This is a genomic window from Streptomyces sp. NPDC042346 (assembly GCF_055581845.1).
Map to the genome: position 1 here is coordinate 733,285 of NZ_JBVJEH010000002.1, position 229,280 is coordinate 962,564.

Here is a 229,280-nt window from a genome sequence, read left to right on the forward strand (position 1 = left end):
GGCGGCTCCCAGCCGGTCTGGGCCTGGTGGCCCTGGAGGCAGCGGTAGGTCGAGCCGCCGTACGTGACGGTGTCACCGGCCGCGTAGACCTTGCCCGCCGACCAGGTGCCGCCCGGCTGCGGTTCGCCGGGGCCGGGGCCCGGGTCGGTCCCGGTGGTCTTCAGGGTCAGGCCGTAGTTCTGCAGCAGCGGGTTCAGCGGCTGGAAGAAGGTCGTGCCGCCGCTGGAGCAGTTGCCCGAGCCGCCCGAGGTCACGCCCTGGGCCTGGCTGCCGGAGATGTACGAGCCTCCGGAGTCGCCGGGTTCGGCGCAGACGGTCGTGCGGGTCACGCCGGAGATGGTGCCCTCCGGGTAGGTGACGCTGGTGTTGTGCTGTTGGATCGTGCCGCAGTGCCAGCCGGTGGTCGAGCCGGAGCGGCAGACGGACGCGCCGACGGGCTGGAGGACCGAACCGGTCACCTGGACGTTCGCGCCGCCGGAGCCCTTGACGTACGGGGTGGAGGTCCAGTTGGTGTTGGCGGCGACCCAGGCCATGTCGTTGCCGGGGAAGATCGAGCCCTGGAAGCTGCCCTGGGCGACCTGGTTGAAGCCGGTGGTCGTGGTGCCCGCGCGGCCGCAGTGGCCCGCCGTGGCGAAGCCCTGCGTGGTGCCGCGGGTCACCGCGAAGCCGACGGAGCAGCGGCCGCCGCCCATGTAGTACGCGTCGCCGCCCCGGATGTCGTACAGCGGGCGCGGTGCCTCGGCCGTCCTGACCACCCGCACCAGGTCGCGCGGGACTCCGGTGGCCCGGACGAGCCGCGCCCCGGCGCCGGGCCGTGTCTCCTCGACGACGAGGACGTTGGCGCGGACGTCGACGTAGCGGACGGGCGCCTCGGCCGTGGCGGCCCCGTCGAGGGTCCGCTTGGCCCGCTCCAGGGCGGTCAGGCTGTGCGGGACGAGCCGGGCGTCGGCTCCAGTGGCGCGTATCGCGGCCGCGTCGGCGGCGCGGGTGGTGGCCACGGTCAGGGTGCCGGAGTCCGGCCCGTCGACCCAGGCTCCGGCGAAGGCGCCGCCGAGGCCCTGGCGAAGCCGGGCGGCGGTGGCACCGGCCTCGGCCTCGTTGGCGAGCCGCGTCAGTGCCTGGGGGCGGGTGAGTCCCAGGTCGCGCTGCATGGCGGAGAGGAGTTCGGGCTGGGCGGCGGAGGCGGCGAGGGTCCGGGCTGCGGTCTTCGCGGCCGGGTTCCCGTCCGGGGCCGCGGTGGCGGTTCCGGCCTGGAGGCCGGCCAGCGCCATCCCGGCGGCGACCAGCGCGGTACACGCCGCGCGGGCGTGTCGTCGGAGCATGGGGTGTCTCCTCGGTTCTCGGTGGGGGTTCTGCCGGAACCGTAGGGATCCGCCTGGGGGCGGCGGGAGTTGTCAGTCGGCCCCTGCCACGGCGTTATGCCCCGGGACGCTGATCCGGCCCGCGCTGTGGGCCAGTGCCTCCGCGTGGGCGGCGCGGGTGTGGTGGAGGACGGTGGCGGCCCGCCCGGCAGTCCGCCCCTCGGGGTGCCAGCCGATGAGATGGCGCCAGACCAGCGGGGCGCCGGCCAGGGGCCGGGTCACGATGCCCGGCGTCGCGGGGAAGGTGGCCCGGCAGAGGCCGACGGCCCGCCCCACCTGGACCAGGTGCACGCAGGAGGCGGTGTCCGTCTCGTACACGCAGGCCGGGGTGAAGCCCGCGCGCACGCACGCGGCGGCGAAGCAGTCGCCGAAGCAGCCGTCGCCCGGGACGTCGGTCCAGGCCTCCGCCGCCAGTTCGGCCAGGTCGAGTTCGGTACGGGAGGCCAGCGGGTGGTCGGCGGCCAGCATCACGTACACCGGGTCGCGGGCGACCTCCGTCCAGGCGAGCCGTCCCGCCTCGGGCGGCGCGCTCTCGCCGCAGACCCCGACCAGGGCGAAGTCCAGCCGGCCGGCGGCGACCCCGCGGGCGATCTCCCGCTCCGACCAGGAGGTGTACGTGGTCACCGGCGAGCCCGGCTCGGTGCGGGCGAGCCGGTCGACGAGGCCGCCGAGCAGCGGGCCGTGGGTGCCGCCGAGCCGGTAGCCGCCCGCGCCCTCCCGGGCGAACCGCACCGCCTCCTCCTGCAACTCGCACACGGCGGGGAGGACGACCCGGGCACGGTCGAGGACGAGGTCGCCGAGCGCCGTGGTCCGCACCCCCTCCCGCCCGCGCTCGAACAGCACCCCGCCGAGGGCCCGTTCGATGCGCTTGAGCTGGGCGCTGAGCGCGGGCTGCGCGAGGCCGAGCGCGGTGGCGGCGCGCGTGAGACTGCCCGCGTCCGCGATGGCCCGGATCGCCTTGAGGTGCCTCAACTCCAAGTCCATACCGAGAGCTTGACGCCCCGCCCCCAATAGGTCCAGACCAGGGACGGCCGGGAGCGCGCGTCCGTGCGCCTCGATGGTCCCCGTGCGCCTCAGTGCCGCTCGGTGAGGAGCGTCGCCAGGTCGTCGGCGAACGCGACGAGCCAGTCGAGCGCGGATCCGCCGCGGGCGTGCCGGAATCCGTGCCGGCGCCCCCAGAACGCGGCCTGCACGGCGTGGAGTTGTGCCCATCGCCGGACCCGCTCGCGGTCGAGTTCGGACGCGTCGACGAAGACGTCCAGCGCGTGCCGGGCGGCCGTGCGCAGATCGTCGGCCTCGAGGAAGGCGAGGGCCCGGGACTTGAGGAGCGTGCCGCCGTCGTAGGCGGGGTCGCCGACGTACCCCTTGGGGTCGACCGCGAGCCATGGCTCGCGGTCGGCGCTCAGGATGTTGCCGGGGTGGAGGTCGCCGTGGATGAGGGTGTCCGGCTGCGTGGCGCCGAGTTCGCGGACGGTCGCCACGGCGGCGTCGACGACGGTGGACGCCAGGGCGCCGGGGAACTCGGCTGCGTCCTCGCGGAGTTGCTCCTCCCAGGCGTCGGCCTGGTCCCGCAGCCGGGGCAGGCCGGGCGGCGCCGGGACGGCGAGCCGCCGGCCGAGCCGAGCCGCGACGGTCAGGACCTCGTCGCCGTCCCGCACCTCGGCCAGGGTCGACGTCCGGGCGCGTTCGAGGAGCATCGCGAAGCGCGCGTCGTCCCGCTCGTGGAGCAGGACGGCCCCGCGTCCGCCCCACGCCTCGAAGGCGTCCGGTTCGTGGATGTTGCCGGGGTGCGGAAAGGACACCTTCAGCGCGGTCGCCCCACCGCCCTTCCGCCGCACCGGGACGATGACGCCGACGCCGCCGTGCATGACGTCCCCGTCGGGGACGCACTCCCAGAGCTCCATCAACTGCTCGACGATTCCGGGCAGTTCCGCGAGCCATGCCGCCCCGGACTCCCCCTCGCGCTCGACGGTGGTCCGCGCGAACGCCTCTGGTGTCCTGATCATCCGTTCACCGTACGCGCCGGGGGAGGCCGCTCCACCAGGACCTTGAAGAATGTTCACATCCATGACCGTGAATCACATACACATCTATTGACGCGTTCACGGCGAGGCCTCTAGCGTCCCACGGCAAGCGCTTTCTACCCGCCCGTGAACCCCTCACCCTGGAGACCAACGATGCGAACGGGACCCGTCATCGCGTGCGTCAGCCTGCTGGCCGGCACGCTCGTCGCCCTGTCCGGTACGACGGCACAGGCCGCGTCCACCACCTACGAGGCCGAGGCCTCGCCCGCGGTCTGCACCGGCACCGTCGACTCCGACTGGGCCGGCTTCTCCGGCACCGGATTCTGCAACGGCACCAACGCGGTGGGCGCCTACGCGCAGTTCACCGTGAACGCCCCGGCAGCGGGCACCGCCACGCTCGCGGTCCGCTTCGCCAACGGGACCACGGCCGCGCGGCCCGCGGCCCTCACGGTGAACGGATCGGCGGTCTCGTCGTCCTCGTACGAGGCGACGGGCGCGTGGACGACATGGGCCACGAAGACGTTCACGGTGCCGGTCAACGCGGGCGCGAACACCGTCCGCCTCGACCCGACCGGCGTCACGGGCCTGCCCAACATCGACCGTCTCGACGTCGAGACGGCCGGCACCACCACCCCGCCGTCGGGCGCCGCGCTCTACGTCGCACCGAACGGCACGGACGGCGCCGCCGGAACCCTCGCGGCCCCCACCACACTGAGCTCGGCCATCGCGCGCGTCACGTCCGGCGGGACGATCTACCTCCGCGGCGGCACGTACCACCACTCCCGGACGATCACCATCCCCGCCGGCAGCAACGGCACCGCCGCCGCCCGCACGAAACTCTCCGCCTACCCCGGCGAGCAGCCGGTACTGAACTTCTCGGCCATGACCGAGGACCCGGCGAACCGCGGACTCGCCGTGAACGGCTCGTACTGGCACATCAGCGGCATCGTCGTCGAACGCGCCGGTGACAACGGCATCTTCGTCGGCGGCAGCGACAACGTCATCGAGCGCACCGTGACGCGCTTCAACCGCGACTCCGGACTCCAGCTCTCCCGGATCGCCTCCACCACGCCCCAGAGCCAGTGGCCGTCCCGCAACCTCGTCCTGAGCGCTGAGTCGCACGACAACGCCGACGCGGACGGCGAGGACGCCGACGGCTTCGCGGCCAAGCTCACGGTCGGCCCCGGGAACGTCTTCCGCTACGCCGTCTCCCACCACAACATCGACGACGGCTGGGACCTGTACACCAAGACCGACACCGGCCCCATCGGAACCGTCACCATCGAGGACTCCCTCGCCTACGAGAACGGCACCCTCTCCGACGGCACACAGAACGCCAGCGGCGACCGCAACGGCTACAAGCTGGGCGGCGAGGACATCGCGGTCGACCACGTCGTCCGGCGCAGCATCGCCTACCGCAACGGCAAGCACGGCTTCACGTACAACAGCAACCCGGGCACGATGGCCGTGTCGAACAACCTCAGCGTCGACAACGCGCAGCGCAACTACTCCTTCGACGCGGGCACTTCGGTCTTCCGGAACAACACGTCGTGCCGGAGCGGCAGCGGCACGAACGACCGGACCCTCGGTGACGCCGACGGCTCCAACCAGTTCTGGTCCGGCACGAACGGCTCCCGGTGCGCCGCGTACTCCGGCGCCCTCGGCTGGTCGTACGCCACGGACGGCCGTCTCGCCGTGACCCTCGGCGGCAGGCCGGTCACCCTGTGACCGACCCGCTCCCGTACGACACACCCCGTTCACGGAGCCGACACGGGACTGTCGTACGGGAGCGGGAATGCCCTTGTCTCACAGGCGAGTTGGCCCAGACATGACTCTCGGAGTAGTCCTCAGCACGACCAAGCGCCAGCTCCCGATCGACGACACCGTGCGCCTCGCGCGGGAGGCCCACGACGCCGGGCTGCACTCGGCGTGGTTCGGTCAGTCCTTCGCGTACGACTCGCCCTCGCTCGCCGCGATCGTCGGGCGCGAGGTGCCCGGACTCCACGTCGGAACCGCGGCGATCCCCGTCTTCGGCCGCCACCCGCTGATCGTCTCCAGCCAGGCCCAGACCGCGCAGGCCGCCACCGGCGGGCGCTACCACCTCGGGCTCGCCCTCGGCACCAAGCACCTGACCGAGGAAGGTTTCGGACTGCGGTACGAGCGGCCCGTCCGGCTGCTCCGGGAGTTCCTCACCGCTCTGCGCCAGCTGGTGGAGACGGGCGGCGCGGACTTCCACGGCGAGCTGCTCACGGCCACGACGCCGTGGCCCGCGGCCGTGCCCGGGGCCGAGCCGCCGGTGCCGCTGCTCGTCGCCGCCATGGGGCCGCAGGCCCTGCGGGTCAGCGGTGAACTGGCCGACGGGATCCTGCCGTTCCTGGCCGGGCCGCGCGCGCTCGCCGAGGACATCGTCCCCGCCGTCACCGCCGCGGCGGCCGCGGCGGGCCGGCCTGCGCCCCGGATCGTGGCCATCGTTCCCGGTGTGGTCACCGCCGACACCGAGTCCGTACGGCAGGAGGCGTTCGAATCCCTGTCGCTCTTCGACGGGATCCCCTCCTACCAGCGGGTCATCGCCCGCTCCGGCGGCACCCGGGCCGGCGACCTTGCGGTGGTCGGCGACGAGGAGACCGTCGCCGCCGAGGTGCGGCGCTACCGCGAGGCGGGGGCGACGGAGGTGGTGTTCACGTCGACGCACCTGGGCGGCGAGGCCGACCGCGTGCGTACGTGGAAGCTGCTCGGCGAGCTGTCGAGGGAGTCCGTCGCGAAGGAGTCCGGCGCGAAGGACGGCACGGAGGAGTCCGGCACGAGGGGGTGAAGCCCCCCGGCATCACCCCCTCGCCCGTCCCCCCTCGTCCCCCGTCCCCCGTCCCCCTGGCCCCGTCCCTCCGCCCCTCCGCCCCTCCGTCAGGAGGCGTTCGGACCCACGTCCGCCGTCGTCAGGGGGCGGCGGACCGGGGCCAGGGTCGAGTACTCGTCCGCGCCGATGTCCCGCACCGGGCCACGGGCGTGGCCGTCGAGGTCCTCGACCACGGCCACGCCGGTCAGCGAGGCCGCCCCGATCGCCGGGCTGTCCGCCGCGAGGCGGAACACGCCGTCGGACTCCTGCTGGAGGCGCGGGTCGACGCGGACGTAGCCCGCCGCGGGCAGGTTCCCGTCGGCCGCGGCGCCCCACAGGATGTTGCTGTGCCAGGTGAAGCCGCTGGTCGCACCCATCGCGACGAGGCTGCCGACGTCCCCGACCAGCAGGTTGTCGGCGACGACCACGTCCTGGGGTGCGTAGTCCCGGGTCTCGCCCGAGAGGGTGCTCCTGTTGCCGCGCAGGGTGTTGTGCGCGATCACCGCGCGGTCGCAGGCGTCGTTGCCGCGCCGCTCCTCGGTGGTCTCGCCCTCGTGGTGGTCGCGGGTGGAGCCGCTGCCGATGACGAGGGCTCGGCCCGAGAGGCCGGCGAGGTAGTTGTTGACGACGAGGTGGTCGTTTCCGTAGACGCGGACGCCGTCCTTGCCGTCGAGGACGTGGTTGCCGTCCACCGTGGAGCGGTTGCCGTGGCGCAGCACGATGCCGCCGACGCTGTCGCGGATCGTGTTGTACCGGATCGTGTTGTCGGAGGACTTCACGGAGACGGCCTCGGGGTCGCCGTCGCACCGCTCGAAGAGGTTGTACTCGACGGTCGCGTGGGCGCCGGACAGGGCGCGGCCGCTGACGCCGAGGCGGATCGGTTCGCCGCCGTTGGCTCCGGTGTAGCTGTGGTCGGAGAAGTGGTTCCTGAGGATCTGGAGGCGCTGGGCCATGGCCGTCGTGCCGGGGCCGTCGACCACGACGAAGATGCCCTCGGTGGACTTGTCGTGGAAGTGGTTCCGGTCGATCTTGGCGTCGTCGCCGCGCACGACGACCCAGTCGAGTCCGGCGATGTCGGCGAACCGGAAGTCGTTGCGGGTCAGCCGGATGCGCGGGCTGTTCGCCGGGATCTCCAGGGTGGTGCTCTGCCGCAGGGCGAAGCCGCTGACGACGATGTTGCTGGAGTTGTCGAAGACGAAGCTGCGCTCGCCCTGGAGCACGGCGCCGCCGCGCGACGCGGAGACGATGGTGATGGGTGCGCTGCTCGTGCCGTTCCGGCCCGAGACGGTGATCGCGCCACCGGACGGGACGGTGTACGTGCCGGCGGCGACGACGATGCGGTCCCCGGCGACCGCCCGGTCGATCGCGCTCTGGAGGTCGTACAGATTGGTGACCCGGGTCTCCGTGGCCGCCGAGGCGCCGGTCGCGAGGAGGGTTTCGAGCGGCAGGACGGCGACGGCCGCTCCCAGCGTGCTGCCCTTGAGAAACGTGCGACGCCGCATGTCGGCTCCTGATGTCGTCCCCGTTGGCGTCCGGACGGTACGGCAACTCCCCCAGCTTGAGGCCGGTCGCTGACGTTCCGCTTACGCGCCGCTAACGGCGGCCGATCGGGTGGACCCTCGACGGGCGGGGCGGGCAGTGGCATCTTCCCTTCCGGGGCCGGTTCACGATGGCCCGGCGGAGCGCCCCGGTCTCAGCGCCCGCTCGACCACGTGAAGGGGGAGAGATGGCCGGCCGACGCAGGGCGATCGCCCGACTGTTGACGATGTGCCTGGTCGCGGGCGCGGCAGGTGGCTGGGCTCCGGAGGTGCGCGGTGCGCTCCCCGCCGACCAGACGACGATCTCCCATGACGACCTGCGGACCGGCTGGGACCGGGACGAGCCCGGTCTCGCCCCCGACCAGGTGTCCAGCTCGGACTTCGGCCTCCAGTTCTCCACCACCGTCGACGGCCAGGTGTACGCGCAGCCGCTCGTCGTGGGGGGCACGCTCGTCGCGGCGACCGAGAACAACAAGGTGTACGGGATCGACGCCGCCACCGGGGCCATCGGCTGGACCAAGGACCTCGGCGCCCCCTGGCCGGCCTCGGCGATCAGCTGCGGGGACCTGGTGCCGAACATCGGGGTGACCTCCACCCCCGTCTACGACCCGGCGACCAACGCCGTCTACCTGACCTCCAAGGTCAACGACGGTATCGACGTCCAGCATCCCAACTGGTACGTGCACGCGCTCGACCCGGTGACGGGAGCCGAGCGCGCGGGCTGGCCGGTGAAGGTGGCGGGCGCGCCGGTGAACGATCCGGGGCGGGCGTTCAATCCGTACACGGCGGGGCAGCGGCCCGGGCTGTTGCTCATGGGCGGTTCCGTCTACGCGGCCTTCGCCTCGCACTGCGACCGCGGCCCGTACGTCGGGTACGTCATGGGTGTCAGCACCACGACGCGCCGGACGACGCTGTGGGCCACCGAGGACTCGTCCGCCAACGGCATGGCCGGTGTCTGGATGAGCGGTGGCGGTCTGGTCTCCGACGGCCCGGGCCGGATCCTCTTCTCGACGGGCAACGGGGTCTCGCCCGCGCCGGGCCCCGGCAGCCTGCCGCCGGGGCAGCTCGCGGAGTCGGTCGTCCGGCTCGGGGTGAACAGCGACGGGACGATGTCGGCACAGGACTTCTTCAGTCCGGCCAACGCCTCCCAGCTCGACCTGAACGACACCGATCTGGGCTCGGGCGGTCCGGTGGCCCTCCCGGGTCCGGTCTTCGGCACCAGCCGGTATCCGCGGCTGCTCGTCCAGATCGGCAAGGACGGGCGGCTGTTCCTGCTCGACCGGGACGACCTCGGCGGCCGGAGCCAGGGTCCGGGCGGTACGGACAAGGTGCTGGGCGCGTTCGGTCCCTACGAGGGCGTCTGGGGGCATCCCGCCGTGTACGGCGGGCAGGGCGGTTACGTCTACACGATCGGCAGCGGCGGCCCGCTGCGGGCGTTCGCGTACGGACTCACCGGCTCCGGGCTCCCGGGGCTGACCAACACGGGCAGCAGCGCGCAGCGGTTCGGCTACACCTCGGGCTCTCCGGTGGTGACCTCGACGGGGACGAATCCGGGGTCGGCGCTCGTGTGGGCGGTCGCGTCCGATGGGGCGAGCGGCGCCAACGGGCAGCTGCGGGCGTACGACGCGGTGCCCGTGAACGGGGCGCTGCGACTGCGGTGGTCGGCGCCGATCGGGGTGGCGTCGAAGTTCTCCGTGCCCGCCACCGACGGCGGGCGGATCTACGTGGGGACGCGGGACGGGCACGTGCTGGCCTTCGGGCGGCCGGCCAACAGCGCCCTGACGGGCGCGCCGGTGGACGCCGGCGAGGTGGCGGTCGGGGCGGCGGGGAGCGTCACGGCCACGGTCACGGCGACCCGGGACGTGACGATCACCGGGGTGAGCACGACGGCGGGCGGCCCGTTCTCGGCGACCTCCGCCGGGCTGCCGCGCACGCTGCGGGCGGGCGAGACCCACACCGCGCAGGTGACCTTCTCCCCCACGGCGCCCGGCCCCGACACCTCGGCGCTGACCTTCTCCACGAACCTCGGCGACAGCGCGCTCGGGCTCACGGGGTACGGCACCCGGCCCGGGCTCCTCGCGTCGCCGGGCGCGCTCGACTTCGGCACGGTGCCGACCACGACGAGCAAGTCGCTCGGCGTCACGTTCACGAACACGGGGACGGCCGACGAGACGATCTCCTCGGTCTCCGTCCCTGGCGCCCCCTTCGGCTCGGCGGACCCGCCGGCCGTCGGGACGGTCGTGAAGCCCCGGCAGTCCGTCACCGTGCAGGTGACGTACGCCCCGACGGCCGCCGGGGAGCACACGGGAACGCTCGCCGTCGGCGGCGCGAACGGCACGGCGTCGGTCGCGATCACCGGCACGGCGGTGACCGGGCGGGCGGAGCTCACGATCACGCCCACCTCGACGGCCTTCGGCGAGGTGAAGGTCGGTCAGTCGGTCACCAGGACCTTTGACATCAGCAACACCGGCAACATCCCGCTCACCGTCACCAAGGCGAAGGCGCCCGCGGCTCCCTTCCACGTGAGCAATCCGATCAGCGAGGGCCAGGTCCTGGGTCCCGAGGACGTGGTCCACCAGGCCGTGACCTTCTCGCCCACGTCGATCGGGGCGGTGAGCGCCGCGTACGAGCTGACCTCGGACGACGGGCGGGGCCCGCGCAACGAGGCGCTGACCGGTACCGGCGTGGCCGGCACCGGGGTCACCGTGCCCTCGCCGGGCGCGGGCGGCTGGCGGCTCAACGGCGCCGCCGCGATCTCCGGCAACGACCTCCAGCTCACGCAGGCGAGCGCGTCCCAGCGGGGTGCGGCGGTCTGGCCCGTCCCCGTGCTCACCGACGGTCTCAAGGCCTCGTTCACCACGGTGATCGGCGGCGGCACCGGCGCCGACGGGCTCACCTTCGCCCTGCTCGACCCGGCCGGGACGACGCCGAACGCGCTCGGCGGCGTCGGGGGCGGCCTCGGCTACTCCGGGCTCCCCGGTGTGGCCGTCACCTTCGACACGTACCGCAACCCCGGGGACCCGTCGGCCAACTTCGTCGGCATCGCGACCGGCGGCAGCGGCTCGGCCCTCACGTACGCGGCGACGACGTCCAGCGTCCCGAACCTGCGGGCGGGCACCCACACGGTCACCGTCGCGGTCACCGGCAAGACGGTCACGGTCTCCGTCGACGGCACCCAGCGGCTGCGCACGACGGTGGCCTCGCTGCCGCCGGCGGCCCTGCTCGCCTTCACGGGCGGGTCGGGGGGCCACACCGACATCCACGCCGTGCGCGGCGCGGCGATCACCTCCCCGTCGTACGCGCTGCCGCCGCCGGGCCCGAACGGCTGGTCGTACAACGGCAGCGCCGTGCAGTCCGGCACGAGCCTCGTCGTCAACCCCGCGCAGGCGTACGTCAAGGGCTCGGCGGTCCAGGCCACGGCCGTGCCGTCGGCCCGGCTGCGGGCCCGCTTCACCGCGACGCTCTCGGGCGGCACCGGCGGCGACGGGCTCGCCCTGCTGCTCCTCGACGCGACCCGGAACACGCCGAAGGCGCTGGGGTACGGGGGCGGCGGGCTCGGCTACAGCGGGCTGCCCGGGGTGGCCGTCGCCCTGGACACGTACCGCAACCCCGGCGAACCGTCGTCGAACTTCGTCGGCGTGGCCACGAGCGGCTCGGCGTCCACGCTGCGGTACGCGGCGACCTCGACCGCCGTCCCCGCGCTGCGTACGGGCAGTCACACGGTCGACGTGAACGTGACCGCCGCCGGGCGGCTCCTCGTCCTCGTCGACGGGGTGCAGGTCATCGACGTGGCGGTGACGCTGCCGAAGAACGTCCTGGTCGGATTCAGCGGCGCGACAGGCGGCCTGACGGATCGTCATGCGGTGTCGGGGGTCCGTGTCGGCTACTGAGCGGGGTGCCGGGGCGCCGCCCGTACCGGTGAGCGGCGCACCGCCCCGATACCTGTCCGCATGCCGGACGTGCGCGGTAGTCTTCTCGCCTTTCGGAGCACGTACCCGATCTCTTCCGTGAGGCGAGCGATACACATGACCGAACTGAGCCGGATATTCGTGGACGAGTGCCTGCACGGGGACGGCGACCTCGGCGGGGCCGTCGCCCGGGCCGCCTTCCCTCCGGGCTTCGAGAAGGCCTGGCGGTCGTACCTGTTGCACCGGCCCTGGTTCGTGGACGCCGCGGAGACGGAGGCCTTCGCGCGGGACCTGGGGGGCCTCTTCGACCTCCTGGTGTCGCTGCCGCGGCGGCTGTTCGACGGTGACATGGAGCGGTACGGGGCGGCCATCGGGATCGACCCCCGGCTCGTGTCGCTGCTCCGCCGGGGCGGATCCGGGGTTCCCGACCGGCTGGGCCGTGCCGACGCGTACCACGACGGCACCTCGTACAAGCTCCTGGAGTTCAACCTCGGCAGCGAGGTGGGCGGTCTCGAACTGGCCGTGTTCAACGAAGGGCTCCTCGGCGTACCGGAGTTCGGCGCCTTCGCGCGGAAGCACGAGCTCGGCCACGTCGACATCGGCGCCCGGATGGCGGCGGTGCTGCGGGAGCGGGCGAAGCCGGCCGTGTCGGGCGGGGCGGAGCCGGTCGTCGGGCTGATCGAGGGGCGCGGCGGGGTCGCCGCGTACGGCCGGATGATGGTCGCCACGCAGGAGGCGATGGCCGCGCACGGTCTCGACGTGCGGATCGGCGAGGTCGGGGACGTCCGCACGCGCCCCGACGGCAAGTTGACGCTGGACGGGACGCCGCTCGACCTGGTCGTGCGGAACTTCGCGGCCGGTCAGCTGTGGGAGGATCCGGCGGGGCCGGAGGTGGCGGAGCCGTTCTTCCGCGCCCACGAGGCGGGCAGGACCGTGCTGTTCACGACCCTGGAGAGCGGCTTCTACGGGAACAAGAGCGCGCTCTCGCTGCTCACCGACCCCCGGTGGAGCGGTGCGTTCGACGACGCCGAGCGGGCTCTGGTCGAGCGGCTGCTGCCGTGGAGCCGCACGGTGAGCGGGTCCGGACCTGCCGGGGTCGCGGAGATCGTGGACCTGTGCCGGGAGCGGCGGGAGCGGCTCATCCTCAAGCCCGGGGCCGGGTACGGCGGTCTGGACACGTTCGTCGGCTGGGAGAGCACCGAGTCCGAGTGGCGGGCGGCGCTGTCCGTCGCCGTCGAGCACGGCGGCTACGTGGCCCAGGAGCGGGTCGTCCCGCGCGCCGAGCCCGTGTACGACCCGGCGACGGGGACGGTCGACGACTGGATCGCGGTCCTGGGGGTCTTCCTCACCGACGACGGGTACGCCGGGACGCACGCGCGGGCGAACCGGGCGGACGGGGGCGCGATCGTGGGTCTGAGCAGCAATCCGGGCACGCGCATGGTCGGCGTGTTCTCGCATCCCTGACGGGCGCCCGGAGCTCTCAGCGCGTGCCGTCCTTCTTCCAGGGGCCGATGCCGAGCTTCCCCGTCGTGCCGAGGTCGAGCTCGGGCGTCACCATGGCGGGGGCGGCGCCGGGGAGCGCGGCGGCGCTACGCGTGCGGGGTGGCCTCCTGGGGGCGCAGTGCCGCCACCGCGCTGAGCATCAGCTCCAGGGCGAAGGGGTAGCCGCTGTCCTGCATGTCGGCGGCGAGCAGCGGGTAGGTCGCGGCGATGTTCGGGTGGGTGTCCGGCGACAGTCTGCCGTACACCGACTGCCAGACCTCCTGGTCCCCCTCCCTCGCGGCGGGCGGCAGGGCCGCCGCGGCGGCGTCCTGGGCGGCGAAGGCGAGGGCCTGGTCGACGAAGGCGTGGTAGATGCGCACCGCGAGGGGGTCCGGGAAGCCTCCGGAGCGCAGGATGCCGAGGATCCGCTCGACGGCCCGGGTCTCGTGGGGGCGACCGGTCGTGCGGTACGCGCCGAGGACCGCGGCCTGCGGATGATCGAGGTAGCAGGCGTGGATCCGCAGCCCCATCGAGCGGAGGTCCTCCCGCCAGTCGCCCGTCGCCGTCCAGCTCTCCTGCGCCCGGCCGATGAGTTCGTCCGCGATCGCGAGGAGGAGGGCGTCGGTGTTGCGGAAGTAGCGGTAGAGCGCGCTGGGGTCGGAGCCGAGCGCCGCGCCCAGCCTCCGTACCGACAGGGCTTCGGCGCCGTGCTGGGCGACGAGGCGGAGCGCCGTGTCGACGATCAGCTGCTCGGAGAGGACGGCGCCCTGCTTGGTGGGGCGGCGGCGCTGTCGGCTGCTTTCGGGGACCACGCGTTCGGACATGTCCGGGACCTTACGTCAACACCATTGACGTGTAAACGGCCTTGCCGCTTCCATAGCGCCCAACCACCTGCCGCCTCTTGTTCTGGAGCATTCGCATGGCCAAGGCCGATCTGGTCTTCACCCGCGGTCCCGTCTTCACGGTGGACCCGGCCCGCACCCGGGCGACCTCGCTCGCCGTCATCGGCGAGCGGATCGCCGCCGTCGGCCACGACGAGGTGCGCGAGCTCATCGGCCCGGACACCGAGGTCGTCGACCTGACGGGGAAGCTGCTGGTCCCGGGTTTCCAGGACGCCCACGTCCACGCGGTGTTCGCCGGGGCCGAGCTGGCCCAGTGCGACCTGTCGGAGACCGTCAGCGTCGACGAGTACCTGCGCCTGGTCCGCGCCTACGCGGACGCGAACCCGGACCGCGAGTGGATCTCCGGCGGCGGCTGGTCGATGGAGAGCTTCGAGGGCGGTCTGCCGACCCGGCAGCTGCTCGACTCGGTCGTCCCGGACCGGCCGGTCCTGCTGTCGAACCGCGACCACCACGGCGCCTGGGCCAACACGCGGGCGCTGGAGCTGGCGGGGATCACCGCCGACACCCCCGACCCGGCGGACGGCCGCATCGAGCGGGAGGCGGACGGCACCCCCAGCGGCATGCTCCAGGAGGGCGCCGCCGGCCTCGTCGGCCACCTGGTGCCGCCGATGTCGGACGCCGACCGCCTCGCCGGGCTCTACCGCGCCCAGTCGCTGCTGCACTCCCTCGGTGTCACCGGCTGGCAGGACGCCATGCTCGGCGAGTTCCACGGGCAGCCCGACCCCTCCGACGCCTACCTGACGGCCGCCCTCGACGGCACGCTCACCGCCCGGGTCACCGGCGCGCTCTGGTGGGACCGCGAGCGCGGTGCCGAGCAGATCCCCGAACTGGTCGCCCGGCGCGCGAAGCTGAACGCCGGCCGGTTCCGCGCGACCTCGATCAAGATCATGCAGGACGGCGTCGCGGAGAACTTCACCGCCGCCATGACGACCCCGTACCTGGACGGCTGCGGCTGCGCCACCGCCAACTCGGGTCTGAGCTTCGTCGACCCCGACGCGCTGCGCGGCTACGTGACCGAGCTCGACGCCCTCGGCTTCCAGGTCCACTTCCACGCCCTGGGCGACCGGGCCGTCCGGGAGGCCCTCGACGCGATCGAGGCCGCCATGGCGGTCAACGGGCGGCGCGGCAACCGCCACCACCTCGCGCACCTCCAGGTCGTCCACCCCGACGACCTCGCCCGCTTCGCCGCGCTCGGCGCCATCGCCAACATCCAGCCGCTGTGGGCGGCCCACGAGCCGCAGATGGACGAGCTGACGATTCCGTTCCTCGGCGCGGAGCGCGCCTCCTGGCAGTACCCCTTCGGCGACCTCGTCCGCGCCGGGGCCACGCTCGCCGCCGGCAGCGACTGGCCCGTCAGCAGCCCCGACCCGATCGCGGGCATCCACGTGGCCGTGAACCGCCGCGACCCGGAGTCCGCCGACGCGCCGGTCTTCTACCCCGAGCAGCGGCTCGACCTCCCGACCGCGCTGGCCGCCTACACCGCCGGCACCGCCCATGTGAACGGGCACGACGACGCGGGCAGCCTGCGCGCCGGGAACCTCGCCGACCTCGTGGTCCTGGACCGCGACATCCTCACGGCGCCGCCGGAGGAGATCGGTCAGGCCCGGGTGGAGCGGACCTACGTCGGCGGCAAGCTCGTCCACGCGAGCTGACGGGTCCGGATCTAGCCGTGCTTCCGCACCGAGGACGCCCGGACGTCGAGGCGGGTCGGGACCACCGTCCCGGCCGGTTCCCGGCCGCCGTGCTCCAGGACCCGCACCAGGTGCTCGATGCCCGCCTCTGCGATCGCCTCGGGCCGCAGGCTCAGGGTGGTCACGGGCGGCTCGGTGTGCTCGGCCGTGACGTCCTCGCTCACACAGGCGAGGAGCAGATCGCCGGGTACGTCGTAACCGTGGCGGCGCGCCGCCTCCAGGACGAGGGGCGGGCTCGCCTCGGCGACGACGAGGAGGGCGTCGGGCCGGTCCCCGCCGGCCTGCAGGCCGTCCTCCTCGCCCGCCGGTCCTCCCGTCAGGGCGGTCTCGACGGCGCGGACCACGGGTCCGTTGCCGTGTTCCGCGACCCGCACGACCCGCTCCGGCAGGCCGTGCTCCGCGCACCACTCCCGGTGGGCGGCGAAGACCTCGGCATGGAAGCGGGTGGTGCTGTCGGGTACGACGAGGACGGGTCTCCGGGCGCCCTGCTCGCGGAAGTGGTCCAGGGCGGTACGGACGGCGGCGCTCGTGTCGACGTCCACCCAGTACGCCCCGGGCCGTCCCTCCACGGAGCGGTCGCTGAAGACCGGGATGCCGGCGGCGAGCACGTCGTCGACGATCCGGTCGTCGGCACCGGGGTCGGTGACGACCACGGCGTCGAGCGGCAGCTCGGACCACTCGTTCTGCAGGGATCCGGCGGGCAGCAGGACCATGGCGTAGCCGCGTCGCAGCGCGGTCGCCGCCGTGGCCCCGGTCAGCCGGGCGAAGTACGGCGACTCCAGGAAGACCGCGGGGGCGTCGGCCATCTCCCCCACCACGTATCCGATCAACTTGGCTCGACCCGCGCGTAGTTGGCGCGCGGTGGCATTGGGCCGGTAGCCCATTCTGCGCGCGGTCTCACGGGCCTTCTCCCGCACTTCGGGAGAGAGCCTTCCGGTGTCGTTGAGAGCCGCCGAGACGGTCGTCTTGGACAGGCCCGCCTCGCGGGCGACGTCGACGAGACGGACGCGCGGGGTGGGTGAAGAGTGCTGCCCGCCGTGCCGTGATCCAGAGGTCATGAACCGATGGTGCCACCCTCCTGACCTTTGCAAAACCGTTCCCGCAGGACCTTGTGCGGGAACGTTCCCGCATTAATACTCGCTCCATCCCCCCAGCGCCCGTCACTACACCCGTAAAGGGGTGGGTCTGCATGCGCATGTCGAGAACCATCGCGCTCCTCACCTGTACCGCCGCCCTCGCCGCCACGACCGCCGCCTGTTCCGGCGCCACGAAGCCCACGGCCGCCCCCGGCGGCGGGCCCGGCTACGAGGTCACCCCGACCTCGCCGCCCGCGAAGGGCACCCTGGACTCCTTCACGTGGTCCCTCTACGCCGAGCCGTACACGCTCGACTACGCCCTCGCGTACGACTACCCGCCGAACACCGTGCTCGCCAACGTGTGCGAGCAGCTGTTCCGGGTCACGCCCGACATGAAGATCGAGCCCGGTCTCGCGGTCAAGTACGCGCAGCCCGATCCGCGCACGCTGGTCTACACCCTCCGCTCCGGGGTGAAGTTCCACGACGGCACGACGATGACCGCCGACGACGTCGTGGCCTCCCTCAAGCGCCAGATGGACCCCGCGACCGGCTCGCCGTGGGGCTCGGCCTTCAAGAACGTCGACTCGATCGAGAAGACCGGTCCCCTGGAGGTGACCCTCCGCCTCGGCAAGGCCGACGTCCTGCTGCACGAACTGATGGCCGCCTCCCCCGGCACCATCGAGAGCGCCGCGTACCTGAAGAAGGCCGGCAAGGACTACGGCACCCCCAAGGGCGGCGTGAACTGCACCGGCCCCTTCTCCCTCGAATCCTGGGACGCGGGCTCCGGCATCACCCTGAAGAAGAACGCCGCCTACTGGGACCCGAAGCTCGCGCCCAAGTCGGAGTCCGTCAAGTTCACCTTCATCGAGGACCCGGCGGCGCGCACCAGCGCCATGCTCTCCGGCACCGCCGACGGCGGGTACATGGTGCCCACGTCCTCGATCCAGCAGCTGCGGACCAGCGGCAAGGGCACGCTGCTCTTCGGCCCGAACACCGCCGCCGCTGACCTCGCCGTCCTCGACCTGCACGGCCCGCTCGGCAACCTCAAGGTCCGCCAGGCCCTCTCCATGGCCCTCGACCGGAAGAACATCGTCAAGGCCGCGGCCGGCGGTGTCGGCGTCCCCGCGAAGGCCCCCGCCGCGCGCGGCGCCTGGTCGCTCGCCCCGGAGAAGACCGCCGAGCTGTACGACACGCTGCCCGAGCCCGTCTACGACGTCGAGGCCGCGAAGAAGCTCGTCCAGGAGTCCGGCGCCTCCGGTCGCACCATCACCCTGGTCACCAGCACCCTCGCCCCCGAGATCAGCATCGTCGCCACCGCCGTGCAGGCCGCCGGCCGGCAGATCGGCCTCGACATCAAGCTGAAGTCCGTCGCCCCCGAGGCGTACAGCAGCATCTTCGTCGACCCCGACGCCCGCGCAGGCCTCGACCTCGTGATCACCAACGGGTACGACAACACGCCCGACCCGCTGGAGTTCTACCAGTACTTCCGCACCGGGGACTTCGGCAACTACGGAAACTGGTCGAACGCCGAGTACGACGTCGCCTTCGACCGCGCCAACTCGGAGCCCGACCCGGGCAAGCGCGCCGAGAAGACCGCCGAGCTCCAGAAGATCGCGCTGCGCGAGCTGCCGAGCATCCCCGTGTACGAGGCGCCCTACAACGTCTTCCTCGGCAAGCGCATCACCGGTGCCCCCACCGGCATCGCCCAGCTGTACTACCCGTGGGCCGCGACGATCGGGGCCGCGAAGTAATGACCCGATACCTCGTCGGCCGGCTCCTCGGGCTGGTGGCGGTGCTGTTCGTGACCTCCCTCGTGGTCTTCGGCGCCATCCACCTGGCCCCCGGCGACCCGGTGACCTTCCTGCTCCACGGCCGCCCCGCGACGCCCGAGGCCGTGGCGGCCCTGCGCACCGAGTACCACCTGGACGACCCGCTGGCCGTCCAGTACGCGAAGTGGCTCGGCGGTGTCCTCACCGGCGACTTCGGCACCTCCGCCCAGTTCCACCAGGACGTGGCCGACCTCATCGGCTCCCGGCTGCCCAGCACGGCGCTGCTCGTCGCGTACGCGGCGCTGCTCGTCACACTGATCGGCGTCGGGTCCGGGATCCTCGCCGCGCTGCGCCCCGGCCCGCTGGACCGGACGGTCCTCATCGGCACCGGTGTCGCCACGGCGACCCCGTCCTTCGTGAGCGCCATCGTGCTCGTGTCGGTCTTCTCGGTGCAGCTGGGCTGGTTCCCCGGCCCCGGCGGCACCCCGGTGGGCTTCTCCCAGCAGATCTACCACCTGACCCTGCCGGCCTTCGCCCTGGCGATGACCTTCGCGGGGCTGCTCGCCCGGGTCACCCGCTCCGCGATGCTCGACGAGCTCGGCCGTGAGCACGTCGAGGTGGCCCGCGCCCGCGGCGTCGCGGGCCGGACCGTGGTCCGCCGGCACGTCCTGCGCAACGCCCTCGGTCCGGTCGTCACGGTCGGCGGCACGATGCTCGCCGGCCTCCTCATCAGCACCTCGATCGTCGAGACCGCCTTCGACGTGCCCGGGCTCGGCTCGCTGCTCGTGTCGTCGGTGACCGCCCAGGACTTCTCGGTGGTGCAGGCGATCACCCTGCTCAGCGTCGCCGCCTTCGTCCTCGTGAACCTCGCCGTCGACCTGCTCGCGCCCCTCATCGACCCCCGGCTGTCGCTCCACGGGGAAGGCTCCTCATGACCACCACCACCTCCACGGTGCCGTACCGCAGGCCCGGCCTCCGCCGGCTGCGCGCCCTCGGCCAGGGTCCCCTCTTCACGGTCTCGGTCGCGGTGCTCGTCGCCCTCGTCCTGGTCGCCGTCCTCGCGCCCCTCCTCGCCCCGTACGACCCCGAGGCCGTCGACCTCACGTCGAGCCTCGTCGGGACCAGCGGCGACCACCTCCTCGGCACCGACCAGTCCGGGCGGGACATCCTGTCCCGGCTGCTCTACGGCGCCCGCACCGGACTCCTCGGGCCGCTGCTCGTCGTCGCCGTCTCCACCCTCCTCGGCACCCTGATCGGCGTCGTGGCGGCCTGGCGCGGCGGCTGGGCGGACACGCTCCTGTCCCGCTCGATGGACATGGTCTTCGCGATCCCCGGGCTGCTGCTCGCCATCCTGCTCGTGACCGTCGTCGGCTCCGGGATGACCGCGCCGGTGATCGCCATGGCCGTGGCGTACACCCCGTACGTGGGCCGGCTCGTGCGCGGCATCGCGCGCCAGGAGAAGGCCCGCCCGTACATCGAGGCGTACCGGGTGCAGGGCTGGTCCGGGTGGACGGTCTGCCTGCGCCACCTGCTGCCGAACATCGCCCCGACGGTCTTCGCCCAGTCCGCGATGAACTTCGGGTACGCGCTGATGGACCTCGCGGCGCTCTCCTACCTCGGCTTCGGCGTGCAGCCGCCGACCGCCGACTGGGGCGCCATGATCAACGAAGGCCAGTCGGCCGTCCAGCAGGGGGCGATGCTGCCCGCCCTCGCGCCCTCCGCGTGCATCGTGCTCGCCGTGGTGGCGTTCGGCATCGTCGGCGAGGGACTCGCCGACCGGATCGCGAAGCGTGAGCGGTGAACGGCATGAAGGAACACAGCGGCACGACGCCGGTCCTGGAGATCGACGGGCTCGACGTCCGGCTCCCCGAGGGCCGCGCCGGACGGCCGATCCTGGACGGCGTCAGCCTGCGGGTCGGCGCCGGGGAGAGCGTCGGCCTGGTCGGCGAGTCCGGCTCGGGCAAGTCGGTGGCCTGCCGCAGCGTCCTCGGACTGCTGCCCGGGGGCGCCCGCACCACCGGCGAGGTCCGGGTCGCCGGCCGTGACGTGCTCGCCATGAACCGCACGGAGCTGGCCGCGCTGCGGGCCCGGCAGGTCTCCATGGTCTTCCAGGACCCGCGGGCCTCCGTCAATCCGCTCCGCCGCGTCGGCGACTTCCTCACCGAGGGACTGCGCGCGGCCGGCACCCCGCCGGCCGCGGCGACCGCGCGGGCCCTGGAGCTGCTCGAAGCGGTCGGCATCCGCGACCCGAAGGGCGCGCTGCGCCGTCGGCCGCACGAGTTCTCCGGCGGCATGCTCCAGCGGGTGGTCATCGCCGCGGCGCTCGCCTCCGAACCCGCGCTGCTCGTCGCCGACGAGCCGACGACCGCCCTGGACGTCACGACCCAGGCGGAGATCATCCGGATCCTGACCCGCCTGCGGGCCGAGCGCGGCACGGGCATGCTCTTCGTCACCCACGACCTCGAACTCGCCTCCGCCGTCTGCGACCGCGTGTACGTGATGTACGCGGGCCGGATCGTGGAGACGCGGGGCACCGACGAGCTGTTCGACCGGCCCCGCCACCCGTACACGGCGGGCCTGCTCGCCTGCACGCCGGGCATCGAACCCGGCTCCCCCGCGCCCCGGCCCATCCCGGGACGGCCCGTCTCCCTGGCCGAGACGCCGCCGGGCTGCGCCTTCGCCGCGCGCTGCGCCCACGCCGTACCGCGCTGCTCCCAGGAGAAGCCGGTCCTCGCCCGGCACGGCGACGGACTCGCCGCCTGCCACCGCGCCGACGAAGGGATCATGCTGTGACCGTGTCGACAAAGGACGCCCCGGTCGTCGAGACCGGCCTGGTCGTCGACGGCCTGCGGAAGGTGTACGGCGACCACACGGCCGTCGACGGCGTGTCCTTCACCCTGGCGCCCGGATCCTCCCTCGCGATCGTCGGCGAGTCCGGCAGCGGCAAGACCACCACGGTCCGGATGCTCGTCGGTCTGGAGCGCCCGGACGGCGGCACCGTCCGCCTGGACGGCCGGGACCGCTCCACGCTGCCCCGGGGCCGGGCCGAACGGCTGGCCAGGGCCCGGGAGATCCAGATGGTCTTCCAGGACCCGTACCTCTCGCTCGACCCCCGGATCACCGTCTCCGGCTGCCTCGACGAGGTGCTCCGCCTCCACACCGCCCTCGACGCGACCGCCCGCGCCGCCCGGGTCTCCGAGCTCCTCGACCAGGTCGGGCTCGGCACGCGCGAGGCCTCGGCCCTCCCCCGCGGGCTGTCCGGCGGGCAGCGGCAGCGCGTGGCGATCGCCCGCGCCCTCGCCGTGGAGCCCCGCGTCCTCGTCCTCGACGAGGCCGTCGCCGCGCTCGACGTGTCGATCCAGGCGCAGATCCTCGAACTCCTCGCCACGATCCGCCGCGACTCGGGCATCGGCTACCTGTTCGTCACCCACGACCTGGCCGTGGTCCGGCACATCGCGGACGAGGTGATGGTCCTCAAGTCCGGTCAGGTCGTGGAGGCCGGCCCGACCTCGCGCGTACTGGAGTCCCCGGAGCACCCGTACACCCGGCTCCTGCTCGACTCCGTGCCCCGGCGCGGCGGGTTCGCGGCGGCGAGCTGACGGACCACCGGTGGGCCGACGGGCGTCGCGGTCACCGGTCACCTGTCGCCGGTCACCGGTCGGGGGGCCGGTGACCGGTCGCACGCCTCGCGCGCGGTCGCGCGGCCCGGTTACCGGGCGCGCGGCCCGGGGGTCAGGCCCGCAGCCGCCGGAGGACGGAGCGCATCGCGCGTTCCACGGCGGCGCGGGACGCGTCGGTGGGGTCGGTCAGTTCGAAGCCGTGGTGGCCCAGCGGCACGTCGACGAGTTCGACCTCCACCCCGCTCTTCGCGGCGGCGTCCAGGAACTCCTGGACCGTCGCCGCGAAGGCGGGGTGTTCGAGTCCGGCCCGGGTGAGAACGACCGGCGGCGCGCCCGGTCCCGGAGCGAGCGCGTCGACCGGCCGGAAGCGGGACTCCACTGCGCCCCAGCCGGGCAGCGGCCCGAGAGCGGGGTAGTTCGCCGCCACGCACCGCAGCCACGGCGGGGGCGCGGCGAGCCAGTCCGCCGCGAGGAGTCCGCCGGTGGAGAAGAACCAGAGGGCGATGCGGTCGCCGTCCACGCGCGGGTCGGCGCGGACCAGTTCGACCGCCTCGGCGAGGTCGTCGGCGGCCCGCGGATAGTCGGCGAGGCCGTGCAGCCGGTGGTCGAGGGTCACGCCGACGGCACCGAGGCTCGCCGCGTAGCGGCCGTATCCGAGGAAGAACGGCGTATCGCGCGGCGTGGGCCGCTGGTCGGGGGCGATCGGCCCGCCGTGGACGAAGACCACGGCCGGCCGGGGCGAGTCCCCGGGTCCGCCCGCTTCCGGCAGGTGGAGGTCGACCCGTCCCCGCCGCTCGCGCGGCGCCTCGGGGACGTCCAGGAGGAACGGCAGGAGGTGCGTGGGCCCTTCGGGGGCGTGGACGCGCTCGGGGGCGCTCACCCGGTGGCCCTCTCCGGCCGCCGCGCGCAGCAGCGTCTCGGCGAGCTCCTCGGGGACGGAGAGCATCGGCCAGTGCCCGGTGGCCAGTTCGAGGAAGCGCACCCGGTCGTCGGCGAGCGCCCGGATCTGCGGCGGGCCCACTTCCACCAGCATCTCGACCAGGTCGATGCTCGATCCGTTGGCGGTGCACAGGACGCCGGTGACCGGCAGGGCGGAGCCGGCACCGGTCAGGCGCAGCGGCCGCGTGAGCGTGCCGGGCGGCTGCGGGGCGGCGAGCCGCTCCAGGCGGTCCAGCGCCGCGGCCGGGACGCCCTCGGTGCTGCCCCAGCGCGGCCAGGTGTCGCGCGTCGGCGGCGGGACCGGTCCGTGGTTCTCGGCCGCCCGGGTCGGGTCCGCGAGCCGGGCCCGGACCTCCGGGTCGGGCACGGAGCGTACGGGCGCCTCGCCGTCCTGCGGGAGGGCGGTGTCGAGGGCGACGACCCGGGAGACGCGCTCCGGCAGCCGGTCGGCGGCGCCGAGGACCGGATGGAGCCCGTAACCGTGCCCCACGAGGACGACGTCGGTCGCCCCGATCCCGTCCACGAGCCGCACCAGCTCCTCGACGTGCGTCTCCAGATCGGTGCCGGGCCCGGCCTCGCCGCGCCGGTCGCCCGAGCCGCTGAGCGTCACCGGGTACGCCTCCGCGCCCGCCTCCCGCAGCCGTACGGCCGTCTCCTCCCACACCCAGCCCCCGGTGAAGGCCCCCGGCACCAGCACGAACGCCGTCATGATCGTCTCCTCGTGACTCCTGGTCGATGCGTCGCGGCCACGCTAGGAACTCCCCTTGGGGGAGATTCAAGAGCGAGGTCCAAGAGGGAGCTTCGGGGGACTTCGGGGGGAACTTCGGGAGCGCCGACGTAGGGTTCGACCCGTGGAGTCCGACGGGCTGTGGAGCATCGGGGACCTCGCCGAGCGGGCGGGGGTCACCGTGAAGACCGTGCGTTTCTACTCCGACCGGGGTCTGCTCCCGGAGGCGGGGCGCAGTTCCGGTGGGCATCGGCGGTACGGGCCCGAGGCGCTCGGGCGGCTGCGGCTCATCCGTTCGCTGCGCGCCCTCGATCTGCCGGTGCCGGAGGTGGAGCGGGTCCTCGACCGGGACGACGCCCTGGAGGAGGTCGTCGCGGGGCAGTTGCGCGACGTGACCTCCCAACTGACCGCGCTGCGCTGGCGCGAGGCGTCGCTGCGGCTGGTCCGGGACTGCGCGGCCGGGGAGCGCGCCGAGCGGTTGCGGCTGGTCGGCGCCGTGGCCATGCCGCCCGACACGACCGCCCTGGTCCGCTTCTGGCGGCGGGCGCTGCCGGTGCGGCTGCCGGCCAGGACCGTGTCGGCGGTCCTCGATTCCGTGGTGCCGCTGCCCCCTCGGGAGCCGAGCCCCGCGCAGGTGCTGGCCTTCGCCCGGCTGCACGAGCTGGTCACGGATCCGTGCGTCGACCGGCCGGAGTTCCGGCCGGCGCCGCCGCTGCCGGACGGGGAGTACCGGCCGGAGGTGCTGTACGAGGGGCTGGCCGAGGCGTACGCGCTGGCCGCGTCCTCGACGGCCGTACGCGGTGAGGCTCTCGACTGTTTCGTCGCCGCGTACGCGCTGGCGCTCGGCGCCCCCGACACCCCCGTCTTCCGCCGCCGTCTCCTCGGTCTGCTCGCCCGGAACGACGGTCCCGTGATCCAGCGCTACTGGAAGCTCGCCACCGGTCTCTTCGCTCCGGGCGAGCCGGTCCTCGGCGCCCTCCATCACCACCTCTCCGTCGCCCTGCACGCCCAGGTCGAGGCCCGGGCCGTCTGACGGGACCATCCGCATCGTGGGCACCCGGCGTCCACACGCTGGGCGGCCAGGTGGCGGATCTCGCCATGCCCCCGACGTCGCCGCAGGTCAGAGGCGTACGGAGAGGCCGTCAGGTGGCGCAATACTGCGGCAACACCACCCGGTCCCGTCCGCCGCTACGTTCCGTGGCATGCCAGCCGAACCCGCTTCCGCCGCCCTCCCGCTCGCCGCCGCCCGCCGTCGGCGCCTGCGGGCGGACCGGGCGCGGCAGCTCGCCGACCTGCTGCGTCACCAGATCCTGGCGGGCGGCTTCCCCGACGGGGTGCTGCCGCTGGAGGACGCGCTCGCCGCCGACTTCCGGGCCAGCCGGAACACCGTCCGGCAGGCCCTCGACCTGTTGCGCGGCGAGCAGATCGTCGCCCGGCAGCCGGGGGTCGGCACGGTGGTGGTGTGCGAGAAGTTCCCGCACGGCCTGGAGCGCCTCCGGGGGCTTGCCGAGACCCTGCACGAGCACGGCAGGGTCACGAACGAGGTCCGTACGGTCGGGCCGGTCGGAGCGCCGGGGCCGGTGGCCCACCGGCTCGGCCTGCCCGAGCACGCGGACGTGCTCTGCATCGAGCGGCTGCGCCGCCTGAACGGGCTGCCGCTCTCGCTGGACCTGTCGTACCTGCCGATGGACATCGGCGGTGAACTGCTGGGCTGCGACCTGGAGAACACGGATGTGTTCCGGCTCCTGGAGCAGCTCACGGGCGGCCCGTTGGGGCACGCCGAGATCACTCTGGAGGCCGTCAACGCCGACGCCCATTCGGCGGCGGTGCTCCAGGCCCCGCGCGGGGCGGCCGTCCTCATGCTGGAGCGGCTCACGCATCTGCCCGACGGACGGCCGGTGGACCTGGAGTTCATCCGGTTCCGCGGCGACCGCATCACCATGAGCGGCGTCCTGCGCCGCTCCCTCTGACCCCACCCCCCTCTTCTCGTACCCCCACGTCCCCGTCCTCGTACCCCCACGCCCCCTTCACGCACCCCCACTTCCCCCTTCTCGTACCCCCTTCCTGGAGACAGCCGTGCCTCTCGTCCCCCAGCGCGCCGACGTGCCCGTGACCATCGACGAGTCGAAGTGCATCGACGGCTGCACGCTCTGCGTCGACATGTGTCCGCTCGACTCGCTCGCGATCCGCGAGGACAACGGCAAGGCGTACATGCACGTGGACGAGTGCTGGTACTGCGGCCCGTGCGCCGCCCGCTGCCCCACCGGCGCGGTCACCGTCAACATGCCCTACCTGCTCCGGTGAAAGGCCGAACCCCCATGAACCTCAAGAGACTCCGTCCCCTGCTCCCCCTGGCCCTGCTGCTGCCGCTGGCCACCGCCTGCGGCGGCGCGACCGGCGCCGACGCCGAGGACGGCGCGAAGACGGTCACGGTGACCGTCGGCTACCAGTCGAAGACCATCAACACCGTCACCGCCGGCACGCTGCTGCGCTCCCTCGGCTACTTCGAGGAGGAGCTCACCGCTCGCGGGAAGCGGGACGGCGTCACCTACCGGGTGGTGTGGCAGGACTACGCGACCGGGGCCCCGATCACCGCCCAGATGACGGCCGGGAAGATCGACATCGGTTCGATGGGCGACTTCCCGCTGCTGATCAACGCGGCGCGCGGCGTCCAGCTCAAGGAGCGGACCCGGCTGGTCTCGGTCACCGGGTACAACCCGCGCGGCGGGCTCAACACCGTGGTGACGGCGCCCGGTTCGCCGCTCCGTTCGCTCGCCGACCTGCGCGGCAAGAAGGTGTCGACAAGTGTCGGATCGGCGGCCGACGGCACGCTCGTCCGCGCGCTCCAACGGGCCGGGATCGACCCGGAGAAGGACGTGGAGAAGCTCAACCAGCAGCCCAGCGTGGGGGCTTCGGCCCTGACGTCGGGCAACGTCGACGCGCTGTCGCAGTTCGTCGCCTGGCCCGGTCTCCTGGCCTTCCAGGGCCGGGCCACGGCCCTGTACGACGGAGCCGAGCTCGATCTGCCGACCTTCCACGGCGTCACCGTCCGGGAGGGCTTCGCCGCCCGGCGGCCGGGGGTCCTCGACGACTTCCTGCGGGCCCAGCGGCGGGCGACGGACGAGCTGCGGTCCCGGCCCGTCGCCGCGGCCGAGTCGGTGGCGAAGGAGACCGGCCTCCCCGCCGAGGTGGTCTACCTCTACAACGGCTCCCAGGGCATCGCCACGTTCGACCCGGCGCTCCGTCCCGAGCTGATCGCCGCGCTGAAGGACGACGTGTCGGTCCTGAAGGCCGCCGGTCTCGTGAAGGACGTCGACGTGGACGCCTTCGTCGATGCGGCGCCCCTGCGCCGGGCGGTCCGTGACGCCGCCTACCCGAAGGCCGGCGCGGCCAGGTCCGAGCTGTGGCTGAAGGGGCAGGGCACGACCCGTACGTTCGCGACTCCCGGGGAGCTCCTGAAGGCCGTCGCGGCGGCGGGCAAGGACAAGGTGCGGGCCGCGTACGTGCCGGACGCGGTGACCGGGACGCTCTGGTTCGCCGACCGGGCGGTGTGGGTCACGGACGGTTCCGGACCGCGGGCGTTCGTCACCCGGTCGGGGGCAGAGCGGTACGTCGCCGGGCACGCCGGCGCCCGGATCGTCGGGTACGCGGACGCGCTGAGGGCGGCGTCGTGAGCGGGGGCCGCCGGCTGCTGCGGGTCGCCTCGCTCGGCGCCGCGCTCGGGCTGTGGCAGCTGCTGACCGCCCTGGACGTCACGCTGTGGCTGCGGTTCGAGCAGTTCCCCACGGTCGGGGAGGTCGCCGCCGCGCTCGCCGACCGGCTCGGCACCGAGGCGTACTGGCAGGATCTCGGCCACAGCCTGCGCCGGATCGTGGTCGGCTTCCTCCTCGCCGCGGTGCTGGGAGTGGCGGCCGGGACGGCCGTCGCCCGGTCCCGGTGGGCCGCCGACCTCCTCGGCCCGCTGGTGGAGGTGGCCCGGCCGATCCCGGCCATCGCCCTCGTACCGGTGGCGATCCTGCTGCTGCCCACCACCGAGCAGGGCATCGTCTTCATCACCTTCACCGCGGCGTTCTTCCCCGTGCTCGTGTCGACCCGGCACGCGGTGGCCGCGCTCGGCCCGGTGTGGGAGGAGGCCGTGCTCACCATGGGCGGCGGCCGGCTCCGGGTGCTGTTCTCCGTGGTGCTGCCGGGCTCCCTGCCGGGCATCTTCGGCGGTCTGTCGGTCGGCATCGGCGTCTCGTGGATCTGTGTGATCTCGGCGGAGATGATCTCCGGCGAGTACGGGGTGGGCTACCGCACCTGGCAGGACTACACGGTCGTCGACTACCCGGGGGTGTTCGTCGGCATGGCCACCATCGGCGTCCTCGGCTGGCTCACCTCCACCGCGGTCGAGGTGCTCGGGCGCCGTGTCACCGCCTGGCTTCCGCGCCCGGCCGCGCGCGGGACCGCCGGTCCCGTCCGCGCGACGGGCGGCGTCGCCACCGCGGCCTTCCGACGTACCCCCGCCGCCGTCCCCGTGGCGGAGAAGGAGCCGGTGTCATGAGTGTCGTGAGCCCGTCCACCGAGGCGCACCCGCGCACCGGCGCGCATCCCGGCGCCGGCGCGGAACTGGCCCTGCACGGCGTACGGCTCGGCCATCCGGGCGGCGCGGCCGTGGCCGCCCCCGCCGGGCTGCGGATCCCGCCGGGCGAGCTGCTGACCGTGGTCGGTCCCTCCGGCTGCGGGAAGACGACGCTGCTGCGCACCCTCGCCGGGCTGCTGCCCCCGCTCGCCGGGGAGGTCGCCCAGGACGGGGAGCCGATCGTCCGGCCGGGCGCCGACCGGGCGCTGGTCTTCCAGCACGACGCCCTGCTGCCCTGGCGTTCGGTCCGCGCCAACGTCGAGCTGCCGCTGGCGATCCGCCGGGTCCCCCGGGCCGAGCGGCGGCGCGCGGCGGAGGAGTGGCTGGAGCGGGTCGGGCTCGCCGGGCACGCGCAGAAGCTGCCGCACCAGCTGTCCGGCGGACAGCGGCAGCGCGTGCAGCTGGCCCGGGCGCTGGCGGGCCGGCCCCGCGCGGTCCTGATGGACGAGCCGTTCGGCGCGCTCGACGCGCACACGCGCGCCGGGATGCAGGACCTTCTCGTGGAGATCCTGCGCGGCACGGGCGCGACCGTCGTCTTCGTGACCCATGACGTGGACGAGGCCCTCCATCTCGGCGACCGGGTCGTCCTGTTCGCGTCCGGGGAGGTCCTGGACGTACCGCACCCGCGGTCGCGGGACGCCCGCCACGCACCGGCCACGGCCGCGCTGCGCCGCCGCGTCCTCGACTCCCTCTGAAGCCCTTCGAAAGCCCTGTGAAAGGCATCCCGTGAGCACTCCCCTCGCCGACCCCGCCCTCTCGGCACCCGCCCTCTCCGTGCCCGCCCTCGCCGACGCGACCGAGCTCTCCTGCGACGTGCTCGTCGTCGGCGGCGGCACCGCCGGCACCATGGCCGCGCTGACCGCAGCCGAACGCGGCGCGAACGTCATCCTCCTGGAGAAGGCGCACGTCCGGCACTCGGGTGCCCTCGCCATGGGCATGGACGGGGTCAACAACGCGGTCGTCCCCGGCCGGGCCGAACCCGACGACTACGTCGCCGAGATCACCCGCGCCAACGACGGCCTCGTCGACCAGTCCACCGTCCGGCAGACGGCGACCCGCGGCTTCGCGATGGTCCAGCGGCTGGAGTCGTACGGGGTGAAGTTCGAGAAGGACGAGCACGGCGAGTACGCGGTCCGCCAGGTGCACCGGTCCGGCTCCTACGTGCTGCCGATGCCGGAGGGCAAGGACGTCAAGAAGGTCCTCTACCGGCAGCTGCGGCGCCGGGAGATGCGGGAGCGGATCCGGATCGAGAACCGGGTCATGCCGGTCCGCGTGCTCACCCACCCCGACGACGGCCGGGCCGTCGGCGTCGCCGGATTCCACACCCGTACCGGGGAGTTCGTCACGGTCCGGGCCGGTGCGGTGATCCTGGCCACCGGGCCCTGCGGCCGGCTCGGCCTGCCCGCCTCCGGTTACCTGTACGGGACGTACGAGAACCCGACGAACGCCGGCGACGGCTACGCCATGGCGTACCACGCGGGAGCCGCGCTCACCGGGATCGAGTGCTTCCAGATCAACCCGCTGATCAAGGACTACAACGGTCCCGCCTGCGCTTACGTCGCCAACCCCTTCGGCGGGTACCAGGTGAACCGGCACGGCGAGCGGTTCGTGGAGTCGGACTACTGGTCGGGGCAGATGATGTCCGAGTTCGCGACCGAACTCGCCTCCGACCGGGGCCCGGTGTACCTCAAGCTGAGCCATCTGCCCGAGGAGACCATCGGCGCCGTCGAGTCGATCCTCCACACCACGGAGCGGCCGACCCGGGGCACCTTCCACGAGGGGCGCGGGCACGACTACCGGACCCACGACATCGAGATGCACATCTCGGAGATCGGCCTGTGCGGTGGCCATTCCGCCTCGGGGGTACGGGTGGACGCCCACGCCCGCACGACGGTGTCCCGGCTGTACGCGGCCGGCGACCTGGCCTCCGTCCCGCACAACTACATGATCGGCGCCTTCGTCTTCGGCGACCTGGCGGGCGAGGACGCGGCGCGGTACCGGGCGTACGAAGGGGAGCTTCCGGCGGACCAGTTGGCCGCCGCGCACGAGCTCGTCTACCGGCCGCTGCTTCACCCCGACGGTCCGCCGCAGCCCCAAGTCGAGTACAAGCTGCGGAGGTTCGTCAACGACTACGTGGCGCCGCCGAAGACCGGGGCGAAACTGTCCCTGGCGGTGGAGGCGTTCACCCGGATGTCGGACGAGATCGCCGGCATGGGGGCGCGCACCGCGCACGAGCTGATGCGGTGCGCCGAGGTGAGCTTCATCCGGGACTGCGCCGAGATGGCGGCGCGGGCGTCGCTCGCGAGGACCGAGTCGCGGTGGGGGCTGTACCACGAGCGTCTCGACCATCCGGAGCGGGACGACCAGGGCTGGCTGCACCACCTCGACCTGCGCAAGTCCCCGTCCGGGGCGATGGAGTTCACGGCGCGGCCGGTCGAGCCGTACGTGGTGCCGGTGGCGGAGTTCGCGCCGCCGGCCGGCCCCGAGCGGCCGCTCGGCGAGGTCGCGCTCGTGCCGGTGGCGACGGCCGGCCCTCGGGACGGGGTGCCCGCCGCCCGGCCGGCCGCGACCGCGCCGCGGGACCGGGCGGGGGCCGCCACCGCCCCGGCGCCCCACCTCACCCTGCTGCGCCTCCTGGCGCTCGTCGAGGAGTCCCCCGACCTGGCGGCGCTCCGGCCCTACCTCGACGACGCCGATCCGGGGGTCCGGGCCGCCGCCGTCACCGCGCTCGGGGAGACCGCCCCGGCCGGGGCGGGACCGGCGCTCGCGGCGCACCTGCGGGACACGGCACCGCAGGTGCGGGCCGCCGCCGCGGCCGCCCTGCGCGAGCTGGTCGAGGTCCTGCCCGCCGAGCCACCGCTCGCGGCGGGCCTGCGGGAGGCGCTCGGCGTGCCCGACCCGGCCGTGCGCGTCGCGGCGCTCGACGTCCTGCGGGCCCTGCGGCTCGGTGCCGCCGCGCTGTACGCGGCCTCGCTCGCCGACGCCGACGTCGAGGTCCGCATCCAGGCCGTCCGGGCCCTGGTCTCGGTGGACGCGGTCGAGGAGCTCGCGGGGGCCGCCGCCGATCAGGCGCGCGAGGTGCGGGTCGCGGTGGCCCGGGGTCTCGCCGCCGTGCGCGCCCCCGCCCCGAAGCCGCTCGACCCGCTGCTCGACGATGCCGATCCGCTGGTCAGGGGGGCCGCGCTGGCCGCGCTCGCGGGTACGGGCTGCCCGCCGGAGTACGCGGCGTCCGCGGTGGCGGCGCTCTCCGATGCCGCCTGGCAGGTCCGGGCCGGCGCGGCGACCGCCCTGCGGGCCGCGCCGCCCGCCCTGGCCGTTCCCGCGCTCGCCCGGGCCCTCGCCGACCCGAACGCGGACGTCCGCAAGGCCGCCGTCCTCTCCCTGCTCCGGCACGGCGCCGAGCCCGCGGCCCGCGCCGCGCTCGCCGGGGCCGCCGACGACCCCGACGCCGACGTCCGCGCCTACGCCTCCCGCGTACCGCGCGAGACGCCCTGAGCCACCGCGGTGTGGAGGTGCTGGGCGCGGGACCGGGCGGGCGGGTCGGCGGGGAGGGTGCCGGTGAGGGGGAAGCCGCAGCCGAGGGCCGTCCGGCAGGAGCCCTCGTTGCCGACGGTGTGCACGAGTTCGAGGGCCCGTCCGGCGAACGGACTGTCCTCGGAGACCGCCCATCGGGAGACGAGGGTCAGGGCCCGGGACGCGATCCGGCGACCGCGCGCCTCGGCGGCGGTCCAGTAGCCGGCCCGTACGGGTGCCGCGCCGGCGTCCGTGGTGGTGAGGGCGATGTGGCCGAGGGGTGCGGACGGCCCGGCCGGTCCGGTCTCGACGACGGCGAACGCGGCCCGGGTCCCCGCCGCCCAGCCCCGGCGCTGGTCGGCCACCCAGCGGCGGGCCTCGCCCGCGGTGTCCAGGTGGGTGACGAGCCAGGAGCGGAGCAGCGCGTCGGCGTGGTGGCGTACGAGCACGTCGGCGTCCTCGTCCGTCCACGGACGCAGGAGCAGGGCCGCAGCGCCGTGGGCGGGGGCTCGGGCGGGGGCCTCCCGGAGGGTGATCTGCTCGGTGACGTGCCGCGTGCTCATGATCGGACGATATCCGGCCGGTCGGCGCACTCGGCGGCGTGGTGATCAGTGGCACATGGGTGAACGCGCGCATGCGGGGCGGCCGGGCGGGGAAGGGGCGCGGGGCGGCGTCGGGAGACCCGCTGTGGACGGTGGACCGAGGAGATGGTGAGGGTGACGGTGAGCGCGGAGGCTGTGGGCGCGCCGTGCTGGCTGAATCTGGCCGCGCGCGACCTCGACGCGGCGGAGCGCTTCTACGGGGCGGTGCTGGGCTGGACGTTCCGCCGGGGCGCGCTCGGTGACGCGTACGCGGTGGGCGAGCGGGACGGGGTGCCGGTGGCCGGGATCGCGGCGGTGGCCGCCGAGATGGCGGTGCCGGTGGCCTGGACGGCGTTCTTCGCCGTGGACGACGCCGACGCGGCGGTGGCGCGGATCCGGGAGCGCGGCGGCACGGTCGGCGTCGGGCCGGTGGCCTTCCCGCCCCGGGGGCGCGCGGCGCTCGCGACGGATCAGGAGGGCGCCGCGTTCGCCGTGTGGGAGGGGCGGCTGATCTCGCGCTGGCGCGTGGGCGAGCGGACGGCGCCGGCCTGGCTGGAGCTGCACACGCGGGACGCTTTCGACGCGGCCGTGTTCTACGGCGGGGTGCTCGGCTGGGCGGACGGGAACCCGGCGGGCGTCGAGGTCTCGTACGAGCGGGAGCAGGTGGTGCTGCGCTGGCACGGCGAGGCCGTCGCCCGGTTGAACAGCGGGCCCGTCGAGTCCGCCTCGCCACGTCCGCAGCTGCGTCCGCGCTGGCTCGTACGGTTCCGGGTGCCCGACCTGGAGGCGGCGACGGCCGCCGTCGTGAAGCACGGCGGGTCGGTCGTGCCGGGCGGCGAGTGGGGCGGGGTGCGCGCTCCGGAGGGCGCGGACCTGCATCGCGTGGTGGTCCGGGACCCCGACGGCGCACTGTTCACCCTGGACGCGCCGACGGAGGAGGACGTGTCCGAAGACCCCGACGATCGCGACTGAGCGAACGCCGGGGCCGATGAGACCGATGAGGCCGTTGGACCCTGTGAGCGGTACGGGCTACCGCAGGGCGGCGCGCGGGGCGCCCTCGGTACCGGTCCCGGTCCCGGTGCCGGGTGCGCCGTCCGCGCCGGTCGCGGGACGGCCCGCCGGGATGAGCGCGGCGACCACCGCGGCCGCGAGGCCGACCCCGGCGCCGATGAGCATCGCGGCGCGGAAGCCGTCCTCGGAGGGCAGGGCGTGCCCGCCGAACGAGGTGGTCATCTGGGCGAGGACGACTCCGATGACGGCGGCCGAGACGGAGGTGCCGATGGACCGCATCAGGGTGTTGAAGCTGTTGGCCGACGCGGTCTCCGCCTGCGGCACCGCGCCCATGATGAGCGCCGGCATGGCTCCGTAGGCGAGCCCCACTCCGGTGTTGCAGATGAGCGTCACGACGAGCAGACCCCAGGTGGAGCCCATCAGCGCGAGCGAGGAGGCGTATCCGACGGAGATGACCAGGGCGCCGACCGAGAGGGTGATCTTGGGGCCGCGGGCGGCCGACAGCTTGGCGCCGAGCGGGGCCAGGGCCATCATCATCAGGCCCGCCGGGGCCATCCAGAGGCCCATCGCCATCATCGACTGGCCGAGGCCGTAGCCGGTGGCCTCCGGCAGCTGGAGCAGCTGCGGGACGACCAGGGACTGCGCGTACATGGCGAAGCCGACGAGGACCGAGGCCGCGTTGGTGAGGAGGACGACCGGGCGGGCTGTGACCCGCAGGTCGACGAGCGGGTCACGCGTCCGCAGCTCCCAGACGCCCCAGGCGAGCAGGACGACGGCCGAGCCCGCGAAGAGACCGAGGGTGGTGGCGCTGCCCCAGCCCCAGGTCGCGCCCTTGGAGACGGCGAGCAGCAGGGCGATCAGGCCGGCGCCGAGGCCGAGGGCGCCCGGCACGTCGAAGCGGCCGGGGGCGGGGTTGCGCGGTCCGGCGGGCACGACGCGCCAGATCAGGAGGCCGACGAGGGCGCTGAAGGCGGCGGCGACCCAGAAGAGCACGCGCCAGCTGGCGTTCTCGGCGACGGCGGCGGAGAAGGGCAGGCCGAGGGCGCCGCCGACGCCCATGGAGGCGCTCATCAGGGCGATGGAGCCGCCGAGCTTCTCGGGCGGCAGGAGGTCCCGGAGGAGGCTGATGCCGACGGGGACGACGCCCATGCCGAGGCCCTGGAGGCCGCGTCCGACGATCATCGGGACGACGGAGGAGGCGAGCGCGCAGACGACGGAGCCGGCGATGAGCGGGACGATCGAGGCGAGGAGGACCCGGCGCTTGCCCAGGGTGTCGCCGAGACGGCCGGCGACGGGGGTGGCGACGGCGGCGGCGAGCAGGGTGGCGGTGATCACCCAGGAGGCGTTGGACGGGGCGGTGTCGAGGAGCTTCGGCAGGTCGCCGATGAGCGGCACCACCAGGGTCTGCATGAGCGCGGCCACGATGCCCGCAAGGGCGAGGACGCCGACGACGCCTCCGGTGCGGGCTTCGGGCTTGGAGCCGTCCACGGGTTCTCCCTCGGTTCTTCCACAATGAATGATGTGCATCATGCACATTCCCTGCGTGATACACAAGTCATGCATGATGCACAGCACCTCGCCGCGAGGGAGAATGCCCCCATGGACAAGCCCGTGGACAAGCCCACTCACCTGGTCGAGTTCGAGACCATGCTGCTCGGCCGGCACGCCCACCTGTACGCACCCCGCTCCCGGGCCGCCGGCGGTCAGCTCGACCGCAGCGCGTACGTCCTGCTGAGCCGCATCCGCATGCACGGGCCGATGTCCATCGGGCAGCTCAGCGACGCCTTCGGCCTCGACGCCTCCACCCTCAACCGCCAGACCGCAGCCATGCTCCGCGCCGGGGTCGTCGAGCGCATCCCCGACCCCGACGGCGGCATCGCCCGCAAGTTCCGCATCACGGAGGAGGGCGAGCACCGCCTCGACGCCGACCGGGCCTCGAACATCGAAGGTCTTGAGCGGGTCATGGAGCACTGGTCGCCCGAGGACGTGGCCCGGTTCGCCGGCTTCCTCGAACGCTTCAACCGGGACATCGAGCGCCTGGAGGGCCGCCCCTGGCCCCGCCCCTGACGGCGAATCCGCTCCTCACGCACACCCCTGCGGGGCCCGTGGCCGATCCGGCCACGGGCCCCGCTTCCGTCGAATCCCTTTACGCGCGGGTCGTGCGGCGGTAACTTCCCGCCGACGCAAGAAGTTTCTGAAAGTTTCCGACAGCGTTTCCAACGGACGTCGCTCCCAGAGCCCGGGAGTGAAGCCCCGACCGGTGACGCGGTCCCTCCCTGGAGATTCAGATGACACGCACCCGCAGAGGGCTGCCGGCCCGCGCGGTCGCCGCCCTGGCCGCCGCCGCCGGCATCCTCGGCCTGGTGGTCGCCGCGCCGCCCGGTGAGACCTTGCCCCGCACCGCGCCGGTCGCGGCCGCCGCCGACAACACGGCGACGGTCTTCTACTGGACGAAGACGAAGAACTGGTCGGCGTACAAGCTGCATTACGCCCCCGACGGCGGATCCTGGACGACCGTCCCCGGCGTCGCCATGGAGGCCGCCTGCACGGACTGGGTGAAGAAGACCGTCACCCTCGGTACGGCCACCGGACTCCAGGCCACGTTCAACAACGGCACGGGCACCTGGGACAACAACGGCGGCAAGAACTACGCCCTCGGTACCGGCACCATCACCGTCAAGGACGGGGTCATCGCCCACTCCGACCCCTGCGCCGGCACCGAACCGACCCCGACGCCGACCCCGACCCCGACCCCGACGGCTTCGGCCAAGGCCACGGTCTACTACGCGACACAGACGCTCGGCTGGACCACCGTCAACCTCCACTACCAGCCCTCCGGCGGCACCTGGACCACCGTCCCCGGCGTCGGCATGACGGCCGCGTGCACGGGCTGGTGGAAGCGCGAGGTCGACCTCGGGACGGCCGCCTCCCTCAAGGCCGCCTTCAACAACGGCAACGGCACCTGGGACAACAACGGGGGCTCCGACTACACGATCGGCACGGGCGTCAGCACCGTACGGAACAACGTGGTGACGGCGAACGCGGCGGATCCGTGCGCGGCCGCCGTGCCCGACACCCAGGCCCCGACGGTCCCCACCCGCGTCACCGCGGCCGCCGACGGCGTCTCCGTGCTGCTCACCTGGGATCCCGCCTCGGACGACCGCGGGGTGACGAAGTACCAGGTCACCCGGGTCGGCGGCAGCGGCGGCACGGTGGTCACCGACGTCGGTTCCACCGTCTTCTCCGACACGGGACTCGCCGAGCGGACCGCGTACGGCTACACAGTGAAGGCCGTGGACGCCGCCGGGAACGTCTCCGCCGCCTCCGCCACGGCGACCGCGACCACGGGCGACAAGCCGCAGACCCCCTCCCCCGGCAAGCCCCTCGGCACGGACCCGCGCAAGGACCCGATCTACTTCGTCCTCACCGCCCGCTTCAACGACGGCGACCCGTCGAACAACCGCGGCGGCAGCCAGCACACCAAGTCCGGCAACGCGGCCAATGACGACCCCATGTTCCGGGGCGACTTCAAGGGCCTCATCCAGAAGCTGGACTACGTCAAGGGCCTCGGCTTCTCGGCGATATGGGTCACGCCGGTGGTCCTCAACCGCTCGGACTACGACTACCACGGCTACCACGGCTACGACTTCTACAAGGTCGACCCCCGCCTGGAGTCCGCCGGAGCCTCCTACCAGGACCTGATCGACGCCGCCCACGCCAAGGGCATGAAGATCTACCAGGACGTCGTCTACAACCACTCCTCCCGCTGGGGCGCCAAGGGCCTGTTCACGCCCACCGTGTACGGCGTCCGGGACAGCCAGTGGAGCTGGTACTACGACGAGAAGCAGCCCGGCTTCGTGTACGACGGCCTGACGGTCGACGCCAAGTCCGGGAAGTCGTACTACAACGGCGACCTGTGGTCGACGGCCGAACCGACCGGCAACACCTGCCTCAACTGGGGCAAGCCCACCGGCGGCAAGAGCGCCGAGGGCTACACCGTCTACAACTGCCAGTGGCCGAGCCCCACGTCCGGCATGTTCCCGAAGGACCTCTTCCACCAGTGCTGGATCGGCAACTGGGAGGGTGAGGACTCCCGTTCCTGCTGGCTCCACGAGGACCTGGCCGACTTCAACACCGAATCACCCGCCGTGCAGAACTACTTGATCGGCGCCTACAACAAGTACATCGACATGGGCGTCGACGGATTCCGCGTCGACACGGCCGTGCACATCCCCCGCACCACGTGGAACCGCCGTTTCCTGCCCGCGATCCAGGAGCGGGTGACGCAGCGGCACGGCGCGGAGGCCGCGAAGAACTTCTTCGTCTTCGGCGAGGTCGCCGCCTTCGTCAACGACAAGTGGAACCGCGGCTCGGTGAACCACTCCGCGCAGTTCTACACCTGGAAGGAGCGCAAGGAGTACGACGCCGACGACGCCAAGGCCGCCCTGGAGATGTACGACTACGAGCAGCAGCAGGGCACGGGCAACCAGCCCACCTCCACCAACGCCTTCCTGAACGGCAACACCTACCACGCCCCCGACACCAGCCGCTTCTCCGGCATGAACGTCATCGACATGCGCATGCACATGAACTTCGGTGACGCGTCCAACGCCTTCTACAACGGCAAGGACTCGGACGACAGTTACCACGACGCCACCTACAACGTCGTCTACGTCGACAGCCACGACTACGGCCCCAACAAGTCGAGCGAGCGCTACACGGGCGGCACCGACGCCTGGGCCGAGAACATGTCGCTGATGTGGACCTTCCGCGGCATCCCGACGCTGTACTACGGCTCGGAGATCGAGTTCCAGAAGGGGAAGAAGATCGACTGCGGGCCGTCCTGCCCGCTCGCCACGACCGGCCGCGCGTACTTCGGCGACCACGTCGCCGGCTCCGTCACGGCCTCCGACTTCTCCCAGGTCTCCTCGGCCTCCGGAGCGGTCGCCACGACCCTCCAGCAGCCCCTGGTGCGGCACGTGCAGCGGCTCAACCAGATCCGCAGGGCGATCCCCGCGCTCCAGTCGGGCCAGTACTCCACCGAGGGCATCTCGGGCGGCATGGCCTTCAAGCGCCGCTACACCAGCGGCACGACGGACAGCTTCGCCCTCGTGACGGTCTCGGGCGGTGCCACGTACTCGGGCATCCCGAACGGGACGTACACCGACGCCGTCACGGGCGACGTGAAGACCGTCACCAACGGGACCCTGTCGGTCGCCGCGCCCGGCAAGGGCAACCTGCGGGTGTACGTGCTCAATGGCCCCGGCAGGATCGGCGCACCGGGCCCGTACCTGAAGTAGGCCCGCCCCGTACGGTCACCCCCGCCGCACGCCTCACGCCTCACCCAGGGGCGTGCGGTGCAGGGTGACGAGGAGGAGCCAGACCTGTCCGGCGACGCGGGCGGGGGTGCCCTCGACGAGGCCGTGGAGCCAGTCGGCGAGCACCCCCGCGAAGGCGGCGGCCACGGCGGAGGCGATCAGCTCGGGTTCGGGGGCGCCGACCAGGGTGCGTTCGGAGAGGCTGCGGGCGCGCAGGTCCTGATGGAGGACGTGACCGAGCGGGCCGCCGCCCCCCGGGCTCAGCAGGGCCCGGTAGAGAGGGGCGTGCGGGGCGAGGCCCTCGAAGAAGGCGACGAGCGCGGGCGGCGGCGACGCCGGGTCGGGGACACCGCGCCAGGCGTGCAGGGCGTCGACCGCGTCACGGACCACGTCGGCGCAGGCGTCGACGGCCAGCGCCTCCAGATCGGCGTAGTGGACGTAGAAGGTGGCACGGCCGACCCCGGCCCTGCGGACCAGCGCCGCGGTGGTGACGTCCGCCAGCGGGCGTTCGGCGCACTCGTCGAGGAGGGCCTGCCGCAGCTTGGCCCGTGTGCGGGCGGCCCGGGGGTCACCCGGCGTCACGTCTCCCGTCATCGCGGTCACCGGCTCAGGAGGACGGCGGCGAGGGCGAGGGCGCCGGGCAGCGCCTGGGCGACGAGGATGCGGCGGTTGGCGGTGGCTCCGCCGTACAGACCGGCGACGACCACGAAGCCCAGGAAGAACACCGTGACCCGGAAGCCCGTCGGGTCCTCGGCGACGAGGCCCCAGACGAGCCCGGCCGCCAGGAAGCCGTTGTAGAGGCCCTGGTTCGCGGCGAGCGGCGCGGTCGCGCGGGCCATGTCGGCGTCGAAGCCGGACAGGCCGCGGCCGGGCTTCCGCTCCCACAGGAACATCTCCAGAACCAGGATGTACGCGTGCAGGGCGGCCACCAGGCCCACCAGAACGTTCGCCGTCGTCTCCATCGTGCTCTCCCACCGTGGTTCCTATTTCCTGGACAGGTGTCCAGCATACATGGACACCTGTCCAGTAATTGAGGACGGCCCCGCGAAGGGGACAGGAGGGCTGATTCGTGCGCCTTCCCGGCGCCCACAGATCAACAGTGCGTAACACGAACAGGCTTCTCGGACAGAACACTTCCTTCCGTCCGACGAGTCTGGGATCTTGCGTCCACCCCACACATCACAGTGCCCGGCGGGCGCCACCCGCGCCACCGGGTCATCGGAGGACGCATTGTTTTCCCAGATATCCAGCCGGTTGAGAATCTCGGCCATCGCCGTCGCGGCCCTCGGCGCGACCGTGGCGCTCGCCGCTCCCGCCGGATTCGCCCAAGCAGCACCGTCGGACACCGCGCCCGTCGCGGCGAGTTCGGCGGGGGCGACGCAGGCCACCACGACCACCACCACGAAGGCCGCGGCGGCACCGGCGGCCTGGGCCGCGGGCACCCGCGCCTACCTGGTGATCACGGCCCCGGGCGGAACGTCGTCCGTCACCGGCGCCGTGACGAGCAACGGCGGTTCCGTCTTCGCCACCTACGACGCCATCGGCGTGATCGTGGCGCACTCGACGTCCGCGTCGTTCCCCACGTCGATGCGCACCGTCAGCGGCGTCCAGCAGGTCGGGGCGACCCGTACCTCCGACGTCCCGGCCGACGCCTACAACCCGGCCCTCCCGGCGAACCCGGCGCAGTCCGCGACGACGCTGACGGAGTCCAACCGCTGGGACATGACGCAGATCAAGGCCGACCAGGCCTGGGCCGTCAGCACCGGCTCGGCGTCGGTGAAGGTCGGCGTCCTCGACACCGGCGTGGACGACCAGCACCAGGACATCGCGCCCAACTTCAACGCCGCCGACTCGGCGTCCTGCGCCTACGGCAAGGCGGACACCCGCGCCGGCGCCTGGCGCGACGTCGGCACGCACGGCACGCACGTCGCGGGCACGATCGCGGCGGCGAAGAACGGCAAGGGCGTCATCGGCGTCGCGCCGGGCGTGAAGATCTCCTCGGTCCGCATCGCGGAGCCGACCAGCAGCCTGTTCTTCGCGGAGAACACGATCTGCGGCTTCGTGTGGGCCGGTGACCACGGCTTCAAGGTCACCAACAACAGCTACTACACGGACCCGTGGGCGTTCAACTGCCCGGACAACGTGGACCAGGCCGCCATCATCGAGGGCGTCCGCCGCGCCCAGGCGTACGCCGAGGGCAAGGGCTCGCTCCAGGTGGCCGCCGCCGGCAACTCCAACTACGACCTGGCGAACAAGACGACCGACTCCGAGTCCCCCAACGACTCGACGCCGGTCACCCGCACGATCACCAACGCCTGCATCGACATCCCGACGGAGCTCCCGGGCGTCGTCACCGTCGCCGCGCAGGGCAACGGCGGCGCCAAGGCCTCGTACTCGAACCTCGGCAACGGCGTCATCGACGTCGCGGCCCCCGGCGGCGACGGCGCCTCCGGTGTCTACTCGACGCTCCCGGGCGGCAAGTACGGCAACATGAACGGCACGTCGATGGCCTCCCCGCACGTGACCGGTGTCGCGGCGCTGATCGCGAGCGCCAACCCGACGTTCACCCCGGCGCAGATCCGGGACCAGCTCGGCGTCCAGGCGACGGACCGGGCGTGCCCCTCGGACGCCCGCTGCACGGGCACCACGGCCAAGAACGGCTTCTTCGGCGAAGGCGCGGTCGACGCCCTGAAGGCCGTCGGGGGCACCACCCCGCCGACCGGCCCGTACTTCGAGAACCTGACCGATGTCGCGATCGCCGACAACGCGACGGTCGAGAGCCCGATCACGGTCAGCGGGGTGACGGGCAACGCCCCGGCGACCCTGAAGGTGGGCGTGGACATCAAGCACACGTACATCGGTGACCTGAAGGTCGACCTGGTGGCTCCGGACGGCACCGTCTACACGGTCCACAACCGGACCGGCAGCGGGACGGACAACATCGTCCAGTCGTTCACGGTCAACGCTTCGGCTGAGGTCGCCAACGGCGTCTGGAAGCTCCGCGTGAACGACAACGCGAGCCAGGACACGGGCAAGATCGACGCCTGGACCCTGACCTTCTAGGGCCTGTCCGGTCGGATCCAGGGATCCCAGGACCCCAGGACCACGGGACCCCGCTGACGGGGCCGGAGCCGCCATGGCTCCGGCCCCGTTCGCATGCGCCGGGCAAGAAAGTGCGTACCGGGGGGTAGGCCCGCCCGACCCCCTTGCTATACGTTCCGTCTAACAAGCTTGCTAGACACGGTGTCTAACAAGCGTGCCCGAGCCGATCGCGACCCCAGGAGCCGCACCATGGCCAGCAGCACCGTTCGCCCGGAGAAGCAGGAGAAGGACGTCGCCGCATCGGACCTCGCCGACTCGGACGTCGCCGAGCGGCTGCTCCGGTCGGCCGCGAAGCTGTCGTACGACCCCGCCGTCGAGGTGGACTGGGACACGCCCCTCGACAAGGACTTCCACGGCCAGAGCCCCGAGTGGAACTCCCTCTACGGCACCGCGTACTGGAACGAGATGACCGAGGAGCAGCGCAAGGAGCTCACCCGGCAGGAGTCCGCCTCGGTCGCCAGCACCGGCATCTGGTTCGAGATGATCCTCCAGCAGATGGTGCTCCGCGACATCTACCTCATGGACCACACCGATCCCCGGTTCCAGTGGGCCCTCACCGAGATCGCCGACGAGTGCCGGCACTCCATCATGTTCGCCCGGGGCTCCCAGAAGCTCGGCGCGCCCGCGTACCGGCCGAAGCGGGCCGTGCTGGAACTCGGGCGCTTCATGAAGACCGTCGGCTTCGGCGAAGCCGCGTACGCCGGCATCCTCGTCGCCGAGGAGGTCCTCGACGTCATGCAGCGCGACTGGATGCGCGACGAGCGGGTCGTCCCCTTCGTCCGCACCATCAACAACATCCATGTCGTCGAGGAATCCCGGCACATGAAGTTCGCCCGGGACGAGACGCGCCGCCACCTCGCCCGCGCGAGCAGGGCCCGCCGTCACTTCCAGGCCTTCGTCGTCGCCGTCGCCGCGTACTACATCATCACCAGCCTGGTGAACCCGGAGGTGTACGTCCGGGCCGGGCTCGACCCCGAGCGGGCCCGCCGCGAGGCGGCCGCCAACGAGCACTACAAGGCGCGGCTGCGCGCCAGTTGCTCCGGACTCATGGAGTTCCTGGCCGATGTCGGGATGCTGACCCGGCCGGCGCTCCGCTTCTACCGGCGCGCCCACCTCATCTGACCCCGCCCCGTCTCCCGCACCAGAGTCGAGCCGACGCCATGACCTACGCCATCACCCAGACCTGCTGCTCCGACGCGACCTGTGTCGCCGTCTGTCCGGTCAACTGCATCCATCCGACGCCCGAGGAACCGGATTTCGGCACCACGGAGATGCTGTACATCGATCCCCGGGCCTGCATCGACTGCGGGGCCTGTGCCGACGCCTGCCCCGTCGACGCCGTCGTCCCTGCGGACCGCCTCACCGACCGCCTCAAGGAGTACGAGGGCATCAACGCCGCGTACTACGCGGACCGCGCGCCCGCGCCGGCCGTCGCCTCGCCCATGTTCCACTCCTGGGGCGCGCCGGCCTTCTCCCGCTCGCTGCCCGCCGACTTCGCCCCGCTGCGGATCGCCGTCGTCGGCACGGGACCGGCGGGCATGTACGCCGCCGAGGACCTGCTCCTGCACACCAACGCCGAGGTCACGCTGATCGACCGGCTCCCGGTCGCCGGCGGACTCGTGCGGTACGGCGTGGCGCCGGACCACCCGGCGACCAAGGGCGCCGGGGAGACCTTCGCCCGTTTCCACTCCCACCCCCGCGTCCGACTGCGGCTCGGCGTGGAGATCGGCCGGGACGTCACCGTCGAGGAGCTCGCCGCGCACCACGACGCGGTGATCTACGCGGTGGGCGCACCCGCCGACCGGCGGCTCGGCATCCCCGGCGAGGACCTGCCGGGCAGCGTCTCCGCGAGCTCCGTCGTCTCCTGGTACAACGCCCATCCGGAGACCGGCGCGGACGCGGTCGACCTGTCCGCCGAGCGGGTCGTGGTCGTGGGCAACGGCAATGTCGCCCTCGACGTCGCCCGCGTCCTCGTCATGGACCCCGACGCCCTCGCCGCCACCGACATCGCCGACCACGCCCTCGCCGCCCTGCGCGGCACCCGGGTGCGCGAGGTGGTGCTGCTCGGCCGCCGGGGCCCCGAGCACGCGGCGTACACGGCGTCGGAACTCCTCGCCCTGAAGCACCTCCCGGGGGTCGAGCTGCTCGTCGACGACCGGGACCCGCGCACCGGGGAGGCGATCGACACGGCCGCGCCCGGGGACAAGGCCGGGCTCCTGCGGGACGTGCCCCGCGAGGCGGTGGACTGGACGCGGGAGCCCGCGCGGGACCGGCGCCGGATCGTCCTGCGCTTCCACTCGGCGCCGGTCGAGGCGGTCGGTACGGAGCGGGTGCGGGCGGTCCGGGTGACGGAGGAGGGCGCGGCGTCCGGTACGGAGCTCGGGGCGGGGCTGCTGGTCCGGGCCGTCGGCTACCGGGGCGTACGGCTCCCGGGGCTGCCCTTCGACGAGACCACCGGCACCGTGCCCCACGAGGCGGGACGGGTGACCGGTCTGCCCGGCGGCTATGTCGTCGGCTGGATCAAGCGGGGCCCCTCCGGGGGCATCGGGGCCAACCGGGCGTGCGCGGAGGAGACGGTCGGGGCCCTGCTCGCGGACGCGGTCGCGGGCGCGCTGCCCTCGCCGACGGGCACGCCGCAGGCCTTCCGCAAGCTAGTGCGCAGCCGCAGCGCCGGTCTCGTCGACGCGCGCGGTCTGGCGGCCATCGACCGTGCCGAGCGGGCACGGGGCCGGGACGCGGGGCGTCCCAGGGTCAAGCTGGCGACGGTGCCGGAGCTGGTCGCGGCGGCACGCGGCGGACGGTGGCGCCGGCCGATGTGACAGCGGGGGTGTTCGGCCCGGAGTGACGCGTGGGGAGGTTCGGCCCGTGTGACGCGTGAGGGTGTCCGGCCCGGGACGGCGGGCCGGTACGGCTCAGACGGCGACGCTCAGGGCCGCCTGGCGGACCACGATCGCGTTGAGCCGGACGGCGAAGGGGACGACGTCCGTCAGTTCCAGGGTGGTGGCCTCGGCCTTCGGCAGCTCGACGGTCACGTCGACGCAGAAGGCGAGGGCGTAGATGTCCTCACCGGTGTCCTCGTCCTGGAGGGCGAAGAACAGGTCCCGGTAGAAGCGGGTGCGGTGCTCGGACTCCTCGTAGAAGGAGAGTCCGGGCTGCCCTTCCTGCCCGGCGAGGCCGGTGAAGGCCTCGACGAGCTCCCGCTCGACGGTCCCCCAGAAGCCGGCCTCCGCGTACTCGGGGGGCAGGGCCTGCCGGACGGCCTCCTTCAGCGAGAGCACCATGACCAGGACGGGGGCGTGCTCCTGGAGGCCCCAGCCCCGGACCATCCGCACGACGGTGGTGTCGGGGACGGCGGCGGCCGCCGCCCGTATCGCCTCGAAGTCGAAGTTGACGGTCGCGGGCGCGATCGCCTCCTGGAACACCCGGTCGATGGACCGGGCCCGTTCGAGATGGTCCGGTCCCACCTCGACGACGGTCCTGAAACTGGCGGCCAAAGCTCCTCCTACATGATCTCGATGATCAGGAGGGGTCAGTATGCCGAGGCGCTTCCCGCCCGGTGAGGGGCGTCCGCCGTGCGGACAGCACGGCAGGGGACAGCACGACAGGGGACAGCACGGCAGGAGTCAGGACGGCAGGGGTCAGGAACGCCCGCGGGGCTTCCCGCCCTTGCCGCGGCCCGCGCCGCCCGCGCCACCGCTCCTGGCACCGCCCTTGCCACCGGGCTTGGCGCCGCCCTCGCCGCCGCTCTTGGCACCGCCCTTGCCGGCCGCCGCGGGCCTGCCACCGGTACGCGCGCCGCCGCCCGGCTTCGCGGACCTGCCCGGCTTCTGCTCCTTCTTCGGCTGCTTCTGCCCCTTCTGCGCCTCGGCGCGACGGCCCCGGGTGCTGTTCACCGTCCGGCCGCGCACGATCCCGATGAACTCCTCCACCAGGTCGGGGGCCTCGTCGGCCGCCGGCCACGACAGGGCCACGCGCGACTGCGGGACGTCGTTGAGCGTCCGGTACGTGAGGTCCTTGCGGTGGTGGAGCCGGGCGAGGGACTGCGGGAGGGCCAGCAGACCGACGCCCGCCGCGACGAGCTCGATCGCGTCGGCCGTCGTCTCGGGGCGCTCGTTCGCGGCGCGGCCCGGCGGCTGCTCCCAGCCGAGGGTGTCGTCGAGCGGGTGCAGGACGAGCTCGTCGGCGAGGTCCGACGCCCAGATCTCCTCGACCTCGGCGAACAGGTGGTCCTTGGGGACGACGACGACCGTGGTCTCCGTGTAGAGCGGGATGGCGCTGAGGTCGTCCCCGTCGACGGGCAGCCGGACGAGACCCGCGTCCGCGGCCCCGTCCCGGAGCGCGCCGAAGGCCTCGGGGGGCGTCACGGCGAGGAGGGTCAGCGGCACGTCGGGCAGGCGCTCTTTCCAGACCCGCACCCACTTCGCGGGCGTCACTCCCGGGACGTACGCGAGCCGGAAGGCGGAGGTACCGGCGGCGAGGGAGGGGGAAGGGGCGGGGGAAACCGAAGGGGAATCCGCGGGGGAAACGTCCGAGCCTGTCACCCCGCAAGGCTACCGGTAGCGGACGTGGTCGGAGGTCGCCCGCATGCTCGATACCCTTGACTCCATGACGTCGCACCAGAACGCCCAGACGATGAAGCCCGCGACCGCGGCGAAGAAGCTGGGTGTGTACCTCGAAGCCACCCCCGCCGAGTTCCAGGAGGGGGTCGTCTCGCGCGCCGAGCTGACCGAGCTCCAGGCCAACCCGCCGGCCTGGCTCCAGGAGCTGCGCAACAACGGCCCGCACCCCCGCCCGGTCGTCGCCAACAAGCTCGGCGTCTCCATCGCCGGTCTCGCCCGCGGCGGCATCACCGAGCCGCTCACCACCGAGCAGATCGACGCGATCAAGGAGGAGCTCCCCGCGTGGCTGCGGAAGGAGCGCGCCACCCAGTCGGAGGTCCGCGCGGAGACCGTCCGCATCAAGGAGCGGGACGCGGCGCGCCGCGACCAGAGCGCCTGACACCCCCTTCTTCCTTCACCGGCCCGTACCGAATCGCTTCGGTACGGGCCGGTGTGGCGTCCGGGCGGGTGCGGGAGGCATGTCCCCATGAGTGACACGAGCACTGCCTCCGAGCCGCCGGTCGTCGTCGGCGTGGACGGGTCCGCACACAGCATCCGCGCCCTGGACTGGGCCCTGGGCGCCGGGGAGAGTCTCGGCGCGCCCGTCGTGGTGGCCCATGTCCGCTCCGACGCGCTCCAGCTCGGGGCCGCCCGGATCGCCTCCCTTGGCAAGGACCCGGAGCTGCCCGACACGGTGCTGACCGCGGTCCGGACCGTGGTGGAGGAGCGCGGGCACACCGTTCCCGTGCGGTACGTCTCCCTCGACGGAACCGTGGCCGACGCGCTGCCGGCGGCCGCGCGGGGCGGGCGGCTCCTGGTGACCGGCTCCCGGGGGCACGGCGGCTTCGTGACGCTGCTGCTCGGCTCGACCAGCCGCACCCTGGCCATGACCGCGCCCTGCCCACTCGTGGTCGTGCCGCACGAGGCGCGTACGGTCGAGCCGCCGGGCGGCCCGGACACGGGCCGGATCCTGCTGGGCCTGCACCCCGAGGAGACCCCGGACGAGGTGCTGGCCTTCGCCTTCGAGACGGCTCAACGGCGGGGCGTGCCGCTGGAGGCCGTGACCGCCTTCCGGCTGCCCCCACAGCCCGGTGCGGTGCTCGCGGCCCCGTCCCCGGCACTCCAGGTGCCGCCGCCGCTGCCGGCGGCCGACGACTCGGCGGAGCTCATCGCGGGGGCGGAGCAGGAGCAGGAGGAGCGGCTGCGGCCGTTCGCGAAGCGGTGGCCGGATGTCCGGCTGGTTCCGTCGGTCGTGCCCGGGGACGCGGCGGGGCGGCTCGTGGAGGGGTCGAAGGACGCCGGTCTGGTGGTCGTGGGACGGCACCACCGGCACCGGATCGGTTCGCTGCTCATCGGTTCGGTCGCCCACGCGGTGCTGCACCACGCGCACTGTCCGGTCGCGGTGGTCCCGCCGGGAACCGCCGGGGGCACCCTCGGGACCTGACAGTCCCCGACGGTCCGGCGTAAGGAAGATTTTCCTCCCTTTTTCGACCGATTCAAAGAGTTTCACCCCTTTTCTTCCCATGTCAGTGGCGCCTGGTACACAGGGGCCATGACGACCACAGATCGCGGCTCCTCCGCACGCCGCAACGTCCAGCCGCCTTCCGCCCAGGCCTCGCTCGGCGCGGGCGTCGTCGTGACCGACGCGTCCGGCCGCGTCCTCCTCGGGCTGCACCGTTCCGGGGTGTGGGAGCTGCCGGGCGGGAAGGTGGAGCCGGGCGAGTCCGTGGAGGACGCGGCGGTGCGCGAGCTCGCCGAGGAGACGTCCCTCGTCGCGGACGCCGCCGACGTGGAGGTGCTCGGGCTGATCCTGGACTCGGTGACCTCGTCGGAGCTGACCAGGATGACCGTGGCCACGGTGGTACGGGGCTACCGCGGTACACCGGCCGTCACGGAGCCGGACAAGATCGACCGCTGGGAGTGGACCGATCCGGAGCACCTGCCGACGGCGCTGTTCGTGCCGTCGGGCCAGGTGCTGAGGATGTGGCGCCCGGAGCTGACGGTGCCCGACGGCCCGTTCCACCGCTACGCCATGAGCCGCCTGCCCCGCTGACGGACCCGCGCTGCCACGGTGCGTCACCGAGCGAGGTGCGGCGGCCGTGGTTAGCGTGGCTCACAGGAACACGACATCGATCGCAAGAGAGAGAGTCACCGTCATGGCCGCACGACCCGCAGGCACGCCGGTCTGGACCGACGCGATGTTCACCGACGCCGAGGGCGCCAAGACGTTCTACGGCGACGTGCTCGGCTGGACCTTCGGCGAGGCCTCCTCCGAGTACGGCAACTACACGCAGGCGTACAAGAACGGGAAGGCGGTCGCGGCCGTCGTCCCGCCGATGCCCGGCCAGGACGCCCCGCCGCAGTCGGCCTGGTGTCTGTACTTCGCCTCGCCGGACGCCGCCGCCACGGCGGAGAAGATCAAGGCGGCGGGCGGCACCGTCGTCATGGAGCCGATGCAGGTCGGCGACTTCGGCTCGATGTGCATCGCGCAGGACCCGACGGGTGTCACGTTCGGCGTCTGGCAGGCGGGCGTCCACGAGGGCTTCGAACTCGAGGGCGAGACCGGCTCGTACGCATGGGCCGAGGTCTTCACCCGGGAGCCGGCGAAGTCCGACGCCTTCTTCACCTCCGTCTTCGGATACAACTCCAAGAAGATGCAGGACGACCACGTCGACTACCGGGTCTTCGACCTGGGAGGCGAGATGCCGGTCCTCGGCCGGATGAAGATGACGGCGGAGGACTTCCCGCCGGAGGTCCCGCCCTACGTCCAGATCTATTTCGCCGTCGACAACTGCGACAAGGCGGTGGAGGCGGCCGAGCGGCTCGACGGGCGGAAGGTCTTCGGCCCCATGGACAGCCCGTTCGGCCGTTTCGCGGCGATCCTGGACCCGCAGGGCGCGGCGTTCGCCGTCATCGACCTGAAGACCACCGTCGGCGAGATGCCCGAGATGGTCTGACCGGTCGGTCACCCGTCCACGGAACCGCCCCGGAGCCCATGGCCCCGGGGCGGTTCCGTGCGGTTCCGGTTCCGTGCGGTTCCGCGCGGTTCCGTGGACGGCGGTCAGGCGCTGTCGCGGACGGCGACGATGCCGTTGAAGACCCCCACGTACGCGGTGCCGTCCGGGCCGATGGTGATCGGCGCCCAGTTGTTGTCGTAGGCGAGGCCGGTGCCGGTGAAGCGGGAGAAGGCGCGCTGTCCGGTGCGGAAGTCGACGGCCGTGAGGTACCAGGCGTCGATGCCGAAGGCGTTGGGCCGCTTCTCGTAGAAGTAGAGCAGTCCGTTGGCGGTGGAGAGCTTCGGGACGGTGGAGGGCGAGCGGACGTCGCTCTCCCAGACGGTGTCGCAGCCGCTGCCGTCGGCGCGGACGTCGATCCGGGTCGCGCCGCCGACGACGCTGCGGCCGAGGGCGAGCGTACTCGGGTTCTCGTAGCCGTAGTTGTTCTCGACGACGAGGCTGTTCCCCCAGCTGATCAGGGAGTTGTCGGTGGTGGACGCGCCGGAGCGGAAGACCGGCACCTTGCAGACGAGTCGCTCGTCGGCGGGGACGGCGGCGCCGCGCCGGTAGACGAGGACGTTCATCCGGTCGTCGGCGTTGTCGGTGATGGCGACGTACTGGTCCCGGTCGCCGAACAGGTCGGGGGTGGTGCCCGAACCCTGGTTCACGGAGCCGGGCTTGGTCCCGGTCCCCCGGTCGTACGCCTCGCGCCACTCGATGCGCGGGGTGCCGTCTGCGCCGGCGCGGAAGCCGTACAGGGCGTGGTCGGTGACGATGGAGACGCCGTCCTCGGCGACGGAGAAGGAGTTCTGGATCTCCTCGCCGTCGAGCCTGATCGCCCGGAGCGCGCCCGTCGCGGGATCGACGGTGCCGACGCGGCCGAGCCGGGTGACCCACCAGACGCGGCCGTCCCAGTCCGGCATGACGGAGGTGACGGGGTCGCAGACGCCACTGGGGAAGAGATTGGTCCAGCTGACGCAGTCGTGCGGGACGAGGGAGGTGAGGTCCCAGTCGTTCTCGACGACGAACTCCCAGGCGCCGTCGGCCTTCTGGCGGTGGGCGATGCGCAGGACGTGCTGACGCGAGTCGGCGAGGACGACCCGGTCCTGGTTGTCGAGGTAGAAGTAGGCGCCGCCGGAGGTGTCCTTGAAGATCCTCTCGAAGTCGAGGCGGGTGATGGCCTCGACGGTGGAGGAGCGCTGCGGCAGCTTGTACTCGGCGAGGGTGTCGAGGGTGCGCGGGTCGAGCAGCTTCAGGAGGAAGCCGTTGAAGGTGCCGCAGACGGTGACGAGGCGGCCGCCGGAGTCGAAGGTGACGGTGGCGCACTCGCCGCCGACGGGGGCGATCTTCTCGCTGTCGACCTGCGGGTCGCGGCCGAGGGGCCCGGAGTACGGATGGGTCCCGCTGCCGGCCCCGTCGGCGTGCATGCCGCTGCGCCCGTTGGGGGCGAGGTACGGATGCTGCGCGGGGGCCTTGCCGGGCACGGGCCGGGCGGTGGCGGGGGCGCCGTCGTAGTGGTCGACGAGCCGGTGGCCGAGGGCGAGGGGTATCTCCTCGGCCTGCGCGACGGGGGCGGCGCCCGCGAGGAGGGTCGCGCTCAGCGCGACGATCAGCGCGAGCGCGCGCGCTCGTCTTCGGGGCGGGTGCGTGGTCACTGCGGCTCCTCGGGTTGCTGACAATCTGTCGCACTGGCCGCCGACGCTAGGCCCGAGTCGGGGAGATGTACATGCAACTGCCCTGCGTTTCACAGGCAGTTCACGATCAAGCAACAGTCACGGCCGGAGGCTGGAGACCACGTTGGCGGTGGCGGCGACCCCGTTGTGGATCGTGGGCGCGATGCTGGTCCCCGCGAGGAAGAAGCCGAGCAGAGCGCAGACGAGCGCGTGGGTGACCTTGAGCCCGCCGCTGCGCAGGAAGATCACGGCCAGTACCAGCAGCAGCACCACGACAGAAATGGAAACGGCCATCGCCTTCACGTCCCTCCGTCGCCGCACCGGAATTGCGGCGTTCGGCGGACAGTGTGGCGGAACGCCCGGTCCGTCCGGGCGTATGGCGGGGCGGCCATACGGGTGAGATCCGGGTGGGTTCAGTCGCCGAAGGTCTCGGCGATGCTCGGGTGGCGCACCGCGTCGAGCTCCGGATCGGCGAGCAGATCCGCGATCAGCGCCACGTCGCCGAAGACCTCGGTGGCGCTCAGGTCCCAGTCGGTGAGGACGAGCCAGCTCCCGTCCGCCGCCCACCAGGTGGCGGGGAAGCGGCGCTCCAGGGTGGCTCCGGGGCCGTTGCAGGCGTCGTAGTGGGCGAGGGCCGCGCCGAGGCCGCCGCGCCAGGCGAGGAACCGCTCGCCGGGGAAGGAATCCACGGGTGCCTGCGCGCCGCCGCAGGGCGTGTCGGGTCCCTGCGGGGCATGCCGGGCGAGGAGTTCGACGAGTCGGACCAGGCAGGCCCGGTCCATCTCGGCCGGGTCGGGTCCGTCCAGCTCGGCGGCTCCGTCGACGCCCTCGAAGACCAGGTACGACGGGGTTCCCGACCAGTCCGCGAACCGCCGGCCGACGCGGCCGAGGACCTCGTCCCAGCGGAGCCGTACGGGACCGTCGTGGATCGCGTGGAGGATCCAGCAGCGGTCCTCGTACCCGCCCTTGGGCTCGTACCCGCACTCCGCCTCGCCGAGCACCGCACGCAGGCCGTCGAGGGGGTCGTCCTCGGCGGTCGGCGTCCACGGTGCGGTCACGGCTTCCCCTCGGCGGGCAGGCAGTCCTTCCACTCCACCGTACGGTCGCACCAGCGGTTCAGCAGGACGCGGTCGTGGCCGACGGCGAGCAGGCCGGCGCCGGTCTCCGTGCGGTAGGTCTCGACGGCGGCGACCAGGGCGGCCGTGGTGGAGGCGTCGAGCATCGCGGTCATCTCGTCGCAGATCAGCCAGCGGGGGCGCAGCGTCAACGCGCGGGCCAGGCAGGCGCGTTGGAGTTGGCCGTCGCTGACCTCGTGGGCGCGACGGGTGAGGAGGTCGGCGGTGAGGCCGACGGTCGGGGCGAGTTCGGCGACCCGGGTCCCGGCCTCGGCGCGGCGGCCGGTGGCGCGGAGCGGTTCGGCGATCAGGTCGGCGAGGGTGAGGCGGGGGTCGGCGGCCGTCCGGGGCTGCTGGAAGACGACGCCGACGGCGGTGCGGAGTTCGCGCGGGGCCCGGTGGCGCCAGGCGCGGATCTCGGTGCCGTCGAGGACGAGGCGGCCCGCGTCGGGGCGGTGGAGGAGCGCGGCGACCCGGGCGAGGGTGGATTTGCCGCAGCCGCTGGGGCCCAGGAGGCCGACGGACTCGCCGGAGGCGATCACCAGGGAGGCGCCTCGGAAGACGGGGGTGCGGCGCTCGTAGCCGGCGGTGACGGAGTCGAGTTCAAGCACGGGACGGCTCCGGGTGGTGGCAGGCCACCCCGGCGCGCGGCTCGGGGCGGGTGGCGCAGAGGTCGGTGGCGAGGGGGCAGCGCGGGGCGAAGGCGCAGCCGTCGGGCAGCGCGGAGAGCTCCGGGGGCATCCCGGGGATGGGCGTGAACGCCCGGTCGGGGAGGGCGTCGAGGAGCCCGCGCGCGTACGGGTGACGGGGTCCGGTGGCGCCGAAGAAGCGGTGGGCGGGGGCGATCTCGACGATCCGGCCCGCGTACATGACGGCGACGCGGTCGGCGATCCGCGCGGCGGCGGCCAGGTCGTGGGTGATGAGGAGCAGGCCCCGGCCCTCGTCGACGTGGCGGCGCAGTTCGTCGACGGTGCGGTCGACGAGGTCCCGGTCGAGGCCGGTGGTCGGTTCGTCGGCGAGGAGGAGGCGGGCGTCGCCGATGAGGGCGAGGGCGGTGGCGGCGCGCTGGGCGAGGCCGCCGGAGAGTTCGTGCGGGTACCGGTCGAGGTGGCCGGCCGGGAAGGCGGCCCGTTCGGCGGCGTCCTCCGCGGCCCTGCGCCGCGCCCGGCGCGGGGTGCCGGTGAGGGCCCGTACGGTCTCCTCCAGCTGGGACCGCACCGTACGGACGGGGGTGAGGTGGGCGGCGGGGCTCTGCGGTACGAGCCCGACGCGCCGGCCCCGTACCGTCCGGGCGAGGGTCTTCTCGTCGGCGGCCAGGAGGTCCGTGGGCCCGGCTCCGGCGGCGCCGGCCAGCAGGGCCGTACCCGAGGTCTCGGCGTTGCCCGGGAGCAGACCGAGGAGGGCGGACGCGAGGACGGACTTGCCGCAGCCGCTCTCGCCGACGAGGGCGAGGCACTCCCCCGCGCCGAGGTCGAGGTCGGCGTCGCTGACGGCGGCGACGGTCCGGCCGCCGCGCAGCCGGAAGCGGACGGTCAGGTCGCGGACGCTGAGGAGGGCGTCCTCGGCGCGCTCTGCGGTGACGGCCTCCAGAGCACGCAGCACCCTGCCCTCCGGAGCGTGTGGGGCGTTCACAGCATGAGCTCCGATCGGCGGCGCGGGTTGAGCCGGTCCCGCCACACGCCCGCGAGCCCCGCGATGGCGAGGGTCGGCAGGATGAGGAGGAGGCCGGGAAAAAGGGTCGGCCACCAGTCCCCGGCGAGGAGCGAGGAGCGGGCGTTCTGCACGAGGTTGCCGAGGCTCGCCTGGTGGCTGGGGAGGCCGAGGCCGAGGAAGGAGAGCGCCGACTCGTGCCACATGGCGTGCGGGACCATGAGGACGGCGGCGAGTCCGGCCTGCGGCAGGACCGCGGGCAGCAGGTGCCGGACGGCGACGCGCCACCGCGAGGCCCCGCCGGACACGGCGGCGTCGACGAAGGGCCGGGTACGCAGCGAGAGGACCTCGGAGCGGACGATCCGGGCGGTGGAGAGCCAGTGGGTGACGGCGACGGAGGCGATGACCGGCCAGACGCCGGGCCGGAAGAGCGCCACGACGAAGATGCCGAGCAGCAGGTGCGGTACGGAGGAGAAGGCGTCGACGAGCCGCATGAGGGTGCGGTCGGTCCAGCCGCCGAGCGCCCCGGCGGCCGCGCCCACGGCGGTGCCGACGACGGTGGCGACGAGCGCGGCGACGAGCCCGACGAGGAGCGAGATCCGCAGCCCGTAGATGCAGCGCAGGAGCAGGTCGCGGCCGAGGTCGTCGGTGCCGAAGGGGTGGTCCCAGGACGGCGGGAGGAGCTTCGCCGAGAGGTCGACGGCCTGTACGTCGAGCTGGACGAGCGGGGGCACGAGGAGGACGGCGGCGAGGATGACGCCGACGGTCACGGCGGAGGTCCACAGCCGCAGGCGGTGGGTGCGCGGGTCAGCCATCGAAACCCACCCTCGGGTCGGCGAGTCCGTACAGCAGGTCGGAGAGGAGGTTGCCGAGGAGGACGGCGGCGGTGGCGAGGACCGTGAGGGCCGCGAGCAGCGGGAAGTCCACCGAGGTGGCGGCCGTGACGGTGGCCGCCGCGATCCCGGGCCAGCTGAACACGGTCTCCACGAGCAGGGCGCCGGTGATGAGCTCGGGGACGCGGGAGCCGACGAGGGTGAGCATCGGCAGCATCCCGGAGCGCAGCGCGTGGCCGGTGAGGACGGTGCGCCGGCTCAGGCCGCGGGCGCGGGCGCCGCGCACCGGGTCCTCTTCGAGGGCGTCGCCGACGCCCTGGCGGACGTACAGGAAGAACCAGGGCAGCTGGGAGATCCCGAGGACGAGCGCGGGCAGCACGAGGTGGCGGGCGACCTGGTCGGCGGTGACGGTGTCGCTGGCGGTGTCGGTGAGCCCGCCGGCCGGAAGGACGCCGAGCTTCAGGGCGAAGAACCAGATCGCGAGGAGGCCGAGCCAGAAGGCGGGCGCGGCTTCAAGGGTGTACGCGGCGGAGCTGACGGCCCGGTCGACGAGGCCGCCGCGGCGGCGTCCCGCGAGGAGGCCGAGGAGGGTGCCGAGGACGATGGCGATCAGGAAGGCGGAGACGGCGAGGAGGACGGACCAGCCGAGGCGCTCGGTGATGACCTCGGCGACGGGGCGGCGCATGACCGAGGAGTCGCCGAGGTCGCCGGTGACGGCGGCGGTGAGCCACTCCCACCAGCGGGTGAGGAGGGGCTGGTCGGCGCCGAGGTTGGCGCGGAGCTGGTCGAGGTTCTCCTGCGAGGCGGTCAGGCCGGCGGTGCCGGCGTAGGCCTTCACGGGGTCGAAGGGGGAGGCCGCGGCGACGGCGAACACCGCGAAGGTGACGGCGAGGAGGACGGGGACGGCGGCCAGGGCGCGCCGTCCCGTCATCCGCGCCATGGCCCCCCAGGGGAGGCGGCGCGTCACTTCTCCGCCGCTCCGGTCTTCTTCGGCTTCCAGCCTTCGACGTTCCACCAGGGGCCGGAGGCGAGGCCGTGGTCGTGCGGCTCGATCTGGGTGGTGAGCCCGTCCCAGCTGTCGTCGACGACGTACAGGTGGTCGATGTGGGTGAGGAAGGTGTAGCCGGGGTTCTCGGCGAGCTCGCGCTGGACGGTGTCGTAGGCGGCGCGTCGCTCGGCAGGGTCGTTCGTCCGGCGGCCGTCCTCCAGGGCGCGGTCGACGGTCTTGTTGTCGTACCGGGCCATGTTGTTGAAGCCGTCGCCGGCGAGGGAGGACTTCAGGAGCAGGTACTGGTCGAAGTCGGGGTCGCCGGGCGAGCCGCCGCCGGCGAGGACGGCGTCGGTCTTCATCCGGGGCTCGATGACCTCCCAGGTGCCGGCCTGGGTGGTGATGTCGATGCCGGCCTTCTTGGCGTCGGAGGCGTAGGCGAGGGCGTGGTCCTGGCGGAGCTTGTCGCCGGAGAGGTACCAGAGCGGGAACGCGGCGCGGACGCCGTCCTTGACGCGGATGCCGTCCGGGCCGGGCTTCCAGCCGGCCTCGTCGAGGATCTTCTGCGCGCCGGTGAGGTCGTGGCGGCGCTCGGTGCCCTTCGCGAACCAGGGGCTGTCGGTGGGTACGGGCCCGTAGGCGGGCTTTCCGGCCCCTTCGAGGATCTTGTCGACCATGGCCTGCCGGTCGACGGCGATGTCGAGGGCGCGGCGGACGGCGGTGTCGCCGGTGACCTCGTGGTGGGTGGGGAGGGTGACCGTGCGGTAGTCGTAGGTCTTGGCCGCGTACGTCTTCCTGGCCTTGTCGCCCTGGAAGCCGGCGGCGAGGTTGGGCGGCAGGATGGCGCCGTCGAGGTCGCCGGCGCGCAGCCGGGTCGCGCGGACGTCGTCGTCCTTGACGACGGCCATGGTGAACTTCTTCACCGCGGGCGCGCCGTCCCAGTAGGCGGGGTTGGCCTTGAAGCTGAGCTTCTCGCCCTTGGACCAGCCGGTGAGGACGTACGGTCCGGTGCCGATCGGCTTCGTGGTGAAGGCGCCGGTGTTGACGTCCTGCTTCGCGGCGACGTGCTCGGGCGCGATGGCCTGGACGGTGCGCTCGGCGAAGGGCGCGTAGGGGTACTTCAGGGTGAAGACGACGGTGTCGTCGCCGATCGCCTCGACCTTCTTCACCGCGTCGAGCTCGGTGCGGGAGGCGTTGTTCGTCTTCGGGTCGAGGATCGTGCGGTACGTGAAGACGACGTCCTTCGAGGTGAAGGGCGCGCCGTCGCTGAAGGTCACGCCGTCGCGGAGGGTGTACGTGTACGTGAGCCCGTCCGCGCTGATGTGCGGCAGCTTCGCGGCGAGGGCCGGCTCCAGCTTCATGTTCTCGTCGAAGGCGAGGAGCCCGTCGAAGATCTTGGAGTTGCCGTCCTTGCCGTAGCCGAGGAGCGGGCTGAGCGTCTCGGGCTCGTAGGCGATGCCGACGACCGCGGAATCCTTGGGGCCGCCGGAGGCCCCGGCCGTGGAGCCGGGGTTCGTGCAGGCCGCCGCCGTGAGGGCGAAGGCCCCCGCGAGTATCGCGGCGGCCGCGCCTCGGATGGATCGGGCGGTCATCGTGTCCACACCCCTTTTGGAGATCAACTGTTATTGCGAACGGCTTGCAATTAAACAGTATGTAAAGGGGTGCGGACACAGTGGCCCCTTACCTGGACCTCGGCGTTCCGCTACGCGGGGGCCGGGAGGTCCACCAGGGCGGCGATCGCGTCCTGGTGGCGGCCCGCCGAGCCGAGCGCGAGCTGGTCGGACTTGGCCCGCTTGAGCGCCAGGTGCGCGGGGTGCTCCCAGGTCATGCCGATCCCGCCGTGTAGCTGGACGCACTCCTCGGCGGCCCGGACGGCCACCTTGGAGCAGTAGGCCTGGGCGACCGCGACCGTGAGCGGGGCGTCCGGGCTGTCGGTGGCGAGGGCGTCGGCGGCGGCGCGGGCCACCGCCCGGGCGCCGACGACATCCAGCCACAGCTGGGCCATGCGGTGCTTGAGCGCCTGGAAGGAGCCGACGGGCCGGTTGAACTGGTGGCGCTCGCGGGTGTGCCGGACGGTCTCCTCCAGACACCACTCGGCGAGGCCCAGCTGCTCGGAGGCGAGCAGTCCGGCGCCCGCGAGCAGCCCGCGGCGGACGGCGGCGCGGGCCTCGTCCGGTCCGGCGAGCCGGCTGCCGGTCCCGGTCTCCGTGGTGACGCGGGCGAGCGGGCGGGTGAGGTCGAGCGGGGTCTGCGGCTCGACGGCCGCCTCCCCGGCCGGTACGGCGTACAGGCCGTCGGTCCGGGAGACGAGGAGGACGTCGGCGGCGACGGCGTCCGCGACGCCGGTGACGGTGGCCGCGGTGGACGGCTCCGCGGACGGGGAGGCCGTCAGGGGCACGGCGAGCACGGCGACGCTGCGGCCGGTCGCGAGCGCGGAGAGGAGTTCGGCGGCCGGGGCGCTGTCCCCCGCGAGGGCGAGGAGCGTCTCGGTGGCCACGACCGCGCTCGTGAGGTACGGCGCCGGGGTGACCGCGCGGCCCAGTTCCTCCAGGACGACGGCGGCCTCGCGGTGGCTCGCGCCCTGGCCGCCGAGCTTCTCGGGTACGAGGAGTCCGGCGGCGCCCATGTCCCCGGCGAGGGCCTTCCAGAGCCCGGGGACGTACGGGCTGTCCGTCTCGATCCGGCCGAGCAGCTCCTGGTGGCCGGCCCGGTCGGCGAGCAGGGAGCGGACGGCGGCCCGCAGGTCGTCCTCGGTCTCGGAGTAGAGGAGGTCACTCATCGGGTCAGGTCCTTCCAGGCGACGTCCTTGTCGTTGCGGGGCTCGGAGGGCAGACCGAGGACCCGTTCGGCGACGATGTTGAGCAGGACCTCGGTCGTGCCGCCCTCGATCGAGTTGCCCTTGGAGCGCAGGTAGCGGTAGCCGGCGTCGCGGCCGGTGAAGTCGACGAGCTCGGGGCGGCGCATCTCCCACTCGCCGTACAAGAGGCCCTCCTCGCCGAGGAGTTCCACTTCGAGACCGCTGATGGCCTGGTTGAGGCGGGCGAAGCCGAGCTTCATCGCGCTGCCCTCGGGGCCGGGCTGGCCCGCGACGAGCTGCTGGCGGAGGCGCTCGCCGGTGAGCCGGGCCACCTCGGCGTCGACCCAGAGCTCGAGGAGGCGCCGGTGCAGGTCGTGGGTGCGCAGCTCGGGGCGTTCGCGCCAGGTCGTGGCGGCCTTGCCGATCATGCCGCCCTCGCGCGGGATGCGGGCGCCGCCGATGGAGACCCGCTCGTTCATGAGGGTGGTCTGCGCGACCCGCCAGCCGTCGCCGGTCTCACCGAGGCGGTGGGCGTCGGGGATCCGGACGCCGGTGAGGAAGACCTCGTTGAACTCCGCCTCGCCGGTGATCTGGCGCAGCGGCCGGACCTCCACGCCGGGGTCGGTCATGTCGCAGACGAAGTAGGTGATGCCCCGGTGCTTGGGCACGTCCGGGTCGGTGCGGGCGATGAGGATGGCCCAGCGGGCGACGTGGGCGCTGGAGGTCCACACCTTCTGCCCGTCGACCACCCAGTCTCCCCCGTCGTCCCGGACGGCGCGGGTGCCGAGCGCGGCGAGGTCGGATCCGGCGCCGGGCTCGCTGAAGAGCTGGCACCAGACCTCCTCCCCCACCCACAGCGGGCGGAGGAAGCGGCGCTTGACCTCTTCGGAGCCGTACGCGAGGAGGGTGGGGGCGGCCATGCCGAGGCCGATGCCGATGCGGCGCGGATCGTTGTCGGGGGCGCCCGCCGCGGCGAGTTCGGCGTCGACGACGGCCTGGAGGGCGCGGGGCGCGCCGAGTCCGCCGAGGCCCACCGGGTAGTGCACCCAGGCGAGTCCGGCGTCGAAGCGGGCGCGCAGGAAGTCGGTGCGGTCGGTGGTGGCGGGCGGGTGGTCGGCGAGCAACTGCCGGGTGAGCGACCGCAGTTCCGTGGCGTCGGTCATGCCCGGGCTCCTTCCGGGAGGACGACCAGGCGGCCGGTGGTGGTGCCGTCGGCGACGCGCTGGACGGCGTCCGCCGCGCCGGCGAAGGGGACGCGCTCGCCGATGAGGGGCTTGATCAGGCCCTTGGCGGCGTAGGCGGTGAGGGTCTCGTGGCAGCGGGCGATGGCGCCCGGGTCCTTCGCGGCGTACAGGCCCCAGTGGAGGCCGAGGACGGAGTAGTTCTTCACGAGGGCGTGGTTGAGGGCGGGGGTCGGGACGGTGCCGCTCGCGAAGCCGACGATCACGATGCGGCCCTCGAAGGCGACGCACTTGGCGGACTGCTGGTAGGCCTCGCCGCCGACGGGGTCGTAGATCACGTCGGCGCCCCGGCCGCCGGTCGCGGCCTTGACGGCGGCGACGACGTCCTCGGAGCGACGGTCGATCACCAGGTCGCAGCCGAGCGCGCGGGCGACCTCCGCCTTCTCCGGGCCGCCGACGACGCCGATGACGGTGGCGCCGGCGGCCTTGCCGAGCTGGACGGCGGCGCTGCCGACGCCGCCCGCCGCGGCGTGGACGAGGAGGGTCTCGCCCTCCTGGAGGGCGGCCCTGCGGTGCAGGCCGAACCAGCCGGTCTGGTAGCCGATGTGCAGCGCGGCGGCCTCGGCGTCGTCCAGGCTCTCCGGGGCGGGGAGCAGTCCGGCGGCGTCGGCGAGCGCGTACGCGGCGAATCCGCCGTGCGGGAGTGCGGCCGTGGTGATCACGCGGCGGCCGTCCTCGGTCTCGCCGCAGAGCTCCACGCCGGGCGTGAAGGGCAGCGGGGGCCGGATCTGGTAGTGGCCGCGGCAGAGCAGCGCGTCCGGGAAGTTGACGTTCGCGGCGCGCACCCTGAGGAGGACCTGCCCGTCGGCGGGCGTGGGCGGCTCCACCTCCTCGCGGCGCATCACCGCGCCCGGTTCGCCGTTCTCGTACACACGCCATGCCTGCATCCGCGAGCCTCCTCCGTACCGAGTGGTCGGTGGCATACTAAGCGGTCGCTTGTCCGCTGCGGAACCGGTCGGCCGAACTTCGTCCGCCGGTCAGCCGGACTTCTTCGGCCGCGCCCTGACGTGCATGCGCTCCCCCTGAGGCCCGAAGAGGCTGAGGAACTCCACGGGGCCGTCGTCCGTCGGGCCGAACCAGTGCGGGACGCGGGTGTCGAACTCGGCGGCCTCACCGGCGGCGAGGACGACGTCGTGCTCGCCGAGGACGAGCCGCAGCTTCCCGGAGAGCACGTAGAGCCATTCGTACCCCTCGTGGACGCGGGGCTCCGGCGGCTCGTGCGGCTTCTCCTGGATCACCTTGTACGCCTGGAGCCCGCCGGGCTGCCGGGTCAGCGGGTACATCGTGCGGCCGTGGCGCACGATCGGCCGGGCCTTGACCCGGGGGTCGCCGGCGGCGGGGGCGCCGACCAGCTCGTCGAGGGGGACCTGGTGGGCGCGGGCGAGCGGGAGGAGCAGTTCGAGGCTGGGCTTGCGCTGCCCGGACTCCAGCCGGGAGAGGGTGCTGACGGAGATGCCGGTGGCGGCGGAGAGCTCGGCCAGGGTCACACCGCGGTCGCGGCGGACGCGGCGGAGCCGGGGGCCGACCTCGTTCAGTACGGCGTCGATGCGTTCGTCGTCTTCGGTCATGGGTCCAGTGTTGCAGAAACGGCAAGAACAGTTGCCGTTCGATGCGAGGGGAAGCGACTCTCGGGCCATGAGCACGAACGTAGGGAGCACGGACATGACGGTGACGAAGGACCGGTACGACGTCGTGGTGGTCGGCGGTGGGGCGGCCGGGCTCAGCGCCGCGCTGATCCTGGGCCGGTCGCGGCGGCGCACCCTGGTGGTCGACGCGGGCGAGCCCCGCAACGCGCCCGCGGCCCACATGCACGGGGTGCTGTCCCGGGACGGGATGAGCCCCGCCGCGTACCTGGAGGCCGGGCGGCGCGAGATCGCCGCGTACGGGGTCGAGTGGCGGGCCGGGACGGTGACGGGCGCGACGCCGGACGGACAGGGCGGGTTCACGGTGTCCCTCGCGGACGGTACGGCCGTGGGCGCGCGACGGCTCGTCGTCACGACCGGGCTCGTCGACGAGCTCCCGACGATCGACGGGGTCGCCGAGCGGTGGGGGCGGGACGTGCTGCACTGCCCGTACTGCCACGGCTGGGAGGTCCGCGACCGGGCCTTCGGTGTGATCGCGCACCCGAGGATGCCCGCGCACCAGGCGCTGATGCTCTCCCTCTGGTCCCCGGACGTGACGCTCTTCCTGCACACCGCCGACGCGCTCTCCGCGCAGGACGCGGCGCTGCTCGACGCGGCCGGGGTCGAGGTCGTGGCGGGCGAGGTGGCGGGGCTCGTCGTCGAGGACGACCGGCTGACCGGGGTCCGGCTCGCCGGCGGCCGGGTGGTCGACCGCTCGGTGGTCTTCGTCGGGGCCGATCGCCTCGCGCCCCGGGACGGCGTCCTGCGCCAATTGGGGGCGGCGCTGCGCGAGACGCCGTTCGGCACGTTCGTGACGGTGGACGAGACGGGCCGGACGAGCGTTCCCGGTGTCTGGGCCGCCGGGAACGTGACGGGCCCGCAGGAGCAGGTCGTGAACGCGGTCGCGCTGGGCTACCGGGCCGGCGTGGCGATCAACAACGAGCTGCTGCTCGGCGACCTGGAGGACGTGGTGGCCGGTCGGCCGCGCGGATGAACCGGAGGTGCTGCGGCTGCGCCGCCGCGACGCAGGGGTGAGGATCGGTCATGGTGGCCGGAAGCCGGCGGGGCCGACGGCACGGCCCGGACGGCAGCACGGCCCGGACAACGGCACGGCCCGGACGGCAGCACGGCTCCGGCAGTCACGGACGACGGAAGGACAGGACACCCCCATGCTCGGTACGCAGTTCACCACGGGTTCCCCCAGCTGGATCGATCTCGGCAGCCCCGACCCGGCGGCCGCCGCCGCGTTCTACGGCGCCGTCTTCGGCTGGGAGTTCAGCTCGGCGGGACCGGACGCCGGCGGCTACGGCTTCTTCCAGCAGGACGGCCACACGGTCGCCGCGCTCGGACCGCTCACCGAGGAGGGCGCGAGCAGCGCCTGGACGGTGTACTTCCGGACGCCGGACGCGGACGCCACGCAGAAGACGGCCGAGTCCGCGGGCGGCACCGTGCGCCTCCCGGCGTTCGACGTCATGGACGCGGGCCGCATGGCCGCCCTCACGGACCCGGGCGGCGCCCGGTTCGCCGTCTGGCAGCCGGGAAGGGTCCAGGGCCTGGAGCGGACCTCGTCCACCAACACCCTCGTCTGGGCGGAACTCCACGTCGCCGACCCGGAGTCCGTCCTCGCCTTCTACCGAACGCTGTTCGGCTGGCGCTGGGCGGAGATGGAGGCACCGGGCATGACGTACCGGGTGATCTCCACCGCCCAGGGCGACCAGGAGGACGCCTCCTTCGGCGGCGTCGCCGAGCTCCAGGGGGAGACGCCCCACTGGATCCCGTACTTTGCGGTCGAGGACCCCGACGCGATGGCCCGGACGGCCCAGGGCAACGGCGGCTCGGTCCTCATGCCGGCGGCCGACATCCCGGACGTCGGCCGCATCGCCTGGCTCGCCGACCCCTTCGGCGCCCCCTTCGCGGTGCTGAAGCCCGCGCCGATGGGGTGAGCGGAGCTCCCTCCGGATCCCGCGTCAGCGGGGGAAGAGTTCGAACGTCACCGCCGGGCGGCCGCCGAAGCGGTCGGCCGCGCGGGACGTCGCCGCGGTGAGGAAGGAGCGGACGTACTCCTCCGGGTCCTCGTCCGTCAGCGCCTCGATGTAGGCGCGGTGGCAGAGGAGCGAGCGGACGGCGCGGTCCAGGCCCGGGGCCGCGTCGATCGCGTGGGTCGGGGTGCTGGAGGCCGCGACCGCCACCCAGCGCACGCCGTTCCAGGGCTCCAGGCCCTCTGCGGTGAGCTCGGGGAAGATCCAGCGGTTTCCGGCGTCCGCCGCCGCGTCGAGCGTGGCGCGGCCGACGGCCAGGTGGTCCGGGGTGTTCCAGGGGGCGCCGGGGCCGCCGCCCCAGGTGTCGCGGTGGTTCAGGGTGACGACGAGCTCCGGGCGGTGGCGGCGGATCGCCGCCGCGATGTCGCGGCGGAGCCCGAGCCCGTACTCGATCACGCCGTCGCGGTGGTCGAGGAAGTCGACCGTCCGCACGCCGACGACGGCGGCGCTGTCCCGCTGTTCCCGCTCCCGCAGCGGGCCGCAGACGTCCGGGGCGAGGGTGTCGATGCCGGCCTCGCCGCGCGTGGCGAGGACGTAGACGACCTCCTTGCCCGCGTCCGTCCAGTCGGCGACGGCGGCGGCGCAGCCGTACTCCAGGTCGTCGGGGTGGGCGACGACGGCGAGGGCGCGCTGCCAGTCGCGGGGCATGTCCAGGAGGTCCGTGACGTCGTTCTCGATCATGAGCGCAGGATACGGGCCGCCTCGGCGACGGTCGGCCTGAACGCACCGGCGAGGATCACCGAGCGCGAGATGTGCCGTGGGCGGTCGGGGTTCAGGCCGCGCCGGTCCGCGAGGGCGACCGCGAGCCGCTGGGCGCGGACGAGCGCGGCCACCGGGTCGATCGCGTCGGCCGCGAACAGGGCGCCGGTGGACTCGACTTCGTCCCGGAGGCCCGAGGGGGCCGGGCCGAAGCAGGAGACCAGGCTGGTGCGGTCGCTGATGCTGATCGGGCCGTGCCGGTACTCCATCGCCGCGTACGACTCCGTCCAGGCGCGGGCCACTTCACGGAGCTTCAGGGCCGCCTCGTCGGCGAGGCCCACGGTCCAGCCGGTGCCGAGGAAGGTGAACTGACCGCGCCGCTCCCAGACGGCGGGGAGCCGCTCGTACAGCACGAGTTCCGCGTCGGCGATCGCGGGCGCGAGGTCCACCCCGAGCCCCGCGCGCAGGAGTTGGAGGGCCGTGGTGGCGAACCGGGTCTGGACGACCGAGCGTTCGTCGGCGAAGGCGAGGTCGACGATCTCGTCGGCGAGCTGTCCCGCCGGGCTGTCGGGGACGCCCGTGAGCACGAGGGTCGGGATGCGGCCTGCCGCGCCGGCAAGCAGGTTCACGACCTCCGTGGTCGTACCGGAGCGGGTGAGGGCGACGATCCGGTCGTAGCCGCGGCCGAGCGGGGTCCGGTCGGAGGCGGGGAAGGCGTCGGTCTCGCCCGCGCCGAGGGACTCGCGGAGCGCGGCGTAGGCGCGGGCGATGAAGTACGAGGTGCCGCAGCCGACGACGGCGACGCGCTCGCCCCGGCGCGGCAGCCGGGCGGCGTGGCGCTCGGCGGTCTCGGCGGCCCGGCGCCAGCAGTCGGGCTGGCTGGCGATCTCCGCGATGACATGGGTGCTCATGGTCCGGGTCCTCTCCTCGGGGACTCCCCCGTGGGGTCCGAACCGAGTTCTACCGGCAGCGGTCAAGAGCACACCATGAGCAATGGGAACTCACTGCTTGGACTTTTCCGCGGCCCCCGGACCGTCGGCCCCGCGCCGTCCGCCCCCGCAGGAGGCGCGGACGACGAGCCGGGGCCGCAGCTGCACCTGGTGGAGCGGGGCCGCGTCGCCCTCGGCGAGCCGCCGGAGCAGGATCTGCGCGGCCAGCCGTCCGAGCTGGTACTTGGGCGGCGACACGGCCGTCAGCGGGGTCTCCGCGACATCGGCGAACTCGTTGTCGTAGCTGATCAGGGCCAGGTCCTCGGGCACCCGGAGCCCCGCCCTGCGGACCGCCCCGAGCATCAGCGCGGCCTCCCGGTCGCCGAAGCAGAGCGCGGCGGTGACCCCGGCGGCGCGCAGGGCGCCGAGGGCCCGGTCGGCGCGGTCCTGGTCCCAGCGGGCCATGACGTCCCGCTCGTACGGCGGCGCCTCGGGCAGTCCGAGGTCGGCGAGCGCCCGGGCGAAGCCGGCCTCGATGGGCGCGGTGGTGGGTGCGTCGGTGCGGACGACGAGTCCGAGCCGTTGGTGGCCGAGGGCGCGCAGATGGCGCACGGCGTCGTAGGCGCCGCCCTCGTGGTCGGTGCAGACGTGTTCGGTGGCGTCGCCGGGGCCGTGGGCGGTGAGCCGGCGCTCGACGAGGACGGCGGGCACGGGCAGGGCGAGGAGTTCCTCGGCGCGCCGGCCGGGGTCGGTGGCGGTGTGCAGGCTGGGGACGAGGAGGAGCCCGTGGACGCCGTCGGCGAGGAGGCGGGCGACGGCGGCGTCCTCCTCGTCGGGGTCGTAGTGGGAGCAGGCGAGGACGAGCCGGGCGCCGTCCGCCGCGAGTTCCTTCTCGATGCCCTGGAGGACCCTCGGGTAGTAGAAGGAGGTGTCGGGGACGAGGACGCCGACGATCCGGCGGCCGGTCCTGTCCCGTTCGGGGCGGTGGGCGGCGAACGAGCCCGCGCCCTGCCGCCGCTCGACGAGGCCGAGGGCGACGAGGTCCTCGTAGGCGCGGCGGACGGTCGTCACCGACAGGCCGGTCTCGGTGGCGAGGGCGCGTTCGGTGGGGAGTTTGCTGCCGGGCGGCCAGGTGCCGTCGAGGATGCCGCGCCGCAGCTCGGCCATGAGCGTCCGGAACTTCAGCTCCCGGCCGGACGCCGGAGTCTCACGTCCCGCCATCCGGGCCCCCTCGCGCTCGCCGCGCCGGGCACGGCGCGCACATTGCTGATCGATTGCGCGCCGAATCCTATGCCCGGACGATCAGCACCGGCCCCGGACCGTCAGACCTCGTCCCTGGCGAGCGACAGCAGCCGGTCGAGGACGCGCGGCCCGCCGGCCCGTACCCCGTCGTGCTCGAACTCGTCGGTCACCCAGGTCCGCAGGCCGCGCACGGCGCTCGCCGTCTCCAGGGAGTGCGCGGTGTCCACGTACATGTCGTCGTGGTAGACGGCGGCGGCGACCGGGACCTCGTTGACGGCGAGGCGCTCGGGGTCGTAGAGCGGGGCCCAGTCCTCGCGTGCGGCGAGGAGCGCGGCGGTCTCGCGGAGCGGGCGCAGGGCGGGGTCGGTGGTGAAGTGCCAGGGATGGACGGTCTCGCCGGTGAAGAGGAAGGGCGCGCCGTCGGAGAGCGCGGCGGTGGCGTCGAACTCGGGGAACTCGCTCCTGACCCGCTCGGCGGCCCAGTCGGTGGGGCCCTGCCCCTGGGCGTAGATGGCCTCGTGGAGCACGGCGTACAGCGGGTGTCCCGCGTACGACAGGTGGGCCTGGACCTGTTCCAGGAAGGCGTCGGAGAGGGCGGGTCCGCCCGGGGTCGGGACGAAGGCGTGCTCCAGGAGGAGATGGAGCTGGTGGGTGCCGTCGCCGCCGCCGAGGAGGATGCCGAGGGACTGGAAGGCCTCCACGGTCAGGAGCCCGCCGCCCGGGAGGGTGACCTCGCGGTCGAGGAGGTGCGCGGCGATCGCCCGGGCGCGTTCGGCGTCCTGCGGGTAGCGGGCGAAGTGGGCCTCGTTCTTGCGCCGGACGCGGGGGTAGGCGGCGCGGTAGACCTCGTCGGCCGTCGCGTCCAGGGAGGGCAGGCCGCCGGTGACGAGGACCGTCTCCAGTCCTTCGGGGGCGGTGGAGAGGTAGTGGGTGGCGCAGAAGCCGCCGAAGCTCTGGCCGAGGACGGTCCAGGGGGCGCCGCCGGTGAGCCGTCGGCGGACCAGCTCGCAGTCCTTGACGATGGAGTCGGCGCGGAAGTGGGCGAGGTAGTCGGCCTGCTCGCGCGGGGTGCCGCGCAGGGGCAGGGTCTGGCGGTTGGCGGGGGTGGAGCGGCCGGTGCCGCGCTGGTCGAGGAGGAGGACGCGGTACTCGCGGACGGCCCGGCCGAGCCAGGCCTGCGGGCCGATGAAGCGGCGGGCGCCGAAGCCGGGCCCGCCTTCCAGGTAGACCAGCCAGGGGAGCCGTTCGCGGTCCTCGCCGGCCTTTCCGCTCGCGACGAGCTCCCGGCCGTAGACCTCGATCCGCTCGCCGTCGGGGCGGGTGTGGTCGAGGGGGACGGGGAAGCGGTGGTCGGTGAGGACGAGGCCCGGCTGGCGGTAGGTGGTCAACGCTGCTCCTGCTGCTCCTGATCGGTACGCCCCCGCCAGGACAGTGGATCACATGGCGGGGGCGTACCCGGGGACGGGGCGGGGCGGGTCAGGAGGTGGGGCGGGTCAGGAGGTGGCGCGGGTCAGGAGGTGGGGAAGGAGTCCGCCGTCCTGATGCGGTCGCGGATCCAGACGCCGGCGGGCTTGAGGGAGCCGGTGCCGGTCCAGCTTCCGCCGGCGTCGCAGGTGCCGGGCTTGAAGACGGCGCCGCTGCGGTCGTCGTCGGAGAAGTTCCAGTTGACCCAGCTGATCTTCTTCGAGGCCATCAGGTCGAGGTACTTCTGCGTCATCGTGAAGTCGTTGGCGCCCTCGCCCGCGTAGTTCTGCGTGCCGAACTCGGTGACGAAGACGGGCAGCTTGGCGGCGGCGCGGGAGAGGGTGTTCAGGTACTCGTCCCGGTGGGAGTACGCGTAGAAGTGGAACGTGTACATGATGTTGGCCGCGTTCACGGGGTTGGACACGACCTCGGACTCGTCGGAGCCCTCCGAGACGCCGAACGAGGACCAGGCGCGCGTACCGACGAGGACCGGGGTCTCGGGGTCCTTGGCGCGGATGACGGGGATGAGCTCCTCGGCGTAGCCCTTGATCCGGGACCAGGAGACGCCGCTGGGCTCGTTGGCGATCTCGTAGAGCAGGTTGGTCTTGGAGCCGTGGCGCTGGGCGATCTCGGTGAAGAAGGCCTTGGCGCGGGCGAGGTTGTACCGCGGGTCGCCCGGGTCGAGCATGTGCCAGTCGACGATCACGTACATGCCGCGGGCGGTGGCCTGCTCGATGAGGGAGTGGGCCAGGTCGGTGTACTTGCGGGGGTCTGTCTCGTAGCCGTCCTCCTGGACGTACGTGGAGACGCGCAGGACGTCGGCCTTCCAGTCCTTGGCGAGGGCGTCGAGGGAGCCGCCGGTCAGGCACTGGGCGTACCACTGGGTGCCGTGGCTGGACATGCCGCGCAGCTGGATCGGGTTGCCGTACTTGTTGCAGAGCTTGGTGCCGCAGACATGGAGCTGTCCGTTGATCGCGGCGGGAGTGGTGGCGGCGGCGGTGGCGTCCGGGGTGGTGGGGGCCGCCTGGGCGGTGTCGACGTTCGACTCGGCCAGGCCGAGGAGCAGGGCGCCGAGAGCGGCGCCGGCGACGGCGAGGCGCCGGAGTCCGGGGCGGGGGTGGGAGTGGGAGTGGGAGTGGGGGCGTACGGATCGTGCCGAAGTCATGGGGGTCTCCACGGAACGATGAACGGTGGGTGGGGAACGGAGAGTTCGACTGGAAGGAAACTTTCCTAACGGATGAATAGCAGGGGTCCGGAGCACCCCGCAAGGGTCATGACAAGAGACGCTGTTCAGCTGGCTGACACCGAAGGGGCAAGCGAAGGGGCAACCGCTCGGCCGTCCGTCGGCCGTCGTCCGTCGGCCGTCGCTCAGCCCGGAACCAGGCCCTTGCCGGTGAGGTAGTTCCGGGCCACGTCCTCGGGGAGGCGGCGCCAGCTGTCCACCTGTTCGTTGAGTTCCGCGAGGTCTGCCGTGGTCAGGACGGTGTTGAGGCGGTCCAGGGCGTCCGTGACCCCCGGGCTCCCGGCGCGGGCGCGGTTGACGACGGGCACGATGTGATCCGCGTTCTGGAGGTTCTTGTCGTCGGCGAGCAGGACGAGCCCGAAGTCGTCGAGCGTCGCGTCGGTGGTCGTCGTGAGCACCAGCTGGTCCTGGCCGCTCTGGACGGCCTGCTTCGCCTGGGTCGTCCCGACGCCCTTGGGGTCGACGGCGGTCACGTCGATTCCGTAGACCTCCCTCAGACCGGGGGCGCAGTACGGCCGCTGGACGCATTCGTCCCCGGCCGCGAGCCGGACCGGGAGGCGGGCGGCGCCGAGGTCGCCGAGCGTCTTCAGGCGGTGCTCGGCGGCGAAGGCGGCGGTCACGGCGAAGGCGTTCTGGTCGACGGCACGGCCGGGGTCGAGGACGGTGAGCCCGCGCGGGGCGGCGAGCTCCCGGAGGGCGGTCATGGTCGTCGTCAGGTCGGGCGAGCCGACGGTCGGCGCGTCCGCGCCGTTGACCTTGGCGTTCAGCCAGTCGGCGAAGGTCGCCGCGTACTCCGGCACGACGTCGATCTGCCCGTTCTCCAGCGCCGGTTCGTACAGCTCGCGGTTGGTGACGGAGAGGATCTCCGTGCGGTAGCCGGCCTCCTGGAGGAGCAGCGCGTACATCTGCGCGAGCAGGTCGCTCTCGGTGAATCCGGCCGAGCCGATCGTCAGGCTGCGGGCGTCCCCGGGCGGCGGCGCCGTGACCTCGCCCTGATCCTCCAGGCTCGGACCCGTGCCGCAGCCGGAGAGGGCGAGCGCCAGCAGGAGGGCGCCCGCCGGGGCGCGGGGCGGCCTCACGCGCCGCTCCCCCGCGCCCCGGCGGGCGCGAGGCGCTGGACCCCCTCGAAGATCCCCTCCATCAGGAGCGCGAGGGCGGCGACGAGGAGCGCCCCGGCGACGACCTGGGGCGTCGAGGCGAGGTTGAACCCGGCCGTGATGATCCGGCCGAGCCCGCCGCCGCCGGCGAGCGCGGCCACAGTGGCGGTGGCGACGAGCTGGACGGCGGCGATCCGCACGCCGGTGAGGACGAGCGGCAGCGCGAGCGGCAACTCGACCCGGGCGAGGGTCTGACCGCCCGTCATGCCCATGCCCCGGGCGGCCCGGACGACGTCGGCGTCGACGCCCCGCATCCCGACGTACGCGTTGGTGAGCAGCGGCGGGACGGCGAACAGGACGAGCGCGATGATCGTCGGCCACTCGCCGTACGGGCCGAGGGGGCTGAGGAGCAGCAGGACGAGGACGGCGAAGGTGGGCACGGCCCGGCCCGCGTTGGCGAGGTTCACGGCGAGCGTGCCGCCCTTGCCGAGGTGGCCGAGGACGAGGGCCATGGGCAGGGCAACGAGGCAGCTGAGCGCGAGGCAGACGCCGGTGAGGAAGAGATGCTCCCCGAGCCGCTGCCAGATGCCGTTCTCGCCGGACCAGTGCGCGCCGGTGGTGAGCCAGGACCAGGCGTCGGTCAGCGTGGTCACGCGGCCTGCCCCCGGGTCCAGGGGGTGAGCAGCCGCTGCACGCCGAGGAGGAGCAGGTCGGCGGTGACGGCGATGACCACGCAGAGGGCGGAGGCGGTGAGGACCTGGGCCTTGAAGTAGGTGTTCATCCCGGCGTAGATGAGGTTGCCGAGGCCGCCGTGGCCGACGATCGCGCCGATGGTGACGAGGGAGACGGCGGAGACGGTGGCGATGCGCAGTCCGGCCATGGCGGCGGGCAGCGCGAGGGGCAGTTCGACGGTGAGAAGGAGGCGGATCGGCCCGTATCCGAGGCCGCGCGCGGCCTGGCGCGTCTCCTCGGGGACGGCCCGGAGCCCGGCGAGCACGTTCCGTACGAGGAGGGTGAGCGAGTACAGGACGAGACCGGCCACGACCAGGGCGGCGGAGAGTCCGTACACGGGCAGGAGCAGCGAGAACATCGCCAGGGCCGGGATCGTGTACAGGACCGTGGTGATCCCGAGGACGGGCCCGGCCGCCCAGCGCCAGCGGCGCGCGACGACCGCGAGGGGCAGGGCGAGCAGCACGGCGAGGGCGACCGAGACCACGGTCAGCTGGAGGTGCTGGACGACGGCGTCGGCGAGGATCTCGCTCCGTGAGGACACGTAGGCGCCGCAGATCCAGTCGTTGCGGGCGAGGCAGTCGTCGGGCGGCGCGGTCACCTTCTCATTGCAGGTGGTACGCGGGGTCGTCCGCACCCCGGCCGGGGCCGTTAGGGGGTCGTCGTCAGACCGTCAGGGGTCCTGACGTCAGGTGCTCGTGTGGGAGGAGAGGACGGAGAGGACGTTGCCCGCGGGGTCCGTGAACCAGGCGATGGTCGGTCTGCCGTCCGCGCCCCGCATGATCCCCTTGTCGTCCGCGTCGAAGCCGGGGTAGCGCTCCGGGGTCACCCCTCGCGCCGCCAGGTCGTCGACGGCCCGGTCGACGTCGTCGACCTCGAAGTTGAGGATCGTGAACGAGGCGGGGGTGTGGTTCTCCTTCGGGTAGACGAAGATCCGGGTCCCGCCGGCGAGGGTGAGGAAGAGCATGCGCATGTCTCCCTCCCCCGCCTCCTCCACCGTCAGACCGAGGGTCTCGCCGTAGAAGCGCTTGGCGGCGTCGAGGTCGTCGACCGCGAAGCCGCTGAATGCCGTGGTCTCGCCGAACATGGCGTACTCCCTTCCGGGGGCTCTTCCGAGACCCCCCTCCAGGATCCGCCGACGGGCCGCGAAGCGCTCAGGGAGCGATCGGCAGCTGCCGCTTGTGCTCGGTGAGCCGGTAGCGGCGGACGATGGAGGCGAAGGCGGCCTCCCCGACCGGCTTGCCCTCCAGGAAGTCGTCGATGTCGTCATACGTGACGCCGAGCGCGTCCTCGTCGGGCTTGCCCGGGTCCAGGGTCTCCAGGTCGGCCGTCGGGACCTTCCACACCAGCTCGGCCGGGGCGCCGAGCTCGGCGGCGACCGCGCGGACGCGGCGCTTGGTGAGACCGGTGAGCGGGACGACGTCGGCGGCGCCGTCGCCGAACTTGGTGAAGAAGCCCGAGACGGCCTCTGCGGCGTGGTCGGTGCCGACGACGAGACCGTCCTGGGCGCCGGCGACGGCGTACTGGGCGATCATCCGCTGGCGGGCCTTGATGTTGCCCTGGACGAAGTCCTGGTGGTGGGCGTCGCGGAAGGTCACCCCGCCCGCGAGGCTCGCCTCCAGGGCCGCGTCGCTGGCGGCCTTGACGTCGACCGTGAGGACCCGGTCGGCACGGATGAAGCCGAGGGCGGTCTGCGCGTCGCTCTCGTCGGCCTGGACGCCGTACGGCAGGCGCATGGCGTAGAAGGTGGCGTCGTGGCCGGCGGCCCGGACGCGCTCGACGGCGAGCTGGCAGAGCCGGCCGGCGGTGGTCGAGTCGACGCCGCCGCTGATGCCGAGGACGAGGGAGCGCAGCCCGGTGGAGGTGAGGCGCTCGGCGAGGAAGGCCACTCGGCGCTCGATGTCCACGGCCGGGTCGAAGGTGTCGGACACCTCGAGGTCCCGGGCGATCTGCTGCTGGAGGGCGGTGGACGCCGGGTCGGTCACGGGGGTCTCCTCGTCGGGGTCGTGCTTGCTGCGTGTACCGGGGTCGACTCTATCCGCCGCCCGATCGGGTGACGGACGGGTCCGGGGCGCAGAGGACGTCGACCCGCTGGACGAGGTTGTTGGCGAAGCCGCCGCGGTTCCAGGGGGCGGCGAGCGGCTGGACGTGGCCCTCGGCGTCGGTGGCCCGCACGGTGAGGCGGTGCGGGCCCGGTGTCGCCGTCCAGGTGGCGTGCCAGGACGACCAGGCCCAGGGGTGCGCGGGGTCGTGGTCGACCACGGCGTCGGTCCAGACGGCGCTGCCGTACTCGCCGTACTCGCCGATCCAGCCGTACTCGCCGGTCCGGCCGTACTCGCCGTACTCGCCGTACGCGCCTGTCTCGCCTGCCTCGAATGCCTCGCTGCGTCCGCTCGACCCGCTCGACTCTCCGACCTCGACGCGGGTGACCGGGCCGTGGCCCGACCAGGCGCGCCCCGCGAGCCGCACGGGCCCGGGGCGGACGACGCGAGTGCGGGACATGAAGTCCGGGAAGCCTGGCGGGATCATCAGGGCGCGGGGCGCGATGAGGGTGACGGGCTCCCCGGGCTCGTCCCCGTCCGTCGTGCCCCGGATGCGGTAGGCCACGCTCTGCTGGAAGCCGGTGTACGGGGTGGCGGTGACCGTGATGTCGTGGAGCCACTTCACGTGGGCCATGCCGTACCAGCCGGGGACGACCAGCCGGAGCGGGCTGCCGTGCTGCGGGGGCAGGGGCGCCCCGTTCATCGCGTACGCGACGAGGACGTCCCGCGCCGGGTCCGCGGCCACCGAGAGGGGCAGGCCGCGCCGGTAGTCCTGCTCGACGCCCCGCTCCACCCCGTGGTCGGCACCGGTGAACACGGCCTCGGCCGCGTCCTCGGCGGTCCCCGCCTCCGCGAGCAGCGCGGCGAGCGGGACGCCGGTCCAGTCGGCGGTGCCGACGGCCTCGACGAGCCAGGGCTGGCTGACGGGGCGGGGAGTGAGGCGGGCGCGCCCGTTCCCGGCGCACTCCAGCGTCACCCGGCGCGTGACGGCGGGCCGGGCGCGCAGCCCGTCGAGGTCCAGTGCGAGGGGCCGGAGCACCCGGCCGCCGACGGTGAGCCGCCAGCCGTCCGGGTCCGTGGCGGGGATGTCGTAGTGCACGAGGACGTAGTGGAGGCCGGGCGGGGTCACGTCGTACCGCAGCGCTTCCAGGGGCAGCCCGTGGTTGCGGGCGGCGAGGGCGAGCTCCTGCGGCGTGATGCCCTCCGCCGGGCCCGCGAGCCGCCCGGGGGCGCTGATGGAGCCCAGATCGGTCGGAGAGCCGTCCATCTCCTCATGGTGCGCCGGGCACCCCGAGGTGTCCTGTCGGTGAGGCCCAGGCCGCTGCGGCCGGCGGAAAGCGCGGGCCCGGTCGCCTCCGCCGGACCGGCTGGAGGCGGGCCAGACGGCGTCCGCCGGAGGGGCGCGAAGCGGGCCCGATCGTCCTCCGGCGGCCCGGCCGGAAGCGGGCCCCCACCGGACCGGGCGGAAGCCGGGCCGTCCGGCCTGCCCCGCCGGACCGGCCGGAAGCAGGGTCTCGGCCGTGCGTCGCGTCAGGACTGGTGGGAGCTGCGGAGGGCTCGGTCGAGGCCGTCCTGGGGGAGGCCCGTGAGGGCGCGCAGGAAGATCTCCTCGTAGGCGGGCTCGCCGATCGTCGCGCGGGCCGTGTCGGTGTACTTCTCGCGGAGGGCGCGCAGGCCGGGCAGGCCGCGCCGGGGCTGGCCGGTGGAGCGCCAGTACGCCTCCCCCGTGCCGGAGACGTCCGCCGCGCGCTCGCCGTCGCCGGCGGCCGCGAGGGCGGTGGCGAGGACGTCGAGGCCGAGGGCGACGCCGAGGCTCGCGCCGAGCCGCCGGGTGCCTTCGAGCATGGCGCGGGCGTGTCCTGCGGCGGCCGCCGGATCGCCTTCCAGGAGGCCGGTGAGGGCGAGCTGGTACTCCAGGGCGGTCCGGGTCCAGTGCTCGTCGAGGTCCTCGCAGAGGGCCCGGAGCGCGAGCGCCCGCCGGCGGGCCTCGGCGAGCCGGCCGAGTCCGGTGAGGGCGAAGACCCGGACGAGGCCGCAGCGGAGCCGGGCGGCGGAGTCGGCCGGTCCGCCGGCCACGGCGTCGAGGACGTGGTCCACGACGACGAAGGCGGCCATGGGGCGGCCGGTGGTCAGGGCGAGGAGCCCCGCGAGGGCGGCGGCGTCCAGGGTGAGGTCGCCGGGGCCGGGCCGCCCCGTCTCCGCGTCGGGGTCGCCCGGCCGCCCGTCCTCCAGGGCCTCCTCGTACTCCGTGTACCGGGCCTCGCGGGCGCAGCGTTCGCTGACGTCCTGGGCCGGGCCGAACTCGCCCTGGAGGACGAGGGTCACGCCGAGCGCCCACAGGGCGCGGGCCCGGGCGCGGCCCCGGGAGCCGCTGAGGAGCAGGGCCTGTTCGAGGCCGTCGCGGGCCTCGCGGAGGCGGCCCCGGCAGGACCAGGCGAAGGCGACGGAGCCGACGAGGTCGAGGGCCGCGTCGGGGTCGGTGCGCAGCTGCCGGTCGAGGGCGGTGCGGAGGTCGGTGTGGTGGGCGTCGACGCTCCGGTACCAGCGGAGCTGTCGGGCGCCGAGCCATTCGGTGTCGGCTCGGCGGGCGAGGCCGCGGAAGTGCGTGGCGTGCCGGTCGGCGACGGTTCCGGTCTCGCCGGTCCGTTCCAGCCAGGTCGCCCCGTACGCGCGGATCGTGTCGAGCATGCGGTGGCGCCCGGCGGCGTCGGGCGGGCGGACGACGGAGGAGCGGACGAGTCCGTCGAGGGCCTCCGGCAGGGTCGTGGCGGTCAGTGGGCCGCCGGAGCACACGGCGAGCGCGGACGCGAGGTCGAAGGGGCCGCGGAAGACGGAGAGGCGGGCCCAGAGGAGGCGTTCGAGCGGGGCGCACAGCTCGTGGCTCCAACCGATGGCGGCGCGCAGGGTCTGGTGGCGGCTCGGCCACACCCGTTCGGTGTGGGCGAGCACGTCGAAGCGGGCTCCCGGCGGGCTGTCGAGGCGGGTCCCGAGCTGGTCGCGGACGGCCTCGGCGCCCTGGAGCCGGATCTGCGCGGCGGCCAGTTCCAGGGCGAGGGGGATGCCTTCGAGGCGTACGCAGATCTCCCCGGCGGGCCCGGCGGCGGGGAAGTCCTCCCCGGCGGCCCGGCGGAGCAGCTCCAGGGCGTCGCGCCCCGTGGGCGGCAGCGGGTCGAGGGCGACGACCCGTTCGCCTTCGACCCCGAGGGGCCGCCGGCTGGTGGCGAGGACCGTGAGTCCGGGGGCGGCGGCGAGCAGGTCGGCGACGAGCCGGGCGCAGGGGTCGGCGAGGTGCTCGCAGGAGTCGAGGACGAGGAGCAGGCGGTCCTCGGCGAGTCTGCGGCAGAGCGCGGTGCTCGCCATGCCGGGCGTGTGGTCGGCGAGGTCGACGGAGTCGGCGACGAGGGCGACGAGGAGCCGGTCGCCGTCGAGGGGGGTCAGGTCGGTCCACCAGGCGCCGTCCGGGAACCGCTCGGCGACGCGGTGCGCGGAACGCAGGGCGAGCCGCGTCTTGCCGACGCCGCCGACACCGGTCACGGTGACGAGACGGTGCTCCGCCAACGCGGCGGATATGCGGCCCAGTTCCGTGCGGCGCCCCACGAACCCAGGGTTCTCGTCCGGCAGATGTCCACGCACGGAAGCAGTGTCCCTCATGAACGGCTCGAACGGACCGACGGATCCGCTTCGTTACGCATTCCCTGCCCGCCCCCTCTTCGCGTCATTTCACCGTCACCTCGACCGAGTGCCACCCCTGGGCCCCGTCGGGCATGGTGTCGGTGCGCTGTTCGGGCTGGGTGGCACCGGTGCCGTCGGTGGCCCGCACGGTGAGGGTGTGCCGGCCCGGTTCGGCCGCCCAGGGGTACGTCCACTGGCGCCAGGTGTCGCGGTTGTCCTGCGCGGCGAGCCGGGCGTCCCGCCAGGGGCCGTCGTCGATCCGTACCTCGACGCGGGAGATGCCCCGGTGCTGGGCCCAGGCCACTCCGGCGATCATGACGGTGCCGGCGCCGGGCCGGGCGAGGGGGCGGGGGGTGTCGATGCGGGACTGGGTCTTGACGGGCGCCTGGGCGGCCCAGCCGCGTGGGACCCAGTAGGCGTCGTAGGCGTCGAAGGTGGTGAGCTCGATCGACGCGATCCATTTGCAGGCGGAGACGTATCCGTACAGGCCGGGGACGATCATGCGGACGGGGAAGCCGTGGGTGAAGGGCAGGGGTTCGCCGTTCATCCCGAAGGCGAGGAGGGCCTCACGGCCGTCCATGACGGCCTCGACGGGGGTGCCGATGGTCATGCCGTCGACGGAGCGGGCGACGAGCTGGTCGGCGGGGCCGCCCTCGGAGGGCGGCCGGACGCCCGCCTCGCGGAGCAGGTCGGCGAGGTGGACGCCGAGCCAGCGGGCGTTGCCGACGTAGGGGCCGCCGACCTCGTTGGAGACGCAGGCCAGGGTGATGTCCCGTTCCACCACTCTGCGGGCCGTCAACTCGGCGAGGGTGAAGGTGCGTTCCTCCCGTACGCCGCTGCCGTGGAGGCGCAGGTTCCAGCGGTCGGCGTTGACCTTGGGGACCACGAGCGCGGTGTCGACACGGTAGAAGTCGCGGTTGGGGGTGATGAAGGGGCCGATGCCGGGAACGCGGAGCTGGGCCCCGGCGGGCACGGGCGGAGCGGGGGAAGCCGGCCGGGGCAGGCGGAGCGCCGCCCGGGAGGCGGCGGCGTTCTCGGCGACGGGTGAGCCGACGGCCCTGCCGATGGCGGCGGCGCCGGTCGCGGCGAGCCCGGCGGAGGCGGCGACGATCAGGAAGCCACGCCGGTCGGCCGTGGCCGTCGCGGCGTCCGTTGCCGTGGCCGTGGCTGTGTCCGTCACTGTGTCCGTTGCCGTGGCTGTTTCCGTCACCGTGCCGGGCCTCGCGGCGAGGAGGCGGCCGATCAGGACGTACAGCAGGACCGCGCCGCAGGCGGCACCGACGAGGGAGGGCACGGCGTCCATGGCGGAGTCCGAGTCGGGGCGGGTGACGGCGGCGAGTGCGCCGAGGAGCCCGAAGGCGCCGACCGCCGCCGAGCCGACCGCCCGGTGGCGGAGCGCGAGGAGCCCGATTCCGGCGGCGAGCAGCCCGAGGAGCAGCAGGATGCCGAGCTGGAGGACGGCCTTGTCGCTCTCGCCGAAGGCGCGGATCGCCCATTCCTTCACGGGCGCCGGGGTCCGGTCGACGACGGCGCCGCCGACGGCGGGGACGGGGCTCGCCTCGGGCCGTACCCAGAAGGCGGCGAGGTCCGCGACGGCGAGCGAGACGTATCCGGCGAGCAGGCCGCCGACCGCTGCCAGGAGTCGGTCCGTGCGTGTGGGCTCACGCGGGGGCGCTGAGAGGGTCATGCTCCTCATTCGGCATCGACGGGGCTCCGGATGGGGTGATTCACCTGGAAGGATGGAGGACGGTACCGACCTGACCTCTCCACAGCCCCTTCCCCGGACCCGGTCGGCACGTGCGTCGCTCGCGCATCGCTTGTCGTCGTCCTCGGCCTCAGCTCGCCCGTGCGGTGGCACACCGCCGCCGCCCCGGTGTCCCGTCCAACGAGCGGCGCATCCGGTCGAGACCGCGCCGTGCGTGGCTCTTCACGGTGCCGAGGGGCCAGCCGGTGCGCTCGGCGATCTGGACGTGGGTGAGGTCCCCGTAGAACGCCATGGCGAGCACCTCACGCTGTGCGGCGGGCAGTTTCGCCAGCTCGGCGGCGACCACGAGCCGGTCGAGGACCGCGTCGGGGCCGTGGGCGGACGCCTCGCCCTCGGGGGACAGCCGCGCCCCGGCCGCGAGCACCAGGTGCCGGCGGCGGGTGCGGGCCGAGAGGGCGTCGGCGATCTTCCGGCGCGTGATGCCGACGAGCCAGCCGGGGAACGGGCCGCGCTCCGGCCGGTAGCCGCCACGGCCCCGCCAGGCGGCGAGGAAGACCTGCTGGCTGACGTCCTCCGCCTCCTTCGGGTCGCCCAGACAGCGGGCGGCGAGCGCGGTCACGAGGCCGGACCAGCGGACGTACGCGGCGTCCAGACAGCGGTCGTCGCCGCGCACGAAGCCTTCGACGACCTCGCGGTCGGGCAGGGGCCCGGCCTCGCTCCACCGCGAGGGCGAGGGCGACGACGGCGACGGCGACGGCGACGGCGACGGCCGGAGGGTGGCGCTCGGTGCGGTCATGACGACGGCTCCTCTCCTCTGGCCGGGACCGGAACCACCGGTCGGCGGTCGGGGCCCCTGGGGCTCCTTCAAGGTTCCGTCGCGGCGCCGCCGCACCTCCACTCGCATTGCTTGTGCGTCGTATTCGGGCGGGCCCGTGATCGAGCCCTCGCCGGGTCTCGGCCTCTCAGTCCTGGCCCCGGGCGTGCCGGAAGCGGGCCAGCCCGTCGGCGAGTTCGACGACGGGCTCGGGGTAGTCGTACCGGGCCCGTTCGAGGCCGGGAAGTTTCCACGGTTCGTGGATCGCGGGACCTTCGAAGGCGGCGAGTTCCGGCACCCATCGGCGTACGTACGTACCGTCCGGGTCGTACCGCTTGCCCTGGATCACCGGGTTGAGCACGCGGTTGGGGCGGCTGTCGGTTCCCGTGCCGGCCATCCACTGCCAGTTGAGCTGGTTGTTGGCGACGTCGCCGTCGACCAGCAGGTCCATGAAGTGCCGGGCCCCTTCGCGCCAGTCGACGTACAGCGTCTTGGTGAGGAACGATGCCGTGAGCAGCCGTCCTCGGTTGTGCATCCAGCCCTCGTGGGCGAGCTGACGCATCGCGGCGTCCACGACGGGGTAGCCGGTGCGGCCCTCCTTCCACGCGCGGAGGTCCGCCTCGGCCTCCTTGCCGCGCCGCCAGCGGTCGTGGCGGGTGCGGTAGTCGTCGACGGCGACGCCCGGGCGGGCGGCGAGGACCTGGTGGTGGAAGTCGCGCCAGCAGAGCTGCCGTACGAACGCCTCGGCGCCCGCCCCGCCGCGCGCCCGGGCCCGGTGGACGGCCTCGGCCGCCGAGACGGCACCGAAGTGGAGGTACGGCGAGAGGCGGGAGGTCGCGTCGCCCGCGAGGTCGTCGTGGTGGTCGTCGTAGGCGTCGGCGCCCCGGGCCAGCCAGGCGGTGAGGCGCTTGCGGCCCTCCTGCTCGCCGCCGGTGGCCAGGCCCGCGGAGACGGAAGGGACGCCCGAGGGGGCGGGCAGCTCCTCGGAGCGGATCCCGTCGGGTACCCGGACCCGGCGGGGTGCCGCGAGCGGCTCGCGGAGCCGCTGGTGCGACCAGCGCCTGAAGTAGGGGGTGAAGACCGCGTAGTGGTCAGAGCCGCCGGGTGTCACGGAACCGGTGGGCAGCGCGGTGACGACGGCGTCGTGGACGTACAGGCGCCGCCCGTCCGCCTCCAGGGCCCTGCGCAGCCGGTCCTCTCGGCGCTGGGCGAAGCCGCTGCACCCGGCCGCCATGTGGACCTCGTCGGCCTCGGCCTCCCGCGCGACGGCGCACACCTGGGCGACGGGGTCGCCGGAGCGGATCACGAGCCGGCCGCCGCGCTCGCGCAGTCCGGCGTCGAGCGCGGCGAGACAGTCCGCGAGGAAGGCGACCCGGTTGGGCGCCGCCTGGCCGGCACGGTCCACGGCCGGGTCCCGTACGAACAGGGGGACGACCTCGTTCCCCTCGCCGAGCGCGGCACGCAGCGGCGGATGGTCGTGGACGCGGAGGTCCGAGGTGAAGAGGACGACCGAGACGTTCATGGCACCACTCCTGGCAGGGGACCGCCGACGGCCGCGCGACGCGCGGGCCCGGCGCTCACTGGGCTGACCTTGCGGGGGCCATTCGCGCCGAGGGGGTGGGCCGGATGCGGTCCGCCGCGGGGAACCCGCGGAGAAGTGACGGGACGTCGGATCGCGCCGTCACCCTCGCTCCGGACCGTCCGGCGCGGTGGCGGGCGCGGTCCGCCCGCCGGACGGGGGCCGAGGGCCGGGGGCCGCGTCGCCCGGTCCCTCGCCCGCCTTCTGCGCCGCCGCGGCGGCGTTCGCCTCCGCCGCCCGCGCGATGCCGCGGGCCATCCCGCCGAAGACCACGGCGTGGAACGGCGAGACGCTCCACCAGTAGGCCTGCCCCGCCAGGCCGTGCGGGTGGAACAGGGCCCGTTGCCGGTAGCGGGCGGCCCCGTCCCCGTGGGGCTCGACGTACAGCTCCAGCCAGGCGAGTCCGGGGAGGCGCATCTCGGCGCGCAGTCGCAGCAGCCGGCCGTGCTCGATCTCCTCCACCCGCCAGAAGTCCAGTGAGTCGCCGGCCCTCAGGCGCGTGGCGTCCCGCCGGCCGCGGCGCAGTCCGACGCCGCCCATGAGCCGGTCGAGCAGGCCTCGGACGGCCCAGGCGAGCGGGAAGGAGTACCAGCCGTTCTCCCCGCCGATGCCCTCGACGACCCGCCACAGCTCCTGCGGCGAGGCGTCGACGGTCCGCTCGCGCTCGTCGGTGTAGAGGCTGCCGCCCGCCCAGTCGGGGTCGGTGGGCAGCGGGTCGCTCGGCGCGCCGGGCACGGACGCGGAGGACCAGCGCGTGACGATCCGGGCCTCCCGGACCCGCTCCAGGGCGAGCGACATCGCCGTGTCGAAGCCGAGGGGGGCGCCGGGCGGGTCCGGCACCCAGTCGGTGATGTCGTGTTCGTCGCAGACGACCTCGTAGCGGAGCGACTCGGCGAGCGGACGGGCGATCGACCGCGGAACCGGGGTGACCAGGTTGATCCAGTGACTGGACAGGCCCGGCGTCAGCACCGGTACCGGGAGGATGAGCCGCCGGGGCAGTCCGGCGATGTCGGCGTACCGGTGCATCATGCCGGCGTAGGTCAGGACGTCGGGGCCGCCGATGTCGAAGGCGCGGTTGACCTCCTCGGGCATCCGGGCGCTGCCGACCAGGTAGCGCAGTACGTCCCTGACGGCGATCGGCTGGATCCGGGTGCGCACCCAGCTCGGGGTGATCATCACGGGCAGGCGCTCGGTGAGGTAGCGGAGCATCTCGAAGGAGGCCGAGCCGGAGCCGATGATGACGGCGGCGCGGAGCACCGTGGTGGGGACCCCGGATTCCAGGAGGATCCGCCCCACCTCGGCGCGTGAGCGCAGGTGCGGCGAGAGTTCCCGGTCGGGGACGTCCCGGGGGGTGAGGCCGCCGAGGTAGACGATGCGGCCGACCCCGGCGGCGCGGGTCTCTTCGGCGAACGTGAGGGCCGCCAGGCGGTCGGTGCGCTCGAAGTCGTGCCCTTCGCCCATGGCGTGCACCAGGTAGTAGGCGACGTCGACGTCGCGGAGGGCGGGGGCGAGCGTCCGGGCGTCGGTGACGTCGCCTTGGACGATCTCCACCTCGCCGGCCCAGGGATGGTCGCGCAGCTTCACGGGGGTGCGGGCCAGGCAGCGCACCCGGTATCCGGCTGCCAGGAGTTCGGGCACGAGGCGCCCGCCGATGTAGCCGCCGGCGCCCGTGACCAGACAGAGCGGTCCTGGGGTCTCCTGCCCTGACGCGTCCCTCATGGAGCTGCTCCGTTCCGCTGTCGGGGGTTTCGACCTGGGGGCTTCGTGATCCCTTCCCCGGACACGGCCGCTGTGGATGCACCTGCCGGTATCTATAGGCTGATCGTGTGGCCAGTACAGAGGAGTCCGGGACCGGTGGGACCCACCCCGAGCACGCTCCGGGTGATCTCCAGAGCTTCGCGCGCGCGCTGCGGCGGGCGAACGGTGAGATCAACCGTCTGGTCCATGGTTTCGCGCTCACGCAGGGACTGCATCCCACGGACGTCCAGGCGCTCTCGGTCGTCCTGGACAGTCCGGAGCCGCTGACGCCGGGCCGTCTGAGAGAGCACCTGGGGCTGACCTCGGGGGCGGTCACGGCCTGTCTGGACCGGCTGGAGAAGGCCGGGCACATCCGGCGCGCCCGGGAGAGCGCCGACCGCAGGGTCGTGCACGTGCACTACGTGGAGGGGGCGAGGGCCGCCGCGCGCAGCTACTTCATGCCGTTGGCGCAGGCCGCGGACCGGGCCCGGCGCAGGTTCGACGAGGAGGAGCTGGCCGCGGCCCTGCGCTTCCTGGACGCGCTCAACGAGGAACTCGGCGACCTGCACGTGCCCCGCCGCTGACCGACCCGCGCCCTCCGCCCGGCCCGCACCCCCGGCCTGGACCTCCGGCCCCCACCCGGCCTGTACCTCCGGCCCGCACCCCCAAGCCCTTACCCCCTGCCCCCTGACCCGCCACTGTCCCGACGCATGCTTCAATCTCTCTCAATCATTGAGATTGTTTTTCATTGAGATACTTGTCGAGACCTCGTCCCTGGAGTCCGCATGTCCCGCTCCACACGAAGGGCAGTCCGTCTCCTGCCCCTCGTCCTGCTCGTCGTCTGGCTCGCCGTCGGCGGCGGCCTCGGCCCCTTCGCGGGCAAGCTCGGCGAGGTGGCCACCAACGACCAGGCCGCCTTCCTCCCCCGCAGCGCCGAGTCCACCCGGGTGATCGAGGCGCAGCGGGCCTTCCGCCAGGAGGAGACGCTCCCCGCGCTCGTCGTCTGGACCTCGCCCGACGGCGGCCCGGTCGGCCCGGAGGCACGATCCGCCGCCACCCGCGCGCTCGCCACGCTCACGGGCCGGCCCGGTGTCGTCGGCACCCCGTCCCCGGCCCTCCCGTCCGAGGACGGCGAGGCGCTGCGCGGAGTCGTCCAGCTCCGACCCGACCTCGGCGACGAGCTGGCGCCCACGCTCGAAGCGATCGACCGGGCCGCCTCCGCGGTGCCCGGGACCACCGTATGGCTGGCCGGCCCCGCCGCCACCCAGGCCGACCTGTCGGACGCCTTCGCCGGCATCGACGGGCTGCTGCTCGCGGTCGCCCTGGTGACGGTCCTGCTCATCCTGCTGCTCGTGTACCGCAGCGTCCTGCTGCCCCTGGTCATCATCCTCGGCGCGGTGTTCTCCCTCGCCCTCGCCTGCGCCGTCGTGTACGTGCTCGCCGACCACGACATCGTCCGCGTCGACGGCCAGGTCCAGGGCATCCTGTCGATCCTCGTCATCGGCGCCGCCACCGACTACGCCCTGCTCCTCGCCGCCCGGTACCGCGAGGAGCTGGCCCGCCACGTGGGCGACCGCTTCCCGGCCATGCGCGCGGCCCTGCGCGAATCCGCCGGGCCGATCACGGCCAGCGCGGCCACCGTGGCGCTCGGCCTGCTCGCGCTCCTGTTCAGCGATCTGACGAACAACCGGGCCCTCGGACCGGTGGGCGCCATCGGCATCGTCTGCGCCGTGCTGAGCGCCCTGACCTTCCTGCCCGCCGTCCTGGTCCTGCTCGGCCGCGCCGCCTACTGGCCCGCCCGGCCGCGCCCGGCCGACGCCGAGGGCGGCGGCACCGGCATCTGGCGGCGGGTGGCCGCGCTGGTGGACCGTGCTCCGCGCAAGGTCTGGGCGGCGACGCTCGCCGGGCTGCTCGCCTGCGCCGCCTTCGCCCCTGTCCTGGAGTCCAAGGGGGTGCCGCTCGACGAGATCTTCGTGAACGACGCCCCTTCCGTGGCCGCGCAGGAGACCCTCGGCCGGCACTTCCCCGGCGGGGCGGGCAACCCGGCGATCGTGATCGCCGCGGCGGACTCGCTCGCCGAGGTGACGGCGGCGGCCGAGGGCGTCGAGGGCGTGGACTCGACCGCCGCGGTCACCGCCTCCGGCCGGCCCGGCGTCGGTGCGCCCCTGATCGTGGACGGACGGGTACGGATCGACGTCACCCTGACCGACGCGGCGGACAGCGAGGCCGCCGCGGCGACCGTCGCCCGGCTCCGCTCGGCCGTGCACGCCGTGCCGGAGGCCGATGCCCTGGTCGGCGGCTACACGGCCCAGCGCTACGACACGCAACGGACCGCCGAACGCGACCGGATGCTGATCGTTCCGGTGGTGCTCGCCGTCATCCTGACCATCCTCGTCGGCCTCCTCCGCTCCTTGCTGATGCCTCTGTTGCTCGTCGCCACAGTGGCCCTGAACTTCCTCGCCACGCTCGGGGTCTCGGCCCTGGTCTTCCGGTACGTCTTCGGATTCACCGGTACGGACTCCTCGGTGCCGCTCTACGGGTTCGTGTTCCTGGTCGCACTCGGCGTGGACTACAACATCTTCCTGATGTCCCGGGTCCGCGAGGAGTCGCTGCGGCACGGGGTCCGGGAGGGCGTCCTGCGCGGGCTGACCGCCACCGGCGGCGTCATCACCTCCGCCGGTGTCGTCCTGGCCGCCACCTTCGCGGCCCTGGGTGTCATCCCGCTCGCCTTCCTGGTGCAGATCGCCTTCATCGTCGCCTTCGGCGTGCTCCTGGACACCCTGGTCGTCCGCTCGCTGCTCGTCCCCGCCCTCGTACGCGACCTCGGCCCCGTCGCGTGGTGGCCGGGTGAACTCAGCCGGCGTGCGACGGGGCCGGAGGGCGGGGGTGCTCCTCCGAAGGGTGCCTCGACTACTAGGGCATGAGCACCGTGTCGATGACGTAGACCGTGGCGTTGGCGGTGGGCACGTTGCCGCAGACCACCTTCGCAGAGTCGTTGACCGTGAAGGACTCGCCGGAGCCCTCGGTGGTCAGCGTGCCCGTCTGGAGGGTCTCGAAGGAGCCGTTCTCCAGCTGCTTCGGGGTCAGCTTCCGGCCCACGACGTGGTACGTGAGGATGTCGGTCAGCTTCGCCTTGTCGGCGAGGACCTTGTCCAGGTCGGCCTTCGGGATCTTGGCGAAGGCGGCGTTCGTCGGCGCGAACACCGTGATGTTCTCCGCGTTGTTCAGCGTGTCGACGAGACCGGCCTTCTTGACAGCCGCGACGAGCGTGGACAGCTCGGGGTTGTTCGACGCGGCCGTGGCCACCGGGTCCTTCACCATCCCGTCGAAGGAACCCGCGCCCTCCTTCGGCACGGAGGCGCACCCGGGGCCGAAGGGGCCGTCGGCCGTCGCGGACGTCGCCGAGGCCTCGGTCGACTGCGACGGGGCCGCCGCGGGGGCCGCCGCTCCGTCGCCGCTCGCCTCGGCCGAACAGGCGGTGAGGCCCAGCGGCAGCAGGACGGCGGCGGTCACGGCGACGGCGGCGCGGCGGAAGGTCTGGCTGTTCATGATCGCTCCTGGGGCTTCGGGGCTCACCGGTCGGTGTGTCCCACGCCCGGTATTCGGTGCGGGCCCGCGTCCGGACGGCTCTGTCGCCCGAATGAGTGATGAGGACCCGCCACGGTCGCTCGCCGGTACGGAGCTGTGCGAAGGATCGGCGATCCGACCCGTCCGGCGGGCCGTCGGCTCCGAATGCTCCACGTACCCCGACTGCCTTCTGGAGGATCTTCCCGGTGACAGAGAACCTACGGATCGGCGGAGCCCGGTCCACGGCTCCGGACCTGCCCGAGCTGATGGGCCGAGTAGCCCTCGGTGACCAGCAGGCCTTCACGGGCGTCTTCGAGGCCGTCTCCGGGCCGGTGCTGGGCCTCGTGCGGACCGTGCTGCGGGACCCCGCCCAGTCGGAGGAGGTCGCCCAGGAGGTGCTGGTCGAGGTGTGGCGCTCCGCGGCCCGCTACCAGCCCGCGCGCGGGTCGGTGATGACCTGGGTGCTGACCCTCGCGCACCGCAGGGCCATCGACCGGGTGCGCTCCGAGCAGGCGTCGTCGGACCGTGAGAAGCGGGTGGCGCTCCTGGAGCACACCCCGGCCTACGACGAGGTCGTGGAGCAGGTGGAGAGCCGTCTGGAGCGCGAGCAGGTACGCCGCTGTCTGCGGGGCCTGACCGAGTTGCAGCGCCAGTCGGTGACGCTGGCCTACTACCGCGGTCTCAGCTACCGCGAGGTCTCCGAACTGCTCGCGGCGCCGCTGGGCACCGTCAAGGCGCGGATGCGCGACGGTCTCATCCGGCTCAGGGACTGCCTGGGGGTGGGCGCGTGAACACCGTGGATCCGCACATGCTGACCGGCGCGTACGCGCTCGACGCCCTGGACCCCGAGGAGCGCGGGGCCGTACGGCTGCACCTGGCCGGGTGCCCGTCGTGCGCCCAGGAGGTCGAGGAGTTCTCCGAGACCGTGGCCCGGCTCGGTCTCGCCGTCGCGGCGTCGCCGACCGCCTCGCTCCGCGCCGGGGTGATGGAGCGGATCGCGACCGTACGCCAGGAGCCGCCGCCGACCAGGAGTCCGGTACGGGCCCCGCGCGGGCGGCGCGGCCTCCAGCGGTGGTCGCGCTGGGCCCTCGCGGCCTGCCTCGCCGGGGCCGTGGCTCTGGGCGGGGTCGCGGTCCGGCAGTACGAGCGGGCCGGCGAGGCCCGGCAGGAGGCGGAGCGGGCGCGGGCGGCGAACGACGCCGTCGCCGAGGTCCTGGCCGCGCCGGACGCCAGGGTCTCCACCAGCCGGCTCGGCGGGGGCGCCGTGTGCACGGTCGTCGTCTCGGCCTCGCTCGACCGGGCGGTGTTCGCGGCGTCCGGCATGGCGCCTCCGCCGGCCGGCAAGGTCTACCAGCTCTGGTACGACGACGGCGGGACCATGCGGCCCGCGGGGCTCATGGACCCGGGTGCCACCGCCGAGGCGACGCTCCTCGACGGTCCTGTGGACGGGGCGGCGGGGATGGGGGTCACCGTCGAACCGGCCGGCGGCTCTCCGCGGCCGACCTCCGACCCGGTGGCGGTACTCGCCTTCCCCGGGGCCTGACGCCGGATGACGGCGGCGCACCCCGCGCACGGTCGGGGCCGCGCCGCCGTCATCTGCTCTCGTCGGTCGGGCCGACGTGCTCGCCCGGGGTGGCCAGTTCCTCCACCGCCCCGGCTCCGACGACCGCGCCCGTGGACTTCTTGCCGCGCCGCAGCCGGCCTTCGAGCCAGGAGGCGAAGGTGGTGAGCGCGAAGTTGAGGACGACGAAGATCACGGCGACGACGGTGAAGCAGGCGATCGTGTTGGCCCCGTAGTTGGCGCTCATCGGGCGTACGGAGGCGAGGAGTTCGGAGAAGCCGAGCATCGCGCCGCCGAGCGCGGTGTCCTTGACGATGACGACGAGCTGGCTGACCAGGGCGGGCAGCATGGCGGTGACCGACTGCGGGAGCAGGACGTACGCCATGGTCTGGCCCTTGCGCATGCCGATGGCCTTCGCCGCGTCGGTCTGGCCGCGGGGCAGGGAGAGGATGCCGGCGCGGACGACCTCGGCGAGCACGGAGGCGTTGTAGAGGACGAGGCCGGTGACGACCGCGTACAGGGGACGGACGTCCGGGCTGACGTCGGTGAACTCGGAGTACGCGGCGTTGGCGAAGAGCATGAGGATCAGGACGGGGATCGCCCGGAAGAACTCGACGACGGTGCCGGCCACGCCACGGAGCCAGCGGTGGTCGGAGAGCCGGAAGATGCCGAGGAGGGCGCCGAGCGGCAGCGCGATCACCATGGCGAGCGCGGCGGCGATCACGGTGTTCTTCAGGGCGGGCAGGATGTACGTCTCCCAGACGCGGGCGTCGGTGAAGAAGGGCGCCCACTTGGACCATTCGAGCTGGTTCTTCTCGGCGAGGCTCGCCACGACCCACCAGACCACGGCGGCGAGGGCGATCAGGAACAGCAGCGTCCAGAGGAGGTTGCGCCGCCGGGCGCGCGGCCCGGGGGCGTCGTAGAGGACGGTGGGTTTGGTCTTCACCGTTTCACCGCCACCTTCTTGGCCACCCAGCCGAGGAACAGACCGGTGGGCAGGGTCAGGCAGAGGAACCCGGCGGCGAAGATCGCCGAGATGAGGATGAGCTGGGCCTCGTTCTCGATCATCTCGCGCATCAGCAGGGCCGCTTCGGCGACGCCGATCGCGGCGGCCACCGTGGTGTTCTTGGTGAGGGCGATGAGGACGTTGGCGAGGGGGCCGACGACGGAGCGGAAGGCCTGCGGGAGCACGATGATCCGCAGGATCTGCGGGAAGCTCAGCCCGATGGCTCGGGCCGCCTCGACCTGGCCGAGGGGGACCGTGTTGATGCCGGAGCGGAGCGCCTCGCAGACGAAGGCGCTCGTGTAGGCGGTGAGGCCGAGGAGGGCGAGCCGGAAGTTGATCGTGGTGAACCGGTCGGCGCCCAGGCTCACTCCGAGGGTCTGGAAGAGGCCGAGCGAGGTGAAGACGATGATGACGGTGAGGGGGATGTTGCGGACGATGTTGACGTAGACGGTGCCGAAGCCCCGCATCAGGGGGACGGGGCTGACGCGCATGGCGGCCAGCAGCGTCCCCCAGATCAGGGAGCCGATCGCGGAGTAGACGGTGAGCTGCACCGTCACCCAGAAGGCTCCTAGCAGGTCGTACCCCTGGAGGAAGTCGAACACGACTGCCTGCTCACTTCACGATGACGCCGATCTGCGGGGCGGGTTCGTTCTGGTAGCCGGCGGGGCCGAAGTTCTTCTTCACCGCCGCCTCCCAGGAGCCGTCGGCGACCATCTTCTCCAGCGCCGTGTTGATCTTGGCCTTGAGCTCGCTGCCCTTCTGGACGCCGATGCCGTAGTTCTCGTTGCTCATCTCGAAGCCGCCGAGCTTGAACTTGCCCTTGAACTCGGGCTGCGACGCGTACCCGGCGAGGATCGAGTCGTCGGTGGTGACGGCGTCGATGACCCCGTTCTCCAGGCCGGTCAGGCACTCGGAGTAGCCGCCGTACTCCTGGAGCTGGGCGTCGGGGGCGATCTTGTCCTTGACGTTCTGCGCGGAGGTCGAGCCGGTGACCGAGCAGAGCTTCTTGTTGTTGAGGTCGGACGGCTGCTTGATCGAGTCGTCGTCGGCGCGGATCAGGACGTCCTGGTGGGCCAGCAGGTAGGGGCCGGCGAAGTCGACCTTCTCGGCCCGCTTGTCGTTGATCGAGTACGAGGCCGCGATGAAGTCCACGTCACCGCGCTGGAGCAGCGTCTCCCGGTCGGCGCTCTTGGCCTCCTTCCACACGATGTCGGACGGGTCGTGGCCGAGCTCCTTGGCGATGTACGTCGCGACGTCGACGTCGAAGCCCGTATAGGTGCCGTCGGGGGTCTTCAGGCCGATGCCGGGCTGGTCGTACTTGATGCCGACGGTGATCTCGTCGCCACCGTCGTCGCGGGAGACGTCTCCGGCCGCGCCGGACGCGAGTCCTGCGGAGGTGAAGGAGAGGACGACGGCCGCGGCGACGGCGATGCCGGCCCTTCCGGTCCTGTGCGCGTTCATGTGGATCACCCCTGGGGGCTGCTGGTCGGGCGACGGCCTCGGCTCAGTGGTGGAGGATCTTGGACAGGAAGTCCTTGGCCCGGTCGCTGCGCGGATTGTTGAAGAACTCGTCCGGGGTCGTCTCCTCGACGATCCGTCCGTCGGCCATGAAGACGACGCGGTTGGCGGCGGAGCGGGCGAAGCCCATCTCGTGGGTGACGACCACCATCGTCATGCCGTCCCGGGCGAGTTGCTGCATGACCTCCAGGACCTCGTTGATCATCTCGGGGTCGAGCGCGGAGGTCGGTTCGTCGAAGAGCATCACCTTCGGATCCATGGCTAGGGCGCGGGCGATCGCCACGCGCTGCTGCTGGCCGCCGGAGAGCTGCGCCGGGTACTTGTCCGCCTGCGAGGCGACCCCGACCCGGTCGAGCAGCGCGCGGGCACGCTGCTCGGCGGCCTTCCGGTCCTTCTTGCGGACCTTGATCTGGCCCAGGGTGACGTTGTCGAGCACCGTCTTGTGCGCGAAGAGGTTGAACGACTGGAAGACCATGCCGACGTCGGCCCGCAGGGCCGCCAGTTCGCGGCCCTCGGCCGGGAGGGGACGTCCGTCGATCACGATCTCGCCCGAGTCGATGCTCTCCAGACGGTTGATCGCCCGGCAGAGCGTCGACTTCCCGCCGCCGGACGGCCCGATGACGACGACGACCTCTCTCCGGTGGATCGTGAGGTCGATCGACTGGAGGACGTGCAGGGTGCCGAAGTACTTGTCCACGGCGCGCAGCACGACAAGCGCGTCACCGCCTTCCGGGACGGGCATGGCACCCTCCAGGCTCACGCCCCCCGTCGGACGCTCCCTCCTCACGTTCATGCTCCGCCCTCCGCCGGGCCCGCGCACGCCGGGGCCCGCGAGGCACCGGGGCCCCGCGCGCACCAGGGCCCGCGCACGCCGGGCGGGCGGGCACGGGCCGCAGGTGCGGGAGGGGCAGGAGGTCAGCCGGCGGTCTCCCGTGCGGCGAGCTCGACGAGGTCGCAGACCTCGACCGGCCGGGAGGCGAGCGAGGCGTGGCTCGCGTCGAGCTCGATGGTCTTGCGCGGGTTCATGCGCTGCGCCATCCGGCGCTCGTTGTCGGGGTGGATCATGCGGTCCTGGGTCGACACCTGGTACCAGCACGGCTTGACGCGCCAGGCGGGAGCGGTGACCGCGTCGCCGAAGGTGGAGCCCAGGGGGGCCTTCTGGGTGACGGCCATGACCAGGGCCTCCTCCTGGGTGAGGTCCTGGGCGAAGCTGTCGTGGAAGGCCTCCTGCTTGATCCAGAGGTAGCCGTCCGAGTCGGGGACGATGCTGTCGAAGGCGGCCGGCGGCGTCTCCTGGCTGATCTGCCCCGGGCTCTCGCCGGCGTCCGGGGCGAACGCGGCGACGTAGACGAGACCCGTCACGTTCGGCAGGTCGCCGGCCTCGGTGATGACGGCGCCGCCGTAGGAGTGACCGACGAGGAGCACGGGCCCGTCGACCTGCCGGACCATCTTCCGGGTGCGTTCCGCGTCGTCGGCGAGCGCGGTGAGCGGGTTCTCCACGGCGTGCAGCTTGTCGTAGCCACGCCGGTGGAGCTCGCCGATGACCTTCGACCAGTGGGCGGCGCCGCCCCAGAATCCGTGCACCAGGACGATCGTGGGCTTGTCTGCCATGGGTCTGCGTACCGATCTGTGCGAGGGATGGATCCCTCCCCTGTTCCCGCTCCGTCTCCCCGCGGCCACGCTACGTGCGCGACGGCGGACCCGCATGCCCGGACCGACCCCCATGCCCGGACCCTCCCCCGTGCCCGGAGCGCCCCCCGTGCCCGGACCGCCCCCGCGCGCCCCGACCGTCCCTGCGCGCGGCGACGGCCTGGCGGACACTGGGGGGTGGGAGCCGAGTGTCCGAGGAGGGTCCGCCATGACCACTACCGCGCCCAAGGTCAGTACGTTGCCGCCGGAGCACCGGGAGCGGCTGATGGCCTTCGCCGAGGACGTGTACTTCGAATCCGGTCACCGGCTGTTCGAGGAGCAGCAGCACTGCGACCGGTTCTGGATCGTGAAGACGGGGGCGGTGACGCTCGACGCCAGGGTGCCGGGCCGCGGGTCGCCGGTGATCGAGACCCTGCGCCACGGCGAGCTGGTCGGCCTCTCGTGGATGTTCCCTCCGTATCTGTGCCAGTCGGGGGCCGAGGCGATGACGCCGGTACGGGCGTACGAGTTCGACGCCCCGGCCGTCCGGTCGATGTGCCGCTCGGACTCGGAGTTCGGCGCCTCGGTCATGTTCTGGGTGGGGGCGATCCTGGCCCACCGTCTGAACGTGACGCGGGTCCGGCTCCTGGACCTGTACGCGCCGCACGGCAGCGGCATCTTCGCGTGAGCCCCGCCCCCTCCTCGTACGGGGAGGGGGCGGGGCCGCGATCAGGACCGGGACGGGCCCGGGCTCAGTTCACGAAGACGGCGGGGCTGCCGGCCTGGCTGGTGTCCAGGACGGGTCCGTACTTCGCCGAGAAGTAGCCGTTGGCCGGACAGGTGCCGGGGCCGCTGGCCTTGGTGAACAATTGGTCCGTGAAGGTGAGCGAGTTGTCGGTGTTCGAGGGCGTGGCGGTGAGGCTGCCGGCCCGGTAGACGCAGGTCATCACACCGAGGATGCTGTTGATCTTCAGGGTGGTCTGGATCGGGCCCGCGGCACCCGCCGTGACGGTGAGCGCCCCGCCGGAGACGACGGCCGTGCTGAACGGCAGGTTGTTCACGGTGATGCTCTGGACTCCCGTGGCCCCGACGATGTTGGTGGTGCAGCTGCTGAGCGTGTGGGCCGTGACGGTCTCGGTGGCGGTGCCGGGGGCGGCGGGGTTGCCGCTGGCCGTGGCGGTGAAGGCCGAGGTGTTGCAGGTGATGCCCGTGCTGCCGCCCTGCGTGGTGGCGATCCGGGCCTTCGTGCCGCTGGGGAGCGAGGCGGAGAGGACGTCGCCGACCGCGACGGCGGTGCCGCCGGCGCTGCCGGTGGTGAGGACGTTGCCGGCGGCGGAACCGACGGCGCCGGCCTGGGTGGTCGCGGCGAGCGTGGCGGAGACCGCGAGGGTGACGGCGGCGAGGAGAGCGTGCTTGCGCATGGGGATGCTTCCTTCCGTACAGAGGGGTGGGACGGAGGGTGGGGGTGAGGACGTCGGGGCGCACGGAGCGACGCACGCAGCGGCGTACGCAGCGGCGTGCAGGGCGACGTACGGCCGCTGCCGGAACGGTCCGGCGCCACGGATGATGTCCGGCAGCGGTGTTCGTGAGAGGTGCGGGAGCGTGATACTCGGTGCGGTGTGCGGTGAGGACGTGTCCCGTCCCTCGGGGAACGGCTCCACCGAACACACGTGAGAACACCCGAAGACACTCGGCGCACCGAGAGGAAAACCCACGAGGGTTGTAATCCCGCCGAGTATGTGACGTCAACAAGCCCGGAAGGATGTGGCCGATGACGAGTGCCAGCGAGGCCGAGGAGGATCTCGTCCTGCCGGGGGCCCGCTCGGGCCGCGAACCGGGGCGCTCCCTGCGCCCGGGGCCGCGTCGGCTGAGCCCCGAGCAGGTGGCCTCACGACAGCGGGAGCGGCTGCTCGACGGGGTGGCCCGGACGGTCGCGGAGAACGGGTACGCCGGTGCGCGCATCAGCGACATCTGCCGGGAGGCCGGGGTGACCCGACCGGTCTTCTACGAGCTGTTCTCCGGCAAGGAGGACGCCGTCATCGCCGCCTACCGGGGCGGTACGCAGCAGGTGGTGCGCGCCATGCAGCGGGCGTACGACGAGGCGGGCGGCGCGGCGGACTGGACGGCCTCCGTGCGGGCCGGACTGCGGGTGCTCCTGACCCTGCTGACCCAGACCCCCGCCTTCGCCACGATGGTGGTCGAGATCGAGTCGGTGGGGCCGGCGGGGCGCCGGGCCCGTGCGGAACTTCTGGCCAGTTTTCGACGGTTCTTCGCGGACGCTCCGCCGGGGCCCGCGTGGGTGGCGCGGGGCGAGCTGGTGGACATCGTGGTGGGCGCGGTCCACGCGGCGGTGCACCGCGCGGTCGACGAGGGCCGGTTCGCCGATCTCCCCCCGCTGCTCGACACCCTGGTGCACGTCGTCGTGGCGCCGTTCACCCCCGAATGATCGATCGTCGGGCGCCCAAAAGGCAGCGCTTGCACGCTAGTTGACCCCGGGTAACAGCAAGCCTTACGGTCCGGTAAGTTCCCTGCGGCACGTCTGCCTCCGCACCACGTGAGGAAGACCCGGGCAGCCGGGGGAACGGTCCGCGCCAGGACACCGCCGCGCAGGTCTGATTCCTCACCCATGTCAGGAGCGCCTCATGGCCTTGTCCGAAAACAACCGCACCGGCGGGCACGCCCCGTTACCCGACGAAGCAACCGGCAGACGCGGCCGGGTCCGGTTCCGACGCGCGGCCCTGATGGGCGGGCCCGCTCTGGCCGCCGCGGCCACCCTCGTGGTGCTGACCGCGCAAGGAGCCCTCGCCGCCCAGTTCGCCATCTCGGGCATGCCGTTCACGGTGACCGCCGACAGTCTGGAGGGCCGCGGCTTCGGGCAGTTCGGAGGCCTCGACAACATGCCGGAGGGCAGCCCGAACGCCGGCGACACCGGCGGCCAGGTCCTGGTCATCGTCACCGCGATCCGCGAAGCCGAACTCACCAACCTCTGCCAGAGCGTGGAGCTCGGCGGCACCTACCTCCACATCACGGCGGGCGCCAAGGGCACCCCGGTCAAGGCCTCGGGCCTCACCACCGACTCCACGGACATCTCCGGCAAGGTCGCCGACTTCGACAACATCGAGATCGGCGGCGACGCCAGCACCTTCGAGAAGCCCCCGGTCAAGGGTCCGCTGGGCGTGTTCGGCCAGCAGGCCGACACCGTCTCCATCAAGGACCTGCGGCAGACCAACTACGCCACGACCGCCGTCCGGTTCACCCTGCCCGACCTGCACATGCGCTTCAGCTCGAAGGGCTGCTGAGCGTGGCGTCCGGCCGCCCCCGCCACCCCTGGCGGGCCTTCCGGCTCTGGCGGTACCGCCGCCCGTTCGGTGCCGGTCTCACGCTCGCCCTGGGCGGCGCCGAGATCCTGCTGACCCAGCGGGCGAGCATCACCGTGATCCTCACGGCGGGGGCGGACAGCCTGGTGGGCTACGTCCTGCCCGTCCTCATGGTGATCTGCGGACTGCTCGTCGTCCTCAACCCGCGCCAGCGGCTCTTCTACTCGGTCGTCGGCGTCCTGGCGTCCCTGGGGAGCTGGGTGACCTCCAACCTCGGCGGCTTCGTCATCGGCATGATGCTGGGGCTCGTCGGCAGCTCGCTCGCCTTCGGCTGGCTGCCCGACCGGCCCCGCCGCCGGCCCTGGCGCCGCAGCCGGCGCCGGGAGCCGGGGTCGGCCGGGAGCGGGACGGCGGCGACCGCCGGAGCGGCGGCCGGACCCGCGCCGGAGCCCCGCCCAGGCGTCTGACCTGCCCGAACGGGCGGTCGCACCCGGTGCGCCCCGGCCTGCCGGGGCGCTCCGTCGCGCCTCCACCGTCCGGCGGTACGGTGGAGGGGCACCACCGACCCACCCGTACGGACGGATCCGACGACGAGCGGCGAGGCGCGCATGACCGACCCGAGGACGGCACGCGAGGCGATCGCGCTCGTCACCGACGACTTCACCGAAATCCCCTTCTCCGAGGGGCCTTTGGACGGGGACGGGCCGATCGGCTGGCCGGGCTACTCGGCCGCGCACGGCCGTGCCGCCGCCCGTTCCGGCGAGACCGAGTCGGTGATCTGCGGTACGGGCACGATCGGCGGCGTTCCCGCGGTGGTGCTCTCCTTCGAGTTCCGATTCCTCGGCGGCTCCATCGGCGAGCGGACCGGAGCGCGCGCCGTCGCCGCGCACCGGCTCGCCCGCACCCACCGGCTGCCCGTGGTCGTCCTGCCGGCCACCGGCGGCAGCCGGATGCACGAGGGCATGCGCGCCCTCCTCCAACTCCAGCTCCTGGCCCAGGAGTCCGCGCTGACCCGGGCCGCCGGCCTGGCGCAGATCGCGGTCCTGCGGGACCCGACGACCGGCGGCGGCTGGGCCACCCTCGGGGCGGGCTCCGATGTCGTCCTCGCCCTGCCGGGCGCCCAGGTCGGTTTCGCGGGCTCCCGGGTGCGCCCGCAGGACGCCGACCCCGCCGCGTACACGGCGGAGGCCCAGCTCGCCCACGGCCACGTCGACGCCGTCGTCCCGCCCGCGGAGCTGCGCGCCGTGCTCGGCCGCTGGCTCACGCTCCTCACGCACCCGGCCGAGGGCCCGGTCGCTCCCCCGCACGCCCTGGGCACCGGCGCCGCGTCACCCGCCGCGTCCGGCCGGGAGGCCGTGACCCGTGCCCGGCACCCCGACCGGCCCCGGGCGCCCGCCTACCTCGACGCCCACTTCACGCTCCGCGCCGAGATCTCCGGCGACCGCTGCGGCGGCACGGACCCCGGCATGCTCTGCGGCTTCGGCCGGGGGCCCGACGGCGGCACCGTCGCCTACGCCGCCCAGTGCGGCACCGCCACGCGGCCCGCCGGCTTCCGTACGGCGGCCCGGCTCGTCCGCCTCGCCGACCGCCTCGGGATCCCGGTCCTCACCCTGGTCGACACCCCGGGAGCCGCCAACGACCCGCAGGCCGAACGGGACGGGGCGGGCCCCGCCATCGCCGATCTCTTCGAAGCCGTCGCCACCGCCCGGGTCCCGCTCACCTCGCTCCTCGTCGGGGAGGGCGGCTCGGGCGGCGCCCTCGCCCTCGCCGCCCCCGGCAACACCTGGGCCACCCCCGACAGCTACTTCTCCGTCATCGCCCCGGAACTCGCCACGGCCATCCTGAAACGCTCCCCCGAGGAATCCGCCGACACCGCCGACCGGCTCCGCCTGCGCCCGGAGGACCTCCTCGCCCTGGGCGTCGTCCGGGGCGTCGTCGACGGTCCCGCCCAGGTCTGAGCGCTGTGCTTTAATCGGATCCGTGGCGCGTGGCGCCGGCCAAAGAGCAGTGGGCCGGCCGGCGGTCGGGCGACCACCCGTTTCGTCGGAGGACCTCTCATGAGTCCGTTCCGTACAGACCACGCCTGACCGAGGTGCACTCGCGCGCGGCATTCCCGCGCGAGGTACCCCCGCGTCCCCTCCCGTGACCGACCGCCTCCGGCGCACGCTCTCACGGCACACCCAGGGCCCTCGCGCCCTTCACGGAGATCCCCGTCATCATGCCCACATCCTTCAACCAGTCCGTCATCGACGAGTTCCGCGCGAACAGCGGAAGGGTCGGCGGTCCCTTCGAGGGCGGCGACCTGCTGCTCCTGACCACCACCGGCGCGAAGTCCGGCACGGAGCGCACCGTGCCCCTCGGGTACGTGCGCCACGACGATCTGCTGATGGTCGTCGGCTCGAACCTCGGGTCCGAGCGGCACCCCGACTGGTTCCACAACCTCATGGCCCACCCGCAGGTCCGGGTGGAGCTCGGGGCCGAGGCGTTCGAGGCGATCGCCGTCCCCGCCGAAGGGGAGCGTCGTGACCGGCTGTTCGCGCATGTGGTGAGCGCGCAGCCCGGCTACGGCGAGTACCAGGCGAACACCGCGCGCGTCCTGCCGGTGGTCGTCCTGGAGCCCGCCGCGACCGCCGCGAACAACGGCTCCGAAGACGACGAGCGACCCTCCGAGGTGACGAACCTCGCCGACAAGCTCATGGAGGTCCATCTCTGGCTCCGCGGCCAGTTGCGGGACGTACGCGGCGAAGTCGACGCGCACTTCGCCGCACGGGCGGCGCACCAGGGCTCGGGCGAGCCGCCGGCGCCGGGGCTCGGGCTCCAGATCCGGCAGCGGTGTCTCGCGTTCTGCCAGTCGCTGGAGTTCCATCACAAGAGCGAGGACGCGCATCTGTTCCCCGGCCTTGAGGCCCATCACCCTCATCTCGGCGGCGTCTTCGAGCGGCTCCGTACCGAACACGTCACCGTCGCCCGCCTCCAGCGGGAGCTGAGCGCGCACCTCGCCGACCTCGCGGGTGCGGATCCCGGACGGTTCCGCGCCGAACTGGAGCGGATGTCGACGGAGCTCACGGCGCATCTGGACTTCGAGGAGGAAACGTTGCTGCCGCTCCTCGCGGAGATCCCCTTCCCGCCCGGCCGTCCGGCTTCATGATCCCTATCGGGTGAACGACGGGCGCGTGCACCGCACATCGGACGCCGGACACGAGACCATGAAACGGACAGTTCCCCCCTGAGGAAAGGCCGCTTCCGTGCGCCGTGCCCTGATCGTCGTCGATGTACAGAAGGACTTCTGCGAGGGCGGCAACGTCCCCGTGAAGGGCGGGGCCGACCGGGCCGTCGCCATCGCCGAGCTGATCCGGGGTGCCGACGGGCGGTACGCGCACGTCGTCGCCACCCGGGACCACCACGTCGACCCGGGCGGTCACTTCTCGGACGAGCCGGACTTCGAGAACTCGTTCCCGGTGCACTGTGTCGTCGGCACCGAAGGGGGCAAGTTCCACCCGGACTTCGAGCCCGTCGTCACCTCCGGCGCCGTGGACGAGGTCTTCTTCAAGGGCGCGCACTCCGCCTCGAAGAGCGGCTTCGAGGGCGCGACGGAGAACGGCACGCCGCTCGGCGAGTGGCTGCGTGCCCGCGACGTCAACGGCGTCGACGTCGTCGGAATCGCGACGGACCACTGCGTGAAGGCCACCGCGCTGGACGGCGTCCGGGCCGGCTTCGACGTGCACGTCCTGCTCGACTACACGGCGGGCGTGGCCGCCGACACCACCGGGATCGCCCTGGACGAACTGCGGGCGGCCGGCGTCGGACTCAGCGGCGAGCCGGTGGTCCTCGCCTGACGGCACCGCGGCCGTCCGGCGGGGCCCCTCTCCCGGTCGCCCCCCGCGGGGTCTTTCCCCAGTCTTGTCCGGGCTCTTGCCGTCCGCTGTACGGGCGTTAAACCGTCCGCCGCGAGAGTGACAGCACCCGAACCGCTCGGTGTTCGGGAGACGTTCACTCGCAGCAGGAGCCCCGATGACGCCCAAGTCCCGTGTCCGTGCCGTCCTTGCCGCCTCGCTCGCCGTGGCGACGCTCGGTACCTTCGCCGCCGGGGTGGGGGTGGCCGACGAGAAGGAAGGAAAGCAGCACGGCCGGGTCGGTGAGCGGGAGATCGCCGCGCTCTTCGACCAGTGGAACGCGGCGCTGCTGACCGGCGACCCGGAGAAGGTCACCGCCCGGTACGCCGAGGACGCCGTGCTGCTGCCGACCGCCTCCCCCAGGATCCGTACCAACCATGCCGAGATCGCCGACTACTTCGCGCACTTCCTGCAGAAGAAGCCGAGGGGCGAGAAGGTCCGCTCCGTGATCCACGTCCTCGACCGGAACTCCGCGATAGACGCCGGTCTCTACCGCTTCCACCTCACCGACCCGAAGACCGGCGTCACCAAGGCGGTCGACGCCCGCTACACCTACGAGTACGAGAAGCGCGACGGCCGGTGGCTGATCGTCAACCACCACTCCTCGGTGCTGCCGGCCGAGGGCTGATCCGCCGGGGCCCCTCGGCCGCCGTCCGCAGACCGATCCGTACGCACAGGCCGCCGCCGGGCGCGTCCCGCAGGGCCACCCCGCCGCCGTCGTCCGTCACCAGCTGCTTGACGATGGCCAGGCCCAGACCGGAGCCCGTGCGGCCGGTCAGGCCCTGGCCGCGCCAGAACCGGTCGAAGGCGCGGGCCTGTTCGGCGGCGGACATGCCGGGCCCCTGGTCGAGGACCTCCAGGACCGCCTCCTCCGGGCCGCACGTCTCCACCCGTACGGTGATCGTCCCCCGGTCCGGGGAGACCTCCAGGGCGTTCGAGAGGACGTTGTCGAGGACCTGGTCGAGGTTGCCGGGCCCGGCGAGCACCCGGGGCCCCTCGTCGGCGGCCCCGGTGAGGACGATCGTCACGCCGCGCTCGTCGGCGGCGGGCCGCCACACGTTCAGCCGGTCCTCGACGAGCTCGCGCAGGGCGAGCGGTTCGGGCGCGGCCACCTTCGCCTCGGCACGGGCCAGCACCAGCAGACCGCTGACCAGCCGGCTCATCCGGACCACCTCGGCGGTCGCCTGGTCCACGTCCTCGCGGACGAACTCGTCGTCGACCCCGTCCGCGATGTTGTCGAGCGCGAGCCGCAGCGCGGTCAGCGGCGTACGCAGCTGGTGCGAGGCGTCCGCGACGAAGATGCGCTGCGAGGCGACGAGGGTGTCGAGACGTTCGGCGCCCTGGTTGAGCGTCCGGGCCAGGGTCCGCGTCTCCTGCGGTCCCGTGACCGGCGAGCGGGCCGTCAGATCGCCGTCCCCGAACCGGCTGGCCATGTCGTTGAGCTGGCGCAGCGGTTTGGTCAGCAGCCGGGCCACGACGGCGCCGAGCCCGGCCGCGACCGCGAGCACCCCGACGGCGAGGATCGCCCGGAAGCCCCAGATCCGCCACAGCCGCTCCGTGAGGCCGGCGGTCGCGTAGCGGATGCGCACGGCGCCCACGATCCGCTCCTCCTCCCGCGCGGGACCGGGCACCGCGTGCCGGCCCTCGTACACGGGCACGGTGATCACCAGCTCCGGCCCCCAGACGAGCCGCGAGCCCCAGTCGACGGTGGTCACCCCGCGCCGCAGGGCCTCGCCGATCGCCGGGTCGTCCGGATGCGCGGGCAGCGGCAGGGGCGGCACCGCGCTCCTGCCGTCGGCCGCCACCACCTCGACCGTCCCGGGCGTCTCGTCCGCGTACGCCCCCGCCATCCGGGCGAGGGCCTGCCGGGCGGGCTCGTCCCCGTCGCCGAGCAGCAGCGCCATCGTGGTCGCCTCCCGCCGTACGGACTCCTCGGTGTCGCCGCGGAGTTGGGCGGTGAGCGTGAAGGCGACCGGCACGGTGAAGGCGGCGAGCGCGACGGCGACGAGCGCGACGTAGCTGACGATCAGCCGCTTGATCACGCCTGGTCCGCCGTACCCACGGGCCCGTCACCCGGCACGTCCGGTGCGATGTTCAGCCGGAATCCCACGCCGCGCACCGCCTCGATGACGACGGCCCCGGCCAACTTCCGCCGCAGCGCGGCCACATGGACGTCGAGCGTCTTGGTCGGCCCGAACCAGTTGGCGTCCCAGACGGCCTCCATGATCTGCTCGCGGGACATCAGCGCACCGGGCTCCTCCGTGAGGAAGGCCAGCAGGTCGTACTCCTTCGGCGTCAGCGCCACCTCGCCGCCGTCGAGGCGCACCCGCCCGGCCTTCCGGTCGACGCTCAGCCGCGCGCCGTAACTCTGCGGCCCCGACGGCCGGTTCTCGGGCCGCGCCCTCCGCAGCACGGCCCGGATCCGGGCGATGACCTCGCGGACCCCGAAGGGCTTGGACACGTAGTCGTCCGCCCCGATCTCCAGGCCGACCACCCGGTCCGTCTCGTCGCTGCGCGCGCTGATCACGATGATCGGCACGTCCCCGCGCAGCCGCAAGGCCCGGCAGACGTCGAGACCGTCGGTGTCGGGCAGGCCGAGATCGAGGAGGACGAGGTCGTAGGGCGTGGTGACGGCGAGCCCCGCGGCCCCCGTGGTCACCCACTCCACCTCGAACCCGTAGCGCAGCAACCCGCGCCGCAGGGACTCCGCGATCGGCTCGTCGTCTTCCACCAGGAGTACACGCACGGAAGAGACCCTAGTTCGACTTCCGTACGTCGTTTCACCACCGGACCGCCATCGTCCGGACCCCCGTCGTCCGGTGCGTCGTGGTCCGGACCGCGCTCAGTAGTAGCGGCGCATGATCTCGTCGGCCCAGGCCGGCTGGGTGGTCGGCCCCTGGGGGCCGAACTCGGCCATGTACGGCTTGATGTCGAGGACCGGTGTGCCGTCGACGGCGTCCAGACCCCGCACATGGACGTCGAGGCCGTCCGTGCGGATCAGCCGGCAGCGCGAGACGCCGAGGCGGTTGGGGCGGTTCTTGCCGCGCTGGGCGAAGATCCCGACCAGCGGCCACTCCGTGTTGCCGCGCGGGTGCCGGGCCCCGGTCTGGACGGCGTCCGGCCGTACCCGGTCGAAGTGGTAGACGACCTCCAGGTGCGAGAAGGCGTCGAGACCGGCGAGCGCCTCGGGGCCGAAGGCCTCCGCGTCCAGTCGGATCACCGACTCGACATCGCCCCACTCGTCGTCGCGCACCTCGTCCCGCCCGCCGACGACGTGCCCCACCGGGTGCGAGACGACCGTCACCGGGGTGCCCTGCTCCTGTGCCATGCGGGTCCTCACTCTTCTCCTGCCGGGACGGCCTCGTCCGTACATGATCAAGACGACCGTACTCCCGCCCGCGACGGGTTGGTGGGCCGGACCGCCGGATCCCCCGCCCGTCAGATCCCCGGCCCGTACCCCGGATCGGGGCCCTGCCGCGGATGCCAGACCGCGTCCAGGCCCCAGAGCCCGAGCGCGACGACGGCCAGGCAGACGAGCGCCGCCGCCCACGGGCGCAGGCGTCGCGTGGCCGCCGCCCAGGTGAGGGGCGGGAGGGCGAAACCGGCGAGGAGGATCAGCGGCACTTCGACGAGGACCGTGGTCCAGTCGGTGTCCTGCCCCTCGAAGCCGCCGTCGTAGCTGTACGCGGCCCGGGGCACCGCGTAGGCCGCCGCGACGACGACGCCGGCGAGGGCGAGCACACAGCCGACGCCGTTCAGCACCCGCTCGTCGGGCTCGTCCCGTTCGCCGGCCTCATCGCTCTCGCAGCTCTCCGCCCGCCCGCCACCGCTCATGTCGGGTACGGACGCCGGCCGCGGCCCCGCGGTTCCGGTCCCCGCTCCCCCGTACGGTACGGGTCACCTTCCCGGCTTCGGGGCGCGGCGGCGCAGCTCCTCCGCCGCCCGTGCCGTCTCCCGGGCGGCTTCGCGGTGGCCCCGCTTCTTCAGGTACCAGGCGAGCCAGGCGAGGGACTCCGCGAGCGCGGCGACGTCGTTGCTCGGGTGGACCCGGTCGAGGAACCGCAGCAGCCCGACGGCCTCCGCCGTGGGGCCGGCCACGTCCTCGGACCGCTCGACACGGGCCAGCCTGAGCCCGAGGTTGGACAGGGCGTGCACGAGGCCGGGAAGGTGCGTCTCGGGGTCGCGGCGGTACAGCCGGCGCTGGAGCTCGACCGCCTGTTCCGTGACGGCGAGCGCCTCGACGTGCCGGTCGCTGTCGGTGAGCCGGATGCCGAGGTTGTTCAGGGCCCGGGCGAGTTCGCCCTCGTACGCGCCCGGGTCCGTGTGGGCGAGTTGCCGATAGAGCGCCACGGCCTCCGTCGCGGGTGCGACGGCGTCGCGGTGGCGGCCGAGGACCGCGAGCCGACTGCCCAGGCTGTCCACGGCCTCGGCGAGGAGGGGCCGGACGGTGTCGGGTGCGGCGACGAGGCCGCGCCTGCAGAGGTGGACGGCCTCGTCGGCGGCTTCGAGCGCCTCCGCTCGCCGCCCGGCCCAGGCCCGTACCAGACCGAGGTTGTGGAGCGTCCGCGCCAGGGCGACGACGCTTCCGGTGGTGCGTTCGGCGGCCGCCGCGCGGCCGAGGGCGGCGGCCTCGGCGAGGATCTCGGCGGCGAGGTCCACCCGGCCGGAGTCCGCCAGGGCCAGTCCGCGCGCGTTCAGCCGGTCGACCTCGCCGAGGGCATCGACTCCGTCGAGGGGATCGGCCCCGGCCCGTTCGACCCTTCCCTCCCGGGTGATCCCGTAGCCGTGACCGGCGAGGAGGTGGTCGAGGAACGCGGTGGCCCGGGGCTCGCGCGCGGCGATCTCGGCGCGCAGCGCCGCCACTTCCGCGAAGTAGGGGCGGGCCTCCCCGGTGTGTCCGAGGCCGGTGAGCGTGCGGGCGGCCGCGAAGGCGACCGCCGCGTGCTCGGCGAGCTCGCCGGTGTCCCGCGTCCCGCCCGGGCGGGACCGCGCGGCGGCCTCGCTCTCGCGGTAGGTGCCGACCGCCGCCCGCAGCGCGTCGAGGGCCTCGCTCTGACGGCCCATCTCCCCCAGCTTGATGCCGAGGTCCCCGAGGGCGGAGGCGAGCTCACCGCGGCCCGCGCCGCTCGCCGGGTCGACGAGGGAGCGGCGTATCTCCACGGCTTCGGTGATCCGGTCGAGGGCCTCGTGGTGGTGGCCCGTCTCGGCGAGCTGGTTGCCGAGATTGACCAGGGCGGCGGCCAGTTCGCCGCGGCTTCCCTCGATGCGCCGCTCCGTGATCGTGCGCCAGAGTCCGACGGCTTCGAGGGCCACCGCGCGCGCCTCCTCGCGCCGTCCCACGACGCCGAGGCTGAGGGCCTGTCGGTGCAGGGCGACGGCCAGGCCGACGAGCGGGGCGTCCGACGCGTCCTCCGCCCGCCCGCGGAACACCCGGGCCGCCTCGCCCAGGACACCGATGGACTCCTCGTGACGGTCCGGGTCGCCGGCGAGGAGGGAGCCCAAGGACAGGAGCGCGTAGGCGAGTTCGGGGAGGTGGCGGTCCGGATCGGTGGCCGCCGCGCGCCGCAGCACGGCGACGGTCCGCTCCGCCTCTTCCGTCGGGTCCTTACGGTTCTTCCGGTCCGTCCCCGGTGTCTCCCCGTGCGGCATGGCGCTCCCCCTTGCCCGAAAGGATGGGAGAGCCATGATTCCCGACACCCGTGAATTCCCGGTGAAGTGACCACCCTCCAGGGAGGGTTACGGGGTCGGGGCGGCTAGCGCGTCAGGACGATCGCCGTGATCACCAGGCCGCCCCGGGCGAGCCAGCGTCCGCTGAAGTGCTCGTGCGGGACGCCTCCGACCGTCGGCCCGGGAACGAGCAGCCGGGCGTCGAAGGTCCCCGCGCGGCCTTCCTCGTCGTCCGGGGTGAACTCGACCACCGCCTCGTCGAAGTCCAACTCGCGCCCGGTCAGCGGGTACCACGTCTTGAAGACGCTCTCCTTGGCGCTGAACAGCAGCTTCTCCCAGGAGACCCCCGGCGCCCGGGCGTCCAGGGCGGCGAGGTGACGGCGTTCCTCGGGCAGCGACACCACCGCGAGGACGCCGTCCGGCAGGGGACCGGCCGGCTCGGCGTCTATGCCGATCGACACGACGTCCGTCGTCCTGGCCACCGCGGCGGCCCGGTAGCCCTCGCAGTGGGTCATGCTTCCGGCGATGCCCGTCGGCCACCGCGGCTCCCCGCGCGGCCCCGGTGTCAGGGGAGCCGCGGGCACCCCGAACCGGCCCAGCGCGAGGCGCGCGCAGAGCCGGACGGTGGCGAACTCCTGCTGCCGCTTCTCGACGGATTTGGCGACGAGCGCCGTCTCCTCGGGGAAGAGCGTGACCGGTTCGGAGTCGTCGAGGCGCCACTCCGTGGCGACCGACCCGGGCACGAGCTCGCCGATCATGGTGTTCCCTCCGCGTACGGGGTGGTGCCGGGCCGGACCGTCAGGCCGGGTTCTTCACGTCCGCGACGTAGGTCGCGCCGCCGAGGCAGTCGCGGATCTCGTAGCGGGGCGCGGTCGCCCCGGTCCACCGGAGGAAGCCGGTGGCGCCGGTCGCGGACGTCATGTCGATGAATCGGCATCCATCGTAGATGAGCTTGCCGGCGGTGGTGGCGGCGGAGCCGGTGGCGACCTGGTGCGAGCCCATCAGCGCGCAGTCGGTGTAGCGGACCGTGGGGCCGCGGTCGCCGTTCGCGTTGTAGGCGTACGTGTGCGTGACGGCGTCCGGCGCCCACGACTTGAAGCTCAGCGCGGTGTCGTCGCACGACACGAAGCTGATGCTGCCTTTGTACCAGCGGGAGTCGATCACCTTGTGGCCGAGGCCGCGCAGTTCGAACCGGATGCCCTGGGCGTACAGGCGCATGGTGGAGTCGGAGCGGGTGGGCGCGTCCGAAGTGAGCTGGAAGAAGGTGCCGTTGGAGGCGGCGTCGGTGAGGATGTAGGAGCCGCCGATGAAGTTCATCGAGCCGCCGCGGTTGTTCTTGACGAACACCCCGGACTGGTACTCGACCTTGCAGTCGCGGAACCAGTAGTTGAGGAACTGGTCCTGCTGGGTCGCGGCGGTGGTCATCCCCAGGACGAGGAACGCGTCGGAGTAGGAGCCGCCGACCTGGCAACGGTCCCAGCCCATCTCGCTGTTGAGGTTGGAGGTGGTGGCCGGGCCGTCGAGGCCGATGCCGCGCTTCCAGCTGCCGCGCCACTCCACGTCGGTGTACCAGGTGTCCTGCACGCCGTAGGTGGCCGAGGAGTACGCGTAGCAGAAGCTCGACGTGGCGTTCTCGCTCGTGAAGGTCAGCCCGGAGATCCGGATGTTCTTGTAGCGCTGGTAGTTGGTCCACAGCGTGGTGTCGTCCGCGGTCGGCGCGTACACGATGCGGGAGAGCCGCTTGCCGTAGCCGGTGATCGACAGACCGTCGACGATGCCGCCGCCGCCCTCGCCGTTCACGTTGGGCAGCAGCGAGTCGGGCTGGGTCAGCAGGTAGGTGCCCGGCGGGATGACCAGCACCTTCTTCGGGACGGCTCCCGAGATGGGGTTCGGCTGGAAGGAGGCGAGCACCTCGGCGGCGGCCGCGCGGAAGGCGGCGTCGCTGGCGGTGGCGCCCGTCGGGTCCGCGCCCTTGCTGATGACGTCGACGCTGTACGGGTCGTCCCCCGCGCCGGCCGCGTACGCCGGGCTTCCGCCCAGCGCCATGGCGCCCGCCGCGCCCGCACCGGCCGTCGCCATTCCGCGTATGACGGAACGTCGGTCCATGTTCCCGGTCATTCGTAACCCCCCATGGTCATGATCATGAAACAGACGGGACATACGATCACGACTCCGGCGCGGAAGCAAGACCGGTCCGAGACGCGGGACCTGGCGGTACAGCCCCTTTCCCGGGCCGCCCGGGTCAGGCGCCGCGTCGGATGCGGGCGGCCTGGCGGGCCTCGGCCTGCTTGCGGGCCTCGGCGGAGCGGCGGGACTCGTTCTTGGCGCGGCCGGGCTTCCCGGGGACGGTGCCCATGCCGCGGAAGGCCGCGCCGCGCTGGGAGCGCTCCGGGGTGACCGGGGCGTTGCCGCCGATGGCGACGCCGGAGGGGGTCTTGGCACCGGTGATCCGGGTCAGTTCGGCCTCGCCGGAGCGGACCTGGGTGATCTGCGGCCGGATGCCCGCGTCCGTCATGAGGCGGGCCACGTCCTTGCGCTGGTCCGGCGTGACCAGGGTGACGACACTGCCGGACTCGCCGGCCCGTGCCGTACGGCCGCCGCGGTGCAGGTAGTCCTTGTGGTCGGCGGGCGGGTCGACGTTGACGACCAGGTCGAGGTCCTCGATGTGGATGCCTCGGGCCGCGACGTTCGTCGCGACGAGGACGTTGATCGCGCCGGTCCTGAACCGCTCCAGGGTGTGGATCCGCTGCGGCTGCGACTTGCCGCCGTGCAGCGCCGCCGCGCGGACGCCGCTGCCCAGGAGGTGCCGGGTGAACCGGTCGACGGCGTGCTTCGTGTCGAGGAACATCAGCACCCGCCCGTCGCGGGCCGCGATCTCGGTGGCGGTGGCGTACTTGTCGGGTCCGTGGACCTGGAGGACGTGGTGCTCCATCGTGGTGACGGCGCCGGCCGAGGGGTCGACGGAGTGGACCACCGGGTCGTCGAGGTACTCGCGGACCAGCAGGTCGACGTTGTGGTCGAGCGTGGCGGAGAAGAGCAGGTGCTGCCCGCCGGGCGGTACCTGCCCCAGCAGCTCGGTGACCTGCGGCATGAAGCCCAGGTCGGTCATCTGGTCGGCCTCGTCGAGGACGGTGATCCGCACCTGGTCGAGGCGGCAGTCCTTGCGCTCGACGAGGTCCATGAGCCGGCCGGGCGTGGCGACGACGACCTCGGCGCCCTCCCTCAGCGCGACGACCTGCTTGTTGATCGACACGCCGCCGAAGACGGTCACCATCCGCAGCTTCAGGGCGCCGGCGTACGGCTCCAGGGCGGCGGTGACCTGCTGGGCGAGCTCGCGCGTGGGGACGAGGATCATGGCCAGCGGCTTCTTGGCGTCGGCGCGCCGGCCGGCGGTCCGCGCGAGGAGCGCGAGGCCGAAGGCGAGCGTCTTGCCGGAGCCGGTGCGCGCGCGGCCCAGGACGTCGCGGCCCGCGAGGGCGTTCGGCAGGGTCGCGGCCTGGATCGGGAACGGGGTGGTGACACCGAGGTCGGTCAGCGTCCGCAGCACCTCGGCGGGGAGCTCCATCGCGTCGAAGGTGTCGGCGGGCGGCAGGGCCGGGGTGACGGTGGCCGGCAGCGCGAACTCCCCCTTGGAGGGGATCGGACGGCGGGTGTCCTTCGTACGGTCAGAACGGTTCATGGGTGATGCCTTCCTCGATGCGACGGTGCTGCGATGCTGCGAGCGCGGCGCGTATCAAGGAATCCATGGCGTGAACGTGCCGTAGGAATTGCAGGAACGGGCCGAGAACAGTACGTCTACGGATCCGGGCACATCCGTACGTACGGTGCGGTACGTCTCGGCATCCGGTGTCGGAATGCCGGAGGGGGACCCCGCGGGGCAGCGGCCTGCGGCCCGCGACGGGTCTCAAGGCCCGATAAAACGGCGACGGCCGGTGCCCCCCACCCAGGGGGTGGGGGGCACCGGCTGCGTCGAACGCGTCAAGCTTAGGCGGGGGTGATGTTCTCCGCCTGCGGGCCCTTCTGACCCTGCGTGACGTCGAAGTTCACCTTCTGGCCCTCCTGCAGCTCACGGAAGCCGGAGGACGCGATGTTCGAGTAGTGGGCGAAGACGTCGGGGCCGCCACCCTCCTGCTCGATGAAGCCGAAGCCCTTTTCCGAGTTGAACCACTTAACGGTGCCGGTAGCCATGCGATATCTCCTTCGAGGCATTACCCGGAATTCACACTGCGTGAATCCCGGCGTCGCCGCGATGATTGCCCCGTCCGGAAAAAGCACCGAAAATACAAAAAGTGCTCTGATGGGAACAAACCCACCTAAGCACTTGAAGTCTATGGGAACCACAACTGCAACTGATAACTACTGTATCACGGGAATGGCCCGGGTGGCTCTTTGGACCGCGATCACGTCGAATTTCGTGTCGGCCGGGCCCCCTCGGCCCCGTCACAGCGGGCCTGCGGCCCCGTCCTGCGGCGTCCCGCGCGCCTCGCGGAGCGCCGTGTGGACCGACCAGACCACCGACACCAGCGGCACGGCCACGACCGCTCCGACGATGCCGGCGGCGATCGAGCCCGCGATGACCGAGATGGCCACCACCAAGGGATGCAGCCGCACGGCCCAGCTCATGACGAGCGGGTGCAGCAGGTGCCCCTCGATCTGGCCCATGACCACGATCAGGGCGATCACGATCGCCGCCACCACCGGGCCCTGCGAGGCGAGGGCCACCACGGCGGCGACGGCGAGGGCGACGGGCGAGCCGATCAGGGGCACGAACGCCGCGACGAACTCCAGGAGGGCGAGCGGGACGGCGAGCGGGACCCCGAGGAGCCAGAGCGCGAGGCCGACCAGGACCGCGTTCGTGGCGGCGACCAGCACGATCCCGTGCGTGTAGCCGGTGAAGGTGCGCCAGGCCGCGCGGCCCGCGATCCCCGACCGGCCCCGTACCGACCTCGGCAGCTGGTCCTGGAACCAGGCCCACTGCTTGTCGCCCGCGTGGATGAAGAACACCGCGGAGAACAGCGCCAGGGCCAGGGTCGTGAGGACGGCCACCACGTGGCCCGCGCCGCTCACGGCCGTACTGACCAGGGTCGACCGGTGGCTGGCCAGGAACTGGCCGATCCGGGCCTGGAGGTCGGACAGCGCCTCGGGGCGCAGCCGGAACGGCGGCCGTCCCAGCCAGTCCTCGATCCGGCCGATGCCCTCCTTGAACTCGCGCACGAGCGTCGTCCGCTCCCCCGCGACGGCCTCGCCGACCAGCGCCAGCACGCCGAGGACGAGCGCGATGCCGCCGAGCAGGGTGAGGGCGACCGCCAGGGGCCGGGGCAGTCCTCGGGCGACGATGTCGGCGACCGGGCGCAGCAGCGCGGTGATCACCAGGCCCAGGAAGACGGCGACGCCGATCTCGTGGAACCGGCCGAGGACGGCGAACAGGCTGTAGACGAGCAGGCCGACGATCAACAGCCGCCACGCGTACGCGGCGGCCGTGCGGAGGAACGGGGTCACCGGCGGTGCTGTGCCTGGCTGCATGGCCACGAGGTACCACCGGGGGCGCGCCCCGCCACGCCACCGGCCCGACATTCGCCCGGTCAGCCGGGGGCCGGGCCTCGGCGGCGCACCAGCGGCAGGTACACCTCGTCGGCGATCTCGACGAGGACGTCGTCGGGCGCGGTGGGGACGCCCCGTACGACGAACTCGTTGCGCAGCAGGACGACGGCGACGGTGGCGACCCGGGGGTGGAGCGCCTCGGGGGCCGCCTCGCCCCGCGCGACGGCACGGCCCAGGACGGTCAGCCAGGGTGCGGCCGCCGCCTCGCCCGACTGGTCCTGGAGCTGGGCGAGGAACTCGGACGCGCCGCCCGCGGCGGAGAGCAGTTCGCGCAGGATCGCGCCGAGGGGGGAGCTCCAGTGGCGGTTGGCGCCCCGGAGGAGTTCGAGGACGTCGCCGCGGAGGGTGCCGGTGTCGGGGAGCGGGACGGTCGTGACGAGCCGGCGGTACGCGGCGATGCCGAGGGCGAGGCGGTGGGGCCAGCGGCGGTAGAGGGCGTTCTTGTTGGTCCCGGCCCGGGCGGCGACCTTGTCCATGGTCAGCCCGGCGTACCCGGACTCGGTGAGCTCGTCCACGGCGGCGCGCAGGATGGCGTCCTCCAGGGCGGCCCCGCGCCGGCGCGTCTGCGCGGCGCCCGCCCGCTCCGCCGGTTCTGCCGGTTCCTTCGGCCCGTTCAGCCCCTTCGGTCCCTTCGGTTCCGTCGGCTCGTCCGCCATGGTTCCCCGTCATCTCTCGGTCGGTACCGGTCGTACCTTCGCATCTTCCTTGCCTGCCCTTCCCCACCGCAATTAGGGTACGAGCCGTACCGTACTTGCGCCGTCAGGAGGGGACACGCCATGCGTGCCAAGGGCATCAGCTACGACACCGGCTTCGTCAAGGACGGGGTGACCTCCCGCAGGTACTTCGACGCGAAGGTGGTCGAGCGCGAGCTGCGGATCATCCGCGACGACCTGCACTGCGACGCCGTGCGGATCATGGGCGGCGACCCGGACCGCCTGGAGCTCGCGGCCTCGTGCGCCGCCGACCTCGGCCTGGAGGTCTGGTTCTCTCCCTATCCCCTGGAACTGACCGCCGACGGGATACTGGCGCTGTTCGCCGACTGCGCCGAGCGGGCGGAGCGCGTCAGGCGGCGGGGCGCGACGGTCGTGTTCGTCGCCGGCGCCGAGCTGTCCCTGATGAACAAGGGCTTCCTGCCGGGTGACAGCACCGACGAGCGCGTCGAGCTGCTGAAGTCACCGGATCGCGTGCGCGAGCACATCGGCGTGGTCGGGGCCCGGGTCAACGAGTTCCTCGGCCGGGCCGCGGCCGTCGTCCGCGAGCGCTTCGGCGGCGCGGTCACCTACGCCTCCGTACCGCTGGAAAGGGTCGACTGGACCCCCTTCGACATCGTCTCCGTCGACCTCTACCGGTCGGCGGAACACGCCGAAGGGTTCGCCGACGGCGTCCGCGACCTGGTCGCGAACGGCCCACAGGGCTCTCAAGGTGCTCAGGGCTCTCAGTGCTCTCAGGGCAAGCCGCTCGCGATCACCGAGTTCGGCTCTGCGGGCTACCGGGGCGCGGGCGACCGGGGCGCCCTCGGCCTGGAGATCGTCGAGTACGACAGGACCGGCCCCCTGCGGCTCAACGGCGTCCACGCCCGTGACGAGGAGGGCCAGGCCGCGTACGTCCTGGAACTGCTCCGGGCCTTCGACGCCGGGGGCGTCGACAGCACCTTCGTCTTCACGTTCGCGCTCTACGACCACGTGCACCGTCCCGACGGCGACCCCCGCGACGACCTCGACCTCGCCAGCTACGGCATCGTGAAGGTCCTCGACGGCGGTCGCGGAACGGCCTATCCGGATCTGCCGTGGGAGCCGAAGGCCGCGTTCGCCGCCCTCGCCGACTACCACCGGCAGCACTGAGCCGACCTCGGGCGGGTCCCCTCCCTCGGCTCCCTTCGATCAACTCCCTTCGCTCCGGCCCGATGTGGCAGAGTCGGGACGGTTTCGGGGTTCGGGGTGAGGGGGCTGCGTGGCGCGAGTGGTCGACGGTCGGTTCGAGCTGGTGGCACGGCTCGGCGGTGGCGGCATGGGAACGGTCTGGCGGGCGCGGGACACGGCGCTGCACCGCGAGGTCGCCCTCAAGGAGGTACGCCCGCCCGACCCCGCGCTGGCCGAGTACGACCCCGAGGGCGCCCGGGCGCTGCGCACCCGCGTCCTGCGGGAGGCGAGGGCGCTCGCCCGCATCGCCCACCCGCATGTGGTGACCATCCATCACATCGTGGACGGCGGCGAGGACACGTACCCCTGGCTCGTCATGGAGCTGGTCACCGGCGGCTCGCTCCAGGACCGGCTGGACCGGGGCCCGCTGGCGCCGTCCGAGACGGCCGCGCTCGGGCGCGGGGTCCTGGCCGGGCTGCGGGCGGCGCACGCGGTGGGCATCCAGCACCGGGACATCAAGCCCGCGAACGTCCTGCTGCGGCCGGACGGCAGTCCGGTCCTCACCGACTTCGGCATCGCGGCGATGCACGGCGCGACGGCCCTCACCGCCGCCGGTTCGATCATCGGCACCCCCGACTACATGGCGCCCGAGCGGGTGAAGGGCGAGGAGGGCGGCCCGTCCGCCGACCTCTGGTCGCTGGCGATGATGCTGTACGTCGCGGTGGAGGGGCACCATCCGCTGCGGCGGGCCAACACGCTGGCCACGCTCGCGGCCGTGCTCGGCGAGGACGTGCCGCCGCCGCGGAACGCGGGGGCCCTGACGCGGATCCTGACGGACGTCCTCGTACGGGATCCCTCGGCGCGGCCGGACGCCGAGACCCTGGACCGGCTGCTCGCAGAGGCGGAAGCGGAGGCGGAGGCGGAAGCGGAAGCGGAGACCGAGCCCCCGGCGCCGGCACCCGCCGCGACCGCCGCCCCCACCTCGTACCCGCTCTCACCGCCCCTCCCCGCCGCGCCGCCCGTCCCCGCCGCGCCGCCCGTCCCCGCCGCGCCGCCCGTCCCCGCCGCGCCGCCCCGGAATCGGCGGGTCGCCGCGTACGCGGGGGCCGTCGCGGCGGCGGCGCTGAGCGGCGTACTCGTCTGGTCGCTGCTGCCCCACGGCGACGGCGACGACAAGGGGGCGAGCGGCGCACCGTCCTCCGTGGCGCCCTCGGCACCCGCCTCCCCGTCCGCCTCGACGTCGTCGGGCGCGCCCACCGGCGGCTCCGGGATCACCGTCGGGATCAAGTTCGACCAGCCCGGTCTCGGTTGGAAGAACCCGGACGGCACCTTCTCGGGCCTCGACGTGGACGTGGCGGTGTACGTCGCCCGCGCGCTCGGCCACGACCCCGCCGACATCACGTGGAAGCAGGCCAGGAGCGCCACCCGCGAGTCCCTCCTCACCGGCGGTGACGTCGACTTCGTCGTGGCCACGTACACGGTCAACGACGAGCGGAAGCGGCGCGTCGACTTCGCCGGCCCCTACCTCGTGGCCCATCAGGACGTCCTGCTGCGGGCGGACGACACCGCCGTGGCGCGCCCGGCGGACCTCAACGGCAGGAAGGTCTGCTCGGCCGTCGGCTCGACGTCCGCGCTCAACGTCCGGACGCTCGCCCCGCAGGCCCGGCTCACGGAGTACGACAGCTACGAGCGCTGCGTCACCGATCTGTCGTCCGGCGCGGTCGACGCCGTGACCACCGACGACTCGCTCCTCGCCGGCTACGCCGCTCAGGACCGGTTCAAGGGCGAGTTCCGGCTCGCGGGCTTCCGCACGACCGACGAGCCGTACGGCATCGGCCTCCCGAAGGGCAGCCCGCTCACGGCGAAGGTCCGGGCCGCGCTGGGGCAGATGATCGTCGACGGCTCCTGGAAGGCCGCCGTCCGGAAGAACCTTCCGCTCCTGCGCGCCGACACGCCGCCCCTGCAGTAGCGCGGCGTGCCCCTCGGGTCCCGTGTTCGGGTGATCGTCCGCTGCTAGTGTCCGGTGCGGGGCGTGAGCCCCGTGACAGGGTGAGGAGGAGCCCGTGAACGCCGCGGACGAAGACCGGCAGCAACTGGACGCGGCCAGCGTCCTCAACGCCAAGACGACACTCCTCCAGCTCCTGGCCAGGGCCGGGGTCTGGTCCGGCGACGCCGAGGAGCTGATCGGGCTCGTGGAGGCCGGCGCCCTCGCCCTCGCCCACACGGAGATCGGCGGGAGCGGACGGAGCGCGCCGGGAGAGCGGGGCGAGCTCTACGAGGCCGGCTGGCTCGACGGCAGCCGGGCCGTCGCCGACGACCTCGCCGTCATCGCCGAACGCACGCTGCGCCATGCCCTCGCCCCCGATCCGACGGTGTCCTCGCCCGACGACCGTTCGCCCGTCGGGCGGGCGGAGATGGAGCGGGCGAAGGTCGCGGTCACGCCGCTCTACCTCTCGTACACCGCCGTCTCCGACCTCGACCCCGACGCCACCGAGCAGGTGCTCGGCGCCGTCCTCCGCACGATGAGCCCCCGGCAGCGCGCGGGGTACCCGGGTCGGCTCACGGAGTTCACCACGACCCATCACGCGCGCTTCGAACGGCTCTACGCGCAGTACGGCCCCGACAGCGCCATCGCGATCCACGGCCGCTACTCCCTGGTCCACTCGCCCACCAGCGTCGCCGTACTGGAACGGCTCACGGCGGCACCGGCGGCGCTGCACGAGGAGTGGGACGCCGCCGAGCTCCCGCCCGCGTGGCTGGACGGGCTGACCACCGCCTGGGGTTCGGCGGCCTGAAAGGCATTCCGGCCCGCGCGATTTTGGGTCCGGTGGTTCCCGGCCGCCGCGTCGAGAGTGAAGGTCGTGGCGGGGGCGGTGGTGGCCACCGTCACCACGGCCGCTCGGTGCGGGTCCGTCCATTCGAGGAGGCGGAGGCCCGCCGCGCCGGCTTTCAGCTCCGCTTCCGCGCGTACCCACAGGCGGAGCAGGGACGCGCCGGGGTCCGGCTCCGCGGCGGCCTTCCGCACGTCCACCTCGGGCAGCACGCGGCCCAGTACGGACAGGGAACCCGGCCGGCGCGTGGAGGGCTCCACGTCGACGCCGACGGCACCGGGACCGACGGCCGCCGCGACAAGACCGTCGGCGTGGCTCAGGCTGACTCCGACGCCGGGGCGGTCCGGGAGGTACGGCCGGCCGTGGCCGGATCGCCCGCAGCCGGGGCAGAGCTGGGCCGGGGCCGACTCCCCAAGTGATCCCCCGGTGAAGCGGGCGACGCACAGCCGCAGCAGCAGCCGTGCGGCCAGCACGTCGTCCCGGCGGCTCGGCACGCGCACCGCGGCGAGGCGCCGCCGCTCCCACGGTTCGAGGAGTCCCTCGTGCAGCTGCGGGTGGGCCAGTACCTCGCCGGTGGTCGCGACGGCGGCCAGCGCCGTACGGGTGTCCGGGCCGCCTGACAGCGGGCCGCTCGTCACGGGCGCGTGCTCAGCCCGCGGCGGCCGCACCGGGGGCCGCGGTCGTTCCGGAGGGGGTCAGAAAGCGGCGCTCCACACGGCTGAGCGTGCGGAAGTCGTCGATGGTGACCTCCTGGAGGTCGATGCTGTCGCCGGACATCTCTTCCAGGAGGTCGATGAACTCCAGGAAGTCCATCGAGTCGATGAGCCGGGCCTCGATGAGGTCCTCGTCGGCGTCGATCGGGCCGACGAGGCCGGGGTTCTTCTCGTGGAGCCACTCGGCTATGCGTTCCATGGTGCGGGTCACTCCTTGCTGGTACGGGTGCTGTGGTGCGGGTGCTCGGTCAGGGGTGCTCGGTCTCAGGCGGCCCGGGCGGCGCGGAGGCGCGCGAGGGCCTGCTCGGGGGTGCCGTGGGCGAGGATCATCGCGTGCACCCAGCGCTCGACGCCGAAGGCGACGCAGGCGCTGTACGCGGGTCCCGCGGCGCCCGCCCGGATGTCGAGGCGCTCGCCGAAGAAGTTGCGGTGCCGGTTGACGGAGGCGATGGCGGTGCCGTCCGGGGCGCTGAACTCGTGCTTGACGGGGTCGAGCGCCATGAGGCGGGCCCGGGAGCCGCCCCGGTCGTAGAACGGGTCGTCGGCCGTGGCCCGGGTCAGTTCGAGGCCGAGGCGCCCGGCCAGTTCCTGGATGAACTCCGCGCCGTTCTCCAGGTGTTCGACCGCGCCTTCCTTGGTGCCGAGGTACAGGACTTCGCGCATGTGGAAGCCCCACAGGCGGCGCAGCCCGTCGTAGTGGGTCTCGTTGCGGAAGCAGCGGCCGGTCGCGGAGAGCCGCAGCCCGTCCTCGCCGACGTCCCGGCCCTCCAGGGAGAGCAGCAGTCCGTAGCAGGTGGCGGAGGGCAGCAGGTGGCCGGTCGGCCGCAGCGGCAGCTCTCCGGGGTTCTCGCCGGCCGCCAGGCCGTCGAGCGCCTCGGGGGTGAACCGTCCGGCCGAGACCCCGAGATGGGGGAAGTTGCGGAAGTAGTCCAGCCGCGCGAGGCCCTCCACGGACAGCAGCGGCGGTCCGACCACCTCGGGGGCGGAGAGGCGTGCGGCCAGACCGGTCAGCAGGTCGTCGAGGCCGTGCAGCAGGGCGGTGTGGGCCGGATCCAGCGTGAGCAGACCCGGACCGGGGTTCTTCAGGCCGCCGTCAGGCAGGGCTGTGCTGCTGGTTGTACTCATGGAACCGCTCTCTCTCAGCGTGGGGCGGCGGACGGTCGGGGGCGTCGACAGGCGGTCGGGACGCATCTCCACGACGTGACGGTGACGGCGCCGGCGCGACGGTCCGAACGTCCGAGAACTGGACCCTAGGCCAGCTCTTCCGCACTTGTCTAGACCAAAGTCGGCCGGTCGGCGGCCGTCGTCAAGAGTTCGTTTCGATCTTTCGCGCATGTCAATTGCGCTCATCGAGCCGACACTTGACAGACGCTATGGTCTAAACCAATGCTGCTGTGTAATCGGCGGCGCCCGTCCCCGGCCCTGACTCCCGTTCCTGGAGGGACCACATGACGACCCCCGCTTCCCCCGGCCGCTCGCGCCGTCCCTACCTGCACAGAGCGGCGTCGGACGTCCCGTACTTCAGCGCGGACGGCGAGTCCTATCTGGCGCAGACCACCCTGCGGGAGCTGAAGAAGTCCCGCCCCCTGCGGGTGCTGTCGGACGAGGACTTCGCCCATTGGCAGACGTACGGATACGTCGTCGTCCGCGAGGCCATACCCGCGGAGGAGGCCCGCCGGCTCCTCGACTTCACCTGGAACTTCCAGGGCCTGGACCCGGACCGGCCGGACAGCTGGTACGAGGACCGGCCGTTCCGCTCCGAGCTGGACCAGCAGCTGCACGTCTATGGATTCGTCGAGGCGTACCACCACCAACTGCTGTGGAACAGCCGCCAGTCCCAGCGCGTGTACGACGCCTTCGTCGACGTGTGGGACTGCGAGGAGCTGTGGGTCACCCTGGACCGGCTCAACCTCAACCCGCCCAACGTCGGGAACCGTGACCGCGCCCTGATCGAGCCCACGGACCGGGGCTTCGACATCGAGCTGCACTGGGACATCGACACGACGATCGGCGTCCCGCCGCAGCGGGTGCAGGGCATCATCGCGCTGAACGACACCCGGCCCGAGACCGGCGGATTCCAGTGCGACCCCGAGCTGTTCCGGCAGTTCGAGGAGTGGAAGATCGCCCAGCCGGCCGACCGCGACCCGCTGCGTCCCGCCGTGGACCGGACCGAGTTCCCCGTCGTCCGACCCGAGCTCCACCCCGGCGACCTGCTGATCTGGAACGGTCTGCTCGCCCACGGCGTGGCGCGCAACCTCTCCGAGAACGGGGTGCGGGCGGTCCAGTACCTGTCGATGATGCCGGCGCTCGAAGAGCACGAGCGGCTGCGGAAGTCCCGTGTCGAGTCCTGGCGGCACCTGCGCACCCCGCGCTGGAACCGCACCCTCGTCGGCGATCCGGTGCTGCACGAGTCCAAGCGGTATCCCACGGCCGAGCTGACCGAGCTCGGCAGCCGTCTCCTCGGGCTCACCTCGTGGCACGACACCGGCACGGACACGGCGGCGGCCGGCGGGCAGAGCGGAGAACCGTCGTGCGCCGCGTCTGTCTGACCCTCCCCACCAACCGGGCCTGCTCCGACACCATCAGGGCGGTCGCCGAGGAAGCCGTCTACGGCGCCCGCCGGTTCGGCGTCGAGGTGCACGTCCTGATCCTGGACTCCTCCGAGGCGTCCGTGCTCGCCGCGCACCGGGAGACGGTGGCGGCCCTGCCCCCGGCCCCGGGGGTGGTCGTCCATCACCTCGACGAGACGCAGCAGCGGACCTTCCTGCGGGAGGTGATCGCCCGGTCCGGCGTCGCCGCCCCCGACCGGGTGCTCGACCTGATGCTGCCGTCCCGCGTGTCCTACGGCGCCTGCACCAACCGCGCGTTCCTGATCGCGGAGGCGCTGGGCTGCGACTCGCTGCACCGCCGGGACTCCGACAGCCGGTACCAGTCCCCTCCGCCGTCCCCGTCCCCGTCGCCGTCGCCGTCCCCGTCCCCGTCGTCGTCGTCGTCGGAGGACGGCGGCGGCGGCGAGCCGGTCTTCCCGATCCACCACGAGCTGACGGCTCTGGGGCGGCGGGCGTCCGACGTGGCCGGGCTCGTGTCGCGGAGCAGGCTCGACCCCGCGTGCGCGGACCGGCCGGTGTCCCTGGTCGGCGGCTCCTTCATCGGCGAGATGTCCGTGGACGTCGCGGAGATCCGCCGGCTCGATCCCGCCGTCTACGAGGACGTCGTCGGCCTGTCGGTCCCCGACGACTGCCCGGAGATCTGGCGCAGGCACCTCATCGACGAGTCGTTCCGCGGCGCCGGCACCGCCCCCTTCACCGGCGACCGGACGACGCTCACCAGCGTCAGCCCCCTGCGCGTGGACATGTGCAACATCGCCTTCACCCGCGAGGTCTACGGCCGGGTGCCGCTGCCGCCCGCCACCGACACCGTCGGCAGCGACTACTTCCTCATCCACGTGGTCCAGGACGCCGGGCTTCCCGGTGTCCTGCACAACCGCCACATCGTCAACTTCCATACCGACGAGCGCCGTTCCGACGCGGGCTTCCTGGCCTACCAGCGGCGCCTCGCGAAGTTCTTCCTCGCCACGCCGTACCTCGACGCCGTGTACGCCCGGATGGCCGCCGCCGGCGCGGAGCTGCTCGACGCGGAGGGCCGTGTCCGGGCGTCCGACGTGGCCGGATTCGTGCGGGACAGCACCCGCGTGGACCGCGCGCGGAACGCGGAGCGGCTGGACGTCGTCGACCGCTCCTACCGCAAGCTCGGCGGCCGGTACGCCGACGCCGCCGACGTCCTCGCCGCCGAGCGCGAGCGACTCCTCGACGAGGCCCGGGACGACATGGAGGAGTTCGCCCTCCTGATCGACGCCTGGGGTCCGCTGACCCGCTCCACGAAGTCCGTGAAAGGCATCACATGGTGAGTGAGCGAGACTCCTCGCGGCTCAAGGACGCCCGCGCCACCACCGTCACCGTCGCGTACGCGGGCGGCGAGGAGCGGCGGGGCCCCGTCACGATGGGGCAGGCCAACATGATCCGCTGCATCCTGCGGGACGAGCCCGCGCACATCAACATCCACGACGTGTGGCCGGCGCCCTCCGGCACCCGGAGGGAAGCGGCCGTCGACGCGCTGCGCGTCCTCGCCGTACGGCATGAGGCGCTGCGGACCACGTTCCCCCACCCCCCGGAATCCGCCCCCCACGAGCAAGTCGTCGCCGCAGAGGGCACGTTCAGGGTCACCTTCCTCGACCACGACGAACTCCCCGCCGAACCCGAGCGGTACGCCGAGTCGTTGGCGCGCGAGGCCCGGGACGACCGCTTCCACCTGGACCGGGACTTCCCCCTCCGGGTCACCCTGGTCGCCCTCGACGGCGCGCCGGTGTTCGTCGCGCTGGCGGCCAGCCACGCCGTGGCCGACATCAGCGCGCTCGCCGTCCTCAAGGAGGAGTGGCTCGCAGTGCTGTCCGGCGAGACGCTTCCCCCGCTGACGGCGCTCACACCGCTCGACCTCGCAGCCGAGGAGGCGACGCCGGCCGGGCTCCGCAAGTCCGCGGCGTCGCTGGGGTACTGGGAGCGGATCATCCGTACCGGACCGCAGGCCATGTTCGCGGAACCGGGTGCCGAGGGCACCGAGGTCCGCGTGCCGCAGCTCACCCTCCGCTCGCGGCGGGGCGCCCGCGCCCTGGCCCTCGTGGCGGAGCGCACCGGCGGCCTCCCGCAGACGGTGCTGCTCACGGCTTGGTGCGCGCTCCTCGCCCACCGGACGGGCCAGTCCGCGTGCGTGGCCGCCGTCCCGACCTCCAACCGGTACGAGCCCCGCCTGGCCCGGTCGGTGAACACCCTCTCCCAGGACGCCTTGCTCACCCTCGACGTCCGGGTCCCGTCCTTCGACGCGCTCCTCAGCAAGGCCTGGGGGGCCGCGCTCAACGCGTACCGGCACAGCCGGTTCGACGCGGTGAGCCTGTGGGAGATGATCGGGCGGACGACCTTCGAGCGGGGCAGCGTGTTCGCACGCGACATCGTCTTCAACGACGTGAGCACCCTCCCCACCGCGCTCCCCTCCGCCCACGGCCCCGCCTCCCCCGGCCCCTCCTCCCCCGGCGGCGAAGCCGTCACCGGGCCGGAGCTGGAGCTCGGCTGGGGGGAGGAGCAGGTGCTGCCGACCCGGGTCCTGACCTTCGTCCACGAGACGGAGCCGCTGCTGCGCCTCGGCGTGTGGGCGGATCCCGCGCTGTTCCCCCGGGACCGGGCGGAGGAGTTCCTCGTCGGACTGGTACGCCTCCTGGAGGCGGCCGCCACCGAGGACGTACCGCTGGACGCGCTCACCGAGGTGACGGGGGTCCGGCCGGTCGAGCGCGGCCCGGAGTGGGAGCGGGTGGACGGCTCCTGGGTCTCGCCGCAGGCCGTGGCGGAGGCCCTGAGCCGGGCCCTCGACGGCGTACCCGTCCACGTACACGTCACGGCGGATCCCCCGCGCGGCGACGGATCCCCCGAGGGGGACACCGGGCGGGGCCTCACCGCGTACATCGCCTCCGGGGGCGCCCCGCTGACTCCGGCGGCGGCCCACGCCGCACTCATGGACGCCCTCCCGGGCCGTCCCGGAGTCCTGGCACCCCGCCGGTACGTGATCGTCCAGGACCCGCCGGCGGAGGCCGACCGGGACGGTGCCTGGCTCGGGCAGCAGATTCTCTCGGAAGGGACCGGCCGGGACCGGCGGATGTGACATGACGATGGATACCGATGATGTGAGTGTCCGGCAGAAGCCTGACGCGCTTCCCAGCCCGTGGCGGTCGAGCCGCTTCCGGCTGTTCTTCACGGCCCGCAGCGCGTCGCTGCTCGCCGACGGCATGCTGATGGTCTCGCTCACGACGGCCGTGCTCGGCGCGGGCTACGGCGCCAGTGGCGTCGGATACGCGCTGGCCGCGTGGATGGCGCCGATCGTCCTGCTGGTCCTCGTCGGCGGAGTCCTCGCCGACCGGTTCACCCCGCAGGTGATGATGGTCGGCGCCGACGTGGTGCGCCTGGTGGCCATGCTCGCGCTCGCGGCGCTGCTCGCCGCGGGCGAGGTGCGGCTCTGGCACATCATGGCGCTGCTCGCGCTCAGCGGCGCCGCGACCGCCATGTTCCAGCCGGGTCTGGCGAGCATGGTCCCGCAGGTCGCCGAGGACATCCAGCGGGCCAACGCGCTGCTGCGGATCTCCGAGGCGATCTGCACCCTGCTCGGCCCGGGCCTCGCCGGCCTCCTCGTCGCCTACTGGGACGCGGCGGGATCCTTCCTGGTCATCGCGGCGGCCTTCGCGCTCAGCGCGCTGGGCCTGGCGCCGCTGCGGAAGCTGAGCACGGCCAAGGACGACAGCGCCGACCCGTTGTGGCAGCGGCTGGCCACGGGGTGGCACGAGTTCCGGTCCCGCTCCTGGCTGTGGGGGGTCATCGCCGTCTGGGCGGTGTACGGCCTGTTCGTCTTCGGCCCGGCGCTGCCGCTGGGCGCGACGCTGCTCACCGAACAGCACGGGTCGAGCGGCTACGGCTGGATCGCCTCGGCCGACGGCGCCGGCACGATCGTCGGCGGACTGCTCGGCATGCGCGTGAAGCCGCGCCGTCCGCTCGTGGCGGGGGCCCTCGCCATGCTCTTCTTCTCGCTCAATCCCCTGGCGCCCGCACTCGGCTGGTCGTTCACGCTCACGGCGGTCACCGGTGTCGTCGCCGGCTGCGGCTTCGCCTTCTGGGGCGTCATGTGGGCGACCAGCGTGCAGACCCACATACCCCTGGCCGTCCTCAGCCGGGTCTCCGCGTACGACATCGCCGGATCCATCATGGTGATCCCGCTGGGGCGTGCGCTGGCCGGCCCGGCGGCGGAGGCCTTCGGCGCCGACCGCGTGCTGCTCTTCTCCGCCGTGGTGGGTGTCGTGTTCCTCGGCATCATGCTCTGCGTCCCGGCGGTCCGGGCGCTGGGCCGGGCACCGGAGGGTGCCGCGGAAACGGAAGCGGAGGGTACCGCGGAAGCGGAAGCGGAAACGGACGCCGGAGTTCGCTGAGACCGGTGAGACCGGTGAGACCGGTGGGGCTACTGCGGCCTCCGCTGCGGCAGGTGGCGGACGGCGGTACGGGGCGGGCGCGCGAGAGCGGGCCCGCCCTCGGCGTTTCGGCCATCCGAGCCTCCGGGCGCGGCCTCCTCCGGCAAGGGTCGATGTACCCGGCACGCTCGGTTTCTCGCTCTGTCATACGGATCGGGACGCGTCCGAAAGACGCGTGTTCGACTGCGCCGCCGTCTCGTTGAGTTCGATGACATCCGGGCGACACCCGGACGGCTCAGCGACGGAGGACACCATGCATCCCTCCCCCACCCCGCCGACGACCCCCACCCCACCCGGTCAGGACACCGCCGCCGGCGGCCCCTCCGCCTCCGAGCAGCTGCTCTTCGGCGGGGAGCTCGCGTACGACTTCGGCTGGAGCCAGCATCACGGCGTCTGGCTGAAGCTGAGCCTGCGCGCCATGGCGCTCTCGCTCCCCCGTCAGGTCGGGATCGCCGTGCGGCTGGCCCACGAGGCCGATCGGCGGGCGCTGTACACGGTCGCGGGAAGCGAGTTCGGCCGGGGCGTCACCCAGGCCGTGTCGCTGATCGCCGTGAACACCATCCTCGTCGAACTCCTCGCCCAGGGCAGCACCGTCGAGCGGCTGCGCTCCGCGCTCCCCTCGCTCCTCGTCGTCGCCGTCCTCTCGGTCCTCGGCTCCGCGGGCAAGTCCGCCTCCGCCGCGGCGACCGGGATCCTGGAGCCCAAGGTGCAACGGGTCGCCACGGAGCGGTACTTGAGCCTGGTCGCCCGGGTCGAGCTGGAGGCAATCGAGGACGACGCCTTCCACAAGCTGATGGACTCCGCCCAGTGGGGCGCGGACTCGGCGCGCCGGATGGTCGGCTATTGCACGGCCGTGGTCACCTCGGCGATCTCGCTCGTCGCGGCCGCCGGTGTCCTCACCGTCCTGCACCCCCTGCTGCTGCCCCTGCTGATCGCCATGGCGCTGCCGAGCGCGTGGAGTTCGCTGACGATGGCGCGGGCGCGGTACGTGAGCTGGCACCGGTTCGTGCAGCACGCGCGGGCCGCGCAGCTGATCAGCCGGCTGCTGATCGACCAGCAGGCGGCGGGTGAGGTCCGGGTCCACGACGTCGGCCCGTTCCTGCTCGAACACTTCCGGGGCATGGCGGAGACCAGCGAGCGGGAGCAGACCCGGCTGGCGTGGATCGGCGCGCGTACGGGACTGACGGCGGACGCGGCCCGGGGCCTCGCCACCGTCGGGACGTACGCCGTGCTCGGGCTGCTCCTGTGGGACGGGCACATGGCCCTCGCCGTCGGCGGCACGGCCGTCCTCGCGATCCGTGCGGGCTCGGCGAGCATCACCGACCTGGTGCTGCGGGTCACCGACGTACAGGAGGAGTCGCTGTTCGTCGCCGACCTGGAGACCCTGTGCGAGGAGGCGGTCCGCCGCGAGATCCCCTCCACCGGGGTGGACCTGCCCGAGGAGGTCGACGAGATCCGGTTCGAGAAGGTCACCTTCACCTACCCGGGGGCGGAGAAGCCGTCCCTGTGCGAGGTCGACCTCGTCATCCCCCGGGGCAGGACGGTCGCGCTCGTCGGGAAGAACGGCTCCGGCAAGACCACCGTCACCCGCCTCCTCTGCGGGCTGTACCTCCCGGACGACGGCCGGGTGATGTGGGGCGGGGTCGACGCGGCCCGGGCCTGCCGGGCGCAGATCTTCGACCGGGTCGCGATGGTCGCGCAGAACTTCCACCGCTGGCCCTTCACCGCCCGCGTCAACATCGGCATCGGCAGGCCCGGCGGCCCGCTCGACGACGCCACGATCGGCGAGGCCGCGGCGTACGCGGGCGCGGACGACGTCCTCAAAGGGCTCCCCCGGGGCCTGGACACGCTCCTGGCGCGCGGGTACCGGGGCGGCCAGGAGATCTCCGGCGGGCAGTGGCAGAAGATCGGCCTCGCCCGGGCGCGCTACCGCGAGGGCCGGGTCCTCATCGTGGACGAGCCGACCAGCGCCCTCGACCCGGCGGCGGAGCAGCGGGTCTTCGACCAGATCCACCGCCTCGCCGGCACCGGCCAGACCACGATCCTGATCACCCACCGCCTGCACAGCGTCGCCCATGCCGACCTCATCTACGTGATGGACGAGGGCCGGGTCGTGGAGGCCGGGACCTTCGAGGAACTCATGGACCCCGCCACCGGCACGGGCGCCTTCCGCGAGGCGTACGAACTCCAGGCCCGCCAGTTCGTCCGCCCCGCCGTGCCGGGCCAGGGCGGGGCGTCGGACGCCGAACCCGTCACGGACGGGCAGGTGACGTCATGAGGCCTTGAGGAGGGCGGCCACCGCTTGTGCCGTGTCCGGGTGGAGGGCCGTCAGGGACGGATCGCGAGGGGCCGTGCCCGTCGGTTCCCATCCGTCCGCGCAGCCCAGGAGCTCCGCGAGCGCGTCGCAGGTCTCCGGGTGCGCGGGCAGCAGCGCCGCGCCCCGCGGGCCCGTGGCGTGCGGGCGGGTGCGGGCCGCCGGCGGCGTGGCCGGCTGCCGCCACGGCGGGATCCAGGAGTCCAGGGCGGCGAGCCGGGCCGGGAAGATCCGTCCCGCCTCGCGGATGAGGAGCGGGGCCAGCTCCGCCGCGTTCGACCGGAGCGTGGTGATGAGGACCGGGAGCCACGGCAGCAGGACGGCGTCCGGCAGTCGCCCGAAGGCGTTCGAGACGGCCTCCACCACGACGTCCGCGAGTCCCGGCACCGGTTCGAGCGCGTGGACGAAGCCGCTGAGGTAGCGCGGGTAGGAGGGCACGACCAGGGGGTTGCCGAGGAGTTCGTCGCAGCGTGCCCGCAGCTCGGTCCTGGAGAGGGTGCCGAGCTGCACCTGCGCGGCCCACAGAAGTGCCGTCTTCGCCGGGTCCTGCGGGTGCGACTGCGCGACCGACAGTTCGAGCTGTGTCCGGTCGCAGCCCAGGGACAGGGCCAGGCTCTCCATGCTGAACAGGAAGCCCAGCATCGCGGCCACCTGGCCGACCGTCGCGTCCTCGTCCCGGAAGGCGGTCGGCAGCAGCGTGCAGTAGTGCGCGTATCCGGTTCTGACGAACGACTCGATCCACGGCGGCAGCACCGCTTCGCTGGTCCGGTAGTACGCGAGGAGGCCGCGCACCCGGCGCAGCACCTCGGGAGCCCCGTCCACCGTGCGCTCGGCCGCCAGGACCTCCAGGGCACGGGTGCCCAGCTCGTCGGCGAGGCGCCGGCCGCCGAGGTACAGCGTCGCGTCCTCGACCGCCGCGAGGACCTGCGCGGTCGTCGCCTGCGGCCCGTGCGCGGTGCGCCGCAGCCGCTGCTCCAGGACCTGTTCCAGGCTCACGCCCTCGTATCCGAGCTCGATGAGCGCCCGCTGGTGGGTGCCGAGGGACAGGTCCCACGACTCCTGGATCGACCGCTCGCCGAGCCGCCGTTCGCCCATGATGGGGCGGGCGGCGCCGGGCGGCATCAGACGGCGCAGCATCCACAGGACGTCGGAGCAGGCCCGGAGGTCCGGCTCGGAGGCCATGTCGAGGAGGGCCCGCCGCACGCCGCGCTGCTGGAGGTCGAGCTCCAGCGGTGCCAGCCGGTCGTGCACGTCGCGCGCGAGGGGCGGCAGCGCGTCGTAGCCGACCTGGCCGATCCGGTCGCCGCCCATCATGATCTCGACGAGGCGGCGCACGTCCCTGCGCCCGGGCACGGAGTCCTTCTCGATGCAGGTGACGGCCGCGTCCTGGAAGTCGTACGGCGTCGGCTTGGCCCGGTCCCGCATGCCGGCCAGCAGGATCGACGTCTCGAAGACGGCGATCGCGTCGGCGGTCGAGGCGAGGTAGCCGCTGCGGCGGGCCGCGCGGACGATGTCCACGGACCAGCCGAGCAGTTCGGCCTCGTCGAGGGTGTCGACGACCGGCGGCCTGCGCAGGAAGCCGGAGAGCCGGTCCTCCGCGTCCACGGGCACGACGGGAGCGGTCGCCTTGACGGCCGTCTTCGCCGGCTTCGCCTTCCTGGTGCCGGCCTGGCCTTCCAGGCGGTACGGCTTCACCCGGGTGCGCTTGAGGTTCTTCGCCCACTGCGTCGCGGCGATCGACACCGAACCGGAGGCGAGGCCGAACTGGGCCTCGATCGCGGTGTGGCTGGACGGGATGAGCCCGTACTGCCAGGTGGTGGCGGTCCGCGGGGAGATCGTGAAGCCTGCCGGGCCCGGAGCGGTGGTGCCGGCCACGCCGAACTCCTCGACGCGGCTCGCCGCGTGGAAGGCGCCGCAGACGTACAGGCAGTCCGCCGGGTCGGTGCCCGTCGCGGCCAGGTGCTCGCGCATCCGGATCCACATGTACCGCTCGCGGTCCTCGTCGACGCGCAGGCGCTCCCCGTCGCCGGGGGCGAGGCGCCGGAACAGGCTGCCGATGAGGAACATGACCTGGCGGTAGGTGTCGTGGTCGCTGTCGCCGAGCGGGACCTCGACGTACTGGTGCCACCACTCCGACCAGTGCCGGACCTTGCCGTGCCGGAGCAGGTGCTCCTCCAGCTCGGCGAAGCGGGGCCGCAGGTCGCCGATCTCGACGCCGACGGCCTCGCCGTGGAGCGCCGCCTCGGCCTCGGTCTCCGCCGGCTTCGTCTCCGGGGCCCGCCGGGCGTCCCACTGGAAGACGTGGTCGGAGGACCGGTCGACGAGGACCAGTTCGACACCGGGGGTGTCGAGGGCGTACGCGACGGCCTGGTACTCGGCGGAGGCCTCGGTGATCGGCGCGACGACGGACAGCGGGGCCCAGTCGGCCGGAAAGCCGTCGATCTCGCTGGCGAAGGCCTGCACGGCCACCGGCAGCCGGCAGTTGCGCAGCTCGGTCAGGAGCGGCGCCATGTCCTCGCACAGCTCCAGGTACACGACCTTCGGCTGCTTCTCGCGCAGCCGGCGGGCCATGGCGAGCGCCGAAGCGGGCGAGTGGTGGCAGACGGGGAAGATCTCCAGCGGTTCGCCGGCCGCCCGGTCGACGTCGTCGACCATGCCGAGGAGGATCCCCTCCAGGGCGTCCGCTCCTCCGGAGAACTCGGCCGCTGCCTCGTGGAGTTGGCCGCGCAGCGCGGCGAAGGGAGTGGCGGGGGCCGCTCGGGTGCCGGCGGTCTCGTGGAGCTCGGGGGCCGCGCTCATGCCAGCTTGGCGATCGCGTCGCGGCCGCCCTCCAGGAACTCGGGCCAGGAGCCGCCCTCTTCCTTGCCGCGCGGCTCGACGACACCGTGCAGGTACTTGTTGAGGATGGCCAGGTCCTCGGGCTCGCGGCGGGCGAGGGAGCCGACGAGCGAGGCGGCGAGGGTGCGGGCCGTCAGGGCGCGCTCGCCGAAGAAGTTGCTGTGGAGGACGGCGTCCTCGAGGACGCCGATCTGTTCGGCGGTGGACAGCGCGGACTCCAGCTTCTCGTCGTCGCTGCCGGCCGCGGCGGCGGAGGCCCGGAGGTCGGCGAAGCTCTGGAGGAGCACGTCGAGGAGGGTGGGCGGCACGTCCAGGTCGATCTGGTGGCGGCGGAGCAGCTCCTCGGTGCGGAAGCGGACGATCTCGGCCTCGCTCTTCTTGTTCGTGACGACCGGGATGCGGACGAAGTTGAAGCGGCGCTTGAGCGCGGAGGACAGGTCGTTGACGCCCCGGTCGCGGCTGTTGGCGGTGGCGATGATCGAGAAGCCGGGCTTGGCGAAGACGATGTTGTCGCCGCCGCCGTCGCTCTCCAGTTCGGGGACGGAGACGTACTTCTCGGAGAGGATCGAGATGAGCGCGTCCTGCACGTCGCTGGTGGAGCGGGTCAGCTCCTCGAAGCGGCCGATGGTGCCGGTCTCCATCGCGGTCATGATCGGCGACGGGATCATCGACTCCCTCGACTGGCCCTTGGCGATGACCATGGACACGTTCCAGGAGTACTTGATGTGGTCCTCGGTGGTGCCCGCGGTGCCCTGCACGACGAGGGTGGAGTTACGGCTGATCGCGGCCGAGAGCAGCTCGGCGAGCCAGCTCTTCCCGGTGCCCGGGTCGCCGATGAGCAGCAGGCCCCGGTCGGAGGCGAGGGTGACGATGGAGCGCTCGACGAAGCTGCGGTCGCCGAACCACTTCGGCGCCACCTCCCGGTCGAGGCCGTCGGCACGCTCGGAGCCGAGGATGAAGAGCCGGACCATCTTCGGGGACAGGCGCCAGGAGAACGGCTTGGGGTTGTCGTCGATCGACTCGAGCCAGTCGAGTTCCTCGGCGTACTTCATCTCGGCGGGAGCGCGGAGCAGGTCGGACATGCGAAGGGCCTCTCAGGTGAGGAAGGTCTTGAGTTCGTGGACGAGCTTGTCGATGTGGCCGGAGACCACCGGGGTGCCGAGCGCCTTGAACCGCTCGCGGAACCAGGGGTTGACCTCCTGGCGTCCGGAGCTGGTCACCGAGCCGACGGGGATGAACCGCACGCCGGACCGGTGGACCGCCTCGATGCCCTCGAAGAGCGGCTGCGAGCGGTCGAACTCGTAGAAGTCGGAGATCCACACCATGACGGTGTTCTTGGGCTCGGCGATCTTCGGCCGGGCCATGGCCATGGCGACCGGCCCGTCGTTGCCGCCGCCGAGGTTGGTGCGGAGCAGGACGTCGAACGGGTCGTGGACCCAGGGGGTGAGGTCGATCGCGCGGGTGTCGTACGCGATGAGGTGGACGTCGACCTTCGGCAGACCGGCGAAGATCGAGGCCAGGATGGTGCAGTTGACCATCGAGTCGACCATGGAACCGGACTGGTCCACGACGACGATCAGCCGCTGGGGCGTGGTCCTGCGGACCGTGTGCCGGTAGTAGAGGCGGTCGACGTAGAGCCGCTCCTCCTCCGGGCTCCAGTTGGTGAGGTTCTTCCAGATGGTGCGGTCGATGTCGAGGTTGCGGAAGACCCGCTTCGGCGGGACCGAGCGGTCCAGTTCGCCGACGGTCGCCTTCTCCACCTGCGTACGCAGCACCTCGGCGACCTCGTCGACGTAACGCCGGATGAGGGACTTGGCGTTGGCCAGGGCGATGCCGGACAGGTTGCCCTTGTCGCGCAGGAGCTGCTCGATCAGGGACATGCTCGGGGTGAGCCTGGCCGCCAGCGCGGGATCGGCCAGCACCTCGCGCAGGTGCATGCGCTGGACCAGGTCGGCCTCGACGGCTCCGAGTTCGGCTCCGAGCCCGCCGCCGGTGAGGCCCGCTCCGGACGCCCGTCCGCCGCGCAGCCCGCCGGGCGCACAGCCGAGCGCGCGCTCCAGCCAGCCCGCGTCCGACTGCCAGCGTGCCAGCTGACCGGCGGAGACCGTGCCGGAGCCGGTGGAGAAGACGTTGAGCAGCACCTTCGACGCGAGGGCGGCGCGCCGCACCTCGGCGGCCCTGTCGCGCGCGTCGTCCGGCTCGGGCTCCGGGGTCATCAGGCCGTCGAACTCCCCGGCCAGCTCCGGATGGCGCTGGACGACGGAGTCGACGGACGCGCCGGGGTCGAGCAGCGCCGGCGGGAGGCCGATGGCCTCGACGACGGCGAGGCTCGCGGACTCCAGGGCGGCCTGCTCCTCGTGGTCGAAGAGCCGGGCGAGGAGGCGCCAGTAGAGGACCTGCCGACGGTTGTCGTCGGGGTCGGCTGAGGGGGGGGTGCCGTCGGTCATTTCCGCAGCAGCCTTCCGGCTCGTTCGCGCAGGACGGCGACGGAGTCCGTGGCCGCCTTCTCCGCCCGGACACCCGCCTTGTCGGTGGTGCCTCCGGCCCACGCGCCCGCGTGGACGGCGACGGCCTTCTTCCGCACGGTCGTCTCGACGGCGAGCGGCTGGAGGACGAACGCGCCGGCGTCCCAGCGGAGCAGTCCGATGCACGCGCCGGACGCGGCGACCGTGTCCGGACCGAGCGGCCCGGCGGCCGGAATGCGGTCGGTGTCGACGGTCAGCCGGTGACCGGCGACCGCGAACACCGTCGGCCCGTCGTCCTCCCGCTCCACCGCGTACCCCTCGACGAGTACGGGCACGGCGATCCGGACCGGGTGGCGGTCCAGCGGGGCGGTCACCGGGTCGGAGGCGGTGGCCAGGATCACCCGGGCGGTGGCGAACGGGTCGGCGGGCTCCCCCGCGCGGGCCCGCTCGTCGTCCCAGAGGAGGTCGCCCTCGGCGGTGACGGGCATGGCGTCGACGTCCATGGAGCGGCCTTCGCCGACGGCGGCCAGGAGCGACATCCGCGGGCGGAGCAGCTGCCAGAGTCCGGCGCCGACGACGGTGTCCGGCTTGGGTGCGGACACCGCGGCCCGTACGAGGCGCGGGGCCGTTCCGTCGGCGGGCTCGAACACCGCGTGGACCTGGGCCTGTACGGCGGTGGCGTGCTCCTGCACGTCGACGCCGAGCGGCAGCAGGCGGCCGGTCGCGGGGGCCGTCGAGGGGGCACGGGTGGCCCCGGGCAGGGTCAGGAGCAGCGCACGGGACCAGAGGTCGGCCCAGCGGCGCACCGGGACGCGCTCCAGGGTGGCTCCCGGGCAGGAGGCGGCGAGTTCGGCCGCGAAGCCGTCGAGCAGGGTGGCCTGACGCCGCAGCAGCGGGTCCGGCAGCATCGCCGAGACCACGGGGGCGGCCCCGGCGACCAGGTCGTGGTCGATGCCCTGCCAGCCGGCGCGGGCGATGTCGCACAGCCAGGCACGGGCGGCCGCGAGCACGTTCGCGGCGGGTCCCTCGCCTCCGGCGGCCGGCGTGGTCGCCTCCGTACGGGGTCGGCCCGTGACGTCGCCGACGCGGACGACGAGGGCGTCGTGCACGGAGCCCATGACGGCCGTACGGGCCGCGGCGAGGGCGACGAAGTGGTCCTCGCCCGCCGCGCCGGCCGCGGCCTTCTCGGCGGCCTCGGCGACCCGCGTGGCCAGCGGCGTCCCGGCGACGGCGTCCGTGAGCGCGGTCAGGCCGTCGGCCTGCGCGGGCTGCGGACGGAGCAGTCCGGCGACGAGCACCCGGTCGAAGGCGTCCACGGCGGCGAGTGCCTCGTCGAGCCCCTCCACGGGGTCGGTGAGCAGATCCGTACGCATCAGGCCACCGCCCTCGTCGGCGGGAACCACTGCATCTCGGGCAACGGGACGGTCACCGGCTCCCGTTCGAGGTAGGCCAGGTGCCGCAGGAACCGGCTGAACACCGGGGCGGCTGCCGAGGTGTCGCCCTGGGCGGGCCGCGCGGCGGTCATCAGCGAGACGAGCGCGGCGGCGTCGGGCTCCTCTCCGGGCGTCTCCGCCTTCAGGTAGCGGGCGACGCGCTCGGCCCCGTACTGCAGGACGGCCTCGCCGACGAGCGCGCGGATGTGGTTGCAGAACGTGCCGCGCGCGCCGCCGCAGGGGCGGTTGTTGTTGGTGCTGCACGCGAACGCGTACGTCCCCGCCGCGATCGAGGACACGTACACGCGCCCTATGTCGGACCCGCTGGACACGACACCCTGCAACCGTCCGTCGGCCAGCTCGACGAACGGCACCTTGGCGAGCTTGCGCGGTCGTGCGGGCGGTACCACCCGCGCCACGCTCGACGTCTCCCAGACCGTCAACACACCTCTCCCATGCACGTCAAAGGGATGCTCACGCCGGAGCGGCGCGACAGGAACGAACCTATCCGCGCCCACTGACAACGGCCCGGAGGCGGCCTGGGAGCGGTCCGAAAGGAGCGGTCCGGGAGCGGCCTCGGAGCGAGCCGGGAGCAGCCCTCCAGCGGTCTGGAGGTGGGCTGTTCACCACCAATAGGCGGGGTACCTCGGCGCGCCGCGGCGGATGCGGGACGCGGTGCAGGCCGTCAGGACGAGCAGGACCGTGGCGCCGAACAGCAGCGGCACGAACCTTCCCGGTGCGGGTGACTGGAGCACGATGACGACGGCGGTGGCGCACGCCGGGGAGTGCGGGGTGCGGGCCAGTGTCGTCAGGGCGAGGGTGACGCCGGCGGCGACGGCCGCGGCCCAGGCGCTGCCGCCGGCCGCGGCCCCGACCGCGTAGCCGGCGGCGGCGCCGAGCAGGTGGCCGACGACCACGCTGCGGGGCTGGGCCAGGGGAAGCGTCGGGGCGCAGTGCACGAGGGCGGCGCTGGCGGCGAGCGGCGGTATCAGGACCGGCTCGTGGATGACGGCGCCGATGGCGACGAGCCCCAGCAGGGCCGCCGTCGCCGCGGTGACGCTGTGGAAGGCCGCCGCGGGGCCGGGCCGCGCCGGAGCCCGGCCGGCGATCCTCGGCCGGCGGGGGCGGGGAGGAGTGGGGTCCGCGGGGTCTGCGGGGCCCGCGGGGGCGGATGCGGAGCGCAGGGCGGCGTCGGTGCTCATGTGATCGGGCGTTTCCGGGCAGGGGGCGGGGATGACGGTCGTACGGGACTCTGTGGTCGACAGTCGGCCCGGTCATGCGCCTGAGCCTGGTGCGGCGGCGCAACCGTTCACCACTCTAACCAGCGGGTTCGCGGTGGAGCCGCGGGGGTCGCGGGAGGCGGTACGGGCGTAAAATGATGCGAATGGACACACTCAGGTACGAGCTGGTGTTCTCCGACGGCGCGGGCTCGGCCCGGGACGTCGTGACCGTGGAGCGCACGCTCTTCAAAGGGCCCGGTGGTCATCCGGTGTACGCCGATCCGACGGGGATCATCCGGGCGGAGATCAGCGACCGCGGCGAGGTGCGCGTCCTCGCCTCGGGCGGCCATCAGGAACCCGCCCAGTCCGTCATGGCCCGGCCACTCCCCGATGCCGGTCCGACTGATCCGACCGATCCGACCGGTCCGACTGATCCGACCGGTGCCACTGATCCGGCTGATCCGGCCGATCCGGCCTCAGCAGATCCGAGGGATGCGGCGGACCCTGAGCGCCGCACACCCCGCCCGTGACCGGTGCGAGACGTCGGAGAGCCCCCCGTCCACGGGACGGGGGGCTCTCCTGGTTCCGACCCCGCGGGGGATTCGGGGCCGGGGCCAGGCGGGTGGGGGTGGGGGTGGCCGGCGGCTACTTGGTCGGGAGCTCGTCCGCGAGCGGACGGTCGATCGCCATGATCCAGCGGTCGTCGCCGGTGCGCCGCATGACGTCGGTGCAGGTGCCCGTGATGACCTGGCGCCCGCCCTGCTCGTCGGCGACCTCCAGGCGGAACTCGACGATCACCAGGGACACGTCACCGGCGACGTAGTTGTGCACGACCTTCGAGTCGAGCTCGGGGCCGGTCTTCAGCAGGTCGATGATGCCCTGGCGGCGCTCCGCGCCCGTCAGCGGACGGCCCGAGAGGTTCGAGATCGCGTCGTCGCGGTAGAGCTGGTCGAAGATGGCGCCGTCGCCCGAGTTGAAGGCGTCGATGAACGCCTGGTTCTGCTGCTCCACGTCGTCGGTGAGGACCAGGTTGGCCAGATCGGTGGTGGTCATGGTGATGACTGCTCCCTCTTCGTTGGTGCTTTCTCTGGTGTTCCGGTCGATTCCGGAGCGCTCCGGGCAGGTCCCGGCCGCTCCGGGTCGGGTCGGTCGGGACGGGGGGTACGACGGCAGGCCGACCGTAGTCGCCGCTTCCCCACCCCCCGTCCACCGTGGGGTAATCGCGGATCCGGTGCGGATCACCCCTCGGTCATCGGGGGCTCCGGGAAGTAGCCGGCCTCGGTGAAGAAGTCGACGTACCTGCCGAACAGTTCCTTCGTCACGGGCGGGCAGTGGACTCCGGTGCCCGCGAGGACGTCCAGCGTGTCGGTGATGTCCATGGGCGGGTAGAAACCGGAACTGTCCGCCGTCAGCAGCTCGAAGGCGTCGAGCAGCGGCACCAGCGCGTTGCCCCGGTCGGAACGCACGAGCTCCAGCCAGCGGTCCCGCTCCAGTTCGCCGAGCGGGTACCCGAACGACCGCAGGTGGTCGGCGGCTTCGGCGAACGTCAGCTCGCTCGGGTTGTAGAGGTGGAACGTCCGGCACGTCCGGGGCGTCACCCCGCTCACCCTCTGCCAGGGGTACGAGGGCCAGCGCATCGAGAGCCTCTTCCCGGCCGCCAAGCTGACCGACGGCCACCTCGTGATCGGCTTCGCCTTCGACCCGACGTTCAACCCGACGAGCCTCTCCCAGGTGCAGGCCGCCGTACGGGAGTACCTGCCGACCGCGCAGGTCGCCTCCGTACGCTCGCACGACTGGGGCAGCGACACGTACGCCCGGGGAGCGCAGGCTCTGCGCCGCCCCGGCCAGCTCCTCCGTCAACTTCCGGACATCCAGCGGCCGTACGGGCGGATCGCCTTCGCGGGCGGCGACCTGGCGAGCGTGTGGAACGGCTTCGTCGACGAGGCGATCGAGTCGGGCAGGGCCGCCGCGCACGCCGTGGCCCCGAGGGCGCTCGCGTCCCGGTCCGCCAGGGCCTGACCGGCGGGGAGGGGGGCGCCCGATGAACACGATGTCCTGTCCGTACGATCCGCACGATCCCGACGCCACAGATCCGCACGATCCGCATGCTCTGCACGATCCCGACGCCACAGATGGTCGACGAGACCCTGCGCCTTGAGGCCCCGTGTCTGCCCATGCGGTACGCGATCGAGGAACTCGACCTCGGCGACGTGGTGATCCCCAAGGGCGACGCGATGATGATCGCCTTCGGCGCGGCGGGTCGCGATCCGGGCGCACACGGCGAGACGGCGGACGTCTTCGACGTGACGCGCCCGACGCTCCGCGAGCACGTCGCTTTCGGGCACGGCGTCCACCACTGCGTGGGCGCTCCGCTCGCCCGCCTGGAGGCGACGATCGCCCTGCCCGCCGTGTTCGCGCGCTTCCCCGGCATCAGGCTCGCGGAGCCGCCGGAGGGGATCCTGCCCCTGGAGTCGTTCATCTCCAACGGCCACCGGACGCTCCCCGTCCTCCTTGGACCGGCGGACGCCTGAGACGACCGTGGCCCGCGGGGCGGCGATGCCGCTCCGCGGGCCACGCGTTCCGCTACTGCTGCGGCGGGACCGGCTGGATGTGCTGGGTGAGACCGCCGTCCACGGCCAGCTCGACACCGGTCGTGAAGGTCGCGTCGAAGGCGAAGAAGAGCGCGGCGGTGGCGACCTCCTCAGGCGTACCGTGCCGCTTCATCGGAGTGAGCGCGTCGCCCACCGCGCTGAGGACGGCCCGCTCCTCGGCGGTGGCGTCCGCGATGCCCATGGTCGGGGTGTGGATGAAGCCCGGGCTGACGGAGTTGACCCGGATGCCGCGCGGCAGGAGCTCGGCGGCGAAGACCTGCGCGAAGGAGCACACGGCCGCCTTGGCGCCGGAGTACACGCCCATGCCGGGGGGGGCCGGTCACATTGGCGATCGAGGTGGTGAAGACGATCGACCCGCTGTCGTTGACGAGCGGGGCGAGCTTCTGCACCGTGAAGAACACGCCCTTGGTGTTCACGTCGAACTGCCGGTCGTAGGTCTCCTCGGTGACGAGGGCGATCGGCTCCAGGGCGGCGTATCCGACGTTCACGAAGACGGCGTCGACACGGCCGAGCTTCTCCTCGACCGCCGCGCCCAGCTCCGCGATGTCGCCCATGCTCGCGACGTCCGACCGCAGGACGTGCACGGCCTTCCCGTCGAGGTCGCGGCGCGCGGTCTCGATGTTGTCCTTGTTCCGCCCCGTCAGCAGGACCTCGGCCCCGCCGTCGAGCAGCCCCTGCACCATGGCGAGGCCCATGCCGTGCGTCCCACCGATGACCACGGCCTTCTTGCCGGCGTACTTGCCCATCACTTCTCCTGAAGACGTCAAGCGACTCACTGGAACGACACCGACCGTAACCGGGCACGTACCACTGCGTGATCACTGAGCGGTAACCGGGTCTCCACCGGCTACGGGCTCCCGGGAGCGAAGGACAGCATGCGGGCCTGGTGGTCCGCGTCGTTGCCGGACACCCCGCTCGGCGAGATGACGATCCGGCCGTTCGCATAGGCCAGGCGTCCCGCCATCATGCGGAGTTCCGTGGACCGGGCCGTCGCGGGATGCCGGAGCACCTGCTTCTCCGTATCCGCGCCGCCCGGGCCGAGCCGGATGATCCTGCCCGGCTGCTCCGCCGTGGCCGCCTCGTAGACGAGGGCGTACGAGCCGCCGTCCGCGCGCAGGGGATGGAGGGTGCTGCCCCCGGACTTCACGCCCCAGACGAGCTTCCCGGTGGTGAGGCTGTAGCCGCCGACCCGGTCGATTCCGCCCAGGAAGACGATGTCCTTGCCGACGGCGGTGCCCGGGCAGAGCTGCATGTTCCCGCCAGAGTCCCCCGCGCCGGCGCAGTACGTGAACCCCTTGGGGCGGGCGTCGATGGTGATGCCGGGCTTTCCGCCGGGCTTCAGGGCCACGACCCGCCAGTCGTCCGTGAGCTTCTCGTGGTGGTAGATGGTGAAGACGACCGGTTCGACGGAGAGCATCTTCCCGACGGACCAGCCCGGCCGGGTGCGGTAGCGCCAGCGGACCTTGCCGGTGCGCGGGTCGAGCTCGCGGAGCTGGTGGTAGGACGTGGCGCGGTCGACGCCGATCGCGCAGGTGGAGCTCACCACGAGCCGGGGGCCGCCCGCGAGGTCGTCGGGGTAGCACTTCCCCGGGTTCTCGACGGGGATGTCGTAGAGCTTGGCTCCGGTGTCGACCCGGTACGCCGCCGCCTTCATGCTCTGGACGATCGCGAGGGTGCCGCCGCTGATGGCGCTGTTCACGGTGATCGTGCCGTCCATGGAACCGGTCTCGGTGAGCTTCTTGTGCCACCCCGCCTTCCCGGTCCTGAGGTCGATCATCTGAAGCTGGTTGCAGCGGTTCCCCGTCCAGTCCCGGTTGCTCTTGTAGACCACGACGATCTTGCCGTCGGGGGTCGGGTTGGCGGGGGTCTCGCAGACGGAGGCCGGCAGCGGCACACTCCACACCTCGACGCCGTCCGACAGACGGCGGGCGGTGACCTTGTCGTACCCGGCCTGGACGACGGTGTCGCCGACGACCCACAGGGGGTAGAGCTTGATGGAGCGCCGGGGCAGATCGGTCAGGTCGTCGGCGATCCACGCCGTGGCGTCTCCCGGCTTGCGCCCGGCGTTGATCTCGTCCGACGACGGGATCCGCTGCGGTGTCGGCGTGCGGACCGCGGGGGTACGGGAGGGTGTCGGCGTCGCGGAGGGGCTGGGGGCCTTGTCGGCGACGGGCGCGGCGGGGCCGCCCCACCGGCCGTCGGTGAGGGCGTACACCCATCCGCTCGCCGCCAGGAGCAGCAGGACGACGACCGTCGCGATCAGCGGCCCCTTGCCGAAGCGTCGGCGGCGGGGCGGCGGCTCCGGCGGGGTGTAGCCCTCGGGGGCGTACGGGTTGTCCGGAACCGTCTGCTGCGTCTGGTGCGGCCGGTACCAAGGCTGTGGCGGGTGGTGCATCGGTCTCCCCTACTGTCCGCCGGTCCGAGCGAAATCCTCGACGGTATCCACCCGGCATGACGAGGCACACACTGTCGTGGCGTCCTGCAGTGCGGATGAAATCCCGCTGATGCGGGAGACTTGGGCTCCTGCGCGGGCAGGGAAGACGGGGACTTGGGGCTGCGAAGTGGGCGTGGAGGCGGCGGGTCCGGGCGCGGAAGCAGCGAGCCCCGGCCCGGAGGCAGAGAGTCCGGGCACGGAGGCTGGGCGTCCCGGCCCGGAGGCAGAGGGTCCGGGCCCGGAGGCAGAGGGTCCGGACGGGACGACGGGACGGCTGCGGATCGAGCTGCTCGGGCCCGTCCGGGCACGTCGCGGCGAGTCCCTCCTCGTCCTCGGCCCGGTACGGCGACAGGCCGTCCTCGCCGCCCTGATCCTGCGCGCGCCGGCCTTCGTGACGTACGGACAGATCCTCGACGACGTCTGGGGCACGGAGCCTCCGGGCACGGGTCACCGGGTCCTGCCGAGCTATGTGTACGCGCTGCGCAAGGTGCTGGACGCGGCGGGTGCCGGGCCGGCCCGGTCGGTGATCGAAGGAGGGCACGGCGGCTACCGCTTCGTCCCCGGCGAGACCCGGACCGACCTCGCCGACCTCGCCGCACACGCCGGTCGCGCCCGGCGCGCGAAGGACGCCGGTGACCTCGACGGCGCTCTCGACCACGGCGGGCGGGCCCTGGAGCTGCTGCGCGGCGAACCGCTGCCCGGACTGCCGGGGCCGCTCGCCGACACCGAGCGGCACCGCCTCGCCCGGCAGCGGCGCGCCCTGCACGAGGACCGCGCCGAGTGCCTGGTCCTCCTCGGGCGGTACGCGGAGGCCCTGGACGGTCTGATGGCGGCGGCACCGGCCCAGCGGCACGACGAGCCGCTGGCCGCCCTGCGGATGCGCGCCCTGTACGGCAGCGGCCGGCAGGCCGAGGCGCTCGCCGTGTACCAGGAGACGCGGCGGCGGCTCCTCGACGAGCTGGGCGTCGAGCCGGGCGAGGAGCTGCGCCGCGTGCACCAGGCGGTCCTGCGCCGGGAGGACCGGTCCCTGCTCGGCCGGGCGCCGGGTCCGCACGCGGCCCTCGCCGACGGAGACACGGAGATCACGCCCCAGGGCTCACCGCCGGGACGACACCACCCCACCGGACCGGCCGACACCGGCCCCACGCGCTCCCCCGACCCCGGACCCGACCGCGCCCGCCGTCCCGGCGGTCCCCGCCTTCCCCACCTTCCCCGCCGGAACGAACTGCCCGGCGACATCGCCTGCCTGGTCGGCCGCGAGAAGGAACTCGCCCTGCTCACCGCCCCCGTGGCGCCCGGCGCCGTCTCCGTGACGACGGTCGACGGCACGGCGGGCGTCGGCAAGACGGCCCTCGTGGTCCGCGCCGCCTGGGCCCTCGGCGACGCTCATCCCGACGGCTGCCTGTTCGTGGACCTGCACGCGTACGGCGCGGCCCACGAGAACGTCGGCCCGCAGCGGGCCCTGCGCCGACTGCTGCGTGCGGTCCGCGGGTTCAGCGCGGAACGCCCTTACGACAGCGCACAGTTCGACGATTCGATCGACCCGGACGACGTGACGGAGCTCGTCACGGCCTGGCGTGCGGCGACGAGCGACCTGCGGTTGCTGCTGGTCGTGGACAACGCCCGCAGCGCCGAGCAGGTACGGCCGCTGCTGCCCGCCGGGCCGGGAAGCCGGGTCCTGGTGGCGGGCCGGCAGCGGCTGCCGGGCCTCGACGCCGATCTCCGGCTCACTGTGGAGCCGCTGGGTTCCGGCGACGCCGTCGGTCTCTTCCGGGAACTCCTCGGGGAGTCCCGGGCGGACCGCGAGCCCGAGGCTGCTCGGGAGCTCGCCCTGCGCTGCGGCGGCCTTCCCCTGGCCCTGCGCATCGCGAGCGCCCGTCTGCAGAACCGCCCGTCCTGGACGCTGGCCTTCCTGGCCGGCCGGATGTCCGACGACGCGCGCGGCCTCGGCGAGCTGCGGGCCGGTGACCGCAGTGTGGAGGCCGCCTTCCGGATGTCGTACGACCAGCTGACCCCCGAACTGCGGCGCGGTTTCCGGGCGTTGGGTTCGGCTCCGACCGCCCGCTTCGACGGGCTCACCCTCGCCGCCATGCTGGGCGGGTCCGGTGCGGAAGCCGAGGCGCTCCTGGAGGACCTGGTCGACGCCAGTCTGCTCCAGGAGCCGCATCCCGGCCGCTACCGGCTGCACGATCTCGTACGGGCGCACGCCCGGCGTCTCGCGGCCGAGGCGCCCCGGGAGGCCGCCGCCGACCGCGCCGCCGTGCTGCGGCTCTACACGGCGGCGGGCCGCATCGCGAGCGACTGGGGACCCGAGGCCTTCCCCGGGGAGCGTCATGACACCACGGGTCGCGACACCACCGCTTCGCCCTTCCCCGGCTGGAGTGAGGCCTCCGCCTGGCTGAACGCGGCGGGCGGAGACCTGGTCGACGTGGTGGCCTTCGCGGCCGCCGCCGGTGAGTTCGACCACGCCTGCCGGCTCGCGGAGGCCCTCGTCGACCACCTGGCGCGGCAGGGCCACTTCCACGAGTGCCGCACCGCCCTGGAACGCGCCCTGGCCTGCGCGGACATGACGACCGACCGGCGGATGCCCTCCTCGCTGCGCATCTGCATGGGCATCGTGGAGGTCTACCAGGGGAGGTTCCGGCAGGCGGGCGAGTGGTTCGCCGAGGCGCTGCGGGACGCCGGCTGTCAGGGCGATCGCCGCAACCGGGCCCGGGCGATCGCCGGATTGGGCGCCGCGACGTGGCCGCTGGGCCGGACCGAGGAGGGGTCGGCCCACCTGGGCGAGGCGCTGGAGCTGGCGGCCGGTCTCGACGACGACTGGCTGACCGGGATGGCGCACTGCAACCTCGGCGCGATCCACTCCCACCACGGACGGCACGAACAGGCCCTGGACCACTACGACACCGCCCTCGCCCTCGCCGAGAAGAACGGCCGCCCCCGAACGATCAGCAGCACCCTGTGCTTCGCCGCCGACGCCCACCTGGCCCTCGGCCGGCACGCGGAGGCCACGGACCTGCTGCGGCGGGCGGCCGAGCTGGCCCGCGAGGCCGAGGACCTGCCGCTGCGCGCGGACGGCCTGTCGCGGCTCGCCGCGGCGGAGCACGTACGGGGCGACCTGCGCTCGGCCGTCGACACCCACCACGAGGCGGTGTCGACGCTGACCCGGCACACGAGCACCTGGCTGGAGATGGGGGTCCGCATCCGCCTCGGCGGGACGTACGCGGCGGCGGGCCGTCACGCCGAGGCACGGCAGGAGTTCCGCACCGCCCTCTCCCTGCCCGGGGCGGGCGACCATCCCCGGGAGTACGGCCTGGCACGCGACGGGCTGAGCGACGCCTCCGACGACATCCCCCCGGAACCGGAGCCGGAGCCGGTGACCCCTGGCCCCTGACAGCTCCGGGGGATCAGCCTGCGGCCGGTCAGCCGATGCCGGTGTGGGGGCTCGGCTTGCCGAACTCCTCGATCAGCACGGGATATTGCTCCCCGCCGTGCCCGGCGGCGATCGCGCGGTCCGCCATCGCCTTGATCAGCCGGGGCAGTTCGGCGTTGACCCCCAGTGCCTCGCTCTCCTCGATCAGGTGCTCCATCGTCCGTGCCTCGGTCTCCAGCGCCGACACCTCGGCAGGGAAGGAGCCCTTGTCGATCTGTTCGGCGTACCCGGGCAGCCACGCGGCCACGCCGACGGCCATCTGCCGGGCGAACGGCGCGTACGTCGCGGCGTCGACACCGGCCGTCCTGAGGAGGGCGGTGCCCTGAAGCCAGGCGTTCAGGACGCTCCACATCATGGTCAGGCCGGCCACGTCGTACAGGGACGCCAGGCCGTGGTCCGCTCCGAGGTGGGTCACGGTGCCGAGCGCGGCGAGCGTCGGCTCGTGCGCCTCGAAGACCTGCTGCGGCCCGCTGTGGAGGATCAGCGCGTCGGCGGTCCCGATCCCCGACGGGATGGCCATGACGGCGCCGTCCAGGTAGCGGGCCCCGCGCTGCTCGGCCCACAGGGCGGCCTCGCGCGCCTGGCCCGAGCTCCCCGAGGACAGGTTGATCAGTGTCGTACCGGCCAGGTCGATCTCGTCGGGGCCGAGCAGCTCGTACACGGCCTGGTAGTCGGTGAGGCAGACGATCGTCAGGGAACCGGCCTTGAGCGCGTCGCCGACGGTCGGCGCCGACCGTGCGCCCGCGGCGACCAACTGCTCGGCCTTGGAGGACGTGCGGTTCCACACGGTCGTGGGGTGTCCTGCTGCGAGGAAGGCCCCGGCGAGTGCCCGGCCCATCAGTCCGAGGCCGATGACCGTCACGGGGGTAAGTGGGGTGTTGTTCATGGCAGCATCGTCAACGTTGATGTCGGTGTGAAGGTCAAGCGAGGTTGCGATGCGGATCGGGGAACTGAGTCGACGGGCGGGCGTCAACGCCCACCAGTTGCGCTACTACGAGGCCCAGGGCCTCCTGGAGGCGGATCGCGGCACGAACGGATACCGCGAGTACGACGAGAGCGCCCTGCTGCGGGTGAAGCAGATCCGACACCTGCTCGGTGCCGGACTGTCCTCCGAGGACATCGCCTACCTGCTGCCCTGCGCGGTCGGCGAGACCCCTGAACTCGCGGGCTGTCCCGAGCTGTTGGCCGCGATGCGCTCGCGGCTGCGGCGCATCGACGACCAGGTGGACCGGCTCACCCGGTCCCGCGAGGCTCTCACCGACTACATCGACGCGGCGGAGCGCGTGAGCGACGAGCACTACCCGCCGTTCACCGGTGTCGAGGCGCAGCCCGTCGCCTCCTGAACGGCCCGCCCGGCCAACGGCCTTCCGCCGGTCACACGTCCCAGGTGACGGGGAGGCTCTTCACCCCGTAGATGTCCGCGGCCTCCGGGCGCAGGACGACCTCCTCGGCCGGCACGGCCAGGCGCAGCGTGGGGAATCGGTCGAGCAGCGCGGTGAACGCCACCCGCATCTCGACGCGGGCCAACTGGGCGCCCAGGCACAGGTGGATGCCGTGGCCGAAGGCCAGGTGCCCACCGGCGTCCCGCCGGAGGTCGAGCGTGTGGGGATCGGCGTAGCGCTCGGGGTCGCGGTTGGCGGTGTTGTACGAGAGGACGACCGTCGTGCCGGCCTCGATGAGCCGGCCGCCGACCTCGACGTCCACCAGCGCCGTCCGCATGAACGACTTGGCGACGCTCAGGTAGCGCAGCATCTCCTCCACGGCCCCGTCGACGAGCGTGGGATCGGCGCGCAGCGCGGCGAGTTGCTCCGGATTCCGGAGCAGGGCGAACGTCCCCAGGGACAGCATGTTCGCGGTGGTGTCGAAGCCGGCCGCCAGCAGGATCAGGCTGATCCCCTGGAGCTCCTCGTCGGTCAGGTCGCTGTCGGTGAGTTCGCTGAGCACGTCGTCGGTGGGCTTCGCGCGCTTGGCGGCCACCAGGCGGGCGAGGTAGTCCTGGGTGGCGGTGTAGGCGGCGATCAGGTCCTCGTCGTTCGTCTCCCCGCCCATGAACGTGTCGATCTGTTCCTGAAAGGAGTCCCGGTCCTCGTAGGGCACCCCGAGGAGTTCACAGATGATGATCGTGGGGATGGGCTTGGCGAAGGCGGTCACCAGGTCCACCGACGGCCCGGTCCGCTCCATGGCGTCCAGACAGTCCGCGGTGATCTGCTCGACGCGCTCGGTGAGCAGCCGCATCCGCCGCGCGGTGAACTTGCCCACCAGCGGCTTCCGGTAGCGGCTGTGCTGGGGCTCGTCCATGAGCAGGAACTCGCCGGGCGGCGCCGGCGGGAGCTCGAAGTCGACGACGTTCAGGAGGTCCTTGCGGGAGCTGAACCGCGAGTCGGCCAGGACCGACCTGACGAGGTCGTGTCCGGTGATCATCCAGCCCTGCTTCCCGCCGGGGTGGGTGTAGCGGCTGATGGGGCCGTGCTCGCGGGCCTCGATCAGCTCGGCCGGCGGGTCGAAGGGGCAGCCGGGCCGGCGCTCCGCCGGCAGCGTCGTGACGGTGTGGAGGGACTCGCTCATGACCATTCCTCGTCTCGCGGCATCACACGTTTGACTTTTCCCGAAAGCTACGTTGCGTTCAGGGCATCGTCAATCACGAGAAGGGAATATACCCAGGTGGAGCACGGTAAATTGATGCAATGACCCTGCACCTGAAGGCAACGATGCGTTGCAATGAATGACACCGAAGGCAATGCTCAGCGGGCGGTGCCCCCGGGCTTCCGTCCCCAGGCGGTGAGCATGCCGGCGGACAGGGCGGCGCACTCGGCGGAGTCCAGGTACCGGATCGCCGCGTCGACGGCCGCGTCGTCGACCAGGCCGGTGGCGAGCATCGCCGCTCTGCTCCGCTGCCAGGTGTCCGCCCAGAATCGGCTGATGGGGCTGCCGGGCAGGAGCGGCGGTACGTGGATCTCGGCGGCCACGGGCAGGAGCCCCGCTCCGCGCAGCAGGTGGGGGTAGGACGGCACCCAGGTCACATCGGTGCCGATGCCGTCCCGAAGTCCCCGCCACATCGCCCGCATCACCGAGGTGTACGGAGTGCCGGGCGTACGGTCGCTCGTGAGGTCGACGGCGTCGCTGAGCACCAGCACTCCCCCGGGCTCGACGAGTTCGGCGAGCGCGGTGATCAGGCGGTCGTGCTCGGTCAGGTGCATCAGCACGAAGCGCGCGTGGACGAGCCGGAACCGGCCGGGGGCGAAGTCCGGGGCGGTGATGTCGGCCTCCAGCACGTCGAGCCCCGGCACCGGCCGCTCGCTCACGAAGCGGACGTCGCGGTCCACGGCGAGCACGCTCTCCACCCCGGCCTCGGCGAGGAGACGCCGGGATACCGTGCCCGTGCCGGCGCCCACGTCGAGACACCGCCACCCCGGGCCGGCCCCGAGCGCCCGCAGCCGCGCCATGGTGATGTCGTCGTAGGCGAGGGCGCCGAAGTCGATGCGCTCGCCCTCGCCCGCCTGCTCGGGCCGGAAGACGGCCTCGCCGTAGCGGCCGCTGAACTCTGTCATCCCACCGATACTCCACCGACGACCGCGCGCACGTCCGAGGCGCGCCGTGCCTGAGCCGATCGGCCCTCACGGCACGGGCACGACTCGACTCGGCACGGCACGGCACGGCACGGCGCATCGACTGCGTACGGTCCCTCGGGTCCCGTGCCGTCAGGAGATGCGGTGGAGCCAGCCCTGGGGGTCGGGAGCGGTGCCGTGGTGCAGGTCGACCAGGGCGTCGCGCATGGCGAGGGTGACCGGGCCGGGGGTTCCGTCACCGATCGTCCAGTCGCCGTCGCGGTCCTTGACGTGACCGACGGGGGTGACGACGGCCGCCGTGCCGGAGGCGAACACCTCGGTGATGCGCCCCTCCGCGCACTCGCGGCGCCACTGCTCCAGGGAGACCTTCTCCTCCCGGGGGACGTACCCCATCCCCTCGGCGAGCCCGAGGAGCGTGTCACGGGTGACGCCGGGCAGGAGCGACCCGCTCAGGGACGGCGTCACGATCTCGGCCCCGGGGCCGGTGCCGCGCACGAAGAACATGTTCATGCCGCCCATCTCCTCGACCCAGGTGCGCTCCACCGGGTCCAGCCACACCACCTGCTGGCAGCCGGCCTCCTGCGCCTGGAGCTGCGCGACGAACGAACCGGAGTAGTTTCCGGCGCACTTGACGTTGCCGGTGCCGCCCGGGATGGCACGGCTGTGCTCGTGGCTGACCCACACCGACACCGTCTCCAGCGCCTTGCCGAAGAAGCCGCCCGCGACGAACGCCATGACGAGGTACTCGTAGGTGTAGGACGGGCGGAGCATCAGGTTGGCGTCCGCACCGAACATCATCGGCCGCAGGTAGATGCTGTGGCTCGGGTCGTCGGAGAGCAGCCCCTGGTCGGCGCGGAGCAGTTGCTCGATGGAGTCGACGAAGACCTCCGCGGGCAGCTCCGGCATGGCAAGGCGGCGGGCCGAGCGCTGGAAGCGGCGGGCGTGCTCCCACGGCCGGAACACGGCGATCCCGCCGTCGGCCTGCCGGTGGGCCTTGAGGCCCTCGAAGATGACCTGGGCGTAGTGCAGACCGATCGTCCCGGGGTGCAGGGTGAGGTCGTGCAGCCGCTCCAGCGCGGGCTTGTGCCAGCCGTCCGACGCGTTCCACGACAGGGTGAACATGTGGTCGGTGAACGCGTCACCGTGGCCGGGGGAACGGACGGGCTGGGGGGCGGACGCGGCGGGGTTCTGGTCGAACGTGAGGGTCATGGCGATTCCTTAAGGGACGAGTCGGTACGGGACGAGGCCGTACGTGCGGGGCAGTGCGTGCGGGGCAGTACGTGCGAGGCAGGGCGTGCGGGGCGTGCGAGGGGACGCGCGGCGGTCAGACGAGCGGTGCGAAGAAGAAGGTGTCGCGACGGCCGAACCGGCCGTCCGCCGTGAGCTGGAAGAAGTCGGCGAAGCGCAGCGCCACCGTGGTGCCGTCGTGGAGTTCGCCGTTGAACTCGCCGTGCACGGCGATGTCCGAGCCCTCGACGAGGATCTTGCTGAGCGTGTGCCGTCCCGTTCGGATGACGCGGGCGCCGCCGTAGAAGCGGGTCAGGCCCTCGTGTCCCGTGAACGGTTCGTAGCCCGGGCGGTGGTAGGTGGCGTCGGGGGTGAACAGGCCCACCAGGCCGGGGACGTCACCGGCGTCGACCAGGTCGTAGTAGCGGCGCACATCGGCCTCGGCGGCCGAAGAAGCGATGGTGGCGGTGGCGGTGGCGGTGGAGTCGTCGGTCCGCATGCGGGGTCTCCTGAGCGGTGAGGAATCGGGACGGGTGGGTCGGATGCTCAGATCGCCGGCGGGGTGAGCCGGTCGATCAGTACGTCGGCCATGAGCGCGAGTGCGCCGGGCCTGGTCATGTCGCCGTGCGCGCACGGCAGGTCGTGGACGTCGAGCCGGCCGGCGAGGTACGGGTGCCAGTCCTCCGGCCGCGGGCGGGGGCCGGTCCGGCCCTCGGTCGCGGCGAAGAACAGCAGGTCGCCGTCGAAGCGTTCGGGAACGAACTCGTGCCGCAGCCGGACGTTCGAGGAGAAGACCTCCGCCAGGGCGGCGAGCGCGGGGCCGTCGAACCGGGCGAGCGGCCCGCCGGTCTCCCGTACGGTCTCCTCGAACCGGTCGAAGGTCAGGGTGCCGTCCGGGACCGGGAGACCCAGGGACGCCAGCAGCGCGGCGAGCGTCAGGGGGCAGGAGGCGGGCGGCGGGCCGCCGGCCATCCAGGACGGGGTGCCGGCCACGCCACCGGTGCCGGGGTCAGTACCGGTGCCGGCGTCGGTGCCGGGGTCAGTCCTGGTGCCGGTGCCGGTGCCGGACGGGGCTGTCGCGAGGTGCGGATACGCGTCCATGATCGCCAGCAGGGCCACCTCCTCCCCCTCGGCACGCAGCCGCGTGGCCAGGGCATGGGCGACGAGCCCGCCGAAGGACCAGCCGAGGAGGTGGTACGGCCCTGCGGGCTGCACCGAGCGGAGCTGCGCCAGGTAGTCCTTGACCATCGCGTCGAGCCCGGACGCCGGGAGCTCCGGCGGTGTCAGACCGCGGGCCTGGAGCCCGTACAGCGGGCGCTCGGGGCCGAGGTGCCGCAGCAGGCCCGCGTACACCCAGCTGATCCCGGCCGCGGGGTGGACGCAGAAGAGCGGTGCGGCCCGGGCGAGGTCGCCGTGCGGGCGCAGCGGCAGCGGGGAGGTGAACGCGTCGCCGTCCTGGGCCCCGCTCGTGAGGCCGGCGCCGGCTAGCCGGCCGGCGAGGCCCGCGACGGTGGGGGCTTCGAACAGCGCCTGGATGCCCAGGTCGACGCCGAAGGCGCGGCGCATGCCGGCGATCAGCCGGGTGGCCAGCAGGGAGTGGCCGCCGAGGTCGAAGAAGCCGTCGTCGATGCCGACCGTCTCCACACCGAGCGTCTCCGCGAACAGCCCGCACAGGGTCTCCTCGCGGCTGTCCCGCGGTCCGCGCACGGGTGCGGTGTCCGCTCGGACGGGCGGGGGCAGACGGCGGCGGTCGAGTTTGCCGCTGGGGCTCAGGGGCAGCTCGGCGAGGCGTACGAACTGTCCCGGCACCATGTGGGCGGGCAGGGACCGGGCGGCATGATCGCGCAGCGAGTCCGTGCTCTCCTCGCTCTCCGTGCTCTCCGTGCTCTCCGTGCTCTCCGCACTCCCCTCGCTCGCCACGCTCTCCGCGCCGTCCGGGTGCGGCTCGCCGACGACGTAGGCGACGAGGCGCCGGTCGCCGGGCCGGTCCTCACGGACCACGACGGCCGCCTGACGGACACCCGGGTGGCGGGAGAGCACGGCGGTGATCTCGCCGAGTTCGATGCGGAAGCCGCGGAGCTTCACCTGGTCGTCGGCGCGGCCGAGGAACTCCACCACGCCGTCACGGCGCCACCGGGCGAGGTCGCCGGTGCGGTACATGCGGCTTCCGGACGGCCCGAAGGGGGCAGCGGTGAAACGTTCCGACGTCAGTCCGGGACGGCCCAGGTATCCCCGGGCCAGCTGGACGCCGGACAGGTAGAGCTCGCCGGTCACACCGGGCGGCACCGGCCGCAGCGTCGCGTCCAGGACGTGCACGCCGGTGTTCCACACGGGCCGGCCGATGGGTACGGAGACGGCGTCGCTGTCCGTGCCGCCGCGACCGTCGGCGGAGTCGACGTGGTGGCTGGTCACGTCCACGGCCGCTTCCGTCGGGCCGTAGAGGTTGTGCAGCTCGGCGGGGCTGACGGCGGCGAGGCGTTCGGCGAGCACGGTGGGCAGGGCCTCGCCGCTGCAGATGACGCGACGCAGGGAGCGGCAGGCGGCGATGTCGGTGGAGGCGAGGAACGCCTCCAGCATCGAGGGGACGAAGTGGGCCGTGGTGATGGAGTGGCGCCGGATCAGGTCGGCGAGGTAGTCGGGATCCTTGTGGCCCTCGGGCCGGGCGACGACCAGGGTGGCGCCGGTGATCAGCGGCCAGAAGAACTCCCACACGGAGACGTCGAAGCTGGACGGCGTCTTCTGCAGGACGCGTTCGCCGGGTTCGAGGCCGTACGTGTGCTGCATCCAGGCCAGTCGGTTGACGATCGCCGCGTGGGTGACGACGACGCCCTTGGGCCGGCCGGTGGAGCCCGAGGTGTAGATGACGTAGGCGGGGTGCTCGGGCCGGGCCTCGGGCAGTCCACGCGACAAGTCGGGATCGGAGTCGGAGGCGGGGGCGGCTTCGAGCTCCGCGAGGAGTTCCGGGGTGAGGACGAGAGCGGGGGCGGCGTCGTCGAGCATCTGGGCGACGCGGTCCGCCGGGTAGTCGGGGTCGATGGGCAGGTAGGCGGCGCCGGCCTTGTGCACGGCGTAGAGGGCGACCAGCAGCTCCACCGAGCGGGGCAGGGCGACGGCGACGACGCGTTCGGGGCGGGCGCCGCGCGCCACGAGGTGGCGGGCGAGGTGGTCGGCGCGGGCGTCGAGCGCGGCGTAGCCGATCCGCTGGTCCTCGAAAAAGACGGCGGTGGCATCGGGCGTACGGCGGGCCTGCTCGGCGAAGAGCCGGGGCAGCGTGGTGGCGGCGACGGGAACGGCGGTGTCGTTCCACTGGTGCCGGACCTGGTCGCGTTCCTCGTCGGTGAGGAGGTCGACGGCGCCGAGGGCCTGGTCGGGGTCGTGGGCGAGGGCCGTGAGCAGGACCGACAGACGCCGGGCGAAGCCTTCCACGGTGGCGTGCTCGAAGAGGTCGGAGGCGTAACCGAGCGTCCAGACGAGACCCGCGGGCCGGCCCTCGGAGTCGTACTCCTCCTCGATCCCCACCGTCAGGTCGAACTTCGCGACCCAGGTGCCGACGGGGACCACGTCGGTGCGGAGCCCGGGCATGGATTCGGCCTGGCCCGAGGCGGTGGGGTCCTTCTTCACCAGGAGGACCTGGAAGAGGGGGTGTCGGGCGAGGGAGCGCGCCGGGTTGAGCTCCTCGACCAGCCGCTCGAACGGCAGGTCCTGATGGGCGAACGCCTCCAGGTCGGTGTGACGGACCCGGGCGAGGAGCTCACGGAACGTCGGATCACCGGACGTGTCCGTGCGCAGCACCAGCGTGTTGACGAAGAAGCCGACGAGATCGTCGAGAGCCTCGTCCGTACGACCCGCCACCGGCGTCCCCAGCGGAATGTCGCTCCCCGCGCCGAGCCGGGTGAACAGCGCCGCCAGAGCCGCCTGACACACCATGAACACCGTCGCACCCGACGACCGGGCCAACTCCACCACCCGACCGTGCACCTCCGCGCCGAGAGCGAGAGGTACCGCGTCACCCCGGTGACTCGGCACAGCAGGACGCGAACGATCCGCCGGCAGCGCCAGCTCCTCAGGAAGACCGGCGAGGACTTCACTCCAGTGCTTCAACTGGCCGAACGCCACGCTCTCCGGATCCTCCACACGCCCCAGCACCTCCTGCTGCCACAGCGTGTAGTCCGCGTACTGCACCGGGAGGGGCGGCGCGGTCGCCGGCCGGCCGGTGGCGCGGGCGGTGTATCCGGCGGCGACCTCGCGGGCGAGGGCCCCCATCGACCAGCCGTCGCAGACGATGTGGTGGAGGACGAGAAGGAGGACGTGATCGTCCTCGCCGACCGTGAACAGGGTCGCGCGCAGGGGCAGTCCGGCGGTCAGGTCGAAGGGACGGCGGGCGGCTTCGCTCAGGTCGGTCTCCAGCCGGTCGGGGTCGGTGGTGACGAACTCCCAGGGGACGTCGGCCTGTTCGGCCGGGATGACGTCCTGCCAGGGGCCTGTCTCGGACTCCGGGAAGCGGGTCCGCAGCGCCTCGTGACGGCGGACCGCGTCGCCGAGCGCCTCGCGGAGCGCCCCGCCGTCCAGCGCGCCTCGCAGGCGGAGGGCGAACGGCACGTTGTAGAGCGGGCTGTTCTCCACCCGGCCGAAGAACCAGAGCCGTTGCTGGGCGAAGGAGAGCGGGGGCGCCTCGGGGCGCGGCACCGGGCGCAGGGCGGGCCGGGCGCGGACGGCGGCGTCGAGGCGGCCGGCGAGACCGGCGGGCGTCGGAGCCTGGAACAGGTCGCGGACGGTCATCTCGACACCGAGTGCGGCCCGGACCCGGGTGATCAGCCGGGCGGCGAGCAGGGAGTGGCCGCCGAGGTCGAAGAAGCCGTCGTCGGCGCCGACCGTGCCGACGCCGAGGATCTCGGCGAACAGCCCGCACAGGATCTCCTCGCGCGGGGTGCGCGGGGCGCGGCCGCCGGGCGACGGAGCGAGCTCGGGGGCGGGCAGGGCGCGGCGGTCGAGCTTGCCGTTGGGGGTGAGCGGCAGCGCATCCAGGGTGACGAACGTGGACGGCACCATGTGGTCGGGGACCCGTGCGGCGGTGTGGGCGCGCAGGCCGGCGGGGGCCGTTCCGGGGCGGTCGGGGACGACGTACGCGACCAGGCGCCGGTCACCGGGGCGGTCCTCCCGGACCACGACCGCCGCCTGCCGGACGTCGGGGTGTGCGGTGAGGTGGGTCTCGATCTCGGCGGGTTCGATCCGGAACCCGCGGATCTTGACCTGGTCGTCGGCACGGCCGAGGTATTCGAGGACGCCGTCGGCCCGGCGGCGCACGAGGTCGCCGGTGCGGTAGACGCGCTCCCCGGGCGCGCCGCACGGGTGGGCGACGAATCGTTCCGCTGTGGCGGCGGGGCGGTGGAGGTAGCCGAGCGCGAGCCCGGTGCCGGACAGGTACAGCTCCCCCGGCACGCCGGGCGGTACCAGCCGCAGCCGGTCGTCGAGGACGAAGGCGTGCTTGCCGGAGACGGGCGTCCCGATGGGGATGGGCGGGCCGGTCAGATCGGCGGCGGTGACGGTGTGGCTGGTGGTGAAGCCCATGCTCTCGGCGGGCCCGTAGCCGTTGGTGACGCGGACCTGCGGGAACCGTTCGAGGACCTGCGCGGTGTGGGCGACGGAGGCGGCCTCGCCTCCGGTCATCGCCGCGTTCAGGCCCTGGAAGGCGGTGGGGTGCTCGTCGAGCAGATGGTTGAAGAGGCTCGCCGACGCCTTGAGGACGGTGACGCCGTGCCGGGTGACCAGCTCGGCCATGGTGGCCGGGTCGGGGCGCTGCCCCGGCTGGAGCACCACACGGCCCCCGTTCAGGAGCGGGCCGAGGAGCTCGGTGGCGAAGGCGTCCCAGGACATGGGCGCGCTCTGCAGCCAGGTCTCGCCGGCGCCGAAGGGGGCGTACTCCTGGCCGGTGAGGGTGCCGGTCAGCGCCCGGTGCGGGGCCACCACGCCCTTCGGGACACCCGTCGAACCCGACGTGAACATCACACAGGCGGGCGCTTCGGCGCTGTCGGGGAGGGTGGGGGCGAGGGGGGCTGCGGGGGCGGCGGAGGCAAGGGAGGCGCCGGGGGTGGCGGAATCGTCGCCGGGGGCGGCCGGGTGGACCAGCGGGACACCGGTCGCCGTGAGCCAGCCCGGCACGTCCGGCGCGGTGACGACGGCGGTGGCCAGGGTCTGGGCGAGGACGGCGGACAGCCGCTCGCCGGGGAAGTCCGGATCGAGGAGCGTGTAGGCCGCTCCCGCCTTGAGTACGGCGAGCAGGGCACGGACCAGATCGGGCCCACGCTCCAGGTGTACCGCGACGATGTCCCCGACCCGCACCCCCTCGGCGTGGAGGCGGCGGGCGAGCCCGGACGCCTGGGCGTCGAGTGTGCCGTAGGTGACCTGCTCGTCCGCGAAAAGGAGGGCGGTCGCCTCGGGAGTACGGGCCGCCTGCGCCTCGAAGAGTCGGTCGACACGGCCGGGCGACGCGGCCGGGCGGCCGTCACCCGGTGCGGGGAGCAGCCGGCGCCGTTCCTCGTCGGTGAGGAGGTCGACGGCGCCGAGGGCCTGGTCGGGGTCGTGGGCCAGGGCCGTGAGCAGCACCGACAGACGCCGGGCGAGGCCTTCCACGGTGGCGTGGTCGAAGAGGTCGGAGGCGTAACCGAGCGTCCAGACGAGACCCGCGGGCCGGCCCTCGGAGTCGTACCGCTCCTCGATCCCCACCGTCAGGTCGAACTTCGCGGAGCCGGTGCCGATGGGGAGTGTCTCGACGTCGAGGCCCGGCCAGGAGGGCGTGCGCCCGCCAGGGCCGCCCGCGTCCTTCTGGACGAGCATGACCTGGAAGAGGGGGTGCCGGGCGAGGGAACGGGCCGGGTTGAGCTCCTCGACCAGCCGCTCGAACGGCAGATCCTGATGCGCGAACGCCTCCAGGTCGGTGTGACGGACCCGGGCGAGGAGCTCACGGAACGTCGGATCACCGGACGTGTCCGTGCGCAGCACCAGCGTGTTGACGAAGAAGCCGACGAGATCGTCGAGAGCCTCGTCCGTACGACCCGCCACCGGCGTCCCCAGCGGAATGTCACTTCCCGCGCCGAGCCGGGTGAACAGCGCCGCCAGAGCCGCCTGACACACCATGAACACCGTCGCACCCGACGACCGGGCCAACTCCACCACCCGACCGTGCACCTCCGCGCCGAGAGCGAGAGGTACCGCGTCACCCCGGTGACTCGGCACAGCAGGACGCGAACGATCCACCGGCAGCGCCAACTCCTCAGGAAGACCAGCCAGAACCTCACTCCAGTGCTTCAACTGGCCGAACGCCACGCTCTCCGGATCCTCCACACGCCCCAGCACCTCCTGCTGCCACAGCGTGTAGTCCGCGTACTGCACCGGGAGTTCGGGCCACACCGGCTCCTGCCCGGCGGTGCGGGCGGTGTAGGCCGTGGCGAGATCCCGTACGAGCGGGCCGAGGGACCAGCCGTCGGCGGCGATGTGGTGGAGGACGAGAAGCAGGGTGTGATCGTCCTCGTCGACCGCGAACAGGGTGGCGCGGACCGGGAGTTCGGTCGTCAGGTCGAAGACGTGACGGGCCGCTTCCCCCAGGTCGGCGGACCGTCGGCTCGCGTCCGTGGTGAGGAACTCCCAGGGGACATCCGTCTCTTCGGTCGGGAGGATGTCCTGCCAGGGTCCGGTCCCGGACTCCGGGAAGCGGGTCCGCAGCGCCTCGTGGCGACCGAGGACGTCCAGGAGGGCACGGCGGAGGGCGTCGGCATCCAGGGCTCCGCGCAGGCGGAGGGCGAGCGGCACGTTGTAGCTGGGATTCGGCTGCGTGCGGCTGAGGAACCACAGCCGCTGCTGGGCGTACGACAACGGAAGCATGGGATTCTCCTCAGGAGCGGGACCGGCGCCGCAGTGCGGGCCTGGCCTTCTCGGCGCCGTCCAGGCGCTCGGCGAGACCGGCCGGCGTGGACGCCTCGAACACGGTCTTGATGGACAGTTCGGTGTCGCACACCGCACGGATGCGGCTGATGAGGCGGGTGACGAGGAGGGAATGACCGCCGAGGAGGAAGAAGTCGTCGTCCACTCCGACTTCGGGAAGCCCGAGGACCTCGGCGAAGAGGTCGCAGAGGAGCTTCTCTTGCGCGGTACGCGGGGCGCGGCCGCCCGGTGAGGTGGTGACGTCGGGGACGGGGAGGGCCTGGCGGTCGAGCTTGCCGTTCGGAGTGAGCGGCAGTGCGTCGAGGACGGTGAAGCTGCTGGGGCGGAGGTGCTCGGGAAGGTGTGCGGCGGCATGCGACCGGGCCTCGGCCGGGTCGAGTACGGTGCCGGGCTCGGCGACCAGATAGGCCGCGAGGCGCTTGTCGCCCGGGCGGTCCTCGCGGACGACGACCGCCGCCTGACGGACACTGCCGTGGCGCATCAGGACGGCCTGGACCTCGCCCGGCTCGACGCGGAAGCCGCGGATCTTCACCTGACCGTCCGCGCGCCCCAGGAACTCCAGGACACCGTCGGCGCGCCACCGCACCAGGTCACCGGTCCGGTAGACCCGCTCCCCGGGAGCCCCGTAGGGGTGGGCGATGAACCGCTCGGATGTCAGACCCGGCTGACCCACATAGCCCCGGGCCAGACCCACACCCGCCATATACAACTCGCCGACCACACCGACCGGTACCGGACGCAGACCCTCGTCGAGCACGTACACCCGCTTGTTCACCACCGGCCGGCCGACCGGGATCGACGAACCCTCCGAGTCACGCCCCTCGACCGTGTGGCAGCAGGTGAAGATCATCGACTCGACAGGCGAGTAACCGTTGACCAACCGCAGCCCCGGATACTCCGCCAACGCCTTGCCCACATGCGCCACCGACAGCGGCTCACCACCGGTCATCACCTGCCGCACCCCGGCAAAGCAGCCCGGATACTCGTCCAGCAGGAAGTTGAAAAGGCTCGCCGAGACGTGGACCGTCGACACCCCACGGGAGGCGATCAGTTCGACGATCACGGAAGGCTCAGGCCGCACACCCGGCTGAAGAACACACGTCCCGCCATGAAGCAGCGCACCGAACAACTCCAGCGCGAACGCATCCCACGACACCGGCGAGCACTGCAACCACACCTCACCCGGACCGAAAGACACGAACTCCTGACCGGTCAACGTCCCCACCATCGCCCGATGAGGAGCCACCACACCCTTCGGCACACCCGTCGAACCCGACGTGAACATCACACACGCCACATCCAAAGGACCCGCAACCCGACCCAGATCACCACCATCACGCGCAGCGATCACCCCCGCCTCGGCATCGACCGAGACCGGAAGCACCCCCGTGCCCTCCCAATGACCCGCGAACCGAGCCACCGTCACCACCCGCGTCACACCGGCCAGAGAGGCGATGTCACGGACCCGCTCACCAGGAAGGCCAGGATCAAGCAGCGTGTAACCGGCACCCGCCTTCAACACCGCCAGAACCGACACCACCAGCTCCGTGTCACGCTCCAGCAACACCCCGACCGTGTCACCACGCCGCACACCAGCCGCAACCAGATGACGTGCCAACCGGTTCGCCCGGGCGTTCAACTCGCCGTACGTCACCCGGAGATCGCCGAGTACCAGCGCCGTCGACTCCGCTGAAGCGGCAGCCCGCTCCTCGAACAGCTCGTGTACGCCCGCTTCGGACGGGAACGCGCCGGCCGTGGCATTCCACTCGCCCAGCAGCACCCCCCGCTCCTCCGCCGCCAGGACGTCCAGATCACCGATCCGTACGTCCGGCTCCGCGACGGCCGCCTCAAGGAACCGCACCAGACGCGCCACCAGCACTTCGACGCTGCCTCGGTCGAAGAGATCGACGGCGTACTCGAGAGCTCCCGTGATGCCGGAGGGGTTGCCGTCGCCGTCGTGGGTCTCGGTGAAGGCGGCCGTGAGGTCGAACTTCGCGGTGCCGTTGAGCACGGTCTCCATCCGGGCGTGAAGTCCGGGGAGTTCGCGTGCCGCCTCGGCGTTGTTCTGGAGGACGAGCATCACCTGGAAGAGCGGGTGGCGGGCGAGCGAGCGGGCAGGGTTCAGCTCCTCGACAAGATGCTCGAACGGCACGTCCTGGTGGGCGTAGGCGGCGAGATCGGTCTCCCGGACCCGCGCGACCAGCTCCCGGAACGTCGGATCGCCCGAGGTGTCCGTCCGAAGCACCAGCGTGTTGACGAAGAAGCCGACCAGCTCGTCCAGGGCCTCGTCCGAACGCCCCGCCACCGGGGTTCCCAGCGAGATGTCCGTCCCGGCCCCGAGGCGCGTCAACAGCGCTGCCAGAGCGGCCTGGAGGACCATGAACAGGGTGCCGCCTGAGGTGCGGGACAGGCGCATCAGGTCCTGGTGGAGCCGCGCGTCGAGGTGGACGGGTACGGCGTCGCCGCGATGGCTCGCGACGGCGGGCCGGGGCCGGTCCGCGGGGAGGGCGAGGGTGTCGGGAGCGCCGGCGAGCACGGCCTTCCAGTGGGCCGTCTGCCGGGTGAGGAGACTGTCGGTGTCCGACGGGTCGCCGAGCAGCTCCCGCTGCCACAGCGTGTAGTCCGCGTACTGGACGGGCAGCGGCGCCCACTCCGGCGCGCGCCCTTCCATACGTGCTTCGTACGCCACCGCCAGGTCCCGCACCAGCGGTGCCAACGACCATCCGTCGCAGGCGATGTGATGGACCACCAGGAGGAGGACGTACTCCCCCGGTCCTGCGGGCGGTCCGAACAGTGCGGCTCGCAGAGGCAGTTCGCCCGCGAGGTCGAAGGGCCGTGCGGCGTGGGCGGAGAGGACCGCGGGCAGGCCCGCCGTCTCGGTGGCCGCGACGACCGTCACGGTGAGGTCCGGGCTCGCCTGCTCGGGCGCCAGGATGTGCTGGCGTACGCGGCCGTGCTCCTCGGGGAACACGGTCCGCAAGGCCTCGTGCCGGTGGACGACGTCGGAGAGCGCGGCGGCGAGGGCCGTCCGGTCGGGCGGGCCGTCGAGGCGCAGGGCGTGGGCGACGTTGTAGGACGCGGCGCCGTCCTCGGCCCGGTCGAGGAACCAGAGCCGTTGCTGGGCGTAGGAGAGCGGAAGTTCGGCGGGCCGTACGGCGGGGAGCAGCGCGGGGCGGGCCCGGTCGGCGCTGTCGAGGCGTTCGGCGAGCGTCGCCACGGTCGGGGCGCCGAAGAGGTCGCGGAGGGTGATCTCCGCGCCGAGGGCGGCGCGGATGCGGGCGGCGAGCCGGGCGGCGAGCAGCGAGTGGCCGCCCCGGTCGAAGAAGTCGTCGTCGATGCCGACGTCCGGAAGGCCGAGGAGCTCCGCGAACAGTCCGCAGAGGATCTCCTCGCGCGGGGTGCGCGGGGCGCGGTGGGCGGCGCCGGCCGCGAAGTCGGGGGCGGGCAGGGCGCGGCGGTCGAGCTTGCCGTTGGGGGTGAGCGGCAGGGCGTCCATGGTGACGATCGCAGAGGGCACCATGTGGGTCGGCAGGGTGCGGGCCAGGTGGCCGCGCAGCTCGGCCGGGTCGGCGCCGCCGACGACGTACGCGACGACGTGCCGGTCCCCGGGCCGGTCCTCGCGGACGATGACGGCCACGTGGGAGACGCCGGCGTGGCGGGCGGCGACGGCCTCGATCTCGCCGGGTTCGATGCGGAAGCCGCGGACCTTGACCTGGCCGTCGGCGCGCCCGGCGAATTCCAGTGCTCCGTCGGCGCGCCACCGGACGAGGTCGCCGGTGCGGTACATCCGGGCGCCGGGCGGTCCGTAGGGGTGGGCGGTGAACCGTTCGGCGGTGAGGTCGGGGCGGTGGCGGTAGCCGTGGGCGAGGCCGTCGCCGGAGACGTACAGTTCGCCGACGACGCCCGTCGGGACGGGCTGGAGGCCTTCGTCGAGGACGTACACCTGGGTGTTGGCGAGGGGGGCGCCGACGGGGATGACGGTACGTCCCGCGTCGTCGGCGGTGACCTGGTGGCAGTTGGTGAACACCATGGATTCGACGGGGCCGTAGCCGTGGACGAGCCTCAGGTGCGGGAAGTCCCGGCGGACGCGCAGGAGATGGGCGACGGAGGGCGCCTCGCCGCCCGTCATGACCTGGCGCAGGGTGCGGAACACCTCGGGGTGGGTGTCGGCCATGACGGCGAAGAGTCCTGCGGACAGCCAGACGGTGGTCACGTCGTGCGCGGTGACGAGCGCGGCGATCACGGCGGGTTCGGGGCTCTGGCCGGGGGCGAGGACGCAGGTGCCGCCGTGGAGCAGCACGGGCCACATCTCCAGGCTGAGTCCGTCCCACGAGACGGGGGCGCACTGGAGGGAGACCTGGTCGGGGCCGAAGTCGATGTAGTCCTGGCCGAAGAAGGTGCGGACGGTGGCGCGGTGCGGGGAGGCGACGCCCTTGGGGCGGCCGGTGGAGCCGGAGGTGAACAGGACGCAGGCGATGTCGTCGGCCAGGACCCGCACGTCGGGTGCGGTGGCGGGCGCGCCGTCGATCAGCCGGCGGTCGTGGGGTGCGTCGGTCCGGACGACGGTGACGTCTCCCGGCAGCCGGTCGGAGAGTCGGCCGTGGGTGACGACGGTGCGGACGCCGGCCTCGTCGACGATGGAACGGATCCGGTCCTCGGGGTGGTCCGGGTCCAGGGGCACGTAGGCGGCGCCGCACTTGAGGGCGGCCAGGATGCCGGTGACGAGATCGGGGCCGCGGTCGACGAGGACGCCGACGAGGTCCCCGTGGGTGACGCCGAGGCCGATGAGGTGGTGGGCGAGGCGGTTGGCCCGGGCGTCGAGTTCTCCGTAGCCGATCCGCTCGTCGCCGGAGATCACGGCGGTGGCGAGCGGCGTGCGGGCGGCCTGTGCGGCGAACAGTTCGTGCAGGCAGCGGTCGCGCGGATAGTCGGCGGCGGTGTCGTTCCAGGTGGTGAGGGTGGTGCGGCGTTCGTCGGCGGAGAGCACGTCGAGGGTGCCGAGCGGGCGGTCGGGGTCGGCGACGGCGGCGTGCAGGAGGCGTTCCAGGCGGGCGAGGAGCGTCCGTACGGTGTCGGTGTCGAAGAGGTCGGTGGCGAACTCCAGGCCCCCGTCGAGCCCGGCGGGTGCGCCGGTCGGGTCATGGGTCTCGGTGAGGGCGAGGGACAGGTCGAACTTGGCGGTGGTGTTGGCGACGGGCTCGGGGCGTGCGGTGACGTCGCCGAGCCGTACGTCGGTCTCCTCGGTGTTCTGGAGGACCAGGAGGACCTGGAAGAGCGGGTGGCGGGTGAGCGAGCGGACCGGGTTCAGCTCCTCGACGAGCCGCTCGAACGGCACGTCCTGGTGGGCGTACGCGGCGAGGTCGGCCTCACGGACCCGTGCGACGAGCTCCCGGAACGTCGGATCACCCGAGGTGTCCGTCCGCAGCACCAGCGTGTTGACGAAGAAGCCGACGAGGTCGTCCAGGGCCTCGTCCGTGCGGCCCGCGACGGCCGTGCCGAGGGGGATGTCGGTCCCGGCGCCGAGCCGGGTCAGCAGGGCGGCGAGGCCCGCCTGCACGACCATGAACAGGGTGGAGTGGGTCTCCCTGGCCAGGTCGCGCAGCTGCTGGTGGAGCTCGGGGCCGAACCGTACGGGCAGCAGGGCGCCGTCGGTGTCGGTGGCGCCGTCAGCGTCGGTTTCGGCGTCGGAGTCGGCGTCGGCGTTCGCTGAGCGGGGCCGGTCGGTGGGCAGGGGTAGTTGGTCGGGCAGGTCGGCCAGGACGTCGCGCCAGTGGTCCAGCTGGCGGGCGAGGAGGCTGTCCGGATCGGTGACGTCGCCGAGCAGCTCACGCTGCCAGAGGGTGTAGTCGGCGTACTGGGCCGGGAGCGGCGTCCAGTGGGGTTCGCCCCCGGCTGCGCGGGCCTCGTAGGCGGTGGCCAGATCGCGCAGCAGCGGGTTCATCGACCAGCCGTCGGCAGCGATGTGGTGCATCACCAGGAGCAGTACGTGCTCGTCCGCGTCTGCCATGAACAGGTGGGCGCGCAGCGGGAGTTCGTCCGCCAGGTCGAAGCGGTGGGATGCGGCGGCGCGGACGGCGGCAGTGAGCGCCTCGGGAGCGTGGGCGTGGTCGGTGACGGCCAGGGTCGGACGAGCCTGCGCGGCCGGGACGACGGACTGGCGGGGCAGGCCGTCGACGGCCGGGAAGCGGGTGCGCAGGGCCTCGTGCCGGCCCGTGAGGTCGATGAGCGCGGCCTGGAGGGCGTCCGGGTCGACGGTGCCGTGGAGCCGGGCGGCGAAGGTGAGGTTGTAGGCGGGGCCGCCGGCGCCGCCCTGGGCCTCGTCGAGGAACCAGAGGCGCTGCTGGGCGTACGAGAGCGGAAGCACGGCGGGGCGCTCGACCGGGCGCAGGGCCGGCCGGGCACGCTCGGCGCCGTCGAGGCGGCGGGCGAGTGCGGACACCGTGGGTGCCTGGAAGAGGTCGCGGATGCCGACTTCGACGCCGAGGGCGGTGCGGATGCGGCCGATCAGACGGGCGGCGAGCAGGGAGTGGCCGCCGAGGTGGAAGAAGTCGTCGTCGATGCCGGCTTCGGGGACGCCGAGGACGTCGGCGAAGAGACCGCAGAGGACCTCCTCGCGCGGGGTGCGCGGGGCGCGGCCGCCGAGGGAGGCGGCGAGCTCGGGAACGGGGAGGGCCTGACGGTCGAGTTTGCCGTTGGGCGTGAGCGGGAGGGCGTCGAGGACGACGATCGCGGCGGGGACGAGGTGCTCGGGGAGCCGGTCGGCCGCGTGAGCCCGTATCTCCTCAGGAGTCACCGAGTCGGACGCGAACTTGGACGCGGAGTCGGAGTCGGAGTCGTCGCGGACGACGTAGGCGACCAGGCGCTTGTCGCCCGGGCGGTCCTCGCGGACGACGACCGCCGCCTGACGGACACTGCCGTACTTCATCAGGACGGCCTGGACCTCGCCCGGCTCGACGCGGAAGCCGCGGATCTTCACCTGACCGTCCGCGCGCCCCAAGAACTCCAGGACACCGTCCGCGCGCCACCGCACCAGGTCACCGGTCCGGTAGACCCGCTCCCCGGGAGCCCCGTAGGGGTGGGCGATGAAACGCTCGGCCGTCAGTCCCGGCTGACCCACATAGCCCCGGGCCAGACCGACACCCGCCATGTACAACTCGCCGACCACACCGACCGGAACCGGACGGAGACCCTCGTCGAGCACGTACACCCGCTTGTTCACCACAGGCCGGCCGACCGGGATCGACGATCCCTCCGTGTCACGCTCCTCGACCGTGTGGCAGCAGGTGAAGATCATCGACTCGACCGGCGAGTAGCCGTTGACCAAGCGCAGTCCCGGATACTCCGCCAACGCCTTACCCACATGCGCCACCGACAGCGGCTCACCACCGGTCATCACCTGCCGCACCCCGGCGAAGCAGCCCGGGTACTCATCCAGCAGGAAGTTGAAAAGGCTCGCCGAGACGTGGACCGTCGACACCGCATGTGAGGCGATCAGTTCGACGATCACGGAAGGCTCAGGACGCACACCCGGCTGAAGGACACACGTCCCGCCGTGGAGGAGCGCGCCGAACAACTCCAGCGCGAACGCGTCCCACGACACCGGCGAGCACTGCAACCACACCTCACCCGGACCGAAAGACACGAACTCCTGCCCGGTCAACGTCCCCACCATCGCCCGATGAGGAGCCACCACACCCTTCGGCACACCCGTCGAACCCGACGTGAACATCACACACGCCACATCCAGAGGACCCGCCACCCGACCCAGATCACCACCATCACGCGCAGCGATCACCCCCGCCTCGGCATCGAGGCGTACGAAGGGGGCGGGGCCGTGCTGCCAGCCGTCGGCGGGCTCTCCCGTCGTGACGATCAGCCCGGCACCGGCGGTGGAGACGACGGAGCGGAGGCGCTCGACGGGGAACTCCGTGTCGAGGAGGGTGTATCCGGCGCCGGCCTTGAGCACGGCGAGTACGGCGACGACGAGGTCGAGGTCCCGGTCGAGGAGGAGGGCGACGGTGTCGCCCCGCCCCGCGCCTCGGTCACGGAGGTGTCGGGCGAGCCGGTTGGCGGAGGTGTTCAGCTCCGCGTAGCCGATCGTCCGGTCCGCGAGGACGAGGGCGGTGGCGTCGGGGGTACGGGCCGCCTGCCGCTCGAAGAGTTCGTGGACGCACGCGGTGTGCGGGAAGTCGGCGGTGGTGGCGTTCCAGTCGCCGAGGAGCGTGGTGCGTTCGTCGGCGGCGAGCACGTCGAGCGCCCCGATGGGCAGGTCCGGCTCGGACACTGCGGCGGTCAGGAGGCTGACCAGGCGCGCGGCGAGCGACTCGGCCGTGTCGTGGTCGAACAGATCGGTGGCGTACTCCAGGAGGCCGGAGATGCCGGCGGGTGCTCCCTCCTGGGTCCGGTGCTGTTCGGCGACGAAGGTGAGGTCGAACTTGGCGCTGTGGCGCTCGGGGTGCTCGGCACGGACCTCGCAGCCGGGCAGGGACAGGGGCGGCGGGGCGTCCTGGAGCGCGAGCATGATCTGGAAGAGGGGGTGCCGGGCGAGCGAACGGACCGGGTTCAGCTCCTCGACGAGCCGCTCGAACGGCACGTCCTGGTGGGCGTACGCGGCGAGGTCGGTGTCGCGGGTGCGGGCGACGAGCTCCCGGAACGTCGGGTCACCCGAGGTGTCCGTCCGCAGCACCAGCGTGTTGACGAAGAAGCCGATGAGGTCGTCCAAGGCGTCGTCGGAACGGCCGGCGACCGGGGCGCCGAGCGGGATGTCGGTCCCGGCGCCGAGCCGCGTCAGCAGCGCGGCGAGTCCCGCCTGCATCACCATGAACAGCGTGGAGTCGCTGCCACGGGCGAGATCGAGCAGCCGTCGGTGCAGCTCGGCGTCGAGCGTGAGGGGCACGCTGTCGCCCCGGTGGCTGGCGACGGCGGGCCGGGCGCGGTCCGTGGGGAGGGCGAGGGCCTCGGGGGCCCCGGACAGGGACTCGCACCAGAAGTCCAGTTGTCGCCGCGCGAGGCTGGACGGGTCGCCGTCGTCGCCCAGCAGCTCGCGCTGCCACAGGGTGTAGTCGGCGTACTGGACGGGCAGCGGTGCCCAGCCCGGCGCGCGGCCGGCGCGGCGCGCCTCGTAGGCCGTGGCGAGGTCCCGGGTCAGCGGGGTGAGGGACCAGCCGTCGGCGGCGATGTGGTGGCAGACGAGCAGGAGGACGTGGTCGTCGTCGGCGACGGTCAGCAGAGTGGCCCGCAACGGGGGCTCGGCGGCCAGGTCGAAGCGGTGGGCGGAGGCCTCGTGGAGGACCTGGGAGAGATCCTCTTCAGCACAAACCGTGGCGTGCCAGACGGACTTGAACGACGCGCCCGTGACGACACCGGCGTCTGCGTCGAGGACGCGCTGCCAGGGCTCTCCGTCCGCCGTCGGGAAGACCGTGCGCAGAGCCTCGTGGCGGACCGTCACGTCCCTCACGGCGCGCCGCAGCGCGTCGGTGTCGAGCGGTCCGCGCAGGCGAAGGGCGATCGGCACGTTGTAGGAGGCGTGGGGTTCCTCGACCTGGTCGAGGAACCAGAGCCGCTGCTGGGCGAAGGAGACGGGGACGCGGTCCGGCCGCCGGGCCGGGAGCAGCACCGGCCGGGGATCGGAGTCGACGCCTGCGCCTCCACCTACGCCCGCACCCGCACCGCCCGCGCTGTCGAGGCGCTCGGCCAGCGCCGCCACGGTGGGCGCGTGGAACAGTTCGCCGATGCCGACGCGTACGCCGAGCGCGGTGCTGATGCGGCTGATGAGGCGGGCGGCGAGGAGGGAGTGACCGCCGAGGTGGAAGAAGTTGTCGTCCGTGCCGACCTGCTCGACGCCGAGGACGTCGGCGAAGAGGTCGCAGAGGAGCTTCTCCTGCGCCGTGCGCGGGGCTCGGCCGCCCGGCGCGGTGGTGACGTCGGGGGCGGGGAGAGACCGGCGGTCGAGCTTGCCGTTCGGGGTGAGCGGGAGTGCGTCGAGGACGGTGAAGCTGCTGGGGCGGAGGTGCTCGGGAAGGTGCGCGGCGGCATGCGACCGGGCCTCGGCCGGGTCGAGTACGGTGCCGGGCTCGGCGACCAGGTAGGCCGCGAGCCGCTTGTCTCCGGGGCGGTCCTCACGGACCACGACCGCCGCCTGACGGACACTCCTGTGCCGCATCAGTACGGCCTGCACCTCGCCCGGCTCGACGCGGAAACCGCGGATCTTCACCTGGCCGTCCGCACGCCCGACGTACTCCAGGACGCCGTCGGCGCGCCACCGCACCAGGTCACCGGTCCGGTAGACCCGCTCACCGGGAGCCCCGTGGGGGTGGGCGACGAACCGTTCGGCCGTCAGTCCCGGCTGGCCCAGGTAGCCGTGCGCCAGGCCGGCTCCGGTGAGGTAGAGGTCACCGACCACGCCTGCCGGGACCGGGCGGAGCCGCTCGTCGAGGGCGTACATCCGCTCGTTGCCGATCGGCCGGCCGATCGGGATCGCGGGGCGGCGGGTGTCCTCCGTGGTGATGGCGTGGGTCGAGACGAAGATCATCGCCTCGACCGGCCCGTAGCCGTTGACGAGGCGCAGGCCCGGGTACTCCGCCAGCGCCTTCGCCGCGTGGGCGGGCGACGCGGCCTCGCCGCCGCCGAGGATCTGGCGCATCCCGGTGAAGCAGCCCGGGTACTCGTCCAGCAGGAAGTTGAGGAGGCTCGCCGAGAGGTACGCCGAGGTGACGTGGTGGCGGGCGATGAGCTGGGCGATCACCGCGGGCTCCGGCTTTCCGCCGGGCTGGAGGACGCAGGTGCCGCCGTGGAGCAGCGCGCCGAACAGCTCCAGCGCGAAGGCGTCCCAGGACACCGGCGCGGCCTGCAACCACACCTCGTCCGGCCCGAAGGACACGAAGTCCTGACCGGTCAGCGTGCCCGTGACGGCCCGGTGGGGAGCGACGACGCCCTTCGGGACGCCCGTCGACCCCGACGTGAACATCACGCACGCCGCGTCCTCGGGCCCCACGGCACGACCCGGCGCGGTGTCCGCGCACGCCGCGATCCCGGCCGCGTCCTCATCGGCGTCGAGCCGTACGAGGCCGGGCACCGGTCCCAGCCCGTCAGCGAGGTCACCGGTCGTGACCACCGACGAAAGACCCGCGCGCCCGGTGACGTCCCGCAGCCGCTCCGCCGGGAATCCCGGATCCAGCAGCGTGTACGCGGCTCCCGCCTTCAGTACCGCCAGCACCGCCGCGACCAACCGCGGCTCACGCTCCAGGAGGATGCCCACCGTGTCACCACGGCGTACCCCGCGGCCGACGAGATGCCGGGCCAGCCGGTTCGCGTCACGCTCCAACTCCCCGTACGACACGCGCACATCACCGAAGAGCAGCGCCGTCGACTCCGCCGAGGCGGCAGCCCGTCGCTCGAACAGCTCGTGCACACACGCCTCGTACGGCTGCACGCCGGCCGACGCGCTCCACTCGCCCAGCAGCAACCGCCGCTCGCCCTCCGCCAGGACGTCCAGATCACCGATCCGTACGTCCGGCTCCGCGACGGCCGCCGTCAACAGCCGCACCAGACGCGCCACCAGCGCCTCGACGCTGCCCCGGTCGAACAGGTCCGCGGCGTACTGGGCCGAGCCGCGGACGCCGGTGGGGCGTCCGGCGCCGTCGTACGCCTCGGTGACGTCGAAGGTCAGGTCGAACTTGGCGACGTCGAGGGAGAGCACGTCCTGTGCGACGAGGTCGAGGCCGGGCAGCCGCGGTGTGGCGACGGCGTTGTTCTGGAGGACGAGCATCACCTGGAAGAGCGGGTGGCGGGCGGGCGAACGGGCCGGGTTCAACTCCTCGACGAGCCGCTCGAACGGCACGTCCTGGTGGGCGTACGCGGCGAGATCGGTCTCCCGGACCCGCGTGACGAGCTCCCGGAACGTCGGATCGCCCGAGGTGTCCGTCCGCAGGACCAGCGTGTTCGCGAAGAAGCCGACGAGCTCGTCCAGGGCCTCGTCCGCACGGCCGGCGACGGGCGTGCCGAGCGGGACGTCGGTCCCGGCCCCGAGCCGCGTCAGGAGCGCCGCAAGGCCCGCCTGGACCACCATGAACAGCGTGCTGTCACTGCGGCGGGCGAGATCGAGCAGCCGTCCGTGCAGATCGGCCGGCAGGTCCACCGGGACGACCCCACCCTCGTGCGAGGGCCGGAGCGGGCGGGGGCGGTCGGTGGGCAGCGTCAGTTCGTCGTCGAGCCCTGCCAGGGCCTGCCGCCAGTGGGCCGTCTGCCGGGCGAGGAGACCGTCGGTGTCCGACGGGTCGCCGAGCAGCTCCCGCTGCCACAGCGTGTAGTCGGCGTACTGGACGGGCAACGGCGCCCACTCCGGCGCGCGCCCCTCCACACGAGCCGCGTACGCCACCGCCAGGTCCCGCACCAGCGGCGCCAACGACCATCCGTCACAAGCAATGTGATGGACCACCAGGAGAAGGACGTAGTCCTCTTCCCTCTCCCCCGGGCCGAACAGATGGGCACGCAGGGGAAGTTCGGTGGCGAGGTCGAAGGCCTGACGGGCCGCGGCGGTGAGGGCGTCGGTGAGGCCCGCCTCGCCCGGGGAGGTGTGGGTCCAGTCCGCGCGGGCGTCCTGGGGCTTCAGCACCCGCTGGTACGGCTCCCCGTCGGGCGCGGGGTAGAGGGTGCGGAGGGCTTCGTGGCGCTCCACCACGTCGTCGACGGCCCGGCGCAGCGAGTCGGTGTCGGGAGTGCCGTGCAGGCGGAGGGCGAGCGGGACGTTGTACGTGGCGCCGCTCGCCGCCTCCGACGGGGCACCGGAACGCTCGCTCTGGCTGAGGAACCAGATGCGCTGCTGCGCGTGGGACAGCGGGAGCCGGTCGGGCCGCTCGGCGGGGCTCAGGGCCGCCGGGGCCTGCGCGGCGCCGTCGAGGGCACGGGCGAGGCCCGCGGCGGTCGGGTCCCGGAACAGCTCGCGGATGCCGATCTCGACGCCGAAGGTGCGGCGGATGCGGCTGATCAGGCGGGCGGCGAGCAGGGAGTGCCCGCCGAGCAGCAGGAAGCTCTCGTCCGCGCCGACCTCGTCCATGCCGAGGACGTCGGCGAACAGTCCGCACAGGGTCCGCTCGACCGGAGTCGCGGGGGCACGGCCGACCGGTCCGGTACGGGTCTCGGGGGCGGGCAGGGCCTGGCGGTCGAGCTTGCCGTTCGGGGTGAGCGGGAGGGCGTCGAGGACGACGATCGCGGCGGGGACGAGGTGCTCGGGGAGCCGGTCGGCCGCGTAGGCCCGTATCTCCTCAGGGGTCACGGAGGCAGACACAGGCGCGGGCTCGGAAGCGGACTCGTCTCCGTACCCGTACTCGGGCTCGGCTGCGTCGCGGACGACGTAGGCGACCAGGCGCTTGTCTCCGGGGCGGTCCTCGCGGACCACGACCGCCGCCTGACGCACACCCCCCTGGCGCATCAGGACGCCTTGGACCTCACCCGGCTCGACGCGGAAGCCGCGAATCTTCACCTGACCGTCCGCACGCCCGAGGAACTCCACGACGCCGTCGGGCCTCATCCGCGCGAGGTCACCCGTGCGGTAGAGGCGCTCTCCGGGAGCCCCGTAGGGGTGGGCGATGAACCGCTCGGCCGTGAGACCCGCCTGACCCGCGTATCCCCGGGCCAGCCCCACGCCGGCCATGTAGAGCTCGCCTTCCGCGCCGGGCGGGAGGCGCCGGAGGCGCTCGTCGAGGACGAAGACCTGCTTGCGGGCGAGGACGGAACCGACGGGTACGGCGGAGCTCCCGAGGTCCTGCGGGGTGATCTCATGGCAGCAGGTGAAGATCATCGACTCGACCGGCGAGTACCCGTTGACCAACCGCAGTCCCGGATACTCCGCCAACGCCTTGCCCACATGCGCCACCGACAGCGGCTCACCACCCGTCATCACCTGCCGCACCCCGGCAAAGCAGCCCGGATACTCATCCAGCAGGAAGTTGAACAGACTCGCCGACACGTGGACCGTCGACACCCCACGGGAGGCAATCAGTTCGACGATCACGGAAGGCTCAGGCCGCACACCCGGCTGAAGAACACACGTCCCGCCATGAAGCAGCGCACCGAACAACTCCAGCGCGAACGCATCCCACGACACCGGCGAGCACTGCAACCACACCTCACCCGGACCGAAAGACACAAAGTCCTGCCCGGTCAGCGTCCCCACCATCGCCCGATGAGGAGCCACCACACCCTTCGGCACACCCGTCGAACCCGACGTGAACATCACACACGCCACATCCAGAGGACCCGCCACCCGACCCAGATCACCACCATCACGCGCAGCGATCACCCCCGCCTCGGCATCCACCGAGACCGGAAGCACCCCCGTGCCCTCCCAATGACCCGCCAACCGAGCCACCGTCACCACCCGCGTCACACCCGCCAAAGAGGCGATGTCACGGACCCGCTCCACAGGAAGACCAGGATCAAGCAGCGTGTAACCGGCACCCGCCTTCAACACCGCCAGAACCGACACCACCAGCTCCGTGTCACGCTCCAGCAACACCCCGACCGTGTCACCACGCCGCACACCACCCGCAACCAGATGACGCGCCAACCGGTTCGCCCGGGCGTTCAACTCGCTGTATGCGGTGCCCCGTCCCTCGAAGACCACGGCGGCGGCATCGGGGGTCCGGGCCGCCTGCTCCTCGAAGACCTCGTGGACGCAGTCCATGGACACCTTCATCAACTCCATCACTCGGCGTTCGGGCGGTGCGGGGGGGGCGGGCGGTCTTGCGTGGCGACCGGTGTTTCGTGGCGTGCGGTCTTGCGTGGCGAGCCGTGGCCGGTCGGGCCGTCAAGCGGTCGGTCAGCCGGCGGCGGCGGTCTCGGCGATGAGGCTCGCCGGGCGCATGTCGGTCCAGTGGGTGTCGACGTAGTCGAGGCAGCTCTGCCGGGAGGCGGCTTCGTGGACGACGTTCCAGCCGTCCGGGACCTCGATGTCGGCCGGCCACAGCGAGTGCTGGTTCTCGTGATTGACCAGCACCAGGTATGCGGCGTCGGCGTTCTCAAAGGGATTGGTGGTCATCGGAATTCTCCTGTTCCTGAAGCAATTCTTCGGAGACAACGGAAAGCTATCGCCGCCGCGAATTCCGGAAAGGCAGCAACCGGGGCAGCTGGGCGGCAGTTGTGCGGCGGCAGCCGAATCCGGATCTCAGCGGAGGGAATGGCCGCGCAGAACGGCCGGTGTGCGGCGCTCGGTGCAGCAGCGTTCGACGAGGAGCGCGTACGGCAGCAGGGTCGCCAGGTCGCACGGGCCGAACAGCGAGATGCCCACGGGCAGTTCGCCGACGAATCCGGCCGGTACGGCGATGTTGGGGTGGCCGGCCAGGGCGGGCAGGGTGGAACTGGTGCGGGTGAACGGGTCGGGCCCGTCGGCAATGCGCCAGGCCGGTCCGCTGGTCGCGGCCATCAGGACGTCCACGCCGTGCTCGGCCAGGGCCGTGGCGAGCAGGTCCTGGGCCCGCTGTCGGGTACGTCTCCGCAGGTCGGGGGCGAGCGCCCGGTCCTCGTCGGTGAGCGCGGCGCACAGCTCGAAGAGCTCCTGGCCGAAGAGGGCGAGCTCCTCGGGATCCTCGCGGTTCGCCGTGATGACCTCGTCGAGGGTGGCCGGGGCGTTGCGCCGGCCGCTCAAGTACCGCTCCAGGGACGGCCGGAACTCGGCGCAGAGCGCGTCGAGTCCGTCGACGAGCATGTCCCTGGGCAGGGTGAGCTCGACGGGTACGACGACGGCGCCCGCGTCCCGGAGTCGTTCGGCGGCGCGTTCCGCGAGGTCCTGGGCCTCGGGCGCCATGCCCTTGACGTGCCACAGGCCGACCCGGACGGACTCCGGCGGTGCCGGGGTGGTGGGCAGCGGACGGCCGGTCAGGACCGTGAGGCAGAGCGCCGCGTCCGCGAGCCGTGCCGCGAGCGGTCCGATGGAGTCCTGCACGACGGAGATCGGTACGACTCCGGCGGACGGCAGGGTGCCGGGGGCGGGTTTGATCGCGGCCACTCCGCAGACGCCCGCCGGGCAGACGAGCGAGCCGTCCGTCTCGGTGCCGAGCGCGAGCGGGGCCATCCCGGCCGCCACGGCGGCGGCCGAACCGGCGGAGGAGCCCCAGGGGCTGTGCTCGGGGTCGTACGGGTTCCGGGTCTGGCCGCCGACGGCGGACCAGCCCTCGATGCTGCGGGTGGAGCGGAAGTTGCCCCACTCCGTGAGGTTCGTCTTGCCGAGGATCACGGCCCCGGCCGCCCGCAGCCGGGCGACGACCTCCGCGTCCCGGTCGGGCGGGGTCCCGGCGAGCTGCCGGGAGCCTGCCGTACCGGCGAGTCCCGCCGTGTCGATGTTGTCCTTGACGAGGACGGGGATGCCGTCCAGGGGGCTCAGGGCCCGCCCGGCGGCGTGCCGGTGGTCGGCGGCGCGGGCCTGTGCCAGGGCCGTGTCGTCGACCGCGAGGACGGCGCGGACCACGGGGTCCACGGCGGTGATCCGGTCCAGGCAGGCCGTGACCAGGTCGGTGCTGGTGAGCGCGCGCGAGCGCAGCAGCCGCGCGAGCTCGGTGACGGGACGGTCCTGGATGCCCGCGAGATCCGGGCGGCCCGGGCGATCCGGCAGGTCCGGGCGACCCGGGCGATCCGACAGGTCCGGGGGATCTGACAGGTCCCGGAGATCTGGGGGATCTGGGAGGTCCCGGAGATCTGGGAGATCCGGGGCGGGGATGCCGGGTGCAGGGGGGCGGTCAGTCAAGGCGGGCCCCCCGGAGGAGCGGGGTGAGGGCCACCATGACGACGGCGATCAGGGCGACCAGGGCGTGCAGCAGCAGCGCCCAGGTCATGCCGGCCCACTCGACGAGTACGCCGATGACCAGGTTGCCGAGGGGCGCGGCACCAAAAATGAGGAGCGCCTGGATCGACACGACCCGGCCGCGTACGGCTTCGGGCGCCCAGCGCTGCACGCACGACACCAGCACGGTGCCGACCAGGGCCGAGACGAGTCCCAGGCCGGCGTAGGGCGCCAGCGCCGCGACCATGGACGGCGCCCAGGCCAGTGCCGCCAGGCACAGGGTCTGCCCGACGGTGCCCAGGACGAGTACGCGTCCCGCACGGTGGCGGGCCGGCCACACCAGGGACAACAGGAACCCGGCGGCGGCGCCGACGGTGAACGCGGTCAGGAGCAGGCCGGCTCCGGCGGCGGCGGAACCGTTCCGGTTCGCCATCAGCGCCACGCCGATGTTGATCGGCCCCGCGCCGGCGAACTCGGTCAGTCCGATCACGGTGATCACGGCCCGCAGCCGTGGCTCGGCGGCCACGGCGCGGAGCCCTTCGCCGATGCGTGCCACCAAGGACGCCTGCGGCGGCGCCCCGGTGGGGCGGACGGCACCGCGCCCCTGCGCGGCGGAGGGGGCTTCCTCTTCCCTCGTGACCTCGGGACCGCTCGCCCCGGGAGCCGAACCTGAATCCGACTCCGAATCCGACTCCGACTCCGACACGGTGTGCGGCTTTCCCCGTGTCCGTACGCGGAGAACGGCCGCCGCCGACACCGCGAACGTCACGGCGTTGACGGCCGCGACCAGCGGGATGCCGCCGAGGGCCATCAGTACCCCGCCGAGGGGGCCGCCCGCCGCCTGGCCGCCGCGGAGGGCGCCCAGGTAGAGGGCGTTGCCGCGGACCAGCTGGCTGGGGGGCAGAAGCCCGGCGCGCAGCGATCCGGAGGCCGGGATGAAGAACGCGCCGAACAGCGCGAGCCCGGCGGCCGCCGCCACGAGCAGGGGGATCCCGGGGCCCAGGGCGAGGGCACCGGCGGCCGCGAGGACCATGACCGCGCAGCGGGCCAGGTCGGCACCGGCCATGACCCTGCGCGGGCCCATGCTGTCGACGACGGCACCCGCGCCGAGCAGCGTGACCAGCCGAGGCAGGGAGGCGAGCGCGAGGACCGCGCCCGCCCGGGCCGGGCCGGTGTCGGCGGTGACCGACCAGGCGAGCGTCACGTACCAGGCGGCGTCGCCGAGCGCGGACAGGCCCATGGCGAGGGCGAATCCGAGGTAGCCGCCGTCCGTGAGGCCCGGCCCACCGGTGCGAGGGGCGGTGGTGGGCGCGGGCCCGGTGGCCATGCTGCCGCTCACGGCTGGGTGCCCAGCGGTGTGGCGAGCGAGGGATCCGGGTGCGGGAGGCCCGCCCCGGCCGCCCACACGTCCTCGTGGGCGAGGGCGGCCGCCTCGTACTTGCCCAACGCACTGATCAGCAGGCGCAGTTCCAGGGCGAGGGCCTCCACGAGCCGTTCGAGGCCCCGCTCGGGGTCCTCCTCGACAGCGAGGAGCGCCGCGCGTCCGAGCCCGACGGCCGTGGCCCCGAGGGCGAGTGCCTTGGCCGCGCGGGTGCCCTCCCACATGCGGCCGGACACGAGCAGTCCGGCGGCGGGGCGGCCGATGCGGCGCAGGCATTCGCCCAGCGGCAGCCCGACGCCGTCGAGGAAGCCGAGGGGGGCCCAGCCGGTGCCGCCCTCCGCGCCGTCGACGGTGACCGCGTCGGCGCCGGCCGCCCAGGCGACGGCGGCGGCCTCGCGGACGTCCCGTCCTGGGTGGAGCTTCACCCACACGCGGGCGCGCGGGAAGTTGTTGCGCATCAGGCGGATCTGCTGGCGCAGGATCTCCTCGGTGAAGGTGCCGGGGCTGCTGCACCGCAGGACGCGTTCGTCCCCGCCGAGGGAGTCGCCGCCGCGAGAGTCCCCGCCGAGGACGTCGTCGACGGCGTACTGCTCGGCGACGCGGGCGGCGGCCGCTCGGTCCAGGACGGTCATGCCGCCGAGCCCCGGCTTGGCGCCCTGGCCCACCTTCAGTTCGAAGGCGAGGCGCCCCGATTCGAGGAGCGGGCGGGCGGAGGGGTCGCTGTAGACGAGGTTCCACACCTCGGCGTCGGCGTCCTCGGTGCTCTGCTGCACGGCGACGCCGCCGGTGCCGTCGGGGACTTCGTCGAGGTAGGCGCGGATGCGGCCGAGCAGCGACCGCTCGGTGTCCCCGGACGGCGTGGCGCCGAGGCGCCCGTATCCGTTGACGGGCACGACGTTCTCGCCGATGACCATCGGGATGCCGAGCCGGCCCGCCTGTCGGCTGGCGGCCATGCCGAGGTCGGCGCTCGCCACCTGGGTGGAGCCGAACGCGGAGAGGTAGGCGGGCAGCGGGGAGTGGAGGGCACCGACGGTGGTGGCGAGGTCGACGTCGTGGTGCATCGGCTCGCGGGCGAGGTCGATGAGCTTCTCCAGGCGCCGCGGCATGAAGACGGGCGGCACCAGGCGGAGCGCGTCGAGGAAGTCGGCGTCCTGGGCAGCGGGCGCGGGCGTCCGCGTGGCGCCGAACAGGGTCCGCCCGTACGCCTCCACGGGCGGGAAGAGGGCGGCGGTGCCGCGGCGGGCCCGGTCGCGGACGGCCTCGGCGGGGAATCCGTCGGCCCGCAGGCCGGTTTCGCCGCGGGCCGCCTCGGTGGGTCGGGGGTTCACGGGGCGACCACTCCCGGGACCTTCGGGTAGGCGCTGGCCTGCCAGACGGCGTCGAGTCCCGCGAGGTAGCGGGTGAACCGCTCCAGGCCGATGCCGAAGCCGGCGCTGTCCGGGATGCCCTCGCGGACCATCTGGAGGTACCAGCCGTACTTGGCGGGGTTCTCGCCGGTCTCGCGCATCCGGGCGACGATCCGGGCGTACTCGAACTCCCGCTCGCTGCCGCTGCACAGTTCGCCGTAGCCCTCGGGCGCGATGATGTCGAAGTTGCGCAGGGTGCCCGGCTCGTCGCGGCTCTCGCGGTCGTAGAAGCCCCGGGAGCCCTTGGGGTAGTCGGTGACGAAGAAGGGGCGGCCGGACTTGGCGGAGAGCAGGGCCTCGCCCTGCCAGTCGATCTCGGCGTCGGCGCTCTGGTCGTGGCCCATGTCGCGTAGTTCGGCGACGGCGTCGGCGTGGGTGCGGTGGCCGAAGGGCTCGCCGAGGAGTTCGGCGAAGGCTCCGGTGTCGCGGCCGAGCCGCTCGAACTCCTCGGGGTGGCGCTCGGTGACCTCGCGCACGATGTGCCGTACGAGATCCTCGCCGAGCCGGGTGATCTCCTCGCGGGAGGCGCCCGAGACCTCCACGTCGATCTGGTGGAACTCGGCCAGGTGACGGCTGGTGTTCGCGGTCTCCAGGGGTTCCAGACGGATGCAGGGCGCGATGGAGAAGATCTTGTCGAAGGCGAGCAGGGAGGCCTGCTTGTAGAGGATGGCGCTGGTCATGAGCTTGTAGCGGTGGCCGTAGTAGTCGACGTCGACCTGCTTGGAACCGCGTACGCCCGGGTCGGTGACCGGGCCGATCAGCGGCAGCAGCATCTCGGTGAAGCCGTGTGCCTGGAGAAAGGCGCGGGTGGCCGTGAGCACGCCGTTCTGGAGCCGGACGACGGCACGGGTCGTCGGGTCGGTCAGGTGCCGTGCGGGGACCTCGGGCAGGCGGTCCGTGACGGCGGGGCCGTCCGCCGGGTCCGTGATGTGCAGCATGAGGTGTCTACCGTCCTTCTTCGGGGAGGGCCGCGCGGGCCGGCGGGCGGTGCCCGTCGTCGAGGGGCCGGTGGGTGGGCGAGGGGTCGAGGGCCGCGGCGTCGAAGCGGCGTTCCACGTGGCGGAGAGCGGTGAGGAGTCCGCTGGAGGTCAGGCGGGGCTCGTGGCCGAGTTCGACGATGCCGCCGAGCGGCATGGCGCCGATCTCGGACCAGCGCAGCCGTCCGTCGGTGTCGAGGTAGCTGCGGGTCCGCTGGGCGTTGTCGGGGTGGAGGCAGAAGGGGACGTCGAGGTAGCCGCGTGCGAAGGCCTGCGGCAGGGCGCGGCCGAGGTCCGGCGAGATCTCCAGGACGGCCTGGACGAGCGCGGACGCTTCGGCGTGGATGCCGGTGTCGGGGATCGCGGTGTCGGGGATGCCGGTGCCGGGGATCGCGTGGTCGGGGATGCCGGTGCCGGGACTGCCCGGGACGCCGGTGCCGGGACTGCCGGGGACGCCGGTGCCGGGACTGCCCGGGTTTCCGGTGCCGGGGGCCTGACCGGCGGCCCGCCCCGCAGCCGTCTCCGCCTCCGCGGCGCGTGCCGCGGCTTCGAGGGCGGCGACGTTCTCGTGCACGGTCGGGATGCGGTGGGCCTCGGCGGCGGTCTTCACGATGAGGCGGGCCGCGCCGGTACGGACCGCGAGGCGTGCCGATTCCTCCAGGAGGAGCCGGGCTCCGTCGGGGGTGCGCGGATAGACGCCCATGTACGTGTAGACGACGATGTGCCAGTCGAGGTCGGGCAGGAGCGCCGCCGCGAGTCGCCGCAGGGCGTGCAGGGCCTCCTCGTCCTGGGCGGGATCGGTCTGCTGGGCGTAGCTGAGGGAGACGCTGCGCAGTCCGTGCTGGGCGAAGAACAGGGCTTCCAGGACGCTGAGCGCCACGAGCAGGCTCGGCGGGCACAACTGGCCCATCATGCAGCCGCCGAAGGTCTCCAGGTGGGGGTCGGCTCCGTGGTCCCGGGTACGGGCGAGCAGCTCGCAGCTGCGTGCCCAGTTCTCGACGGAGGTGGCCAGCGGCGTACGTCCGTAGGGCAGGCAGTAGGAGACGGGGCCGCCCTCGGTGGCGTCGAGCCCGGCGAGGAGCAGCGCGGCGACGATGTCCTGCGGGGCGGCGGAGCCGTGCCGGACCTGTACGGGGAAGGCGGGGTCCTGGATGCCGTCGAGAAGCGAGCGGGTGACGGCGGTGTCGTAGGTGACGAGGGGATAGCCGTTGAGCGGGACGCCTTCGGCGAGGGCGCGTCGGGCGGCGGCCTGGTCTCCGACGCGGGTGTAGCTGTCCAGGGTGACGGTGCCGACGGTGGTGGCGTCGGCGGCCCGGGTGGCGGCGAGGCCGGCCCGCATGACACGCGGGTCGCTCATGCCCATGCGGGGCTGGACCACGAGGCGGCCGGCGCGCCGCGCGTCGGACACGAAGGCGCCGAAGGAGCCGAAGGAGCCGGGGGGCGACGAACGATCCGCGGGCGTCGAGGACGCCGACCGGTCCGTGATCGTCGAGGGCGAGGGCGAGGGCCGGTCCGTGGTCGTCGGGGTGGGGTGTGTGGGTGCGGTCATGTCGTCACGCCCGCCGGGATGGATCTCAGGAAGGACCCGAACGACGCCAGGCCCGCACCGTCCTCGAAGACCGCGTCGAAACCCGCTTCGAGGAGGGCGGCGTGGTCGGTACCGCCGACGCCGTCGATGCCGAGCTTGCCGCCGATCACGACGGGGATGGCGGCGGTCTCGGGATGGCCGCGCAGTTCACGCACGACACGTCGTCCGTCGTTGGCGCCATGGCCGTTGACGCTGCTGATCACCACGAGGTCGGGGCGCCGGCGCCGGCATTCCTGGACGAGGAGCTCGTCGGGCACGCACGCTCCGAGGTTCGCGACCTGGTGGCCCAGGTCTTCGAGGAGCAGTTGCAGATACACGAGGTTCCAGGTGTGTGCGTCCGACGCGACGCTGGAGACGATCACCTTGAGTCCGGAGCCGGGCCGTAGCTCCGCACTCGGGCTCTGTACCGGGGTCTGGGCCGGAACAAGTACCGGGATCTGTGCCGGAGTCCGTGCCGGGGTCTGGACCGGGGTGACCGGGGTGACCGGGGTGCCCACTTTCATAGCCTGCCTTCGTTCGACATGACGGATGACGCCCTCACCGGTTTCTCGCGACGGTGGTGACGGTGATGCCGGTGGGAATGTCCGATCGGGGCGCGCTTTCAACCTAGGTGCGGCCCCGGAGACCGGGCGGAAGTACGGGCGGCAGGTGTCCGGCAGAATCGACTGCGGGTCGTGGCGGAATCAGGCCATGGCAGGGACGGATTTCGCTGCCGTGCCGTATTCCCCGGAAATTCCGTGTGCCTCGGAAATTCCGTGCGCCTCGGGGATTGCGTGCTCCGCGGGGAACGTCGCCGGCGCCGGCCGGCCGGCGAGGGCCGACCGGACCCGGTGCAGGACGCGGAAGCGGTCCCGGCCGTCCTCGTCGGCGGTGCGGACCAGGCCGTGGATCAGCAGGCCGTACACCGTCGCGGCGGCGTCGGCGAGGGACGTGCCGGCGAACGGTCCCGCTTCCTCCAGGGTCCAGCTCCCGGGCAGCGCGGCCAGGGCGAAGAGCCCTTCCCGCAGCGGCGGTTCGAGTACGGCGAGGCTGCGCCGGACCGCTCCGGAGCCGCTTCCGGACGCGGTGCCCCAGGAGGCGGGAGGCGTCGAGAAACGCTCGGGGTCCCGGGCGAGGGCGTGCAGCAGCTCCTCCGGCGAGTGGACGAGTCCCCAGGCGGCCGTGGTCTCCAGCGCGCCCGGGACGCCGTCGAGCGCGCGGCACAGTTCGGCGACGGCGGGGGTCGCGGCGGGACGGGGGGCGTACGGGCGGAGCCGTCGCAGATGGGACAGGAACAGCCGGACGGCGGGGAACTCGGCGAGCGCGGCGGCATCGTGGTCGAGCGCGTGCCCGGGGACGGGCAACGGGCCGATCGGCATGACCTGTTCACCGGTCAGGCAGGACGGGGCGGGTGCGGTGAGGACGACGCGCAGGCCCGGTTCGCGGGCGAGGAGGTGGTGGACGAGGGGTCCTCCGGCGCGCTGCCCGAGACCGTCCAGGACGAGCAGGACGTCGTGTCCGCGACCGCCTCCGGCGTCGGTCACGGCCGGTTCGAGCCGGCGCAGCTCCCGCAGGTCGGGCGAGAGACCGGCCGCCGGGACCCACAGCACCTCCCAGCCGTGACGCTCGCGCAGGGTCCCCGCCGCCTCGCGTACGAGACGGGTCTTGCCGACCCCTCCCAGACCGACGACGCTCACCAGTCTCTGCTGATCGACCGTCAACAGCTCGACGAGATACTGGATTTCGTGCTCCCGTCCGACCGTCGTACCGTGCAGCACGGGCGGCGAGCAGGTCTCGGGTCCTGCGGCGCCGGAGCCCTCGGGCGGGAGGTGGCTGCGTCCCGCGTCGTGGAACGCGTCGCGGGCCGCTCCGGTGAGCCGCAGGACGTCGGCGAGCAGCCGTACCGTCTCCTGCCGGGGGCGGCGGGCGCGGCCGCTCTCCAGGTCCCGTATCGCCCTGACGCTGAGCGTGGCCAGATCGGCCATCTGCTGCTGGGTCATGCCGCTGCGTCTGCGGTGGTCGCGCAGCAGCCCGCCGAACTGGTCCGTCTCGATGACTGTGGTCATGGGTCCCCTCCCTTGATCGGTCCTGGCATCACCCATGGTCGGAACGGTCGGGCACGTACCACATGGGTCTGCCGCCCCCAGATTTGGGCGGGGGGCCGCCGCGGGCGGGCCGGTGGGCCGGGCGGGCAGCGGGCGGGTACCTGGCGGGACCCCAGCGAGTACCGGGCGGGGCCGGGGCGGCACCGGGCGAGTACCGGGTGGGGGTACGGGAATCGGGCCGGGGCGCGGCGGGGTCGCGCGAATGGGTGGGGGCCGGAGCAAAACATGGGGGCGATGCCCCCATGTGGGGGCGGGGTGCGCCTGTCACCGTTGCACACGTGACCATCACCACCTCCACACAGGACACCACCACGGGTCTGGCCCCCGGTTGGTGGGCGCCCGCCCTCCATCTGCGGGAGCGGCTCGCGGCACCCGGCGCTCCGGCCGCCGCGCCCGCCGGACCGGCGGCGGGCCGCCTTGCCGACCGCCTGGCGGACCGGGTGGCGGCCCTGGGCCAGGACGAGGCGTTCCCGGTGCGGCTGGCCGCGCTCGGCGCCGACGTGCCGACGGTCGCCGCCCTGGCGGCCGAGCCCTCGGCGCGGCTGGCGGCCAGGGCCGCGCGGCCCGGGTGGGCGGAGTTCGTGGAGCGTGCCGTGGCCTCGGCACCGCTGTGGCCTGACCCGGACACGGGGACCGCACCGGGTACCGGCGGACCGGACTCGGACGGAGCGCACGCAGGTGGACCCGGCACTGCCGGACCGGACACGGCCGCGCGGCACGACGTGTGGCGGCGGGCGTTCGCCGGTGCGCTGGCACCCCTCACCCGGGCGGCCGGCGAGGCGCTCGCCGAGCGGTTGCGGGCCCTGCCCGACCTGGCGCGCCAGGTCGATGCGGACGCCGTACGGGCGGGGTTCGAGCGGCAGCTCGGTCACCGGCTGGTGACCCCGGCGGCGCGCACCCTGGTCCTCGAACTGAACCGCGCACGCGTCGAGGGACGGCTGGACGGGGCCACGCCCGAGCGGCGCTTCGCCGGCTTCGCCGCGGAACTCGGGACGCGGCACCCCTTGGCCGGACTGTTCGGCCGGTATCCGGTGCTCGCACGCCTGTTGGGCACCGAGTGCGGGTACGCCACCGCCGCCACCGCCGAGCTCCTGGAGCGTTTCGTCGCCGATCGGGCCGCGATCGTGGAGGAACTCCTCGGCGGCATCGACCCCGGTGCGCTGACCGCCGTGGACCTCGGCCAGGGGGACACCCATCAGCAGGGCCGCGCGGTGGCGATGCTCCGCTTCGCCGACGGCCGCACGGTGGTGTACAAACCCCGCCCGCTCGACCAGCACGCCTGCTTCGACCGGCTCGTGGGCTGGCTCGACGACCGCCTGCCCGGCCTCGGCCTGCGTACGGTGAAGGTCCTGCGCCGCGACGGCTACGGCTGGCTGGAGTTCGTCGGCCACCGGCCCTGCCGGTCGGTCGGCGAGGCCGACCTGTTCTACCGGCGGCAGGGCGCGCTGCTCGCTCTGCTGTACGCGGTGGACGGCGCGGACATGCACTGCGAGAACCTCGTGGCCTGCGGGGACCAGCCGGTGCTCGTCGACGTGGAGACGCTGCTGCACCCCTCGGTGCCGGCGGCCACCACGGCGGGCCCCGACCCGGCCGCGCTGGCCCTCGCCGCCTCCGTCCACCGGACGTGTCTGCTCCCCCAGTTGCTGATCGGCGAGCACGGGGCGCTCGACATCTCGGGCGTCGGCGGCGGTCAGGCCGCCCTGTCCCCCGCCGATGTCGTCGACTGGGCGGACGCCGGGACCGACACGATGCACCTGGTGCGCCGCCGTGTTCCGTACACCGGCAGTCCCAACCGTCCGTCGCTGGACGGCCGGGAGATCGACCCGGGCGCGTACGAGGCGGCGCTGCTGACCGGATTCCGGTTGGGCTACGACACCTTGGTCGCGCACCGGGGGGAACTCCTCGCGCCGGACGGCCCGCTGGCCGCCTTCGGTACCGCGCCGGCCCGCTTCGTGGGGCGGGCGACCCGGCTGTACGGGACGCTCCTCGACGAGTCGGCCCATCCGGACGTCCTCGGCGACGCCGTCGACCGGGACGTGCTGTTCTCCCTGCTGTACGCCGAGTCCGCGGGCGACCCGGTGCGGCAGCGCCTGGTCGAGCACGAGATCGCGGACCTCTGGGACGGCGACATCCCGGTGTTCGTCCACCGGCCCGGGTCCGCCGACGCCTGGTCGTCCCGTGGGGCACGGCTGCCGGACCTGCTGGCCGCGCCCGGACTCGTCGCCACCGAGGAGAAGATCTCCGCGCTGGGAGAGGTGGACCGTCACCACCAGGAGTGGCTGATCTCCGCCGCGCTCTCCACCCACCGGGCCCGCCGCGTCACGCACCGCGCCGACGCCCCGGCCTTTCCCCCCGCACCCGCCTCGGTGCCGGAACCGCGACGGCTGCTCGCCGCGGCCTGCGGCATCGCCGACGAGATCGTGGGCCGCGCGGTCCGCGACGACTCCCGTGCCAACTGGATCGGCCTGGAGCTCGTCGACGGCAGACACTGGGCGGTGACCCCGATGGGTGCCGGTCTCGCCGACGGCTACACCGGAGTGGCGCTGTTCCTCGCCCAGTTGGGCCGGCTGACCGGCGTCGGCCGCTACACGGACCTGGCATCCCGGGCGGTACGGCCGCTGCCGCGGCTGGTCCGCGCGCTCGCCTCCGACCCGGAGCTGAGCCGTGCGGTCGGGCCCGGTGGATTCCACGGCCTCGGCGGGCTCTGTTACGCGCTCGCCCGGCTCACCACCCTGCTCGGCGACGACCGGCTCGGCGACTGCCTGCCGCTCGCGCTGGAAGCACTGGCCATGTCGGCTCGTACGGACGACGAGCAGGCCGGACCCTGGGCCGAGCTCGGCGGCGGGCCCTCGGCCGACGTCGGCGGCGGGCTCGCGGGAGGGCTCGCGGCGCTGCTCGCGGTGCACCGGGAGTCCGGGCTGCCGCAGGCCGCCGCGCTCGCCGCGGACTTGGCCGGCCTGCTGCTCCCGGCGGCCGGAGCCCTCCCGGACGGCTTCCTGCGGGGACGGGCCGGCGCGGGCTGGGCGCTGAGCCGCTACGGGACGGCCGCCGCCTCGCCGGACGGCGCCTACGCCGCTGCGGGGCGGGCGCTGCTCGCCCCGGCACCGGCCGGCACCGCCGTCGAGGACCGGGCCGCGGACATCGGCTGGTGCTCGGGCCTCTCCGGCACCCTCCTGGCCACGGTGGCCGGAACGGGACCGGCGCAGATGCCGACGCCCATGCCGACGCCGACTCCGACGCCGACCCAAGCCACCACCACGACGACGGCCGACGCCCTGTGGGCCCGCATCGCCGGAGAGCGCCCGCCCCTGAGCGATCTCAGCTTGTGTCACGGGGAAATGGGCACGCTGGAGACGCTGGCCGTCGCCGCCGCGCACGGACTCCCCGGGGCCGCCGGCCGGCTCACCCACCGGGCCGGTCTCGTGCTCGGCGCGCTGGACCGGCACGGGCCACGCTGCTCCACCCCGAACACGGTGCCCTCCCCCGGGCTCCTCACCGGATCGTCCGGCATCGGCTACGCCCTGCTGCGGCTGGGTTTCGCCGAGACCGTCCCCTCCGTGCTCCTCCTCGACCCCACCCCGGGGAAGCGGTGACCCCGCCCCCCTCCTCCGTACGGCACGCGCTCCACACCGACCGCACCCCCGAAAGGATCTCCATGAACCCGCAGACGCCGTCCCACGAGACCGTCGCCGCGCTGACCGACACGACCTCCGAGGGCCTCACGGGGGCCACCGGCGCGGTGGAGCCGGCCGGGCGCATCGCGCTCTCCGGACGCGGCCGCGCCACGGCCCGTGCCCGGGCCCTCGCGGGTCTCGCCCTCGGCACCGGACTCGTGGCGATCCTCAACGACATCGACACCACCGTGAGCGTCCCGATCCTGCCGATCTGACGCCCCCGACGCGACGTCCGGACCGGACGTCCCCGCCCCGCCGGCGGCCGCCCTCCGATCCCCGTGGAGGCGGCCGCCGGCGGCGTGTGGCGCGGGTCCCGGGGCGGCTCCGGGGCGGCGGTGGCTCATATCGCTCGGGGCATCACGAGCACCTGATCGAAGCGCCACTTATGCCCTGCCATGAACAGGTAAATTCGCGGGTATGCATCCCCGAGCGCCCCACCTCGTCGGACGTGACGCGGAAATCGCCCAGTTGGAGCGCGCCCTCGACATCGCTCGTGGGCAGCGCGGCAGCACGGTGTTCCTGGTCGGCGACGGCGGTGTCGGCAAATCACGGCTGGCCGCCGAGGCGACGGGCCGGGCCTTCTCCGCCGGCATGCGGGTGCTGCGCGGCCGGGGCAGCACGATCGGGCCGATGGTGCCGTTCCGTCCGCTCACCGAGGCCCTGATGTCGCTCTTCCGCGGCGGCGAGCCGTGGGACGAGGCCGCGCTCGGAGCGTACCGGCCGGTGCTGGGGCGTCTGGTCCCCGACTGGGCGGGCGAGGCGCAGACCGGCGGTTCGCTGGTGGTGCTCGCCGAGGCCGTCCTGCGGCTGCTGTCCGTGGTCGCCAGGGAGCGCGGGGCCCTGGTGGTCCTGGAGGACCTGCACGACGCCGACACCGAGACCCTGGTCGTCCTCGAATACCTGGTGGACAACCTGGAGCACCTGCCGGTGGTCCTGCTCGCCACCACCCGTGCGGAGCCGTGCGCCGCCCTGGACCTGGCGCACTCGGTGACCCAGCGGCGCTCCGGCGTCCTGCTCGGTCTGGGGCCGCTGGACCGGTCCGAGGTGGCCCGGATGCTCGCCTCCTGCCTGGACACCGAGGCGGACCGGGTACCCGGCGAGCTCGTGGCGCGGCTGTGGGACACCAGCGTCGGGAACCCGTTCGTCGTCGAGGAGTTGCTCCACGGCATGATCGGCAACGGGTCGGTGGTGCACCGGGGCGTCGCCTGGGAGGTCGTCGGCCCGCTGCGCACGGAGGTGCCGAGCACGCTGGTGCGGGGCATCGCCCACCGTACGGACCGGCTGGGGCCGCAGGGCAGGATGCTGCTGTCGGCGGCGGCCGTGCTCGGGCGCCGCTTCCCGCTGCCGGTGCTCCAGCGGATGTCCGGCATCGACGACCACGGGCTGCTCAGCCATCTGCACGCGGGCGTGGCCGCGCAGTTGGTGGTGCCGGACGAACCGGCTCCCGACTGGTACGCGTTCCGGCATCCGCTGACCGCCGAGGCCCTGCTGGCCCAGCTGACCCCCACCGACCGGGCGAAGCTGTCGGGCCGGGCGGCCGAGGTCGTGGAGGAGCTGCACCCCGGGCTGCCGGGCGAGTGGTGTGCGCTGGTGGCGGCGCTGCGCCGGGACGCGGGTGATCCGGTGGGCGCGGCGCGGCTGTTCACGGAGGCGGGCCGGCGCGCGCTGGCGGACGGTGCCGTGGGCTCGGGGGTGTCGCTGCTGCTGGGCGCCGACGAGCTGCTGGCGAAGCGGCAGGACGGGGTGGCCCGGGCGGAGGTGCTGGAGCCGCTGCTGCCCGCGCTGGCGGAGAGCGGTGAGTTCGACCGCGCCTTCGGGCTCGCGGAGGGCCTGCACGAGCTGGTCGGCGCGGGGGTGGAGGCCGGCCGCCTCGCCGCGCTGCACACCCGGCTGGCCAAGGTGGCCCACCTGGCGGGCCGTTGGGCCGACGGCAACGCGCAGATCGCCGAGGCCCGGGCCCTGCTGAGGACCGTGCGCGACCCGGCGCAGTCGGCCGCCGTCGACGTGGTGGCCGCGTATCTGGCGCTGGACACTCCGGGACCCGACCGTACGGAGACGGCCGAGAAGCTGGCCCGTACCGCGGTCTCGGCGGCCGAGGCGGGACCGCAGCCCGCGGTGGCCTGCCAGGCTTGGGAGCTGCTCGGGGTGCTGGCGCGGGAGCGTGATCTGGACGAGGCCCGGCTGTGCTTCGAGCGGGCCCGGCGGATCGCCGAGCAGCACCGGCTGCCGATACCGCGCACGTACGCGCTGGTGCGCATCGGCGGGAACCAGTGGCTGGCGGACGGGGAGACGCGTTCCCTGGAGCAGGCGCGCGACGAGGCGCTCCGGCTCGGCGCGGTCACCATCGCGTACTCGATCGACGCGATCCTCGTCCTCCAGGAGGTGCTCTGCGGCCGGTTCGACGAGGCCGCGCGGCTCAGCGACGAGATCCTCACGACGGCGGCCCGGCTGCGGCTCGCTCCGGTGGTCCGGTACGTGCTGATGACCCGGGCGACACTGGCGGCGCACCAGGGCGACCGGCCGGCGATGGAGGGCGCGCTGCGGGAGTTCGCCGGCTGGGACGGGGCGGGCTCGCAGGAGGAACCGCTGTGCTTCGGCCTCGCGCGGGCGTTCTGCGCGCTCCTTGAGGAGAACCGGCCGCTGGCGCTGCGCGAGCTGGAGAAGGCGCGCGCCCAGGAACGGGACAGTCCGACGACGTTCCATCTCAGCGGCCTGCACGGACTGCGGCTGCTCCTCGACGTACTGGCCGGTGAGGCCGACTGGGACCACTACCACCGTACGGCCGCCACGTCGGCGAGCCGGATGCGCTGGAACCGGCAGTTCGTGCTGCTGGCCCACGCGGTGCTGCTGGGCCGCTCGGGCGAGGCGTCGGCGGCGGCGTCGGCGGTCGCCGAGGCGGAGGTCCTGGCCGCGCCCTATCCGACCGCGCTCCATCTGGGGCTGCGGCTGACGGCCGAGGCGGCGCTGGAGAACGGCTGGGGTGATCCGGCCGCGTGGCTGCGCCGCGCGGAGGAGCACTTCCACGCCGCGTCGGTGCCGGACGTGGCGGGAGCCTGCCGGGCGCTGCTGCGCCAGTTCGGTGTCTCGGTCCGGCAGCGGCGCAGCGGCGCGGACCGCATTCCGGCGCCGCTGCGGGCGCTGGGGGTGACGGTCCGGGAGTACGAGGTCTTCCAGTTACTGGCGGAACGTTTGAGCAACAAGGCCATCGCGGGCCGTCTCTACATCTCGCCGCGGACGGTCGAGAAGCATGTGGCGGCCCTGGTGACCAAGACGGCGCGGCCGGACCGCGAGGCACTGTGCGACCTGTCCGCGTCGGACGCGGCGGCCAGGAACGGTTGACGCCGACGGGGAAGGGCTGACGCCGGCCGGGAACGGCTGACGTCGGCCAGGAACGGCTGCCGCAGGCCAGGAACGGTTGTCACCGGCCGGGGGTGGCGGGGCCGTCGGCGCGTCGTGCGTCGTCTCACCGGAGTGCTTGGATGTCTCCCATGCTGAGTTCCACGAAATCCGCTGCCGCGCTCCGGACAGCCGCACGCTTCTCCGCCGAGTCACTCCTCGTGCTGCTGATGGCCGCGGTGACCCTGTGGCTCGTGGGCCGCATGTGGTCCATAGTGTGGCCGCTGATCGCGGCCTTGTTCCTCACGACCCTGACCTGGCCGGCGACCCGGTTCCTGCGTCGGCACGGCTGGCCGCCCGCCCTGGCCGCGGCCTCGGTGACGGTGTTCTTCCTCCTGCTCGTCGCCGGCGTCGTCGCCCTGATCGCCGTACCGATGGCGTCGCAGTCCGGTGAGCTGAGCGACGGCGTGATCGAAGGGATCCAGCGGCTGCGCGCGTGGGCGGCCGGGCCGCCCCTGAACATCGGCGACACCCAGATCACCGGCGCCTTGGACTCCGCCGTCGCCCGCCTCCAGGACAGCATCGGCAGCATGGTCACCGCCGTCGCGTCGGGGGTCGGCACCGTCTTCAACGGCGTGGTCACCGCCTTCCTCGCGCTCTTCCTGATGTTCTTCTTCCTCAAGGACGGACCGCGTTTCCTGCCGTGGCTCACCCGGCAGCTCCCGGGCCGGCTCGCCACCGACATCCCGGTCGTGGCGGAACGCGGCTGGGAGACGCTGGGCGCGTTCGTCCGCTCCCAGGCGTTCGTCGGCCTGCTCGACGCCGTCCTCATCGGCCTGGGCCTGTGGATCCTCGACGTGCCCCTGGTGCTGCCGCTGGCCGTCCTGACGTTCGTGTCCGCGTTCGTCCCGATCATCGGCGCGTTGTTCGCGGGTCTGGTCGCGGTCCTCATCGCCCTGGTGTCGAACGGCCCGACCGACGCGCTGCTCGTGCTGGCGATCATCGTGGTCGTCCAGCAGCTGGAGGGCAACGTCTTCCAGCCCATGCTCCAGAGCCGCGGCCTGGGCCTCCACGCGGCGGTCATCCTGCTGGCGGTGACGCTCGGCGGCAGCTTGGCCGGCATCGTGGGCAGCCTGCTCGCCGTGCCCGTGGCCGCGCTGATCGCGGTGGTCTGGAACTACGTGCGCGAGGAACTCCAGGACCCCGAAGAGGCAGCACACCCCGCCGAACCGCCCGTGACGACACCCACACCCACCCCCACGACGGTCGAGCCCGTCACGACGTAGCCCGCAGCGCACGCACACGGTGTGATTCGGCCACGGCAGCACCGCGCCGCGATCCGTGTGCGGCAAGGGTCCGTGCACCCGACACGAACGTATTTTCGCTCTGTCATGGGGTCCCCAGAGCGTCCGAAACACATGTGTTCGACAGGTCCGGCGGTGTCGTTGAGCTCCACGACACCCCGCATCGCTCCCCCTGGAGAACGCCATGGACCCCCTGCTTCCCCCGCGTGAGACCGTGCTGAACGTCGTCGGCGTCCACCTCTACCTGGAGCGGGACGGCCAGGTGCTGCTCGGCCGCCGCCATCCCCGGTCGGCGTACGCGGGCGGGTCCTGGCACGCGCTGGCCGGACACCTCGAGGCGGAGCCGGCGACCGCGGGCCTGGTCCGGGAGGCCTACGAGGAGGCCGGTCTGGTGATCGACCCGGCCGACCTCGAACTCGTGCACACCGTGCACACGATGGACCGGCCCGGGGACCGGCCCCGCATCGGCTTCTTCTTCCGCGCCCGCCACTGGGAAGGCGTGCCCGAGGTGCGTGAACCGGACAAGTGCGTCGGCTGGGAGTGGCACGGCGTCAAGGACCTGCCCGAGCCGATCGTCCCGTACACCCGCGCCGCGATCGAAGGGATCCGGGCGGGCCGCGTCTACACGGAGCTGGGGTGGGCGCGTTGACGGACTTCGCCGCCGTGGGCACCTCGTACGCGGAACACTCCCGTACGGCGCGGGGCCGCCTGCGTCACGATCTCGTCGAGCTACGTCTCCGGGCCGAACTGCCCGCCCGTCCCGTGCGCGTCCTGGACGTCGGCTGCGGCGACGGCGAGACGACGCTCCGGCTCGCCGCGGCCGGACACCACGTGACCGCCGCCGACCCGTCGGCCGGGATGCTCGACGCCGCGACCCGCCGCCTGGCCGCCCGGCCCGAACTCGCCCAGCGGGTCCGGCTCCTCGAAGCCGGCGTCCACGACCTCCCCTTCGACCGGGAGCGGTTCGACGCGGTGTGCTGCCACGGCGTGCTGATGTACCTGGACGACACGTCGGGCGCGGTCGCCCGCCTGGCGGGACTGGTCGCACCGGGCGGACTGCTGAGCGTGCTCACGAAGAACCGGGCCGCGATCGGCTTCCGGGAGGCCCTGCGCGGTGAGTACGCGGCGGCGCGGCGTCTCATCGAGCACGGCACCGACACCGACACGAGCGTCGGCAACCTCGGCCTGGACACGCGAGGGGACACCGCCGAGGAGCTCGACCGGCTGGCGTCCGAGCACGGCCTCACGCCGCTGCCGTGGCAGGGCGTGCGGATCCTCCACGACCACCACCACGACGACGGCTGGACCCCCGGCCCCGACACGTACGCGCGAGCGCTGGAGACGGAGTGGGCCGCCTCGACGCGCGATCCCTACCGCCACCTCGGGCGTCTCGTGCACACACTGGCCCGCCGCGAGCCGGGAGCCGCCCGATGAGCGGCGCCGGACGGCACACCGTGCCGCTGGACGTGCACCTGATCGCGATCCGCGACGGGGCGGCGGGACCGGAGGTCCTGCTGTCCCGCCGGGCCGGATCCGTCTACGCGGCCGGCCTGTGGCACGCGGTCTCGGGCCATGTGGACGGCCCGCCCGAGGACGTGGTCGCCGCACTCGTACGGGAGACACGCGAGGAGACGGGGCTCGTCGTGGACCCGGCCGACGTCCGCGCCGCTCTCACCGTGCACCACCGCTCGCCGGGCGGACGCACGCGGGTCGGATTCTTCTTCGAGGTCCGCCGCTGGCAGGGCACGGCGGAGGTCAGGGAACCCGAGAAGTGCGACGCCATGGGCTGGTTCCCCTTCGACGCGCTGCCGGAGCCGATGGTCGCGTACTGCCGGGCCGGACTCGACGCCTACCGCGCCGGGGCCCGGCTCGCGCTCCACTTCCAGGAACCCGACGACCCGATCGCCTACACCCCGGACACCGACAGACTCCACATCGTCCCCGCACCGACCGCCGACACCCGGCCACGGCCGGAGCAGCCTGAGCAGCTCGACCGGCCTGAGCAGCCCGTATGGGACGGCCCGGCTCAGTCTTCGACGGCCTGGTAGAGCGTGGTCCAGAAGTCGTGGATGAGTCGTGCCGAGTCCGGGGTGGACATCCCTACCTGCGTGAGCAGGATTCCGGTGAGCTGATTCCGCGGGTCGGCGTAGGCCGTGGTGCCGGTGCCGCCGTCCCAGCCGAACTGGCCGATGGGGGCGTGGTCGCCGCGGTGGGTGCGTACCGCCATGCCGAAGCCCCAGCCGCCGTGCTGTCCTTGGCCGACCGTGACATGGGCGATGTTCCTGTACATGGCGGTCCGGGCGGCTTGCTGCTCGGGGGTGAGCCGGTTGGTGGTCATCAGCTCGACGGCGGGCCGGGACAGGATCCGTTCGCCGCCGTGCATGCCGTGGTTCAGCAGCATCCGGAAGTAGGCGTGGTAGTCGTCGACGGTGGAGACCAGGCCACCGCCGGCGCCCTGGAACGCCGGAGGGCTGCTGCTCCGGCCGCCGGCCGCCTCGTCCCAGACGAGGAACTCCCCGGTCTGCGGGTCGGGGCCGTAGAGGGGCGGCAGCCGGTCGATCTTCTCGGCGGGCACGTGGAACCCGGTGTCCTTCATGCCCAGCGGGTCGAGGACGCGTTCGCGCAGGAACGTCTCCAACGGCCGGCCCGTGACCCTGGCCACCAGCACGCCGAGCACTTCGTTGCTGAGGTCGTACTGCCACCGCTCGCCGGGCTGGTACGACAGCGGCAGCTCGCCGAGGCGGCGCATCCACTCGTCCGGTTCGGGCGCCGGCCCGGATGCCACGCTGTAGTCGGTCCGCTCGAAGGTCGCGGCCCTGATCGGGGCGCCCAGCAACGCGAAGTCCATGCCGAGCCCGAACGTGGAGGTCAGCAGGTCCCGTACGGTGATCGGCCGATGTGCCGGCACGGTGTCCTCCAGGGGGCCGTCGGGCCGCTTCAGCACCCGCCGGTCGGCGAGTTCGGGCAGCCACGGATCCACCGGTTCGTCGAGGCGCAGCCTGCACTCGTCGAGCAGGACCATCGCCGCCGCCATGGTGACCGGCTTGGTCGTGGACGCCATCCGGAAGATCGTGTCCCGACGCATCGGCGCGCCACCGTCGTGGCGCATCGTCCCGATCGCCTCGACGTGTGTCCGGCCGCCACGGCCGACCAGGGCGACCAGCCCGGGAATCCGCTGGGACTCGACGTGCCGCGCCAGCACCTCGCGCAGCTTGCGCAGCCCGGCTTCGGAAAAGCCCTTGTCGTCTTCGCTCATCATGAATCTCCTTGTCCACGGAGCCCGGCTTCCCGGGTCCCCTTCGAGGCGGCCATGTGATGAGCGTTCACCCTGACCCAAGGTCAAGGTCAACTCCGTGGCGACGAAGATCAGCGGGCGAAGGCGCGCGTTACTCTCACCCGTGCGATCGACCGCGATCCGCACCTCAAGGGGAGGGCGGGGTCACCCACGTTCCGGAGGTGTGTCGAGCCCATGGCAGAAGGATTGACGATCGGTCAGGCGGCGGCGTTCGTCGGCGTCACGATCAAGACCGTGCGGCACTACCACCGACTCGGCCTGGTCGCCGAGCCGGAACGCGACGGCTCCGGCTACCGGCGTTACGGGTCGGCCGAGCTGCTGCGGCTGGTCCAGGTCCGGACCCTGGCCGGGGCCGGCGTACCGCTGGCCGAGATCGCCGAGCTGCTCGACGCCGAACCCGAGCGGTTCGCCTCCACCCTGGACGACGTTCATCGCCGTCTCACCGAGCAGATCGAGGAGCTGACGGCACGCCGCGACACCCTGCACCGCCTCGCCCACGGGGACCGGGCGCTGCTGCCCGACCGGGCCTGCGAGGTCCTGGACCGCCTCGCCGAACTCGGCTTCCGACCCGACTACGTGGCCACGCAGCGAGAGGCTCTGGTGCTGACCCGGGCGCTGGTCCCGGAGATCTTCGACAGCTTCCTGACCCGGCTGGAACACGGGCTGGACGATCCCGAGTTCATCGACCTGACCAAGCGCGGCCTGGACGCGAGGACCTGGGCTCCCGATGACCCGCGGATCAACGAACTGGCGGCGGCACTCGCCGACAAACTCCTGGCCGACCGCGCCCTCCTGACGACGCCGACCGGACCGCGGAAGCCGTCCGACACGGCCGCCCGATACGGGCTGGTCAACCACCACCGCGAAGACCAGGAGCCGTCCATCGCCCGATTGAACGCCCTGGTCGAGGCGAACCTGCGCGCGGCCGGCATCGACATCCCGCATCAGTAACGGCCGCGCACCCAGCCCTCCGGCTCCGGCTCCGGCTCCGGCTCCGGCTCCGGACTAGCCGCCGGTCGTGCCGTCGAGCAGTTCGCGCAGGATGTCCAGGTGGCCGTTGTGGCGGGCCGTCTCCTCGGTGAGGTGGAGGAGGATCCAGCGCAGGTCGACCCGGAGGCCCTTCCGGACGCGCTTGGCCTGGTCGTCGAGGCTGTGTCCGGCGACCAGTTCGCGGTAGCGGGCGCTCTGTTCGGCGTATTCGTCGAGCAGCTGCGCGAGCGGGAAGTCGACGGCGATGCGCATCTCGCGGTCGGGATCCTCATCGGTCCACGGGCCCTGGTCCTCCTCGCCGAGGAAGACCACCTGGAACCAGTAGTACTCGACCCAGCGGAGGTGGTTGATCAACCCGCTCATGGTCATCAGGGGTGAGCCCGGAAGGAGCGATCGGTTGGCGTTCTCCGCGGAGACGCCGGCGCACTTGGCGCGGGCGGTGTCGCGTGTGTAGTCGAGGAACGTGGTGAGCTGGGTGCGCTCGTCCCACGCGGGCGGTGTGTCGTCGATTCTCGTCATCGCGCGAAGCGTCCCCGATCGCCCTGCCGGTGTCGAGGCAATTATGGACGGCGGGGTGGTGGGTGGAACCGCTCGCACCGCCCTGGACCATGCTCGGTCCAGGGCGGTGCGGTTCGCGTGCGTACGGCCTGCCCGCGGTGGATCAGGGGGCGACGGCCATGGCGAAGAGGTGGATGTTCGCGTTGCTCGGCAGCACGACGAAGTCGATCTGCTTGGCCGGGTCGATCGCGATCGCGTGGGCGAACACCCGGTAGGCGATGCCCGCGTTCCCGTACCCGCTCGGCCTGTTGCGGCCGTCGGTGGACTTGACCAGGGTCGCGCCGTGGGCGTTCGCAGGGTCGAAGGACCAGTTGGGGAAGCCGAACGAGCCCTGGACGCTGGTGCCGTCCTTGTAGTGGACGGTCGCACTGCCGGTGGCCGCACTGGTGACCCCGGAGCCCAGGAACACCAGCTTGCTGCCCGAACCCGCCAGGGTGATCGCCTGACCGGCGCTCGACACGTTGTCCTTGGTGCCGGCGGCCACGTCCGGCCAGGTCAGCCGCGCCCCGAGGGCGTCGACGGACGCGCCGGGAGTCAGCCCCACCGCGGCGAGCTTCTGCGCCGAGAAGCTGTTTCCCTCGCCGTCGAAGTCGCCGGGCGTGGTGTGGGTCTCGTCCGTGATGGCGACGCCGTTGTAGGCCGCGGCGAGGTTCGGCTGCGGAGTCCCGGTCCGCTCGGAGCGCGTGCCCGTGGCCGACCCCATGCCGTCTCCGCCGCTGTAGGTCGCGGTCGCCGTGAAGGTCCGCACCATGAATCCGGGGCGCCGCTCGGGAACCTGGATCCGGAACTCGGCCTCCGCGGACGCGTCCTTGGCCAGGCTGCCCTCCACCGTCCGAACGGACGGCTGTACGGCCCAGCCGACCGGTCCGGCGAACGACACCTTCAGGGAGCGCATGCGCTCAGGGCCCGCGTTCTTGACGGTGACCTTGACCGTCGAGATGGCGGGGCCGTCCAGGTCGACGGCCGAGATGCTCACCTCGGTTCGCGCCTCCACGGGCTCGGCCGGTGCGGCCGGTGCGGCCGCCACGGCCTGCGCGGGCACGAGCATCATCGCTCCCGCCACCGCCACGGCTCTGAGTGAGGTGATCCATCCGGCTGGTCTCATGGTCGAATCCTTCGTAGGAGTTCCTGAGGGGGCGGTACCTGAGGGGGCGGTTCCTGGTGGGGGGACGGTTCCTGGGGGGGGGCGGCACCTGTAGGGGCGGTTCCTGGTGGGGGGCGGTGGCCGGCCCCGGACCGGGATCCGTCAGGCGACCGGCGGCATGTCGGTCGCGCGCGAGTCCAGGCCCATGCGGAGATTGACCCAGGAGCCGCGGGTGAAGTCGGGGATCGCGACCGGACGGCCCCCCATGGCCAGGGACTTGACGCTCAGCGGAACCGGCGCGCACCACGCCGCGGAGTCGTAGACGTCGATGTCGGGCACGAGTCCGGCGCGCATCAGCTGGACGGTGCGCCACTGCAGGACGTAGTCCATGCCGCCGTGGCCGCCGTTGTTCGCGGCGTCGTCGCCGATCTTCTTCCACAGCCAGTGGTCGAACTCCTTGCGGTACGCGCCGAAGTCGCGCCACGCGTGGCCGCCGTGGTCGGGCTCCACGTAGATCCGGCCGGCGCCCGCCGAGTCGACGCCCGCGTAGTCCTCGAAGATGCCCCGGCTGCCCGCGAGGGAGTTGATACGGCTGTAGGGGCGGGGCGAACTGACGTCGTGCTCCGCGCGGATGACGCGGCCCTTCGCCGTGTCGATGAGGCAGGTGACCAGGTCACCGTTGACATAGGTCTCGTTCCACGAGGGGTGCGACTTCGGGATGAAGCGCTCGCGGTAGTCGGCCAGCCCCTTGGGCTCGGTCGCGGTGGCCCGCAGGACCGTCATCCGGTCGCCGCGGTTGATGTCCATGGCCGCGGCGATGGGGCCGAGGCCGTGCATGGCGTAGAAGCTGGCGGTGCTGCGCGTGTGCCAGAGGCGGCGCCAGGAGTCGGTGTAGTACGTGTCCGAGAACAGCAGCGCGCGCAGGTCGTGCAGGTATCCCCCGTGGCCGTTCGTGACGTCGCCGAACAGCCCCTCGTGCGCCATCTTCAGCATCGCGAGCTCGTTGCGGCCGTAGCTGCAGTTCTCGGACAGCATCAGGTGCCGGCGCGTGCGCTCCGAGGTGTCGACCAGGTCCCAGAGCTCCTCCAGCTCGGTGGCGATGGGCAGTTCGACGACGACGTGCTTGCCGGCCAGCAGGGCGGCCTTGCCCTGCTGGTAGTGGAACTCCCAGGGAGTGGCGATGTAGACGAGGTCGATGTCGTCGCGCTTGAGCATCTGCGCGTACGAATCGTCGGAGCCGCCGTACTCGGCGGGCCGCGGCTTGCCGGCCGCGACCAGGCTGTCCGCGGTGCGCTTGGCACGGTCCGCGCGGATGTCGCAGACGGCGGTCACCTGACAGCCCGGGACGACCGCCCAGCCCGCGGCCATGCCGTGGCCCCGGTTGCCGAGGCCTATGACGCCGACGCGCACGGTCCGGTGCACGGCGTAGGGGACATCGATCATGGACTTCTGGCCCGCCCGGCGGCGGGGATCGGCGGATTCCGGCACCGCGGCCGTGGCGTTCGCCGCCGCGGCGGCGCCGTGAGCCGAGCCGACCCCGGCCGCGAGCGCCCCTGTGGCCAGCGCGCCCCCGAGGACCAAGCGCCGTGAGACTGCGGGGATTTCAGGCATGGGGAAATCGCTCCTCGTAGATCTGCGGGAACTGCGGGAACTGGCGGGGACGACTCTGACCGGCACGCCGCATGCATGTCAATAGATGCTCATTAGGCCAGCGTTACAAACAGAATCAAGCATTCAGTTGGAGGGATTCCGCCTCCTCGTACCGGCTGAGATGCCGCCCGAGACTGAGCTCCAGGTGCTCGCGCATGGCCCCTTCGGCCCGTTCGGGGTTGCGCCGCAGCACCGCGCGCAGGATCCGGCTGTGCTCCACGACCGTGGCGGGGCTGCCGCCCGTGACCGGGCTGAGCCGGAAGAGGTGGAGGTGCGTGTGCAGCCGCTCCACCGCGGCGGCGAGCATCGTGCGCCCCGAGGCTGCGGCGAGCGCGTCGTGGAACCGCTGGTCGAGCAGTGCGAAGCGGCCGTAGACGGCATAGCTGTGGCCCTTGTCGGGCAGGCCCTGCATCTCCTCCACCAGGGCCTCGATCCGGTCCAGCGCGGTGTCGCCGACGCGCTCGGCGGCGAGGGCGGCCGCACGCGGCTCCAGCAGGAGCCTCATCTCGAAGAGCTCCTCCACCCCTCGCCGGCCCAGGAGTTCGGTGGCGCGGTAGCCCGAGAGCGACCGCTTGACGACCAGGCCGTCCGCCTCAAGACGGGCCAGCGCCTCGCGCACCGGAGTGGCGGACACGCCGAGCGTGCGGGACAGCGACTCGATGCCGACCCGTGCGCCCGGCTCGATCACGTGATCCATCACCATCGCCTTGACGGACTCGTAGACGCTGTCCCCCAGCACCTCACGCTTCGCGGTTGATCCATCAGTCGATCCATCGGTGTTGACCGGCATAGCGCTGCTCTCCCCTCCAGGAACCCAGAATCCTATGTGATTCAACCTGACGCACCCTTGGAGCGCTACACACCCCGCGTCCGGAGTCACGCCCCGAGAAGGGAAGTTCGGCAGCTCACCACGGGCAAGTGCCGGGCCTGGGGCAAATATTCGACGACGAGGTCTTGACGGGGCGATCCCGGCTCCCCCAGCATCGCGGCATCGGAATCCTATTTGATTCGAGTGGGGCAACCATCATGACCCTCCGTAGATCCGCGCTGTCCGCGGCCGCCACCCTCGCCGTCCTGGCCCTCGCCTCGACGGCATGCACCGTGAAGTCCTCGGACGGCCCCGCGGCCACCGGCTCCGCGCCCGCCGCCGGCTCCGCGACCGCCAACGCGGGCGGCGCGGGAACCGCCGAACTCGCCGACGGCTCCCGGACCAAGGTCGCTCTCGTCCCCGGCGGCGCCCACCCCTACTTCCAGCCGTGGAAGCAGACCGGCATCGACACCGGGAAGTCGCTCAAGCTGGGCGACGTCGCCTTCGACGAGACCGCCGAGTGGGACCAGCAGAAGCAGAACAACCTGCTCTCGACGCTCGCCGCCCGCGGCTACAACGCCTTCGGTGTCTTCGGCGTCTCGCCGACCGACATCAACACCACCTTCGCCGACCTCAAGTCGCAGGGCTTCGCGGTGGCCTCCCTCGCCTCCTGTCCGGCGGGCGGCAGGAACGAGGCCGACTTCTGTCTGTCCACCGACGTGGAACTCGCCGCGTACAAGGCGGCGCAGGCCGCCATCGAGGCGATGGGCGGCAAGGGCGCGCTCGTCCACGTGACGGGCAACAACGTCGACGCCAACACCCGGTTGCGGATGAAGGGCGTAGAGAAGGCGGTGAAGGAGACCGGCGGCAAGGTGACCCTGCTGCAGACCATCACCGACATCGACAAGGACCTCCAGACCGCGCAGAAGGCCGTCTCGGACCTGCTCGCCGCCAAGGGCGCGCAGATCCAGGGCATCGTCTCGACCGCGTACAACCCGGCGGTCGCCGCGGCGGAGGCCGTCCGCGAGTCCGGCTCGAAGGCCAAGGTCGTGGCGATCGACGACGACGCCAAGATCCTCTCCTCGATCAAGGACGGTTCGGTGAGCGCCACCGTCGTCCAGAACCCCGTGGGCCAGGCGGACATCGGCACCTGGGCGCTCGCCCTGCTGCAGAGCAAGCAGTGCACGATGGCCAAGCCCGGTCAGATCGTCGACTCGGGTTCCTTCGTCGTCACGAAGGCGAACGTCGGCACGTACGACGAGGCGCGCAAGGCCAAGACCGCGGAGCTCAAGAAGCAGTTCGCCGACACGTATCTCTCCTGCGGCTGACCGTCCCGGTACACCGTCCCGGCACGACGACAGAAAGTCAGCACACGCCCATGACCATCATCACGAAAGCGACGGCCCTGCTGGCCGACATCGCGGTGGAGACCGACCGCACGGACGCGGTGCAGTCGTTCGTCAAGCAGGAGACGATCCTCGTCACCCTGACGACGACGGACGGCATCGAGGGAACCGGTTACGCGTACACGATCGGCACCGGCGGCACCTCCGTCCTGGCGCTGCTGCGCGACCACCTGCTGCCCCTCCTCGCGGGGAAGGACGCACGCAACGTCGAAGGGCTCTGGCAGGAGCTGTTCGGCCTGACCCGCGCCACGACCACCGGGGCCCTCACCTCGCTCGCGCTCGCCGCGATCGACACGGCCCTGTGGGACCTGCGCTGCAAGCGGGCCGGAGAGCCGCTGTGGCGGCTGGCCGGCGGCCACCGCCGGGAGATCCCGGTGTACGACACCGAGGGCGGCTGGCTCCACCTCGGCACCGAGGAGCTCGTCGCGTCGGCCCTCGCCGCGCAGGAGGCGCGGTTCTCCGGCGTCAAGATCAAGGTCGGCAAGCCCCGTGTCGCCGAGGACGCGGAGCGCCTGCGCGCCGTGCGCGAGGCCGTGGGGTCCTCGCTGCACATCATGACCGACGCGAACCAGTCGCAGTCGCTGTCCTCGGCGGTGCAGCTGGCCGCCGCCCTCGAACCGTACGACCCGTACTGGCTCGAAGAGCCCATGCCCGCGGACGACATCAGCGGCCACGCCCGGCTCGCCCGCTCGACCCGGATCCCGATCGCGGTCGGCGAGTCGATGTACGCGCCCATGCAGTTCCGCAGCTATCTGGAGTCGGGCGCCGCCTCCGTCGTCCAGGTCGACGTGGCCCGGGTCGGCGGGATCACTCCGTGGCTGAAGGTCGCGCACCTCGCGGAGACCTTCAACGTCCAGGTCTGCCCGCACTTCCTGATGGAGCTGCACGTCAGTCTCGTCGCCGCCGTCGCCAACGGCGCGTACGTGGAGTACATCCCGCAGCTGCGCGCGGTCACCCGCACGGAGATGACCGTACGGGACGGTCTGGCCGTCGCTCCGGACGAGCCGGGCATCGGGATCGACTGGGACATGGACGCCATCGACCGGCGGAGGGTGTCGTGAAGGCGGTCGTCGCTCCATCCGACAGCTCCGACAGCACCGGCAGCTCCGGCAGCTCCGGCAGCTCCGGCAGCGGCGCCGACAGCGAGACGGACCGCCCCGCCGGCGGGGCCCGCCCGGCGCACCGGCTGCCGTTCTGGGTCAACCAGCGGCTCGGGCTCCTCGTACTCGTCGTCGCCCTCGCCGCGCTGTTCGGCGTCCTGCGGCCGGCGTTCTTCGACGAGCGGCTGGTGCTCTTCCCGCTCCTGCGGGACATCTCCACGCTGACGGTGGTGGCCCTGGCGCAGATGGTGGTGCTCTCCGTCGGGCACATGAACCTCGCCGTCGGGCGCATGGCCGCCTTCGGCGCGTTCTTCGCCGGGTTCGGCTACGACCGGCTCGCGCTGCCGCTGCCGCTCGGCCTGGTCCTGTGCCTGGTGGCCGGGTGTGCCATCGGGGCCGTGACCGGCTGGATCATCGCCCGTACCGGGGTGAACTCCTTCGTCGTGACGCTGGCCATGGACTTCGCGCTCCTCGGGCTCGTCTCCCTGCTCTACTCGGCGCTCACGGAGAACGCCGCGTTCACCACCCGTCCCGCCGGGCTCGCGGAACTGCGTTCCTCCTCGCTCGCGGACATCTGCCTGGGGCCGGTCTGCGGCTCCGCGGCCGTACCGCAGATCGCCCAGTTCACCCTGCTCGCCCTCGTCGGCCTCGGTTTCCTCTACGCCCGTACGCGCATGGGGCGCGAGCTCCTGCTCACCGGTGCGAACCCCGCGGCCGCCGAGCTGTCCGGCATCCCCACGGGCCGCAGGATCGTCCTGGCCCACGCGCTCTCGGGACTGCTCGCCGCGCTGGCCGGGTTCATGGCCGCCGTCGGTACGGGCACGTTCCGCGCGTCCATCGGCGACGACTTCATGCTCCCCTCGTTCCTGGGCGCGGTCCTCGGGGGGACCCTCCTCACCGGCGGCGTCGTCTCCGTCGTCGGCGCGCTGCTCGGCACCTCGCTGGTCGGGGTGATCCGCAAGGGGCTCGACCTGCTCGGCGTCGGCCTGGAAAGCCTCAACATCTACCTCGGCTGCGTCCTGCTGCTGGCCCTGTCCGCGGATCGCGTACGCACCGTCGTGTCCTATCGCAAGGTGGTGCGCTCCACATGACCACGCTCCAGGACCGCAGGGCCGCCGCCCTGCCGGCGCTGCGCCGCTTCTCCCGCTCCACGACGACGACGCTGCTGTGCGTGGTCCTCGCGGGGTACGTGGCACTGGGCGTCGCCTCCTCCGGCTCCTTCTTCGAAGGCCCCTCCCTCCGCACGTTCCTCCAGTACCTCGCCACTCCGATCCTGATCGGGCTGGCCCAGATGGTGGCCCTGTGCGTCGGGCAGCTCAATCTGGCCGTGGGCGCGCTCGGCGGCTTCACCGCCTGTCTGATGGGTGTGCTGATGGCCGACAGCGGTGTCCCCGCGGGCCTCGCCGTGCTGATCGGCGTCCTCACCGCCACGCTGATCGGGCTGGTGACGGGCCTGTTCATCGTCGCGACCCAGATCAACGGTTTCATCGTCACGCTCGGCACCATGACGATCCTGCTGGGCGCGCAGTACCGGCTCTCCGGGACGCGCACGATCGACGGATACTCGGCCACGCTGCGGGACCTCGGCCGCGCCGCGCCGCTGAACATCCCGCTGGTGTTCGTGGCCGCGCTCGTCGCGGCGGCGCTGCTCGCCGCGTTCATGTACCGCACCGTCCCGGGCCGGCGGCTGCTGGCCGCCGGCGGGAACCCGCTCGCGGCCCGGCTGTCGGGCATCTCCACCGACCGGCAGATCGTGCTCGCGCACACCGTGTCGGGCCTGCTCGTCGGCGTCGCCGCGCTGATCGCCACCGCCTCGCTGCCCGGTGTCAACCGCAGCGTCGGCGGAGACTGGCTGCTCCCCAGCTTCGCGGCTCCGATCATCGGCGGCGTCGCGCTGACGGGCGGTTCGGTGGCGGTCTTCGGCACGGTCCTCGCGGCCTTCGTCATGCGCCTCATCGACACCACCCGTGCCCAGTTCTCGCTCGACCCGAGCTGGGTGAACTTCCTGATCGGTCTGGTCGTCCTCGGCACGGTGGTCGGCGGCCGGATGCACCAGACCCACCTCGACAAGAAGGGCAGGGCGCCCGGCGGCACACCACCCGTGCCGTCGGAAGCGGGCGCACAGCCGGGAGGGGCACGATGAGCGAGGTCCTGCTGGAATGCGAAGACATCGTCAAGGTCTTCCCCGGGGTACGTGCCCTCGACGGCGTCGGCCTGCGGCTGACCGCCGGCTCCGTGCACGCGCTGCTGGGCGAGAACGGCGCGGGCAAGTCCACGCTGATCAAGGTGATCACCGGCGTGCATCCGCCCGACGGCGGCCGGCTCGTCCGGTCCGGCCGGGAACTGCGTCTGCGCTCGCCCCTGGAGGCATCCGGCGCCGGGATCGGCGTCGTCCACCAGGAACGCAACCTGATCCCCGGCTTCTCCGTCGCGGAGAACATCACCCTGCAGAACCCGCCGTCGCGCCGGGGTCTCATCGACCGCGAGGCGATGACCGCACCGGCCCTGCGGTGCCTGGCCGAACTCGGCCTGGACATCGACCCGCACCGTCCCGTGCGGGAACTGTCCGTGGCGCAGCAGCAGTTGGTGGAGATCGCGAAGGCCCTCCACACGGACAGCCGGGTGCTCCTGCTCGACGAGCCGACCGCCTCGCTGTCCCCTCAGGAGGCCGAGCACCTCTTCGACGTCGTGCGCCGGCTCACGGCACGCGGGACCTGCGTCGTCTTCGTCAGCCACAAGCTGGAGGAGGTCTTCGCGATCTGCGACACCGTCACCGTCCTGCGCGACGGCCGCTCCGTACTGGAGTCGGCCCCGCTCGCCGAGCACACCCAGGACGACGTGGTCACCCTCATGGTCGGCCGCGCCCACGCGGTGACGGACATGACCCCGCGCACCGTGGACACGTCCGCCGCCCCGGCGCTCTCCCTCGACCGGCTCTCGACGGCGGCGGGCCATCGGGACGTCTCCCTCGACGTCCGCCCGGGCGAGATCGTCGGGCTGTACGGCCTGGTAGGCGCCGGCCGCAGCGAGCTGGTCAAGGCCGTCCTCGGCCTGGACCGCGTCACCGGCGGTGAGATCCGGGTGTACGGGAAGGTCGCGCGGATCGGCTCACCGCGCCAGGCACTCCACGAGTACGGCATCGGCTATCTCACCGAGAACCGCAAGGAGGAGGGCGTCTTCCTGGACCAGCCGGTCCTCCGGAACATCACCGTCACGGTGTGGAGGAAGCTGGCGAAGGCCCTCGGCCATGTGTCGTCCCGGAAGGAGCGGGACGTCGCGCAGGACCTCGTCGACCGCCTCGGCATCCGGATCTCCGGCCTGGAGCAGAACGCCGGCGAACTGTCGGGGGGCAACCAGCAGAAGGTGAGCCTGGCCAAATGGCTTGCCGCCGACACCCGGCTGCTGGTCGTCGACGAACCGACCGTCGGCGTGGACGTGCGCACGAAGCACGCGTTCCACGAACTGATCTGGGAACTGGCCCGCGGCGGACTGCCCATCCTGCTCATCAGCAGCGACCTGGCCGAGATGGTCACCCTGGCCGACCGCGTCGTCGTCATGGCCGACCACCGCATCCGCGGCGAGGTGGACAACGACCACGACTACGACCGGATGAGCGGCCGGATCATCCGTACCATCCACGACCGTCCGGTCCCGGCCGTGCCCGCGCAGGGCGCGACCCCGTGAAGCGCGTCGCGCAGGTCGTCGGCGTCCGCCCGGGGAAGGCGGACGCGTACCGCGAGCTGCACCGCGCCGTGCCCGGGCCCGTCCTCGACCGGCTGCGGCGCTCCCACATCGCCAACTACTCGATCCATCTGCTCGGAGACCGGCTGTTCAGCTACTTCGAGTACCACGGCGACGACCTGGCCGCCGACCTGGCGCTCATGGCCGAGGACCCGGCGACACAGGACTGGTGGCGGCTCACGGCCCCCTGTCAGCGGCCCGTGGAAGAGGCCGCGCCCGGCGAGTGGTGGGCGTCGGCGGAGCAGGTCTTCCTCATGGAGTAGCCCGCGGGAGCACAGGCCCGAAGACCTCGCCCGCGAGACCGCACGTCACGGCCCCGCAAGAACCCGAACCGTCCGGCGGCGCCGACGCGCCGCCCCCGCAAGGAGAACCACGTGAAACTGCTGCGCCTGGGCGCGCCTGGCGCCGAGCGCCCGGCCGTCCTGACCGACGACGGACGCACCTACGACCTCACCGGCGTGACCGGTGACATCGACGGGCCGTTCCTGGCCTCCGGCGGCGTCGAACGGGTCGGAGCGGCCCTGCGCGCCGGCACGCTGCCCGTCCTCGACGCCACGGGGCTGCGCGTCGGCCCGCCCGTCGCCCGTCCGGGCAAGGTGGTGTGCATCGGTCTCAACTACCGTGACCACGCCGAGGAGACCGGAGCCGCGGCGCCGGAACGCCCGGTGGTGTTCATGAAGGACCCCGGCACCGTCGTCGGACCGCACGACACGGTGCTCGTCCCCCGCGGCTCCGAGAAGACCGACTGGGAGGTGGAGCTCGCGGTCGTGATCGGCCGCCGCGCCCGCTACCTGGACGGGCCCGCCGACGCCGCCGGAGTGATCGCGGGCTTCGCGGTCAGCAACGACGTGTCCGAGCGGGCGTTCCAGCTCGAACTGTCCCCGCAGTGGGATCTCGGCAAGTCCTGCGAGACGTTCAACCCGCTCGGCCCCTGGCTGGTGACCGCCGACGAGGTGCCGGACCCGCAGGCTCTCGGGATGCGCCTGAACGTCAACGGCGTGCCCCGGCAGGACGGCACCACCAAGAACATGATCTTCCCGGTCGCGCACATCGTCTGGTACCTGAGCCAGTACATGGTCCTGGAGCCGGGCGACGTCATCAACACCGGGACCCCGGCCGGCGTGGCCCTCGGGCTGCCGGGCACGCCGTATCTGCGGGCGGGCGACACGGTCGAGCTCGGCATCGACGGACTCGGCAGCCAGCGACAGACGTTCCGGGACGCGTGAGGCCGACATGGACAGCGACGACATGAACGGCAAGAGGAACAGCGGCGGCACGGCGCGCATCACCGGTGTCGACGTGATCGACGTCCGTTTCCCCACCTCGCGCGAGCTCGACGGCTCCGACGCGATGAACCCCGACCCCGACTACTCGGCCGCCTACGTGATCCTGCGGACCGACGCCGGCGACGGGTGCGAGGGGCACGCCTTCACCTTCACCATCGGACGCGGCAACGAGGTGCAGGCCGCGGCGATCGCCGCGCTCCGCGAGCACGTCGTGGGCCTGTCGGTGGACACGGTGTGCGCCGACCCCGGCTCGGTGAGCCGCGCCCTGATCGGCGACAGCCAGCTCCGCTGGCTCGGCCCGGAGAAGGGCGTGATGCACATGGCGATCGGCGCGGTCGTCAACGCGGTGTGGGACCTGGCGGCCAAGCGGGCCGGCAAGCCGGTGTGGCGGTTCCTCGCCGACGCCGCGCCGGAATGGCTCGCGGACCAGGTCGACTACCGCTACATCGAGGACGCGCTCAGCCGTGAGGAGGCGGTGGACCTCCTGACCCGGGGCAAGGAGGGCGCCGCGGCGCGCGAGGAGCGGCTCCTGGCGCAGGGCTACCCGGCGTACACCACCTCCCCGGGCTGGCTGGGCTACTCCGACGAGAAGCTGGTCCGGCTCGCCCGCCAGGCGGTCGCCGACGGCTTCACCCAGATCAAGCTGAAGGTCGGAGCGGACCTGGCCGACGACGTACGGCGGCTGCGCGCGGCGCGCGGGGCGGTCGGGCCGGACATCCGCATCGCGGTCGACGCCAACCAGCGCTGGAACGTGGGCGAGGCGATCGACTGGACCAACGCGCTGGCCGACGGCGACCCCTACTGGATCGAGGAGCCCACCAGCCCGGACGACATCCTCGGGCACGCGGCGGTGCGCAAGGGCGTCGCCCCGGTCAAGGTCGCGACCGGCGAGCACGTCCAGAACCGCATCGTGTTCAAGCAGCTGCTGCAGGCCGGTGCGATCGACGTCCTCCAGATCGACGCGGCCCGCGTCGGCGGCGTCAACGAGAACCTGGCGATCCTGCTGCTCGCGGCGCGGTACGGGGTCCCCGTCTGCCCGCACGCCGGCGGCGTCGGCCTGTGCGAACTGGTCCGCCATCTGTCCATGTTCGACTTCGTCGCACTGTCCGGGACGACGGAGGACCGGGTGATCGAGTACGTGGACCACCTGCACGAGCATTTCAAGGACCCCGTGACCCTCGCGGCCGGGCACTACACGGCTCCCGTGGCGCCCGGATTCTCCTCGGAGATGCACGCGGGTTCGCTCGCCGCCTACCGCTACCCGGACGGGACCTTCTGGGCCGCCGATCTCGCCGAGCAGGAGCAAGGAGACACCCCATGAATCAACTGAGGGAACTGTCCGGCCTCAGGGCCGTGGTGACCGGCGGTGCCTCCGGCATCGGGAGGGCGACGGCGGACCTGCTGGCCGCCCGGGGTGCCGCCGTCGCGGTGCTGGACCTCGATCCGTCGGGGGTGGAGAAGCCGCTGAGGGGGTACACGGCCGACGTGTCGGACGACGCGTCCGTGCGGTCCGCCGTCGCCGCGGTGGCCGAGGACCTCGGCGGCATCGACATCCTGGTCAACAACGCCGGCATCGGCGCCACGGGCACGGTCGAGGACAACGACGACGCCCAGTGGCACCGGGTGCTCGACGTGAACGTCCTCGGCATGGTCCGCACCACCCGCGCGGCCCTCCCCCACCTGCGCTCCTCCGCGCGCGCCGCCGTCGTCAACACGTGCTCGATCGCGGCCACGGCCGGACTTCCGCAGCGCGCCCTCTACAGCGCCAGCAAGGGGGCGGTGCTTTCGCTGACGCTCGCCATGGCGGCGGACCACGTCCGCGAGGGCATCCGCGTCAACTGCGTGAACCCCGGTACGGCCGACACGCCGTGGGTGGGCCGCCTGCTCGACCAGGCGGCGGACCCGGCCGCCGAGCGGGCGGCGCTCGACGCCCGCCAGCCCATGGGCCGGCTGGTCACCGCGGGCGAGGTCGCCGCCGCCATCGTGTACCTGGCGAGCCCCGCCGCCGCCTCCGTCACCGGCACCGCGCTCGCGGTGGACGGCGGCATGCAGGGCCTGCGGCTGCGGCCGGAGGCCCGGTGATGCCCACGTCGAGCGGCGGCGGTGCCGGGCCGGCGCTGCCCACCCGCACCCTGGGTCGCAGCGGTGTCCCCGTCACGTCGCTCGGTTTCGGCGGCGCCGCCGTCGCCGGTCTCTTCGAGGACGTCGGCGAGGAGGCGGCGGCAGCGGCGGTGGAGGCGGCCTGGGAGGCCGGGATCCGCTACTTCGACACCGCCCCGCACTACGGCCTCGGCCTGTCCGAGCGCCGCCTCGGGGCGGCGCTGCGGACGAGACCGAGGGACGGCTTCACCCTGTCCACCAAGGTCGGCAGGGTCCTTGAGCCGTACGAGGGCGGCGGGGACGACCGGGCCGACGGATTCGCCGTACCGGCCACGCACCGGCGCCGCTGGGACTTCAGCGCCGACGGCGTGCGCCGCTCCCTGGAGGACAGTCTCACCCGGCTCGGGCTCGACCACGTCGACGTGGTCCTCCTGCACGACCCCGACGACCACGAGGAGCAGGCGTTCAAGGAGGCCTATCCGGCGCTGGAGGAGCTGCGGGCCCAGGGAGTCGTCCGGGCGATCGGCGTGGGCATGAACCGGACCCGGATGCTGACGCGTTTCGTGACGGACACGGACGTCGACGCCGTGCTGTGCGCCGGGCGGTACACGCTGCTCGACCAGGAGGCGCTGGAGGAGCTGCTGCCCGCCGCGGCGTCGGCGGGCACGAGCGTGATCATCGGCGGGGTGTTCAACTCCGGGCTGCTCGCGGCACCGGCGCCGGACGCCACGTACGACTACGCCACGGCCCCGGACGCGCTGGTGCGCCGGGCGCTGCGGATGCGCGGGGTCACGGAGGCGGAGGGAGTGCCGCTGCGCGCGGCGGCGCTCCGCTTTCCGTTCGGGCATCCGGCGGTCGCGTCCGTGCTCGTCGGGGCTCGGTCGGCCGGCGAGGTCCGGGACGCGGCCGAGCAGTTCCAGCGGTCCCTTCCCGAGGCCGTGTGGGAGGGTCTGCGGGCACAGGGCCTGCTGCCGGCCGGTGTGCCGGTGCCCGCGAGGAGTGCGACATGACCGTCATCGACGCCCACCACCATCTGTGGGACCTCGGCGTCCGCGACCAGGAGTGGATCGAGGGGCCGGAACTCGCGCCGCTGCGCCGGTCGTTCCTCCTGCCCGAGCTGGAGGCCGAGGCCCGGGAGGCCGGGGTCGCGGCCACGGTGCTCGTCCAGACGGTCACGGTGGCCGAGGAGACGCCGGAGTTCCTCGCCCTGGCCTCGGCCGGCGACCTGATCGGCGGGGTCGTCGGCTGGACCGATCTGACGTCGCCGGGCGTCGCGGACGAGCTCGCCCGGCTGCGTGCGCTGCCGGGTGGGGGTTTCCTGCGCGGGATCCGGCATCAGGTCCAGGGCGAGGCGGACCCTGACTGGCTGACGCGGCCGGAGGTGCTGCGGGGGCTGCGCGCGGTCGCGGCGGCCGGACTCGCGTACGACCTCGTGGTCCTGCCGCACCAGCTGCCCGCGGCGACGCGGGCGGCGGCGGCGGTCCCCGGTCTGACGTTCGTCCTCGACCACCTGGGCAAGCCGCCGATCGCGTCGGGCGAGCGGGAGCCGTGGGCCGGGCGCGTACGCGAACTGGCCGCCCTGCCGAACACGGTGTGCAAGCTCTCCGGGATGGCGACCGAGGCCGACCGGCGGTCGTGGACCGTCCGTGACCTCAGGCCGTACGCCGACACCGTGATCGACGCCTTCGGGCCGCGGCGGCTCATGTTCGGCTCCGACTGGCCGGTGAGCACGCTGGCGGCGGGCTACGGCGAGGTCGTGGCGGTCACCGGGGAGCTGCTCGCGGCGCTCGACCCCGCCGAGCGGGACGAGGTGTGGGCCGGGACCGCGCGGCGGGTCTACCGGGTGACGCCCGTAGCCGGTCACCGGCCCGACCCAGGGGGTGTCCGGCCGTGATCCGCCGGGCACCCCCTGGGTCGGTCACTTCTCCTCGAAGCGGCTGAGCTGGCGCTCCAGGCTGCGGGTGAGATGGTCCGCCATCGCCTCCGCGGCCCGTTCGGGGCTGCGGCGCAGGATCGCGCGGACGACCCGCTCGTGCTCGGCCAGGGTCGGGTCGTCCTCGGCGGGGAGGCTGCTGAGGCGGAAGATGTGCAGATGCGCGTGGAGGCGCTCGACGGCGTCCAGGAGCAAGGGCCGGTCGGCGGCCGCCGCGACCGCGTCGTGGAACCGCTGGTCCAGCGCGGCGAAGTCGCGGTAGGACGCGTACGGCCCGGCGGGGCCGGGGTGGGCCTCCATGTCCTCCTGGATGGCCTCGATGGCGTCGAGTTGGGGCTCGTCGGCGTGCAGGGCCGCGAGGGCCGCGGCGCGCGGCTCGAGCAGGAGCCGCATCTCGAACAGCTCCTCGACGCCCTGCCGGGTGAGCAGTTCGGTCGCCCGGTAGCCGGAGAGGGAGCGCTTGACCACGAGGCCGTCGGACTCCAGGCGGGCCAGCGCCTCGCGGACCGGGGTCGGTGAGACGTCGAGCCTGCGGGACAGGGCCTCGATGCCGACGCGGGCGCCCGGAGCGATCTCATGGTCCATGATCATGGCCTTGATGTCCTCGTAGACGCTGTCGGACAGCGGCTGGCGGACCGGCGGCACCGGAGCGGGGCCGCCCGTTCCGGCCCGGTCGTCGGAGACGGGCGGGTCATGCGCCGGCATCCAGGTCTCCTCACTTCACTACGCGTTCGACCACGGGCAGTTTAGCGAGGCGGGGGCCGGCGCCCCCGGGCTCCGTCGCGGACTCAGACGTCGGTGCGGACGACGACCACGAGGGTGCGCGGGCCGTGCACCCCCTCCACACGCTCCAGCTCGATGTCCGAGGTGGCGGACGGGCCGCTGATCAGGGTCGTCGGGCGTTCGGGGACGAGTCCGGCGAGCATCTCCGGGACCCCGACGGCCACCGAGGACAGGTCGACGACGCACACGTGGACGTCGGGGACGAGGGACAGTGCGCGGCGGCCCTGGTCGGCCGAGCCGTCGAGCACGATGGTCCCGGTCTCCGCGCAGCTCGCGGCCGAGGCCGTCACGACCGCGTCGAGGGTCTCCAGGGCGGAGGGCGGCACGTCGGCCCGGTCCTCCTCCGTCGCGCCGTCCCAGCCGTCGAGCCAGGAGCGGTCCAGTCCTGCGGGCAGCCCGACGCGGCGGGCGCCGAGGCCTTCGAGGACCTCGGCGAGGGTCGCGGCGGTCTCCCGCGCCGTGCAGGTCCGCACCTGCGCCTTGTAGTCGAGGAGCCGGTCGGTGAAGAGCGCGAGGCGCTCGTCGTCGGGGAGGGTGCGGTCGCGCCGGTAGTCCCGTGCCGCGGTGACGGGCGGACGCGGGGCGAGGGCGAGCGCGTCCCGTACGCGTCCGAGGACGGTCTCGCGTGCGGTCATCGGTCCTCCTGCTCGGTGTCGTCGGGGGCCTGACCGGGGGCGGCGTCGGCGAGTGCGCGTCGGCCCTCCTCGGAGGCGTACCAGTCCCGGAAGGTCTGCCGGGGCGGGGCGGGGGTGTCGCGGCTTGCGCTCCAGCCGTTCAGCGGCGGGGGCAGGCGGGAGATCGTGCCGTCCCGTCCGGCGGCGACGCGGCCGAGCCGGGCGGCCTTCTGGGCGGCCGTGTAGAGCTTCGGCCGGCCCATGACGGCGGCCGCGGCCTTCATGGCGAGCTGTTCGGCGCTCCGGCCGGTCCGTTCGGTGGTCTGGTGCCGGAGTTCGACGAGGAGCGACGGGATGTCGATCTTCACGGGGCAGGCGTCGTAGCAGGCGCCGCAGAGGGTGGAGGCGTACGGGAGGGAGGCGTTGGGGTCGTTCTCGACGGCGTGCGTGCCGGCGAGCTGGGGGGTGAGGACGGCGCCGATCGGGCCGGGGTAGGTCGATCCGTAGGCGTGGCCGCCGACGCGCTCGTAGACCGGGCAGACGTTGAGGCAGGCCGAGCAGCGGATGCAGTGGAGGGCTTCGCGGCCGACGGCGTCGGCGAGTGCGGCGGTGCGTCCGTTGTCGAGCAGCACCAGGTGGAACTCCTGCGGGCCGTCGCCCGGTGTCACGCCGGTCCACAGGGAGGTGTAGGGGTTCATGCGCTCGCCGGTGGAGGACCTCGGGAGGAGTTGGAAGAAGACCTCCAGGTCGGCGTGGAGCGGCAGGACCTTCTCGATCCCCATGACGGTGATCAGGGTGCGCGGCAGGGTCAGGCACATCCGGCCGTTGCCCTCGGACTCCACGACGGCCAGCGTGCCGGTCTCGGCGATCCCGAAGTTGGCGCCGGAGACGGCGACCGGGACGGTCATGAACTTCTCGCGCAGATAGGCGCGGGCGGCGGCGGCGAGATCGGCGGGACGGGAGCTCAGGCCGGGGTCGACGCCCGGGATCTCGTCCAGGAAGATCCGGCGGATCTCGTCCCTGTTGCGGTGGATCGCGGGCACCAGGATGTGGGAGGGCCGGTCGTCGGCGAGCTGCACGATCAGCTCGGCGAGGTCGGTCTCGTACGCGGTGACGCCGTGGCTCTCCAGGTGCTCGTTGAGGCCGATCTCCTGGGTGGCCATCGACTTGACCTTGATGACCTCGCGGCTGCCGGTCGCGGCGACGAGGCGGGTGACGATGTCGTTGGCCTCCGCCGCGTCGCGGGCCCAGTGCACCGTGCCGCCGGCCGCGGTGACCTTCTCTTCCAACTGCTCCAGGAGTTCCGGCAGTCGGTTCATGACGTCGGCCTTGATCGCCGCCCCCGCGGTGCGCAGCTCCTCCCAGTCGGGCACTTCGGCGGTGACGGCCAGGCGCTTGGCGCGGATGGTGTGCGTCGCCTTGTGGAGGTTGGAGCGGAGCTGGTCGTTGTCCAGCTCGGTCGCGGCCGCCTTCGGGAACGCCATGTCGCCGCGCAGGTTTCCCTCGCCGTACGGGGAGCGGGGCGGGGGTGCGGGCATCCCGAGGAACGTGCTGCTCATCGTGCGGCCTCCGTGAGGGGGTGCGGCGCGGTGCGGGTGGCGGCGAGGATCTGGGCGAGGTGGAGCGTGCGGGTCCCGGAGCGGATGCGGGACAGGCCTCCGCCGATGTGCATGAGGCACGAGGAGTCGCCGGCCGTGCAGACGGCGGCGCCCGTCGCCGCCACGTGGCGGAGCTTGTCGGCGAGCATCGCCGAGGAGGTCGCGGCGTTCTTGACGGCGAAGGTGCCGCCGAAGCCGCAGCAGGCGTCCGCCTCGGGGAGTTCGGCCAGGTCGATGCCCTCGACGGCCCGCAGCAGGCGCAGGGGTTTGTCGCCGACGCCGAGCATCCGCAGGGAGTGGCAGGTCGGGTGGTAGGTGACGCGGTGCGGGAAGTACGCGCCCACGTCCTCGGTGCCGGCGATGTCGACCAGGAACTCGGAGAGCTCGTAGGTCTTGTCCTTCACCGCCGCGACGCCGGCGCGCAGGGCGGGGTCGCCGTACCGGTCGGCGACGGTCTGGTGCTGGTGGCGCACACAGCCGGCGCACGAGCCGGAGGGCATGACGACGGCCTCGATGGACCGGTCGCCGAACTGCTCGGCGAAGTTGCGGACCAGGGGTACGGGCTCGCGCTGGTATCCGGTGTTGACGTGCATCTGGCCGCAGCACGTCTGGTCCGGCGGGAAGACCAGCTCGTGGCCGAGCCTGGTCAGCAGCAAGGCCGTCGCCCGTACCGCGTCGGGGAAGAGGGTGTCTCCCAGACAGGTGGCGAAGAGTCCGATGCGCATGGGGACCTCCACGGTGAAAAGTATGGTCCGACCATAGGGCCCGCGACCCGTTCCGCCAAGGGGTGACCACAGTATGGTCGGACCTTACGAGGGTCGGGGTGACCACACCGGCCCGCTCCCACCCGCCTGCCGCCGCAGGCGGGCGCGGCTCTACTCGTCGCCCTCCGGCGGGACGGCCAGGGTGCCGTGGAACCCGCGAATGTGCCGCTCCACGAGCTCCGCCGCGGCGGGTCCGTCTCCCGCCCGGACGAGCCGCAGCAGCTCGGCGTGTTCGCGGTTGAGCTCCTCGGCGGTCGCGGTCCAGTCCTCGGCGGCCTCCTCGGCCTGGAGGATCAGGGTGCGCACGGACTCACGGACGGCCGAGGTGAGCGTGGAGACAAGGCCGTTGCCCGAACTGCGGGCGATCAGTACGTGGAAGGCGGTGTCCAGCTCGTTGAAGAGCGCCACGTCGGCACCCGCGTCCCGCATCCGGGCGAGCAGCTCCTCCGCCTCGTCGAGGTCCTCGTCCGAGGCGCGACGGGCGGCCGCCTCGACGCTGGAGCGTTCGAGCAGGACCCGCGCCTCCAGGACGTCCTCGACGCCGTAGCTGCCGAGCGCGAGGTGGAGGCGCAGGATCCGGCCGAGCGCCTCGTCGGGGTTGCGCACGATGCGGGCGCCCGCGTCCGGACCCCGACCGACGTTGGCGACCAGCACCCCGATGGTCTCCATCACCCGGAGCGCCTCGCGCAGGGCGGACCGACTGACGCCCAGCGCCGGTGCGAGCTCACGCTCCGGCGGCAGCCGGTCCCCCGCCTTGAGCTCGCCGGCGAGGACCTGCCGCTCAAGGCTCTCCAGTACGAGCTCATGCGTCCGCGACTGCTTCACCGGTCGCCGTTCGGCCATCTCGGGCGCTCCCCTCTTCCCGGAACGGGCTCCGTATCCCGCTACCACCCTCACTATGGTCCGACCACACCACCGACAGAAATCAGATAGGAAATAGGCTCGGACCGACACCGCCAGGGGCGAAAAACCTGGGCGCCCGCAGCGCGAGTTCGCGTTTTTCCTATAGGAAAACGCGTCTGATCCCTTGACACACCTCACGGCTGCCGCTGCACTCTGCTCTGTCACCGAGTCCGGTCATCCCCACCGAAGGAGCCGCACGCCCATGACCGACCGTTCCCCCACGCCTCCGCCCTTCGACAACCAGGCCGCGATGTCCCGCCGTGGGCTGCTGCGGGCGGCGGCGACCGTCGGCGCCGTGTTCGCCCTCTCCTCGCTGCCGGAGTTCACTCCGTCAGCCGCCGCCGTGACGCGCCCCGGCTCCCTGTCCCTGGTCCCGGACGCCGACGCGATCGCCCTCTGGTACACACGGCCCGGCGCCGAGAGCAAGGTCGTCGAGGAGGGCCTGCCCATCGGCAACGGCCGGCTCGGCGCCCTGGTCACCGGCGACCCGTCCCGTGACCTCCTGGTGCTCGCGGACGCGACGCTCTGGACCGGACACGCCAACGCCGCCCTGCAGTCGGACGGCCAGTTCCCCTACGACACGGGGAACTTCGGCACCTTCGGCATGCTGGCCAAGGCGTACGTCGACGTTCCGGCCCACGCCGCCACGGCGATCAGCGGCTACCGCCGCACGCTCGACATGAGCAACGGCCTGGTCACCGCCACGTACCAGGTCGGCGGCGTCACCTACCGGCGCGAGGTGTTCTCCAGCCACCCGGACGACGTCGTGGTCGTCCGCCTCACCCAGAGCGGCGGCGGCTCCTACACCGGCTCGATGACCCTCGCCGGGACCCGGGGCGAGACCGTGTCCGCGAACGCTGGCGCCGCCGAGGTGTCCTTCGCCTCGACCCTGGCCAACTCGCTGAGGTACGCGACCCTGATCAAGGCGGTCGGCACGGGCGGTTCCGTCTCCGCGACGGGGACCAAGGTGACCTTCACCGGCTGCACCGAGGTCGTCCTGGTCGTCTCCGGCGGCACGAACTACAAGGCCGACGCGTCCGTCCAGTACAAGGACACAGCGCTCGTTCCGCTCACCGTCGCGCGCGGCAAGGCCGTGCAGGCCGCGGGCGCCGCGGGTTCGGCCCTGCTCGCCACCCACGTCGCCGACTTCCGGCGCCTCCAGCAGCGGACGACGGTGAACCTCGGGGCGTCCAGCGCCGCGCAGCGGGCCATGGACACGCCCGCACGGCTCGCGGCCCGGGCCGCGTCCGGTGCCGCTCCCGACCCCGAACTCGAAGCCTCCTACCTGGAGTTCGGCCGCTACCTGACCATCTGCGGATCGCGTGACAGCCTGCCGACCAATCTCCAGGGTCTGTGGATCGACACGAACACCCCGTCGTGGATGAGCGACTACCACACCGACATCAACGTCCAGATGAACTACTGGCTGCCCGACCGGCTGGGCCTGGCCGAGTGCTTCGACGCCTTCACCGACTACTGCGTGGCCCAGCTGCCGGGCTGGCAGGCGACGACCCGGAACCTCTTCCAGGACTCCCGGAACCGGTTCCGCAACACCTCAGGCACGGTGGCCGGGTGGACGCTCGCCATCTCCACGAACGTCTGGGGCGGCAACGGCTGGTGGTGGCACCCGGCGGGCAACGCCTGGATGTGCAACTCGCTCTACGAGCACTACGCGTACACCCTGGACACCGCTCACCTCGCGAAGATCTATCCGCTCCTGAAGGGCGCCTGCGAGTTCTGGGAGTCGCGTCTCCTCACCATGACCGTGCCGGACCCGGCGGGCGGCACGCGCGAGGTCCTCGTCGACGACCACGACTGGTCGCCCGAGCACGGCCCGCAGGACGGGCGCGGCAACACCTACTCCCAGGAACTGGTCTGGCAGCTGTTTCGGAACTACCGGGCGGCGGCGGCCGAGCTCGGCAAGGACGCCGCGTACGCCACCACCATCGGCGGGCTCCAGGCCCGGCTCTACCTGCCCGAGGTCAGCGCCACGAGCGGCTGGCTCGAGGAGTGGATGAGCGACGACAACCTGGGCGAGACCGCCCATCGTCATCTCTCCGCCCACGTGGGCCTCTTCCCCGGCGATCGCATCACCCTCCAGGACTCCCCCGCCCCGCTCGTCGCCGGCGCCACCAGGCTGCTGGAGGCGCGCGGCATGCAGAGCTTCGGCTGGGCGAACGCCTGGCGGGCCATGTGCTGGGCCCGGCTGAGCCAGGCCGACAAGGCGTACCAGCTCGTGGTCAACGTGCTGAGGCCCTCGGTGAACTTCGGCAACGGCAGCGCGATCAACTTCTTCGACATGTACGGCCTGGGCGGCAGCTCGGTCTTCCAGATCGACGCGAACTACGGCACGCCCGTCGCCATGGTCGAGATGCTGGTCCAGTCACGTCCCGGACGTGTCGAACTGCTGCCCGCCCTGCCCAAGGCGTGGGCGGCCTCCGGCTCCGTCACCGGCATCGGCGTGCGGGGCGGCCTCACGGTCGATATGAGCTGGACGTCGGGCCAGGTCACCGGCGCCACGCTGCGCGGCGCCGCCGGCAGGACGACCACGGTCGCCTTCGGGTCGTGGAGCACGACCGTGACCATCCCTCCGGCAGGCGCGGTGACCGTCGCTCCGCCCGCGCAGTACACCGTCTTCCAGCTGGTCAACCGCAAGTCTGGCCGGGCGATCGACGTCCCCGGCGCCGACACCTCGGCGGGCACCGGCCTCATCCAGTACACCCCGAGTTCCGCCGCCAACCAGCGGTTCCGCTTCGTCCCGGTCGGCGGCGGGCTCCACGAGATCCTCACCACGCACGGCGGCACCCCGCTGGCCTGGGACGTCTCCGGGGGCGGCGCGGCCGAGGGCGCCAGGCTCGTCCAGTGGCAGCCGACGCACGCGACCAACCAGCAGTGGAAGGTCACCGACACGGGCGACGGCCACGTGACCCTCACCTGCGCCCGCAGCGGCAAGGTCCTCGGAGTCACCGGCGGCTCGACCGCCAACGGCGCGACGATCGAGCAGCAGACGGCCGACGGCGGCACCGGCCAGCAGTGGCGGCGCGTCGGCATATGAACCCGGCGCGTCCGACACGGAACCGCCCCGCCGGTCGAGCCCGGCGGGGCGGTTCCGTGCGGCCGGTGCGGCCCGCGCGGTTCCGTGCGGCCCGTGCGGCCGGTGCGGTTCCGTGCGGGCTACGCGGTCAGCGGCCTGCCAGGAGGCACAGCAGCCGGGCCACTTCGGTCGCCACCGCGTCGCGCGCCGGGCCGAGGTACTTGCGCGGATCGGCGACGTCCGGTGCCGCCGCGAGCCGCTCCCGTACGACCCCGGTGAACAGCTTGTTGAGGTGGGTGGAGATGTTGACCTTGGTCATGCCGACCGCGACGGCCTTCGCCAGGAGCGCGTCGTCGACGCCCGAGGAGCCGTGGAGCACGAGCGGCACGGGGAGGGCCTCCTTCAGCCGCGCGATGAGGTCCAGGTCGAGGACGGCGTCACGGGTGAGCATCGCGTGCGAGCTGCCCACGGCGACGGCCAGGGCGTCGACGGCCGTCGACTCGACGAACCGGCGCGCCTCGTCGGGGTCCGTACGGACGCCGGGGGCGTGCGCTCCGTCCTTCCCGCCGACCTCGCCCAGCTCCGCCTCGACCCACACGCCGGCCCGGTGGCAGTGGTCGGTGACGCGCCGGGTGGCGGCGACGTTCTCGCCGTACGGCAGCTTGGAGGCATCGAACATGACCGACGTGAGGCCGAGTTCGACCGCCTCGTGGACGAGCTCCGTCGACTCGGCGTGGTCGAGGTGCACGGCCACCGGCACGGCGGCGGCGCGGGCGACGGCGAGCGACGCGAGCGCGATCGGGGCGAGGGAGCCGTGATAGCGGACGGTGTTCTCGCTGATCTGCAGGATGACCGGCAGCCCGGCCTGCTCTGCTCCGGCGACGATGGCCTCGGCGTGCTCGATCTGCACGACGTTGAAGGCACCGACACCGGAGTTCGCGTCACGTGCGGGGCCGACGATGCCGTCGGTGGGGGTCAGGGGCATGGCGTTCTCCACAAGCGGTGGTAGAGGACCTTCCGACCATCCGTCCGTCAGGCGGAGGCGTCGTCGAGGATGACGGAGCGGGTGAGGTTGCGCGGGCGGTCCGGGTCGAACCCCTGCGCCTCGGCGAGGTGAACGGCGAGCCGCTGGGCGACGATGAGGTCGGCCAGCGGGTCGAGCCCGGTGGCGGCGTCGTCCGGGCCGGCGGGTGCGTCGTCCGACCCGGCGGCGAGGATCCCGCCGACGCGCGCGATGTCGTCACGGAGGCCGGTGGGCACGGCGCCGAAGATCCAGGCGACGCGTCCGGGTCCGGTGATGCTGATGGGGCCGTGCCGGTACTCCATGGCCGGGTAGGCCTCGGTCCAGGCGCCGGCGGCCTCGCGCATCTTCAGGGCGGCTTCGAGCGCGAGCCCGTACGTCCAGCCGGTGCCGAGGAAGCTGAACTGCTCCGCGGCGCGGATCTCTTCGGCGAGCGGGAGGGCGATCGCCCGTTCCGCGTCCTCGACGGCACGCTCCCACGGGTGGACGCCGGGCGGCAGCGCGCCCTCCGCCTCCAGGTGGGCGCGGAGCAGGAGCAGGACGGTGGTGGCGAAGCGGGTCTGGACGACCGACTCCTCGTCGGCGAAGTCCAGCACGGCGACGGAGTCGGCGGCCGTCATGACGGGGGTGGCGGGGTCCGCGGTGATCGCGGAGGTCGCCACCGCTCCCTTGGACCGCGTCAGCACGTCGAGCACCTCGGTGGTGGTGCCGGATCGGGTGATGGCGAGCACGCGGTCGTACGTGCGCCCGGTCGGGAACTCCGACGCGGCGAAGGCGTCGGTCTCGCCGTGGCCGCCGTTCTCGCGCAGCTGTGCGTAGGCGAGGGCCATGAACCAGGAGGTCCCGCAGCCGACGACCGCCACGCGCTCGCCCCGCCGGGGCAGCACGTCGGCGAACGAGGCGACGGCCCCGGCCGCACGCCGCCAGGCGTCCGGCTGGGATGCGATCTCGACCGAGGTGCGAGAGGTCTCGAAGGTGGTCACGCGATTCCTTAGGTTCGTAGGTGTCGGCCGTGCTGAGAACCCTGAGCATGCTGTGCCACACACGCCAGGGATGTCAATTACTGCTCGATACTCGACGATAGTGAGCGGCTTTCATCAATCTAGATGATTGAAGTGTCGGAAACGAGAGCCTTCGAGGTGCGGATCGCGCGCAGGGCACACCCGCTGGCGTGCAGGAATTCCCGCTGCATCGTGCTGTTCGAGACCGCGGCGCTACGATCGGCTTCGCGCATGCCTCCCGGTACCGATACCCGAGCGCGTGCGATCGGGAACGTTCCGTGCGCAGAGGGGTGTGACGCGTGTCCAAGCAGGAGCGGTGGAGCAAGCTGCTGGAGCTGCTGGCCGTCGAGGGAAGAATCGACGTGGAGGAAGCCGCCGAGTCCGTCGGCGTGTCACCCGCGACCATCCGCCGGGACCTCGACGGGCTCGCGGAACAGCGGATGCTCGTCCGGACGCGCGGTGGAGCCATCGCGCACGGCGTCTCCTACGAGCTGCCGCTGCGCTACAAGTCCTCCCGGCACGCGTCCGAGAAGCAGCGCATCGCCGCCGCCGTGGTGGAGCTCCTGGGCGTGGGGGACGTCGTCGGGCTCAACGGCGGTACGACCACGACCGAGGTCGCCCGGGCGATGGCGCTCCAGGCGGGCGGCAGTCCGCCGGGCGAGCCGTGGGAGAACACCTCCGGGACGACGTACACCGTCGTCACCAACGCGTTGAACATCGCCGGCGAGCTGGCGGTCCGCCCGCAGATCAAGATCGTGGTCACGGGCGGCGTGGCGCGTCCGCAGACCTATGAGCTGGTCGGCCCGCTCACCGCGGGCGTGCTCAACGAGGTGGTGCTCGACGTCGCCGTGCTCGGCGTGGACGGCGTCGACCCGCAGCTCGGGGTCATGACGCACCAGGAGGACGAAGCGGCCATCAGCAGGCTCTTCACCGAACGCGCGCGCAAGGTGATCCTCGCGACCGACTCCTCCAAGATGGGCCGGCGCGCCTTCGCCAGGATCTGCGGACTCGACCGCGTCGACGTGCTCGTGACCGACTCGGGGCTCGCTCCCGACCTGGCGGCCCGGATCACGGAGGCGGGCATCGAGGTCGTCACCGTCTGACGGGGCCGCCCCCGCCCCCCGCCCCCCGGCCGGGGGGCGGGGGCGTCCTGCGTGGGGTCAGTCGGCGTCCGCGACGCAGCGGAAGCCGATGTTGCCGGCGCTGCTGTCGGGGGTGTTGGAGCTGCGGGCGTCGACGCGGTACCGGAAGCAGTAGCTCTCGTGGCACAGGTAGGAGCCGCCCCGCATCACCTTGCGCTCCCCGCGCGGCGGCCCGGCGGGGGCGGTCCGCGGGCCGGTGGCGTGCCATGTGGGGTGGAACCAGTCGGCGCACCACTCCCACACGTTGCCGCAGGTGTTGTGCAGCCCGTAGCCGTTGGGCTCGTACGCGTCGGCCGGTGCGGTGCCGAGGTGGCCGTCCGCGCCCGTGTTGCGCGTGGGGAACTCGCCCTGCCACACGTTCATCCGGTGCACGCCACCGGGTTCGCGCTCGTCGCCCCAGGGGTAGCGGGCCTGCACCAGGCCGCCGCGGGCCCCGTACTCCCATTCGGCCTCGGTAGGCAGGCGCTTGCCCGACCACTTCGCATAGGCCCGGGCGTCACGCCAGGTGACATGGACCACCGGGTGGTCCATGCGGTCGGCGATGCCCGAGCCCGGGCCCTCGGGACGGCGCCAGTCCGCACCGGTGACCTCCCGCCACCAGGGGGTCGCCGGTACGGGGCGGCGGCCGCGTACGCCGTCGGGCAGCAGACCGGCGAACACGAAGGAGGTGCCGAACCGCTCGGCCAGCGTCACCCATCCGGTGGCGTCGGTGAACGCGGCGAACGCCTCGTTGGTGACCGCCGTCGTGTCGATCAGGAACGGAGCGAGGCGGATCTCGCGCACCGGGCCTTCTCCGTCGGCTGCGTAGCCGTCTCCGGCGTCGGTGCCCATCAGGAACGTACCGCCGGGCAGGCGCACCATGCCGGGGTGTCCGGCCGGGAGGTCTCCCACCGCCACGCCCGGTTCCCTGGCCTGCGGCTGCCGCAGGCTCGGTTCCGCGACCGGCAGTTGCCGCTCCCGCCCCGCCTCGCGGCTCGCGGCGCAGCACGACCGCTCCTGACTCACGACCTCTCGGCTCACGTCAGGGTCACCGGTGCGCCGCTCGTGCGGCTGCGGCGGGCGGCCTCGACGATCGCGACGATGTCCCGCACCTCCGCCTCGGGGACGTTGGGGATACCGGTACGGCAGGCGTCGACGATCGAGGTGAGCAGTCCGGTGAGCATGGGAGGTCCGGCCTCGATGGTGAACTCCCCTTCTCCACCGGGACCGTTGACGCGCCCTGTCGTGAGCGGTGACCACCGCTCCTCGCCGCCGAGGGTCGCCACCCGTCCGTCCGGCCAGGACAGCGTGACCCTGTCGCCGGTCGAGGCGTCGACGTACGCGCATCCCGGCCCGAGCGCCGCGACCGCGAGGTCGACCAGGTGCACGCCGTACCAGGCCAGGAACGGGTGGCCGGGCTGGGTGGGCAGCGGGCCGGTCAGGTCGACGCGGTCGGCCCCGCCTCCACTCCCGCCCACAGCGCGCCGGAACTCGGGGGTGAAGCGCTTCGGCGAGCCCGCCAGGGGCAGGCACCCGTGCGTGGCTGCCGTCGCCAGCATGGCCGTGGCGTCCTCGGTCGTGAGAGCGAAGCGCGTGTCGACGTAGACCGGTTTGCCGAACGGTGCCAGCCGGGTGAAGTACCCGGCGTGGGTACGCGCGTCGGAGGCGACGACGAGCAGGACGTCACAGCGCTCGGCGACCTCCTCGGGGGTGGCGTACAGCGGAACCCCGAGGTCTGTCACCTCCTGGGCGAAGGCGTCGATGCGGTCGCGGCTGAGCGGGAAGTCCTCGGCCGCCACGCCCTTCCAGGCCGCGACGACCGTGCCGCCGGGCACGGCGCCCGTGACGCCGTCGCCGAACAGCCGGGTGAACGACGGTGCGTGCGGGGAGTCGACGCCGATGAGTCCGCACCGCAGGGGTGGTGCGGTCACGTCGTCCGTCATCCCTTCACCCCCGACGAGGTGACGCCGGCGACGATGTGCCGCTGGAGGACCATGAAGATCACGAAGCAGGGGATGAAGCTCACCAGAGCGGCGGACATGATGCCGGCCGTGGACACCGTCTCGGTGTGCAAGGTGGCGAGTCCGACCGTCAGGGTGCGGGCCTCGTCGGTCTGGCCCACGACCAGCGGCCACAGCAGGTCGTTCCAGTGCCACAGGAAGACGAAGATGGCGAGCGTGGCCAGGACCGGCCTGATCAGCGGCAGCACGATCCGCAGGAAGGTCCGCCACTCCCCCGCACCGTCGATCCGTGCCGCGTCGAACAGCTCGTCGGGCAGGTCGCGGACGAACTGCCGGATGAGGAAGACCGCCTGGGCGTTGGCGAGGGTCGGCATGACCAGGCCCCACAGCGTGTTCACGCCGTCCATGCGGGCGACGAGGACGAACGTGGGGATGAGGGTGGCCTGCATCGGCACCATCAGGGTGGCGACGATCGCCCACAGCAGCGCGTTGCGCCCCGGGAACCGCTTGCGTACCAGGGCGTAGGCGGCCATGGAGGCGGTGAGGAGGATGACCACCACGGAGACCACGGAGTAGACGAGGGAGTTGACCAGCCAGAGCGGGAACTCGCCGACCTCGAAGATCCGGGTGATGTTGTCGAGCGTCAGGGAGTCGGGGATCGCGTGCGGCAGGGTGGGCGCGTCCTCGGGCGAGAGGGCGAGGACGACCACGGCGATCAGCGGCGCGACGGTGAACAGCGAGGCGGCGGTGAGCGCGAGGGTCGGCAGCCAGGCGCGGGGCCGGCGGGCAACGGGGCGGCGGGCGCCGGGGCGGGCGGCGTCGAGGGCGGACGGCGGAGTGGTCACGGGGTCTCCTTGCCTTCGACGAGGCGGCGCTGGACGAGGGACAGGACGAGCACGATGACGAAGAGGACCATGCCGATCGCCGCCGCGTAGCCGAAGTCGAGGAACTTGAAGCCCTCGTCGTAGAGGAAGTAGATGAGGCTGTGGCTGGCCCGGCTGGGGCCGCCGCCCGTCATCACGTAGATGGTGTCGAACACCTGGAAGCCGATGATCGTCTCGATCACGAGGACGAAGAACATCACGGGCCTGAGCAGCGGGAGGGTCACGTGCCGGAACGCCTGCCAGCTGGTCGCCCCGTCGAGGCGCGCCGCCTCGTGGACCTCGGCGGGCTGGGCCTTCAGGCCGGCGAGGAAGACGAGCATCGAGTATCCGAAGCCCTTCCACACCGAGACCAGCGCGAGGCTGGCGAGGACCAGGAGCTGGTCCCCGGAGAGGAACGGGACCGGGCCGAGGCCGAGCCCGCCGAGCGCGGCGTTGAGCGGCCCGTCGCCGTCGAAGATCCAGGACCAGATGATGCCGGCCATCACGAAGGAGCTGAGGTAGGGGACGAAGAGCACGGCCCGGAACGTGCCGGTGAACCGCACCAGTCTGTTCAGGAGCAGCGCACCGGCCAGGGAGACGACGATGATGAGCGGCACGAAGACGATCACGTAGCTCACCGTCACGCCGAGGCTCTGCCAGAAGTGGGGGTCGGAGAACAGGCGGGTGTAGTTCTCGGCCCCCAGCCAGGTGACGTCGCCGTTGAGGCGGTAGCGCGTGAGGCTCATGGCCCCGGCGCCGGCGATGGGGAGGAACTTGAACACCGCGAAGATGACGAGCGTCGGCAGCACGAACAGGATGCCGGCCATGGCCTCACGGCGCTTGCGGCGGCGGCGGGCCGCCCGGCTGCTCGGGGTGAGGTGCGAGGGCTCGGGACGGCGGAGCGGTCGGCGGTCCGAGTCGGTGCTCGGAGGTGTGTGCACGGACATGGCGGCCTATCAGCGGGGAGGGTTCAGGACCGGGCGAGGAGGTCGCGCGCTTCGTCGGCGGCCTTCTTCAGCGCCTCCTGCGGCGTGCGGTCACCGCTGAGGGCGGACTGGATGTAGGGCGCCAGCGTGGCCATCACCTGGCGGGCGGCGGGCGAGGGCTCACCGGCGTTGGCGTACGCGAGCGCTTCGTTCAGGGCCTGGACGTCGGGTCCCGTGCCGGGTGCCTTGACGTCGGTACGGGTCGGGAAGGTGCCCGACGCGGCGTTGAGCGAGGCCTGTGCCTCGGCCGAGGTCAGGTACGCCAGGACCTCGTAGGCGGCTTCACGGTTCTCGTCCTCGTTGATGGAGGTCAGGGAGAGCAGGCCGGGGTTGCCGTAGGTCGCCCGGACGGCGCCCTGGAGCGGCAGGCCGAGGGCCACGTTCCCCTCCCCGAGCGCGGCGCGCATCTGCCGGAGTTCGGGCAGCGAGGTGACGGCGCGCATCGCGACCTTGCCCTGGGCGATGGGAGCGCCCTCGACCTTGGGGCCTTCGGTCACGGCGTCGGCGGGCAGGCCGCCCTGCTTCTTCAGGTCGACGAGGAACCGGAGGGCGGAGACGCCCTGCTCCGAGTCGAAGGCGACGTCCTTGCCGCCCTTGGCGAAGACCGTTCCCCCGGCCTGCCAGAGCAGCGGGTAGAAGGAGAGGTTGAGCGTCTGCTCGCTGCTGCCCGCGTAGTCCATGACGGCGATGCCCTTCTTGGCGAGCACGGGGGCCGCCTTGAGGACGTCGTCCCAGGTCTTGGGCAGTGCGAGGCCGGCGTCGGCGAAGATCTTGGTGTTGTACGCGGTGGTGTTGATGTTCTGGAAGACGGGGACGCCGTAGAGCTTGCCGTCGAAGGTGGCGGCCTTCAGCGTCTCGGGACGGAACGCCTTCCGCTGGTCGGCGACGGCGTCGTCGACGGGCAGCAGTCCCCGCACCTTGTCGTAGGTAGCGGCCTGGTCGGGCGTGATCAGCACGATGTCCGGTCCGGAACCGGCCGCGAGGGCGGCGGATATCTGCGCGTCGCGCTTGTCGAAGGTCTGCAGCTCGATGTTCAGGTCGATGCCGGGGTGGGCCTTCTCGAAGGCGGCTTCGGTCCGGTCCCAGTACTTCTTGCTCGCCGCCTCGTCCTTGATGACCGGGTACATCCACAGGGTCACCTCGGCCTTCCCGTTCCCGTCGGAGGCGGAGCAGGCCGTGACGACCAGGACGGCGGAGGCAGCCAGGGCCGCGAAGCGGAGCGGTCGTGTCCTCATGCGGATTCTCTCTCTCGGGACGGAGTGGCCCGCGCCGCGTCGGTGAGCGCGGCGAGGGCGGCGCGGTGGCGCGGCAGCAGGGCGTCGGGGGTCAGGAGGGGGTCGTCGGTCTCGCGCATCCAGCGGAGCAGGGCCTCGGCGAGGCCGGCCCGTACGGGGGCGAGGGCGGGGTCGTCCGCGCGGTTGTCGCACTCGTGCGGGTCACGGACGAGGTCGTACAGCTCCAGGGCCGGACTGGATCCGATGGAGGGTCCCCGGAGGACGGCGGGCAGGCTGCGGTGGATCCAGGACTGGGTGGGGTCCATGGCCTGCGGGGCGTTGGAGAAGTTGGCGACGAGTTTGTACGAGGCCGACCGCGCGGAGCGCTTCGGGTCGTAGTAGATGTGGTGGGTGAGCTGCCCGAAGGTGTGGGTACGGGCCGGGCGGCCCTGTTCCACGACGGGGACGAGACTGACGCCCTGGCCGTCCGCCGGTCGTGGCAGGCCGACGAGTTCGCACAGGGTGGGCAGGACGTCGACGTGGCTGACCATGGCGTCCAGGCGGCGGGCGTGCCATGCGGGTCGGCCGGGCACGCGCATCATGAGCGCGACTTCCAGGCCGGGGTCGTAGAGGGTGCACTTCGCCCGGGGCAGGGCGAGGCCGTGGTCGGTGGTGAACACCACGATCGTGTCGTCGCTCAGGCCGAGCGTGTCGAGGCGGGCCAGGATGCTGCCGACGCCCTCGTCCATGTGGCGTACGGCGCCCTGGAGTTCGGCGATCTCCTCGCGGGCGCCTTCGTCGTCCTGGAGGTACGGGGGGACGGTGATCCCGAGGGAGTCGTCCGGGGTCACCGTGTCGCCGAGGAAGCCCATGACTCCGGGGCGGTCGTTCTTCGACGGTGTGCGGTGCGGTTCGTGGAACCCGACCTGGAGGTAGAAGGGGGTGCCTGCCGCGGCCGCCCGGTCGAGCGCCTCGACGGTGCGCTCGACGACGGTGTCGCGGTCGCCGCCGCTGCGGACCCGGTCGAAGCCGAGGCGCTCGGCCACGGCATCGTCCGACAGGACCCGTGACTCGTGGTGCACGCCGACGAGTTCGGTCGTGTACCCGGCGGCGCGCAGCCGGCCGGCGAGGTGGGTCGCGGGGTCGGCGAGGTCCCAGCCGAAGGGGTCGTGGGTGAGGCCGAGGACCCCGTTGGTCTGCGGGTACGTGCCGGTGAACAGGGAGGCCCGGGCGGGGCTGCAGTGGGGGGCGGTCGCGAAGGCCGCTTCGAACAGCGCCGACTCCGCGGCGAGTGCGTCCAGGTGCGGGGAGACCACGGTGGGGATCCCGTACGCGCCGAGGAACCGTCCCAGGTCGTGGCAGTGGAGCAGCAGGATGTTGCGTGGCGTGGTCACGGTCATCCCCTTGTCGCCAGGTCCTCGCGCGTGAGCGCGTGTTCCAGGGGTTCTCCGGCCAGATGACGGCGGATCTCCTCGACGACGATCCGCCCGGCGCGCTGCCGCGAGTCGGCGGTCGCGCCCGCGAGATGCGGTGTGAGGAGGGCGTTCGGCAGAGCGCGCCAGCGGTCGTCGACGGGCAGCGGTTCGCGGTCGAAGACGTCGAGGGCGGCGTCGATCCGTCCCGAGGCGACCGCGTCGAACAGGGCGTCCATGTCGACGAGCGAGGGCCGGGAGGTGTTGACGAACCGGGTGCCGTCCCGCATGGCGGCGATCTCGTCCGCGCCGATCATGCCGTGGGTCTCCGGGGTGGCGGGGGCGTGTACGGCGACGACGTCGCTCGACGCGAGCAGGTCCCGCAGTCCGGTGGTGAGTCCGGCCAGCGGATCACCGGGCCGGACGTAGGGGTCGTGGACGCGGATGTCGGCGCCGAGCGCCCGGCACATGTCGATGTAGCGCCGCCCGGTCCGCGAGGCGCCGACGACGCCGATGCGGGCCCCGCCGATCTCGCGTGCCCGCTCGGACCCGGCGGCCGTCTCCCAGCTCCGGCCGGAGCGGAGCGCGTGGTCGTGGCGGTGGGTGCGGCGCAGCAGGGACAGGGTGAAGCCGAGGGAGAGCTCCGCCACGGCCGGGGCCATCGCCGCTCCCGCCTGGGAGACGGGCAGTCCGGTGGCCCAGAAGTCGTCGCTCACGAGCTGGTGGAGCGAGGACGCGGCGTGCATGACGAAGCGCAGGTCGGGTGCCAGTGCGAGGCGGGTGGCGTCGAGCCGGGGGAATCCCCAGGCGGTGACGAGGACGTGTACGCCGTCGAGGGCCCGGCGGAAGGCGTCCTCCGCGTGCAGCGCGGCCGGCTCCCGCTCGGTGACCTCGCCGAGGGCTGCCAGTGCCTGGAGCGTCGCCGGGGGGAAGAAGGCTTCCTTCTCGGCCGGGGGGACGCTCAGAAGGATCCGGATGTGCGAGTCCGGGAGGCGCTGCTCCCGGACCGCTCCGAGGTGGTGACTCATGCGGCGAAGCTAGCCACCGCAGTTACTTCTGTCAATGACCGAATAAACTACACTGGCCCTCCGACCCCGAAGCCGGAGAACCCGTCCATGCCGAGCGATCACCAGAAGGAACCGTCAGTCATGAGGCCACGCGCCGGGAGCAAAGCCCTGATCCGCGAGATCAACGAAGCCCTGGTTCTCGACGTCGTCCGGGCGCACCGCCCGGTGGCCAGGGCGAGGATCGCCACCGAGACCGGACTGAGCCCCGCGACCGTCACCGGCATCACCGCGCGGCTGCTGGGCGCCGGGCTGCTCACGGAGACCGACGCCGTACGCAACACGGGAGGGCGGCCCGCCCGCCTGCTCGACCTGGGCACCGACGCGGTGGTCGCCGCCGGCGTCCGGCTGTCGGACACCGAGGCCTACGTGGTGCTGGTCGACCTGCGGGGCGAGGTCGTCGCCTCCCACCAGGAGCCGCTGACCTCCACCCGCCCGCAGGACGTCGGCGAGGGCATCGCCCGCGCGGTGGGCCTCGCCGCCGCGAGCAGACCCTCCTCGACCCTCATCGGCGTCGGAGTCGCCGTGTCGGGCGTGGTCGACCAGCAGAGCGGCGTCGTCCGGCACAGCGGATCGATGGGCTGGGAGGACGTCGCGCTCCAGCGCCGGTTGACGGCGCTGCTGGAGACGCCCGTCGTTCTCGACAGCTACGTCAACTCCGTCGCCTCCGGCCTGCTGCTCTTCGACGGGAGGCTCGCGGGCCGCGATCTCATGATCTTCAGCGTGGGCGCGAGCCTGGGCGCGTCCGTGGTGGTGCGGGGACGCGTCCACCGTGGGTTCAGCGGCACCGCCGGGGGCTTCGCCCACTCCTCCGTCGGCCGTGGCACGGGGCGGCCGTGCCACTGCGGTGCGGAGGACTGCCTGGAGACCTGGGCCAGCCACTGGGGCATCCGGCGAGAGCTGGAGCGGCGCGGCGAGACGGCGGGGAGCCTCGTCGGACGCGACGACGACGTCCTCGCGAGCGCCGCCGACTGCCTCGGCACCGCCGTCGCCAACGCCGCCAAGATGTTCGGCCCGGAGCGGGTCGTGCTCGCCTTCACGCCCGAGATGAACGTTCCGGCGCTGACCGCCCGGACGGAGCAGGTGTTCCGACGGCAGTACGCCCACGGCACCACCCCTCCCCCGGCTCTGGAGATCGCCGCGACCGGGCCCTCCGGTCACGCCTCCGGCGCCGCCTACACCGTCCTGGCGCAGCTCTTCACCGCCGGCACCTCCGAGGCGGAGACGACCGGCGCCCGCAGCACCGCCCTCACGGTCGGCTGAACCCGGGCCGTCGGAAGCGCCGCGCGGCCGTGGGCGGTCGGCCGTCACACGGCCGCCTCCGCGGCGAGCAGGTCGCGGGCCAGCAGCCCCGCGCCCAGACACCCGGCGGCGTCCCCGAGGGACGCCGGGACGATCCTGGGCGACATCTGGAACGTGACGCGGTCCGCCACGGCCGCACGCAGCGGTACGAGCAGGGTGTCGCCGGCCTCGGCGAGGCCGCCGCCGATGATCACGGTGCGGGGATCCAGGACCGTGAGCGCGGTGAGCAGGCCGTCGGCGAGCGCGTCGACCGCCGCCCGCCACACCTCGGCCGCGGTCTCGTCCCCCGCCTCGACGGCCAGGGCGCAGGCGGCGGCGTCCGCTGCGGGGTCGCCGCTCGCCGCCACCCAGGCACGGCCGATCGCGGCGGCGGAGGCCAGCGCTTCCAGGCAGCCGCGCCGACCGCAGTCGCACAGCGGGCCGTCGGGGCGGACGACGATGTGGCCGAGCTCGCCGGCGCGGCCGCCGGCACCGGCCTCGATGCCGTCGTCGATGCCGATCGCGGCGGCGATGCCGGTGCCGAGCGACACGTACAGGAACCGGCCGGTGCCTCGGCCCGCCCCGATGCGGCCCTCGGCGAGGCCGCCCGTGCGCACGTCGTGCCCGAGCGCGACGGGGATCCGCCCGAGCCTGTGCCGGAGCAGCCCCCGCAGCGGGACGTCCCGCCAGCCGAGCTCGGCGGAGTGGACGGCGACGCCCCGCTCCTCGTCGACGATGCCGGGCACGGCGATGCCCGCGGCCTCCGCCGCCGTGCCGAAGTGCGTCCGGCCGTGGTCGCGCAGCTCCTTCGCGAGGTCGAGGACCGAATCCACGACGGCGTCGGGCCCCCGCTCGCGCCGGGTGGCCCGCCACGCCGCGTGCACCACCGCCCCGTCCGGACCGACCAGGGCCGCCTTCATTCCGGTACCGCCCACAGCGAGGGCGATGACATGTCTCACGGGAGCACTCTCGGTTGAGGGCGCCTTCCCCTCGGGGAGGGGAAGGCGCCCTGTCAGGGGTTGTCAGGAACTCATTGCCCGGCGGGCCGGGTGAGGTCCAGGACGCGGATGTCGTCGTGGTGGACGACGCGCGTCGGGACGTCTCCCTTGTCGAGCGACTGGCCGGGGCGGTAGAGCCCCCACTTGAGGTAGCCGAAGTCCGCCGGGTTCACGGGGTGGAAGGTCTTCACGTTCTCGTACGTCTGCCGGAGCGTGAACTCCGCTTCGCCCGGCATCCGGGAGGAGACCTTGTAGTAGCCGGTGTTGTCGTCCGTCCACTTCACGTCCACGCGGAAGCGCATCCACTTCCCTATGTGGGGGCGGAAGTCGTCGACCACGGTGGCCTGGAGGTTCAGGGTCGGCGACCGGAAGGCGATGCTGTTCCGCTTGGTCATGAGGTAGAAGGACGGAAGGTTCCCGCCCGCGTGCTTCCCCTGGAAGATGATGTCGCCGGCCTCGGAGTCTCCGGGCGCGTACGTCTTCCAGTCCTTCAGCAGGACGCTGAACTCGTACCGCTGCTCGTCGCCCACCACGAACTTGCCCTCGTGGACGTCGTTCGTGGCGCTCTCGCTGCGCGGGGCTCCGTCGGAGACGTAACCGGGATCGCCCAGGGTCACCTTGTGGGCGACGGCGTGGTCGGATCCCGCGTCGACGACGTACGACGCGTCGGGCGCGGTCGCGTGCGTCGTGGTCAGGTTCGGAATGCCGGAGTTCAGCCGGCCGTTCCGGTAGTCGATGGTCAGCAGGGTCGAGGCGGTGCTGCTGCTGCCGCAGGAGGCCTCCGCGGCCGGGGCGGCGCCGTCCTGCCCGGCCTGCGCGGTGGCCAGGCCACCGAGGGTGAGCGTCCCGGCCGCCACCACGGCGATGACGGACCGCTTCGTCGACTTCTTCATGGTCAGCTCCCCGGCTTGTCGTCGATGCGGACGAGGTTGCGGCCGCGCATCGTGTAGAGCAGGCCGCGACTGTCGGCGTTGACGTGCGGACCGCTGTACCAGCCGCCGTTGATCTGGGCGACGACGGTGCTGACGGCGAACGTCTTGGGGTCGAAGCGGAACAGAGTGGTGTCGGAGACGCCGTAGACGGTGCCGCGGCTGATGACCATGGCCGCGAAGCCGGGGCACAGGGCGCGGTGGTCGGCGGTGTGGATCACCCGGCGGATCGTGACGTCGACGACGAAGAAGCCGCCCTGCCGCGTGAGTCCGTACAGGTGCCGGCCGCGTACCGCCAGCGCCGCCACTCCCGTGGTCAGGGACGCGGGGAGGTCGAGGCGCCACAGCTCCCGCCCGGCGACCGGGTCGAAGGCGACGATCGTGCCGCGCGGGCCCTTGGTGGTGGGGTTGTCGCCACCGAGGTACGCGACGCCGTCCCGGGTGGCGACGGCCCGCACCAGCTGGGCCGCGTCGACCGGGTTGATGTAGGCGGCCTTCTTGCCGGTCTTCGTGGAGTACGTCCACAGGGAGCCGCCGCCCTCGGTGTCGGACTGCGCGCCGACCAGCATGAGCTCGTTGACGGGGTCGTGGCAGACGTCGAGCGGACGGTTCTGTTCGCTCGGGAACTCCGCCAGCTGGTGGGGTTGCTCGTCGCGCGCGGGGTCGTACGTCCACATGCCCTGCGAGCTGTACTGGCCGGTGTAGAGCACCCCGTCCAACACCTGGGCGTCCTTCGCCTCGCCGGGCGCCCGGAGGTTGACCACCTTGCCGCTGCGCAGGTCGTGGCGTGCGATGCCGTTGTTGCCGCCGACGTAGACGAACCGGTGGTCGGCGGCGATGCCCATCGTGGTCTGCGGGGTGACGGGCGCGCCCGCCGGCCCGAGGTCGGTGACGACGGACTTGCCGGTGGCCGTGTCGATCTCCGCGACGAAGCCGTAGCCCGAGACGACGGTCAGGGTGCCGTCGGCGTGGTCCAGGCCCCAGATCTCGCCGAGGTCGCCGTCGAACGGGACGGGGGTGACGACCTTCGTCGCCGTCG

183 protein-coding genes and 3 pseudogenes (2 of these 186 only partly in view) are annotated in these 229,280 nt (G+C 73.0%); 75 read left to right on the forward strand and 111 right to left on the reverse strand.

What is annotated here, in order from left to right; translation table 11 throughout:
* From ACZ6K0_RS11960 to ACZ6K0_RS11970, 3 genes are all read right to left on the reverse strand, one after another.
* Positions 1–1,322, reverse strand: partial view of a carbohydrate-binding protein gene (locus ACZ6K0_RS11960; protein ID WP_376398792.1) — the 5' portion only. Its footprint begins 31 nt before the window's first position; the window shows 1,322 of its 1,353 coding nt (coding positions 1–1,322); the start codon lies at positions 1,320–1,322; its stop codon lies beyond the left edge, outside the window.
* A gap of 72 nt (positions 1,323–1,394) precedes the next feature.
* Entirely contained in the window at positions 1,395–2,345 is a 951-nt protein-coding gene (locus ACZ6K0_RS11965; protein ID WP_469231805.1) for a LysR family transcriptional regulator, read from the reverse strand.
* A gap of 89 nt (positions 2,346–2,434) precedes the next feature.
* A complete protein-coding gene (locus ACZ6K0_RS11970; RefSeq protein ID WP_469231807.1) occupies positions 2,435–3,367 on the reverse strand; it encodes an aminoglycoside phosphotransferase family protein in 933 nt (310 codons plus the stop codon).
* Between the two features lie 171 nt (positions 3,368–3,538).
* Between ACZ6K0_RS11970 and ACZ6K0_RS11975 the strand changes: the two genes are divergently transcribed.
* Together ACZ6K0_RS11975 and ACZ6K0_RS11980 are read left to right on the forward strand one after the other, a co-directional pair.
* Positions 3,539–5,113 carry a carbohydrate-binding protein gene (locus ACZ6K0_RS11975; protein ID WP_469231809.1) on the forward strand — a complete coding sequence of 525 codons (1,575 nt, stop codon included), beginning with the start codon at positions 3,539–3,541 and terminating at the stop codon, positions 5,111–5,113.
* Between the two features lie 100 nt (positions 5,114–5,213).
* Complete coding sequence (locus tag ACZ6K0_RS11980; RefSeq protein WP_469231811.1) at positions 5,214–6,197, forward strand: TIGR03564 family F420-dependent LLM class oxidoreductase; 984 nt, start codon at positions 5,214–5,216, stop codon at positions 6,195–6,197.
* 89 nt (positions 6,198–6,286) lie between these two features.
* Here ACZ6K0_RS11980 and ACZ6K0_RS11985 read toward each other — a convergent pair whose 3' ends face one another.
* On the reverse strand, positions 6,287–7,720 hold the full coding sequence (locus ACZ6K0_RS11985; protein WP_469231812.1) for a polysaccharide lyase 6 family protein: 1,434 nt from the start codon (positions 7,718–7,720) through the stop codon (positions 6,287–6,289).
* Positions 7,721–7,944: 224 nt separating this feature from the next.
* On the opposite strand from ACZ6K0_RS11985, the gene ACZ6K0_RS11990 reads away from it, so the two are divergent.
* Together ACZ6K0_RS11990 and ACZ6K0_RS11995 are read left to right on the forward strand one after the other, a co-directional pair.
* Positions 7,945–11,646: a choice-of-anchor D domain-containing protein gene (locus ACZ6K0_RS11990; RefSeq protein ID WP_469231814.1), complete on the forward strand. Its 3,702-nt coding sequence runs from the start codon at positions 7,945–7,947 to the stop codon at positions 11,644–11,646.
* 135 nt (positions 11,647–11,781) lie between these two features.
* The gene (locus ACZ6K0_RS11995) at positions 11,782–13,128 is read left to right on the forward strand and encodes a hypothetical protein (RefSeq protein WP_469231816.1); all 1,347 of its coding nucleotides are present in this window, start codon (positions 11,782–11,784) and stop codon (positions 13,126–13,128) included.
* A gap of 16 nt (positions 13,129–13,144) precedes the next feature.
* On the opposite strand, the pseudogene ACZ6K0_RS12000 reads toward ACZ6K0_RS11995, so the two are convergent.
* Positions 13,145–13,246: pseudogene (locus tag ACZ6K0_RS12000) on the reverse strand (DUF4232 domain-containing protein); the annotation flags it as partial.
* Positions 13,247–13,253: 7 nt separating this feature from the next.
* Positions 13,254–13,970 (reverse strand): TetR/AcrR family transcriptional regulator, encoded by a 717-nt coding sequence (locus ACZ6K0_RS12005; RefSeq protein ID WP_469231818.1) that lies wholly within the window; start codon positions 13,968–13,970, stop codon positions 13,254–13,256.
* Between the two features lie 95 nt (positions 13,971–14,065).
* On the opposite strand from ACZ6K0_RS12005, the gene ACZ6K0_RS12010 reads away from it, so the two are divergent.
* On the forward strand, positions 14,066–15,700 hold the full coding sequence (locus ACZ6K0_RS12010) for an amidohydrolase (protein ID WP_469231820.1): 1,635 nt from the start codon (positions 14,066–14,068) through the stop codon (positions 15,698–15,700).
* A gap of 11 nt (positions 15,701–15,711) precedes the next feature.
* Here the strand turns inward: ACZ6K0_RS12010 and ACZ6K0_RS12015 are convergent, their stop codons facing one another.
* Positions 15,712–16,797: a LacI family DNA-binding transcriptional regulator gene (locus tag ACZ6K0_RS12015; protein WP_469231822.1), complete on the reverse strand. Its 1,086-nt coding sequence runs from the start codon at positions 16,795–16,797 to the stop codon at positions 15,712–15,714.
* Between the two features lie 131 nt (positions 16,798–16,928).
* Here ACZ6K0_RS12015 and ACZ6K0_RS12020 point away from each other — a divergent pair, with 131 nt between their 5' ends.
* The 5 genes from ACZ6K0_RS12020 to ACZ6K0_RS12040 are packed head-to-tail and all read left to right on the forward strand — an operon-like array spanning position 16,929 to position 22,183.
* Positions 16,929–18,566 carry an ABC transporter substrate-binding protein gene (locus ACZ6K0_RS12020; protein ID WP_376398823.1) on the forward strand — a complete coding sequence of 546 codons (1,638 nt, stop codon included), beginning with the start codon at positions 16,929–16,931 and terminating at the stop codon, positions 18,564–18,566.
* Positions 18,566–19,519: an ABC transporter permease gene (locus tag ACZ6K0_RS12025; RefSeq protein WP_376398826.1), complete on the forward strand. Its 954-nt coding sequence runs from the start codon at positions 18,566–18,568 to the stop codon at positions 19,517–19,519. Before ACZ6K0_RS12020 ends, ACZ6K0_RS12025 begins: the two co-directional genes overlap by 1 nt.
* On the forward strand, positions 19,516–20,385 hold the full coding sequence (locus ACZ6K0_RS12030; protein WP_376398829.1) for an ABC transporter permease: 870 nt from the start codon (positions 19,516–19,518) through the stop codon (positions 20,383–20,385). Before ACZ6K0_RS12025 ends, ACZ6K0_RS12030 begins: the two co-directional genes overlap by 4 nt.
* Positions 20,386–20,390: 5 nt before the next feature.
* Positions 20,391–21,377 (forward strand): ABC transporter ATP-binding protein, encoded by a 987-nt coding sequence (locus ACZ6K0_RS12035; protein ID WP_376398832.1) that lies wholly within the window; start codon positions 20,391–20,393, stop codon positions 21,375–21,377.
* A complete protein-coding gene (locus ACZ6K0_RS12040) occupies positions 21,374–22,183 on the forward strand; it encodes an ABC transporter ATP-binding protein (RefSeq protein WP_376398835.1) in 810 nt (269 codons plus the stop codon). The genes ACZ6K0_RS12035 and ACZ6K0_RS12040 overlap by 4 nt, the downstream gene beginning before the upstream one ends.
* A gap of 133 nt (positions 22,184–22,316) precedes the next feature.
* On the opposite strand, the gene ACZ6K0_RS12045 is transcribed toward ACZ6K0_RS12040, so the two are convergent.
* Entirely contained in the window at positions 22,317–23,852 is a 1,536-nt protein-coding gene (locus ACZ6K0_RS12045) for an alpha/beta hydrolase (RefSeq protein ID WP_469231826.1), read from the reverse strand.
* A 142-nt stretch (positions 23,853–23,994) separates the two neighbouring features.
* Here ACZ6K0_RS12045 and ACZ6K0_RS12050 point away from each other — a divergent pair, with 142 nt between their 5' ends.
* The 7 genes from ACZ6K0_RS12050 to ACZ6K0_RS12080 all read left to right on the forward strand — a co-directional run bounded on the left by ACZ6K0_RS12050 (position 23,995) and on the right by ACZ6K0_RS12080 (position 31,986).
* Entirely contained in the window at positions 23,995–24,903 is a 909-nt protein-coding gene (locus ACZ6K0_RS12050) for a helix-turn-helix domain-containing protein (protein ID WP_469231828.1), read from the forward strand.
* A 169-nt stretch (positions 24,904–25,072) separates the two neighbouring features.
* Complete coding sequence (locus ACZ6K0_RS12055) at positions 25,073–25,840, forward strand: GntR family transcriptional regulator (protein WP_469231830.1); 768 nt, start codon at positions 25,073–25,075, stop codon at positions 25,838–25,840.
* A 106-nt stretch (positions 25,841–25,946) separates the two neighbouring features.
* A complete protein-coding gene (locus ACZ6K0_RS12060) occupies positions 25,947–26,174 on the forward strand; it encodes a 4Fe-4S dicluster domain-containing protein (RefSeq protein ID WP_125741086.1) in 228 nt (75 codons plus the stop codon).
* A 14-nt stretch (positions 26,175–26,188) separates the two neighbouring features.
* Entirely contained in the window at positions 26,189–27,544 is a 1,356-nt protein-coding gene (locus tag ACZ6K0_RS12065; protein WP_469231832.1) for an ABC transporter substrate-binding protein, read from the forward strand.
* Positions 27,541–28,413 carry an ABC transporter permease gene (locus tag ACZ6K0_RS12070; RefSeq protein ID WP_376398851.1) on the forward strand — a complete coding sequence of 291 codons (873 nt, stop codon included), beginning with the start codon at positions 27,541–27,543 and terminating at the stop codon, positions 28,411–28,413. Before ACZ6K0_RS12065 ends, ACZ6K0_RS12070 begins: the two co-directional genes overlap by 4 nt.
* Positions 28,410–29,186: an ABC transporter ATP-binding protein gene (locus ACZ6K0_RS12075; protein ID WP_469231834.1), complete on the forward strand. Its 777-nt coding sequence runs from the start codon at positions 28,410–28,412 to the stop codon at positions 29,184–29,186. The genes ACZ6K0_RS12070 and ACZ6K0_RS12075 overlap by 4 nt, the downstream gene beginning before the upstream one ends.
* Before the next feature lie 31 nt (positions 29,187–29,217).
* Positions 29,218–31,986 carry a fumarate reductase/succinate dehydrogenase flavoprotein subunit gene (locus ACZ6K0_RS12080; protein ID WP_469231836.1) on the forward strand — a complete coding sequence of 923 codons (2,769 nt, stop codon included), beginning with the start codon at positions 29,218–29,220 and terminating at the stop codon, positions 31,984–31,986.
* Here ACZ6K0_RS12080 and ACZ6K0_RS12085 read toward each other — a convergent pair.
* Positions 31,953–32,567, reverse strand: coding sequence for a GNAT family N-acetyltransferase (locus tag ACZ6K0_RS12085; protein ID WP_469231838.1), 615 nt, complete (start codon positions 32,565–32,567; stop codon positions 31,953–31,955). The genes ACZ6K0_RS12080 and ACZ6K0_RS12085 overlap by 34 nt on opposite strands.
* Before the next feature lie 144 nt (positions 32,568–32,711).
* On the opposite strand from ACZ6K0_RS12085, the gene ACZ6K0_RS12090 reads away from it, so the two are divergent.
* Positions 32,712–33,557: a VOC family protein gene (locus ACZ6K0_RS12090; RefSeq protein WP_376398862.1), complete on the forward strand. Its 846-nt coding sequence runs from the start codon at positions 32,712–32,714 to the stop codon at positions 33,555–33,557.
* Between the two features lie 57 nt (positions 33,558–33,614).
* Here ACZ6K0_RS12090 and ACZ6K0_RS12095 read toward each other — a convergent pair whose 3' ends face one another.
* Positions 33,615–35,084 carry an MFS transporter gene (locus ACZ6K0_RS12095; protein ID WP_469231840.1) on the reverse strand — a complete coding sequence of 490 codons (1,470 nt, stop codon included), beginning with the start codon at positions 35,082–35,084 and terminating at the stop codon, positions 33,615–33,617.
* A gap of 111 nt (positions 35,085–35,195) precedes the next feature.
* Between ACZ6K0_RS12095 and ACZ6K0_RS12100 the strand changes: the two genes are divergently transcribed.
* Complete coding sequence (locus ACZ6K0_RS12100; RefSeq protein WP_376398868.1) at positions 35,196–35,663, forward strand: MarR family winged helix-turn-helix transcriptional regulator; 468 nt, start codon at positions 35,196–35,198, stop codon at positions 35,661–35,663.
* 221 nt (positions 35,664–35,884) lie between these two features.
* Entirely contained in the window at positions 35,885–38,896 is a 3,012-nt protein-coding gene (locus tag ACZ6K0_RS12105; protein WP_469231842.1) for a carbohydrate binding domain-containing protein, read from the forward strand.
* Positions 38,897–38,929: 33 nt separating this feature from the next.
* On the opposite strand, the gene ACZ6K0_RS12110 is transcribed toward ACZ6K0_RS12105, so the two are convergent.
* Positions 38,930–39,508, reverse strand: coding sequence for a TetR/AcrR family transcriptional regulator (locus ACZ6K0_RS12110; protein ID WP_469231844.1), 579 nt, complete (start codon positions 39,506–39,508; stop codon positions 38,930–38,932).
* A gap of 5 nt (positions 39,509–39,513) precedes the next feature.
* A complete protein-coding gene (locus ACZ6K0_RS12115; RefSeq protein WP_376398877.1) occupies positions 39,514–39,876 on the reverse strand; it encodes a DUF1304 domain-containing protein in 363 nt (120 codons plus the stop codon).
* A gap of 307 nt (positions 39,877–40,183) precedes the next feature.
* Between ACZ6K0_RS12115 and ACZ6K0_RS12120 the strand changes: the two genes are divergently transcribed.
* The 3 genes from ACZ6K0_RS12120 to ACZ6K0_RS12130 all read left to right on the forward strand — a co-directional run bounded on the left by ACZ6K0_RS12120 (position 40,184) and on the right by ACZ6K0_RS12130 (position 44,835).
* Positions 40,184–41,977, forward strand: coding sequence for a S8 family peptidase (locus tag ACZ6K0_RS12120; RefSeq protein ID WP_469232211.1), 1,794 nt, complete (start codon positions 40,184–40,186; stop codon positions 41,975–41,977).
* 228 nt (positions 41,978–42,205) lie between these two features.
* Positions 42,206–43,138, forward strand: coding sequence for an AurF N-oxygenase family protein (locus ACZ6K0_RS12125; protein ID WP_469231846.1), 933 nt, complete (start codon positions 42,206–42,208; stop codon positions 43,136–43,138).
* Between the two features lie 38 nt (positions 43,139–43,176).
* On the forward strand, positions 43,177–44,835 hold the full coding sequence (locus tag ACZ6K0_RS12130; RefSeq protein ID WP_376398882.1) for an FAD-dependent oxidoreductase: 1,659 nt from the start codon (positions 43,177–43,179) through the stop codon (positions 44,833–44,835).
* A gap of 93 nt (positions 44,836–44,928) precedes the next feature.
* On the opposite strand, the gene ACZ6K0_RS12135 is transcribed toward ACZ6K0_RS12130, so the two are convergent.
* Positions 44,929–45,510: a Type-2Aa cytolytic delta-endotoxin gene (locus ACZ6K0_RS12135; RefSeq protein WP_376398885.1), complete on the reverse strand. Its 582-nt coding sequence runs from the start codon at positions 45,508–45,510 to the stop codon at positions 44,929–44,931.
* A gap of 144 nt (positions 45,511–45,654) precedes the next feature.
* The gene (locus tag ACZ6K0_RS12140; RefSeq protein WP_469231848.1) at positions 45,655–46,557 is read right to left on the reverse strand and encodes a LysR family substrate-binding domain-containing protein; all 903 of its coding nucleotides are present in this window, start codon (positions 46,555–46,557) and stop codon (positions 45,655–45,657) included.
* A gap of 64 nt (positions 46,558–46,621) precedes the next feature.
* Between ACZ6K0_RS12140 and ACZ6K0_RS12145 the strand changes: the two genes are divergently transcribed.
* From ACZ6K0_RS12145 to ACZ6K0_RS12160, 4 genes are all read left to right on the forward strand, one after another.
* Entirely contained in the window at positions 46,622–47,014 is a 393-nt protein-coding gene (locus ACZ6K0_RS12145; protein ID WP_376398890.1) for a DUF5997 family protein, read from the forward strand.
* Positions 47,015–47,101: 87 nt separating this feature from the next.
* A complete protein-coding gene (locus tag ACZ6K0_RS12150; RefSeq protein WP_469231850.1) occupies positions 47,102–48,058 on the forward strand; it encodes a universal stress protein in 957 nt (318 codons plus the stop codon).
* A gap of 108 nt (positions 48,059–48,166) precedes the next feature.
* Positions 48,167–48,667: a nucleotide triphosphate diphosphatase NUDT15 gene (locus ACZ6K0_RS12155; RefSeq protein ID WP_469231852.1), complete on the forward strand. Its 501-nt coding sequence runs from the start codon at positions 48,167–48,169 to the stop codon at positions 48,665–48,667.
* A gap of 103 nt (positions 48,668–48,770) precedes the next feature.
* The gene (locus ACZ6K0_RS12160) at positions 48,771–49,571 is read left to right on the forward strand and encodes a VOC family protein (protein WP_376398898.1); all 801 of its coding nucleotides are present in this window, start codon (positions 48,771–48,773) and stop codon (positions 49,569–49,571) included.
* 104 nt (positions 49,572–49,675) lie between these two features.
* Here the strand turns inward: ACZ6K0_RS12160 and ACZ6K0_RS12165 are convergent, their stop codons facing one another.
* From ACZ6K0_RS12165 to ACZ6K0_RS12220, 12 genes are all read right to left on the reverse strand, one after another.
* Complete coding sequence (locus tag ACZ6K0_RS12165; RefSeq protein ID WP_469231854.1) at positions 49,676–51,265, reverse strand: hypothetical protein; 1,590 nt, start codon at positions 51,263–51,265, stop codon at positions 49,676–49,678.
* Positions 51,266–51,382: 117 nt separating this feature from the next.
* Positions 51,383–51,577, reverse strand: coding sequence for a hypothetical protein (locus ACZ6K0_RS12170; RefSeq protein ID WP_376398904.1), 195 nt, complete (start codon positions 51,575–51,577; stop codon positions 51,383–51,385).
* A gap of 119 nt (positions 51,578–51,696) precedes the next feature.
* A complete protein-coding gene (locus tag ACZ6K0_RS12175; protein ID WP_469231855.1) occupies positions 51,697–52,341 on the reverse strand; it encodes a hypothetical protein in 645 nt (214 codons plus the stop codon).
* Positions 52,338–53,009 (reverse strand): ABC transporter ATP-binding protein, encoded by a 672-nt coding sequence (locus tag ACZ6K0_RS12180; protein WP_469231857.1) that lies wholly within the window; start codon positions 53,007–53,009, stop codon positions 52,338–52,340. Before ACZ6K0_RS12180 ends, ACZ6K0_RS12175 begins: the two co-directional genes overlap by 4 nt.
* Positions 53,002–54,030, reverse strand: a complete 1,029-nt coding sequence (locus ACZ6K0_RS12185) for an ABC transporter ATP-binding protein (RefSeq protein ID WP_469231859.1) — start codon at positions 54,028–54,030, stop codon at positions 53,002–53,004. The genes ACZ6K0_RS12180 and ACZ6K0_RS12185 overlap by 8 nt, the downstream gene beginning before the upstream one ends.
* Complete coding sequence (locus ACZ6K0_RS12190; protein ID WP_469231861.1) at positions 54,027–54,863, reverse strand: ABC transporter permease; 837 nt, start codon at positions 54,861–54,863, stop codon at positions 54,027–54,029. The genes ACZ6K0_RS12185 and ACZ6K0_RS12190 overlap by 4 nt, the downstream gene beginning before the upstream one ends.
* Complete coding sequence (locus ACZ6K0_RS12195) at positions 54,856–55,848, reverse strand: ABC transporter permease (protein ID WP_376398918.1); 993 nt, start codon at positions 55,846–55,848, stop codon at positions 54,856–54,858. Before ACZ6K0_RS12195 ends, ACZ6K0_RS12190 begins: the two co-directional genes overlap by 8 nt.
* A complete protein-coding gene (locus ACZ6K0_RS12200) occupies positions 55,845–57,461 on the reverse strand; it encodes an ABC transporter substrate-binding protein (RefSeq protein WP_469231862.1) in 1,617 nt (538 codons plus the stop codon). The genes ACZ6K0_RS12195 and ACZ6K0_RS12200 overlap by 4 nt, the downstream gene beginning before the upstream one ends.
* A gap of 110 nt (positions 57,462–57,571) precedes the next feature.
* Entirely contained in the window at positions 57,572–58,648 is a 1,077-nt protein-coding gene (locus tag ACZ6K0_RS12205) for an acyl-CoA dehydrogenase family protein (protein WP_469231864.1), read from the reverse strand.
* A complete protein-coding gene (locus ACZ6K0_RS12210) occupies positions 58,645–59,829 on the reverse strand; it encodes an acyl-CoA dehydrogenase family protein (RefSeq protein ID WP_469231866.1) in 1,185 nt (394 codons plus the stop codon). Before ACZ6K0_RS12210 ends, ACZ6K0_RS12205 begins: the two co-directional genes overlap by 4 nt.
* A complete protein-coding gene (locus ACZ6K0_RS12215; protein WP_469231868.1) occupies positions 59,826–60,794 on the reverse strand; it encodes an NADPH:quinone oxidoreductase family protein in 969 nt (322 codons plus the stop codon). Before ACZ6K0_RS12215 ends, ACZ6K0_RS12210 begins: the two co-directional genes overlap by 4 nt.
* 90 nt (positions 60,795–60,884) lie before the next feature.
* On the reverse strand, positions 60,885–61,475 hold the full coding sequence (locus tag ACZ6K0_RS12220; protein WP_376398932.1) for a helix-turn-helix domain-containing protein: 591 nt from the start codon (positions 61,473–61,475) through the stop codon (positions 60,885–60,887).
* Between the two features lie 67 nt (positions 61,476–61,542).
* Between ACZ6K0_RS12220 and ACZ6K0_RS12225 the strand changes: the two genes are divergently transcribed.
* Both ACZ6K0_RS12225 and ACZ6K0_RS12230 read left to right on the forward strand, forming a co-directional pair.
* On the forward strand, positions 61,543–62,523 hold the full coding sequence (locus ACZ6K0_RS12225) for an NAD(P)/FAD-dependent oxidoreductase (protein ID WP_469231870.1): 981 nt from the start codon (positions 61,543–61,545) through the stop codon (positions 62,521–62,523).
* A 175-nt stretch (positions 62,524–62,698) separates the two neighbouring features.
* Positions 62,699–63,472 (forward strand): VOC family protein, encoded by a 774-nt coding sequence (locus tag ACZ6K0_RS12230; protein ID WP_376398938.1) that lies wholly within the window; start codon positions 62,699–62,701, stop codon positions 63,470–63,472.
* 24 nt (positions 63,473–63,496) lie between these two features.
* Here ACZ6K0_RS12230 and ACZ6K0_RS12235 read toward each other — a convergent pair whose 3' ends face one another.
* The 16 genes from ACZ6K0_RS12235 to ACZ6K0_RS12310 form a co-directional block, all read right to left on the reverse strand.
* Positions 63,497–64,249: a PIG-L deacetylase family protein gene (locus ACZ6K0_RS12235; protein WP_376398941.1), complete on the reverse strand. Its 753-nt coding sequence runs from the start codon at positions 64,247–64,249 to the stop codon at positions 63,497–63,499.
* Positions 64,246–65,178 carry an SIS domain-containing protein gene (locus ACZ6K0_RS12240; RefSeq protein ID WP_469231872.1) on the reverse strand — a complete coding sequence of 311 codons (933 nt, stop codon included), beginning with the start codon at positions 65,176–65,178 and terminating at the stop codon, positions 64,246–64,248. The genes ACZ6K0_RS12235 and ACZ6K0_RS12240 overlap by 4 nt, the downstream gene beginning before the upstream one ends.
* Positions 65,179–65,268: 90 nt before the next feature.
* The gene (locus ACZ6K0_RS12245) at positions 65,269–66,417 is read right to left on the reverse strand and encodes a GntR family transcriptional regulator (RefSeq protein WP_376398947.1); all 1,149 of its coding nucleotides are present in this window, start codon (positions 66,415–66,417) and stop codon (positions 65,269–65,271) included.
* 101 nt (positions 66,418–66,518) lie between these two features.
* Complete coding sequence (locus tag ACZ6K0_RS12250; protein WP_376398950.1) at positions 66,519–67,826, reverse strand: alpha/beta fold hydrolase; 1,308 nt, start codon at positions 67,824–67,826, stop codon at positions 66,519–66,521.
* A 122-nt stretch (positions 67,827–67,948) separates the two neighbouring features.
* Positions 67,949–69,067, reverse strand: a complete 1,119-nt coding sequence (locus ACZ6K0_RS12255; protein ID WP_469231875.1) for a glycoside hydrolase family 5 protein — start codon at positions 69,065–69,067, stop codon at positions 67,949–67,951.
* A 203-nt stretch (positions 69,068–69,270) separates the two neighbouring features.
* Complete coding sequence (locus ACZ6K0_RS12260) at positions 69,271–70,224, reverse strand: ABC transporter substrate-binding protein (protein ID WP_469231877.1); 954 nt, start codon at positions 70,222–70,224, stop codon at positions 69,271–69,273.
* Positions 70,221–70,895 carry an ABC transporter permease gene (locus ACZ6K0_RS12265; RefSeq protein WP_469231878.1) on the reverse strand — a complete coding sequence of 225 codons (675 nt, stop codon included), beginning with the start codon at positions 70,893–70,895 and terminating at the stop codon, positions 70,221–70,223. Before ACZ6K0_RS12265 ends, ACZ6K0_RS12260 begins: the two co-directional genes overlap by 4 nt.
* Positions 70,892–71,572, reverse strand: a complete 681-nt coding sequence (locus ACZ6K0_RS12270) for an ABC transporter permease (protein WP_469231880.1) — start codon at positions 71,570–71,572, stop codon at positions 70,892–70,894. The genes ACZ6K0_RS12265 and ACZ6K0_RS12270 overlap by 4 nt, the downstream gene beginning before the upstream one ends.
* A gap of 87 nt (positions 71,573–71,659) precedes the next feature.
* A complete protein-coding gene (locus tag ACZ6K0_RS12275) occupies positions 71,660–72,058 on the reverse strand; it encodes a VOC family protein (protein ID WP_376398964.1) in 399 nt (132 codons plus the stop codon).
* 67 nt (positions 72,059–72,125) lie between these two features.
* Positions 72,126–72,956 carry an ammonia-dependent NAD(+) synthetase gene (gene nadE, locus ACZ6K0_RS12280; protein WP_469231882.1) on the reverse strand — a complete coding sequence of 277 codons (831 nt, stop codon included), beginning with the start codon at positions 72,954–72,956 and terminating at the stop codon, positions 72,126–72,128.
* 49 nt (positions 72,957–73,005) lie between these two features.
* Positions 73,006–74,280: a molybdopterin-dependent oxidoreductase gene (locus tag ACZ6K0_RS12285; RefSeq protein WP_469231883.1), complete on the reverse strand. Its 1,275-nt coding sequence runs from the start codon at positions 74,278–74,280 to the stop codon at positions 73,006–73,008.
* A 263-nt stretch (positions 74,281–74,543) separates the two neighbouring features.
* Positions 74,544–76,664: an ATP-binding protein gene (locus tag ACZ6K0_RS12290; protein WP_376398971.1), complete on the reverse strand. Its 2,121-nt coding sequence runs from the start codon at positions 76,662–76,664 to the stop codon at positions 74,544–74,546.
* Between the two features lie 64 nt (positions 76,665–76,728).
* Complete coding sequence (locus ACZ6K0_RS12295; RefSeq protein WP_469231885.1) at positions 76,729–78,372, reverse strand: molybdopterin-dependent oxidoreductase; 1,644 nt, start codon at positions 78,370–78,372, stop codon at positions 76,729–76,731.
* Positions 78,373–78,520: 148 nt separating this feature from the next.
* Positions 78,521–79,186: an RNA polymerase sigma factor gene (locus ACZ6K0_RS12300; protein WP_469231887.1), complete on the reverse strand. Its 666-nt coding sequence runs from the start codon at positions 79,184–79,186 to the stop codon at positions 78,521–78,523.
* A 166-nt stretch (positions 79,187–79,352) separates the two neighbouring features.
* Positions 79,353–80,726 carry a cryptochrome/photolyase family protein gene (locus tag ACZ6K0_RS12305; RefSeq protein WP_376398980.1) on the reverse strand — a complete coding sequence of 458 codons (1,374 nt, stop codon included), beginning with the start codon at positions 80,724–80,726 and terminating at the stop codon, positions 79,353–79,355.
* A 159-nt stretch (positions 80,727–80,885) separates the two neighbouring features.
* Entirely contained in the window at positions 80,886–82,502 is a 1,617-nt protein-coding gene (locus ACZ6K0_RS12310; protein WP_469231889.1) for an SDR family oxidoreductase, read from the reverse strand.
* A gap of 107 nt (positions 82,503–82,609) precedes the next feature.
* On the opposite strand from ACZ6K0_RS12310, the gene ACZ6K0_RS12315 reads away from it, so the two are divergent.
* Both ACZ6K0_RS12315 and ACZ6K0_RS12320 read left to right on the forward strand, forming a co-directional pair.
* Positions 82,610–83,104 carry a MarR family winged helix-turn-helix transcriptional regulator gene (locus tag ACZ6K0_RS12315; RefSeq protein WP_469231891.1) on the forward strand — a complete coding sequence of 165 codons (495 nt, stop codon included), beginning with the start codon at positions 82,610–82,612 and terminating at the stop codon, positions 83,102–83,104.
* Between the two features lie 201 nt (positions 83,105–83,305).
* Positions 83,306–85,444, forward strand: coding sequence for an MMPL family transporter (locus tag ACZ6K0_RS12320; RefSeq protein ID WP_469231892.1), 2,139 nt, complete (start codon positions 83,306–83,308; stop codon positions 85,442–85,444).
* On the opposite strand, the gene ACZ6K0_RS12325 is transcribed toward ACZ6K0_RS12320, so the two are convergent.
* Complete coding sequence (locus ACZ6K0_RS12325; RefSeq protein WP_469231894.1) at positions 85,434–86,069, reverse strand: fasciclin domain-containing protein; 636 nt, start codon at positions 86,067–86,069, stop codon at positions 85,434–85,436. The genes ACZ6K0_RS12320 and ACZ6K0_RS12325 overlap by 11 nt on opposite strands.
* A 224-nt stretch (positions 86,070–86,293) precedes the next feature.
* Here ACZ6K0_RS12325 and ACZ6K0_RS12330 point away from each other — a divergent pair, with 224 nt between their 5' ends.
* Positions 86,294–86,878: a sigma-70 family RNA polymerase sigma factor gene (locus ACZ6K0_RS12330; protein ID WP_376398995.1), complete on the forward strand. Its 585-nt coding sequence runs from the start codon at positions 86,294–86,296 to the stop codon at positions 86,876–86,878.
* Positions 86,875–87,630: an anti-sigma factor gene (locus ACZ6K0_RS12335; protein ID WP_469231896.1), complete on the forward strand. Its 756-nt coding sequence runs from the start codon at positions 86,875–86,877 to the stop codon at positions 87,628–87,630. Before ACZ6K0_RS12330 ends, ACZ6K0_RS12335 begins: the two co-directional genes overlap by 4 nt.
* A gap of 49 nt (positions 87,631–87,679) precedes the next feature.
* Here the strand turns inward: ACZ6K0_RS12335 and ACZ6K0_RS12340 are convergent, their stop codons facing one another.
* The 5 genes from ACZ6K0_RS12340 to ACZ6K0_RS12360 form a co-directional block, all read right to left on the reverse strand.
* Positions 87,680–88,594 (reverse strand): amino acid ABC transporter permease, encoded by a 915-nt coding sequence (locus tag ACZ6K0_RS12340; protein ID WP_376399001.1) that lies wholly within the window; start codon positions 88,592–88,594, stop codon positions 87,680–87,682.
* The gene (locus ACZ6K0_RS12345) at positions 88,591–89,256 is read right to left on the reverse strand and encodes an amino acid ABC transporter permease (protein WP_376399004.1); all 666 of its coding nucleotides are present in this window, start codon (positions 89,254–89,256) and stop codon (positions 88,591–88,593) included. The genes ACZ6K0_RS12340 and ACZ6K0_RS12345 overlap by 4 nt, the downstream gene beginning before the upstream one ends.
* A 10-nt stretch (positions 89,257–89,266) precedes the next feature.
* Positions 89,267–90,115 (reverse strand): glutamate ABC transporter substrate-binding protein, encoded by an 849-nt coding sequence (locus tag ACZ6K0_RS12350; protein WP_376399007.1) that lies wholly within the window; start codon positions 90,113–90,115, stop codon positions 89,267–89,269.
* Positions 90,116–90,158: 43 nt separating this feature from the next.
* The gene (locus ACZ6K0_RS12355) at positions 90,159–90,914 is read right to left on the reverse strand and encodes an amino acid ABC transporter ATP-binding protein (protein ID WP_469231898.1); all 756 of its coding nucleotides are present in this window, start codon (positions 90,912–90,914) and stop codon (positions 90,159–90,161) included.
* A 173-nt stretch (positions 90,915–91,087) separates the two neighbouring features.
* Positions 91,088–91,783, reverse strand: coding sequence for an alpha/beta hydrolase (locus ACZ6K0_RS12360; RefSeq protein ID WP_376399012.1), 696 nt, complete (start codon positions 91,781–91,783; stop codon positions 91,088–91,090).
* 247 nt (positions 91,784–92,030) lie between these two features.
* Here ACZ6K0_RS12360 and ACZ6K0_RS12365 point away from each other — a divergent pair, with 247 nt between their 5' ends.
* Positions 92,031–92,489: a Crp/Fnr family transcriptional regulator gene (locus ACZ6K0_RS12365; protein WP_376399015.1), complete on the forward strand. Its 459-nt coding sequence runs from the start codon at positions 92,031–92,033 to the stop codon at positions 92,487–92,489.
* A 64-nt stretch (positions 92,490–92,553) separates the two neighbouring features.
* Here the strand turns inward: ACZ6K0_RS12365 and ACZ6K0_RS12370 are convergent, their stop codons facing one another.
* Complete coding sequence (locus tag ACZ6K0_RS12370) at positions 92,554–93,222, reverse strand: Tat pathway signal sequence domain protein (RefSeq protein ID WP_376399018.1); 669 nt, start codon at positions 93,220–93,222, stop codon at positions 92,554–92,556.
* A gap of 350 nt (positions 93,223–93,572) precedes the next feature.
* Here ACZ6K0_RS12370 and ACZ6K0_RS12375 point away from each other — a divergent pair, with 350 nt between their 5' ends.
* From ACZ6K0_RS12375 to ACZ6K0_RS12405, 7 genes are all read left to right on the forward strand, one after another.
* Positions 93,573–94,247 carry a TetR/AcrR family transcriptional regulator gene (locus ACZ6K0_RS12375; RefSeq protein ID WP_469231901.1) on the forward strand — a complete coding sequence of 225 codons (675 nt, stop codon included), beginning with the start codon at positions 93,573–93,575 and terminating at the stop codon, positions 94,245–94,247.
* Between the two features lie 196 nt (positions 94,248–94,443).
* Positions 94,444–95,100 (forward strand): DUF6230 family protein, encoded by a 657-nt coding sequence (locus ACZ6K0_RS12380; RefSeq protein WP_469231902.1) that lies wholly within the window; start codon positions 94,444–94,446, stop codon positions 95,098–95,100.
* A 2-nt stretch (positions 95,101–95,102) separates the two neighbouring features.
* Positions 95,103–95,585 (forward strand): DUF6114 domain-containing protein, encoded by a 483-nt coding sequence (locus ACZ6K0_RS12385; protein WP_376399027.1) that lies wholly within the window; start codon positions 95,103–95,105, stop codon positions 95,583–95,585.
* A 141-nt stretch (positions 95,586–95,726) separates the two neighbouring features.
* Positions 95,727–97,076, forward strand: coding sequence for a carboxyl transferase domain-containing protein (locus ACZ6K0_RS12390; RefSeq protein WP_469231904.1), 1,350 nt, complete (start codon positions 95,727–95,729; stop codon positions 97,074–97,076).
* A 260-nt stretch (positions 97,077–97,336) separates the two neighbouring features.
* Complete coding sequence (locus tag ACZ6K0_RS12395) at positions 97,337–98,266, forward strand: nitroreductase/quinone reductase family protein (RefSeq protein WP_469231905.1); 930 nt, start codon at positions 97,337–97,339, stop codon at positions 98,264–98,266.
* 97 nt (positions 98,267–98,363) lie between these two features.
* The gene (locus ACZ6K0_RS12400) at positions 98,364–98,954 is read left to right on the forward strand and encodes an isochorismatase family protein (protein WP_469231907.1); all 591 of its coding nucleotides are present in this window, start codon (positions 98,364–98,366) and stop codon (positions 98,952–98,954) included.
* 175 nt (positions 98,955–99,129) lie between these two features.
* Complete coding sequence (locus ACZ6K0_RS12405; RefSeq protein WP_376399038.1) at positions 99,130–99,639, forward strand: SgcJ/EcaC family oxidoreductase; 510 nt, start codon at positions 99,130–99,132, stop codon at positions 99,637–99,639.
* On the opposite strand, the gene ACZ6K0_RS12410 is transcribed toward ACZ6K0_RS12405, so the two are convergent.
* The 11 genes from ACZ6K0_RS12410 to ACZ6K0_RS12460 all read right to left on the reverse strand — a co-directional run bounded on the left by ACZ6K0_RS12410 (position 99,602) and on the right by ACZ6K0_RS12460 (position 110,935).
* Positions 99,602–101,053, reverse strand: coding sequence for a sensor histidine kinase (locus ACZ6K0_RS12410; protein WP_376399041.1), 1,452 nt, complete (start codon positions 101,051–101,053; stop codon positions 99,602–99,604). The genes ACZ6K0_RS12405 and ACZ6K0_RS12410 overlap by 38 nt on opposite strands.
* Positions 101,050–101,757: a response regulator transcription factor gene (locus ACZ6K0_RS12415; protein ID WP_376399044.1), complete on the reverse strand. Its 708-nt coding sequence runs from the start codon at positions 101,755–101,757 to the stop codon at positions 101,050–101,052. Before ACZ6K0_RS12415 ends, ACZ6K0_RS12410 begins: the two co-directional genes overlap by 4 nt.
* 96 nt (positions 101,758–101,853) lie before the next feature.
* Positions 101,854–102,339: an SAM-dependent methyltransferase gene (locus ACZ6K0_RS12420; protein WP_376399047.1), complete on the reverse strand. Its 486-nt coding sequence runs from the start codon at positions 102,337–102,339 to the stop codon at positions 101,854–101,856.
* A 110-nt stretch (positions 102,340–102,449) separates the two neighbouring features.
* Entirely contained in the window at positions 102,450–102,845 is a 396-nt protein-coding gene (locus ACZ6K0_RS12425) for a hypothetical protein (protein WP_376399050.1), read from the reverse strand.
* A gap of 63 nt (positions 102,846–102,908) precedes the next feature.
* Positions 102,909–104,660 carry a tetratricopeptide repeat protein gene (locus tag ACZ6K0_RS12430; RefSeq protein ID WP_469231910.1) on the reverse strand — a complete coding sequence of 584 codons (1,752 nt, stop codon included), beginning with the start codon at positions 104,658–104,660 and terminating at the stop codon, positions 102,909–102,911.
* Positions 104,661–104,764: 104 nt separating this feature from the next.
* Entirely contained in the window at positions 104,765–105,436 is a 672-nt protein-coding gene (locus tag ACZ6K0_RS12435; RefSeq protein WP_469231912.1) for a 4'-phosphopantetheinyl transferase family protein, read from the reverse strand.
* 40 nt (positions 105,437–105,476) lie between these two features.
* Positions 105,477–106,784 carry a hypothetical protein gene (locus ACZ6K0_RS12440; RefSeq protein ID WP_376399058.1) on the reverse strand — a complete coding sequence of 436 codons (1,308 nt, stop codon included), beginning with the start codon at positions 106,782–106,784 and terminating at the stop codon, positions 105,477–105,479.
* A gap of 136 nt (positions 106,785–106,920) precedes the next feature.
* Positions 106,921–108,357, reverse strand: coding sequence for a DEAD/DEAH box helicase (locus tag ACZ6K0_RS12445; protein ID WP_469231914.1), 1,437 nt, complete (start codon positions 108,355–108,357; stop codon positions 106,921–106,923).
* 305 nt (positions 108,358–108,662) lie between these two features.
* Positions 108,663–108,866, reverse strand: a complete 204-nt coding sequence (locus ACZ6K0_RS12450; RefSeq protein WP_024760785.1) for a cold-shock protein — start codon at positions 108,864–108,866, stop codon at positions 108,663–108,665.
* A 252-nt stretch (positions 108,867–109,118) separates the two neighbouring features.
* Positions 109,119–110,201 carry an AI-2E family transporter gene (locus ACZ6K0_RS12455; RefSeq protein ID WP_469231916.1) on the reverse strand — a complete coding sequence of 361 codons (1,083 nt, stop codon included), beginning with the start codon at positions 110,199–110,201 and terminating at the stop codon, positions 109,119–109,121.
* Between the two features lie 59 nt (positions 110,202–110,260).
* A complete protein-coding gene (locus ACZ6K0_RS12460; RefSeq protein WP_469231918.1) occupies positions 110,261–110,935 on the reverse strand; it encodes a TetR/AcrR family transcriptional regulator in 675 nt (224 codons plus the stop codon).
* Between the two features lie 120 nt (positions 110,936–111,055).
* On the opposite strand from ACZ6K0_RS12460, the gene ACZ6K0_RS12465 reads away from it, so the two are divergent.
* Positions 111,056–112,120 carry a hypothetical protein gene (locus ACZ6K0_RS12465; RefSeq protein WP_469231920.1) on the forward strand — a complete coding sequence of 355 codons (1,065 nt, stop codon included), beginning with the start codon at positions 111,056–111,058 and terminating at the stop codon, positions 112,118–112,120.
* Positions 112,121–112,229: 109 nt separating this feature from the next.
* The gene (locus ACZ6K0_RS12470; protein WP_469575874.1) at positions 112,230–114,107 is read left to right on the forward strand and encodes a bifunctional serine/threonine-protein kinase/glutamate ABC transporter substrate-binding protein; all 1,878 of its coding nucleotides are present in this window, start codon (positions 112,230–112,232) and stop codon (positions 114,105–114,107) included.
* A gap of 678 nt (positions 114,108–114,785) precedes the next feature.
* Here ACZ6K0_RS12470 and ACZ6K0_RS12475 read toward each other — a convergent pair.
* From ACZ6K0_RS12475 to ACZ6K0_RS12485, 3 genes are all read right to left on the reverse strand, one after another.
* Positions 114,786–115,607 carry a 4'-phosphopantetheinyl transferase family protein gene (locus ACZ6K0_RS12475; RefSeq protein WP_469231921.1) on the reverse strand — a complete coding sequence of 274 codons (822 nt, stop codon included), beginning with the start codon at positions 115,605–115,607 and terminating at the stop codon, positions 114,786–114,788.
* A 10-nt stretch (positions 115,608–115,617) separates the two neighbouring features.
* A complete protein-coding gene (locus tag ACZ6K0_RS12480; RefSeq protein ID WP_376399077.1) occupies positions 115,618–115,881 on the reverse strand; it encodes an acyl carrier protein in 264 nt (87 codons plus the stop codon).
* Positions 115,882–115,946: 65 nt separating this feature from the next.
* Positions 115,947–116,807 carry an aminoacyl--tRNA ligase-related protein gene (locus tag ACZ6K0_RS12485; protein ID WP_376399080.1) on the reverse strand — a complete coding sequence of 287 codons (861 nt, stop codon included), beginning with the start codon at positions 116,805–116,807 and terminating at the stop codon, positions 115,947–115,949.
* A 323-nt stretch (positions 116,808–117,130) separates the two neighbouring features.
* Here ACZ6K0_RS12485 and ACZ6K0_RS12490 point away from each other — a divergent pair, with 323 nt between their 5' ends.
* The 5 genes from ACZ6K0_RS12490 to ACZ6K0_RS12510 all read left to right on the forward strand — a co-directional run bounded on the left by ACZ6K0_RS12490 (position 117,131) and on the right by ACZ6K0_RS12510 (position 125,017).
* On the forward strand, positions 117,131–118,231 hold the full coding sequence (locus tag ACZ6K0_RS12490) for a phytanoyl-CoA dioxygenase family protein (protein WP_469231924.1): 1,101 nt from the start codon (positions 117,131–117,133) through the stop codon (positions 118,229–118,231).
* Positions 118,213–119,589, forward strand: coding sequence for a DUF6271 family protein (locus tag ACZ6K0_RS12495; RefSeq protein ID WP_469231926.1), 1,377 nt, complete (start codon positions 118,213–118,215; stop codon positions 119,587–119,589). Before ACZ6K0_RS12490 ends, ACZ6K0_RS12495 begins: the two co-directional genes overlap by 19 nt.
* Positions 119,583–121,388 carry a condensation domain-containing protein gene (locus tag ACZ6K0_RS12500; RefSeq protein WP_469231928.1) on the forward strand — a complete coding sequence of 602 codons (1,806 nt, stop codon included), beginning with the start codon at positions 119,583–119,585 and terminating at the stop codon, positions 121,386–121,388. Before ACZ6K0_RS12495 ends, ACZ6K0_RS12500 begins: the two co-directional genes overlap by 7 nt.
* A gap of 7 nt (positions 121,389–121,395) precedes the next feature.
* Positions 121,396–122,700: an MFS transporter gene (locus ACZ6K0_RS12505; RefSeq protein ID WP_469231929.1), complete on the forward strand. Its 1,305-nt coding sequence runs from the start codon at positions 121,396–121,398 to the stop codon at positions 122,698–122,700.
* A gap of 292 nt (positions 122,701–122,992) precedes the next feature.
* Positions 122,993–125,017, forward strand: coding sequence for an ABC transporter ATP-binding protein (locus ACZ6K0_RS12510; protein WP_376399091.1), 2,025 nt, complete (start codon positions 122,993–122,995; stop codon positions 125,015–125,017).
* On the opposite strand, the gene ACZ6K0_RS12515 is transcribed toward ACZ6K0_RS12510, so the two are convergent.
* The 6 genes from ACZ6K0_RS12515 to ACZ6K0_RS12540 all read right to left on the reverse strand — a co-directional run bounded on the left by ACZ6K0_RS12515 (position 125,012) and on the right by ACZ6K0_RS12540 (position 132,991).
* Positions 125,012–127,852 carry a DUF5682 family protein gene (locus tag ACZ6K0_RS12515; RefSeq protein WP_469231932.1) on the reverse strand — a complete coding sequence of 947 codons (2,841 nt, stop codon included), beginning with the start codon at positions 127,850–127,852 and terminating at the stop codon, positions 125,012–125,014. The two genes, ACZ6K0_RS12510 and ACZ6K0_RS12515, sit on opposite strands and share 6 nt — an antisense overlap.
* Positions 127,849–128,973: an ATP-binding protein gene (locus ACZ6K0_RS12520; RefSeq protein WP_376399096.1), complete on the reverse strand. Its 1,125-nt coding sequence runs from the start codon at positions 128,971–128,973 to the stop codon at positions 127,849–127,851. The genes ACZ6K0_RS12515 and ACZ6K0_RS12520 overlap by 4 nt, the downstream gene beginning before the upstream one ends.
* Positions 128,974–128,985: 12 nt before the next feature.
* Positions 128,986–130,338, reverse strand: coding sequence for a VWA domain-containing protein (locus ACZ6K0_RS12525; RefSeq protein WP_469231934.1), 1,353 nt, complete (start codon positions 130,336–130,338; stop codon positions 128,986–128,988).
* Positions 130,335–131,729, reverse strand: coding sequence for a hypothetical protein (locus ACZ6K0_RS12530; protein WP_376399102.1), 1,395 nt, complete (start codon positions 131,727–131,729; stop codon positions 130,335–130,337). Before ACZ6K0_RS12530 ends, ACZ6K0_RS12525 begins: the two co-directional genes overlap by 4 nt.
* Positions 131,729–132,232, reverse strand: coding sequence for a hypothetical protein (locus tag ACZ6K0_RS12535; RefSeq protein ID WP_376399105.1), 504 nt, complete (start codon positions 132,230–132,232; stop codon positions 131,729–131,731). Before ACZ6K0_RS12535 ends, ACZ6K0_RS12530 begins: the two co-directional genes overlap by 1 nt.
* Positions 132,233–132,412: 180 nt before the next feature.
* The gene (locus ACZ6K0_RS12540) at positions 132,413–132,991 is read right to left on the reverse strand and encodes an HPP family protein (RefSeq protein ID WP_376399107.1); all 579 of its coding nucleotides are present in this window, start codon (positions 132,989–132,991) and stop codon (positions 132,413–132,415) included.
* Positions 132,992–133,164: 173 nt separating this feature from the next.
* Here ACZ6K0_RS12540 and ACZ6K0_RS12545 point away from each other — a divergent pair.
* Positions 133,165–133,398 (forward strand): annotated as a pseudogene (locus ACZ6K0_RS12545) (DUF6296 family protein); the annotation flags it as partial.
* A gap of 256 nt (positions 133,399–133,654) precedes the next feature.
* Here ACZ6K0_RS12545 and ACZ6K0_RS12550 read toward each other — a convergent pair.
* Positions 133,655–134,062: a YybH family protein gene (locus tag ACZ6K0_RS12550; protein WP_469231937.1), complete on the reverse strand. Its 408-nt coding sequence runs from the start codon at positions 134,060–134,062 to the stop codon at positions 133,655–133,657.
* A gap of 185 nt (positions 134,063–134,247) precedes the next feature.
* Positions 134,248–134,607, reverse strand: a complete 360-nt coding sequence (locus tag ACZ6K0_RS12555) for a hypothetical protein (protein WP_469231939.1) — start codon at positions 134,605–134,607, stop codon at positions 134,248–134,250.
* 37 nt (positions 134,608–134,644) lie between these two features.
* Here ACZ6K0_RS12555 and ACZ6K0_RS12560 point away from each other — a divergent pair, with 37 nt between their 5' ends.
* Positions 134,645–135,028 carry an FAD-dependent oxidoreductase gene (locus ACZ6K0_RS12560; RefSeq protein WP_469232215.1) on the forward strand — a complete coding sequence of 128 codons (384 nt, stop codon included), beginning with the start codon at positions 134,645–134,647 and terminating at the stop codon, positions 135,026–135,028.
* 113 nt (positions 135,029–135,141) lie between these two features.
* On the forward strand, positions 135,142–135,540 hold the full coding sequence (locus ACZ6K0_RS12565) for a cytochrome P450 (RefSeq protein WP_469575884.1): 399 nt from the start codon (positions 135,142–135,144) through the stop codon (positions 135,538–135,540).
* A gap of 52 nt (positions 135,541–135,592) precedes the next feature.
* On the opposite strand, the gene ACZ6K0_RS12570 is transcribed toward ACZ6K0_RS12565, so the two are convergent.
* From ACZ6K0_RS12570 to ACZ6K0_RS12580, 3 genes and pseudogenes are all read right to left on the reverse strand, one after another.
* Positions 135,593–135,925, reverse strand: coding sequence for an SDR family oxidoreductase (locus ACZ6K0_RS12570; protein ID WP_469231943.1), 333 nt, complete (start codon positions 135,923–135,925; stop codon positions 135,593–135,595).
* A gap of 58 nt (positions 135,926–135,983) precedes the next feature.
* Positions 135,984–136,367: pseudogene (locus tag ACZ6K0_RS12575) on the reverse strand (SDR family NAD(P)-dependent oxidoreductase); the annotation flags it as partial.
* Between the two features lie 101 nt (positions 136,368–136,468).
* Positions 136,469–138,016 (reverse strand): outer membrane protein assembly factor BamB family protein, encoded by a 1,548-nt coding sequence (locus tag ACZ6K0_RS12580; RefSeq protein ID WP_469231945.1) that lies wholly within the window; start codon positions 138,014–138,016, stop codon positions 136,469–136,471.
* A gap of 172 nt (positions 138,017–138,188) precedes the next feature.
* Here ACZ6K0_RS12580 and ACZ6K0_RS12585 point away from each other — a divergent pair, with 172 nt between their 5' ends.
* Positions 138,189–141,449 carry an AfsR/SARP family transcriptional regulator gene (locus ACZ6K0_RS12585; protein ID WP_469231947.1) on the forward strand — a complete coding sequence of 1,087 codons (3,261 nt, stop codon included), beginning with the start codon at positions 138,189–138,191 and terminating at the stop codon, positions 141,447–141,449.
* 28 nt (positions 141,450–141,477) lie between these two features.
* On the opposite strand, the gene ACZ6K0_RS12590 is transcribed toward ACZ6K0_RS12585, so the two are convergent.
* Positions 141,478–142,374, reverse strand: a complete 897-nt coding sequence (locus ACZ6K0_RS12590) for an NAD(P)-dependent oxidoreductase (RefSeq protein ID WP_469231949.1) — start codon at positions 142,372–142,374, stop codon at positions 141,478–141,480.
* 49 nt (positions 142,375–142,423) lie between these two features.
* Between ACZ6K0_RS12590 and ACZ6K0_RS12595 the strand changes: the two genes are divergently transcribed.
* Complete coding sequence (locus ACZ6K0_RS12595; RefSeq protein WP_469231951.1) at positions 142,424–142,831, forward strand: MerR family transcriptional regulator; 408 nt, start codon at positions 142,424–142,426, stop codon at positions 142,829–142,831.
* A 31-nt stretch (positions 142,832–142,862) separates the two neighbouring features.
* Here ACZ6K0_RS12595 and ACZ6K0_RS12600 read toward each other — a convergent pair whose 3' ends face one another.
* From ACZ6K0_RS12600 to ACZ6K0_RS12665, 14 genes are all read right to left on the reverse strand, one after another.
* Positions 142,863–144,053, reverse strand: a complete 1,191-nt coding sequence (locus tag ACZ6K0_RS12600; RefSeq protein ID WP_469231952.1) for a cytochrome P450 — start codon at positions 144,051–144,053, stop codon at positions 142,863–142,865.
* Between the two features lie 176 nt (positions 144,054–144,229).
* Entirely contained in the window at positions 144,230–145,036 is an 807-nt protein-coding gene (locus tag ACZ6K0_RS12605; protein ID WP_469231954.1) for a methyltransferase domain-containing protein, read from the reverse strand.
* Positions 145,037–145,186: 150 nt separating this feature from the next.
* Positions 145,187–146,263: a branched-chain amino acid aminotransferase gene (locus ACZ6K0_RS12610; RefSeq protein WP_376399142.1), complete on the reverse strand. Its 1,077-nt coding sequence runs from the start codon at positions 146,261–146,263 to the stop codon at positions 145,187–145,189.
* A 115-nt stretch (positions 146,264–146,378) separates the two neighbouring features.
* Positions 146,379–146,780: a nuclear transport factor 2 family protein gene (locus ACZ6K0_RS12615; protein WP_469231956.1), complete on the reverse strand. Its 402-nt coding sequence runs from the start codon at positions 146,778–146,780 to the stop codon at positions 146,379–146,381.
* A 47-nt stretch (positions 146,781–146,827) separates the two neighbouring features.
* Positions 146,828–154,159: an amino acid adenylation domain-containing protein gene (locus ACZ6K0_RS12620; protein ID WP_469231958.1), complete on the reverse strand. Its 7,332-nt coding sequence runs from the start codon at positions 154,157–154,159 to the stop codon at positions 146,828–146,830.
* Positions 154,160–154,169: 10 nt separating this feature from the next.
* Positions 154,170–168,923 (reverse strand): amino acid adenylation domain-containing protein, encoded by a 14,754-nt coding sequence (locus ACZ6K0_RS12625; RefSeq protein WP_469231960.1) that lies wholly within the window; start codon positions 168,921–168,923, stop codon positions 154,170–154,172.
* 114 nt (positions 168,924–169,037) lie between these two features.
* Positions 169,038–169,256 (reverse strand): MbtH family protein, encoded by a 219-nt coding sequence (locus tag ACZ6K0_RS12630; RefSeq protein ID WP_376399153.1) that lies wholly within the window; start codon positions 169,254–169,256, stop codon positions 169,038–169,040.
* A gap of 126 nt (positions 169,257–169,382) precedes the next feature.
* Positions 169,383–170,957 (reverse strand): amidase family protein, encoded by a 1,575-nt coding sequence (locus tag ACZ6K0_RS12635; protein ID WP_376399156.1) that lies wholly within the window; start codon positions 170,955–170,957, stop codon positions 169,383–169,385.
* Positions 170,950–172,332 (reverse strand): MFS transporter, encoded by a 1,383-nt coding sequence (locus tag ACZ6K0_RS12640; RefSeq protein WP_469231962.1) that lies wholly within the window; start codon positions 172,330–172,332, stop codon positions 170,950–170,952. The genes ACZ6K0_RS12635 and ACZ6K0_RS12640 overlap by 8 nt, the downstream gene beginning before the upstream one ends.
* Entirely contained in the window at positions 172,329–173,702 is a 1,374-nt protein-coding gene (locus tag ACZ6K0_RS12645) for a glutamate synthase-related protein (RefSeq protein WP_469231964.1), read from the reverse strand. The genes ACZ6K0_RS12640 and ACZ6K0_RS12645 overlap by 4 nt, the downstream gene beginning before the upstream one ends.
* Complete coding sequence (locus tag ACZ6K0_RS12650) at positions 173,699–174,718, reverse strand: asparagine synthetase A (RefSeq protein ID WP_469231965.1); 1,020 nt, start codon at positions 174,716–174,718, stop codon at positions 173,699–173,701. The genes ACZ6K0_RS12645 and ACZ6K0_RS12650 overlap by 4 nt, the downstream gene beginning before the upstream one ends.
* Before the next feature lie 7 nt (positions 174,719–174,725).
* On the reverse strand, positions 174,726–176,306 hold the full coding sequence (locus tag ACZ6K0_RS12655) for a methylaspartate mutase (protein ID WP_469231967.1): 1,581 nt from the start codon (positions 176,304–176,306) through the stop codon (positions 174,726–174,728).
* Positions 176,303–176,707: a cobalamin B12-binding domain-containing protein gene (locus ACZ6K0_RS12660; protein ID WP_376399170.1), complete on the reverse strand. Its 405-nt coding sequence runs from the start codon at positions 176,705–176,707 to the stop codon at positions 176,303–176,305. Before ACZ6K0_RS12660 ends, ACZ6K0_RS12655 begins: the two co-directional genes overlap by 4 nt.
* 321 nt (positions 176,708–177,028) lie before the next feature.
* Positions 177,029–178,390: a helix-turn-helix domain-containing protein gene (locus ACZ6K0_RS12665; RefSeq protein WP_469231969.1), complete on the reverse strand. Its 1,362-nt coding sequence runs from the start codon at positions 178,388–178,390 to the stop codon at positions 177,029–177,031.
* Between the two features lie 317 nt (positions 178,391–178,707).
* Here ACZ6K0_RS12665 and lanM point away from each other — a divergent pair, with 317 nt between their 5' ends.
* From lanM to ACZ6K0_RS12700, 7 genes are all read left to right on the forward strand, one after another.
* Positions 178,708–182,022, forward strand: a complete 3,315-nt coding sequence (gene lanM / locus ACZ6K0_RS12670) for a type 2 lanthipeptide synthetase LanM (RefSeq protein WP_469231971.1) — start codon at positions 178,708–178,710, stop codon at positions 182,020–182,022.
* Complete coding sequence (locus ACZ6K0_RS12675; RefSeq protein ID WP_469231973.1) at positions 182,019–182,318, forward strand: hypothetical protein; 300 nt, start codon at positions 182,019–182,021, stop codon at positions 182,316–182,318. Before lanM ends, ACZ6K0_RS12675 begins: the two co-directional genes overlap by 4 nt.
* A gap of 202 nt (positions 182,319–182,520) precedes the next feature.
* A complete protein-coding gene (locus ACZ6K0_RS12680; protein WP_469231974.1) occupies positions 182,521–185,442 on the forward strand; it encodes a helix-turn-helix transcriptional regulator in 2,922 nt (973 codons plus the stop codon).
* Positions 185,443–185,582: 140 nt separating this feature from the next.
* Positions 185,583–186,725: an AI-2E family transporter gene (locus ACZ6K0_RS12685; protein WP_376399182.1), complete on the forward strand. Its 1,143-nt coding sequence runs from the start codon at positions 185,583–185,585 to the stop codon at positions 186,723–186,725.
* Between the two features lie 202 nt (positions 186,726–186,927).
* A complete protein-coding gene (locus tag ACZ6K0_RS12690; protein ID WP_469231977.1) occupies positions 186,928–187,392 on the forward strand; it encodes an NUDIX hydrolase in 465 nt (154 codons plus the stop codon).
* Positions 187,380–188,177 carry a methyltransferase domain-containing protein gene (locus tag ACZ6K0_RS12695; protein WP_469231979.1) on the forward strand — a complete coding sequence of 266 codons (798 nt, stop codon included), beginning with the start codon at positions 187,380–187,382 and terminating at the stop codon, positions 188,175–188,177. The genes ACZ6K0_RS12690 and ACZ6K0_RS12695 overlap by 13 nt, the downstream gene beginning before the upstream one ends.
* Positions 188,174–188,791 (forward strand): NUDIX hydrolase, encoded by a 618-nt coding sequence (locus ACZ6K0_RS12700; protein ID WP_469231981.1) that lies wholly within the window; start codon positions 188,174–188,176, stop codon positions 188,789–188,791. Before ACZ6K0_RS12695 ends, ACZ6K0_RS12700 begins: the two co-directional genes overlap by 4 nt.
* On the opposite strand, the gene ACZ6K0_RS12705 is transcribed toward ACZ6K0_RS12700, so the two are convergent.
* Positions 188,770–189,999, reverse strand: a complete 1,230-nt coding sequence (locus ACZ6K0_RS12705) for a serine hydrolase domain-containing protein (protein WP_376399193.1) — start codon at positions 189,997–189,999, stop codon at positions 188,770–188,772. The two genes, ACZ6K0_RS12700 and ACZ6K0_RS12705, sit on opposite strands and share 22 nt — an antisense overlap.
* Before the next feature lie 213 nt (positions 190,000–190,212).
* Here ACZ6K0_RS12705 and ACZ6K0_RS12710 point away from each other — a divergent pair, with 213 nt between their 5' ends.
* On the forward strand, positions 190,213–190,989 hold the full coding sequence (locus tag ACZ6K0_RS12710; protein WP_469231983.1) for a MerR family transcriptional regulator: 777 nt from the start codon (positions 190,213–190,215) through the stop codon (positions 190,987–190,989).
* Between the two features lie 54 nt (positions 190,990–191,043).
* On the opposite strand, the gene ACZ6K0_RS12715 is transcribed toward ACZ6K0_RS12710, so the two are convergent.
* The 4 genes from ACZ6K0_RS12715 to ACZ6K0_RS12730 all read right to left on the reverse strand — a co-directional run bounded on the left by ACZ6K0_RS12715 (position 191,044) and on the right by ACZ6K0_RS12730 (position 195,110).
* A complete protein-coding gene (locus ACZ6K0_RS12715; protein ID WP_376399199.1) occupies positions 191,044–191,547 on the reverse strand; it encodes a DinB family protein in 504 nt (167 codons plus the stop codon).
* A 142-nt stretch (positions 191,548–191,689) separates the two neighbouring features.
* Positions 191,690–192,691 carry an NEW3 domain-containing protein gene (locus ACZ6K0_RS12720; RefSeq protein ID WP_469231985.1) on the reverse strand — a complete coding sequence of 334 codons (1,002 nt, stop codon included), beginning with the start codon at positions 192,689–192,691 and terminating at the stop codon, positions 191,690–191,692.
* 141 nt (positions 192,692–192,832) lie between these two features.
* Positions 192,833–194,281: a Gfo/Idh/MocA family protein gene (locus ACZ6K0_RS12725; RefSeq protein WP_376399204.1), complete on the reverse strand. Its 1,449-nt coding sequence runs from the start codon at positions 194,279–194,281 to the stop codon at positions 192,833–192,835.
* Positions 194,282–194,396: 115 nt separating this feature from the next.
* Positions 194,397–195,110 carry a GntR family transcriptional regulator gene (locus ACZ6K0_RS12730; RefSeq protein ID WP_469231987.1) on the reverse strand — a complete coding sequence of 238 codons (714 nt, stop codon included), beginning with the start codon at positions 195,108–195,110 and terminating at the stop codon, positions 194,397–194,399.
* A 236-nt stretch (positions 195,111–195,346) separates the two neighbouring features.
* On the opposite strand from ACZ6K0_RS12730, the gene ACZ6K0_RS12735 reads away from it, so the two are divergent.
* From ACZ6K0_RS12735 to ACZ6K0_RS12785, 11 genes are all read left to right on the forward strand, one after another.
* Positions 195,347–196,456, forward strand: coding sequence for a sugar ABC transporter substrate-binding protein (locus ACZ6K0_RS12735; protein WP_469231989.1), 1,110 nt, complete (start codon positions 195,347–195,349; stop codon positions 196,454–196,456).
* 50 nt (positions 196,457–196,506) lie between these two features.
* A complete protein-coding gene (locus ACZ6K0_RS12740) occupies positions 196,507–197,595 on the forward strand; it encodes a mandelate racemase/muconate lactonizing enzyme family protein (RefSeq protein ID WP_376399213.1) in 1,089 nt (362 codons plus the stop codon).
* Positions 197,596–197,720: 125 nt separating this feature from the next.
* Positions 197,721–198,725, forward strand: a complete 1,005-nt coding sequence (locus ACZ6K0_RS12745; protein ID WP_376399530.1) for an ABC transporter permease — start codon at positions 197,721–197,723, stop codon at positions 198,723–198,725.
* Entirely contained in the window at positions 198,722–199,777 is a 1,056-nt protein-coding gene (locus ACZ6K0_RS12750) for an ABC transporter permease (RefSeq protein ID WP_469231992.1), read from the forward strand. The genes ACZ6K0_RS12745 and ACZ6K0_RS12750 overlap by 4 nt, the downstream gene beginning before the upstream one ends.
* Positions 199,774–201,318 carry a sugar ABC transporter ATP-binding protein gene (locus tag ACZ6K0_RS12755; RefSeq protein ID WP_469231994.1) on the forward strand — a complete coding sequence of 515 codons (1,545 nt, stop codon included), beginning with the start codon at positions 199,774–199,776 and terminating at the stop codon, positions 201,316–201,318. Before ACZ6K0_RS12750 ends, ACZ6K0_RS12755 begins: the two co-directional genes overlap by 4 nt.
* Positions 201,315–201,638, forward strand: a complete 324-nt coding sequence (locus tag ACZ6K0_RS12760; protein WP_376399222.1) for an L-rhamnose mutarotase — start codon at positions 201,315–201,317, stop codon at positions 201,636–201,638. The genes ACZ6K0_RS12755 and ACZ6K0_RS12760 overlap by 4 nt, the downstream gene beginning before the upstream one ends.
* A 111-nt stretch (positions 201,639–201,749) precedes the next feature.
* Positions 201,750–202,601, forward strand: coding sequence for a fumarylacetoacetate hydrolase family protein (locus ACZ6K0_RS12765; RefSeq protein ID WP_469231996.1), 852 nt, complete (start codon positions 201,750–201,752; stop codon positions 202,599–202,601).
* A 7-nt stretch (positions 202,602–202,608) separates the two neighbouring features.
* Positions 202,609–203,982 (forward strand): enolase C-terminal domain-like protein, encoded by a 1,374-nt coding sequence (locus tag ACZ6K0_RS12770; RefSeq protein ID WP_469231997.1) that lies wholly within the window; start codon positions 202,609–202,611, stop codon positions 203,980–203,982.
* The gene (locus ACZ6K0_RS12775) at positions 203,979–204,743 is read left to right on the forward strand and encodes an SDR family NAD(P)-dependent oxidoreductase (RefSeq protein WP_469231998.1); all 765 of its coding nucleotides are present in this window, start codon (positions 203,979–203,981) and stop codon (positions 204,741–204,743) included. The genes ACZ6K0_RS12770 and ACZ6K0_RS12775 overlap by 4 nt, the downstream gene beginning before the upstream one ends.
* Positions 204,743–205,771: an aldo/keto reductase gene (locus ACZ6K0_RS12780; protein WP_469232000.1), complete on the forward strand. Its 1,029-nt coding sequence runs from the start codon at positions 204,743–204,745 to the stop codon at positions 205,769–205,771. The genes ACZ6K0_RS12775 and ACZ6K0_RS12780 overlap by 1 nt, the downstream gene beginning before the upstream one ends.
* Positions 205,768–206,655 carry an amidohydrolase family protein gene (locus tag ACZ6K0_RS12785; RefSeq protein ID WP_469232002.1) on the forward strand — a complete coding sequence of 296 codons (888 nt, stop codon included), beginning with the start codon at positions 205,768–205,770 and terminating at the stop codon, positions 206,653–206,655. The genes ACZ6K0_RS12780 and ACZ6K0_RS12785 overlap by 4 nt, the downstream gene beginning before the upstream one ends.
* A 24-nt stretch (positions 206,656–206,679) precedes the next feature.
* Here the strand turns inward: ACZ6K0_RS12785 and ACZ6K0_RS12790 are convergent, their stop codons facing one another.
* The 5 genes from ACZ6K0_RS12790 to ACZ6K0_RS12810 form a co-directional block, all read right to left on the reverse strand.
* Positions 206,680–207,399: a GntR family transcriptional regulator gene (locus tag ACZ6K0_RS12790; protein ID WP_469232003.1), complete on the reverse strand. Its 720-nt coding sequence runs from the start codon at positions 207,397–207,399 to the stop codon at positions 206,680–206,682.
* An 83-nt stretch (positions 207,400–207,482) separates the two neighbouring features.
* Positions 207,483–208,112 (reverse strand): LutC/YkgG family protein, encoded by a 630-nt coding sequence (locus ACZ6K0_RS12795; RefSeq protein ID WP_376399244.1) that lies wholly within the window; start codon positions 208,110–208,112, stop codon positions 207,483–207,485.
* Positions 208,109–209,650, reverse strand: coding sequence for a lactate utilization protein B (locus ACZ6K0_RS12800; protein WP_469232006.1), 1,542 nt, complete (start codon positions 209,648–209,650; stop codon positions 208,109–208,111). Before ACZ6K0_RS12800 ends, ACZ6K0_RS12795 begins: the two co-directional genes overlap by 4 nt.
* Positions 209,647–210,414, reverse strand: coding sequence for a (Fe-S)-binding protein (locus tag ACZ6K0_RS12805; protein ID WP_376399250.1), 768 nt, complete (start codon positions 210,412–210,414; stop codon positions 209,647–209,649). The genes ACZ6K0_RS12800 and ACZ6K0_RS12805 overlap by 4 nt, the downstream gene beginning before the upstream one ends.
* A 150-nt stretch (positions 210,415–210,564) precedes the next feature.
* Entirely contained in the window at positions 210,565–211,296 is a 732-nt protein-coding gene (locus ACZ6K0_RS12810; protein WP_469232007.1) for a FadR/GntR family transcriptional regulator, read from the reverse strand.
* Between the two features lie 262 nt (positions 211,297–211,558).
* Between ACZ6K0_RS12810 and ACZ6K0_RS12815 the strand changes: the two genes are divergently transcribed.
* The gene (locus ACZ6K0_RS12815; protein WP_469232009.1) at positions 211,559–214,411 is read left to right on the forward strand and encodes a glycosyl hydrolase family 95 catalytic domain-containing protein; all 2,853 of its coding nucleotides are present in this window, start codon (positions 211,559–211,561) and stop codon (positions 214,409–214,411) included.
* Between the two features lie 127 nt (positions 214,412–214,538).
* On the opposite strand, the gene ACZ6K0_RS12820 is transcribed toward ACZ6K0_RS12815, so the two are convergent.
* Positions 214,539–215,375, reverse strand: a complete 837-nt coding sequence (locus ACZ6K0_RS12820; RefSeq protein WP_469232011.1) for a class II fructose-bisphosphate aldolase — start codon at positions 215,373–215,375, stop codon at positions 214,539–214,541.
* A gap of 47 nt (positions 215,376–215,422) precedes the next feature.
* Positions 215,423–216,394 (reverse strand): SIS domain-containing protein, encoded by a 972-nt coding sequence (locus ACZ6K0_RS12825; RefSeq protein ID WP_469232012.1) that lies wholly within the window; start codon positions 216,392–216,394, stop codon positions 215,423–215,425.
* Between the two features lie 317 nt (positions 216,395–216,711).
* Between ACZ6K0_RS12825 and ACZ6K0_RS12830 the strand changes: the two genes are divergently transcribed.
* The gene (locus tag ACZ6K0_RS12830; RefSeq protein ID WP_376399265.1) at positions 216,712–217,515 is read left to right on the forward strand and encodes a DeoR/GlpR family DNA-binding transcription regulator; all 804 of its coding nucleotides are present in this window, start codon (positions 216,712–216,714) and stop codon (positions 217,513–217,515) included.
* A gap of 57 nt (positions 217,516–217,572) precedes the next feature.
* Here the strand turns inward: ACZ6K0_RS12830 and ACZ6K0_RS12835 are convergent, their stop codons facing one another.
* The 7 genes from ACZ6K0_RS12835 to ACZ6K0_RS12865 are packed head-to-tail and all read right to left on the reverse strand — an operon-like array spanning position 217,573 to position 224,997.
* Positions 217,573–218,559 carry a formylglycine-generating enzyme family protein gene (locus tag ACZ6K0_RS12835; RefSeq protein WP_469232217.1) on the reverse strand — a complete coding sequence of 329 codons (987 nt, stop codon included), beginning with the start codon at positions 218,557–218,559 and terminating at the stop codon, positions 217,573–217,575.
* A gap of 11 nt (positions 218,560–218,570) precedes the next feature.
* The gene (locus ACZ6K0_RS12840) at positions 218,571–219,476 is read right to left on the reverse strand and encodes a Gfo/Idh/MocA family oxidoreductase (RefSeq protein WP_469232014.1); all 906 of its coding nucleotides are present in this window, start codon (positions 219,474–219,476) and stop codon (positions 218,571–218,573) included.
* Entirely contained in the window at positions 219,473–220,339 is an 867-nt protein-coding gene (locus tag ACZ6K0_RS12845) for a carbohydrate ABC transporter permease (RefSeq protein WP_469232016.1), read from the reverse strand. Before ACZ6K0_RS12845 ends, ACZ6K0_RS12840 begins: the two co-directional genes overlap by 4 nt.
* A complete protein-coding gene (locus ACZ6K0_RS12850) occupies positions 220,336–221,304 on the reverse strand; it encodes a carbohydrate ABC transporter permease (RefSeq protein WP_469232018.1) in 969 nt (322 codons plus the stop codon). The genes ACZ6K0_RS12845 and ACZ6K0_RS12850 overlap by 4 nt, the downstream gene beginning before the upstream one ends.
* A 23-nt stretch (positions 221,305–221,327) precedes the next feature.
* Positions 221,328–222,578 (reverse strand): extracellular solute-binding protein, encoded by a 1,251-nt coding sequence (locus ACZ6K0_RS12855; protein WP_469232020.1) that lies wholly within the window; start codon positions 222,576–222,578, stop codon positions 221,328–221,330.
* Positions 222,575–223,951, reverse strand: coding sequence for a sulfatase family protein (locus tag ACZ6K0_RS12860; RefSeq protein WP_469232022.1), 1,377 nt, complete (start codon positions 223,949–223,951; stop codon positions 222,575–222,577). The genes ACZ6K0_RS12855 and ACZ6K0_RS12860 overlap by 4 nt, the downstream gene beginning before the upstream one ends.
* Positions 223,952–223,953: 2 nt before the next feature.
* The gene (locus ACZ6K0_RS12865) at positions 223,954–224,997 is read right to left on the reverse strand and encodes a hydroxyacid dehydrogenase (RefSeq protein WP_469232023.1); all 1,044 of its coding nucleotides are present in this window, start codon (positions 224,995–224,997) and stop codon (positions 223,954–223,956) included.
* 120 nt (positions 224,998–225,117) lie between these two features.
* Between ACZ6K0_RS12865 and ACZ6K0_RS12870 the strand changes: the two genes are divergently transcribed.
* Complete coding sequence (locus tag ACZ6K0_RS12870; RefSeq protein ID WP_469232026.1) at positions 225,118–226,296, forward strand: ROK family protein; 1,179 nt, start codon at positions 225,118–225,120, stop codon at positions 226,294–226,296.
* 44 nt (positions 226,297–226,340) lie between these two features.
* Here ACZ6K0_RS12870 and ACZ6K0_RS12875 read toward each other — a convergent pair whose 3' ends face one another.
* The 3 genes from ACZ6K0_RS12875 to ACZ6K0_RS12885 form a co-directional block, all read right to left on the reverse strand.
* Complete coding sequence (locus tag ACZ6K0_RS12875) at positions 226,341–227,273, reverse strand: ROK family protein (RefSeq protein WP_469232027.1); 933 nt, start codon at positions 227,271–227,273, stop codon at positions 226,341–226,343.
* Between the two features lie 71 nt (positions 227,274–227,344).
* Positions 227,345–228,205 (reverse strand): heparin lyase I family protein, encoded by an 861-nt coding sequence (locus tag ACZ6K0_RS12880; RefSeq protein ID WP_469232029.1) that lies wholly within the window; start codon positions 228,203–228,205, stop codon positions 227,345–227,347.
* A gap of 2 nt (positions 228,206–228,207) precedes the next feature.
* Positions 228,208–229,280: the 3' portion of an outer membrane protein assembly factor BamB family protein gene (locus ACZ6K0_RS12885; protein WP_469232030.1), read on the reverse strand. It continues 946 nt past the right edge of the window; only the last 1,073 of its 2,019 coding nucleotides appear in the window; its start codon lies off the right edge, out of view — the gene reads right to left on this strand; its stop codon occupies positions 228,208–228,210.

Bases quoted from the DNA above. Each gene is read 5' to 3' on its own strand.
- ACZ6K0_RS11965 (WP_469231805.1), bottom strand. From the start codon at position 2,345: ATGGACTTGGAGTTGAGGCACCTCAAGGCGATCCGGGCCATCGCGGAC.
- ACZ6K0_RS11970 (WP_469231807.1), bottom strand. From the start codon at position 3,367: ATGATCAGGACACCAGAGGCGTTCGCGCGGACCACCGTCGAGCGCGAG.
- ACZ6K0_RS11975 (WP_469231809.1), top strand. From the start codon at position 3,539: ATGCGAACGGGACCCGTCATCGCGTGCGTCAGCCTGCTGGCCGGCACG.
- ACZ6K0_RS11980 (WP_469231811.1), top strand. From the start codon at position 5,214: ATGACTCTCGGAGTAGTCCTCAGCACGACCAAGCGCCAGCTCCCGATC.
- ACZ6K0_RS11985 (WP_469231812.1), bottom strand. From the start codon at position 7,720: ATGCGGCGTCGCACGTTTCTCAAGGGCAGCACGCTGGGAGCGGCCGTC.
- ACZ6K0_RS11990 (WP_469231814.1), top strand. From the start codon at position 7,945: ATGGCCGGCCGACGCAGGGCGATCGCCCGACTGTTGACGATGTGCCTG.
- ACZ6K0_RS11995 (WP_469231816.1), top strand. From the start codon at position 11,782: ATGACCGAACTGAGCCGGATATTCGTGGACGAGTGCCTGCACGGGGAC.
- ACZ6K0_RS12005 (WP_469231818.1), bottom strand. From the start codon at position 13,970: ATGTCCGAACGCGTGGTCCCCGAAAGCAGCCGACAGCGCCGCCGCCCC.
- ACZ6K0_RS12010 (WP_469231820.1), top strand. From the start codon at position 14,066: ATGGCCAAGGCCGATCTGGTCTTCACCCGCGGTCCCGTCTTCACGGTG.
- ACZ6K0_RS12015 (WP_469231822.1), bottom strand. From the start codon at position 16,797: ATGACCTCTGGATCACGGCACGGCGGGCAGCACTCTTCACCCACCCCG.
- ACZ6K0_RS12020 (WP_376398823.1), top strand. From the start codon at position 16,929: ATGCGCATGTCGAGAACCATCGCGCTCCTCACCTGTACCGCCGCCCTC.
- ACZ6K0_RS12025 (WP_376398826.1), top strand. From the start codon at position 18,566: ATGACCCGATACCTCGTCGGCCGGCTCCTCGGGCTGGTGGCGGTGCTG.
- ACZ6K0_RS12030 (WP_376398829.1), top strand. From the start codon at position 19,516: ATGACCACCACCACCTCCACGGTGCCGTACCGCAGGCCCGGCCTCCGC.
- ACZ6K0_RS12035 (WP_376398832.1), top strand. From the start codon at position 20,391: ATGAAGGAACACAGCGGCACGACGCCGGTCCTGGAGATCGACGGGCTC.
- ACZ6K0_RS12045 (WP_469231826.1), bottom strand. From the start codon at position 23,852: ATGACGGCGTTCGTGCTGGTGCCGGGGGCCTTCACCGGGGGCTGGGTG.
- ACZ6K0_RS12055 (WP_469231830.1), top strand. From the start codon at position 25,073: ATGCCAGCCGAACCCGCTTCCGCCGCCCTCCCGCTCGCCGCCGCCCGC.
- ACZ6K0_RS12065 (WP_469231832.1), top strand. From the start codon at position 26,189: ATGAACCTCAAGAGACTCCGTCCCCTGCTCCCCCTGGCCCTGCTGCTG.
- ACZ6K0_RS12075 (WP_469231834.1), top strand. From the start codon at position 28,410: ATGAGTGTCGTGAGCCCGTCCACCGAGGCGCACCCGCGCACCGGCGCG.
- ACZ6K0_RS12085 (WP_469231838.1), bottom strand. From the start codon at position 32,567: ATGAGCACGCGGCACGTCACCGAGCAGATCACCCTCCGGGAGGCCCCC.
- ACZ6K0_RS12090 (WP_376398862.1), top strand. From the start codon at position 32,712: ATGGTGAGGGTGACGGTGAGCGCGGAGGCTGTGGGCGCGCCGTGCTGG.
- ACZ6K0_RS12100 (WP_376398868.1), top strand. From the start codon at position 35,196: ATGGACAAGCCCGTGGACAAGCCCACTCACCTGGTCGAGTTCGAGACC.
- ACZ6K0_RS12105 (WP_469231842.1), top strand. From the start codon at position 35,885: ATGACACGCACCCGCAGAGGGCTGCCGGCCCGCGCGGTCGCCGCCCTG.
- ACZ6K0_RS12110 (WP_469231844.1), bottom strand. From the start codon at position 39,508: ATGACGGGAGACGTGACGCCGGGTGACCCCCGGGCCGCCCGCACACGG.
- ACZ6K0_RS12115 (WP_376398877.1), bottom strand. From the start codon at position 39,876: ATGGAGACGACGGCGAACGTTCTGGTGGGCCTGGTGGCCGCCCTGCAC.
- ACZ6K0_RS12125 (WP_469231846.1), top strand. From the start codon at position 42,206: ATGGCCAGCAGCACCGTTCGCCCGGAGAAGCAGGAGAAGGACGTCGCC.
- ACZ6K0_RS12130 (WP_376398882.1), top strand. From the start codon at position 43,177: ATGACCTACGCCATCACCCAGACCTGCTGCTCCGACGCGACCTGTGTC.
- ACZ6K0_RS12145 (WP_376398890.1), top strand. From the start codon at position 46,622: ATGACGTCGCACCAGAACGCCCAGACGATGAAGCCCGCGACCGCGGCG.
- ACZ6K0_RS12150 (WP_469231850.1), top strand. From the start codon at position 47,102: ATGAGTGACACGAGCACTGCCTCCGAGCCGCCGGTCGTCGTCGGCGTG.
- ACZ6K0_RS12155 (WP_469231852.1), top strand. From the start codon at position 48,167: ATGACGACCACAGATCGCGGCTCCTCCGCACGCCGCAACGTCCAGCCG.
- ACZ6K0_RS12160 (WP_376398898.1), top strand. From the start codon at position 48,771: ATGGCCGCACGACCCGCAGGCACGCCGGTCTGGACCGACGCGATGTTC.
- ACZ6K0_RS12170 (WP_376398904.1), bottom strand. From the start codon at position 51,577: ATGGCCGTTTCCATTTCTGTCGTGGTGCTGCTGCTGGTACTGGCCGTG.
- ACZ6K0_RS12190 (WP_469231861.1), bottom strand. From the start codon at position 54,863: ATGGCTGACCCGCGCACCCACCGCCTGCGGCTGTGGACCTCCGCCGTG.
- ACZ6K0_RS12200 (WP_469231862.1), bottom strand. From the start codon at position 57,461: ATGACCGCCCGATCCATCCGAGGCGCGGCCGCCGCGATACTCGCGGGG.
- ACZ6K0_RS12205 (WP_469231864.1), bottom strand. From the start codon at position 58,648: ATGAGTGACCTCCTCTACTCCGAGACCGAGGACGACCTGCGGGCCGCC.
- ACZ6K0_RS12210 (WP_469231866.1), bottom strand. From the start codon at position 59,829: ATGACCGACGCCACGGAACTGCGGTCGCTCACCCGGCAGTTGCTCGCC.
- ACZ6K0_RS12215 (WP_469231868.1), bottom strand. From the start codon at position 60,794: ATGCAGGCATGGCGTGTGTACGAGAACGGCGAACCGGGCGCGGTGATG.
- ACZ6K0_RS12220 (WP_376398932.1), bottom strand. From the start codon at position 61,475: ATGACCGAAGACGACGAACGCATCGACGCCGTACTGAACGAGGTCGGC.
- ACZ6K0_RS12225 (WP_469231870.1), top strand. From the start codon at position 61,543: ATGAGCACGAACGTAGGGAGCACGGACATGACGGTGACGAAGGACCGG.
- ACZ6K0_RS12230 (WP_376398938.1), top strand. From the start codon at position 62,699: ATGCTCGGTACGCAGTTCACCACGGGTTCCCCCAGCTGGATCGATCTC.
- ACZ6K0_RS12235 (WP_376398941.1), bottom strand. From the start codon at position 64,249: ATGATCGAGAACGACGTCACGGACCTCCTGGACATGCCCCGCGACTGG.
- ACZ6K0_RS12240 (WP_469231872.1), bottom strand. From the start codon at position 65,178: ATGAGCACCCATGTCATCGCGGAGATCGCCAGCCAGCCCGACTGCTGG.
- ACZ6K0_RS12245 (WP_376398947.1), bottom strand. From the start codon at position 66,417: ATGGCGGGACGTGAGACTCCGGCGTCCGGCCGGGAGCTGAAGTTCCGG.
- ACZ6K0_RS12255 (WP_469231875.1), bottom strand. From the start codon at position 69,067: ATGACTTCGGCACGATCCGTACGCCCCCACTCCCACTCCCACTCCCAC.
- ACZ6K0_RS12275 (WP_376398964.1), bottom strand. From the start codon at position 72,058: ATGTTCGGCGAGACCACGGCATTCAGCGGCTTCGCGGTCGACGACCTC.
- ACZ6K0_RS12285 (WP_469231883.1), bottom strand. From the start codon at position 74,280: ATGGACGGCTCTCCGACCGATCTGGGCTCCATCAGCGCCCCCGGGCGG.
- ACZ6K0_RS12290 (WP_376398971.1), bottom strand. From the start codon at position 76,664: ATGAGGGACACTGCTTCCGTGCGTGGACATCTGCCGGACGAGAACCCT.
- ACZ6K0_RS12295 (WP_469231885.1), bottom strand. From the start codon at position 78,372: ATGACCCTCTCAGCGCCCCCGCGTGAGCCCACACGCACGGACCGACTC.
- ACZ6K0_RS12300 (WP_469231887.1), bottom strand. From the start codon at position 79,186: ATGACCGCACCGAGCGCCACCCTCCGGCCGTCGCCGTCGCCGTCGCCG.
- ACZ6K0_RS12305 (WP_376398980.1), bottom strand. From the start codon at position 80,726: ATGAACGTCTCGGTCGTCCTCTTCACCTCGGACCTCCGCGTCCACGAC.
- ACZ6K0_RS12310 (WP_469231889.1), bottom strand. From the start codon at position 82,502: ATGAGGGACGCGTCAGGGCAGGAGACCCCAGGACCGCTCTGTCTGGTC.
- ACZ6K0_RS12320 (WP_469231892.1), top strand. From the start codon at position 83,306: ATGTCCCGCTCCACACGAAGGGCAGTCCGTCTCCTGCCCCTCGTCCTG.
- ACZ6K0_RS12325 (WP_469231894.1), bottom strand. From the start codon at position 86,069: ATGAACAGCCAGACCTTCCGCCGCGCCGCCGTCGCCGTGACCGCCGCC.
- ACZ6K0_RS12350 (WP_376399007.1), bottom strand. From the start codon at position 90,115: ATGAACGCGCACAGGACCGGAAGGGCCGGCATCGCCGTCGCCGCGGCC.
- ACZ6K0_RS12355 (WP_469231898.1), bottom strand. From the start codon at position 90,914: ATGCCCGTCCCGGAAGGCGGTGACGCGCTTGTCGTGCTGCGCGCCGTG.
- ACZ6K0_RS12360 (WP_376399012.1), bottom strand. From the start codon at position 91,783: ATGGCAGACAAGCCCACGATCGTCCTGGTGCACGGATTCTGGGGCGGC.
- ACZ6K0_RS12365 (WP_376399015.1), top strand. From the start codon at position 92,031: ATGACCACTACCGCGCCCAAGGTCAGTACGTTGCCGCCGGAGCACCGG.
- ACZ6K0_RS12370 (WP_376399018.1), bottom strand. From the start codon at position 93,222: ATGCGCAAGCACGCTCTCCTCGCCGCCGTCACCCTCGCGGTCTCCGCC.
- ACZ6K0_RS12375 (WP_469231901.1), top strand. From the start codon at position 93,573: ATGACGAGTGCCAGCGAGGCCGAGGAGGATCTCGTCCTGCCGGGGGCC.
- ACZ6K0_RS12380 (WP_469231902.1), top strand. From the start codon at position 94,444: ATGGCCTTGTCCGAAAACAACCGCACCGGCGGGCACGCCCCGTTACCC.
- ACZ6K0_RS12390 (WP_469231904.1), top strand. From the start codon at position 95,727: ATGACCGACCCGAGGACGGCACGCGAGGCGATCGCGCTCGTCACCGAC.
- ACZ6K0_RS12395 (WP_469231905.1), top strand. From the start codon at position 97,337: ATGCCCACATCCTTCAACCAGTCCGTCATCGACGAGTTCCGCGCGAAC.
- ACZ6K0_RS12405 (WP_376399038.1), top strand. From the start codon at position 99,130: ATGACGCCCAAGTCCCGTGTCCGTGCCGTCCTTGCCGCCTCGCTCGCC.
- ACZ6K0_RS12420 (WP_376399047.1), bottom strand. From the start codon at position 102,339: ATGGCACAGGAGCAGGGCACCCCGGTGACGGTCGTCTCGCACCCGGTG.
- ACZ6K0_RS12425 (WP_376399050.1), bottom strand. From the start codon at position 102,845: ATGAGCGGTGGCGGGCGGGCGGAGAGCTGCGAGAGCGATGAGGCCGGC.
- ACZ6K0_RS12430 (WP_469231910.1), bottom strand. From the start codon at position 104,660: ATGCCGCACGGGGAGACACCGGGGACGGACCGGAAGAACCGTAAGGAC.
- ACZ6K0_RS12435 (WP_469231912.1), bottom strand. From the start codon at position 105,436: ATGATCGGCGAGCTCGTGCCCGGGTCGGTCGCCACGGAGTGGCGCCTC.
- ACZ6K0_RS12440 (WP_376399058.1), bottom strand. From the start codon at position 106,784: ATGGACCGACGTTCCGTCATACGCGGAATGGCGACGGCCGGTGCGGGC.
- ACZ6K0_RS12445 (WP_469231914.1), bottom strand. From the start codon at position 108,357: ATGAACCGTTCTGACCGTACGAAGGACACCCGCCGTCCGATCCCCTCC.
- ACZ6K0_RS12450 (WP_024760785.1), bottom strand. From the start codon at position 108,866: ATGGCTACCGGCACCGTTAAGTGGTTCAACTCGGAAAAGGGCTTCGGC.
- ACZ6K0_RS12455 (WP_469231916.1), bottom strand. From the start codon at position 110,201: ATGCAGCCAGGCACAGCACCGCCGGTGACCCCGTTCCTCCGCACGGCC.
- ACZ6K0_RS12460 (WP_469231918.1), bottom strand. From the start codon at position 110,935: ATGGCGGACGAGCCGACGGAACCGAAGGGACCGAAGGGGCTGAACGGG.
- ACZ6K0_RS12465 (WP_469231920.1), top strand. From the start codon at position 111,056: ATGCGTGCCAAGGGCATCAGCTACGACACCGGCTTCGTCAAGGACGGG.
- ACZ6K0_RS12480 (WP_376399077.1), bottom strand. From the start codon at position 115,881: ATGGAACGCATAGCCGAGTGGCTCCACGAGAAGAACCCCGGCCTCGTC.
- ACZ6K0_RS12485 (WP_376399080.1), bottom strand. From the start codon at position 116,807: ATGAGTACAACCAGCAGCACAGCCCTGCCTGACGGCGGCCTGAAGAAC.
- ACZ6K0_RS12490 (WP_469231924.1), top strand. From the start codon at position 117,131: ATGACGACCCCCGCTTCCCCCGGCCGCTCGCGCCGTCCCTACCTGCAC.
- ACZ6K0_RS12500 (WP_469231928.1), top strand. From the start codon at position 119,583: ATGGTGAGTGAGCGAGACTCCTCGCGGCTCAAGGACGCCCGCGCCACC.
- ACZ6K0_RS12505 (WP_469231929.1), top strand. From the start codon at position 121,396: ATGGATACCGATGATGTGAGTGTCCGGCAGAAGCCTGACGCGCTTCCC.
- ACZ6K0_RS12510 (WP_376399091.1), top strand. From the start codon at position 122,993: ATGCATCCCTCCCCCACCCCGCCGACGACCCCCACCCCACCCGGTCAG.
- ACZ6K0_RS12515 (WP_469231932.1), bottom strand. From the start codon at position 127,852: ATGAGCGCGGCCCCCGAGCTCCACGAGACCGCCGGCACCCGAGCGGCC.
- ACZ6K0_RS12520 (WP_376399096.1), bottom strand. From the start codon at position 128,973: ATGTCCGACCTGCTCCGCGCTCCCGCCGAGATGAAGTACGCCGAGGAA.
- ACZ6K0_RS12525 (WP_469231934.1), bottom strand. From the start codon at position 130,338: ATGACCGACGGCACCCCCCCCTCAGCCGACCCCGACGACAACCGTCGG.
- ACZ6K0_RS12530 (WP_376399102.1), bottom strand. From the start codon at position 131,729: ATGCGTACGGATCTGCTCACCGACCCCGTGGAGGGGCTCGACGAGGCA.
- ACZ6K0_RS12540 (WP_376399107.1), bottom strand. From the start codon at position 132,991: ATGAGCACCGACGCCGCCCTGCGCTCCGCATCCGCCCCCGCGGGCCCC.
- ACZ6K0_RS12550 (WP_469231937.1), bottom strand. From the start codon at position 134,062: ATGACCACCACCGATCTGGCCAACCTGGTCCTCACCGACGACGTGGAG.
- ACZ6K0_RS12565 (WP_469575884.1), top strand. From the start codon at position 135,142: ATGGTCGACGAGACCCTGCGCCTTGAGGCCCCGTGTCTGCCCATGCGG.
- ACZ6K0_RS12570 (WP_469231943.1), bottom strand. From the start codon at position 135,925: ATGGGCGTGTACTCCGGCGCCAAGGCGGCCGTGTGCTCCTTCGCGCAG.
- ACZ6K0_RS12580 (WP_469231945.1), bottom strand. From the start codon at position 138,016: ATGCACCACCCGCCACAGCCTTGGTACCGGCCGCACCAGACGCAGCAG.
- ACZ6K0_RS12590 (WP_469231949.1), bottom strand. From the start codon at position 142,374: ATGAACAACACCCCACTTACCCCCGTGACGGTCATCGGCCTCGGACTG.
- ACZ6K0_RS12595 (WP_469231951.1), top strand. From the start codon at position 142,424: ATGCGGATCGGGGAACTGAGTCGACGGGCGGGCGTCAACGCCCACCAG.
- ACZ6K0_RS12600 (WP_469231952.1), bottom strand. From the start codon at position 144,053: ATGAGCGAGTCCCTCCACACCGTCACGACGCTGCCGGCGGAGCGCCGG.
- ACZ6K0_RS12605 (WP_469231954.1), bottom strand. From the start codon at position 145,036: ATGACAGAGTTCAGCGGCCGCTACGGCGAGGCCGTCTTCCGGCCCGAG.
- ACZ6K0_RS12610 (WP_376399142.1), bottom strand. From the start codon at position 146,263: ATGACCCTCACGTTCGACCAGAACCCCGCCGCGTCCGCCCCCCAGCCC.
- ACZ6K0_RS12615 (WP_469231956.1), bottom strand. From the start codon at position 146,780: ATGCGGACCGACGACTCCACCGCCACCGCCACCGCCACCATCGCTTCT.
- ACZ6K0_RS12620 (WP_469231958.1), bottom strand. From the start codon at position 154,159: ATGCTTCCGTTGTCGTACGCCCAGCAGCGGCTGTGGTTCCTCAGCCGC.
- ACZ6K0_RS12625 (WP_469231960.1), bottom strand. From the start codon at position 168,923: ATGGAGTTGATGAAGGTGTCCATGGACTGCGTCCACGAGGTCTTCGAG.
- ACZ6K0_RS12630 (WP_376399153.1), bottom strand. From the start codon at position 169,256: ATGACCACCAATCCCTTTGAGAACGCCGACGCCGCATACCTGGTGCTG.
- ACZ6K0_RS12650 (WP_469231965.1), bottom strand. From the start codon at position 174,718: ATGCTGCACATCACGGACCCGGCGGACGGCCCCGCCGTCACGGACCGC.
- ACZ6K0_RS12655 (WP_469231967.1), bottom strand. From the start codon at position 176,306: ATGACCGCACCCACACACCCCACCCCGACGACCACGGACCGGCCCTCG.
- ACZ6K0_RS12665 (WP_469231969.1), bottom strand. From the start codon at position 178,390: ATGACCACAGTCATCGAGACGGACCAGTTCGGCGGGCTGCTGCGCGAC.
- ACZ6K0_RS12680 (WP_469231974.1), top strand. From the start codon at position 182,521: ATGCATCCCCGAGCGCCCCACCTCGTCGGACGTGACGCGGAAATCGCC.
- ACZ6K0_RS12685 (WP_376399182.1), top strand. From the start codon at position 185,583: ATGTCTCCCATGCTGAGTTCCACGAAATCCGCTGCCGCGCTCCGGACA.
- ACZ6K0_RS12690 (WP_469231977.1), top strand. From the start codon at position 186,928: ATGGACCCCCTGCTTCCCCCGCGTGAGACCGTGCTGAACGTCGTCGGC.
- ACZ6K0_RS12700 (WP_469231981.1), top strand. From the start codon at position 188,174: ATGAGCGGCGCCGGACGGCACACCGTGCCGCTGGACGTGCACCTGATC.
- ACZ6K0_RS12705 (WP_376399193.1), bottom strand. From the start codon at position 189,999: ATGAGCGAAGACGACAAGGGCTTTTCCGAAGCCGGGCTGCGCAAGCTG.
- ACZ6K0_RS12710 (WP_469231983.1), top strand. From the start codon at position 190,213: ATGGCAGAAGGATTGACGATCGGTCAGGCGGCGGCGTTCGTCGGCGTC.
- ACZ6K0_RS12715 (WP_376399199.1), bottom strand. From the start codon at position 191,547: ATGACGAGAATCGACGACACACCGCCCGCGTGGGACGAGCGCACCCAG.
- ACZ6K0_RS12720 (WP_469231985.1), bottom strand. From the start codon at position 192,691: ATGAGACCAGCCGGATGGATCACCTCACTCAGAGCCGTGGCGGTGGCG.
- ACZ6K0_RS12725 (WP_376399204.1), bottom strand. From the start codon at position 194,281: ATGCCTGAAATCCCCGCAGTCTCACGGCGCTTGGTCCTCGGGGGCGCG.
- ACZ6K0_RS12730 (WP_469231987.1), bottom strand. From the start codon at position 195,110: ATGCCGGTCAACACCGATGGATCGACTGATGGATCAACCGCGAAGCGT.
- ACZ6K0_RS12735 (WP_469231989.1), top strand. From the start codon at position 195,347: ATGACCCTCCGTAGATCCGCGCTGTCCGCGGCCGCCACCCTCGCCGTC.
- ACZ6K0_RS12740 (WP_376399213.1), top strand. From the start codon at position 196,507: ATGACCATCATCACGAAAGCGACGGCCCTGCTGGCCGACATCGCGGTG.
- ACZ6K0_RS12750 (WP_469231992.1), top strand. From the start codon at position 198,722: ATGACCACGCTCCAGGACCGCAGGGCCGCCGCCCTGCCGGCGCTGCGC.
- ACZ6K0_RS12755 (WP_469231994.1), top strand. From the start codon at position 199,774: ATGAGCGAGGTCCTGCTGGAATGCGAAGACATCGTCAAGGTCTTCCCC.
- ACZ6K0_RS12770 (WP_469231997.1), top strand. From the start codon at position 202,609: ATGGACAGCGACGACATGAACGGCAAGAGGAACAGCGGCGGCACGGCG.
- ACZ6K0_RS12775 (WP_469231998.1), top strand. From the start codon at position 203,979: ATGAATCAACTGAGGGAACTGTCCGGCCTCAGGGCCGTGGTGACCGGC.
- ACZ6K0_RS12780 (WP_469232000.1), top strand. From the start codon at position 204,743: ATGCCCACGTCGAGCGGCGGCGGTGCCGGGCCGGCGCTGCCCACCCGC.
- ACZ6K0_RS12785 (WP_469232002.1), top strand. From the start codon at position 205,768: ATGACCGTCATCGACGCCCACCACCATCTGTGGGACCTCGGCGTCCGC.
- ACZ6K0_RS12790 (WP_469232003.1), bottom strand. From the start codon at position 207,399: ATGCCGGCGCATGACCCGCCCGTCTCCGACGACCGGGCCGGAACGGGC.
- ACZ6K0_RS12795 (WP_376399244.1), bottom strand. From the start codon at position 208,112: ATGACCGCACGCGAGACCGTCCTCGGACGCGTACGGGACGCGCTCGCC.
- ACZ6K0_RS12800 (WP_469232006.1), bottom strand. From the start codon at position 209,650: ATGAGCAGCACGTTCCTCGGGATGCCCGCACCCCCGCCCCGCTCCCCG.
- ACZ6K0_RS12805 (WP_376399250.1), bottom strand. From the start codon at position 210,414: ATGCGCATCGGACTCTTCGCCACCTGTCTGGGAGACACCCTCTTCCCC.
- ACZ6K0_RS12810 (WP_469232007.1), bottom strand. From the start codon at position 211,296: ATGGCCGAACGGCGACCGGTGAAGCAGTCGCGGACGCATGAGCTCGTA.
- ACZ6K0_RS12815 (WP_469232009.1), top strand. From the start codon at position 211,559: ATGACCGACCGTTCCCCCACGCCTCCGCCCTTCGACAACCAGGCCGCG.
- ACZ6K0_RS12820 (WP_469232011.1), bottom strand. From the start codon at position 215,375: ATGCCCCTGACCCCCACCGACGGCATCGTCGGCCCCGCACGTGACGCG.
- ACZ6K0_RS12840 (WP_469232014.1), bottom strand. From the start codon at position 219,476: ATGACGGACGACGTGACCGCACCACCCCTGCGGTGCGGACTCATCGGC.
- ACZ6K0_RS12850 (WP_469232018.1), bottom strand. From the start codon at position 221,304: ATGTCCGTGCACACACCTCCGAGCACCGACTCGGACCGCCGACCGCTC.
- ACZ6K0_RS12855 (WP_469232020.1), bottom strand. From the start codon at position 222,578: ATGAGGACACGACCGCTCCGCTTCGCGGCCCTGGCTGCCTCCGCCGTC.
- ACZ6K0_RS12865 (WP_469232023.1), bottom strand. From the start codon at position 224,997: ATGAGTCACCACCTCGGAGCGGTCCGGGAGCAGCGCCTCCCGGACTCG.
- ACZ6K0_RS12870 (WP_469232026.1), top strand. From the start codon at position 225,118: ATGAGGCCACGCGCCGGGAGCAAAGCCCTGATCCGCGAGATCAACGAA.
- ACZ6K0_RS12880 (WP_469232029.1), bottom strand. From the start codon at position 228,205: ATGAAGAAGTCGACGAAGCGGTCCGTCATCGCCGTGGTGGCGGCCGGG.